Origin of the sequence: Thiomicrorhabdus xiamenensis, assembly GCF_013282625.1 — a bacterium.
Classification (GTDB): domain Bacteria; phylum Pseudomonadota; class Gammaproteobacteria; order Thiomicrospirales; family Thiomicrospiraceae; genus Thiomicrorhabdus; species Thiomicrorhabdus xiamenensis.
On record NZ_CP054020.1, the window covers coordinates 1,322,364 to 1,553,049 of the forward strand.

The 230,686-nt window shown below is 47.4% G+C and carries 222 protein-coding genes, 9 tRNA genes, 1 pseudogene and 1 riboswitch (2 of these 233 only partly in view); of the genes and pseudogenes, 78 read left to right on the forward strand and 154 right to left on the reverse strand.

The features are described 5' to 3' along the window. Nucleotides 1-1,516, reverse strand: partial view of a bifunctional aminoglycoside phosphotransferase/ATP-binding protein gene (locus tag HQN79_RS06060; RefSeq protein ID WP_173285048.1) — the 5' portion only. 116 nt of this gene lie to the left of the window's left edge; the window shows 1,516 of its 1,632 coding nt (coding positions 1-1,516); its start codon is at nucleotides 1,514-1,516; its stop codon lies beyond the left edge, outside the window. A 195-nt stretch (nucleotides 1,517-1,711) separates the two neighbouring features. After that, nucleotides 1,712-2,140, reverse strand: a complete 429-nt coding sequence (dksA, locus tag HQN79_RS06065) for an RNA polymerase-binding protein DksA (RefSeq protein ID WP_173285050.1) — start codon at nucleotides 2,138-2,140, stop codon at nucleotides 1,712-1,714. A gap of 258 nt (nucleotides 2,141-2,398) precedes the next feature. Between dksA and HQN79_RS06070 the strand changes: the two genes are divergently transcribed. Next, on the forward strand, nucleotides 2,399-3,160 hold the full coding sequence (locus HQN79_RS06070) for an HAD family hydrolase (protein WP_173285053.1): 762 nt from the start codon (nucleotides 2,399-2,401) through the stop codon (nucleotides 3,158-3,160). Nucleotides 3,161-3,238: 78 nt separating this feature from the next. Here HQN79_RS06070 and HQN79_RS06075 read toward each other — a convergent pair whose 3' ends face one another. Together HQN79_RS06075 and HQN79_RS06080 are read right to left on the reverse strand one after the other, a co-directional pair. Beyond that, nucleotides 3,239-3,577 (reverse strand): HopJ type III effector protein, encoded by a 339-nt coding sequence (locus HQN79_RS06075; RefSeq protein WP_173285055.1) that lies wholly within the window; start codon nucleotides 3,575-3,577, stop codon nucleotides 3,239-3,241. 28 nt (nucleotides 3,578-3,605) lie between these two features. After that, a complete protein-coding gene (locus tag HQN79_RS06080) occupies nucleotides 3,606-5,321 on the reverse strand; it encodes an FGGY-family carbohydrate kinase (RefSeq protein ID WP_173285057.1) in 1,716 nt (571 codons plus the stop codon). A gap of 293 nt (nucleotides 5,322-5,614) precedes the next feature. On the opposite strand from HQN79_RS06080, the gene HQN79_RS06085 reads away from it, so the two are divergent. The 3 genes from HQN79_RS06085 (at nucleotide 5,615) to yjgA (ending at nucleotide 9,358) form a co-directional block, all read left to right on the forward strand. Beyond that, on the forward strand, nucleotides 5,615-6,679 hold the full coding sequence (locus tag HQN79_RS06085) for a cell division protein ZipA C-terminal FtsZ-binding domain-containing protein (RefSeq protein ID WP_173285059.1): 1,065 nt from the start codon (nucleotides 5,615-5,617) through the stop codon (nucleotides 6,677-6,679). A gap of 110 nt (nucleotides 6,680-6,789) precedes the next feature. Next, nucleotides 6,790-8,820, forward strand: a complete 2,031-nt coding sequence (gene ligA / locus HQN79_RS06090; RefSeq protein ID WP_173285061.1) for an NAD-dependent DNA ligase LigA — start codon at nucleotides 6,790-6,792, stop codon at nucleotides 8,818-8,820. Continuing rightward, nucleotides 8,813-9,358, forward strand: coding sequence for a ribosome biogenesis factor YjgA (yjgA, locus tag HQN79_RS06095; RefSeq protein WP_173285063.1), 546 nt, complete (start codon nucleotides 8,813-8,815; stop codon nucleotides 9,356-9,358). The genes ligA and yjgA overlap by 8 nt, the downstream gene beginning before the upstream one ends. A 47-nt stretch (nucleotides 9,359-9,405) precedes the next feature. Here yjgA and HQN79_RS06100 read toward each other — a convergent pair whose 3' ends face one another. The 5 genes from HQN79_RS06100 to HQN79_RS06120 form a co-directional block, all read right to left on the reverse strand. Beyond that, nucleotides 9,406-10,278: a DMT family transporter gene (locus HQN79_RS06100; protein WP_173285065.1), complete on the reverse strand. Its 873-nt coding sequence runs from the start codon at nucleotides 10,276-10,278 to the stop codon at nucleotides 9,406-9,408. A 120-nt stretch (nucleotides 10,279-10,398) separates the two neighbouring features. Continuing rightward, complete coding sequence (locus tag HQN79_RS06105; RefSeq protein WP_173285067.1) at nucleotides 10,399-10,911, reverse strand: asparaginase domain-containing protein; 513 nt, start codon at nucleotides 10,909-10,911, stop codon at nucleotides 10,399-10,401. Nucleotides 10,912-10,923: 12 nt separating this feature from the next. Next, entirely contained in the window at nucleotides 10,924-11,376 is a 453-nt protein-coding gene (lexA, locus tag HQN79_RS06110) for a transcriptional repressor LexA (RefSeq protein WP_173285068.1), read from the reverse strand. A 50-nt stretch (nucleotides 11,377-11,426) separates the two neighbouring features. Further along, nucleotides 11,427-11,747 (reverse strand): YciI family protein, encoded by a 321-nt coding sequence (locus HQN79_RS06115; protein ID WP_173285069.1) that lies wholly within the window; start codon nucleotides 11,745-11,747, stop codon nucleotides 11,427-11,429. A gap of 22 nt (nucleotides 11,748-11,769) precedes the next feature. Beyond that, nucleotides 11,770-12,390 (reverse strand): septation protein A, encoded by a 621-nt coding sequence (locus HQN79_RS06120; RefSeq protein ID WP_173285070.1) that lies wholly within the window; start codon nucleotides 12,388-12,390, stop codon nucleotides 11,770-11,772. Nucleotides 12,391-12,559: 169 nt separating this feature from the next. Here HQN79_RS06120 and HQN79_RS06125 point away from each other — a divergent pair, with 169 nt between their 5' ends. From HQN79_RS06125 to rluB, 4 genes are all read left to right on the forward strand, one after another. Next, on the forward strand, nucleotides 12,560-13,399 hold the full coding sequence (locus HQN79_RS06125; RefSeq protein ID WP_173285071.1) for a PHP domain-containing protein: 840 nt from the start codon (nucleotides 12,560-12,562) through the stop codon (nucleotides 13,397-13,399). 70 nt (nucleotides 13,400-13,469) lie between these two features. Further along, nucleotides 13,470-14,099 carry an L-threonylcarbamoyladenylate synthase gene (locus HQN79_RS06130; RefSeq protein WP_173286998.1) on the forward strand — a complete coding sequence of 210 codons (630 nt, stop codon included), beginning with the start codon at nucleotides 13,470-13,472 and terminating at the stop codon, nucleotides 14,097-14,099. Further along, a complete protein-coding gene (locus tag HQN79_RS06135; RefSeq protein WP_173285072.1) occupies nucleotides 14,099-14,752 on the forward strand; it encodes a site-2 protease family protein in 654 nt (217 codons plus the stop codon). The genes HQN79_RS06130 and HQN79_RS06135 overlap by 1 nt, the downstream gene beginning before the upstream one ends. A 60-nt stretch (nucleotides 14,753-14,812) precedes the next feature. Continuing rightward, a complete protein-coding gene (rluB, locus tag HQN79_RS06140; protein WP_173285073.1) occupies nucleotides 14,813-15,748 on the forward strand; it encodes a 23S rRNA pseudouridine(2605) synthase RluB in 936 nt (311 codons plus the stop codon). Nucleotides 15,749-15,850: 102 nt separating this feature from the next. Here the strand turns inward: rluB and HQN79_RS06145 are convergent, their stop codons facing one another. From HQN79_RS06145 to HQN79_RS06160, 4 genes are all read right to left on the reverse strand, one after another. Next, nucleotides 15,851-16,462 carry a hypothetical protein gene (locus HQN79_RS06145; RefSeq protein WP_173285074.1) on the reverse strand — a complete coding sequence of 204 codons (612 nt, stop codon included), beginning with the start codon at nucleotides 16,460-16,462 and terminating at the stop codon, nucleotides 15,851-15,853. Between the two features lie 69 nt (nucleotides 16,463-16,531). Further along, the gene (locus HQN79_RS06150) at nucleotides 16,532-16,777 is read right to left on the reverse strand and encodes a SlyX family protein (RefSeq protein WP_173285075.1); all 246 of its coding nucleotides are present in this window, start codon (nucleotides 16,775-16,777) and stop codon (nucleotides 16,532-16,534) included. After that, the gene (locus HQN79_RS06155) at nucleotides 16,770-18,698 is read right to left on the reverse strand and encodes a M61 family metallopeptidase (RefSeq protein ID WP_238843324.1); all 1,929 of its coding nucleotides are present in this window, start codon (nucleotides 18,696-18,698) and stop codon (nucleotides 16,770-16,772) included. The genes HQN79_RS06150 and HQN79_RS06155 overlap by 8 nt, the downstream gene beginning before the upstream one ends. A 146-nt stretch (nucleotides 18,699-18,844) precedes the next feature. Continuing rightward, entirely contained in the window at nucleotides 18,845-19,852 is a 1,008-nt protein-coding gene (locus HQN79_RS06160) for an SLAC1 anion channel family protein (protein WP_173285076.1), read from the reverse strand. 248 nt (nucleotides 19,853-20,100) lie between these two features. On the opposite strand from HQN79_RS06160, the gene gltX reads away from it, so the two are divergent. From gltX to HQN79_RS06195, 7 genes are all read left to right on the forward strand, one after another. After that, nucleotides 20,101-21,513: a glutamate--tRNA ligase gene (gene gltX, locus HQN79_RS06165; RefSeq protein ID WP_173285077.1), complete on the forward strand. Its 1,413-nt coding sequence runs from the start codon at nucleotides 20,101-20,103 to the stop codon at nucleotides 21,511-21,513. Between the two features lie 242 nt (nucleotides 21,514-21,755). Beyond that, nucleotides 21,756-21,831 (forward strand) — tRNA-Ala (locus tag HQN79_RS06170). Between the two features lie 41 nt (nucleotides 21,832-21,872). Beyond that, nucleotides 21,873-21,948: transfer RNA gene (locus HQN79_RS06175), tRNA-Glu, on the forward strand. A gap of 1 nt (nucleotide 21,949) precedes the next feature. Then, nucleotides 21,950-22,025: transfer RNA gene (locus HQN79_RS06180), tRNA-Gly, on the forward strand. Nucleotides 22,026-22,244: 219 nt separating this feature from the next. After that, a tRNA-Glu gene (locus HQN79_RS06185) sits at nucleotides 22,245-22,320 on the forward strand. Nucleotide 22,321: 1 nt separating this feature from the next. Next, nucleotides 22,322-22,397 (forward strand) — tRNA-Gly (locus HQN79_RS06190). A gap of 211 nt (nucleotides 22,398-22,608) precedes the next feature. Then, nucleotides 22,609-22,684 (forward strand) — tRNA-Glu (locus HQN79_RS06195). A gap of 124 nt (nucleotides 22,685-22,808) precedes the next feature. Here HQN79_RS06195 and HQN79_RS06200 read toward each other — a convergent pair. Beyond that, nucleotides 22,809-24,965 (reverse strand): RelA/SpoT family protein, encoded by a 2,157-nt coding sequence (locus HQN79_RS06200; protein ID WP_173285078.1) that lies wholly within the window; start codon nucleotides 24,963-24,965, stop codon nucleotides 22,809-22,811. A gap of 268 nt (nucleotides 24,966-25,233) precedes the next feature. On the opposite strand from HQN79_RS06200, the gene HQN79_RS06205 reads away from it, so the two are divergent. After that, entirely contained in the window at nucleotides 25,234-25,461 is a 228-nt protein-coding gene (locus tag HQN79_RS06205; RefSeq protein WP_173285079.1) for a DUF6447 family protein, read from the forward strand. Between the two features lie 108 nt (nucleotides 25,462-25,569). Here HQN79_RS06205 and HQN79_RS06210 read toward each other — a convergent pair whose 3' ends face one another. After that, the gene (locus HQN79_RS06210; RefSeq protein WP_173285080.1) at nucleotides 25,570-28,239 is read right to left on the reverse strand and encodes a diguanylate cyclase; all 2,670 of its coding nucleotides are present in this window, start codon (nucleotides 28,237-28,239) and stop codon (nucleotides 25,570-25,572) included. Between the two features lie 295 nt (nucleotides 28,240-28,534). Between HQN79_RS06210 and dusA the strand changes: the two genes are divergently transcribed. The 4 genes from dusA to arsC are packed head-to-tail and all read left to right on the forward strand — an operon-like array spanning nucleotide 28,535 to nucleotide 31,975. Continuing rightward, entirely contained in the window at nucleotides 28,535-29,623 is a 1,089-nt protein-coding gene (gene dusA, locus HQN79_RS06215; RefSeq protein ID WP_173285081.1) for a tRNA dihydrouridine(20/20a) synthase DusA, read from the forward strand. A 20-nt stretch (nucleotides 29,624-29,643) separates the two neighbouring features. Beyond that, nucleotides 29,644-31,299, forward strand: a complete 1,656-nt coding sequence (gene xseA, locus HQN79_RS06220) for an exodeoxyribonuclease VII large subunit (protein ID WP_173285082.1) — start codon at nucleotides 29,644-29,646, stop codon at nucleotides 31,297-31,299. A gap of 57 nt (nucleotides 31,300-31,356) precedes the next feature. Further along, nucleotides 31,357-31,569 (forward strand): exodeoxyribonuclease VII small subunit, encoded by a 213-nt coding sequence (gene xseB / locus HQN79_RS06225; protein ID WP_238843326.1) that lies wholly within the window; start codon nucleotides 31,357-31,359, stop codon nucleotides 31,567-31,569. 43 nt (nucleotides 31,570-31,612) lie between these two features. After that, nucleotides 31,613-31,975 (forward strand): arsenate reductase (glutaredoxin), encoded by a 363-nt coding sequence (arsC, locus tag HQN79_RS06230; protein ID WP_173285084.1) that lies wholly within the window; start codon nucleotides 31,613-31,615, stop codon nucleotides 31,973-31,975. A 339-nt stretch (nucleotides 31,976-32,314) separates the two neighbouring features. On the opposite strand, the gene HQN79_RS06235 is transcribed toward arsC, so the two are convergent. The 5 genes from HQN79_RS06235 to alaC form a co-directional block, all read right to left on the reverse strand. Further along, a complete protein-coding gene (locus HQN79_RS06235) occupies nucleotides 32,315-32,659 on the reverse strand; it encodes a hypothetical protein (protein ID WP_173285085.1) in 345 nt (114 codons plus the stop codon). 331 nt (nucleotides 32,660-32,990) lie between these two features. Beyond that, on the reverse strand, nucleotides 32,991-34,466 hold the full coding sequence (gene thrC, locus HQN79_RS06240; RefSeq protein WP_173285086.1) for a threonine synthase: 1,476 nt from the start codon (nucleotides 34,464-34,466) through the stop codon (nucleotides 32,991-32,993). Between the two features lie 128 nt (nucleotides 34,467-34,594). Further along, nucleotides 34,595-35,638, reverse strand: a complete 1,044-nt coding sequence (locus HQN79_RS06245) for a hypothetical protein (protein WP_173285087.1) — start codon at nucleotides 35,636-35,638, stop codon at nucleotides 34,595-34,597. A 70-nt stretch (nucleotides 35,639-35,708) separates the two neighbouring features. Further along, on the reverse strand, nucleotides 35,709-37,019 hold the full coding sequence (locus HQN79_RS06250) for a homoserine dehydrogenase (RefSeq protein ID WP_173285088.1): 1,311 nt from the start codon (nucleotides 37,017-37,019) through the stop codon (nucleotides 35,709-35,711). Between the two features lie 32 nt (nucleotides 37,020-37,051). Further along, on the reverse strand, nucleotides 37,052-38,248 hold the full coding sequence (alaC, locus tag HQN79_RS06255) for an alanine transaminase (RefSeq protein ID WP_173285089.1): 1,197 nt from the start codon (nucleotides 38,246-38,248) through the stop codon (nucleotides 37,052-37,054). 244 nt (nucleotides 38,249-38,492) lie between these two features. Between alaC and HQN79_RS06260 the strand changes: the two genes are divergently transcribed. Beyond that, nucleotides 38,493-38,873: an Mth938-like domain-containing protein gene (locus tag HQN79_RS06260; RefSeq protein WP_173285090.1), complete on the forward strand. Its 381-nt coding sequence runs from the start codon at nucleotides 38,493-38,495 to the stop codon at nucleotides 38,871-38,873. A 90-nt stretch (nucleotides 38,874-38,963) separates the two neighbouring features. Here the strand turns inward: HQN79_RS06260 and HQN79_RS06265 are convergent, their stop codons facing one another. From HQN79_RS06265 to surE, 4 genes are all read right to left on the reverse strand, one after another. After that, nucleotides 38,964-39,755: a M23 family metallopeptidase gene (locus tag HQN79_RS06265; protein ID WP_173285091.1), complete on the reverse strand. Its 792-nt coding sequence runs from the start codon at nucleotides 39,753-39,755 to the stop codon at nucleotides 38,964-38,966. 169 nt (nucleotides 39,756-39,924) lie between these two features. After that, the gene (locus HQN79_RS06270; protein ID WP_173285092.1) at nucleotides 39,925-40,506 is read right to left on the reverse strand and encodes a YqaA family protein; all 582 of its coding nucleotides are present in this window, start codon (nucleotides 40,504-40,506) and stop codon (nucleotides 39,925-39,927) included. Then, a complete protein-coding gene (locus HQN79_RS06275; RefSeq protein ID WP_173285093.1) occupies nucleotides 40,503-41,207 on the reverse strand; it encodes a protein-L-isoaspartate(D-aspartate) O-methyltransferase in 705 nt (234 codons plus the stop codon). The genes HQN79_RS06270 and HQN79_RS06275 overlap by 4 nt, the downstream gene beginning before the upstream one ends. Before the next feature lie 5 nt (nucleotides 41,208-41,212). After that, a complete protein-coding gene (gene surE / locus HQN79_RS06280; RefSeq protein WP_173285094.1) occupies nucleotides 41,213-41,986 on the reverse strand; it encodes a 5'/3'-nucleotidase SurE in 774 nt (257 codons plus the stop codon). 92 nt (nucleotides 41,987-42,078) lie between these two features. On the opposite strand from surE, the gene HQN79_RS06285 reads away from it, so the two are divergent. Then, entirely contained in the window at nucleotides 42,079-42,624 is a 546-nt protein-coding gene (locus HQN79_RS06285; protein ID WP_173285095.1) for a Smr/MutS family protein, read from the forward strand. A gap of 129 nt (nucleotides 42,625-42,753) precedes the next feature. Here HQN79_RS06285 and HQN79_RS06290 read toward each other — a convergent pair whose 3' ends face one another. The 6 genes from HQN79_RS06290 to HQN79_RS06315 all read right to left on the reverse strand — a co-directional run bounded on the left by HQN79_RS06290 (nucleotide 42,754) and on the right by HQN79_RS06315 (nucleotide 49,791). Then, a complete protein-coding gene (locus tag HQN79_RS06290) occupies nucleotides 42,754-43,110 on the reverse strand; it encodes an FtsB family cell division protein (protein ID WP_173285096.1) in 357 nt (118 codons plus the stop codon). 79 nt (nucleotides 43,111-43,189) lie between these two features. Next, nucleotides 43,190-44,470, reverse strand: a complete 1,281-nt coding sequence (gene eno / locus HQN79_RS06295; protein WP_173285097.1) for a phosphopyruvate hydratase — start codon at nucleotides 44,468-44,470, stop codon at nucleotides 43,190-43,192. A gap of 143 nt (nucleotides 44,471-44,613) precedes the next feature. Then, on the reverse strand, nucleotides 44,614-45,456 hold the full coding sequence (gene kdsA, locus HQN79_RS06300; RefSeq protein WP_173285098.1) for a 3-deoxy-8-phosphooctulonate synthase: 843 nt from the start codon (nucleotides 45,454-45,456) through the stop codon (nucleotides 44,614-44,616). 4 nt (nucleotides 45,457-45,460) lie between these two features. Next, complete coding sequence (locus HQN79_RS06305; RefSeq protein ID WP_173285099.1) at nucleotides 45,461-47,095, reverse strand: CTP synthase; 1,635 nt, start codon at nucleotides 47,093-47,095, stop codon at nucleotides 45,461-45,463. 193 nt (nucleotides 47,096-47,288) lie between these two features. Further along, nucleotides 47,289-48,755 (reverse strand): tRNA lysidine(34) synthetase TilS, encoded by a 1,467-nt coding sequence (gene tilS, locus HQN79_RS06310; RefSeq protein WP_173285100.1) that lies wholly within the window; start codon nucleotides 48,753-48,755, stop codon nucleotides 47,289-47,291. An 82-nt stretch (nucleotides 48,756-48,837) separates the two neighbouring features. Beyond that, entirely contained in the window at nucleotides 48,838-49,791 is a 954-nt protein-coding gene (locus HQN79_RS06315) for an acetyl-CoA carboxylase carboxyltransferase subunit alpha (protein ID WP_173285101.1), read from the reverse strand. A gap of 298 nt (nucleotides 49,792-50,089) precedes the next feature. Between HQN79_RS06315 and HQN79_RS06320 the strand changes: the two genes are divergently transcribed. Next, the gene (locus HQN79_RS06320) at nucleotides 50,090-50,836 is read left to right on the forward strand and encodes a DUF481 domain-containing protein (protein ID WP_173285102.1); all 747 of its coding nucleotides are present in this window, start codon (nucleotides 50,090-50,092) and stop codon (nucleotides 50,834-50,836) included. Between the two features lie 426 nt (nucleotides 50,837-51,262). On the opposite strand, the gene HQN79_RS06325 is transcribed toward HQN79_RS06320, so the two are convergent. Next, the gene (locus HQN79_RS06325; RefSeq protein ID WP_173285103.1) at nucleotides 51,263-53,014 is read right to left on the reverse strand and encodes a YcaO-like family protein; all 1,752 of its coding nucleotides are present in this window, start codon (nucleotides 53,012-53,014) and stop codon (nucleotides 51,263-51,265) included. A 159-nt stretch (nucleotides 53,015-53,173) separates the two neighbouring features. Here HQN79_RS06325 and HQN79_RS06330 point away from each other — a divergent pair, with 159 nt between their 5' ends. Continuing rightward, a complete protein-coding gene (locus HQN79_RS06330; protein ID WP_173285104.1) occupies nucleotides 53,174-53,452 on the forward strand; it encodes a hypothetical protein in 279 nt (92 codons plus the stop codon). A gap of 72 nt (nucleotides 53,453-53,524) precedes the next feature. Here HQN79_RS06330 and HQN79_RS06335 read toward each other — a convergent pair whose 3' ends face one another. The 4 genes from HQN79_RS06335 to HQN79_RS06350 all read right to left on the reverse strand — a co-directional run bounded on the left by HQN79_RS06335 (nucleotide 53,525) and on the right by HQN79_RS06350 (nucleotide 57,820). Then, complete coding sequence (locus tag HQN79_RS06335; protein WP_173285105.1) at nucleotides 53,525-54,412, reverse strand: hypothetical protein; 888 nt, start codon at nucleotides 54,410-54,412, stop codon at nucleotides 53,525-53,527. 12 nt (nucleotides 54,413-54,424) lie between these two features. Then, nucleotides 54,425-54,898, reverse strand: coding sequence for a universal stress protein (locus HQN79_RS06340; RefSeq protein ID WP_173285106.1), 474 nt, complete (start codon nucleotides 54,896-54,898; stop codon nucleotides 54,425-54,427). 203 nt (nucleotides 54,899-55,101) lie between these two features. Then, nucleotides 55,102-55,860, reverse strand: coding sequence for a tRNA (adenosine(37)-N6)-threonylcarbamoyltransferase complex dimerization subunit type 1 TsaB (tsaB, locus tag HQN79_RS06345; protein ID WP_173285107.1), 759 nt, complete (start codon nucleotides 55,858-55,860; stop codon nucleotides 55,102-55,104). A gap of 1 nt (nucleotide 55,861) precedes the next feature. Further along, on the reverse strand, nucleotides 55,862-57,820 hold the full coding sequence (locus tag HQN79_RS06350) for a DNA repair helicase YoaA (RefSeq protein ID WP_173285108.1): 1,959 nt from the start codon (nucleotides 57,818-57,820) through the stop codon (nucleotides 55,862-55,864). A 276-nt stretch (nucleotides 57,821-58,096) separates the two neighbouring features. Here HQN79_RS06350 and ykgO point away from each other — a divergent pair, with 276 nt between their 5' ends. Together ykgO and HQN79_RS06360 are read left to right on the forward strand one after the other, a co-directional pair. Next, nucleotides 58,097-58,222: a type B 50S ribosomal protein L36 gene (gene ykgO / locus HQN79_RS06355; protein ID WP_130537418.1), complete on the forward strand. Its 126-nt coding sequence runs from the start codon at nucleotides 58,097-58,099 to the stop codon at nucleotides 58,220-58,222. Nucleotides 58,223-59,580: 1,358 nt separating this feature from the next. Beyond that, nucleotides 59,581-59,946 (forward strand): hypothetical protein, encoded by a 366-nt coding sequence (locus tag HQN79_RS06360; protein ID WP_173285109.1) that lies wholly within the window; start codon nucleotides 59,581-59,583, stop codon nucleotides 59,944-59,946. 50 nt (nucleotides 59,947-59,996) lie between these two features. Here HQN79_RS06360 and HQN79_RS06365 read toward each other — a convergent pair whose 3' ends face one another. The 29 genes from HQN79_RS06365 to rpsB all read right to left on the reverse strand — a co-directional run bounded on the left by HQN79_RS06365 (nucleotide 59,997) and on the right by rpsB (nucleotide 84,156). Further along, the gene (locus HQN79_RS06365) at nucleotides 59,997-61,730 is read right to left on the reverse strand and encodes a DUF927 domain-containing protein (protein ID WP_173285110.1); all 1,734 of its coding nucleotides are present in this window, start codon (nucleotides 61,728-61,730) and stop codon (nucleotides 59,997-59,999) included. Further along, nucleotides 61,723-62,784, reverse strand: a complete 1,062-nt coding sequence (locus tag HQN79_RS06370) for a PriCT-2 domain-containing protein (protein ID WP_173285111.1) — start codon at nucleotides 62,782-62,784, stop codon at nucleotides 61,723-61,725. Before HQN79_RS06370 ends, HQN79_RS06365 begins: the two co-directional genes overlap by 8 nt. Nucleotides 62,785-62,792: 8 nt before the next feature. After that, nucleotides 62,793-63,131 (reverse strand): hypothetical protein, encoded by a 339-nt coding sequence (locus HQN79_RS06375; protein ID WP_173285112.1) that lies wholly within the window; start codon nucleotides 63,129-63,131, stop codon nucleotides 62,793-62,795. An 83-nt stretch (nucleotides 63,132-63,214) separates the two neighbouring features. Next, nucleotides 63,215-63,607, reverse strand: coding sequence for a hypothetical protein (locus tag HQN79_RS06380; RefSeq protein WP_173285113.1), 393 nt, complete (start codon nucleotides 63,605-63,607; stop codon nucleotides 63,215-63,217). Beyond that, entirely contained in the window at nucleotides 63,607-64,239 is a 633-nt protein-coding gene (locus tag HQN79_RS06385) for a hypothetical protein (protein WP_173285114.1), read from the reverse strand. Before HQN79_RS06385 ends, HQN79_RS06380 begins: the two co-directional genes overlap by 1 nt. Further along, nucleotides 64,239-64,517: a hypothetical protein gene (locus HQN79_RS06390; RefSeq protein ID WP_173285115.1), complete on the reverse strand. Its 279-nt coding sequence runs from the start codon at nucleotides 64,515-64,517 to the stop codon at nucleotides 64,239-64,241. Before HQN79_RS06390 ends, HQN79_RS06385 begins: the two co-directional genes overlap by 1 nt. Next, on the reverse strand, nucleotides 64,510-64,863 hold the full coding sequence (locus HQN79_RS06395) for a hypothetical protein (RefSeq protein WP_173285116.1): 354 nt from the start codon (nucleotides 64,861-64,863) through the stop codon (nucleotides 64,510-64,512). The genes HQN79_RS06390 and HQN79_RS06395 overlap by 8 nt, the downstream gene beginning before the upstream one ends. Next, the gene (locus tag HQN79_RS06400; protein ID WP_173285117.1) at nucleotides 64,856-65,209 is read right to left on the reverse strand and encodes a helix-turn-helix domain-containing protein; all 354 of its coding nucleotides are present in this window, start codon (nucleotides 65,207-65,209) and stop codon (nucleotides 64,856-64,858) included. Before HQN79_RS06400 ends, HQN79_RS06395 begins: the two co-directional genes overlap by 8 nt. After that, nucleotides 65,209-65,412: a helix-turn-helix transcriptional regulator gene (locus HQN79_RS12205; RefSeq protein ID WP_173285118.1), complete on the reverse strand. Its 204-nt coding sequence runs from the start codon at nucleotides 65,410-65,412 to the stop codon at nucleotides 65,209-65,211. Before HQN79_RS12205 ends, HQN79_RS06400 begins: the two co-directional genes overlap by 1 nt. 103 nt (nucleotides 65,413-65,515) lie before the next feature. Then, nucleotides 65,516-66,664, reverse strand: a complete 1,149-nt coding sequence (locus tag HQN79_RS06410; RefSeq protein ID WP_173285119.1) for a hypothetical protein — start codon at nucleotides 66,662-66,664, stop codon at nucleotides 65,516-65,518. A 276-nt stretch (nucleotides 66,665-66,940) separates the two neighbouring features. After that, nucleotides 66,941-67,216, reverse strand: a complete 276-nt coding sequence (locus HQN79_RS06415; RefSeq protein ID WP_173285120.1) for a hypothetical protein — start codon at nucleotides 67,214-67,216, stop codon at nucleotides 66,941-66,943. A gap of 15 nt (nucleotides 67,217-67,231) precedes the next feature. Further along, nucleotides 67,232-67,531: an addiction module antidote protein gene (locus HQN79_RS06420; protein WP_173285121.1), complete on the reverse strand. Its 300-nt coding sequence runs from the start codon at nucleotides 67,529-67,531 to the stop codon at nucleotides 67,232-67,234. Continuing rightward, entirely contained in the window at nucleotides 67,524-67,826 is a 303-nt protein-coding gene (locus HQN79_RS06425) for a type II toxin-antitoxin system RelE/ParE family toxin (protein ID WP_173285122.1), read from the reverse strand. Before HQN79_RS06425 ends, HQN79_RS06420 begins: the two co-directional genes overlap by 8 nt. Nucleotides 67,827-68,153: 327 nt before the next feature. Beyond that, nucleotides 68,154-69,419, reverse strand: a complete 1,266-nt coding sequence (locus HQN79_RS06430) for a tyrosine-type recombinase/integrase (protein WP_173285123.1) — start codon at nucleotides 69,417-69,419, stop codon at nucleotides 68,154-68,156. A gap of 258 nt (nucleotides 69,420-69,677) precedes the next feature. After that, the gene (locus tag HQN79_RS06435; RefSeq protein ID WP_173285124.1) at nucleotides 69,678-70,652 is read right to left on the reverse strand and encodes a chemotaxis protein CheV; all 975 of its coding nucleotides are present in this window, start codon (nucleotides 70,650-70,652) and stop codon (nucleotides 69,678-69,680) included. A 137-nt stretch (nucleotides 70,653-70,789) separates the two neighbouring features. Beyond that, nucleotides 70,790-71,413 (reverse strand): ribonuclease HII, encoded by a 624-nt coding sequence (gene rnhB, locus HQN79_RS06440; RefSeq protein WP_173285125.1) that lies wholly within the window; start codon nucleotides 71,411-71,413, stop codon nucleotides 70,790-70,792. Continuing rightward, complete coding sequence (lpxB, locus tag HQN79_RS06445; RefSeq protein WP_173285126.1) at nucleotides 71,413-72,585, reverse strand: lipid-A-disaccharide synthase; 1,173 nt, start codon at nucleotides 72,583-72,585, stop codon at nucleotides 71,413-71,415. Before lpxB ends, rnhB begins: the two co-directional genes overlap by 1 nt. A gap of 50 nt (nucleotides 72,586-72,635) precedes the next feature. Then, the gene (gene lpxA, locus HQN79_RS06450) at nucleotides 72,636-73,406 is read right to left on the reverse strand and encodes an acyl-ACP--UDP-N-acetylglucosamine O-acyltransferase (protein WP_173285127.1); all 771 of its coding nucleotides are present in this window, start codon (nucleotides 73,404-73,406) and stop codon (nucleotides 72,636-72,638) included. Nucleotides 73,407-73,409: 3 nt separating this feature from the next. Beyond that, a complete protein-coding gene (gene fabZ, locus HQN79_RS06455; RefSeq protein ID WP_173285128.1) occupies nucleotides 73,410-73,847 on the reverse strand; it encodes a 3-hydroxyacyl-ACP dehydratase FabZ in 438 nt (145 codons plus the stop codon). Nucleotides 73,848-73,864: 17 nt separating this feature from the next. Next, the gene (lpxD, locus tag HQN79_RS06460) at nucleotides 73,865-74,902 is read right to left on the reverse strand and encodes a UDP-3-O-(3-hydroxymyristoyl)glucosamine N-acyltransferase (RefSeq protein WP_173285129.1); all 1,038 of its coding nucleotides are present in this window, start codon (nucleotides 74,900-74,902) and stop codon (nucleotides 73,865-73,867) included. 15 nt (nucleotides 74,903-74,917) lie between these two features. Further along, nucleotides 74,918-75,460, reverse strand: coding sequence for an OmpH/Skp family outer membrane protein (locus tag HQN79_RS06465; RefSeq protein ID WP_173285130.1), 543 nt, complete (start codon nucleotides 75,458-75,460; stop codon nucleotides 74,918-74,920). A 128-nt stretch (nucleotides 75,461-75,588) separates the two neighbouring features. Further along, a complete protein-coding gene (gene bamA / locus HQN79_RS06470) occupies nucleotides 75,589-77,892 on the reverse strand; it encodes an outer membrane protein assembly factor BamA (RefSeq protein WP_173285131.1) in 2,304 nt (767 codons plus the stop codon). Then, nucleotides 77,885-79,282, reverse strand: coding sequence for an RIP metalloprotease RseP (gene rseP / locus HQN79_RS06475; RefSeq protein WP_173285132.1), 1,398 nt, complete (start codon nucleotides 79,280-79,282; stop codon nucleotides 77,885-77,887). Before rseP ends, bamA begins: the two co-directional genes overlap by 8 nt. 25 nt (nucleotides 79,283-79,307) lie before the next feature. Beyond that, a complete protein-coding gene (locus tag HQN79_RS06480; protein WP_173285133.1) occupies nucleotides 79,308-80,120 on the reverse strand; it encodes a phosphatidate cytidylyltransferase in 813 nt (270 codons plus the stop codon). Continuing rightward, entirely contained in the window at nucleotides 80,114-80,797 is a 684-nt protein-coding gene (gene uppS / locus HQN79_RS06485; protein WP_238843450.1) for a polyprenyl diphosphate synthase, read from the reverse strand. Before uppS ends, HQN79_RS06480 begins: the two co-directional genes overlap by 7 nt. Nucleotides 80,798-81,015: 218 nt before the next feature. Further along, on the reverse strand, nucleotides 81,016-81,573 hold the full coding sequence (gene frr / locus HQN79_RS06490) for a ribosome recycling factor (protein ID WP_173285135.1): 558 nt from the start codon (nucleotides 81,571-81,573) through the stop codon (nucleotides 81,016-81,018). A 3-nt stretch (nucleotides 81,574-81,576) separates the two neighbouring features. Further along, nucleotides 81,577-82,296, reverse strand: coding sequence for a UMP kinase (gene pyrH, locus HQN79_RS06495; protein WP_173285136.1), 720 nt, complete (start codon nucleotides 82,294-82,296; stop codon nucleotides 81,577-81,579). Nucleotides 82,297-82,437: 141 nt separating this feature from the next. Further along, entirely contained in the window at nucleotides 82,438-83,325 is an 888-nt protein-coding gene (gene tsf / locus HQN79_RS06500; protein ID WP_173285137.1) for a translation elongation factor Ts, read from the reverse strand. A 90-nt stretch (nucleotides 83,326-83,415) separates the two neighbouring features. Next, nucleotides 83,416-84,156, reverse strand: coding sequence for a 30S ribosomal protein S2 (rpsB, locus tag HQN79_RS06505; RefSeq protein ID WP_173285138.1), 741 nt, complete (start codon nucleotides 84,154-84,156; stop codon nucleotides 83,416-83,418). Between the two features lie 229 nt (nucleotides 84,157-84,385). Between rpsB and map the strand changes: the two genes are divergently transcribed. After that, entirely contained in the window at nucleotides 84,386-85,171 is a 786-nt protein-coding gene (map, locus tag HQN79_RS06510) for a type I methionyl aminopeptidase (protein ID WP_173285139.1), read from the forward strand. A 92-nt stretch (nucleotides 85,172-85,263) separates the two neighbouring features. After that, a complete protein-coding gene (gene glnD / locus HQN79_RS06515; RefSeq protein ID WP_173285140.1) occupies nucleotides 85,264-87,906 on the forward strand; it encodes a [protein-PII] uridylyltransferase in 2,643 nt (880 codons plus the stop codon). Nucleotides 87,907-88,031: 125 nt separating this feature from the next. Here glnD and HQN79_RS06520 read toward each other — a convergent pair whose 3' ends face one another. Together HQN79_RS06520 and HQN79_RS06525 are read right to left on the reverse strand one after the other, a co-directional pair. Continuing rightward, complete coding sequence (locus tag HQN79_RS06520) at nucleotides 88,032-88,409, reverse strand: VOC family protein (RefSeq protein ID WP_173285141.1); 378 nt, start codon at nucleotides 88,407-88,409, stop codon at nucleotides 88,032-88,034. Nucleotides 88,410-88,648: 239 nt separating this feature from the next. Beyond that, nucleotides 88,649-89,548: a DapH/DapD/GlmU-related protein gene (locus HQN79_RS06525; RefSeq protein WP_173285142.1), complete on the reverse strand. Its 900-nt coding sequence runs from the start codon at nucleotides 89,546-89,548 to the stop codon at nucleotides 88,649-88,651. A 220-nt stretch (nucleotides 89,549-89,768) separates the two neighbouring features. On the opposite strand from HQN79_RS06525, the gene HQN79_RS06530 reads away from it, so the two are divergent. The 4 genes from HQN79_RS06530 (at nucleotide 89,769) to HQN79_RS06545 (ending at nucleotide 94,625) form a co-directional block, all read left to right on the forward strand. Further along, nucleotides 89,769-90,116: an ArsC family reductase gene (locus tag HQN79_RS06530; RefSeq protein WP_173285143.1), complete on the forward strand. Its 348-nt coding sequence runs from the start codon at nucleotides 89,769-89,771 to the stop codon at nucleotides 90,114-90,116. Between the two features lie 100 nt (nucleotides 90,117-90,216). Next, the gene (gene dapE, locus HQN79_RS06535) at nucleotides 90,217-91,350 is read left to right on the forward strand and encodes a succinyl-diaminopimelate desuccinylase (protein ID WP_173285144.1); all 1,134 of its coding nucleotides are present in this window, start codon (nucleotides 90,217-90,219) and stop codon (nucleotides 91,348-91,350) included. Between the two features lie 12 nt (nucleotides 91,351-91,362). Continuing rightward, the gene (locus HQN79_RS06540) at nucleotides 91,363-91,611 is read left to right on the forward strand and encodes a hypothetical protein (RefSeq protein ID WP_173285145.1); all 249 of its coding nucleotides are present in this window, start codon (nucleotides 91,363-91,365) and stop codon (nucleotides 91,609-91,611) included. A gap of 281 nt (nucleotides 91,612-91,892) precedes the next feature. After that, nucleotides 91,893-94,625: a bifunctional diguanylate cyclase/phosphodiesterase gene (locus HQN79_RS06545; RefSeq protein WP_173285146.1), complete on the forward strand. Its 2,733-nt coding sequence runs from the start codon at nucleotides 91,893-91,895 to the stop codon at nucleotides 94,623-94,625. Between the two features lie 48 nt (nucleotides 94,626-94,673). Here the strand turns inward: HQN79_RS06545 and HQN79_RS06550 are convergent, their stop codons facing one another. Beyond that, the gene (locus HQN79_RS06550) at nucleotides 94,674-95,252 is read right to left on the reverse strand and encodes a TetR/AcrR family transcriptional regulator (protein WP_173285147.1); all 579 of its coding nucleotides are present in this window, start codon (nucleotides 95,250-95,252) and stop codon (nucleotides 94,674-94,676) included. Nucleotides 95,253-95,341: 89 nt separating this feature from the next. Between HQN79_RS06550 and HQN79_RS06555 the strand changes: the two genes are divergently transcribed. Continuing rightward, nucleotides 95,342-95,770, forward strand: coding sequence for an MAPEG family protein (locus tag HQN79_RS06555; protein ID WP_202984484.1), 429 nt, complete (start codon nucleotides 95,342-95,344; stop codon nucleotides 95,768-95,770). A 173-nt stretch (nucleotides 95,771-95,943) separates the two neighbouring features. Here the strand turns inward: HQN79_RS06555 and HQN79_RS06560 are convergent. From HQN79_RS06560 to uvrC, 5 genes are all read right to left on the reverse strand, one after another. Then, nucleotides 95,944-96,030, reverse strand: a tRNA-Leu gene (locus HQN79_RS06560). 79 nt (nucleotides 96,031-96,109) lie between these two features. Continuing rightward, nucleotides 96,110-96,183, reverse strand: a tRNA-Cys gene (locus HQN79_RS06565). 6 nt (nucleotides 96,184-96,189) lie between these two features. Further along, nucleotides 96,190-96,265: transfer RNA gene (locus HQN79_RS06570), tRNA-Gly, on the reverse strand. A 123-nt stretch (nucleotides 96,266-96,388) separates the two neighbouring features. Continuing rightward, entirely contained in the window at nucleotides 96,389-96,961 is a 573-nt protein-coding gene (gene pgsA / locus HQN79_RS06575) for a CDP-diacylglycerol--glycerol-3-phosphate 3-phosphatidyltransferase (protein ID WP_173285148.1), read from the reverse strand. Nucleotides 96,962-97,102: 141 nt separating this feature from the next. Next, nucleotides 97,103-98,941, reverse strand: coding sequence for an excinuclease ABC subunit UvrC (gene uvrC, locus HQN79_RS06580; RefSeq protein WP_173285149.1), 1,839 nt, complete (start codon nucleotides 98,939-98,941; stop codon nucleotides 97,103-97,105). Between the two features lie 117 nt (nucleotides 98,942-99,058). On the opposite strand from uvrC, the gene sppA reads away from it, so the two are divergent. Then, entirely contained in the window at nucleotides 99,059-100,060 is a 1,002-nt protein-coding gene (gene sppA / locus HQN79_RS06585; RefSeq protein WP_173285150.1) for a signal peptide peptidase SppA, read from the forward strand. Between the two features lie 104 nt (nucleotides 100,061-100,164). Here sppA and HQN79_RS12210 read toward each other — a convergent pair whose 3' ends face one another. From HQN79_RS12210 to HQN79_RS06615, 7 genes and pseudogenes are all read right to left on the reverse strand, one after another. Further along, a complete protein-coding gene (locus tag HQN79_RS12210; protein WP_420824493.1) occupies nucleotides 100,165-101,250 on the reverse strand; it encodes an ATP-binding cassette domain-containing protein in 1,086 nt (361 codons plus the stop codon). Further along, a pseudogene (locus tag HQN79_RS12215) lies at nucleotides 101,227-102,111 on the reverse strand (ABC-F family ATP-binding cassette domain-containing protein); the annotation flags it as partial. The pseudogene HQN79_RS12215 and the gene HQN79_RS12210, both read right to left, overlap by 24 nt. Before the next feature lie 29 nt (nucleotides 102,112-102,140). Next, complete coding sequence (lolD, locus tag HQN79_RS06595; RefSeq protein ID WP_173285152.1) at nucleotides 102,141-102,860, reverse strand: lipoprotein-releasing ABC transporter ATP-binding protein LolD; 720 nt, start codon at nucleotides 102,858-102,860, stop codon at nucleotides 102,141-102,143. Continuing rightward, nucleotides 102,853-104,103, reverse strand: coding sequence for a lipoprotein-releasing ABC transporter permease subunit (locus HQN79_RS06600; protein ID WP_173285153.1), 1,251 nt, complete (start codon nucleotides 104,101-104,103; stop codon nucleotides 102,853-102,855). The genes lolD and HQN79_RS06600 overlap by 8 nt, the downstream gene beginning before the upstream one ends. 12 nt (nucleotides 104,104-104,115) lie before the next feature. Next, a complete protein-coding gene (locus HQN79_RS06605) occupies nucleotides 104,116-104,799 on the reverse strand; it encodes a trimeric intracellular cation channel family protein (RefSeq protein WP_173285154.1) in 684 nt (227 codons plus the stop codon). 207 nt (nucleotides 104,800-105,006) lie between these two features. Then, nucleotides 105,007-106,323 carry an NAD(P)/FAD-dependent oxidoreductase gene (locus tag HQN79_RS06610; RefSeq protein ID WP_173285155.1) on the reverse strand — a complete coding sequence of 439 codons (1,317 nt, stop codon included), beginning with the start codon at nucleotides 106,321-106,323 and terminating at the stop codon, nucleotides 105,007-105,009. A 268-nt stretch (nucleotides 106,324-106,591) separates the two neighbouring features. After that, nucleotides 106,592-107,860, reverse strand: a complete 1,269-nt coding sequence (locus HQN79_RS06615; RefSeq protein ID WP_173285156.1) for an RND transporter family protein — start codon at nucleotides 107,858-107,860, stop codon at nucleotides 106,592-106,594. A gap of 150 nt (nucleotides 107,861-108,010) precedes the next feature. Here HQN79_RS06615 and mfd point away from each other — a divergent pair, with 150 nt between their 5' ends. From mfd to HQN79_RS06635, 4 genes are all read left to right on the forward strand, one after another. After that, the gene (mfd, locus tag HQN79_RS06620) at nucleotides 108,011-111,502 is read left to right on the forward strand and encodes a transcription-repair coupling factor (protein WP_173285157.1); all 3,492 of its coding nucleotides are present in this window, start codon (nucleotides 108,011-108,013) and stop codon (nucleotides 111,500-111,502) included. 16 nt (nucleotides 111,503-111,518) lie between these two features. Further along, complete coding sequence (locus HQN79_RS06625; RefSeq protein ID WP_173285158.1) at nucleotides 111,519-112,181, forward strand: CsiV family protein; 663 nt, start codon at nucleotides 111,519-111,521, stop codon at nucleotides 112,179-112,181. Nucleotides 112,182-112,501: 320 nt separating this feature from the next. Beyond that, nucleotides 112,502-113,293, forward strand: coding sequence for a substrate-binding periplasmic protein (locus HQN79_RS06630; RefSeq protein ID WP_173285159.1), 792 nt, complete (start codon nucleotides 112,502-112,504; stop codon nucleotides 113,291-113,293). A gap of 28 nt (nucleotides 113,294-113,321) precedes the next feature. Further along, complete coding sequence (locus HQN79_RS06635; protein ID WP_173285160.1) at nucleotides 113,322-114,671, forward strand: diguanylate cyclase; 1,350 nt, start codon at nucleotides 113,322-113,324, stop codon at nucleotides 114,669-114,671. Nucleotides 114,672-114,701: 30 nt separating this feature from the next. Here HQN79_RS06635 and HQN79_RS06640 read toward each other — a convergent pair whose 3' ends face one another. The 4 genes from HQN79_RS06640 to thiC form a co-directional block, all read right to left on the reverse strand. After that, nucleotides 114,702-115,487, reverse strand: a complete 786-nt coding sequence (locus tag HQN79_RS06640) for a thiazole synthase (protein ID WP_173285161.1) — start codon at nucleotides 115,485-115,487, stop codon at nucleotides 114,702-114,704. Between the two features lie 95 nt (nucleotides 115,488-115,582). Then, on the reverse strand, nucleotides 115,583-115,780 hold the full coding sequence (gene thiS / locus HQN79_RS06645; RefSeq protein WP_173285162.1) for a sulfur carrier protein ThiS: 198 nt from the start codon (nucleotides 115,778-115,780) through the stop codon (nucleotides 115,583-115,585). After that, the gene (locus tag HQN79_RS06650) at nucleotides 115,777-116,916 is read right to left on the reverse strand and encodes an FAD-dependent oxidoreductase (protein WP_173285163.1); all 1,140 of its coding nucleotides are present in this window, start codon (nucleotides 116,914-116,916) and stop codon (nucleotides 115,777-115,779) included. The genes thiS and HQN79_RS06650 overlap by 4 nt, the downstream gene beginning before the upstream one ends. Then, nucleotides 116,917-118,857 carry a phosphomethylpyrimidine synthase ThiC gene (thiC, locus tag HQN79_RS06655; RefSeq protein WP_173285164.1) on the reverse strand — a complete coding sequence of 647 codons (1,941 nt, stop codon included), beginning with the start codon at nucleotides 118,855-118,857 and terminating at the stop codon, nucleotides 116,917-116,919. It lies immediately after the preceding gene. A gap of 162 nt (nucleotides 118,858-119,019) precedes the next feature. After that, a riboswitch (TPP riboswitch) is annotated at nucleotides 119,020-119,124 on the reverse strand. 250 nt (nucleotides 119,125-119,374) lie between these two features. Here thiC and HQN79_RS06660 point away from each other — a divergent pair. After that, nucleotides 119,375-120,202 (forward strand): tetratricopeptide repeat protein, encoded by an 828-nt coding sequence (locus HQN79_RS06660; protein WP_173285165.1) that lies wholly within the window; start codon nucleotides 119,375-119,377, stop codon nucleotides 120,200-120,202. A 138-nt stretch (nucleotides 120,203-120,340) separates the two neighbouring features. Beyond that, nucleotides 120,341-120,871, forward strand: a complete 531-nt coding sequence (locus HQN79_RS06665; RefSeq protein WP_173285166.1) for a DUF3087 family protein — start codon at nucleotides 120,341-120,343, stop codon at nucleotides 120,869-120,871. 86 nt (nucleotides 120,872-120,957) lie between these two features. On the opposite strand, the gene HQN79_RS06670 is transcribed toward HQN79_RS06665, so the two are convergent. Further along, nucleotides 120,958-122,394 carry a sodium-dependent transporter gene (locus HQN79_RS06670; protein ID WP_173285167.1) on the reverse strand — a complete coding sequence of 479 codons (1,437 nt, stop codon included), beginning with the start codon at nucleotides 122,392-122,394 and terminating at the stop codon, nucleotides 120,958-120,960. Between the two features lie 52 nt (nucleotides 122,395-122,446). Here HQN79_RS06670 and murB point away from each other — a divergent pair, with 52 nt between their 5' ends. Together murB and HQN79_RS06680 are read left to right on the forward strand one after the other, a co-directional pair. Further along, nucleotides 122,447-123,472, forward strand: coding sequence for a UDP-N-acetylmuramate dehydrogenase (gene murB / locus HQN79_RS06675; RefSeq protein WP_173285168.1), 1,026 nt, complete (start codon nucleotides 122,447-122,449; stop codon nucleotides 123,470-123,472). Between the two features lie 155 nt (nucleotides 123,473-123,627). Next, nucleotides 123,628-124,260: an START domain-containing protein gene (locus tag HQN79_RS06680; protein ID WP_173285169.1), complete on the forward strand. Its 633-nt coding sequence runs from the start codon at nucleotides 123,628-123,630 to the stop codon at nucleotides 124,258-124,260. A gap of 7 nt (nucleotides 124,261-124,267) precedes the next feature. Here HQN79_RS06680 and HQN79_RS06685 read toward each other — a convergent pair whose 3' ends face one another. Both HQN79_RS06685 and nagZ read right to left on the reverse strand, forming a co-directional pair. Next, a complete protein-coding gene (locus HQN79_RS06685; RefSeq protein ID WP_238843327.1) occupies nucleotides 124,268-125,407 on the reverse strand; it encodes a mechanosensitive ion channel family protein in 1,140 nt (379 codons plus the stop codon). A 34-nt stretch (nucleotides 125,408-125,441) separates the two neighbouring features. Beyond that, complete coding sequence (gene nagZ, locus HQN79_RS06690; protein WP_173285170.1) at nucleotides 125,442-126,548, reverse strand: beta-N-acetylhexosaminidase; 1,107 nt, start codon at nucleotides 126,546-126,548, stop codon at nucleotides 125,442-125,444. Between the two features lie 141 nt (nucleotides 126,549-126,689). Here nagZ and HQN79_RS06695 point away from each other — a divergent pair, with 141 nt between their 5' ends. Further along, nucleotides 126,690-127,133: an MOSC domain-containing protein gene (locus tag HQN79_RS06695; RefSeq protein WP_173285171.1), complete on the forward strand. Its 444-nt coding sequence runs from the start codon at nucleotides 126,690-126,692 to the stop codon at nucleotides 127,131-127,133. Nucleotides 127,134-127,159: 26 nt separating this feature from the next. Here the strand turns inward: HQN79_RS06695 and HQN79_RS06700 are convergent, their stop codons facing one another. The 5 genes from HQN79_RS06700 to amrB form a co-directional block, all read right to left on the reverse strand. Next, a complete protein-coding gene (locus HQN79_RS06700; protein WP_338065230.1) occupies nucleotides 127,160-127,921 on the reverse strand; it encodes an ABC transporter permease in 762 nt (253 codons plus the stop codon). A gap of 84 nt (nucleotides 127,922-128,005) precedes the next feature. Then, nucleotides 128,006-128,929 (reverse strand): nickel ABC transporter permease, encoded by a 924-nt coding sequence (gene nikB / locus HQN79_RS06705; RefSeq protein WP_173285173.1) that lies wholly within the window; start codon nucleotides 128,927-128,929, stop codon nucleotides 128,006-128,008. Beyond that, nucleotides 128,926-129,408, reverse strand: coding sequence for a L,D-transpeptidase (locus tag HQN79_RS06710; RefSeq protein WP_173285174.1), 483 nt, complete (start codon nucleotides 129,406-129,408; stop codon nucleotides 128,926-128,928). The genes nikB and HQN79_RS06710 overlap by 4 nt, the downstream gene beginning before the upstream one ends. 198 nt (nucleotides 129,409-129,606) lie before the next feature. Then, nucleotides 129,607-130,239 (reverse strand): AmmeMemoRadiSam system protein A, encoded by a 633-nt coding sequence (gene amrA, locus HQN79_RS06715; protein WP_173285175.1) that lies wholly within the window; start codon nucleotides 130,237-130,239, stop codon nucleotides 129,607-129,609. Then, nucleotides 130,240-131,061, reverse strand: coding sequence for an AmmeMemoRadiSam system protein B (amrB, locus tag HQN79_RS06720; RefSeq protein WP_173285176.1), 822 nt, complete (start codon nucleotides 131,059-131,061; stop codon nucleotides 130,240-130,242). Nucleotides 131,062-131,140: 79 nt separating this feature from the next. Here amrB and amrS point away from each other — a divergent pair, with 79 nt between their 5' ends. Beyond that, nucleotides 131,141-132,244: an AmmeMemoRadiSam system radical SAM enzyme gene (gene amrS / locus HQN79_RS06725; RefSeq protein ID WP_173285177.1), complete on the forward strand. Its 1,104-nt coding sequence runs from the start codon at nucleotides 131,141-131,143 to the stop codon at nucleotides 132,242-132,244. 38 nt (nucleotides 132,245-132,282) lie between these two features. Here amrS and HQN79_RS06730 read toward each other — a convergent pair whose 3' ends face one another. From HQN79_RS06730 to HQN79_RS06750, 5 genes are read right to left on the reverse strand one after another with little or no spacing between them, the layout of a single operon-like run. Next, nucleotides 132,283-133,815: an ABC transporter substrate-binding protein gene (locus tag HQN79_RS06730; RefSeq protein WP_173285178.1), complete on the reverse strand. Its 1,533-nt coding sequence runs from the start codon at nucleotides 133,813-133,815 to the stop codon at nucleotides 132,283-132,285. A gap of 19 nt (nucleotides 133,816-133,834) precedes the next feature. Beyond that, nucleotides 133,835-135,187 (reverse strand): TolC family outer membrane protein, encoded by a 1,353-nt coding sequence (locus HQN79_RS06735; protein WP_173285179.1) that lies wholly within the window; start codon nucleotides 135,185-135,187, stop codon nucleotides 133,835-133,837. Nucleotides 135,188-135,189: 2 nt separating this feature from the next. Next, a complete protein-coding gene (locus tag HQN79_RS06740) occupies nucleotides 135,190-135,690 on the reverse strand; it encodes a CYTH domain-containing protein (protein WP_173285180.1) in 501 nt (166 codons plus the stop codon). A 37-nt stretch (nucleotides 135,691-135,727) separates the two neighbouring features. Next, nucleotides 135,728-136,615, reverse strand: a complete 888-nt coding sequence (cysM, locus tag HQN79_RS06745; protein ID WP_173285181.1) for a cysteine synthase CysM — start codon at nucleotides 136,613-136,615, stop codon at nucleotides 135,728-135,730. Between the two features lie 40 nt (nucleotides 136,616-136,655). Continuing rightward, nucleotides 136,656-137,510: a prenyltransferase gene (locus HQN79_RS06750; protein WP_173285182.1), complete on the reverse strand. Its 855-nt coding sequence runs from the start codon at nucleotides 137,508-137,510 to the stop codon at nucleotides 136,656-136,658. A gap of 257 nt (nucleotides 137,511-137,767) precedes the next feature. Between HQN79_RS06750 and HQN79_RS06755 the strand changes: the two genes are divergently transcribed. Beyond that, nucleotides 137,768-140,383, forward strand: coding sequence for a methyl-accepting chemotaxis protein (locus tag HQN79_RS06755; protein ID WP_173285183.1), 2,616 nt, complete (start codon nucleotides 137,768-137,770; stop codon nucleotides 140,381-140,383). Nucleotides 140,384-140,458: 75 nt separating this feature from the next. On the opposite strand, the gene HQN79_RS06760 is transcribed toward HQN79_RS06755, so the two are convergent. Next, a complete protein-coding gene (locus HQN79_RS06760) occupies nucleotides 140,459-140,959 on the reverse strand; it encodes a hypothetical protein (RefSeq protein WP_173285184.1) in 501 nt (166 codons plus the stop codon). A gap of 378 nt (nucleotides 140,960-141,337) precedes the next feature. Between HQN79_RS06760 and HQN79_RS06765 the strand changes: the two genes are divergently transcribed. Next, nucleotides 141,338-141,547: a TOBE domain-containing protein gene (locus tag HQN79_RS06765; RefSeq protein ID WP_173285185.1), complete on the forward strand. Its 210-nt coding sequence runs from the start codon at nucleotides 141,338-141,340 to the stop codon at nucleotides 141,545-141,547. A 77-nt stretch (nucleotides 141,548-141,624) separates the two neighbouring features. After that, the gene (gene modD, locus HQN79_RS06770; protein WP_173285186.1) at nucleotides 141,625-142,512 is read left to right on the forward strand and encodes a ModD protein; all 888 of its coding nucleotides are present in this window, start codon (nucleotides 141,625-141,627) and stop codon (nucleotides 142,510-142,512) included. 21 nt (nucleotides 142,513-142,533) lie between these two features. Here modD and HQN79_RS06775 read toward each other — a convergent pair whose 3' ends face one another. From HQN79_RS06775 to HQN79_RS06810, 8 genes are all read right to left on the reverse strand, one after another. Beyond that, the gene (locus HQN79_RS06775) at nucleotides 142,534-143,286 is read right to left on the reverse strand and encodes a hypothetical protein (protein ID WP_173285187.1); all 753 of its coding nucleotides are present in this window, start codon (nucleotides 143,284-143,286) and stop codon (nucleotides 142,534-142,536) included. 429 nt (nucleotides 143,287-143,715) lie between these two features. After that, entirely contained in the window at nucleotides 143,716-144,012 is a 297-nt protein-coding gene (locus tag HQN79_RS06780; RefSeq protein ID WP_173285188.1) for a DUF1840 domain-containing protein, read from the reverse strand. 134 nt (nucleotides 144,013-144,146) lie between these two features. Continuing rightward, nucleotides 144,147-144,404 (reverse strand): YfhL family 4Fe-4S dicluster ferredoxin, encoded by a 258-nt coding sequence (locus HQN79_RS06785; protein WP_173285189.1) that lies wholly within the window; start codon nucleotides 144,402-144,404, stop codon nucleotides 144,147-144,149. 13 nt (nucleotides 144,405-144,417) lie between these two features. Next, on the reverse strand, nucleotides 144,418-145,950 hold the full coding sequence (trhP, locus tag HQN79_RS06790; protein WP_173285190.1) for a prephenate-dependent tRNA uridine(34) hydroxylase TrhP: 1,533 nt from the start codon (nucleotides 145,948-145,950) through the stop codon (nucleotides 144,418-144,420). Nucleotides 145,951-146,031: 81 nt separating this feature from the next. Next, entirely contained in the window at nucleotides 146,032-146,559 is a 528-nt protein-coding gene (locus HQN79_RS06795) for a DNA-deoxyinosine glycosylase (protein ID WP_173285191.1), read from the reverse strand. Continuing rightward, nucleotides 146,552-147,385, reverse strand: a complete 834-nt coding sequence (locus HQN79_RS06800; protein WP_173285192.1) for a DNA replication terminus site-binding protein — start codon at nucleotides 147,383-147,385, stop codon at nucleotides 146,552-146,554. The genes HQN79_RS06795 and HQN79_RS06800 overlap by 8 nt, the downstream gene beginning before the upstream one ends. A 161-nt stretch (nucleotides 147,386-147,546) precedes the next feature. Beyond that, complete coding sequence (gene rimO, locus HQN79_RS06805; RefSeq protein WP_173285193.1) at nucleotides 147,547-148,920, reverse strand: 30S ribosomal protein S12 methylthiotransferase RimO; 1,374 nt, start codon at nucleotides 148,918-148,920, stop codon at nucleotides 147,547-147,549. A 96-nt stretch (nucleotides 148,921-149,016) separates the two neighbouring features. Continuing rightward, nucleotides 149,017-149,274 carry a hypothetical protein gene (locus HQN79_RS06810; protein ID WP_173285194.1) on the reverse strand — a complete coding sequence of 86 codons (258 nt, stop codon included), beginning with the start codon at nucleotides 149,272-149,274 and terminating at the stop codon, nucleotides 149,017-149,019. A gap of 194 nt (nucleotides 149,275-149,468) precedes the next feature. On the opposite strand from HQN79_RS06810, the gene HQN79_RS06815 reads away from it, so the two are divergent. After that, entirely contained in the window at nucleotides 149,469-151,598 is a 2,130-nt protein-coding gene (locus tag HQN79_RS06815; protein WP_173285195.1) for a TonB-dependent receptor plug domain-containing protein, read from the forward strand. A gap of 183 nt (nucleotides 151,599-151,781) precedes the next feature. Here the strand turns inward: HQN79_RS06815 and HQN79_RS06820 are convergent, their stop codons facing one another. Continuing rightward, on the reverse strand, nucleotides 151,782-152,204 hold the full coding sequence (locus tag HQN79_RS06820) for a CopD family protein (protein ID WP_173285196.1): 423 nt from the start codon (nucleotides 152,202-152,204) through the stop codon (nucleotides 151,782-151,784). Nucleotides 152,205-152,332: 128 nt separating this feature from the next. Between HQN79_RS06820 and HQN79_RS06825 the strand changes: the two genes are divergently transcribed. Further along, on the forward strand, nucleotides 152,333-152,812 hold the full coding sequence (locus tag HQN79_RS06825; RefSeq protein WP_173285197.1) for an FKBP-type peptidyl-prolyl cis-trans isomerase: 480 nt from the start codon (nucleotides 152,333-152,335) through the stop codon (nucleotides 152,810-152,812). Between the two features lie 123 nt (nucleotides 152,813-152,935). Here the strand turns inward: HQN79_RS06825 and HQN79_RS06830 are convergent, their stop codons facing one another. From HQN79_RS06830 to HQN79_RS06855, 6 genes are all read right to left on the reverse strand, one after another. After that, nucleotides 152,936-153,700 (reverse strand): elongation factor-1 alpha, encoded by a 765-nt coding sequence (locus tag HQN79_RS06830; RefSeq protein ID WP_173285198.1) that lies wholly within the window; start codon nucleotides 153,698-153,700, stop codon nucleotides 152,936-152,938. A gap of 209 nt (nucleotides 153,701-153,909) precedes the next feature. Further along, on the reverse strand, nucleotides 153,910-154,350 hold the full coding sequence (locus HQN79_RS06835) for a YcgN family cysteine cluster protein (protein ID WP_173285199.1): 441 nt from the start codon (nucleotides 154,348-154,350) through the stop codon (nucleotides 153,910-153,912). Nucleotides 154,351-154,363: 13 nt separating this feature from the next. Next, nucleotides 154,364-155,053 carry a TIGR01621 family pseudouridine synthase gene (locus HQN79_RS06840; RefSeq protein ID WP_173285200.1) on the reverse strand — a complete coding sequence of 230 codons (690 nt, stop codon included), beginning with the start codon at nucleotides 155,051-155,053 and terminating at the stop codon, nucleotides 154,364-154,366. Between the two features lie 200 nt (nucleotides 155,054-155,253). Then, entirely contained in the window at nucleotides 155,254-157,608 is a 2,355-nt protein-coding gene (locus tag HQN79_RS06845) for a retention module-containing protein (protein WP_173285201.1), read from the reverse strand. 540 nt (nucleotides 157,609-158,148) lie between these two features. Next, nucleotides 158,149-158,493, reverse strand: a complete 345-nt coding sequence (locus HQN79_RS06850; protein WP_173285202.1) for a DUF4156 domain-containing protein — start codon at nucleotides 158,491-158,493, stop codon at nucleotides 158,149-158,151. A 140-nt stretch (nucleotides 158,494-158,633) separates the two neighbouring features. After that, complete coding sequence (locus tag HQN79_RS06855; RefSeq protein WP_173285203.1) at nucleotides 158,634-159,527, reverse strand: hypothetical protein; 894 nt, start codon at nucleotides 159,525-159,527, stop codon at nucleotides 158,634-158,636. A gap of 307 nt (nucleotides 159,528-159,834) precedes the next feature. Between HQN79_RS06855 and HQN79_RS06860 the strand changes: the two genes are divergently transcribed. Further along, on the forward strand, nucleotides 159,835-160,212 hold the full coding sequence (locus HQN79_RS06860; protein ID WP_173285204.1) for a SirB2 family protein: 378 nt from the start codon (nucleotides 159,835-159,837) through the stop codon (nucleotides 160,210-160,212). On the opposite strand, the gene HQN79_RS06865 is transcribed toward HQN79_RS06860, so the two are convergent. The 6 genes from HQN79_RS06865 to HQN79_RS06890 all read right to left on the reverse strand — a co-directional run bounded on the left by HQN79_RS06865 (nucleotide 160,199) and on the right by HQN79_RS06890 (nucleotide 163,828). Continuing rightward, complete coding sequence (locus tag HQN79_RS06865; RefSeq protein ID WP_173287006.1) at nucleotides 160,199-160,945, reverse strand: DNA alkylation repair protein; 747 nt, start codon at nucleotides 160,943-160,945, stop codon at nucleotides 160,199-160,201. The two genes, HQN79_RS06860 and HQN79_RS06865, sit on opposite strands and share 14 nt — an antisense overlap. An 83-nt stretch (nucleotides 160,946-161,028) precedes the next feature. After that, nucleotides 161,029-161,505, reverse strand: a complete 477-nt coding sequence (locus HQN79_RS06870; RefSeq protein ID WP_173285205.1) for a hypothetical protein — start codon at nucleotides 161,503-161,505, stop codon at nucleotides 161,029-161,031. A 162-nt stretch (nucleotides 161,506-161,667) separates the two neighbouring features. Next, complete coding sequence (locus HQN79_RS06875) at nucleotides 161,668-162,345, reverse strand: DUF4386 domain-containing protein (protein ID WP_173285206.1); 678 nt, start codon at nucleotides 162,343-162,345, stop codon at nucleotides 161,668-161,670. 119 nt (nucleotides 162,346-162,464) lie between these two features. Further along, nucleotides 162,465-162,869 (reverse strand): hypothetical protein, encoded by a 405-nt coding sequence (locus HQN79_RS06880; RefSeq protein ID WP_173285207.1) that lies wholly within the window; start codon nucleotides 162,867-162,869, stop codon nucleotides 162,465-162,467. 32 nt (nucleotides 162,870-162,901) lie between these two features. Then, nucleotides 162,902-163,594, reverse strand: a complete 693-nt coding sequence (locus HQN79_RS06885; RefSeq protein WP_173285208.1) for a DUF6962 family protein — start codon at nucleotides 163,592-163,594, stop codon at nucleotides 162,902-162,904. Nucleotides 163,595-163,615: 21 nt separating this feature from the next. Further along, on the reverse strand, nucleotides 163,616-163,828 hold the full coding sequence (locus tag HQN79_RS06890; RefSeq protein ID WP_173285209.1) for a hypothetical protein: 213 nt from the start codon (nucleotides 163,826-163,828) through the stop codon (nucleotides 163,616-163,618). A 156-nt stretch (nucleotides 163,829-163,984) separates the two neighbouring features. Here HQN79_RS06890 and HQN79_RS06895 point away from each other — a divergent pair, with 156 nt between their 5' ends. Together HQN79_RS06895 and HQN79_RS06900 are read left to right on the forward strand one after the other, a co-directional pair. Then, nucleotides 163,985-164,605, forward strand: coding sequence for a BamJ family beta-barrel-assembly machinery protein (locus HQN79_RS06895; protein ID WP_173285210.1), 621 nt, complete (start codon nucleotides 163,985-163,987; stop codon nucleotides 164,603-164,605). A gap of 150 nt (nucleotides 164,606-164,755) precedes the next feature. Then, a complete protein-coding gene (locus tag HQN79_RS06900; RefSeq protein WP_173285211.1) occupies nucleotides 164,756-165,361 on the forward strand; it encodes a flavin reductase family protein in 606 nt (201 codons plus the stop codon). Nucleotides 165,362-165,415: 54 nt separating this feature from the next. On the opposite strand, the gene HQN79_RS06905 is transcribed toward HQN79_RS06900, so the two are convergent. From HQN79_RS06905 to HQN79_RS06920, 4 genes are all read right to left on the reverse strand, one after another. Continuing rightward, on the reverse strand, nucleotides 165,416-165,859 hold the full coding sequence (locus HQN79_RS06905; RefSeq protein WP_173285212.1) for a YaiI/YqxD family protein: 444 nt from the start codon (nucleotides 165,857-165,859) through the stop codon (nucleotides 165,416-165,418). Further along, a complete protein-coding gene (locus HQN79_RS06910; protein ID WP_238843328.1) occupies nucleotides 165,856-167,013 on the reverse strand; it encodes a PQQ-dependent sugar dehydrogenase in 1,158 nt (385 codons plus the stop codon). Before HQN79_RS06910 ends, HQN79_RS06905 begins: the two co-directional genes overlap by 4 nt. Before the next feature lie 143 nt (nucleotides 167,014-167,156). Continuing rightward, nucleotides 167,157-167,810, reverse strand: coding sequence for a hexitol phosphatase HxpB (gene hxpB, locus HQN79_RS06915; protein ID WP_173285213.1), 654 nt, complete (start codon nucleotides 167,808-167,810; stop codon nucleotides 167,157-167,159). A 5-nt stretch (nucleotides 167,811-167,815) separates the two neighbouring features. Next, nucleotides 167,816-168,502, reverse strand: coding sequence for a dUTP diphosphatase (locus HQN79_RS06920; RefSeq protein ID WP_202984486.1), 687 nt, complete (start codon nucleotides 168,500-168,502; stop codon nucleotides 167,816-167,818). A gap of 183 nt (nucleotides 168,503-168,685) precedes the next feature. Here HQN79_RS06920 and HQN79_RS06925 point away from each other — a divergent pair, with 183 nt between their 5' ends. After that, nucleotides 168,686-170,284 carry a Na/Pi cotransporter family protein gene (locus tag HQN79_RS06925; protein ID WP_173285214.1) on the forward strand — a complete coding sequence of 533 codons (1,599 nt, stop codon included), beginning with the start codon at nucleotides 168,686-168,688 and terminating at the stop codon, nucleotides 170,282-170,284. Nucleotides 170,285-170,675: 391 nt separating this feature from the next. After that, a complete protein-coding gene (locus HQN79_RS06930; protein ID WP_173285215.1) occupies nucleotides 170,676-171,113 on the forward strand; it encodes a host attachment protein in 438 nt (145 codons plus the stop codon). Between the two features lie 7 nt (nucleotides 171,114-171,120). Here the strand turns inward: HQN79_RS06930 and HQN79_RS12125 are convergent, their stop codons facing one another. Beyond that, nucleotides 171,121-171,252 carry a hypothetical protein gene (locus tag HQN79_RS12125; protein WP_275284658.1) on the reverse strand — a complete coding sequence of 44 codons (132 nt, stop codon included), beginning with the start codon at nucleotides 171,250-171,252 and terminating at the stop codon, nucleotides 171,121-171,123. Between the two features lie 207 nt (nucleotides 171,253-171,459). Here HQN79_RS12125 and HQN79_RS06935 point away from each other — a divergent pair, with 207 nt between their 5' ends. The 3 genes from HQN79_RS06935 to HQN79_RS06945 all read left to right on the forward strand — a co-directional run bounded on the left by HQN79_RS06935 (nucleotide 171,460) and on the right by HQN79_RS06945 (nucleotide 174,299). Beyond that, on the forward strand, nucleotides 171,460-172,200 hold the full coding sequence (locus HQN79_RS06935) for a DUF4395 domain-containing protein (RefSeq protein ID WP_238843329.1): 741 nt from the start codon (nucleotides 171,460-171,462) through the stop codon (nucleotides 172,198-172,200). A 54-nt stretch (nucleotides 172,201-172,254) separates the two neighbouring features. Then, nucleotides 172,255-172,884, forward strand: a complete 630-nt coding sequence (locus HQN79_RS06940) for a LysE family translocator (RefSeq protein ID WP_173285216.1) — start codon at nucleotides 172,255-172,257, stop codon at nucleotides 172,882-172,884. A 137-nt stretch (nucleotides 172,885-173,021) separates the two neighbouring features. Further along, nucleotides 173,022-174,299: an O-acetylhomoserine aminocarboxypropyltransferase/cysteine synthase family protein gene (locus HQN79_RS06945; RefSeq protein WP_173285217.1), complete on the forward strand. Its 1,278-nt coding sequence runs from the start codon at nucleotides 173,022-173,024 to the stop codon at nucleotides 174,297-174,299. An 88-nt stretch (nucleotides 174,300-174,387) separates the two neighbouring features. Here the strand turns inward: HQN79_RS06945 and HQN79_RS06950 are convergent, their stop codons facing one another. Further along, nucleotides 174,388-174,975: a hypothetical protein gene (locus HQN79_RS06950; RefSeq protein ID WP_173285218.1), complete on the reverse strand. Its 588-nt coding sequence runs from the start codon at nucleotides 174,973-174,975 to the stop codon at nucleotides 174,388-174,390. Between the two features lie 539 nt (nucleotides 174,976-175,514). Here HQN79_RS06950 and HQN79_RS06955 point away from each other — a divergent pair. From HQN79_RS06955 to HQN79_RS06970, 4 genes are all read left to right on the forward strand, one after another. Then, nucleotides 175,515-176,834 (forward strand): patatin-like phospholipase family protein, encoded by a 1,320-nt coding sequence (locus tag HQN79_RS06955; protein WP_173285219.1) that lies wholly within the window; start codon nucleotides 175,515-175,517, stop codon nucleotides 176,832-176,834. A 326-nt stretch (nucleotides 176,835-177,160) separates the two neighbouring features. Next, complete coding sequence (locus HQN79_RS06960; RefSeq protein ID WP_173285220.1) at nucleotides 177,161-178,588, forward strand: DEAD/DEAH box helicase; 1,428 nt, start codon at nucleotides 177,161-177,163, stop codon at nucleotides 178,586-178,588. Between the two features lie 28 nt (nucleotides 178,589-178,616). Continuing rightward, nucleotides 178,617-179,234 (forward strand): DUF938 domain-containing protein, encoded by a 618-nt coding sequence (locus HQN79_RS06965; RefSeq protein ID WP_238843330.1) that lies wholly within the window; start codon nucleotides 178,617-178,619, stop codon nucleotides 179,232-179,234. Between the two features lie 151 nt (nucleotides 179,235-179,385). Then, the gene (locus tag HQN79_RS06970; RefSeq protein WP_173285221.1) at nucleotides 179,386-180,585 is read left to right on the forward strand and encodes a methyl-accepting chemotaxis protein; all 1,200 of its coding nucleotides are present in this window, start codon (nucleotides 179,386-179,388) and stop codon (nucleotides 180,583-180,585) included. A gap of 271 nt (nucleotides 180,586-180,856) precedes the next feature. On the opposite strand, the gene HQN79_RS06975 is transcribed toward HQN79_RS06970, so the two are convergent. Then, nucleotides 180,857-183,178 carry a transporter substrate-binding domain-containing diguanylate cyclase gene (locus HQN79_RS06975; protein WP_173285222.1) on the reverse strand — a complete coding sequence of 774 codons (2,322 nt, stop codon included), beginning with the start codon at nucleotides 183,176-183,178 and terminating at the stop codon, nucleotides 180,857-180,859. Between the two features lie 377 nt (nucleotides 183,179-183,555). On the opposite strand from HQN79_RS06975, the gene HQN79_RS06980 reads away from it, so the two are divergent. Continuing rightward, on the forward strand, nucleotides 183,556-184,020 hold the full coding sequence (locus HQN79_RS06980; RefSeq protein WP_173285223.1) for a CopD family protein: 465 nt from the start codon (nucleotides 183,556-183,558) through the stop codon (nucleotides 184,018-184,020). A 144-nt stretch (nucleotides 184,021-184,164) separates the two neighbouring features. On the opposite strand, the gene nfsB is transcribed toward HQN79_RS06980, so the two are convergent. Continuing rightward, on the reverse strand, nucleotides 184,165-184,818 hold the full coding sequence (gene nfsB, locus HQN79_RS06985; protein WP_173285224.1) for an oxygen-insensitive NAD(P)H nitroreductase: 654 nt from the start codon (nucleotides 184,816-184,818) through the stop codon (nucleotides 184,165-184,167). Nucleotides 184,819-185,460: 642 nt separating this feature from the next. Here nfsB and HQN79_RS06990 point away from each other — a divergent pair. Both HQN79_RS06990 and HQN79_RS06995 read left to right on the forward strand, forming a co-directional pair. Then, complete coding sequence (locus tag HQN79_RS06990; RefSeq protein WP_173285225.1) at nucleotides 185,461-185,793, forward strand: c-type cytochrome; 333 nt, start codon at nucleotides 185,461-185,463, stop codon at nucleotides 185,791-185,793. Between the two features lie 13 nt (nucleotides 185,794-185,806). Continuing rightward, entirely contained in the window at nucleotides 185,807-187,105 is a 1,299-nt protein-coding gene (locus HQN79_RS06995; RefSeq protein WP_173285226.1) for an NAD(P)/FAD-dependent oxidoreductase, read from the forward strand. A gap of 96 nt (nucleotides 187,106-187,201) precedes the next feature. Here the strand turns inward: HQN79_RS06995 and HQN79_RS07000 are convergent, their stop codons facing one another. From HQN79_RS07000 to HQN79_RS07010, 3 genes are all read right to left on the reverse strand, one after another. Next, nucleotides 187,202-187,549, reverse strand: coding sequence for a carboxymuconolactone decarboxylase family protein (locus tag HQN79_RS07000; protein WP_202984487.1), 348 nt, complete (start codon nucleotides 187,547-187,549; stop codon nucleotides 187,202-187,204). Between the two features lie 189 nt (nucleotides 187,550-187,738). Continuing rightward, on the reverse strand, nucleotides 187,739-188,707 hold the full coding sequence (locus HQN79_RS07005) for an AEC family transporter (protein ID WP_173285227.1): 969 nt from the start codon (nucleotides 188,705-188,707) through the stop codon (nucleotides 187,739-187,741). A 142-nt stretch (nucleotides 188,708-188,849) separates the two neighbouring features. Beyond that, nucleotides 188,850-189,647, reverse strand: a complete 798-nt coding sequence (locus HQN79_RS07010; RefSeq protein WP_173285228.1) for a DODA-type extradiol aromatic ring-opening family dioxygenase — start codon at nucleotides 189,645-189,647, stop codon at nucleotides 188,850-188,852. Nucleotides 189,648-189,843: 196 nt separating this feature from the next. On the opposite strand from HQN79_RS07010, the gene HQN79_RS07015 reads away from it, so the two are divergent. Beyond that, nucleotides 189,844-190,029: a hypothetical protein gene (locus tag HQN79_RS07015; protein ID WP_173285229.1), complete on the forward strand. Its 186-nt coding sequence runs from the start codon at nucleotides 189,844-189,846 to the stop codon at nucleotides 190,027-190,029. Nucleotides 190,030-190,220: 191 nt separating this feature from the next. On the opposite strand, the gene HQN79_RS07020 is transcribed toward HQN79_RS07015, so the two are convergent. The 3 genes from HQN79_RS07020 to HQN79_RS07030 all read right to left on the reverse strand — a co-directional run bounded on the left by HQN79_RS07020 (nucleotide 190,221) and on the right by HQN79_RS07030 (nucleotide 192,471). Further along, complete coding sequence (locus tag HQN79_RS07020; protein WP_173285230.1) at nucleotides 190,221-191,006, reverse strand: peptidylprolyl isomerase; 786 nt, start codon at nucleotides 191,004-191,006, stop codon at nucleotides 190,221-190,223. Between the two features lie 91 nt (nucleotides 191,007-191,097). After that, nucleotides 191,098-191,736 carry a hypothetical protein gene (locus HQN79_RS07025; RefSeq protein WP_173285231.1) on the reverse strand — a complete coding sequence of 213 codons (639 nt, stop codon included), beginning with the start codon at nucleotides 191,734-191,736 and terminating at the stop codon, nucleotides 191,098-191,100. Nucleotides 191,737-191,742: 6 nt separating this feature from the next. Next, nucleotides 191,743-192,471 carry an MBL fold metallo-hydrolase gene (locus HQN79_RS07030; RefSeq protein WP_173285232.1) on the reverse strand — a complete coding sequence of 243 codons (729 nt, stop codon included), beginning with the start codon at nucleotides 192,469-192,471 and terminating at the stop codon, nucleotides 191,743-191,745. A 492-nt stretch (nucleotides 192,472-192,963) separates the two neighbouring features. Here HQN79_RS07030 and HQN79_RS07035 point away from each other — a divergent pair, with 492 nt between their 5' ends. Both HQN79_RS07035 and HQN79_RS07040 read left to right on the forward strand, forming a co-directional pair. Then, nucleotides 192,964-193,632: a DUF2202 domain-containing protein gene (locus tag HQN79_RS07035; protein ID WP_173285233.1), complete on the forward strand. Its 669-nt coding sequence runs from the start codon at nucleotides 192,964-192,966 to the stop codon at nucleotides 193,630-193,632. A gap of 18 nt (nucleotides 193,633-193,650) precedes the next feature. Further along, nucleotides 193,651-194,085, forward strand: a complete 435-nt coding sequence (locus HQN79_RS07040; protein WP_173285234.1) for a thrombospondin type 3 repeat-containing protein — start codon at nucleotides 193,651-193,653, stop codon at nucleotides 194,083-194,085. A gap of 35 nt (nucleotides 194,086-194,120) precedes the next feature. On the opposite strand, the gene HQN79_RS07045 is transcribed toward HQN79_RS07040, so the two are convergent. Continuing rightward, nucleotides 194,121-194,780: a rhodanese-like domain-containing protein gene (locus HQN79_RS07045; RefSeq protein WP_173285235.1), complete on the reverse strand. Its 660-nt coding sequence runs from the start codon at nucleotides 194,778-194,780 to the stop codon at nucleotides 194,121-194,123. A 334-nt stretch (nucleotides 194,781-195,114) separates the two neighbouring features. After that, a complete protein-coding gene (locus HQN79_RS07050; protein WP_173285236.1) occupies nucleotides 195,115-195,588 on the reverse strand; it encodes an HAD family hydrolase in 474 nt (157 codons plus the stop codon). A 327-nt stretch (nucleotides 195,589-195,915) separates the two neighbouring features. Here HQN79_RS07050 and HQN79_RS07055 point away from each other — a divergent pair, with 327 nt between their 5' ends. The 4 genes from HQN79_RS07055 to HQN79_RS07070 all read left to right on the forward strand — a co-directional run bounded on the left by HQN79_RS07055 (nucleotide 195,916) and on the right by HQN79_RS07070 (nucleotide 200,321). Beyond that, nucleotides 195,916-196,986 carry an alkene reductase gene (locus HQN79_RS07055; protein WP_173285237.1) on the forward strand — a complete coding sequence of 357 codons (1,071 nt, stop codon included), beginning with the start codon at nucleotides 195,916-195,918 and terminating at the stop codon, nucleotides 196,984-196,986. Between the two features lie 235 nt (nucleotides 196,987-197,221). After that, nucleotides 197,222-197,785 (forward strand): DUF2058 domain-containing protein, encoded by a 564-nt coding sequence (locus HQN79_RS07060; protein WP_173285238.1) that lies wholly within the window; start codon nucleotides 197,222-197,224, stop codon nucleotides 197,783-197,785. Between the two features lie 106 nt (nucleotides 197,786-197,891). Continuing rightward, nucleotides 197,892-199,070, forward strand: coding sequence for a DEAD/DEAH box helicase (locus tag HQN79_RS07065; protein ID WP_173285239.1), 1,179 nt, complete (start codon nucleotides 197,892-197,894; stop codon nucleotides 199,068-199,070). A 360-nt stretch (nucleotides 199,071-199,430) separates the two neighbouring features. Continuing rightward, the gene (locus tag HQN79_RS07070) at nucleotides 199,431-200,321 is read left to right on the forward strand and encodes an SMP-30/gluconolactonase/LRE family protein (RefSeq protein WP_173285240.1); all 891 of its coding nucleotides are present in this window, start codon (nucleotides 199,431-199,433) and stop codon (nucleotides 200,319-200,321) included. A gap of 174 nt (nucleotides 200,322-200,495) precedes the next feature. On the opposite strand, the gene HQN79_RS07075 is transcribed toward HQN79_RS07070, so the two are convergent. Beyond that, nucleotides 200,496-201,557 carry a hypothetical protein gene (locus HQN79_RS07075; RefSeq protein ID WP_173285241.1) on the reverse strand — a complete coding sequence of 354 codons (1,062 nt, stop codon included), beginning with the start codon at nucleotides 201,555-201,557 and terminating at the stop codon, nucleotides 200,496-200,498. A 125-nt stretch (nucleotides 201,558-201,682) separates the two neighbouring features. Here HQN79_RS07075 and HQN79_RS07080 point away from each other — a divergent pair, with 125 nt between their 5' ends. Continuing rightward, nucleotides 201,683-202,084, forward strand: coding sequence for a DUF3617 domain-containing protein (locus tag HQN79_RS07080; protein WP_173285242.1), 402 nt, complete (start codon nucleotides 201,683-201,685; stop codon nucleotides 202,082-202,084). A 358-nt stretch (nucleotides 202,085-202,442) separates the two neighbouring features. Here HQN79_RS07080 and HQN79_RS07085 read toward each other — a convergent pair whose 3' ends face one another. The 6 genes from HQN79_RS07085 to HQN79_RS07110 form a co-directional block, all read right to left on the reverse strand. Then, entirely contained in the window at nucleotides 202,443-202,661 is a 219-nt protein-coding gene (locus tag HQN79_RS07085) for a DUF3820 family protein (protein WP_173285243.1), read from the reverse strand. A 211-nt stretch (nucleotides 202,662-202,872) separates the two neighbouring features. Further along, nucleotides 202,873-204,645 (reverse strand): dihydrolipoyl dehydrogenase, encoded by a 1,773-nt coding sequence (lpdA, locus tag HQN79_RS07090; RefSeq protein ID WP_173285244.1) that lies wholly within the window; start codon nucleotides 204,643-204,645, stop codon nucleotides 202,873-202,875. Nucleotides 204,646-204,654: 9 nt separating this feature from the next. Beyond that, nucleotides 204,655-205,965 carry a dihydrolipoyllysine-residue acetyltransferase gene (gene aceF, locus HQN79_RS07095; protein ID WP_173285245.1) on the reverse strand — a complete coding sequence of 437 codons (1,311 nt, stop codon included), beginning with the start codon at nucleotides 205,963-205,965 and terminating at the stop codon, nucleotides 204,655-204,657. A 135-nt stretch (nucleotides 205,966-206,100) separates the two neighbouring features. Beyond that, nucleotides 206,101-208,761: a pyruvate dehydrogenase (acetyl-transferring), homodimeric type gene (gene aceE / locus HQN79_RS07100; protein WP_173285246.1), complete on the reverse strand. Its 2,661-nt coding sequence runs from the start codon at nucleotides 208,759-208,761 to the stop codon at nucleotides 206,101-206,103. Nucleotides 208,762-209,191: 430 nt separating this feature from the next. Further along, nucleotides 209,192-212,095 (reverse strand): methyl-accepting chemotaxis protein, encoded by a 2,904-nt coding sequence (locus HQN79_RS07105; protein WP_173285247.1) that lies wholly within the window; start codon nucleotides 212,093-212,095, stop codon nucleotides 209,192-209,194. 208 nt (nucleotides 212,096-212,303) lie between these two features. Beyond that, nucleotides 212,304-212,786: an RNA pyrophosphohydrolase gene (locus tag HQN79_RS07110; protein ID WP_173285248.1), complete on the reverse strand. Its 483-nt coding sequence runs from the start codon at nucleotides 212,784-212,786 to the stop codon at nucleotides 212,304-212,306. A gap of 264 nt (nucleotides 212,787-213,050) precedes the next feature. On the opposite strand from HQN79_RS07110, the gene HQN79_RS07115 reads away from it, so the two are divergent. Beyond that, complete coding sequence (locus tag HQN79_RS07115) at nucleotides 213,051-213,707, forward strand: histidinol-phosphatase (protein WP_173285249.1); 657 nt, start codon at nucleotides 213,051-213,053, stop codon at nucleotides 213,705-213,707. Between the two features lie 99 nt (nucleotides 213,708-213,806). Here the strand turns inward: HQN79_RS07115 and HQN79_RS07120 are convergent, their stop codons facing one another. Then, nucleotides 213,807-214,322 carry a flavodoxin gene (locus HQN79_RS07120; protein WP_173285250.1) on the reverse strand — a complete coding sequence of 172 codons (516 nt, stop codon included), beginning with the start codon at nucleotides 214,320-214,322 and terminating at the stop codon, nucleotides 213,807-213,809. A 161-nt stretch (nucleotides 214,323-214,483) separates the two neighbouring features. Between HQN79_RS07120 and HQN79_RS07125 the strand changes: the two genes are divergently transcribed. Continuing rightward, entirely contained in the window at nucleotides 214,484-214,720 is a 237-nt protein-coding gene (locus HQN79_RS07125) for a uracil-DNA glycosylase (protein WP_238843331.1), read from the forward strand. Between the two features lie 95 nt (nucleotides 214,721-214,815). Here HQN79_RS07125 and ampD read toward each other — a convergent pair whose 3' ends face one another. Further along, entirely contained in the window at nucleotides 214,816-215,379 is a 564-nt protein-coding gene (ampD, locus tag HQN79_RS07130) for a 1,6-anhydro-N-acetylmuramyl-L-alanine amidase AmpD (RefSeq protein WP_173285251.1), read from the reverse strand. A gap of 211 nt (nucleotides 215,380-215,590) precedes the next feature. Here ampD and nadC point away from each other — a divergent pair, with 211 nt between their 5' ends. Together nadC and HQN79_RS07140 are read left to right on the forward strand one after the other, a co-directional pair. Continuing rightward, nucleotides 215,591-216,436 (forward strand): carboxylating nicotinate-nucleotide diphosphorylase, encoded by an 846-nt coding sequence (gene nadC / locus HQN79_RS07135; RefSeq protein ID WP_173285252.1) that lies wholly within the window; start codon nucleotides 215,591-215,593, stop codon nucleotides 216,434-216,436. 26 nt (nucleotides 216,437-216,462) lie between these two features. Further along, nucleotides 216,463-218,475 carry a cation:proton antiporter gene (locus HQN79_RS07140; protein ID WP_173285253.1) on the forward strand — a complete coding sequence of 671 codons (2,013 nt, stop codon included), beginning with the start codon at nucleotides 216,463-216,465 and terminating at the stop codon, nucleotides 218,473-218,475. 66 nt (nucleotides 218,476-218,541) lie between these two features. Here HQN79_RS07140 and pgeF read toward each other — a convergent pair whose 3' ends face one another. Further along, nucleotides 218,542-219,339, reverse strand: coding sequence for a peptidoglycan editing factor PgeF (gene pgeF / locus HQN79_RS07145; RefSeq protein WP_202984557.1), 798 nt, complete (start codon nucleotides 219,337-219,339; stop codon nucleotides 218,542-218,544). Nucleotides 219,340-219,363: 24 nt separating this feature from the next. Next, entirely contained in the window at nucleotides 219,364-220,410 is a 1,047-nt protein-coding gene (gene rluD, locus HQN79_RS07150; protein ID WP_173285254.1) for a 23S rRNA pseudouridine(1911/1915/1917) synthase RluD, read from the reverse strand. Between the two features lie 185 nt (nucleotides 220,411-220,595). On the opposite strand from rluD, the gene HQN79_RS07155 reads away from it, so the two are divergent. Further along, a complete protein-coding gene (locus tag HQN79_RS07155) occupies nucleotides 220,596-221,438 on the forward strand; it encodes an outer membrane protein assembly factor BamD (RefSeq protein WP_173285255.1) in 843 nt (280 codons plus the stop codon). Between the two features lie 107 nt (nucleotides 221,439-221,545). On the opposite strand, the gene HQN79_RS07160 is transcribed toward HQN79_RS07155, so the two are convergent. The 3 genes from HQN79_RS07160 to sucC all read right to left on the reverse strand — a co-directional run bounded on the left by HQN79_RS07160 (nucleotide 221,546) and on the right by sucC (nucleotide 225,367). Further along, complete coding sequence (locus HQN79_RS07160) at nucleotides 221,546-223,171, reverse strand: NAD+ synthase (RefSeq protein ID WP_173285256.1); 1,626 nt, start codon at nucleotides 223,169-223,171, stop codon at nucleotides 221,546-221,548. Between the two features lie 138 nt (nucleotides 223,172-223,309). Continuing rightward, nucleotides 223,310-224,191 carry a succinate--CoA ligase subunit alpha gene (sucD, locus tag HQN79_RS07165; RefSeq protein WP_173285257.1) on the reverse strand — a complete coding sequence of 294 codons (882 nt, stop codon included), beginning with the start codon at nucleotides 224,189-224,191 and terminating at the stop codon, nucleotides 223,310-223,312. Nucleotides 224,192-224,206: 15 nt separating this feature from the next. Next, a complete protein-coding gene (sucC, locus tag HQN79_RS07170) occupies nucleotides 224,207-225,367 on the reverse strand; it encodes an ADP-forming succinate--CoA ligase subunit beta (protein WP_173285258.1) in 1,161 nt (386 codons plus the stop codon). Between the two features lie 230 nt (nucleotides 225,368-225,597). Here sucC and HQN79_RS07175 point away from each other — a divergent pair, with 230 nt between their 5' ends. After that, complete coding sequence (locus HQN79_RS07175; RefSeq protein ID WP_173285259.1) at nucleotides 225,598-225,849, forward strand: PP0621 family protein; 252 nt, start codon at nucleotides 225,598-225,600, stop codon at nucleotides 225,847-225,849. Nucleotides 225,850-225,864: 15 nt separating this feature from the next. Here HQN79_RS07175 and HQN79_RS07180 read toward each other — a convergent pair whose 3' ends face one another. The 6 genes from HQN79_RS07180 to hrpA form a co-directional block, all read right to left on the reverse strand. Then, nucleotides 225,865-226,317, reverse strand: a complete 453-nt coding sequence (locus HQN79_RS07180; RefSeq protein ID WP_173285260.1) for an FKBP-type peptidyl-prolyl cis-trans isomerase — start codon at nucleotides 226,315-226,317, stop codon at nucleotides 225,865-225,867. A gap of 113 nt (nucleotides 226,318-226,430) precedes the next feature. After that, on the reverse strand, nucleotides 226,431-226,865 hold the full coding sequence (locus HQN79_RS07185; protein ID WP_173285261.1) for a hypothetical protein: 435 nt from the start codon (nucleotides 226,863-226,865) through the stop codon (nucleotides 226,431-226,433). A 100-nt stretch (nucleotides 226,866-226,965) separates the two neighbouring features. Continuing rightward, a complete protein-coding gene (locus HQN79_RS07190; protein ID WP_173285262.1) occupies nucleotides 226,966-227,274 on the reverse strand; it encodes a hypothetical protein in 309 nt (102 codons plus the stop codon). 21 nt (nucleotides 227,275-227,295) lie between these two features. After that, the gene (locus tag HQN79_RS07195; protein WP_173285263.1) at nucleotides 227,296-227,637 is read right to left on the reverse strand and encodes a hypothetical protein; all 342 of its coding nucleotides are present in this window, start codon (nucleotides 227,635-227,637) and stop codon (nucleotides 227,296-227,298) included. Nucleotides 227,638-227,767: 130 nt separating this feature from the next. Next, complete coding sequence (locus tag HQN79_RS12045; protein WP_238843332.1) at nucleotides 227,768-228,331, reverse strand: c-type cytochrome; 564 nt, start codon at nucleotides 228,329-228,331, stop codon at nucleotides 227,768-227,770. Nucleotides 228,332-228,517: 186 nt separating this feature from the next. Continuing rightward, nucleotides 228,518-230,686: the 3' portion of an ATP-dependent RNA helicase HrpA gene (hrpA, locus tag HQN79_RS07205; protein ID WP_173285264.1), read on the reverse strand. 1,809 nt of this gene lie beyond the right edge of the window; 2,169 of the gene's 3,978 nt are visible here — the last part of the coding sequence; the start codon falls outside the window, past its right edge; the stop codon is at nucleotides 228,518-228,520.

The window sequence follows — 230,686 nt, forward strand, 5'->3', positions numbered from 1 at the left end:
AACGGGATTGCTGTAACATCACCGCCGCATCTGCATCGGAAGGATTCTTATCGTCTTCGGTACGCAGCCTGATCTGCTCGGCGAGAAAAACCGAATCCAGCTGTAAATCGGTATCAATATAGATCAGATAAACTGGTACTTGCAGTGCTTTAGCCAGGTTGTAAAAACGCTGTCGGTGTTCTTTTTTGAGAAAAGTGGCGTCGACAATGGTGTGCCAACCGGCTTGCAGTGACGTTTGGGCATTTTCTTCAAGCTTTCGATAGGTATTCCGGTTCATTGTCTGCGAGTAGAGGCGTTGTTTTTGTTCGTCAGACACCCGTTCGAGCGGTTCGATACCGAACAGCGTTTTTCGGGTGCGATCGGAATTGATGACAACCGCATCGATTAGGCGCAACATCTGCTCAGCCAAGTGGCTTTTACCGCTACCGGAGACACCTTGCAACAGAATCAGTTTTGGTTTGCTGGGAATTTGTGAAAGGTCGTGCGCCAAGGTGACGTAATCATCCGCCAGAACACACAGTTTGGCTCTTTCCGAAGAGCCGGAACGAAACTGTTCGGCACGAAGGTTGGTGATTTTCGAGCGAACCATGGCACGATACACCATATAAAAGCGCAGTAATTGCAATCCCTGATAATCCTGTGTGCGCTGCAGGTAAATTGACAGAATCTGCCAGGCCAAGTGAGCCTGGCGGCGCGATGCCAAATCCATTAACAGAAAGGCCAGGTCGCTGATACCGTCTATCCAGCGGAAACTGTCGCTAAACTCGATGCCGTCGAAGAGCACCGGCTGGCGATTAATCAGGGCAATATTATCAAGATGCAGATCGCCGTGGCAGGCGCGAATTCGACCTTGCTCTCGGCGTTGCAACAGCAGGGGCGTTTGTTGAGCATGATGCGTAAGCGTCCACTGGTAGAGGTCCTGCAAATAAGGATGCGATTCGGGATCGAAACAGGCTTCCAGGGCAATGAAATTATCGGTCATCGGCTTGAGGATTACATCAGGCGTACCGAGTTCGCTTTTCATGTCTACCGACTCGGCATTCAAGTGCAGTTTGGCGATCTGCAAAGCCAGGCTGTCGAGCTGCTGATGTGAGATCTGGATACAGTCTCCCTGACTTCCGAGAACGGCATTCGGGTCGAACTGCCGCATTTTAACCAGATATTCAACCGGTGCCGTATCGTTTGCTTGCATGCTGATCTTTTGCCGCTCGGCATCCCAGTAAATTGGAACCACGCCCAGATAGAGCTCCGGAGCGGTTCGCCGGTTGAGTTCAACTTCCAAAAGGCAGTATTTATAACGGGCTTCAAGAGTGGAGAAGTCCAGAAAACCAAAATCGACCGGTTTCTTTAACTTATAAGCGTAATCACCGGTTAAAAAAACGACGGAAATATGCGTCTCGATTGTCGTAATAACTTCGACCGAATGCGGGTACAGTGTCGGGTCGCTTAAGTCGCTCACCAAGGCTTCAAGAGAGTGTGTAGATTCGGGGCGCAAGGTCGATTTTCGGTTTGGCATGAATAGAAACTCTGTTCCGGTAATCCTGAATAATGGAGAAGGAGCACATCAAATATCAGCTTATTAGTTTAACCACTGAACTCGAAAAGGATCAGCCTTTCTGAACATACAATACCCAAACAATATTTATCACTGAATAGAAATTCGGAAATAAAAAACGCGCCTTAAGGCGCGTTATTAAACAGAGCGTTCCGATTAGGCAACGCCCTGTTTTTCCCGGATCTCTTGCTTACGTTTCATTTCTACCGTCAGAGTTGCGGTAGGGCGAGCTTCCATGCGGGCTAGGCCGATCTCTTCGCCACTCATTTTGCAGTATCCGTATTCACCGTTTTCGATGTCTTTAAGGGATTTATCGATCTTGGCAATCAGTTTACGCTCACGGTCACGGGTACGAAGTTCCAAAGCGAATTCTTCTTCCATTGACGCGCGATCGTTAGGATCAGCTGGCGTTGACGAGTCTGCTTTTAAGTGACTCACTGTGCTGTTGGCTTCTTCTAATAGTTGGTCTTTCCAAGCCAATAGTTTGTTCTTGAAGTGCTCAAGCATTTCAGGGCTCATATATTCCTCACCTTTTTTTGGCTCATAAGGTGGGTAGTTTTCAATGAAATCCACTCGAGTTTCCATGGTCCTTCTCCTTCCTAGTACTCTTTCTGTGTACTTTTATTATTGAGTTAAGTTGTTTTGTTATTGAGTACCATCTCTGATGACTAAACGACATTTTATATCAACTTTGTTGAAGCGCCACAAGCAAAAAATTCAATCTTTTTTGTATGAGATTTCAATGACAAACCCAAGATATGGCGATTTTTCCTTGAAATTCTTAGTCTTATCCGTAAGAATTCAGCACTTGAATCAATTATAAGAAACTGAAGTGAGAGAAATATGGCTGAGTTAAAGGCTTTGTTATTCGATGTCGATGGTACCCTGGCGGATACCGAGCGTGATGGACACCGTCCCGCTTTTAACATGGCTTTTGAAGCCGCGGGCTTGGACTGGAACTGGGATGAAGCTCTCTACGGCGAGCTGTTGGCGGTTACCGGTGGTAAAGAGCGTATCAAGTACTACTTGGAAAAATTCAATACGGATTTTGAAAAACCGGAAAATTTTGATGAATTCGTCAAAGGGCTGCACGCGTCCAAAACCGAATTTTACAATCAGCTGATGGCTGAAGGGCGCATTCCGCTTCGTCCGGGTGTCGAGCGTCTGATTAACGAAGCGCGCGATAAAAACATGCGTATGGCGGTTGTTACCACTACCACGCCTTCAAATGTTACCGCGCTTTTGACCAATACTTTGGGCGCTGACTCTGAAAGCTGGTTCGAAGTCATTGCGGCCGGCGATATCGTTCCGGCGAAAAAACCGGCTCCGGATATTTACGACTGGGCTATGGAACAGATGGACCTTAAACCGGAAGAGTGTATCGCGTTTGAAGATTCTGAAAACGGGATCAAGTCATCTGTTGCTGCTAAGGTAAAAACCATTATTACCATTAACGGCTACACGCAAAACGATGATTTCAGCACAGCGGATCTGGTCTTGGATAATATGGGTGAGCCGGGTCAGAGCTTTAAAGTTTTGATGGGCGATAGCCACGGTCACGATTATCTTGATCTGGAACTGGTTAAGAAAATCCATCAAGCCTGATTTTGCAGCCACTTAAAGTGTTGCAATAAAAAAAGCCGGGATAACCCCGGCTTTTTTGTTTTCGGTTTCAGCAACGTTTTATTTGGCGCTCAATGGCTGACTGGTAAACTCGATGCCCGCCCAGCCATACTGCATGAAATTCCGGATGTTCTGGTGATCATCACCTTGCGGATTCTGCAGCACGTCTTTGGTATAGAAATCCCCGAAAAGATTCAAGGTGGTCTGCTCATCCAGGTTATTCAACTGAGCAAAGGCAAACAGTTTACAGGAACCATTATTGGTATCTGCAGCGTTGGTGGTTTGCCCGTTCTTGAATTCGGTGGGCACGAAAATGTAGTTATCATCAATAACTTGCATGGTTCTGCTGAACTCAACCGGTGCGTTTGACGCCGCGCTAATCAATTCACTAATTGTCATACTTACCTCTGTTGTTACATGATTGCTTTTAAAGCCTGGCAAGGCGGGTTATCCCATAGGAGGCTTCTAAAGAAAAAGGGGATTGTAACGGATTTTGTGAATTTTGCAGATAGTGAGCTCTTAAAAGTTGCCAATAACTGTTACGGGTTCCTCCACCGACAGCATATAGAGCGCTTCTTTGTACCCCCAGTTCAGCCATTAGGTCATAGGCTTTTTTCTCCACTTGGGTCAACCCCTGAACGATAGAGGTGAAAAACCGCAAATGGTCGAGCAGACAAACAGTTTGCTGGTTATTCAGAACTTGTCCGAGACGCTTGGAAAGCTGTTGAAGATCCTTAACAGTTTTTTCTTTACGGAGTGATTCCAGTACGTGCGTAATACCATTGTCCATGCGACTTTCCGGTTTTGCTGCCAACACCGGTTGATAATCACTGTCCGCTACCGGAAAACGTTCTCCAGGCGTTGCTAAAGGATAGTATTCACCCAAACTGACCACTGTTTCGCACATCCTTGAGAGGACTCTGTAAAAAGCCTCGTCTTCGTTTCGGCTAATGCCTTTTTTATTTTCAGCCGCGCATTTCCAAAGTGTTACTGCAAACCAATCCAGAAGGGTGATTTCGTCGAGCGAATAATACTTTAGGAGAACTTTTCCGCCGCTGTTGGAGGCGCCTCCAACCAGCCAGTATTGATGAACCTTATGGCTGTAAAGACCGTGTGGCGTTGAAAAGACAGGGTTTCTCGCAAGCTGCTTAATTGCCAGTGTTGAACCTAAAGAGGTTACCGCGTCGCCGATTGAGGTTGCTCCGGAGGAAAAAAAACCGGCTATGCTGTCGGTACTGCCAAAAAGAATCTGGCATTCCGGTTTGAATCCGAATCGTTCTGCCACTTCCGGATGAATGGCTGCAATCGGTTCTCCGGGCACGCCGACGTCCGGCAGGCGCAGTTCCGGCGCTTCCTGCTTCAGAAATTGTTTGAGCCATAGTGGATAATCGCCTTGTACAGGGTCATAACCCAGTTTTAATAGATTATTTTCGTCACTGAGACATTTGCCCTGAGCGAGGAAGCGGAGGAAATAGTTGTTTAGCCAATCGACTTGGTGCACGATCTGCAACGGTTGTTTATTTAAGTTTTGCAGACTCAGGTTGCGATACAGATACAACACTTTCGCCAGGCTGCTGCTCACGCCGCTGGCAGCGGTTTCAATATCGCCATTAAGCGCTTTATAAAACTGCTGATAATCACTGATCAATTTAGCTTCATCTTCAGCCTGAGCGTCGTTGTACATCAGTGCGTGCGTTAATAATTGACCTTTTTCGCAACACAACATGACCGTCGAGGATGTCGCATCGGCAATAACGGCGTCAATACGATTGAAGGGGATGCGCGTTTTTAATTGGGTTAACAGTGTCTCGAGGCTAGACAGCCAGACCTGCGGATCCTGTATTGAGGATTTATTCGTTTGAACCCGCAGTTGATTATCATGGTTACATAAAACCGTATTCGAATGACTTTGGCTATCATCAATCACGATTTTGCTTTCGGCAAGAACGGTGTCCTGAATCGTATCCGGAAAATCATGGCAGTCGCGTGTTTCACTCTCTTGTGAAACTCGTCGTTCGACAATTGAAGCTCGCAATCCGGAAGTTCCCAGGTCGATTCCTAAAATAATCTTGCTGTGCAAATAGGTTGTGTCGCTATCTTCATTCATGGTTTTCGTTTCTTTCGTTACGGACTCAACAGTCATAAATAGCCTTAATCGAACGGCTAAGTAAAAAATGCCGTCATTGATTCGTAAAACGCCCATTTTTTACTAGAAAAGGCCGCTTATTACCAGTTACAATTTACAAGCTAAAATAATAACGATAAAAGATGTCGGGCTTGATTCTATCTTGGTTCTTTGTTGTTCCGGTACCTGATTGTATCTTGGACCAAAACCGATCTTGTCATTAAGCATTGCTTGCATAAAATGATTAGAGTCGGGCATTGCCTCGAGTTTCCCGTAAAAATAACCAATAAGAAATGTTGGCGGAGTTTTGAATGAGTGAATTAAATGAACTAAGTATGGTTTTAATTGCCATGATGGCAATTATTATCGTACTGATTCTAGTTCTAGGTTATCGAAAAAAGCAGAAATATCAGGAGTCTGCCGAAAAAACCAAACAAGAAACTCAAGAAATAAAGGCTCAGACACGAGCAGAGCCTTCCAAGAATGCCGCCAAATTCGAAAACGGTAAAATCATTCCCGGCAGCAATCCTTTCGGTAAACATGACTCTGCAAGCGCGCCAGAAGAGGAAGAACAAAAACAAGATGAATTGGCTGAGCCTTTTATTTCCGCTCAGGAAGTGGATCCGAATCAGCGCGAATTGCCTTTTGAAAATGAACCGGTTATCAGCCAACTTGAGCAATCTGTCCCTCAGCAGGAAAGTACCACCGCAACAGAACCTTCGGTCACTTCGAATCAGAATGTGGTTCAACCTGCCGTACACGCTGCTGTTCAGAGTATGGCTACAGAAACAGAACAAAGCCCGCACCATGTTTTGATGGTCGATGATCCGGGCATGACGGGAGAATTAAGCGAGCAAGACTTCCCTCCTGCTCACGAGAAGCCTACTTTCGGGGTTCCGGATGATAAATCTGAAGTGCAGCGCCGTGCTTTTAACGCCATTATGGATTCGGATAAAGCGGAGCCTAAAACTTTTGTATTGATTGTCGTTGCTGAAGATGAGGTCCAGGTTACCGATATTCACCAGTTTATGATGGCCAATACACTGAAACGAAATTATAAAGGGCATTACGAATTGCGTGATAACCGCGGTAACACGGTTTTTGAAGTCGTCAATCTGCTCAATCCAGGCTCCTTCCCGGAAAACCCACGCGTCAATGATACAACGCTTGGTGTGGTGGTTATACTGGATCTGCCGACATGTATTCCTGCAGCGGCAGCAATGCACGATTTTATTCAGGTTACCCGTAAGCTTGCAACCCGAATTAACGGCAAAGTATTCAACGACCAGCAACACGAAGTGAATGAACCTTATTTCCGCTCTTTGCGAGACAGTGCTCTGGGCTACGACTCACAAAAAGTGACCGAAAGCCTATAACCATTCGCCTCTCAAACGCTATATCCTTCAAGCTCTCCTATTCGCGGTTATCGCAGCTGGGAGAGCAGTTATCCTGAATAGCCTACCTCTAATCAAACTTAAAACGGCACATGAGTAATCCATTAAAGACTGAACATCAAAAACTCTGTAAAGAGTTGAATTATCACAATTACCAGTACTATGTTCTCGATGACCCTCAAGTGAGTGATGCCGAGTATGATGCTTTGTATCAAAAGTTGCTGAAGCTTGAAAAACAGCACCCGGAACTGATTACTTCCGAGTCTCCAAGCCAGCGAGTTGGAGATGCTCCGATTGAAAGTTTCCAGTCTGTCAAACATGCCGTACCGATGTTTTCTCTTGATAACGCTTTCAGTCAGGAAGATCTGCAGGATTTCGAGCGCCGAATTCAGGATCGCCTGAAAATCCCTTCTGAACAGATAGACTATATTGCCGAACCGAAAATGGATGGTCTGGCAATTAATATCCGTTATGAAAACGGCTGTCTTAAGCAAGCGACTACACGAGGGGATGGTGTTACCGGCGAAGACGTAACACACAATATTCGCACATTGCATTCGGTTCCTCTGCAGCTGTTAGGCGATGACTGGCCACAAACACTTGAGGTACGCGGAGAAGTTTTTATCAGCAAAAAAGATTTTGCGCAGATAAATGAACATCAGATGGCTAAAGGGGATAAAGCGTTTGCCAACCCGAGAAACGCGGCCGCCGGAACCCTCCGCCAACTCGATCCGCGTATTGCCGCACAACGTAAACTGAGTTTCTTTTTGTATGGTTGGGGTGAGATCAGCCATGATTGGCCGCAGCCGGACACCTATTCTGAAACTCTGCAGCAATTCAGAGTCTGGGGACTGCCGACCAATCCGGAAACGCAGTTAGTGATCGGTGCCGCAGGAATGGGCGACTATTATCAGCGCCTGGTTGAAAAGCGGGATTCGCTCGACTATGAAATTGACGGCATTGTTTACAAGGTCAACCAGATCAACTGGTATGAACGTCTTGGATTTACCGCCAAGGCGCCTCGTTGGGCGATAGCACGCAAATTTCCCGCTCAGGAAAAGTGGACGGATCTGTTGGGGATCGATATTCAAGTCGGGCGCACCGGCGCTTTAACCCCGGTAGCCAGACTGCAGCCGGTCGAAGTTGGCGGTGTCGTTGTCTCCAATGCCACTCTGCACAATTTGGACGAAATCCGTCGTAAAGACGTTCGTGTCGGCGACAAGGTGATCGTACGCCGAGCCGGAGATGTTATTCCGGAAATTGTCGGTCCGGTACTTTCCTTCCGCAAGCAGGAGTTGCCGCTGTTCAATATGCCGAGTTCGTGTCCAGAGTGCGGTTCAGAAGTGGTTAAGGACGGCGACAAAGCCGTGCATCGCTGCTCTGGAGGGCTTTTCTGTCCGGCACAGCGTAAACGAGCGCTGCAACATTATGTGTCGCGCAAAGCGATGGATATCGTCGGGTTGGGTGATAAGTTAATCGACCAGCTGTGCGATCTCGAATTGGTAAAACACCCGGATGATCTCTATAAACTGGATGTAGAGACATTGGCCGGTCTGGAAAGAATGGCACAAAAATCCGCCCAAAAAGTCATTGATGCGATCAATGCATCGAAAAACACCACCTTGCCACGCTTTATCTTTGCTCTTGGCATTCCCGAGGTCGGTGAGGTTACGGCACGAAACCTGGCAAATCACTTCAAATCACTACCGGCAATTGAATCCGCAGAAGAGGAAATGTTACTGGCAGTAGATGATATTGGTGAGATTGTCGCTAAACAGATTAAACACTTCTTTGCCCAGCCGCATAATCTGGAAGTGATCGGCGGTTTACTTGCCGCTGGCATTCACTGGCCGGAAATCGAGATCGCCGAGCAACCTGCAGATTCACCGTTTGCCGGGAAAACCGTCGTTTTGACCGGCTCCTTACAGCAGGGATCTCGAACTGAGGCCGCAGCAAAACTCGAAGCTTTGGGCGCCAAAGTCACCTCAAGCGTTTCAGCTAAAACCGATTTCCTTGTTGCCGGTGAAAAAGCGGGATCAAAATTAACCAAAGCGGAGCAGCTGGGCGTGACTATTTTAAACGAACAACAATTTACCGAACTGATGGAGTCAAGCCATGGTTAGACCACGCAATGTTAATCGCAGTAAAGTCGAGTCGAAAAAAGCGGACTGGGAGCAAGAAGAGTTTGACAGCCGTACACAGATTAAAGAAGCAGCCTTGGCGGTGACCGAACTGGGCGAACAGCTTTTGCAAATGTCACCGGCAACACTGTCCAAACTGAACCTGCCTGGCGACCTGCGCGAAGCGCTGGATACCATGAGCCGAATCACAAAAGGCAATGCCATTAAACGTCAGAAGTCCTATATTGGTAAACTTCTGCGTCAAAACGAACCACTTATCGTTGAAATTAAAGCACTTTTAGATGAAGAGGAAATCAAACGCAAGCAGCAGAATGCCCATTTCCATAAACTGGAACAGTGGCGCGACCGTCTTGTTGAAGAGGGCGACGAAGCACTTGGCGAATTAATGCAACAGTATCCGCAGGTTGACCGCCAGCATCTGCGTCAGGCCATCCGTAACGCACAAAAAGAACAAGAGCAGGGTAAACCACCCAAGGCGGCACGCGAAATCTTCAAGTACTTACGCTCGCTTGAGTGGTAAACCGCTCGCAATTTACTTGTTTACACCTCGCTCCTGTTGGCAAAGCATCATGATTGTTTTTGAAACAGGAGCAGTCCAATCAAAACCAGCGCGGCACCCGCTGCAATATCCCAGCCCAGTGGTTCTGCATTCAAAAAGTGCCCCAGTAAAATTGCAAAAACCGGTGTAATTACCGGGATCAACGCGACTTTAAGCGCATCCATATTTTTCAATAGATAGAAAAACAACAGGAAGCCGACGACCGAGCCGATCAGGGCCGCATAGACGATAGCGGCGACTTCCTTGTGACTCAAATCCGGATAGCTTTGTGGAAACAGAAGTAAATCAGGCTGGACAACAAAATAACCCAATGCGCTAAGAATTAAAGCGGCCGCAACGATATCGAGCGAGGGCAAATGCGTGGCACACCGTTTCGTTAAAACCGTGCCGAGCGAGTGTACAAACACCGAAGCAAAAGCACTAAGGATAGCAAGCAGTTGATACCCGGCCAGCTCCTGACGTAAATTGGGCGCAAAGATGATTATCAGACCACATAAACTGATTAGAATTGCCACGACTTTATACAGATTCAGACGGCTTTTCGGTAGTAGAAAGTGTGCGATAACCCCCGTAACCAGCGGCGTCATGGCAAAAATAACCGCAATCCAACCCGATGGTAAATACTGTCCGGCCCAGTACATCAGCGTCATACCGCCAAAAATCGGTAGAGCGGCAAACAGAGAGATTTTGATATTTCGCCAATTAAGTGCGAATCGTCGATGAAAACCAAACCAAAGGGCAACCGGCACGATAACCAGTGCAGCCAGTGTGGTTCTCGAAGCTACGGCAAAATACCAATCCGTAGCGCCGCCCCATACAACGGCTAAAGGCGTTGTGGTCCAAATCAGAACCACTGTCAAGTAGGCTAAAGCGAGAAGCATTATGAAGCTTTCCTATATGAAGCAAGCCGGCTGAATACGGCAAAAGGGAGGTCTAGTGAGCGTTACGGTAAAGTTTCTGCCGTGTTTAACTCAAATGAGTTCGTCTATTAATGCAGGAAGTTATTGGGCTTCAAAAACACCGAGTTGGCGGTTCTTCTGAACCCGGTCTGCAGAATGCAGTAAACCGTTCATACAGATATAAACACCTGGTGGTGCGGTTTGTGCGGCCATCAAAGCTGCGCCAAGATTAAAAGCGGCATCAGAATTGCCGAGAGCGAAAGGGCGCATGGCTCCGGTTAAAACGATTGTTTTTCCGCGAAGTTTATCGAACTCACTTGATTCGCCCAGTGTGATGAGCATTTTTCCGGTTTCGACCATCGTGTCGGTACCATGAGTGACCACGATCTGATGCGCGTTGGTTTCAATACAGGCTTTTGCAATCATTTGCCGGTCGGAGTCATTCATTTGCAGACTATCCAACGCCATAAGCGGGCTGATTTCGACCGGTGCCGTTACCAGCGCCTGTGCGAATATCTGTGGCAGATGCGTCTGCGGGAAATTGAGTTCGCCGGTAAGAGAGTCGTACTCTTTATCCAGCGTTCCTCCGGTAGCAATGATTTGAATCTTACTCATTAACGAGGTCTCTTAAGCCTGTTTCAGGATGCCGCGGACGATACCAAGAATTTCAATATCCTGGTTTTTCAGAAAAATTGGCTGCATTTCTGCATTGGCCGGTTGCAGGCGAACACCGTCTTTATCGATATAAAGTTTTTTCATGGTGACTTCTTCACCATTGATACGAACCACGACCGACTCACCGTTTTCCGCGGTTGCCTTACGTTCGACAATGACAATATCACCGTCATGGATGTTTTCTTCGATCATTGAGCTTCCTTTGACACGCAAAGCGAACGTTTCTTTGCGTACCATGGACTTCGGTACCGCAACAGTGTCGTAATCCAACTCCATCTGAATCGGCTCGCCGGCTGAAGTCCAGCCCAGAAGGGGAATTTCCACAATCTCGTCGTCGAGCAATTCGACCGGATCGTTAGGATGAAGGTGAAGCTTGCTGTTCGGTATCAGATAACTTACGCTCATATCGGTTTCCTGTTTGGCTAAGAGAATTTTATGTCAAAGGAATCAAGGTTTCAGTCTTGCTCTTCTTCCGGAGCGGGAAGAACTTGCTTAAAAGGCTTAACTTCCACTTTACGATAGACACCGGTCTTCAAATAAGGGTCTTCGGCAGCCCATTCCTTGGCATCATCAAGCGACTTGAATTTGGCGATGATGATGCTGCCGGTCATGCCTGCAGCACCGGGTTCATTACTGTCTATGGCAGGATTTGGACCGGCAATAACCAGATGACCGCTCTCTTCCAGTACTTTTAAACGCGCAACGTGCTCATGGCGCACCTGAGCGCGCAGTTCTAAACTGTTCTCGACGTCATAGCCAACGATTGAATATAGCATTTGTGCCCCTTAATGACAGTGGTTAAAACTCTTTGCGATTTGAATCTGCTTTACTTTTTACGATTTCGTCCTGATCAACGCCGTCGTTCAGAGCTTGGGCTTCAGCCGGAGAATCGGATTCTTCCATATAACGGCTAATATAAAGTCCCTGGATAATAATAAACACGAAAGTCATTCCCATCAATCCAAAAAGTTTGAAATTGACCCAGGTATCGGTGTCGTATTGATAGGCGACATATAGATTGGTGATACCGGAAAGGATAAAGAAGGCGATCCACATCCAGCTCAGACGTATCCAGATTTGATCTGGAAGGTGAATAGCGCCGGACATCATACGTTCGATAATCGGTTTTTGACCGATATAGTGGCTCCCCAAAAACGCCAGTGCAAAGCCCCAGTTAACAATAGTCGGTTTCCATTTGATAAAGGCTTCATCCTGCAAAAATAAGGTTAATCCACCAAGAACCAGTATCAGGGCAAACGTAATGACATGCATTTTTTCAACACGCTTGTGTTTCATGTAGGCGTAGCTGATCTGAGCTAAGGATGCGACGATAATCACAGCGGTAGCGGTATAGATGTCGTACATCTTATAGGCGATAAAAAAGAGGATAACTGGGAAAAAATCAAATAGGAATTTCATAAGATAGGAACCGATATAAGCCCAAAGTCAAACCGGTGTCACGACACTACAGCCGAACAGAGCGGTAAGATAAATGTTTTGTTAATGTTTATAATAACAGCGAATAATAAAATACTGATTCTAACGGCCTTTGCACCGGATTAAAAGCCATCTATCGAGGTTCCCTATTTTGAAAGTTGATTTTCACTGCCATACCACTGCATCCGACGGAACCCTGACACCGGAGGCATTATTGGATTTGGCTCGTGAGCATGAAGTACGCACATTGGCCATTACCGATCACGACACCACCGCCGGTTATCAGCAGGCGCTCGGACTGGCGCAAAATTTTGACATCGACCTGATCAGCGGGGTGGAAATTTCCTGCGAATGGGGCGGTCATACCATTCATATTGTCGGCCTCGATTTCGATGTTGAAAACCGCGTTTTACAGCAAGGCTTGGCGTCAATTAGAGAAGCCAGAATCCTCCGGGCGCAAAATATGTTCGACAAGCTGACGGCAAAACCCAATGCCCATCTGCAAAAATTGCCCGAGAGGGTTTCCAGTCTGGTTGGTGAAGGGGTAATCGGTCGCGGCCATTTTGCTCAGGCGATGGTTGAACTTGGGCTGGTAAAAGATAATGCCCAAGCGTTTGAACGTTATTTAAAACGCGGCCGGATCGGCTATGTCAAAGCGCAATGGCCGGCGCTAGCCGAAGTCGTTCAGTGGATTACCGAAGCCGGCGGTATCGCGGTAATCGCCCATCCCAAAATTTATAAATTTACCAGCTCTAAGCTCAACCGGTTAATTGAGGATTTCATTACGGCCGGCGGCAAGGCAATTGAAGTAGTGAATGCGCCACGGCCAAGTGCAGATATGATCGGTATGGCTGAGCGTGCTCGTCGTTTCGGTCTATATGCATCCATGGGTTCGGATTTCCACTCGCCCAAACACCACTGGCGAGGTCTGGGTTGGCTCGCGCCTTTACCCGAAGGCTGTATTCCGGTGTGGGAGCAATTTAGCCGTTGATATAGAGACTTCCCGGAAGCAGGGATTTATAATCTACCCATATATTGATTAAAAAGTATCTAAAGGAAGTATTTTGAGCGACTGTCAATACATTAACGTTCACCCGGATAACCCACAACCGAGAATGCTGCAGCAGGCGGTGGATATTCTCAATCATGACGGTGTCATCGCCTATCCGACGGAATCCGGTTATGCTTTAGGCTGCTTACTGGACAATAAAAAAGGTGCCGATCGTATTCGCAGAATCCGTCAGCTCTCCGAAAAACACGAATTAACTCTTGTCTGTAAAGACCTCAGTAATCTTTCCGAATACGCCAAGGTCGGGAACACCCAATACCGTTATCTGAAAAAACATCTTCCCGGCCCTTATACTTTTATCTTGCCGGCGAGCCGTGAAGTACCGAAACGCCTGCAGTCTCCGAAACGAAAAACCATCGGGCTGCGGATTACGCCAAATATCGTGACCAATATGCTCTTGAGTTATTTCGATAAACCCTTATTGAGCGCCTCACTGATTCTCCCGGGTGACGAGCATCCGATGACTGATGGCTGGAGTATCTATGAAACGCTTAACCATGCACTGGACGCTGTTTTGGATGGCGGTTTCAGCGGTTTCGAACCGACCACCATTATCGACTTTACCGACGAGGAGCCGGTTTTGGTCAGACAGGGGCAGGGTGAGTTTTTTGGTGATGAATAATGAATGAACTCAATACCGTTCAACTGATCGCCGTCTGGGCCTTGCCGGTACTGTTTGCAATTACCCTGCATGAAGCGGCTCATGGCTGGATGGCCAATAAGCTCGGAGATCCTACCGCGCTGATGCTCGGCAGGGTGACTCTCAACCCGATTAAACACATCGATCCAATCGGAACGGTGCTGTTACCGATCGTGCTCCTGATGCTTGGTGGATTTATTTTCGGCTGGGCCAAAGCCGTGCCGGTTACGGCGCGTAACTTCAAAAACCCACGAGGGGATATGGCTTGGGTCGCACTGGCCGGCCCGACCGCCAACCTTTTAATGGCTCTTGGCTGGGCTCTGGTCATCAAAATAGGCACACTTACCCAGTTCAGTGCGCCGGATATAGGACGCTTTCTTGTGTACACCGGAACCGCCGGGATCAGTATCAACCTGGTTTTGATGGTGCTGAATTTACTACCAATTCCACCACTGGACGGTAGCCGAATTCTAAGCGCATTTTTATCGCCGAAACTCGCCTGGCAGTTCAATCGCCTGGAACCTTACGGTTTCTTTATCTTGATCGGACTTCTGTTGCTTGGTTTTCTGGGTCCTTTAATCATGGGGCCTTACGGTTTCCTACAGAACCTGATTTATCAGCTGTACGGACTGTGAAAGGCGTATAATATGGCTCCATAATCCGCTCACCGTAATTTTAAGGTTCAAGTACAGTCCATGAAACAACCCAATCAGCCACAGACGGAAAAACTGCAGAAAATACTTGCACGCGCCGGTTTTGGATCGCGACGTTCTGTCGAGACTCTGATCGAGCAGGGCCTGGTCAAGGTCAACAACCGTGTCGCCAAACTCGGTGACCGAGCCAGTCAGGAAGACAAGATCAAGGTTCGTGATCAACTGCTCAAAACGTCTCAACTCGCCCCAGCCGCCACTAAAGTCATTCTGTATAACAAACCGGAAGGACTGGTCTGTACTCGCAAGGACGAAAAAGGGCGTGATACGATTTTCCGTCACCTGCCGCGTTTGCATCAGGGACGTTGGATCAGTATCGGCCGTCTGGATCTTAATACCAGCGGTCTGTTGATTCTGACCAACAACGGAGAATTGGCTAATCGTCTGATGCACCCGTCCTACCAGATCGAACGCGAGTATATGGTCCGTGTTTTCGGCGAAGTCAGTGAAGAGATCGTCAAGCAGTTAACCAAAGGTGTACAACTTGAAGACGGACCGGCGAAATTCGACCGCGTCATCGCTTTACCTTCCGAAGAAGACTCTTTAAACCGTTGGTATCGTGTCATCATTAAAGAAGGGCGCAACCGTGAAGTCCGTCGTCTTTGGGAAGCAGTCGGCTTGCAGGTTAACCGACTGCACCGAATACGTTACGGCGATTTCTCTTTACCGCGAAATTTGAAAAAAGGCAAAACTGAAGAGTTGACCTGGAAACAGGTTAATCAGCTGCTACGTTCCGTTGAGCTTGCTGAAGAAGGTCGTCCTGATCTGCGGGTAAACAACCGCATCGATAAAGCCGGTTTGGCCAAAAGAGATGCCAGAAAATCGGAGCGAACCATGGTTGGCCGCTATACCGGTAAAGGTGCGCGTAAATCAAATCGCATGAATGGCGGAAGTGGCCGAGCATTTAAAAACGGTAAGTAATCCGCTTAACAGCAGATAAATATTTAGTTTTCGAAAGAAAAAAGGCGGTCAATTAGATGACCGCCTTTTTTGTATGCAGTATATATTCGAGCCTGAAACCTGTCAGTAAATCACCCGGCTACCAGGAACGATAATATTCACGTCTTTAACATACAGAATTTCGCCGGCGTGCTCGCCTTTGTCATTACGTTTAATCGAAGTTTTCCATTCCCAGCCCGTCGTGCGTTTAATATTGACCAAAGTTCCGCGTAATGAAACGATATCGCCGATTTTAATGTCCAACATTTTCTTGCGCACGTCTTTGCTGGCCGGAATAAGGTGTACGCTGGCGGTACTGGTCATGACCTGGTCATCACTGATCACATCCGGGCTGTCAATATCCCATTTGTACTGGTGATTGAAAATAGAAATGTCGACATTTTGATAAACACTTTCATCGGACATTTTCCCCCAACCAATTACCAGCTGCATCGGTGCCAGCCACCCCTTGCGATCCAGGTAGGAAATCGATGCATCCAGCACTCGAGCTTCGACTTCAAAATCCGCAAGCGGATGAAAGATAAAATCATCCATACGGAACTGATCCATGCTGGTTTCATATTGATAAGGCGCCGATGCGGCGAAGACTCCGGGACCATAGGAATCAGCCTTACCGATATGGTAAAAATGAAACCACAGGCCGCCCAAAATCAATAGTGCAAGAATTTTTTTCATAGAACGCTTTTATTGGTTTAGATTGAATAAAACTAGTATAACCTCTGTTTTAAGAGGTTTTTAAGCATATTAATAGTGCGGTGGTGGAATTTCTTCTTCCGGGCGTTTTATGACTTGTTCATTCAACGATTGAATGTAGTCTTTCAATAACCCCAGCTTTTTTTCCAGCATCTGAATTTTCGTATACTGATCCGCCAGCGTTTTTTCCATTTCAACATGCATCTGTTCGTGATGACTGATGGCAATTTCCAAGGTTTCGATTCGCTGCACAAGCTGTGCATCGGAGGCTGTCTTTTCACTATTCTGATTACACATCGTTGTTAACACCATTCGAAGGGTTTTCCAGCCATACAGCCCCCTCGTTCTGAGGCATTCTTGGCTCCTTAAAGGAAAGCTCTACCCGATCGGTTGTCGATGCAGTTAAAACCAGTCTACATTGACGCAATTCATCACGACGGAAATAGCTGCATGTCCATTTATCACCTATCTGTGCACGTTTAAGAAGGCTTTCCAGCTGCGACTTCGACGTTACTCTCAAGTCATTTATCGCAATAATTTCATCCCCGGAAGAGAGTCCGGCAAGCTGTGCGGTTCGCTCCTGCCAGACATGTCTCACTGCCAGTGTCTGGTTGGCTGTTTCTTCCAGGTTCGCGCCAAAATCGACTGCCAACTGTTCCTGAGTATTTCCTTGTCCTCCGGTATCAGCAAGCGAGTTCATATTGCGCAGGGTGAAATTCACACCAAAATGGCTGAACAGGGTGGCGAGATCGTAGTCTTCCGTCTGATCCAGAAGCTGAGTAAAGAAATCCTTCAGATCGATACCGCTGACTTCCGAACAGATGCGTTCGATTTCAAATTCCTCAAGCCCGATTCCTTTACTGCCGAAGTGCTGCCACAGATGCAATAGAACCGTATCCAAGCTTTTCTTCCCTTGCGTCTTCTCGCGGATCAAAAGATCAAGAGCCAATGCAACCAGGCTGCCTTTGGTGTAGTAGCTGATAATCGCATTCGGAGCGTTTTCATCCTGCTGATAAAATTTTGTCCATGCAAAAAAGCTCGAATCGGCAACCGACTGTTTAAAACGGCCCGGCATACGGTACACACGGGTCAGCTGTTTCCCCAGCTGATCGAGATAGGTCTGTTCGTCAATCAGACCGCAACGCTGCAATATCAACGCATCGTAATAGGAGGTAACGCCTTCAAACCACCAAAGCTGGCGCGAATAGATCGGCTGACTCAAATCCGGGTTCTGATATGCCTTGGGCATTATGCGTTTTACATTCCAACTGTGAAAATATTCGTGGCTGCACAGTTCAAGAAATTGCAGATAGCCTTCGGTTGGTTTTTGCATGCCTTCATACGGCAGATCATTGCGACTGCAGATCAAGGCAGTTGAGTTGCGATGCTCAAGACCGCCGTAGTCGCTGCCGGTAACCATTACCTGAAACAGATAGTTGTCAAAAGGGGCAGCTTCACCAAACAGGCGAATTTCATATTCGCAGATAGTCGTCAGATCTGACTTGAGGCGTTCTAAATCGCAATTGAAAACACCGGTTAAGACCATCTTATGCGGCACGCCACAGGCACGGAAATCGATCTCCACATAGCTGCCGATTTCAACCGGATAGTCGATCAGCGCCAGATAATTTTCAGCATGGTAATGCCCGAAACCGTGGTGATCGACTTCCAGAGACGGCATCCCGGTTGCAACCTTCCAGGCATTTTTGACGCAAACCGGTGATTTTTTCAAACTCATCACACATGGGAAATCACGCTGTCCTTCGGCTTCCAAAAAGACCGATGTACCATTGAAGAAAGCATGAGTGTCATCGAAATGAGCGCCGCGTACAGACAGATCCCAGGCATAGACTTGGTATTTAATGGTAAATGCGTTACCCGAGCTGTCGACTTCCCAGGTTGATTTATCAACCGGCGTAACCGTCAAAGGGGTCTGGGCATCGTCATATGCCTGCAAATCAATTAAATGTTTGGAAAAATCGCGAATCAGATAGCTTCCTGGAATCCAGTTAGGAAGACTTAAACGCTGTTTCGGTGCCGGAAAAGCAATGCGAAACTCCACAGTAAACAGGTGACCGTTTGGATCAAAAGGGGTGATCGTGTAATGACGGGCACAAGGTTCTTCTTTGGTTATAGGCTTAGCCAGTTCCGGGAGTTTCATCTCCGCCATGTAGGATTGATTAATCTGCTGCAGCTGTGGGGAGCTAAATTGACTCATGCTAGGTTTCCGAATTTCTATTTAATCTTATAAATTTTATGTTCTGCGGGTTTTGCAAGGGGATTCTAACAAACTTAAAAAGCGCGGGTTAACGCAAAATTAAGTTTGATTCCCCCCTGTTGCCAGTAATAACTGTCGGCATTATTTTATTTTTCTGAAAGGGCGGCTGTCGGTGGCTGAGCCATTTTCGGGTGTGGCTGGCACAACTTTCCGTTACGCACCGCTACCGCGGTTTTAAAGCTCAGAAGCACAACCAGCAGCAAGAGGGCAGCTAACAGCGCGCCGGCGCAGACAGCAAAAAAAGTTAGTCCGCTGTGTTCAAACATTTTGAAGCTGGCCAAGGCAATCGCTGCGAGAGGGAAGCTGTATGCCCACCATGAAAGCGCAAAAGGAATCTTTATAAAGCGTGGCAACTGGGTCAGCAACAATAAGGTCATAAAGAGGGCGCTGTAAAAAAGGATTCGCGCGAAGTTATCCATCTGCCCGTCATTCAGAATCAGGTACGCCAAGAAGCCGACGGCAGGCGGTGCAATCAGGATAAACAGGGTCGGCTCCAGAAGTTTCAGCATGGGCGGGTGGAAGAACAGTCGATAGAGAACGATTGTGAATAGAACCAACCAGAACAAAAGCCCGATACTGAAAAAGAACCAGCCGATTTCGGGCGAGGAGAAGCGTACCGCACCCAACGGAATCAGGATGTTTCCGACAACCGGTATAAACCATGCCGGGCTGACATGGGTAATCATCCATTTTTCATGATGCATCCAGTTGCTTAAGATAATCAGCGTCAGTACCAGATGCAATACACTCCCGACATGCCACATAATGGATGCCACCGTGTGGGAAATTTCACCGATAATCAAACTGATCAGAAGCAGGCTGATACTGAAAGCGGGGAAGAAGTTAATCGCAACCGGGTGGTCTAAGTCATGTTTTACCTCCTCCGGAAAACGCAGAATTTTGATCAGGTACAAAAAGCTGATCAAAATAAATAGTGCGCTGGTTACCAGTGCACTGATAACAAAGGCATTGGAAGATAGCCAGTTGAGCTTGGATGCTTCCAGAAGGCCCAGTGTCAAACCACTGAATCCCATGACGGCGCCGAAAAGATTAATCGGGAAATAGGCTAAACGAGACTTTTGCTCTGATGACATAACCACCTCAGAATTAAAACTTATAAAATTAACTGCAAATAGAATGCAAAATGAAATACGGCCGATTTTCTCGACTGTGATCGCCTGCACCACACATCATAATCATAACCTCTGGTACAGTCACTTAAATACCTTATGAAAAACAGAAGGAAATTCCATATCTGACGAGAGTCAATTGCCACAGGTTTGACGAGTAAGAGTATAATGTGCGCTTTATTTCTAAAATTAAATCATTGTGGAGTCTTTAAGTGATTCGTACACGCTTTGCACCAAGTCCAACAGGTTATTTACATATCGGCGGCGTCAGAACCGCGCTCTATTCTTGGCTATATGCCAAACGCTTCGGCGGAGAATTTATTCTGCGTATCGAGGATACCGATCTTGAGCGCTCTACGGAAGAGTCCGTCAATGCGATTCTGGAGGGCATGAGCTGGCTTGGTCTGGATTACGATCAGGGGCCGATTTACCAGACGCACCGTTTCGAACGCTATAAAGAAGTGATCGACGACCTGTTCAGCAAAGGGTTGGCTTATTACTGCTATGCAACGCCAGAAGAACTTGAGCAGATGCGCGAAGAGCAGAAAGCCCGCGGCGAAAAACCTCGCTACGATGGCCGTTACCGCGATTTCGACGGCACGCCACCAGAAGGAATTGATCCGGTAATCCGTTTTAAAAACCCGGTTGACGGCGAAGTTGTTATTGATGATATGGTCAAAGGCCAGGTTGTGATTAACAATAAAGAGTTGGATGATTTGATCATTGCTCGTTCCGACGGCACGCCAACATACAACCTGACGGTTGTTGTCGACGATTGGGATATGGGCGTCACGCACGTTATTCGTGGCGATGACCACCTGAATAATACGCCGCGACAGATTAATCTTTATCAGGCGATGGGGGCATCGATTCCAAAATTTGCGCACATTCCTATGGTACTGGGCGAAGATGGTGCTCGTTTGTCAAAACGTCACGGCGCGGTCAGTGTTCTGCAGTATAAAGAACAAGGGTTCCTGCCGGAAGCGCTGCTGAACTATCTTGTACGCCTTGGATGGTCGCACGGTGATCAGGAAGTCTTTACGATTGACGAGATGATCAATCTTTTCGACTTCGACAGCGTAAACGGTTCCCCATCAAGCTTCGACACCGTTAAGCTGACTTGGATTAATGAGCAACATATCAAACAGGCGGATGCCGAACACTTGGCTAGACACCTGGCTCCGTTTATGACTCAAGAAGGCTGTGATTTGACTCAGGGGCCTTCGCTGGCAATGGTTGCAGACCTTCTGCGCGACCGCGCCAAAACCCTGATAGAGATGGCTCAATCGGCAACTTATTTCTACAATGACTTCACGGAGTTCGAAGCCGGTGCGGCCAAAAAACATTTGCGCGGTGTAGCGGAAGAACCGTTGCAGAAGTTGCTGGAAAAACTATCATCTCTGGATACTTGGGAAGCACACGCGATCCATGAACAAATCAATGCAACCGCAGAAGAGCTCGAAGTCGGTATGGGCAAAGTTGGCATGCCTTTGCGTGTAGCGATTACCGGAGGAGGGCAGTCACCGGCGATTGACGCCACGGCCGAACTAATCGGAAAAGAACGTTGTTTGACACGCATTCAGATGGCTTTGGACTTTATTGCCGAGCGCGTTGCCAATCAATAATTCCGATCTTAACGGCTATTGATTGCCGTGTAATCCCTCTAGGAACCGCCGCTATGCAGGCGGTTTTTTTATTTTTGTGCATTCGTATACAGGCGCAGAAATCGAAAAATCAATGACTTATGATTAGTACAAAAGCGTAATGGAGACAGGCGGTTAAAAAGCGCTAAAAAAATACGATTTTTTTGCATTTTAAGCTTGACCCCACAAGGGAAGTCTTTATAATACGCCTCCATCAGATCAGGGGGGCTATAGCTCAGCTGGGAGAGCGCAACACTGGCAGTGTTGAGGTCAGCGGTTCGATCCCGCTTAGCTCCACCAATATCTGTAAAGTCCTTGAAAAAGGCAACGCATTACAATGCGTCCCGTTCGTCTAGAGGCCTAGGACACGGCCCTTTCACGGCTGTAACAGGGGTTCGACTCCCCTACGGGACGCCACGCGGGAATAGCTCAGCTGGTAGAGCGCAACCTTGCCAAGGTTGAGGTCGCGAGTTCGAACCTCGTTTCCCGCTCCAAATTTAGTCATATTGATACTCAGTCCAATAGAGTTTCAGTAGGGCGCTTATTGAAATATAAGCAATTTAAAAATTGATCTCATTAATTTGAGAGCTTTTTAAGAAATTTTAGCTAGAGATTTTTCTTTAGTTCGAGGAAGCTTGAAGGGCCTGCAGATGGGTAGGTGACTGAAAGCAGACAAAGACATTAAGAAAAATAACAGCTAAAAATCTAAAAAAGTCCCGTTCGTCTAGAGGCCTAGGACACGGCCCTTTCACGGCTGTAACAGGGGTTCGACTCCCCTACGGGACGCCACGCGGGAATAGCTCAGCTGGTAGAGCGCAACCTTGCCAAGGTTGAGGTCGCGAGTTCGAACCTCGTTTCCCGCTCCAATTTTATTGGATGAAAAGATGATTTCAAATCATCCAATTTAAAGTCCTGCGCAAGCAGGCACTACAAGCAATCTCATTTGAGATGCTTTTTTAGAATTTTCTGTTAGGAATTTTTTCTAAGATTGCGAAAGGTTTCGCGAGTGTACAAAAGGGTACTCGAGCGAAAACTGACAAAAAGATTAGGAAAAATAACAGTAGAAAAGCTAAAAAAGTCCCGTTCGTCTAGAGGCCTAGGACACGGCCCTTTCACGGCTGTAACAGGGGTTCGACTCCCCTACGGGACGCCATATTCAAAAGCCCGCTGGAATGTTTGATTTCAGCGGGCTTTTTTATTGCCCGTAAAAAGATAAATAAAAAAGCCGGTCAATATTAATTGCCGGCTCTATTTAGCTACTGCCTTACACGATCTGATCAAACGGTACGTATTGAGGCGGATTCAACGTTCTGGATCATTTCAATGCGGTCCAGAAGGTCGCCCAACTGCATGGTCGCATTCAATTCCAACGTCAGCTTCATATTAACCGTACGGTCATCTTTATCGGTATAGGTATTGGATGCTATCAGGTTAATATCCATTAAGGTCAACTGCGTCATGATATCGCGCAAAAGCCCGCGACGGTCAAACGCCAGAATCGAAAGTTCGGCCGTATAGCTCGGATTTTCGGCAATCGACTTGTCCCAAGTAACCTCGATCAGGCGGCGCAATTCTTCGTGGCTCAAATGCAGAATATTGGCACAGTCACTCTTATGAATGGTCACGCCTCTACCGCGGGTAACATAACCGACGATATCATCGCCTCGATGCGGATGACAGCAGGGGGCCAGATAGGTTTGCAGATTGGTCGCACCGATAACAAAGGCGCGTTCCGCTTCTTCCGGATGCTCAGGCACATATTCATGCCCCTGACGTGCTTCTTTGGCAACAGGCTTGTTAAGTGTCTGCAGGGCGCTGGTCAGTTGACGTTCATTAATACGACCTTTACCTAAATCTTCATAGAACGCTTCTTCCGAATCGGCTTTGAATCGTTCAACCAGTTTTTCCAGAGGGATATGTTCAGCGTGCAGACGTCTGACTTCTCTGTGATAAAGCGCTTCACCGGATTTGATGTTTTCCGCACGATTCTGTTTGTTGAACCAGCTTTTCACCTTATTGCGCGCGCTGCTGCTGGTTAGATAACCCAAGTTCGGATTCAGCCAGTTGCGGCTTGGCTGACCGTTTTTAATGGTCAGAATTTCAACCCGATCACCGGTTTTCAAACTGTAACTCAACGGTTGAATTCGACCGTTGATTTTCGCGCCACGACAACGATGTCCCAGCTCGGTATGAATGTTGTACGCAAAATCGAGTGGCGTCGCGCCTTGGCGCAAGGTGACAATCTCGTTATTCGGCGTCATCACATAGATGTGCTGGCTCTGAAGTTCGGTACTGATTTCTTTGAAAATATCCGGATCATCTGAGGTTTCAAGCATCTGACGAACGTTCGAGATACTGCGCTCAAGATTATGATCGAACCCTTGACCGCCTTCTTTATAGCGCCAGTGAGCGGCCACACCGTATTCTGCATGATGATGCATGGCAAACGTACGGATCTGAATTTCCACCGTATTGTTTTCCGGACCGATGACAACCGTATGGATCGATTGATAACCGTTTTCTTTCGGTGTGGCGATATAGTCGTCGAATTCCTGTTTAACGTAGTTCCAGTGGCTATGGATGGCCCCGAGCGCTTCATAACAGGTCTGAATACTGTCGACATAAATCCGCACCGCACGAAGGTCGTACAATTCGTCAATCGGAATATTTTTACGCATCATCTTTTTCCAGATGCTGTAAATATGCTTTGGACGTCCGGTAATCTTCGCTTTGATATTCTGTTTGGCCAAAAGCTCATGCAGGGTCTGAATCACCCGCTGAATATATTCTTCCCGCTCAGTACGCTTTGATTTCAGACCAAGGGCAATTTCCTTATATTCTTTGGGATGCGTAAAGCGGAAGGAGAGGTCTTCAAGTTCCCACTTGAGCTGCGCGATCCCCAGGCGATTCGCCAGCGGGGAGAAGATCAATTCGGTTTCCAGAGCGATCTGACGTCGAACCTCTTCATCCTCGTATTTAAGATGACGCAGGCGGGCAACGCGGTAGGCGAGCTTAACGATCATAATCCGGATATCGACCGTCATCGCTAATAGCATCTGGCGCAGACGCTCGTTCTGAACATTGTCCGAACTGCGCTCTACCTGAAACTCCTGGAAACGATTTAGTTTGCGGATACCTTCGACAAGATGACTGATCTTTTCACCGAATTTTTCGGTAATCGACTCGATACTGTAAATGCCTTCCAGGTTCCCGTCACTGATCAGCGTTGCAATCAGGGTGTCCATATCAATTTTAAGATCAGCCAGAATCTGAGCAACATCAACACTGCGAACAACAGTCTTTTCCGGCAGGCTTAAAGCTTCAAGGGCAAGGGTACAAGCTTGTTCGATCTTATGCCGATCTTCTCCGGAATATTTATCCGGCTCGTTTAAATCGGGGAAAATAGCTTGAATGATTTCTGGCAACGTATTCATGAAATTGAAATCTATGAACTAGGGACTCTGAAATAAAATTTTGGGTATTTTAACTTAAAATGAAACGCAATCATGCCCTCTACTATAAGAATACTTTATGATTAAGGCAATTTTTTGCATGAATTAGAAAAAATTCCTCTCGGAAGAGAGCTATTTATGTGCAGAGTAGGGGACTTAATAACTTCTGAGAAATGTTAAGTTTTGACATTCAAAATTTCAGAGTTAAGATAGCGCTACTGAGTAAATTCTATTAACAGGAGATGAATTAATGGCGAAGTTCACTTTAGGCGGAAAAGAGTTCGACACGGATAATATGTCCGAAGAAGCAAAAGGACACTATCAGGCAATCCAGGTCTGCGAAGCAAAGATCATGGATTACAACGCTCAGATTTCCATTCTTCAGACCGCACGCAATGCATACGGTGAGAAACTGCTTGAGTTGATGGACAAGAAAAATGACGATGCCGGCATTGAAAGCGACGGTATTCCATTATAAGCGTTACAACAATCAGCATCTTACGAACATAACTTATCGTTATTGATCAAGCCATGCCGGATTGCGGCATGGTAGACACCTCTAAATTTAAACTTAATAATGCGTCGCTCAATCTACTTGCGACGGAACTCTCTGCTTAACACAGCTTTCCGCATCTTTTTCCGTAATCAGTTCAATCGAAATTCGGTCTCGTCCATTTTCTTTGGATTCATATAAAAGATCATCTGTTCTTTTACTGACTTTCTCGGGCGCCGGAATGCAATTCGAATCACAGTACAGCACCCCCATGGATAGCGTCAAAAAGCCGAGCGGTGCATTGCGGTTTTCAATTCGTTGCTTGCGAATGGATTCCTGAAGGTTATTCAAATGCACTTTCAAAGCGCGAAGATTGTCAAAATAGCTGATAATGAAAAACTCCTCTCCGCCGACACGGAAAACGAAGTCATTGGCACGATTGAAATAGGCATGGATGGACGTCGATACCTCAATCAGCACTTCGTCGCCAACCTGATGGCCGTAGTCATCATTAATTTTCTTGAAGAAATCGATATCCAGCATAATAAAAGTTACTGATTGTTTTTCACGCTTCGCACGCTGGATTTCGCTGACCAGTTTCTTCTGAAAATAACGGCGATTGTAAAGGCCGGTTAATTCATCTGTAATCGAGATCGCCTCGATTTTCTTGCGGTCGCTTATATCAATGCGTGTCGCAAGAACGGAAGTCACTTTACCCAACAAATTCTTATTGGGTATCAATGTCAGTTCGACCCAGTATTCTTCCCCGTTTTTCTTCACCGCGGGCACTTCGCCGCTCCACGATTTACCGAGATCAAGAACCTGATGGTAAATAGACTGAATAACATCAGAGGTCACTTTCTGGCTCGCTAATTTAAGATAAGGCATGCCTGTAAGTTCTTCCGTTGTATAACCGCTGAGTTTCCCGTAAGCCTTACTGCTCCAGATAATTTTCATACTACTGGCATCAATAAGAGACGCATAAGAGAGTTCGTAGATTTCCTTCAGGTAGCGCTGTTTACGATGATAAGAAACCAGCAGGGTGGTCAGTAGAATAATGACAAGCAGCAACGGCAAAATTAACTGCATTAACAACTGGTAATTAAAGATTCGCACTTCCGGAACTTTCAACCATTTCTGGTAACCGATTTGACGGTTACCGTCCTGGATATACTGCAAAGCTTTCTGAATAATGGAAAAAAGAAGCGCTTCATCTCTGTTGATTGCCATGGAAAAGGGGTATTTATGCTCGGACTGACCGATAATCTGAAAATTGGTATAGCCTTCGGTCTGTACTGCATAGTTAATCGCGACCAGATTATCCGCCAGAGCGATCGCTTCGCCATACTGCACTTTGCGCAACCCCTCTTTTAAAGACTCTACCAGCACAAGATTGATATTCGGATAGTGAAATGTCAGATATTCCTGAGGAAAACTGTCTTTGAGCACAGCAACACTGTAACCGCCGAGTGCCGTAAAATCCTGAATAAATCCGCTGTTATCACCGCCTCTGCCAACTAATACCAATGGGAAGCTAAGATAGGGTTTGGTAAATAAATACTTAGATTTCAGGACAGGCGTTTCTGAAATTGCCGGGATAAGATCAATAGGGTGATCGCTGCCAGGAGGGAGTGATGACGCGGTAATAATCTCCACTCCAAGCATGCGCTTGATCGCTCGCATGTAATCGGTAACCAAACCCTCGCTTTCGCCTTGAGCATTGACCATATGAAAAGGCGGGTAATCCAGGGTATCGCTGACAACTAAAGTGCGTTTATTTTTTAAATATTGCTGCTCTTCATAAGTAAACACTTGTGTGTTTTTATCAAAGATAATATTGGAATTATTAATTTTCTGATATTCACTTTGATTGATAACTCCGAGATTGAGTGCATCCGATAAAATCGCAAGGATTTTTAACTGATCAAGATGACCAATCGGAGTACTCCCGACCTGAACAAATTCCTTAAGAGTTTTGGCTTCGTTCAACAGATCAGTTTGTGATTTATCTACCGGGTAGTGCTGCATCAGGTAGTTTATGACTTCCTGTGGATGCGTGATCGCGAATTCCCAGCCTTTAATGGTCGCTTTACGAAAACTTTCAACCAGGTCTGGCTGCGTTCTGGCCAGAGTCGAACTGGTAAAGACCAGACCGGAATAACTCTGGATACCGTAACGCTTAGGATCAACTGTATAAAACGGAACGCGCATATTTCGTAGAATAAAAGGTTCATTGGAAACATAAGCGCCATAAAAATCCACTTTGCCGTCAATGAAATCCTGCAAATTACCGGAAGAATAAACCTCTTTAGGCATTTGGGATTCTGGAAGGGTACTGTTGGCGAGCAGGCTTTTGACCTGTATCCCGCCGTTATGCATAACCGTTTTACCGGCAAACTGTTTTAAATCAGTCAAAGGGAAATGCGACAACAAAATCAACGGAGAATACTGGAATGACGTCATCACCATTTTCAGGTCTTTGCCTTTGGCGATATCAATCAATACCGAACTGACACTGATACCGAAATCCGCATCGCCATTTTCAACCTGCTGCGCTGTAGAAATTCCCGGACGCCAAGGAAGTAATTCAACATCCAACCCGAATTGATGATAGTAACCCTGTTGAATAGCGGCATAGAACCCCGCGAATTGAAATTGGTGATGCCAGTTAAGCTGTACTTTAATGGATGTCAGCTGCTTGTGGTCAACTGGGTCTGTGGAACTCTGCACGGCCTGCACTTGCAAAGCCAGTAGTGACAGCACACTAAAGAGCCCTGTTAAAAATATCGATCTTGCGAAACCTGTACATCCCGTCATAAATAACATCCAATCTAATTACTATCAGCATAGCGACTTTCCGACTTTAATTATTGCCTACAATCAACAAAAATGCTCTAAATTGATCGCAGAACAGTAAATCCTTTGCGACAGGCCTTCGTTCCAGGTACTCGAAATCCATCAAGCGGCAGATGCGAATCATATCTGGATTGTACTTCTGCAGCCCGGTTTGAAAAACAGTAAAATAAGCGCCATTCGACAACCAGAACTTGAATGATTCATGCCAACTTCACTTTTAACACCTACAAATGCCAAATCTAATAAAGAGAATAGTGCACAACACTTTTCTGTTGCCCCGATGCTTGATTGGACAGATCGGCACTGTCGTCACTTTCACCGTAAATTAAGCAAAAGAACCTGGCTTTACAGCGAAATGGTAACGACTGGCGCAATTATTTATGGCAATAACCTGCCGCGTTTTCTCGGGCAGGATAAAAACGATGCGCCAGTGGTACTTCAGCTCGGTGGAAGCAATCCGACTGAATTGGCGCAATGCGCGGCTATTGCCGAAGAGTGGGGCTATAGTGAAGTTAACTTAAATGTCGGCTGTCCGAGTGACCGGGTTCAAAACAATATGATTGGTGCCTGCCTGATGGCGCACCCGAACATTGTTGCTGAGGCGGTTGATACGATGAAAAGCGCAACGCAGCTTCCGGTCACCGTCAAGTGCCGTCTCGGAATCGATGAACAAAACGAAGAAGAAAGCGTTTTCCAATTTGTCGAGGCACTGAATGAAGTCAATACCGACGGCGTTATCATTCATGCCCGCAAAGCCTGGCTTCAAGGAATCTCTCCAAAGGAAAACCGAGAGATACCACCATTGAATTATGATCTGGTACACCAAGTTAAAAACGTCTATCAAGATCTTCCAATCGCCATAAACGGCGGAATCAAAACACTGCAATCCGGCATGCAGCATCTTGATAATTACCATGACCTTCCTGCATTGGACGGTTTTATGATCGGAAGAAGCGCTTATGAACAACCGTATCTACTTGCTGAAGCCGATCAACTGCTATACGGTTCGGACGAAAGACTGTTGACGCGTAAACAAGTTGTGGAGCAGATGTATGACTATATCGAAAATCATCTTCAGCAAGGCGGTAAACTGATTCAAGTGACCCGTCATATGCTCGGTCTTTTCCATGGTTTACCGGGCGGGCGTATGTGGCGACGTTATTTAAGTCAGAATGCCTTTAAAGCAGAAGCCGGCCTAGAGACGCTGCAAGAAGCCTTGCGAATTGTGGAAGATGAGATCGAACGAATGGCAGAACAACTGGCGCAAAAAGAAAATACTCAGAGCCAATAGCAGGAAAGCAAGCTATCACTATGATTTATCTAAATGTTCCTTTTGCTCAAAAAGATCAGGCGAAAAGTCTGGGCGCACGTTGGGATCCAATCGCCAGAAAATGGTATATCCCTGAAGAGTTGCAGGAACAAAAATCACAATTTGCTCAATGGCTTACAAATGAGATGGCTTATACCGAGCCAACAGCAAAAACTCAACAACCTCTGCACAAGCAGGAGCCCGCGCAGCAAAACGCTTTTTTTGAACAGGCTGCGCTGAGTGCACACCAACATTCCGTAGCAGATCACAACACGGAAGTTCAAAAAGGCCAGACACTTTCTCAATTTCTGAATCGCATTCAACAAGTCATCTGGCAGAACTTCGCCGGCGGCCACTGGATTGTAGCCGAAGTAGGCAGCATTAATGAACGCAGAGGGCATCAGTATCTGGAATTGAACGAAACCGATGCAAACGGACGTTCAATCGCCAATGCCAGAGCGGTTATCTGGAAAAGCCAGGCGGCTTATTTGTTGCAAAAATTTCAGCAGGAAACGCAAATGCAACTCTGCGCCGGGCAGAAGCTGTTGATGCTGTGCGAAGTACAGTTCCATTCACAATATGGCCTGTCACTGGTTATTCAGGAAATCGACAGTAGCTTCAGTCTTGGAGAGCTGGAACAGAAGGTCCGGGACATTCGCCAGAAACTGGTTTCCGAAGGGGTCTATGGCAACAATAAGAAACTTGTATTAAGCAACGACTTCTTCCGCATTGCCGTCATTGCGCCGCCAAATGCTGCCGGTTTAGGCGATTTCCAAGCCGATGCAGATAAACTGAGCCGGTTCAAATTATGCCACTTTGACTACTTCTACAGCAGCTTTCAAGGTGAACAAGTTGAGAAAGAATTTGCGCGGGCTTTTGCAGAATTTACACAACGGCATCAAAATGAAAGCTACGATGCCTTGGTGATTATTCGCGGCGGCGGAGCGAAACTGGATCTTCATCAACTCAATGAATACAGTTTAGCTAAACAGATCACCGAAATGCCAATACCGGTTTTGACCGGAATTGGTCATGAGCGCGATAACACGATTCTTGATGAAGTTGCCCACAGCCGTTTTGATACGCCCAGCAAAGTCATTCATTATATCTGGCAGCAGATTCAATCCCAGGCCATGAGTGCCCAGCAGAATTGGCTACGTATTCAAAGGGTGTCACAGCAAGAAATCATTCGACTTGAGCGCCAAAGTGAAGCCTTATGGCAACAGGTCAAGCAGCAAAGCCAATATAAGCTAAATCATTGGAAACAGGTTACTTTAATACCGTTTACCCGGATTGAGCAACTGGCACAAAATCAAATCAGCCAAGAAAAACAAATGCTTAGCTGGCTTATTCAACAGGTAAAACAGAACGGTGAACAACAGGTCGAACGCCAGAAACAGCGCCTGTTCACCCTTGAAAAAGAGATAAATCAACAGGCCTATAGCCGAATACGATCCAGCAAGCAACAGATGCAGGATTGGATGGCGATGATACTGAATGCCGGGCCAAAAGTGCAGATTGAAAGGGGGTTTGCCGTCATCAGCGATCAGGAAGGCAAAACTATCGTGAGTAAGCAGCAAGCCCTTAAGCAAGACAAATTAGCGATTCAGTTTAAGGATGGTAATATCACCGTTAGCGTTGATAAAAACCAGAATTGACTTGGATTCACAAGCAATAAAGCCTGATAAAACAAGACATTACGACGAGACATGACGATGGATCAGAACAATCAAAATTTCCAACAGAATTACCAGAAACTGCAAGAAATCGCCAACAAGCTTGCCCACAACCAAGAAGTGGATATTGATCAATTGATTCCAATGGTCGACGAGGCCAGTAAAGCATACCACGCTTGCAAAGAGCGAATTGAAGCTGTTGAAAAGGCGCTCAGTCAGCGCCTGGAACAAAATCCTGAATCGGACGCTTAATTCTAAATCCATTCACTGTTTAAGTAAAAAGCAGGGCCTTACTATGTCTAAAATCGAGATTTACCACAATCCACGCTGTTCAAAAAGTCGCGGCGCTTTGGAAATTCTCAAATCCAAATTTACCGACAACGAAATTCAAGAAATCCGCTACCTGGACAATCCTCCATCAAAAGAGCGCTTGGCTGAAATCTGCTCGATGCTTGCATGTCGTCCGTTTGAAATAATTCGTACCGGCGAAGCGCTTTTTAAAGAGTTAGGCTTAACGAAAGACGATAACAAAACGGATCAAGAGTGGTTGCAGATTTTAATAGATAATCCGAAGTTAATTGAACGTCCGATTATTGTGTATCGTAACCGTGCCGTTATTGGTCGTCCGCCGGAAAAGGTTAACGAATTAATAGCATAAAAACTTTTCTTTAACGGCAAGACAAACAAGAGCAAGCTTCGCTAAACAGCATGAGGCTTGCTCTTTATGCATTGAAGAAAGCTCGCTTTACCGTTCTCATCCAGTCATTGTGCAAGACGAGAAAAATCTAATTCTTAAAAAGCAGAGAGTGGAGTAGAAGCGGAGCCAAACAGACCAATGGAAAATTATAATAATATTGTATTTAACATAATATACATTATACGAATAATAAATAATAAATTTAAAACAGGACGTCTAGCGTCCTGTGCGCGTTAATTTGTTCTTTTTACAACAGTTAAAGAATGCTACTTAAGGATTGAACAGGAAATGCATAAAGCTCTACCGATCCAAATGATGATCCGGATAAAAGATATCGTTAAACCGCTGAAACACCCAACCCAGAATCAGCGTAAACGCACAGATCGCTGTAAAGGAAATAAAGTCGCTTAAATAGTATTCCACCGGATTTGCCTGAATCGAAACAATATCTTGTGGACTGTACGAAGTACGAACTCCAGTAAATATGACCGTAATTAAAAGTGATATGCCTGAAAATTGTAACGGACTGATTCTAGGTAAATTCAGTGGTAATAAAAACCAGGCCCATAAAATAGATGACGTATAACCAATCATCAAAGATGTAACCAGCATGTAAAATAAATCGAAAACAATTTGCACCCACATCGCATCCAGCCTCCTGAAGATTAAATTTACAGTTTAACCACGTACACACAAATGTCTATAGCACGTCAACCTTATCCAAGCCACACACTTATAAAACTATTTCCTTTTATATTCAGTTACTTAGAAAGCTTTACCAGCCATTATTTTTATCGTCACACTCTCATTGACCACCCTTCTAAACCACATACGATTACAGGATTTTTCCTAGCAAAAAAAAAAAGCGCTTCGGGTTCAGAATAAACCCAAGAGCGCTTTTAATTAGGATAATAGCATGTTTCGCGAGCAGAAATGTCAGGCGACATTAACTACTCTGATGGCGACTGAGCATTGATTACTCCAGAAAATCCAAAATTGCCTGCTCAATCTCTTCTTTGTTAACCACTGTTTTCTGAGCAATCGCTTTATCGAACAGTTGCGCAATCTGCACAGGAATCTGCACGCCGGCTTTCTGCGCGATCATTTCCAAAGCTTCTTTATCATGCTCCGGCTTTTCACCGGTCAAGGCATAAGCGATTACCGGAGAGAACTTGGTCCATTCGGCAGTCGAATAGGCAATCGTTTTGATGGATTTGTCCTGACGGCAAGTATCGTACGCTTTGAAACAAGTCGCTGTATGTGGACACATCAGGTAGTTGACTTCAAATGCCTGTTTGATATATGCCAGCCCTTCATCATCGGTACAGAAATCTGCAGCAAAAATTTCCTGAACTTGCGCCAGTTCATCCGCATTCAACTTGTAATATTTATCGCTATCCAACTGAAGCATCAGTTCTTTAGTACGTTCTGCGCCGAACAGATCAAACAAAATACGTTCGATATTCGATGACTTCAAAATATCCATCGCTGGTGATGTGGTCGGAATCACCTTTGATTCACGCAGATCATATTCACCGGTGGTAATAAACTGAGTCAGAATATTGTTCTGGTTGGATGCAATATGAATCTGCTTGACCGGTAGTCCCATTTTCATTGCATAGTAGCCGCCCAAAGCGTTACCGAAGTTGCCGCTCGGTACATTCAGATACACCTGATCACCCATTTCGATCGCACCCTGACGAACCAGTTCCAGATAACTGTAAACATGGTAAATCGTCTGGAAGATAATGCGCCCGAAGTTGACCGAATTGGCTGCCGAAAGCGAAATATTGTGCGCTTGCAAAGCATCTTTAAACTTGTCGGAAACCAGCAGGGTTTTCAATGCACTTTGAGCATCGTCAAAGTCACCGTGAATACCGATTACTTTCAGGTTTTCGGCATCTTCGGTTACCATCTGCAAGCGCTGTACATCTGAAGTACCGCCGTCCGGATACAGGCAGGCAACCTGTACATTGTCGCGATTCTTGAAGGTTTCAAGTGCTGCAGGCCCCGTGTCACCGCTGGTTGCAGCCAGAATCAGGTATTTTTCATCACGTTCCTGAGCGACGGCAGACAGGACTTTACCAAACGGTTGCAACGCCATATCTTTAAAGGCGCGAGTCGGCCCGTGGTATAACTCGCTGACATACAGGTCGTCATAAACTTTAACAACCGGCACAGGATTGCTTGGGTCGTCGAACTCATCATACAATGCCAGTGCCGCATCAATTACCGACTCATCAATATCAACCTCAAAAGAGTTCAAAATATCCTTGGCCAGTTTCTTATAACCAGAATCGACATGCTCTAACAGGAATTTCTGATCGAATGACGGTAGGCTTTCCGGAGAGTAAATACCACCAAATGAGGACATTGGGCTCAAAATAGCCTGAGAAAAAGTGATGCTGCTCGGTTTTTGACCGTCGTTGCCACGGGTTTCAATAAAGTTCATGGGTTACCTTATTTAAAAGACTGAAATTTTGTTATTTTGATTAGAATTCAATAATTTGCGGAATTATACCGAATATCCTTATAAAATGCTTCTGCTGCTCGATAATCAAACCATCTTTAGCAGCGAGATTAATTGCAAAGCGCCCGCCAATTTTTCTTCCAACGCCAGAAACGCTTAATTTTACGGTTTGTCAGATAAAACTGCTTTCCGGCACCTAAATCCAGAAACACACTGCTAAGGCCCCCTGTCCGCAGCGCTTCGTCGATTGGTTTTGCCCATTCGTTTTCGACATTCTCAAGCGCGGTTAACCACTCCTCCAATTGCATATTTGGAATCGCTGCACAAAGATTGTCGGGATAAACCAGGCTGTGACCGTTAATCGATTGAGACTGCCATTGCTCAAAAGCGTTCATCGACGGACAGGAACGCGCGCAACACAGTTTTGCCATCCCTTGCAAATAAACATTATCGGCACATACACAGGCAGCAGAACGCTCTTTGATCTTGTGCTGCAACGAACCTTCACCCCATGGCCAAATGCTATTGATCTCGGGAAAGCCTTTGTTGCGGCGCGCTTCATTAACCGGGTGGCTGTAAAACAGCATCTGAGTTTCATTAATCAGTTGACGCCAGTAGTTGGCGGCATTTCCCTGAGGGTATGCGTCCGTCACACTTCGATAAGCAACTTCGTGCAGATCGGTCGACTGTAAATCGATCGGCTGCTTGACACGCATAAACCACTGATCGGCCTGTCCATATAGAAGTTCTACCTGATCCTGAGCAAAATGCCGGTTAAAACTTTCCAGTAGTGCCCGCGATTCCTCTTCGGTGATCGCAAGATCCTTAGCCGGAAAAAGGATAAGTGTATCCCGATCCGGAATCATCTGTACCGGATCGACACTTAACCAAAACTCCTCAATCCCGTTCTCAAACGCTTCTGGAACCAGTACGGCAGCCCGTGTAATGGCGCTGGGCAGTTTTTCCGTCTGATGAAAAAGATAACAGGCCTGAGCTTCAAAAGCGCGCCGCTTTGATAAACGGTAATCCGCCCTGCTTAATAACTTCTGCAAATGCGGTAACTCAAGCGATTTCAGAGCATCTTGAGCCTCATCGATACGCTGTGGATGCAGAAGCCCGGGGATCCATAGGGTTAAAGATTGTGTCGCTGGCATAAACAAGAACCTTTAAATAAAAAAGCCAGCGATATCACTGGCTTATAAGCTTCACCTGTAATCTGTTTAGTTAACCCAGATCGGCAATACGAATACGCTGAATTTCGGAATCAACCACTTCAAGTGCAATCAAGGCTTCCAGCGCCTGATTAAGTTTGGATTCTTTTACCTGTTCGGTCAGCATGACCAAAGTGGCGTCGTCAGGGTTTTCTTCCGACGGTTCCTGATGTAAATGTTCGATATTAATTTCCAGCTCGGCCAATTTGGTCGTAATCTGCGCCAGAACACCGGCGTTATCCTTAGCAAAACAGCGCAAGTAGTAAGCCGAATGAATTTCATCGATCGACTCAACCGGAGCCTGTGCAAGTTGATCCGCTTTAAATCCAAGTCCAGGAATACGATCTTCGACAGTCATCGACTGCGCGCGGATCACATCGATAATATCTGCGACAACCGCACTGGCCGTTGGCCCGGCACCGGCACCCGGTCCATAATACATAGTCGGACCGACATGGTCGCCTTTTACCATGACCGCGTTCATTACGCCGTTAACGTTAGCGATCAAGACATCTTTTTTGACCAATGACGGATGAACGCGTAGCGAGAAACCATTTTCGGTACGATTGGCAATACCAAGGTGCTTAATCTTATAACCGAACTGGTCGGCAAAATGGATATCTTCGGCCGTAATGCGACTGATACCTTCGGTATAGGTTTTATTGAATTGCAGCTCAATACCGAACGCAATAGAAGCCAAAATGGTCAACTTGTGCGCAGCATCGATTCCCTCGACATCGAACGTCGGATCCGCTTCGGCATACCCGAGTTCCTGAGCAACCTTCAACACCTTGTCAAAGTCGGCATCCGGTTCTTCCATCTCGGTAAGAATGTAGTTCCCCGTACCGTTAATAATTCCGGCCAGCCATTCGATCTTATTCGCCGCCAAGCCTTCGCGTAACGCCTTGATAATCGGAATACCGCCGGCAACGGCCGCTTCGTAGTTTACGATGACATTATTCTCGTCGGCCAGCGCGAACAATTCATTACCGAATTCGGCAATCATCGCCTTGTTGGCGGTAACAACATGCTTACCATTACGGATCGCCTGACTGACCAACTCCTTGGCCAGCCCGGTACCACCCATTAATTCAACAACAATATCCACATCAGGATGATTAACGACATCCTCAGGGTTTTCGGTCATCTGAATACCGGTAGTATCCACCGGACGTGCGCGATTCAGGTCACGGACAGCAATAATACTGATTTCAATCGTGTGTCCTAAACGGCGCTCAATCTCATTAAGGGTATTTTGCAGAATGTTGACGGTTCCGCCGCCGACTGTACCAAGCCCTAAAAGACCGATCTTATAGGTTTTCATAATGTGGTTGGATCCTAGTTTAATATTGTTTTTTAATCTTGTTTAATCAGGCCGTCTTTGCGGAACATGTCGCGGATACCGCGAATCGCCTGACGGGTACGGTGCTCGTTTTCAATCAAACCGAAACGTACATGGTCATCACCGTAGTCTCCGAAACCGATACCCGGAGAAACCGCGACTTTCGCTTCCTTAAGCAGTTTTTTGGAAAACTCCAGAGAGCCCATTTCGCGATATGGTTCAGGGATTTTCGCCCATACAAACATGGTTGCTTTAGGCGGAGTCACTTCCCAGCCGACTGCGTTCAAACCTTGGCATAAAACATCTCTGCGTGACTTGTACATCTCACAGATTTCATGAACACAATCTTGTGGCCCTTCCAGAGCGGCAATAGCGGCAACCTGAATCGGTGTAAAAGTTCCATAATCAAGGTAAGACTTCATGCGTTTAAGCGCATGAACAAGATCCGGATTACCGACCATAAAGCCGACGCGCCAGCCTGGCATATTGTAACTTTTGGATAAGGTAAAGAATTCGACCGCAATGTCTTTGGCCCCTTCCACTTCCATAATTGACGGCGCTTTGTATCCGTCAAAGACGATGTCCGCATAAGCCAAGTCATGGATGACCCAGATATTGTGCTCTTTAGCAATTTTGATAACACGCTCGAAAAAGTCTAACTCGATGGTGTCGGTCGTTGGGTTGCCTGGAAAGTTAAGTACCAGCATTTTCGGCTTCGGCCAGCTGTCTTTGATCGCTTTTTCCAATTCTTCAAAGAAGTCTGTGTCCGGCGTCATGCGTACATGGCGGATGTCGGCACCGGCAATGACGAAACCGTACGGATGAATCGGATAAGCCGGATTCGGAACCAGAACAGTATCGCCTTTATCCACGGTAGCCAATGCTAAATGAGCCAACCCCTCTTTCGAACCGATGGTCACAACCGCTTCGCTATCCGGATTAAGGTCGACGTCGTAACGGTCTTTGTACCAGTTACAGATCGCTTTGCGCAGACGAGGGATCCCCTGTGAAACCGAATAACGGTGCGTGCCTTCACGCTGCACCACTTCGATCAGTTTATCGACAATATGCTTTGGCGTATCCTGATCAGGATTACCCATACCGAAATCGATAATGTCTTCGCCGCGACGACGGGCTTCCGCCTTCAGTTCGCCGACTATGTTAAATACATATGGAGGGAGTCTTTTGATTCTTTGAAATTCGTCTGCCACGAAAGTATGCCTTCTACTCAATTGTTGAGTCAGCCAACTTGGATCACAGGGATCGGTTAACCACTCAGACATGCTTAAAAAGAGGGGTTTAAAGTAAAACGATAATGATACAGCATCCTGATTTTTCGTCAATTGAAAATCCATGCCGAATCGGCTTTAATAACGGCCAATCAGCATTTAAAACAGACCTCTGCGCACTTTGTACAGAGATCGCTGTTCATTCACTAAATTCAGGGCCAACATTATGAAATTTACAGAGCACCGCGACTCCAATATCAATGTGGTAAAACACTACGAACCCGGCCTGGTGAAAATCAACGCCGACGAATACCGTCACAGTCTGTTTTTAAACCAACATGAAGTCTATCCGGATTGGCCGGTCGAACATATCGAACAGCTGACGACAGCATTGTTAGATGAGATTTTACAGACGCAACCCGAGGTGATTATTCTGGGTACAGGAGAACAGCAGGTTTTTCCGCACCCTTCCCTGTTTGCACATTGTGCCGGTAAAGGCGTTGGACTGGAGGTCATGGCGAACGATGCCGCCTGCAGAACCTTTAATGTAATTACTACCGAGGATCGTGATGTCGCTCTGGCACTGATTTTCAAGAACGCGGATTAAACACGCTTATAAGGGGCAAGCCACCTGGCAACTAAGCGCGCCCCTTTGAAAACCAAAAGATTAAACCCTTTCGCCCACTGAACTCAACTTTCACTCACCCAAAACTTTTTTGATTGAAATCTTCTGCCCGTGATAACGAACTTCAGTGTACAGCTTAGGCTTGTCGGTAAGGCCAGTCGATCCCATAGTCGCAATCTGCGCCCCTGAGCGTACCTGATCCCCTTTTTTCACCAACAATCGCTGATTGTGTGCATAGACGGATAATTTACCGTCCGGGTGTTTGAGCATAATCATATTGCCGTACTCGGTAATGCCATCGCCGGCAAAAACCACTTCTCCATCTGCCATTGCATACACTTTCTGGCCGATAAAACCGTAAATTTCCAGAGCGCTGATGCCATGTTCGTCACGAATAAAACGGTAATCCGTCTGTTTACTCATCGGCCAGGACCATTGCTTAACTGAATCGGCACTTAAGTCTTCGGAATAAGCCGGTTCACGACTGACATGATAGGTATTGACGCTATTATCCGTATTGATAGATGAGTCGTAAGCTGACGCATTATCTGAATAAGGGATTTTCAGCTCCTGATTCACGTAAATCAGGTCAGCACGGCTGATGTGATTAACTTCCTGTAGAAGCGTGAGTGGCACCTGGCATTTCTCGGCAATCCGGCTCAGGCTATCGCCGGGTTTTACAATATAGACACTCGAACAGGAATTTGCGCCGCTTACCGGTTGGCTTTTCAGCACTGGAGCCGGTCTACCGTCGTCACGAGCTGAAGGGTCATATTTAAGTGGCGAACTGCATCCCTGAAGCTGTAACAACGAAATCGAAACAACAGCAATCAACGGGAGATTTTTTTTCAGATAGGTTTCCATAATGAACCGAAATATTTTTTGTATTGGTTTAATCGTTACGAATCGTTTAGGACTCTAATCATGAGTAATTCAGCAACCAATTGCAACCATAGGACGCCAAAATAGAGTCTCGAAGCCTTTAAGTGTGCATGATAGCGCCGGCAGTAAATGTATTAGCTGGACAAAAACATCATTTGAGATAGTGCCAGCCGATTGCCAGCACAATAAGCGCAACCAGCGCCCAACCGATCCAATCGACCCACTTACGGATAACCGGCTCAAAGGAAGCGCCACCCCAACGCATCAAGGCTGCGACCAGATAAAAACGTGCACCCCGTCCGACTAGAGAAGCAATAATAAACGGTAACAATGCCATGGCACTGGCCCCGGCCGATATAGTAAAGACCTTGTAAGGTATCGGACTGAACCCGGCTATAAAAACGACCCAGACTCCATACTGATCAAAAAAAGCTTGTGCGGCATCCAGCTTAGGCTGATAGCCCAGTTCGACAATCAAAGGCTGAATCATATCCATCGCAAAATAGCCGATCGCGTAACCCAGCAGGCCGCCGAGTGCGGAAAACAACGTGGCGATCCATGCAAAATAAAAAGCCTGTTGCGGCTTGGCCAGGCTCATCGGCATCAGCATTACATCGGGGGGAACCGGAAAAAACGATGATTCGGCAAAACTCATTCCGCCCAGATAGCGGGTTGCTTTAGGATGAGCAGCCCACTGTAAAACCTTATCGTACAGTGGCGTAAAAATTTTCATTGCGCAACTCCTTTACGCATTGGAACAAACGAGACATCACCGAGAGCGACCTGCTCCAGTCGGTCCTGATGGCGGATAAAACCATACAGATGTTGTGGATGCGAACCGATGGGCATAACAAGGCGGCCGCCTATTTTCAGCTGTTCGACCAGTTCGTACGGAAGTGTTTCCGGAGACGCCGCGGAAATAATAGCGTCAAACGGTGCATAGCCAGGTAATCCCCAGTGACCGTCCGCAGTAAAAAACTCGACATTACCTGCCTGTAATTGCTGTAATTTTTCCTGTGCCTGACGACTTAAATCGGGAATACGCTCAACGGTGTAGACCTTGTCACACAAAGCCGACAGGATCGCTGTCTGATAGCCTGAACCGGTACCGATTTCAAGAACCTTGCGCACAGGGTTGTTGGCGTCCGACAACAACCATTCGGTCATAATCGCCACAGTGGAGGGATGGGAAATTGTCTGCTCATGACCGATAGGTAATGCACAATCTTCGTAGGAACGATGGGAGAAAGCCGGGTCAACAAAGAGATGCCTCGGGATCATATTCATAACATCCGCGACTTTTGTCGTCTTTAAGGCGCCCTGCGCCTGCAGCTGGGTAATCAGTTTTTGGCGTTTACGCGGCGAGGTCATTCCGACACCATCATATTGGCGACAAATTTCGAACTGGATTCTCTGATCTGGATTCTGCTGCATAAAGGTCAATCTGAAATCCTGTCCGCCCATGCCTTGAGATTTTGCAGCGCCTGGTAATGCGTTAAGTCAATCTTCAGCGGCGTAATGGAGACGTAACCATGCTCGACGGCATAAAAATCGGTGTCTTCAGCAGAGTCTGCCGCACTGCCGGCCGGACCAATCCAGTGGATAGGCAGTCCTCGAGGATCTAACTGACTAACGACTGGCTCCGAAGCGTGACGGCGTCCCAGACGGGTTACCTTAAATCCTTTTATCTGCTCAAGAGGGAGGTCTGGGATATTAATATTAAGGATCGTATCGGACGCCAACTCTATATCGGCCAAGTCATTGAAAATTCTTAAAAAATAATGTGCCGCACTATCAAAATTAGTTTCGCCGCAAAGCGATATCGCAATCGATGGCTTGCCAAGAAAACGCCCTTCCGTTGCCGCCGCGACCGTGCCGGAATAAAGCACATCGTCTCCCATATTCGCCCCAGCATTAATTCCGGAAATGACCATATCCGGTTGAAATCCGAGCGCACCGTTAACCCCCAGATGAACACAGTCTGTCGGAGTACCGTTAACACTGTACTGAGTTGTATTCTTTTCGTCATCCTGCTTAACCAGATGGAGACGTAAAGGATTAACCAGAGTCAGAGAATTACTTGCCGCGCTGCGGTTACGATCCGGAGCGATCAGAGTCAGGGATTGAATAGTCGGATGCCCTTGCAAACTCTGCAAGAGGGTTTGAATGCCGGGGGCGAAATGGCCGTCATCATTCGAGATAAGAATTTTCATTCAGTTTACAATACGTCTTAAATTTCAGCCTAATAATATAAACCATACCGGCAGGCTTTAGCAAAATAACCCAATAAAAGTTTCTTGAAATTATGAGCAATGACGACCAAGACCTTTTCGCCGCAGCAATGAGCGATGTTACCCCTCTGAAAAAGTCGAATAAAATCGAGTCTTATGACCGGGAAGAACAGATCGCCAAAAGCAAGCGCCTCCTCAGAGACAGTAAAAGGAAACGCATGCAAAAAACGCATCCGGAACTGGAGTTGGATCGAAAGCAGATTTTTTCCAAAGTCGGCGCCTTTGACAAATTGTTGTATTCACAGAAAGGCGTCCAACTGCGTGAAATCAATCGTTTGAAAAACGGCGATTTTGCGGTTCAGGCGCTACTGGATCTGCATGGTAATACCGAAGAACAGGCCGAAATCCTTTTAAACCGGTTTCTGGCGGATGCCATAGCGCAAAAGTTGCGTTTCATCCGCATTATTCACGGTAAAGGCTACAACTCGGAAAATGATTTTCCGGTACTGAAAAACCTGACAAACCAGGTATTACGTCAGTGTCGTCCGGTCATTGCATTTAGCAGTGCTGCAGAAAAAGACGGCGGCGTTGGAGCGGTAAACATCCTTCTTAAATCCTAAAAATCCTTAGAATCAAAAAGTTAAAGATGCTTTTTGAGAAAATTTAAAACGTAAACAATGCCGTGAAAAACGACTTTTGAATAGAATAGATTGACACGATTTCGTGTACAGAAGTGAACCAGGTTTAAATCAGGAACTTTGATCGCTGTCGCGCGGACCATCCTTCTGTAAGGATTCGTCTTCAGAATCATTCTGAATGGTAATTGGAGCCAGTGGAATTACTTCGATAAAGACCTCGTTTGGTTTAACCATCCCGAGCACTTGACGTGCAATGGTTTCGATCCCTTCATCGGAAGTTTGCAATTCGTTGACTTCCTGTTTCAGAAGGCTGTTTTGCTGCTGCTGGTCGGCCAGCGTTCGATCAATCTCGTTAAGCTGTTGTTTCGCCTGCAGATAATCGCTAAAACCACCGTCGGATGACAGTAAACGCAAAAGAAAAACCACGCTTAAAAAGATCAAGAGGTAATTAAAGTATTTTAATTTCATCCTAATCTCCTTAAAACGTGGCTTCATTATCTATCCCGTATTCGACAGGATAGATCAATAACCGATTAATTCGCGTTATTTATTTCAGGTTGTAAAAAGCGTCTTTACCAGGGTAAACCGCTTCCGCACCCAATTCTTCTTCGATACGAATCAACTGATTATACTTGGCGATACGGTCGGTACGAGATAGAGAACCGGTCTTAATTTGACCTGAACCTGTCGCAACTGCGATATCCGCAATCGTAGTATCTTCTGTTTCACCTGAACGATGAGAAACTACCGCTGTGTAACCCGCTTTCTTAGCCATAGCAATCGCTTCGAAGGTTTCCGTCAAAGTACCGATTTGGTTAATTTTGATCAGGATAGAGTTCGCGATCCCTTTCTCGATCCCTTCAGCAAGGATTTTAGGGTTGGTAACGAACAGGTCATCACCAACGATCTGTAGACGCTTGCCATCTTTTTCTGTTTGCAGCTTGAAGCCATCCCAGTCAGATTCGTCCAGACCGTCTTCGATCGAGATAATTGGGTACTTAGTTACCCACTCAGAAAGAAGGTCAACCATTTCCGCTGAAGTTAAAGTTTTGTTTTCTGACTTCAAGAAGTAAGTACCATCGTTGTAAAGCTCAGAAGACGCCGCATCCATTGCGATCATAATATCTTCACCCGCTTTATAACCGGCTGCTTCAATTGCTTCCAGGATAACAGTGATCGCTTCTTCGTTAGATTTAAGGTCAGGTGCAAAACCACCCTCGTCACCAACTGCTGTATTGTAACCTTTGTCAGAAAGAACTTTTTTCAGGGCATGGAATACTTCCGCACCGTAACGGATTGCTTCAGACATGCTTGGCGCGCCAACCGGCATGATCATAAACTCTTGGAAATCAACAGAGTTATCCGCATGCTCACCACCGTTGATGATATTCATCATAGGAACCGGCATTTTGTAATCATCGGTTTTCAGGTAAGCGTAAAGTGGCAGACCTTTAGATTGCGCTGCTGCTTGAGCAGTTGCAATGGAAACCGCAAGAATAGCGTTTGCACCAAGACGCCCTTTATTTTCGGTACCGTCCAGTTCGATCATCGCTTTATCGATAGCGACCTGATCGGTTGCATCCATACCGATCAATTTAGCTTTAATTTCTGTATTGATGTTGTTTACAGCGTTCAGTACGCCTTTGCCACCAAATTTAGATTTGTCTCCATCGCGCAATTCGATTGCTTCGCGAGAACCGGTAGAAGCACCGGAAGGAGAAATACCACGACCTTTTGAGCCGTCTTCAAGAATCACGTCCGCCTCTACGGTTGGGTTCCCGCGAGAATCAATAACCTGACGTGCTTTGATATCTTTAATTAATGACATTGTTTTTCCTATAAGTTAATGTAAATCTAAAAACTCTTGAATGAATCCATCAATTTTAAGGTGTTATGATGACATTTTAATGAAGTTTCAAAATAAAGCCCCGAATTATAAGAATAAATTCAGGGCTTTTGATCTTTGAATGACTAAATGTCCAGCAGGCTGTTTTCAATAAAGCCGTGCTTTTTAACCACCTGATCCAGTTCTTTCATGGTTTCAAGGAGTGGTTTCAAATTGCCTAAAGGCCACATGTTCGGGCCATCACTCAAGGCATTTTTCGGATCCGGGTGTGTCTCCATAAAGACGCCTGAAATACCTGCTGCAATTGCAGCACGTGCCAGAACCGGAACCATTTCACGCTGTCCGCCGGAAGTCGTACCCTGACCACCCGGCTGCTGAACCGAATGCGTCGCATCGAAAACGACCGGACAACCAGTACTGCGCATCTGTGCCAAACCGCGCATATCTGAGATCAACGTATTGTAGCCGAAAGAAGTACCACGATCGCAGACCATAATCTGTTCATTGCCGACCTCACGGGCTTTAGCGACAACCTGATCCATATCCCAAGGCGCTTGAAACTGCCCCTTCTTAATATTGACCGGTAGTCCCTGGCGGCAGACATTTTGAATAAAGTTGGTTTGTCGAACCAGAAACGCCGGAGTCTGCATAACATCAACAACCGAAGCTACCTCATCCAAAGGGGTATCTTCATGGACATCAGTAAGAACCGGTACGCCGATTTCGTCTTTTACTTTCTGCAGAATGCGCAATCCTTCTTCGATCCCTAATCCACGGAAACTTTTGGTCGATGAACGGTTCGCTTTATCGTAAGAAGACTTATAGATAAACGGAATACCCAGTTCATCGGTCAATTCCTTCAGAGAGGCCGCTGTTGCCAACGCCATCTCTTCGGATTCAATGACGCATGGACCTGCAATCAGAAAAAGAGGCTTATCCAGACCTGCTTCGAAATGACATAGCTGCATATTTTTAACCTTTTTTCCCTTTACGGTATTCATTCGCTGCATTCACAAATGCGCCGAATAACGGATGTCCTTTACGCGGCGTAGAGGTGAATTCAGGGTGGAACTGGCAAGCCACAAACCATGGATGATCGGCAATTTCAACAGTTTCAACCAGTTCACCGTCTTCTGAACGACCCGCGAAACGCAATCCTGCATTCTCAAGACGTGAAATATAACCGTTATTGACTTCATAACGGTGGCGGTGACGCTCGCGAATGGTCGTAGCACCGTAAACTTCAGCAATTTTGCTGCCCGCTTCCAACTGACAGTTCTGACCACCAAGACGCATAGTTCCGCCAAGATCAGTCTGCTCGTCACGCTCGACAACATTACCATCCTCATCGGTCCACTCGGTAATCAACGCAACAACCGGATGCGGAGTTTTTGCATTCAATTCGGTTGAATGCGCGCCTTCAAGACCGGCAACATGGCGCGCGTATTCAACAACCGCCATCTGCATGCCCAGACAGATACCTAAATAAGGAATCTTGTTTTCGCGAGCGAATTGGATAGCATTGATTTTACCTTCAACACCGCGTTCACCGAAACCGCCCGGAACCAGAATCGCATCTTTACCGTTCAGTACAGAAAGGTCTCCGGATTCCAGCTCTTCAGAGTCGATATAGTCGATATTCACCTTGGTACGACTGTGAATACCGGCATGAATCAGGGATTCAATCAGAGATTTATACGCTTCGGTGAGATCAACATACTTACCGACCATTGCGATCTCAACAGACTGTTCCGGATTCAACTGATCATGTACAACTTCATCCCAATCGGAAAGATCTGCGTCCGGAGCCTGAATATTCAAGCGTTCGACAACAAGATTGTCCAATCCTTGCTCATGCAACATACGCGGTACTTCATAAATCGTACGCGCATCCAACGAGTTGATAACTGCACGCTCTTCCACATTGGTAAAGAGCGCGATTTTACGTTTTTCACTTTCCTCGAGCGCCATTTCTGAACGGCAGATCAGGATATCCGGCTGTATACCGATAGAGCGCAACTCTTTAACGGAGTGCTGCGTAGGCTTGGTTTTAACTTCACCGGCCACAGCAATATACGGCAACAACGTCAGGTGCATAAACAGCGCGTTGGAACGACCGACTTCGATACTCAACTGACGGATCGCTTCCAGAAAAGGCAAAGACTCGATATCACCGACCGTTCCACCGACCTCGACCAGTGCAACGTCATAACCGGCCGCAGCCGATTTAATGCGATTTTTGATTTCATCGGTAATGTGCGGAATCACCTGTACGGTTCCACCCAGATAGTCTCCGCGACGCTCGTTACGGATTACCGTCTCATAAACCTGGCCGGTGGAGAAACTGTTGCGACGGGTAAAATGACGCTGAACAAAACGTTCATAGTGCCCCAGATCGAGATCGGTTTCGGCGCCATCATCGGTTACAAAAACCTCACCATGCTGAAGAGGACTCATGGTGCCAGGATCTACGTTGATATACGGATCCATTTTTAACATGCTGACTTTTTGGCCGCGTGCTTCCAACAGAGCACCGAGAGAAGCGGCTGCAATCCCTTTACCGAGCGAGGATACAACACCACCTGTTACAAAGATATATTTTGTCATCTAGGGTCACTTTTTGAAGAAAAAAAGAACTTAAAGAATTAAGTATTTGAGTCATCAGAATGGAAGCGCATTATAGCCTATAAGTGCGTATTCAGCAATGCGTTTCCCAAAAAAGCGCCGTAAAAAAGCTTATTTGCGCAAACGGGTTGACGTTATCGCTTATTAACGCATTTTCAAACGCACTTGCGAACTCTTAACTGTTGTCGAGCAGCGGAATTTCCATGCCTTCGGAAAGCAAGCCCAGCCATTGCCATAATGCAACCTGATCGAAGCCGCCGAGATTACAGTTATCGCCCGATGACTTTCTTAATCCCAGCACGCTAAAACCGTTTTCATCGCTATTAGACTCATGCATATATTCACGCGAAACCAATACCGGCCAGTCTATCCTTTCCCAGTAAGGGATTTTCTGCTCCTGAAAAAAATTCTTCAGATCTTTCTTGGAAAACGGGAATGCGCTGTGTGTTTTCACCTCGGACAAAGGACGAATATCCGCAACCTGCGGCGCCCTATTAAGCTGCCCAGACCCCCAAAAGCACCAGCGCGACTCGACTTTCGTGCCCGGCGACAATAAAGCAGCGCTAAATACTGAAGCATTAAACGCCTTTGTTTCAGGCTCCTTGAGCAGATACAGCCGATCTTTGTAGATTCTAAATTCAAGCCCTTGCGGTAACTTATAAGCAAGCCGGTGATTCTTTCCGGTAAACGGCCGATACCAGTATTGTTCGAGCCATGCAAAATGCACGCGATTGACAAGAATTTTATTCCCCGCAAGATGCTTAAGCCAGTATTGCACTAGATTCTTATGTTCCGGCCAATCCAGCTCTGGATGTTTTTCCAGGTACAGTGCCGTTGCAAGCTCGGGTTGCAACTGCAGTCGAGCTAAACGTTCAAGCAGATCTTGGCTTTCCTGAGCGTTTTTGGCAGTTTCCGCAAGGTTATGTACCGCACCGGGAACTTCTTGTTGCAGTTCAGGCACAATCTTCCGTCTCAGCCAGTTACGACGAAACATTAAGTCTGCGTTACTTGGATCCTCGATCCACTGAAGGTTTTCGACTTTGGCGTAGGCACTCAAGTCATTTCGGGAAAAAGTCAATAAAGGCCTGAGTAACCATTTCTGCCGCTTTCGTTGAATTTCGGGCATGGCGGACAAACCACCGATTCCGGTTTGCCGCAGGCTGTTCAGTAAAAAAGTTTCCGCCTGATCGTTTTCGTGGTGCGCGGTCAACAGGACCTCGTTCTCGGCAAGATCGGAAAACAATGCCTGATAGCGTGCTTGACGTGCTACAGCCTCCAACCCCTGACGATTACGAGAGGTAATACAAACATTAATCGATTTAAAAGGAATCGACCATTGCCGGCATAAATCGCGACAAAAGGCTTGCCAGCCTGACGAATGGGATTGCAACTGATGATTAATATGCACGGCACGGCACGGAATGGATAATTGCGAACAGAGATGAAGCAGCACAGCCGAATCAAGACCGCCACTCAATGCAACAACCAGTGACGGGCTTGTCAGATCGGTTTTACGAAGAAGAGAATGCACGCTTTGCGAAAAAGCAGCGCTGATCGATCCGCGATCATCGTGCAACAGGCTCTCGTCCGATAGGTTGGCGTTATGAATGCAATAGTAAGACGCTGCAGGGTAATCGGACATAGATTAAACGAAAGAAAAAACTGAAACCGAAGACAGCAAGCAAACTGCATTCCCGAGATCGGAATGCAGTTTTGTGAACAGTTTAACCTTCAAAGTTTCCATAATTCATATAACGCTCGTAGCGACTGCCGAGAAGATCGTCAATCGAACGCGTTTTGAGATTAGCCAACTGTGACAGAATTGCAGATTTCAGGCTTTCCGCCGCTTTGTCATAATTGCGATGCGCCCCACCCAGAGGTTCTTCGATAATTTCATCGACCAGCCCCAGTTCTTTAAGACGCGTAGCGGTAATACCAAGCGCTTCCGCGGCATCGGCTGCATTAGCGGCATTCTTCCAAAGAATTGACGCACACCCCTCAGGTGAAATAACCGAGTAAGTCGTATACTGCATCATCATAGTGACGTCGCCGACACCGATTGCCAAAGCACCACCGGAACCGCCTTCTCCGATAACCGTACAGATAACCGGAACTTTAAGTTCCGCCATTTCGATCAGATTGCGGGCAATCGCTTCACTTTGACCGCGTTCTTCGGCATTGATCCCAGGGTATGCTCCCGGAGTGTCGATGAATGTCAAGATCGGAAGATTGAATCGTTCCGCCATTTTCATCAGGCGAAGCGCTTTGCGGTAACCTTCTGGACGAGGCATACCAAAGTTGCGGCGAATCTTCTCTTTGGTATCACGCCCTTTCTCCTGCGCAATTACCATTACCGATTGGCCGTCAATTCTTGCCAGACCGCCGACAATTGCTTCGTCATCGGCAAAAGCGCGGTCACCGTGCAGTTCTTTGAATTCAGTAAAGATACGCGGAATATAATCCAGCGCATAAGGACGCTGCGGATGTCTGCAGAGCTTCGAGATCTGAACATCACTGAGTTTGCTGAAAATAGATTGCGTCAATTTTGTGCTTTTCTCTTCCAACGCCGAAATCTCATGCACCAGATCCATATCGTCGCTTTCCAAGTGACGCAATTCTTCGATCTTTGCTTCCAGTTCAGCGATAGGCTGTTCAAAATCCAAAAAATCTAACTTCATAATTCTTTATCCATCTTCAGACAGTTTGACACGGTGCAATTTATAACAATGCAAATTATTCGCGCATTTTAACAAAACTTGCTGCCTTTAAAGGCTTTTTGTCATCACTTCCACTACACAAAGCGCGTAACCGATTGTATTTGCAAATAATAATGACCGCAAAATACCATCCGGACCGAAAATTGACCTTTCGAACTTTCAGTTTATTATTATTTACTGAATAATAGCGAACCGTATTTTTCGACGACCGTTAAAATTTTTTTAACGCGGTTACGGTAAACAATCCAAGGAACTTTTTATGCACTTAAACCGTCACAATTCCACAACTAAACGATCCGGCATCGTTCTATCCACTTTACTGGCGGCCACACTGGCGAGCCCGGTCATGGCTGACGGCCTTAGCGGATCCGGTGAACTCGGTTACAGCGATTCCGACGGAAACACTGTCAGCACTTCACTCTACGGGTCATTAAAAGCCAAATACACTCAGCCGGTGTACGAAGTAAAAACACTGATCGAAGCCAACTATAAGTCTGAAAATGATATCCAGACCCAAGAGCGTTATTTGCTAGATGCACAGATGAACCGTTTCTACAACGAAGCACACAACTACTACAGCTTCGTGGGCGCACGTTTTGAAAAGAGTAAATTTGAAGGTGTTGATCTGGACGCTACCTATACGCTAGGTTTGGGTAAAGAGTTGTACAAGACAACCAGCACCCAGTTCCTTGTTGAATTGGGTGTGGGTTACCAGACCATTGATTACTCCGACGATTTCGGCAACGGATCTGAAGACCAGGTAATCGGTCGCTTTAAAGCCGAGGTCACCCATAAATTGACCCAATACGCGGACTTCTCGCAGGATGTAACCGCTACCTTTGGTGAAGCCAACACGAAAACCGAAGCCAATACCGCCGTCAAAGTCAAAATGGCGGAGAAACTGCGTCTAAGCGTCGGTTACAAATACCGTCATAACTCCGATCCGGCCGACGGCGCTCTGAAACTGGATACCCAAACACTTGTCACGCTGGTATACGATTTCTAAACTTGATCCATTACACTTGTTCAATATCGAGGCGGAACGCTTACTCCGCCTCATCACGCTGAGGCCTTCTTGCCCTCTCACTACGCGGCCACACATCTACTTCAGTCTTCCCCAGATCTATATCCCTATAAAAAAGGCTTGCTTATTCCAGAATTCCTTTTCGTTAATAATACGGTTTTATACAAGTGTTCTTAGTAAACCAATTCAATGCATTTTCGACGCAAAGCCTTCCTCCGATACACTGTTAAATCACTTGCACTTTCTACCTTTTTTTCAGCCCACTCAGCTTTAGGATTTTCCACCGAAGACTGGGACATTCCCGTCGCATCCGGAGAACCCATATTTCTTTTTTACAAAAAGGAATGGTAGAACCTTAAAAAAGGATGCTAATTATATGTTTTTACACAAATATAAACAATCTTTACTCTATTGTTTAAATTTGTTTACATTGCGATAAATTTTCAACATCGTCTGATGCTGCTCAGCGCTGGAAAAGATTCCTATTCCGGTCGGAGCCCCCCAAAACTGCATGGAACCGTCAAGATGAGCTAAAACCTTATCCGCCACCTGATTACCGAATAGAGCCTGTACTGCGCTTGTATCCTGAATGCCGTCGCTCGTTTCATCGAGCATAATTTCCAAAGCAAATTCAAACGCTTTGTAGATCGAATAGCGCTTGTCGTTCGGATCGATAAAGAACCAAACGCCTGCAAGTGATTCCAGCGCTTCCTCGAATTCCTGTGCCGCCAATAAGCACCAGAATTTAAGCTGCAGGCAGTTTATGCCGGCCCAGAAACTTCCCTTATCAGCCATCAGACCGATCAAGGACGCAACGCCCTGGTGGTCACTCAAACCCAACTGGTCGATAAGATCGACGATTTGCAATGGATCCTGATGATCCGGATAAGTCAGCAGCGCTTCTCGTAAAAGTCGTCCGAAGTTTTGATTTGCATCGACAATTTCATGTTTAGGGTAAACTTCGGACATACCGGGAACGATAATTCTGCACGCTTCAAAACCGTAGTGATTGTAATTGGCGACAAACACGTCCGTACCCTGTTGGTAGACCAGTTCACAAAGATGTTTCCACTGTTGCTCAACATTGCCGGTAAAATCCCAGGCGACGAATTCGTAATCGAAATCTCTGGACACAAAGTGGCTGTGAATGAGCCCGCTAGAGTCGATAAAGTGGTTTTCAATATTTTCGTCCGATGCAACATCAAACTGATCGAAACTCGGTGTCTGGAAGCCATCCAACTCTTTGAGATGACGGCCTTGCAGAGATTCGGTCAAGGTTCTTTCCAGCGCAACTTCAAAAATCGGATGCGCGCCGAATGACGCGAAACAACGGCCGCTTGCCTGATGGAACAGCGTAACGTTCATGACCGGGAAAATACCGCCCAATGAAGCGTCGCGCACTTCGGTATAAATTTCTTCGTCCTGCAGTGCCGCTATCGCTGTAGCGACCTGTGGAAACTGATCAAGAACATCCTGCGGAACAAGCGGCAAGCAAATATTTTCACGCAATATACGGTTTTTAACCCATCGCTCGAACACCTCGGACAGCCCCTGTACCTGCGCTTCCAGAGCGCTGTTACCTGCGGACAAGCCGTTACTGGCATACAGGTTACTGAGCAGGTTCATCGGGAAATAGCAGGTCTCCCCTGTCTTCTGCGACATTAAAGGTAAGGCACGAATCTGATCGGCATGATCATTCAGACTCAAAAAAGTATCGAATTCAAAATCCTCTTCGGTGAAGTCTGCATATTCCTCACTATGGCTCAGATCCGCATAAAAACGCCACAATTCAGGATTCAGCATCTGCTTGAAATTTTTACGGTCATACGATTTTTCATTCGGATAATACAACCAGTCGTTTTCGCTTGCTGCAAAGTCGCTTTCCAGCCAGAAGTCGGAAAAGAAATAATTGGTCGACAAGCGCTCAAGATATTCACCCAATGCGCTGGCAAGCGTGGCCTTTTCCGAAGCACCTTTGCCATTGGTAAAAATCCCCGGACAGCTGTTTTCATAGATATGCAGTGAATGAATTCCCGGAACCGGGTTTAACGTCAACCCTTCACGGATATCGAACCCGACTTCCGACAGTATCGAACTGAGATGGGATATGGATTCTTCAAGGGGTTTCACCTTGCCTTTAATAAAAGTTGCTTCGCTCACAGAACGCTCCTCGTTATTCGTATTTTTTAGTATAAGTTTGCTTATTTTGGGCTAAGTAATTTTGATGAGTGGTTATTAAGATAAATCAGTAGAATGAAGAACAACCTAGCATTTTATTCAGGTATTTCTGTCATATTTCGAGCGACTGAAGGAGGCTATATGAAGAGAAGTTTACCCTTAACCGTTTTGGCAAGCGGGCTATTTTCACTTCCGGTTCTTGCCGAACCACATCCGGGGCAGGAACTCCACGCCAGTGCAAACTGCATGAAGTGTCACGCGTCCCAACCTTATGACCCGGTCAAAACCCCTACCTATGAGAAACTTGTCAAAGCGGTCGCATTCTGTAACAACAACCTGAACACCGGAATGTTCGAGGATGAAGTGGAACAGTTGGCGGACTATCTCAATCAGGAATACTATAAACATCCGAAACCCTAATAAAATTAGACTCGTCCGATAAACAAAAGCCATATATTCAACGATATATGGCTTTTTCCGTTTAAAAGCGGCTTATTTCTCTCTGCGAATGCTCTGAGTCAGCTGACGAAGTCGTTCTACCTTGTCTGAACCGGCGTTTTCAATACCTTCTTCATATAATTGATCCGCGGCATCAAATACCACTTTGTCGATCGCTTCGATCATGAAATAGTCATAAGTACTCTCAGCAATCTTTTTCCAGTCGCGGTTTTTCGCCTGCCATAATTTCTGTAACTTCGGATGCTGGTCAAAAATCTTCTGCACTTGTTCAAGCATCATTATTGCCGGCGCAATTCTTTCAAAAGCGTATAAAGGGCGATTATTCGTGTCGTAAAAAACTTTACGATGGTATTTCACCAGATCAAATACCGGTACCAGCTCCTCGAGCCCGGCATTTTGCGCTTCACGTTGGGCACGGGCAATACGGTCAAGCGTCATAACCGGTGCATCGGATTTCCAGCGTCCGAAAACAATATACAAATTATTTCGCTCGACAAAATAATGCTTACCTTCCCCCAACTTCATACTCTGCAAACGCGGTACGACATAGTTCAAGCGTTGCTTGTCCAGCTTGGTGGTGTCTTTCCACACTTCCCAGCCGGCTCCGTAACCTCGCGCCATCGCTTCCGGATCTTCCTTTTTAATCATAGGAATGCAGGAGCTGCCGTAATCATGCCCTTCGACATAATCCTGCACTTCAATCAGGTAATCACCGTTTTTTTCCAGGCGTTGAACCGTTCCCACAATGAAAGCGTCATCCTTGATATTACCGGCCGGAAAAGCCACAAAAATCGTATCCCCCGGCTTGAATTGGTGGACATTCATTTTTGCTTGTGCCGTCGAGACGGCAAAAGCCATCAGCATTGCGCATAACGTTGCGAATAAAGTTATCGGTTGAGTTATCTTTTTTAGTTCGGGCATAGTTGATCCGCTTTACTTCTTGGTCAGTTTAACGTTTAACACATCGCATTCCGCTTCGATTAATACCGAGCGGCTGGTGCTGCCGATCAGATTATGTAATGCGGAGTGCCCATGATATCCGATCAAAATGCAGTCAACCTGATGCTGACTGGCATAGTCGCATAATTCCTGAACGGGATGGCCAATCTGAACTTTAGCCTCTATGTGCAGCTTTTGACGGGCATCCTCTGGTATCGTCGCCATCCATTCATCCAACTGCTTATGAGCAACATCAAGCCACTGCTTGGTTAACTCTTCGTCCCATAGGCCAGGAAGTCCGGTGACAGCAATATCTTCGAGAATCGGATTTACCGGCAGCTCGACCACATGCATCAGAGTGATTTTGGCCTGCAGATCTTTCGCCAGTTTTAACGCCCGATTGAGTGCAGCGCGGCTGGAATCAGAAAAATCCACTGCGACCAGTAAATGTTGATAGGACTTGTTCATATCATCTCCTCAAACTTGCTGGCATCCCGCATACGGAAGCATGCATTGCGGTTGTTCACAGAAACTGTGGATAAGCGTGTGCGTAATCATTTTGTAAGGCAAATAAATGCTTAATCATCAAAGACTTTTCCACCATTGACTATAAATTAAGCAACCCTGCCACAAACCATTGTTACAAAAATCAAGGCTTGCAGAAAGTATTATTATTTCGCGTCCTGCGCTTTTAGCAACTGCTTCGCTTGTCGCTCTTGAATCGTTTCGGCTACCTGATTACGCAAATATAAAGGAACCGGCAATCCTTGCTGCAATGACTGCTTACGCGACAGATAAATTTCGGCCAAATTGAGCATCGCCATAGCATTCGGTTGCACTTCTCTATAGGCGTCGTTGTCAGCGATTTCCGGATATTCGCGGGTAATGTCTCCGAAAATCAAGAAACCATGCTCTTTTTCCTGCGCTTGGCTCTGTAGTAGCGCAAGTCGCTCTACCACTTCCAGAGGCGAAACCAACACGGCTTGTTCGGCTTGCCACGGCGTCTCCGCAGCCGGGTCATACAAACCTTTCTGCAAATAGATCTCGTTCATTCGCGCGTCCATTAGCGCACACCATTGTAACGGCTTTTGACGGCTTTCAAAGAGCACACTCTGGTACGCCATCGCTTCCAGTGAAGAGATGGCAACGAAGTCACTATTCCAACCTAAAGCCAACCCTTGAGTCACGCCCGCAGCGATACGAACACCGGTAAAAGCCCCCGGCCCCTCTCCGAAAGCGATCAAATCGACACTATCGCCATGAATACCGGCTTGTTGCAGCAATTCATCGATCATAGGAAGCACTCTATGTGCGTGCTTCTGCGGCGTCATTTCATGAATGGCATAGGCTTCCTCTGCATGGCGCAAAGCAACCGAGCAAGCAACCGTTGAGGTATCAATCGCAAGAATGGTTTTTTGTGTATTAGACATATCAATCAGCTGTATTATCAAGTAATTTCAAGGCATCCTGCGGGCTGTAAACCCAGGAAAAAGGCGGCAGACTGTCACCGATGGTTTTACCGTATCCCTTTGACGACAAACGCGGATCGCACAGCATAAGCACGCCGCGGTCGTTGACGTCACGAATTAAGCGCCCGGCCCCCTGTTTCATGGCGATAACCGCTTCCGGCAGCTGGAAATGCACAAAGGCATTCAAGCCTTTTTCCTTCAAAAACTCTTCGCGTGCTTGCACAATCGGATCATCCGGCGGTGCAAACGGTATACGGTCGATCACCACCAACTTGAGCGCCTCTCCTTTAACATCCACCCCTTCCCAGAAACTGCTGGTACCCAAAAGAATCGGCGCGTCTACTTCGCGGAAACGTTGCAGCAGCGTAGATTTAGGCTGCTCGCCCTGAACCAGAAGCGTGCCGTGCCAATGTTCTTTTAATATCTCGCGTGCCTCCTGCAAGGCTCGGTGGCTGGTAAAAAGTAAAAATGCCCGGCCATCGCTGGCCTTCAATAGCGGCCAGGCCGCACGTAAACAAATTTTGATATAGCGCGGATCTTTCGGCTCCGGCAGTCCGATCGGGTGGTAGATAACCCCCTGAGTCCGGTAATCGAACGGGCTCAACCAATTCGCCGTTTTAGCATCGTTCAGTCCAAGGCGTTTGGCAAAATAATCAAAATTGTTGCGCACACTCAGTGTCGCTGAAGTAAACAGCCATGCGCCGCCGATCGCTTCACGCTGTCGGCTGAAGGGCCCGGAAACATTCAACGGCGTCAGAAACAGGCGGAAACGCCCCATTGAGGACTCAACCCAGCGGATTTTATTTTCACTCGCTTCCGTACGCCAATCGTTCAACTGCTCGAGAAATTCTTTAGCACGCTTATGTACCGAAGCGATTTGCTTGCCTCGTTCACTGAGTTTTTTAAGATTATCAGTCAGTTGTGTCAGTGACTGAATAAGGCGTTTTAACTGCTGTTGAAACGCTGCCTGGGTTTCCAACTGCTCCCAGGTCCAACGTTTTTCCCATTTACCTAACGTCTCGCTGAGCAGCTTAACCTGTTCGCCGAACAGGTGTGCCTGATCGCTGATGGTCTGCGACTCCGGCGCTTCCGCTTTCTGTGCACTGACAATATCGCGAATCAGTTCATCGAGTTGTGATCGTGAAATACTGAACCCCAGAAACTGCGCGGCAATATCCGGGAGCTGATGTGCTTCATCGAAAATATAAATTTCCGCTTCCGGTAGCAGTTCGCCGAAACCTTGTTCGCGAAGCGCCAGATCGGCACAAAAAAGATGATGGTTTACCACCAAAACTTGAGTTTCCTGTGCTTTCTGCTTCTGCTCGGGATAAAAACAGCCCAAATCGCTTGAACAATCGGCAGCCTGACAGAATTCCAAACGCGCACAGGTTTTACGCCAAATAGGGTCTGCTTCAGGGATTTCGGAAAGTTCAGCACGGTCTCCGCTCAGAGTCTTTTCTTCAACCCAGTCGCGAATCAACTCAAGCTTTTTCCAATCCTCTTTGGAATGCTGTTCAACGGTTTCGGTAATTTCCAATCGCTGCGGACAGATATAATTGTCACGGCCTTTAAGCAATTGCGGCTTGCCTTTGATACCGCATACCTTATACAGCATCGGCAAATCCTTTTGCACCAGCTGTTCCTGTAGCGTTTTGGTCGCCGTGGAAACAATCACCTTTTTGCCGGACAACAGCGCCGGCACCAGATAGGCAAAGGTTTTACCGGTACCGGTACCCGCTTCGGCAAGTAACGTTTCCTGCTGCTCAATCAGTTCCGCGACCTCATTTGCCATTTCGATCTGCGCTTCGCGCGGTGCGTAGCCTTCCACCTGCTCACTCAGTACACCGTCGGCGCCCATCACCGCTTCGATTGTCAAATCGGAAACCTGAGTAGTCTTTTTATTTTTTTTGCCCGAAGCCATATCTGATTGCCAATAAAAATTTCCGGCCATTATACTGCATATTCCCCTCTTCTTGAGGGCATCATCTAATGCTAAAAAGGGATGAAAACCCTCTGTTTGACAACCTTCATCCATTAAAATTGGGCTGTGTATAAAGCTGTCGATAAATATAGGATAATTTTTAGGCCCGCGGGCTGGACTTCCGCTTGAAAAGCACTTATAATCCGCGGCTTCAAATATTTGAACTTAAGTCGGATTGGTTTTGAAATATCCGGCACTAAAAATTGGATATATCTGATGAAAATTTTATCTTCTCTAAAATCTGCTAAAAACCGCCACAAAGACTGCCAGGTTGTTAAGCGTCGCGGTAAGGTTTATGTTATCAACAAAACTAACCCTAAATTCAAAGCGCGTCAGCGTTAATATTTAGGCTTAGCAGCAGAAAAAAAGCGCCCTGATCAGGCGCTTTTTTAGTTTTATAACCTATTGAATTTAAACAGATTACTAACCTACATCTATTCTCCGTACCGTAAATAATACCGTTTTTTGTTTTATTTCGGCTGTTTTGCCCTCTCTACTTACTTCTAAATCCTGCTCATTACTCAGGGCGTGGGGGATATGTGTTACAAGATTCAAAATCATTCCCTGCTAATAAACCGGCTTTACTAAATTAATATCTGTGCCAACTTGCACCGCTTATCTTAAATCTCAATACTTCTGAATTTGCCCGCCCCTCTCTACTCTTTTTATAAAAAACGGCATGGCACCTTTTGCCAAAAAGAAAACACGCGCGCAATTTTTGCCCTGTCATTACTTTCTCTGGGATTCGGCACAAATTAAGCCCGACTACAACGGCCGTTAATTTCTCCGGCATCTGGCACAAATTAGTACCAACTATAACGACCGCTATTTTCTCTGGGATCTGGCAGAAATTACCACCAACTATAACCGCCACTAATTTCTCTGGGTTCCTGCTAGAAGTTTTCGGCATTCGTGAACATTAAACCGATAACCGGCACACGAATTATTTAGCCTTAAATTTTAAGAAACTGACCGGTGGCGGCCTCCTTTGGTTGTGGATCTGGCACCACATGGGTACCCAAGGGCGGGGTCAAAAGTCTAGCGCCCTATAGACCTAGACCGTAGCCCCAGTCGCGTGTACTCGCACGGCAATTTTTATAGGGGGGGGTATCTAGTAATAGTGCTTATCAATCCTGTAATTCAATATCTCAGATTCAAAACGGCTCAATGTGGCCGGTCAAAAAATACCACGGCCTATATTTTTCAAGGGGGGGCTTTCTTCTTGGTTGCCAGAATAAAAAAGGTACTTCCTAAGGGTGTGCCCTGCACGGGGGATTAGACGCGCAGTTTATTTGCAGACGTAGAATTTTCTGAGGGGGGTTCCGGTTTTAGGTGATGAGTACAGTCAGTGCTAAGGCACATGCAGCCCACTTCCTAGAACCAGAAATAAGGCAGTTTTTATAAGATAGTTATATTTTTTAACGGTACAAACGGTACAAGCGGTACGAGCCTTTATTCATAAGGGTTTCAGCCCGTGCCGTTTACGGTACAAAAACGGTACGAACGGTACAGGGCATTGCTTTTAGATAGTTAAGTATAGTATTTTGATTGCCGCCGCCTCCAGTTAAGGCCAATTAGACGCGGCAAAAGGCCAAGTTTGCGCGCGCGTTCTTCCTTTTGGAAAAACCAAACCGGCATTTTTAGAAATTTCTTTTAAGAGATAGCTAAAATGGAAGCTTTTCAAATAAAGGCGTTAATTGATGACTAATGAAGAATTACTAGCACCTGCATCTTATGAAGAGGAAATAGCGGCACTTGAATTTCATGAAGAAAATGATTCTTGCTATCGAATTACTTCAAACGGTACTGACTTACCATTCAAAGTATCTTCTATAGATGGAGGAGAACCTGAGCGTGAAAATCTAATATGGTGGCTTGATGCTTATAAAACATTCAAAGAACTTATAAAAGAGAGCGGATACGACACTCATAATGTCAATAATGTTTGCCTTAAACACACAAAAACCCGCTCTTTTAAGGTTTTCTATGCTTCTGAGACTGTTAGCCTAACTGCTGAAAACACACTTTCTGAAAGAAAACAGTACATTTCAGTAACAAAAATTTAAATTTATTATCACAACGCCCATATATCGGGCGTTTTTTTATAAAGACCAACTTACTCACTTTCTAGGATGGTGGATTTCACCGCATAACTCGGAACCCGTTTACCGGTTTCCGTTTCTGGGGTTAGGTGGGTGTTGCGGTCTGGCTGATGCTTTAGGTAGCCATGCTTTTTCAGCGTGTTTAAAGCCAGCTTCCAACTGATCCCCTTGCAGACCTCTTTCTTAAAGACTTCCTGCAGAAAGTAATAGGTGTACTCAATACCCGTTTCATTTTCGCCGCCACGATAACCGGCACGGTCTCCAATGTTCGGTTTATGGTCATCGTTCACGCGGTTAAGGTTACTAAAGCGGCTCTCAGCGTAACGTTCGATAAAGCCGCGTACTTGGGCAATGGCCTGCATTTCTTCTTGCGAGTGGGTAGAACTTTGCAGATTACTAACCCAACTATCAAAACACGCCTTAGCCGCGTTCATGGCTTCCATTTGTTGCCAACCGGTTAAGCCGTAGACCGTTGCCAGTTCGCCCCCTGCCGCTACCATAGCAAAGCGGTTAATCACCCGTTTAACTTGGCTGTTTGCCTCCTTTGGGGTGTAGAGTTCAATAAACTTAGCGTAGGCGGTTCTGAACGCTTTCAGGCTTTCCGCTTCGTTCTCCGTGAACTTCTCTAAAAAACGAATGCCAACGGCACCGTAGTATTTATTGGTCTGCTCTTGCAGGGTTTCAGCCTGTAACCGGCTATCGGTATAACCATCAATCAGGCAATCAAACACACCATATTCACCCGTCACGGCTTCAATATCGACTAGCCGCACCTCATGCCCAGCACGGCTTGTATTCCCCGTTTCAGCCAAGGCACTTTTTAAATCAATTTCACCGGTAGAGATAAACAACAACCGCCATTGCTTCGGGTGTGCATCATTGTGCCGTTGCTTGGCTTGGCCGTTAGCCAACATGTAAACCGTTTGCCCTATCTCTCTTGGGTTCATCTCCCCCATTTCATCCAATAAAAGCAAGCTGTCGTTATGCTGGTAGGAAGTCATTTCTAGCCCGTTGGACGTGGCGCGCCATGTCTTTTTGCGCTCATGGCTTCCCCATACCGAACCGGCCGCATAAAGGGTAATAGTCTTGCCCTTAGATGATTCACCGCGAAAATGGAAACCGCCACCCTCAATACCCAACTTGGATAACAAAGGTGCGGTAAAGGCGGCACTGATAGCAAAGGCAATACGGCTATTACCGGCAGCGAATTTTGCTACATTCTTTTGCCACTGCTCAATAGTTCCGGCTGTTTGAAAACCTAACTGGCTCGGGAAATCAGTTTGATATAACACCTGTTGGCCGTCTGTATCGCCAATGGTTTGCGTAGGCAATACGTAACACTTTTCAAACCAGCCGATACGCTCTACACAAATACTAATACCCGCTCCGTGGCATGATTGAATGTATTGAGCCAGTAGGTTCTTGGCCTTGGGGCTGTTGCTGATACTCAGCCCCATACTAAGCAAGGTACTATGCAGCGCATCCCCGCGACCGGCAAGCATCGCCATTGGCATTACCCAGCGCTTTTTACGCTTCTCCATGTCCTGAAATTCAAGCACGCGCCCCCAGTTTTCCCCGTTACGGTCTCTGGTACTCGCGGTTACTTCCAACTTAGAACAAATCCAAACAGGGTTGGCGTTGTCATTGTATGGGTCTAGGTAGTTAAGGCCATTCTCACCAAAACTAAACCCCTCGGGCATGGTTGGTTGCTGAATCGGTACAATTTTATCTGCTAGGCTCTCACTCATAGTTCACCCCCGTATTTTGCATGGGTGATGTATCGAGCAAGTACCGGTCGTTAAAATCCGAGCCGCTTTCATGCGGCGCAAACTCCGGCCACACTATAGCCCCGTCTACAGCCTTAGCCGCCTTTTGACCATAGACAATACCTTTATTCACTTTGGCCGGTGTACCGTCTTTATTAAAGCGGTCATTATCGGCCGCAATGATTAACCGGCTGACTGGGTAACGGATCTTAAAAGCACGGGCTACCGGTTTAAGGTTGGCGGCATCAAAGGCCACCACTATTGCGGATTGCGTATCATAGTGGGCGGCATAGGTAATGCCGGTGGCGATACCCTCACACACCACAATAGATGCGCTATCCGGATGAAAGCGTAATACAAAGAAACTGCCGGTCTTTTGCGAGCCTTTTAAAAAACGCTTGTCGCTGTCTGGGTTAATAAACTGCACGCTAACCAATTTAAGCGCCGTGCGTAAATCTGTGTCTTTTGGGTGCGCTTTTGGCTGGGTGTTAAAGCGGTATACCGGTACCATGACCGCCCGCCCTAACTGCAATGGCAGATTCAAGCCGTGTAGCATGTCGGTTACGCCCTTCTGCACAAAATATTCGTTTCTCGGGTTGGCAATCATGGCGCGCTGTACAAGGTCTTTTGCCTTGCTCTGTGCCGCTAAATACCCCTGTTCACGCTCTTGGGCTTCTTGTTGTTCGGCTTGCTTGCGTTGGTTTGCACGCTTGCGTTGTTCGGCTTTGAGTCGCTTCTTATCGGCCTCATTCATGGGGGCGAACTTATACCCGTTTTCGATAGCCTCATGGATTAGGCTTCCAATGGTTACGCCCCCACTGGCACGGATACTACGCCATGTACTAATAAAGGCGTTCTTATCGTAATTTGATGCGGTGGCGCTCCATGCTTGCATCACTTCTTTGGCATCCTCTCCAAATTCGGATTTGGCCGCCATCAGCAGGCGCGCCCAGTCTTCACGGGCTTGCTCTGCCGAGATGTAATTAAGCATCTGCTCTAAAATGCTTAAATCAATGTCTTGGTGTTGTTTGTTCATACTCTTACCTATGGATTCTTCTCTAGGGTTTTGCGTATTGCGGCTAGGTGCGCTCTGGCTTCATCCGGCGGCGTTGGCTTGGCTTTCCGAATAGGTTGGCCCGCCTTAACGCCGTAATAGTGACGGTAGGTTTTACCAAGTGCCCTGCATTTAATCACTAGGCGCTGTGCTACCGGATTGAGCACATAGAAAAAATGATAGGTTTTGCCGGTATCGTCTTTTGCTCGAAAGTTATAAATCACTCCGTTAAAGGCAATAACCGGCATTTTCACTATCTTTAAGCCTGCAAAGGTCGTGGCAAAAGCCTGTTTAAAATGGCGCTTGATTTCGTCATTGTCTTGGCTCATGAAAGAATCAGTCCTTTCCTGCCATCAATGCAGGGTATGCCCGTACTTCTTCATCAATGTCTATAACTTCCATTGCGACACCTCTACGGATCAGACTGCTTAGATTCGTTTTCCGAATCCTTTAGGTAGTCTTTACCGCCGTGCTTAAAGTGTTGCTCAATGCCGAAATTCGCTTGTGCATTGATGTACTGGATTTCGCTTAATAGATCCATTTCTTCCTGTAACCAGATTGCAAAGCATTCGACCTCATTCTTTTCTAGTGGATCATCTTCATAATGCAGACCGGCACGGAAAAGCTTTGCCATCAATTGAATGTTCATCGGTCGCGTTTCCATTTCATTACTGGAATAGCTTTGCAGTTCATCCAGTGCTTTTAACTGCTCTGCATTCACTATCGGCCTATTGAAATCAATAGCGAAATTACGCGAGTAATCAGGGTTACGTAGGTTTTTTAGGATATGGGCTAAAGAATGCATTACTCACCCCCTTTTTCAGCTTGTGTAGAGTTCATAACCGGCATGGCGTTTAACAGCTCTTCCATGTCGTTTACGGTCTCTTTGAGAGTGAATAAGGTAGATAGGCAGGTACCAACATCAAACGCGCTTTTTAGCTGTTCAAGGTCATCGACAAAGGCTTGCGTTTCATTGGCAATAGCGGTCACTACCTTGGCGTTCTCCTGCAATATGGCTTGCACCTCGATAACGCCGGTCATTTGGTTAAAGGTCTGTTCTGCTTCGTCTGTATCTGGAATAACTAACGGCTCAGGGGGTGTAAATACCGGCGGTACATTTAACCCTTTCGAGGTGATACTCTCTCGTACTTGGGGGTGTGCGTATGAATTTCTAATTAACCCTTCCAAAGTCGAGAAGAACCCAACCAAAAAGCCCTTTTCAGCATCGTTTAAGGTGTCTTTATCCGTAAAGGCATAGGCAATGCCCTGTAAATTACCGCCGGTATAGTCACTCTCACACAAATAACGCACGTAATCATAGACACCGGCCTTACCTACTTTGTTAGCTTGGCAATAGTCTAGGCATGGATCTATGTTTAATTGCAGCTTGCCGTTTTTATAGCAGTTCGAGAAAAAAGGTCTGTTTGCACTGTTCATTACTTGGTACCTCCCATGGTTGGAAGTAATACCGACATTTCCGGCACGCCTTGGCTGGCTAACCAAAGGGCTAGGCTGTCGAGCGTTTCAAAGTATCGAGCGGATTTGGTAACAGGGTTTTGAATGGTTGCCAGTTGGCCGCTTTCGGTTTCAATGGATAAATTCCAGACACCGGCAAGCGAAACGGCAATAAAGCGTTTAATAAAGCTGTTTTCAGGCAGATTAATCGAAAAAGAGAATTGCCCCACAGTGGCGGCATTTTGAGAAGTATTAGGCATAGGATTGCCCTCCATATAGTTTAGTCAGTGTTTGCCCACCTGCGTTAATTACAGGTGGGCGGGTCTCAACTACCGCTATATGACGGCTGGACTTATTCCCCGTAAAGGGTCTTGTATTAAGTCCTATCAACCCGCCCGCATTTTTAATAATACGGAAACGGTTTTCCATGCCGCTAGATAGCATTTTAGATACAGCTATCCATAGATTTTGGGCATAAAAAAAGCACGGTTTAAAGGCTGTGCGGGTGGCCTCATATAGTTTAGTAGTGCCGCCAATGTTAGCGGCTCCGGCTAATAGATGCAAGCGCATTGAGTTAAATGGGGGCATTAAGGCAAACTTAGGCATGTTTACCTCCACGGGCTTGACGGTATAAATCTAGCGCTTCTAGGGCGCATTCTTTTTGGTGCCCTGCCAGTGTGTAGTAACCGGCGTTAGAATTGCTCCCGTCTTGGTCAATGCTGCTCATACGGCCGGTATCAATCACCCAACCGGCTTTTCTCAGTTTGAGAACAATATCAGGGGAATTAGCCACACCGGCAATCTCGTCCAGTTCTTGACGGGTGACAGGTCGCTGTACCAACACTTTAAAGAATCGGTATTCTTTTGCTGTGCGTATCACGGGGCATTTGCTAGAATGAAAAAGCTCTGCTTGAGCCGTGGCATTGTCTTGGGTGTTGCGGCTCGCTTCCATTAGGCTGCCTCCCCACGAGTTGCTAACCACTCGTTTACCTCTGCCACACTCCATACAGAACATTGCAAAGAAAGCTTTTTAGGCTTAGGGAATCCTTGGGTTTTAATCCATCGGTACACGGTTGACGGGTTTACACCCCCAAGCATTTCACGGCACATATCGGCCATGCGAATCTTGGGGTCTATGGTATTGGATTGGGTCATATTGCCACCTGTTTTAATTGGTTAAAACGTAGCGCAATGCGTTGCGCTTGGTGGCAATGTAAGAAAGTGGTTTAAGGAATGTTACTAAATGGCGGTAATGTCTTTATTGACTGCTTGATGGCGGTATTGGCTCTTTGGTGTACCTCTTGAGCCGTTTTAAGAATGCTTCTTTATCTATCTCTTTTCCATCAAGCAGAATAGCGTTTTGTTTTTCATTTAAGCTTAGATAGCTTGGTAGGTTTATTTTGAAGTACTCCCATGCTTCTACTCTCTGAGGAAGTCGGCCGTTATCACTTAAAAACGCGGCAAACACCGTATTCATTGCATTGAATAAGTCGTCTTTTTTGCGCGGTGGACTGCTAAATACATTAGTTGTATTTTGCTTTGGCGTGTTTACTTTCATTCTGTGTTCAATTCCTAGGTACTCTTGTTCGAAGCACATTAATTCACGCCTTGAAATATAAAATCTGTCCGCTTCAATCAATCTTATAAAGTAGTCAGTATCAAGTTCATGCTGATAAATTAATTCAACATTACATAACTCTGTGTCTGATTCGTACTGTAGTTCATCTGGCAATTCATCGCACGGCAGATTAACAATTACTCCTTTAATAGGTTTTAAAACGTCATTGTTAAGGTCAGTAAATTTAGAAATCTTTAAACGCTTTAGGTACTCTATATCACCATGTAAGACTTTAAGAATCCAATTAGGGGCGAACCACTCAAACACTGGGAAAATAAGCCTTTCAGGTTTTCCTTTAAGCCCAATCTCATCAATTAGTGGTTCATAGTTGGTATCATCGTGTTTTTCTTGTTCTTTATCCCAAAGCAATACAGGCGGATAGTGAAAACGGTACTTTTTTACAATGGGGGCGGTTAGTCGGTAAGTCTCAAGTAAGTACTTTGTAAGATACTCATTCCCATCTTTTACAGACTCGTAATTTTCATTAGAGTGCTTCTTATGGTATTCCAGTTGTTTCTTTAAGCCATTATATAGACGCCTAGCTACTGCTGGATATTTGGACTCATAATAGGGTTCACCAATAACCCTAATTTCATATCCTTGCTGTTTTGCTAAACGCTCATTCCATAGGTCGGTATTTCCCCTTGTAAATGGCAAAGAGAGTAAACCAAAATTTAAAAGCCCTCTAGCCCCCAAATCTAAAACACTTTCACGGGTTACCATTGGATCTCTTTGCTGGAAAATCTCTACCACTTCTTCTATGTGGTAATAGGGCTTCAAATACGCCATTAGTCAAACCCTCCCGAGCTTGCTATCCACTGGAATAAGTAAGGGCGGCACGGTCAGGGGATGGATATTCCCTTTTCGCCCCGTCGGGCTAGACCGTGCCAGTGCTGTTCTATTCGGCTAATCCGCTGTTTTACAGTGCATTAACGCTTGTTTTTCATTTCTCTGTACCGTTCGTACCGTTTTGAAAACAAAAACGGTACAGGCTCTAGGCCGCGTGAATAAAGGCTCGTACCGTCCGTACCGCTTGTACCGTTGGTTTTTACGTATGTCATAAGCCTATGAAATAATTTTTATCTCTGAATAAAGTGGAATACTCATGGAAAGGTTATACTTTGACTTTTCCCAATCTGTTGGGATGCAGTCTTCTGGATTTGGTATTTCTACTATTACAGGGAATACTTGATTTAGCAGGGTTTCGATATTAGTGTTATCCCCATAAAGCGCCCCCCAAAACGCCACAATTTGATCATCTGCAGTTTTACATTTAAGCCACGTTACTTCTTTGTAATCTGAAAAGTGATGTTCAATTTTTTCAATAAGCTTTATTTCCATAAGCGACCTTTTGCTTTATGCCGTTGCCATATGCGGCTGTAAACGGAACTCTAGCCCGAGTGCTTGGATTACTTTAAACACGGTTTCAAAACGGGGGTGCTTGCCCTCCCCAAACGATTTATAAAGGCTTTCACGCCCTAGGCCGGTCTGCTTGCTGATTTCTGCCATACCTTGAGAGCGCGCCGCAATGCCTAGCGCTTTAATAAATAGCTGGGGGTCGTTTTCTTCTAAACAGGCTTCTAGGTAGCTTTTAACGTCCTCAGCGGTGGTTAGGTATTCCGCCGGATCATAAGGCACCGAATTTAAGTTACTCATCTAACCAACTCCTTACTTCTTTAATGTCTTTCTTTTGGTTGGGCTTATCGCCTACCAGTATTAACAAAACGATTTGAGCGCCCTCTTTGGTGTAATAAACGCGCCACCCTTTACCTACATCAATTCTTAATTCAAACAGGTTTTCACTTAGTTGCTTATGGTCTCCTGCGTTGCCCATTGCTAGACGGGTTAACCGTGCCGTAATTCTGCTTTTGGCCTGTTTATCTTTGATTTGGTTAAAGCGTTCATCAAACGGGCTTTCACCATTCCTAAGGTATTTTCGGATTTCAATCATAGTTAGAATTGTATCTTATAAGATACGAATTAAGCAAAAATGTATTCACTTAGATACAAAATAGGGGTTTCTGTACCGTTCGTACCGTTTTGAAAACAAAAACGGTACAGGCTCTAGGCCGCATGAATAAAGGCTAGTACCGTCCGTACCGCTTGTACCGTTAATTTTTACGCATGTCATAAGGTTGTACAAAATAACAGGGGTGAAAAGTGGCGCTATTTTCTGTTGGATTCGGCACAAATTAATGCCAACTATAAGCGCCACGATTTTCTCTCGGAATCGGCACAAATTAGTGCCAACTATAAGCGCTACTAATCTGTGGGCGTGCTATCCCGCATTGGCGTTATTGCGGTTAATCGGGATAACGTCACCACCGTTTTTGAGTGCATCTAAATGGTCTGCCCATGCCTGCATCATTTTGGTTCGGTCTTCTATCCATTCCGCATTATTGTAGGCGGCTCGAATCCGGTCTTTATCCATGTGGGCTAATTGCGCCTCGATAACGTCAGGCGAAAACTTTAATTCATTGAGTATGGTGCTAGCAGCGTGCCGCCAACCGTGCGGACTCATTAAGCCTTTGCCTACTGGCTCCCCTGTTTCTGGGTTCTTAGTTTTGTTAATGGCGCATGAAAGCGTACTAACGGCAAGCGGCTTATCCTTACCCGCTGTGGACGTGGTGAAAATGTAGGTCTTATCCCCGTTTAGCTCTCTCATGGCATTGAGGATATTAAGCGCCTGCTTTGATAACGGTACTTTATGGGGGCGGTCTGTTTTCATTTCCCCGTCTTGGTAGGTCATCATCTTGGTTTCAAAGTCGATGTTTTGCCATTTAAGTTCTCGTATGTTCTTTGGGCGCATAAAGACATAAGGCATAAACTGCAAAGCCATTTTTACCGGATAACTACCGTGATATTGTTCAAAGCCTTTTAGCAGTACCTTGAGTGTGGCCGGATCGGTTGTGGACGGCATACTTTTTCTAGGCATTGCCTTGGCATTGGTCGGGAATAGATCCGTTAGCCCTTGCGCGGGGTTGGTGCTGATAATCTGCAAAGCAATAAGCCGGTTAAACACTTCCTTAGTTGCACCTATGCACTTTCTAAGGGTTTCTCTCTTACCGATGTCATACAGGTTTTTGAAGTGGTTATATAAGTGAATGGTGGTAATGGTTTCAACCGGTACCCTGTCCAGTACAGGGAATAGGTGAATTTCCATTAATTCGCGCTTCTTGCGCTTGGTTACTTCTCTATTGGGTGAATCTTTGAGTATATCCAGTGCATAGGCGCTGAATGGCTTAAAGCGTTCGCCTTTGATGCGTTTAAACTCAACTCTAGGATCAAGCCCTTCTGCTACAAACGCCCTTGCCTGTTCGTGTAGGTCTCGGGCTTTCTTCAGTGGAATATCTGGGTATTGACCAATTGTAAGCGTGTAGCGATGTCCGAACAGAGAGAAGTCATAACGCCATGTTTTGGTGTTGCTTGGCTTGATAAGCAGATACAGGCCGCCGCCGTCTGCTTCTTTATACTGTTTCTCTTTTGGCTTTAGTGCCTGTATTTTTCGGTCTGTAAGTTTCCGTTTCATGAAAAAAGCGCTCAAAATTGTTCCGTACCGTAAACGATACCGTAAATGGTACCGTAAATGTAGTGCAATTGAGAAAAACACTATGCAACACTAAACCACAAAAAAGCCCCAATTAACGGGGCTTAGAGCAACACTATGCAACTTGTTAAAATTTGAAAAATACCCTCTGATCAGGCGCTTTTTTTGTATTCGGAGTTTAAAAATTCCCACAAAATATTTCAGGAAAAATCTTCTACTTACATCACCCTATTCAAATACGAGCAAACACAACACTCAATTTGAATAGAAGTCATTTTGAACCTTCTTGATCGTGTCGACGATCATATCCGTATCAACCTTACCGATAAAGTAGTTAGCCCCCATACTCAAAACTTCCCGCGTATTGTTTTCACTGGTCATTGAGGTATGGACGACAATCGGGATATCATGGGTTTTACTATGCTCGCGCAATTCGCGAATTACGGTATGCCCTGAAGCGACCGGCATCTCCAAATCGGTAAACACCATTGATACCGAATCCATACTCTCCAGTCCGTCGATATAGTCCAATAGCAAACGTCCGTTTTCAAAGGCTATGAACTTTAAGCCGAGCTGGTCGAAAACCATTCCCATATATTTCTGAATCGCTTTGGAGTCTTCGGCAAAAAGAATGGTTTTCTGGTACAACTCCGGAGCAAACATATTCGCTTCGATGTCGATTTCTTTCGCCGACGAAAAGATTTTTTGGGCCATGCTAGGCATCGCCTCAATCAGTAGCTTTTCAATATCCAGAATAAAACACAATGTCTCACTGTTATCCAGATAGGTATGGTTGATAATCTGGTTGGTGTTTACATTGATATTGTAATTACCGGCCGGGTGAATATCCGACCAGTTTTTCTCTTCAACGCCATGAATATGCGAAACACGCAAGCCGACAAAGTTGTGACTGAAATCGGACACGATAATAATCGATTTTTCGCGCTCCTCTGAGCTCATTGGAAAGCCCATCCACTGCGGAAGATCGATAACCGGTAGATACTGCCCGCGCAACTCGATCATGCCTTCAATCAGATCGTTGGTATCCGGCATCGGAGAAACCGGGTAACTACGCCCTTCCAGAACTTCTCTAACCTTAAAAACGTTCATTCCGTAGTAAGGGGGATGATAGTCGTCATTGCCAAACTGCACCTGAAAAATCATCAGACTCAACTGATTGTTTTTACTTAACTGAGCGGTTTTTTCGACTTGTTCCAGAGTGGTGGTCATATGTAAGCCTGTATAAGAAGTTAATATTCGGATGGAAGTTATTCAGATTCTAACGGAAAGCGGTGGATTTTCCCAAGTATAAACAGGGTTTTATCAAAACAATTGATATTGGCCAATTTAACAACCGTATTGAACGACTAGCTCTGCTCCAAAAGCAGACGTACCGGTTTGAAAGAACGGCGATATTGCTCAAGCACAGGCAAGTTTTGCAACCTGCTCATGTGCTCTGCTGTCGGGTATCCCTTATGTTTGGCAAACCCATACTCAGGATAGCGTTGGTCAAGCTCAATCATCTGCCGGTCACGATAAACCTTAGCCAGAATTGATGCCGCGGAAATCGCTTTAATCTTGGCGTCGCCTTTGATAACCGACTGACATGGATACTTAATGTCCGGGCAACGATTCCCGTCCACCATCACCAAATCAAAGCGGGATTGCGATGCTACCGATTCGATGGCCCGCGTCATGGCCAGCATGGTCGCCTGTAGGATATTCAATTCGTCAATCTCTTCTGGAGAGGCAACTTGAATGCTGTAGGCAACCGCCTGTTCGCAAATTTGATCGAACAGCAGTTCACGTTTCTTTTCAGACAGTTTTTTGGAGTCGGCAAGAGGCAAACTGCAATCATCGGGCAGAATCACTGCTGCCGCCACCACATCGCCAATCAGAGGGCCACGTCCGACTTCATCGACACCGATGATAACCTGTGAATCTTCCGGCGAGTCGTTTGCAAAAAGATCGATCTGTTGTGTGTTTTTCATTATTGTGGTTCGTTGCCTATTCCCGTCCAGCGCTCGATTGCCGCTACGGCAATCTGTGCGGAAGGCTGTTTAAGTTGCTGATACTGCTGCTCGAAGCATCTCAGCTGCTGTTCACGGATCACTTCGGATTCAATCAGGCTTGCCAACTCTGTTGAGATTTTTTCCGCTGTCGCCTGATCCTGAATCAACTCCGGAACAATATCCTGCTGCGCGAGAATATTGGGTAATCCAATCCATTTGGTCGTTGCCAGACGCGACATAATCCAATAGGAAAGCGGGTGCACTTTGATCGCCAGAACCAACGGACGACGCATTAATGCGCACTCCAGCGTTGCCGTTCCGGAAGTAACCAGAGCCTGGTCACACGCCTCCAAAGCCAACTGAGCCTGCCCTTGCAACAACAGTACCTGTTCATCCAATTGCCATTTTTTAAGTGCCTCTTCGATTCTCCGACGGGCTCGGTCATGAATCACCGGAATAACGAAACGCATTGTTGGATAGGCTTTAAGTAGCTGATCGGCCGCCTGTAAATAAGGATCAATCATCTGGTTGATTTCACTCATCCGCGACCCAGGCAGTATCGCCGTCACTTGAGAATCCTCGGCAAGACCGAGTCGGCTACGCGCGCTGATTTTATCCGGCACTTCCGGCACTTGTTGCGCCAGAGGATGCCCGACACATTCGACCGGGATCTGGTAGCGGTGGTAATATTGGGGTTCAAACGGGAATAAAACCAGAACACCGTCAACGGCGCGCTTGATTTTCTGCAGACGTTTTTCCCGCCAGGCCCAAACAGAAGGCCCGACATAATGAACGGTTTTAATCCCCTGCTGTTTCAGATGTTTTTCAACTGTGAAATTGAAATCCGGTGCATCGATCCCGATAAAAACATCAGGCTTCAACTCGATAAGACGCTGTATAAGCTGCTTACGCAGTTTGAGAAGTTGCGGCAGGCGCTTTAAGACCTCAAAAAAACCCATAACCGACAAGGTTTCCATCGGATACCAGGAATCCATACCTAAAGCGATCATTTTTGGGCCGCCGATACCGACAAAACGAGCGTTGGGATAGCGTGATTTAAGTTCGGAAAGGAGGTCAGCCCCGAGCGTGTCGCCGGAAGCTTCTCCGGCAACCAGGGCAATGGTAATCGATTGATTGCTGTTGTGAGACATCAGTATAGTATTCCGATCATCATTCGACCCGAAGAAATTTCGGGACAAACTTAGCGTGTAATGCCCCGTTCGGAGTTCTGAAGAAATTCAATAAGATGTTGCAAGGTATTTTTCGAATCTTCGATTTTCTGCAATTCTTTAACCGCGTCTTTGACCGACAGACCGCGACGGTAGATGACCTTATAGGCTTTTTTGACCAGCGCTCTCTGTTCGGCATCGTAATCCCGGCGCTTCAAACCTTCCAGATTGACTGAACGGGCTTCGGCGATATTGCCGGAAACGACGATAAAATCCGGGACATCTTGATTGATGACACTGCCCATACCGCAGAACGAATGACGACCGATCCGGCAAAACTGATGCACCAGTGAATAACCGCCGAGAATAGCCCAGTCTTGCACTTCGACATGACCGGCAAGCGCGACATTATTGGCCATAATGGTGTGATCGCCGATAATACAGTCATGTGCAATATGAACCCCAGCCATCACCCAGTTATCGTTACCGATAATGGTTTTTCCAAGATCTTGGATTGTGCCGCGATTCAAGGTCACGTTCTCACGGAAAGTATTATTGTTGCCGATAATCAATTCGGTCTTTTCCCCGGCATATTTCTTATCCTGAGGCGCGGCACCGATTGAACCGAACGGATAAAAATGATTATTTTCACCTATCCGTGTCGGGCCTGAAATGACAACATGGGATTCTAATTTACAGCCGGCACCAATTTCGACATCGCCTTCAACGACACAGAAAGGTCCAATTTCAACGTCATCGGCGATTTTCGCGTCCGGGTCTATGATTGCTGACGGATGGATCAAAACTTATACCTTTCTCTCTGCACACATCAGATCGGCTGAAGCGATAACTTTACCGTCAACCTTGGTTGTGCATTCAAATTTCCAGATACCGCGCTTATTGCCTAACGCCTTAACCTCGAAATCCAGACGATCTCCCGGAACGGCAGGCTGGCGGAAACGCGCATTATCGACAGCAGCCAAATAGTACATTGAGGTTCCGTCAGGTTTAACGCCTTGACTGCGGAATGCCAGAATGCCCGTACATTGCGCCATAGCTTCGATAATCATGACACCCGGCATAATCGGGTTATTCGGAAAATGGCCGGTGAACTGCGGCTCATTGAAAGTGATATTTTTATAACCTTTTAGACTCTCATTTGGAGTAAATTCGGTTACTCGGTCAACCAGCAAAAACGGGTAGCGATGCGGCAAATAATCAAAAATGTCTTTTACTTCCATCATAAGAGTATCCAGTTTTATTAATTATTATTTTGTAGTTCTTTAAGTTGTTTTTGTAATTCTTTTATCTGCATTGCCATCTTATCCAGATTTCTCTGGCGTACGATCTGCTTTTGCCACTTTGCCGTTTCCTGCACCGGAAATCCTGAATAAGCACCGGAATTTTTGACTGTCTGGGTGACCCCCGACTTGGCGGCAAAATGACAATTGTCAGCCGTGCTCAGATGTCCGGCGAATCCGGCCTGACCGGCAACAATATTGTGCTTACCGATTTTGGTTGTCCCGGCGAATCCAGCCTGACCGGCTATAGCGGAGCCTTCTCCAATAACGACATTATGTGCAATATGCACCAGATTATCGATTATACAGTGATCTTCGATTACCGTATCTTCGATTGCTCCGCGATCGACACAGCTGTTGTTACCGATCGAAACATGATTACCGATTACAACGCGCCCGACCTGCGGGATTTTAGACCATTGGCCGCGATTAGGTGCCCAGCCGAAACCGTCACCACCGATGATCGCCCCGGATTCTATGCGGGTATGATCGCCGATAATGCAATTCTCATGAATGACGACATTGGAGCCGATCTTGCAATGCGCACCGATTTTAACATTGCGATGAATTACCGCTCCTGACTGAACCCAGGTTTGACACCCGATCGAAACATTTTCTTTAACGACAACCTGATCCTCGATGCAGACTTGCTCTTCGAGATCCGCCGTCAGAGCGACCGAAGCACTTTCAGCTACACCGGAAAAAGGCGCCGCATCCGGATAAACAACCTGTGCGAGTAAAGAGTAGACAAAATAAGGGTCATGTACGGAAATTGAATTGGTCGGGCATTGCGCCTGAAATTCGCTACGAAGAACCACGACCCCGGCAAGGGTCTGGTTTAATGAGTCGATAAACTTGTTTGAATTAAGAAAACTCAGGCTGTCTTGGCTTGCATTATCCAGACCGGCAACTCTATTTATCTCTACCGATTTATCGCCAGAAAACTGATAATCGATTTGGTTACGGTCCAGTACCGAAAGTAAAGAGTCTATGCGCACAAAACAGCCTTGTTGTTATTTATTGAAATCAGAACGTTTTTTTTGAGATTCCGTTCTCAAATACTGTAAAACGTCCTTAGTGACATCGATGCGACTATTGGTATAGGCAATTCCTTCATAGAGAATCAGGTCAAAGCCCTGTTTTTCTCCGATGGTCTTGATGGCTTCATTCACCAGATTCTGGATTTTTGCCAATTCTTCGTTACGACGCAGATTGATGAGTTCCTGAACATCGTTACGACGGCGCTGAATTTCACGCGTCATCATGGTCAATTCACGCTCTTTAGTTGCGCGTTGCGCATTGCTCATGACGGTTTTATTTTTTTCGTACTCTGCCTGTTCGCTTTCAAGCTTTTTCGCCAGGTTTTTTAGTTCCTGCTGCTCTTTGGAAAACTCTTTCTTTAACTTTTCCGTGGCCAATTCTGCTTGAGGCGCCTGCTCAAGTAACAGGGCGACATTAACAACCCCCAATTTCACCGGCTTATCTTCAGCGGCATTTGCTTGAGAAATCATTGCCAAAAAAGAGAAAGCGACAATCAGGAAATAAGGTTTAAACATCGATCCATCCTATTATCTATAGTTTTGGAGATTTTACCCTAAATTATCATCAGTCTTACTGATAATTTAGAAGTAAAACTCCGCTAATACGCATTGTTTGGAGCCGGACGCCCTAAGCTTGCCCGTTTTTAGAAGGCGGTCCCGAGTGTAAACTGGAATGCCTGGGTTTTATCATCAGACTTGGAGTTGACCGGTTGTGCGATACTGAAGGTCAACGGCCCTACTGGCGTAATCCAGGAATAACCGATACCGACTGATGAGCGTAGTTCGGTGGTCTCCACTTCCTTAATATCTTCAAAGACGTAACCGGCGTCGAAGAACCAAGAAATACGCTGGTTACTGGAGTCCTCGATAAACGGCGTAGGCGAAATAATCTCGATCGTACCCAGGACACGCGTATTACCGCCTCGCGGACGGTCACTACCGTCCTGAGTCAGATCGAAACGATTTCCAAGCGAGTTCGGTTCAAAACCACGCACAGTTCCGATCCCACCGGCATAGAAGTTTTCATAGAAAGGTAGCGTGTCGATATCGCCGTAACCATCACCGAAGGCAAAGCCACCTTTAAAGTGCAATGACAGATTTTCCGTCATAGGCAGATAAAGGTTCTCTTCAGCAAACACTTTATAGAATGGCGCATCGGAAGTTCCCGGTACGACCGCTTCCAGAGAAACCGAAGCTTTACGCCCTTTACTCGGGAAATAGAAACTATTGGTGGTATTGCGTACCCAACTCAAGCTTGCCTGAACGGAATTGGTATCCGAACCGTATTGATCAATGTAATCATGACAATAGGTAAAATCGGAGTTACAGACCAGTTCCTGAGAATCCAACTTCAACCCGAAACGAATCGAATCATCTTCGTTCAACGGATAGCCGATACTGGCTTTCACACCGTAGTTGTTGGTCGTGTAGTCGGCTACATCCAACTCTTCGGCATCGATTTCACGATAATAGATCCCCATCCCGAGACTGACACCGTCTTCGGTAAAGTATGGATCGGTCACCCCAATATCGGCCGTTTTTCTGGCCGCACTGGTTGCCACCTGAAGGTCCAATTTATTACCACTACCGATAAAGTTACGCTCGGAAAGTCCGATATTGAAACTGGCTCCGTCAAGCTGAGAGTACCCGATACCGGCGGTGAAAGAACCGGTTGGCTGCTCTTCGATTTTGACAATCAGATCAACCTGATCGTCAGAAACGCGTTTGGTTTCGATTTTACTGCTTTTAAAAAAGCCTAGACGATCCAGTCGGGATTGTGACTGGCGTACTGCTTTCAGTGAGTAAGGCGCGCTCTCCAGCTGTCGAAGTTCACGACGAATAACATGATCGCGTGTACGTGTGTTGCCTTCAAAGTCGATATAACGGATATAAACACGATTTTTCGGTTCGACTTTAAAGGTGACCGACATGGTTTTATCTTGCGGATTGATGACCGTATCCGGCGTCACTTCGGCAAAAGCATAGCCTTCTTCACTGAGACGTTCGCGGATGGTATTGACGGCATTGATAATCTTACTGCGCGAGAATGTATCTCCCGCACGCACATCAACCAGTTGATCAATCTCATCAAGAGTCAGAATGGTTTCACCGGTAAACTTCACTTCACTCAAAGTAAAGCGATCGCCTTCCTGCATATTGATGGTCGTGAAAACACGGGTTTTATCGACCGACAACGAGACCTGCGATGAAACAATATTAAACTGCGCGTAGCCGCGATCCAGATAGAAAGAGCGGATTTTCTCAAGATCGGCTTCAAGCTTCGGCTTGGAATAAGAATCGCCGGTTCCCAAGATCCCGCCTTCACCTAAGGACATCTGACCTTTAAGACGGCGATCCGAATAGACTTCATTACCGACCAGCGTAATGCGCCCCATACTTGCCGGCTCGCCTTCGATAATTTTGATCTTCAGGTCAACACGGTTACGCGGTAATTCTTTGCTTTCGATTTCAACCGAAGCAGCGTAATACCCCTGGTTCTGATAGCGGCGTTTCAGATCGATGATAATACGATCAAGATCCAGCTGGTTATAGATTCGTCCCTGTTTGACACCAAGACTCTGCAAGGCATCTTGAAGAATATCGGTTTCGATCAGCTTATTCCCTTCGATTTTGACTTCGGCAATCGACGGACGCTCTTCAACCTTGATCACCATCTCGCCCTGTCCGCGCTGGTAGATGGATACATTATCGAAAAAGCCGGTTTTGTACAGACGCTCAATGGTCTGTTGGGTCAAGGCAGAATCAAGAAACTGTCCCTTGCTGATCGGTAGATAACTGTTGATGGTTTCGTAACCGATACGGTTCGCCCCTTCAACGACAATTTTCTCAACCACAAAGGCGTTGGCAATTGCAGGTGCTAGCAAACTCGCCGAAAGAGCGGCAACAAGGGTGGTTTTTCTAAAGTTTACAGGATTCATCTTAACCATTGGATATTCTTAAAATGTCATTAAATATAGCAAGTAAAGTGAGACTGAGAATCAGGAATAACCCAACTGTCTGACCATATTGCATAAATCTGTCGCTCACAGGGGAGCCTTTTATCATTTCGACGAGGTAATATAGCAAATGACCGCCGTCTAAAACAGGTATTGGCAGTAAATTTAGGATACCGATACTCAGGCTGAGAAGTCCCAGCAAGCCCAGAAAACTTATTAAACCGCTCTGTACGGCCTGACCGGACATCTGGGCGATACTGATCGGGCCGGATAAATGTTGCAGACTGACTTCGCCGAACAGCATTTTTTTAAGCATTTGCAGACTCATATAAGTCAGATCCTGCATACGCTGCCAACCCGCTTCAATCGCCCCGCTCAAATCATAACTGATCCGGTTACTGAAAGGCGCCATCGCATGGCGATCAAAACGCACGCCGAGCCCTACCTGACCAACCTGCTGCTCATCTCTCAGCACACTGCCAAGACGAATCGCAACCTCATACTCGACACGATCACGTAAATAGCTCACGTTTACCGTCTCACCCGGTTTATCCTGGATAATTTTGACGAACTCACCCCAGTTCTCGACCGGAAAGCGATCAACGGAGGTAATTCTATCTCCCGGCTGCAGACCGGAATTTGCAGCCGGTCCGTCAGGCAAAACCCGATCAATAACAGCAGGAATCCGTGGAGGTGCAGGGACAAACCCTAAAACAGTCAGCCAATCTGTATCGGCGGCATTTAAATCCAGCAACCGAATATCCAAACCGGAAACCTGAATAGCTTGTCCGCTATAGACTTCCTGTAACTGCAAATCGACATTGGCACGTTTCTCAATCATCGCCAGCATCAACTGCTGATTAACCTCGTTCCAGGCATTAACCGTTTTACCGTTAACCGCAACGACCTCCCACAGGCCATCTTGCGCTCCATGCGACTGCAGTTGCTGCATATTTAACACCTGAGAAAGCGGTGTATTTTCAGGAATCACTTCAATAACTGGTTTTAAGGTATTGATTCCTATTAGATAAATAACAATAAAAACCAGCCAGGCAAAAAGGATATTAATCAAAGGACCGGCTGCAACCACAGCAAATCGCTTATAAACACTTTGACGGTTAAATGCTCTTGGCAAATCCTCGTCCGCAACCGGCCCTTCGCGCTCATCGGTAAAGCGTACAAAACCGCCCAAAGGAATCATCGCAATCTTATAGTTTGTCTCGCCTTTTTGCTTCTGGTAAAGGGCCTTGCCGAAACCGATTGAAAATTCGACAACTTTAATATTGAACCAGCGCGCGACCTGGAAATGTCCCCATTCATGCAATGTAACCAGAATACCGATAACAATGAGAAAGCCGACTAAAGACCATAAGAAGTCCACAAAGCAGTCCTTTAAATCAATTCAATCAAACCGTATATACGGACCAAAGCAGGTAAGTCAAAGGCATGGCGACCAGAAGGCTGTCAATCCGATCGAGAACACCACCATGCCCAGGAAGAATCGATCCGCTATCCTTGATATCGGCCTGTCTTTTAAGAACACTCTCAAACAGATCACCAAATACGGACAACAGAGCGATCAGAGTCAGTGCCACAGAAATCCATACTCGTTCAGTAAACGGTGTATCTGACAAGACAAACGAAAGCACGGCATAGGAGAGAATGAAGGCACTCAAAGCACCACCCCAAACGCCTTCCCAACTTTTCCCCGGGCTTACGTAACTCGCCAGTTTGCGCTTACCGAAAGCGCGGCCGCTAAAATAAGCCCCTGTATCCATCGCCCATACAATCGCCATACTGAGTAAAAGTATCGCTGGCGCTACAGACGAATGCAAAGCGAGCAAAGCAACAATAAAAACCAGTGTCAGAGCAAAACTCAGCAACAACATTAAGGGCCTTGAATTTAAACCGACACGTCCCTGCGTCCGCTGATAACGGACAACAACGGACAAGACCGCGAGCATGACGACAATCGTCACCAACAGATAAGCGTAACCGTTAATAAACGGAGACAGGAGGTAAATCAATACAGCAGAAACCGCTGTAAATAGTATTTTGAGCCATAATGCGCGGCACTCGGCAAGTTTCGCCCACTCCCATAAAGCGAGCACAGCGAGAACGAACACCCCTGAAGACCAAACACTATCCGAGGCATAAAAAACGCCGCCGACAACAATAAAAACCAGAACCAGCGCAGTGAGTATCCGAGGAATCAACATTGCTGCACCTGCTCACTGGTTCGTCCGAAACGACGTTCGCGCTTGGCGAAAGAGTCGATCGCCTTATCCAGCTCTTCGGCACCGAAATCCGGCCAGAGTGCATCGGTAAAATACAGCTCAGAATAAGCCATCTGCCAGATCAGAAAATTACTGATTCGCTGTTCGCCACCGGTACGAATTAACAGATCAGGCAAAGGCAGATCCGCATTGGCTATGTACTGCCCTAATTCATCGACCGACAGCTCCTGAACCGATTTATCTGGATTTGCAGCCTGCCAGGACTTTACTGCCTCGACAATATCCCACTGTCCGCCGTAATTGGCGGCAATATTAAGTACCAGACCGTCGTTTTCGCGAGTCAAGGCTTCCGCCTGTTCGATATGCTGCTGAATTTCCTGACTGAAACCGGAACGATCGCCGATAATCCGTAGCTGCACGTTATTATCGTTTAATTTTTTGACTTCTTTCTGCAAGGCGGTCAAAAACATCGACATCAACTTATTGACCTCGTCCTTTGGACGTCGCCAGTTTTCCGTACTGAACGCAAACAGGGTTAAGGCCTTTACACCACGCTTGGCGCAGTGGGTAATGGTACGCTTAACGGCCTTCAACCCCTTTTGGTGTCCGATAAAACGCGGCAGAAGCCGTTTTTTTGCCCAGCGCCCGTTACCGTCCATAATAATCGCGATATGTTGAGGAACATGAGTTTCAGTCAATTTGTCAGGCAATGTCACACCCTGCGTCAGTTTAGAAATAAAAATACCAATAAAAAAGCCAAAAACCTATTCGATTTTTGGCTTTTTCATATTCTACCAAATTCGCTAATTATGCCCTATTACGGCGCAAATAGCGAACGGCTTTACCGAGTTGCTGATGTACGCAACGGCAGAAACGATTACAGATCCATCAGAGACGTTTCTTTATCAGCAAGAAGATCATCGACTTGCTTAACCACATCGTCAGTAATTTTCTGAATCTGATCTTCGGCACGACGTGCATCGTCCTCAGTAATCTCTTTATCTTTCAGTAGATTTTTAACATCGTTATTGGCGTCACGACGCACATTACGAATAGCAACACGCGCCTGTTCCGCTTCAGCACGCGCAACCTTGGTCAGGTCACGACGACGTTCCTCAGTCAACGGCGGTAACGGGATACGAATCAGATTACCGGTTGTTGCCGGGTTCACTCCAAGATCCGAAGTCATAATCGCCTTCTCTACCTTGGCGACCATTGGTTGCTCCCATGGTTGAACCGTAAGCGTACGCGCATCCTCAACATTAATATTGGCCACTTGGCTCAACGGCACATCAGAACCATAATACTCGACCATGATGCTGTCTAAAATAGACGGGTGCGCACGCCCAGTACGAATTTTGGCAAAATTCGTTTCCAGGTTTTCGAAAGACTTCTGCATTCTTTCCTTAGCGTCTTTTTGAATTTCGTTTAACATTTTTTATTCTCCTGAGCTAACCAAGGTGCCTTCATCTTCACCTTGAACAATTCGAATAACTGCCTGATCCTTAAACATATCGAAAACTCGAATCGGCATTTTATGGTCACGGCACAGCACGAACGCCGTCATATCCATAACCTGTAAGTTTTTCTGAATGACTTCATCATAAGTCAAAGTAGTATAACGCTCGGCACTTGGATCTTTTTTCGGATCAGCCGTATAGATTCCGTCAACCTTAGTCGCCTTCAAAACGATATCGGCATCGATTTCCACACCACGAAGCGCTGCGGCCGTATCGGTTGTAAAGAAAGGCGAACCTGTTCCCGCTGCAAAAATAACCACTTCGCCATTACTTAACTGTTTTTTAACCAGGTTTGCATTAAAACCGGTTGAAATCCCTTCAATGGACATCGCCGAAAGCACCTGCGCCTTGATATCCATAGATTCAATCACATCACGCAACGCCAAAGCATTAATAACCGTCGCCATCATCCCCATATGGTCACCGGTAGTTCGCTGAATACCCGACCCCTGAATCTGGGCACCGCGGAAAATATTACCGCCGCCGACAACAATCCCGACTTCTACGCCCAGGTCACGCAGATCCTTGACCTGCTTGACAACCTTGCGCAAAGTTTGTGCACAAAGACCAAACTCGCCATCGCCCATCAGGGCTTCACCGCTAAACTTCAACAATATGCGCTTATATTTAAGAGCCATAACTCATCCTAAGAAAAGGGTTAAAAAACAATTTGTAAATACCTGATAAATAAAGCTATTTACAAATTACTCTTAAAATTAATACAAAAAAACCACAGGGTCAGAAACACTGATCCCCATGGTTTTTCTCAACAAGGACGATTAAGAACCTTGAGCTGCTTTCGCCGCTTCAGCAACTTCGTCTGCAAAGTTGGTTTCTTGTTTTTCAATACCTTCACCTACTTCCAGGCGAACGAATGAAGTAACCATTGCAGAGTTAGATTTCAAAAGCTTCTCAACAGTCTGATCAGGATCTTTAACGAAAGACTGACCTAGTAGAGTGATCTCACCGACGAATTTACGCATACGCCCTTCGATCATCTTCTCAATAATTTCCATTGGTTTACCGGAAGATTGCGCCTGTTCGATTTGGAACGCGCGCTCTTTCTCGACAACCGCTGCATCTAGATCATCAGAAGAAACCGCTTGTGGCTTAGCTGCAGCAACGTGCATCGCAACGTCACGGATAAGCGTTTCATCACCACCGTCCATAGCAACAACAACACCGATCTTCTCACCGTGCTGGTATTGACCGATTTCACCATTGGTCTCAATAATTTCAACACGACGCAAGCCCATGTTTTCACCGATCTTAGCGATCAATTCACGACGGGTTTCATCAACGGTTTTACCGTTGGCCATAGTCTGGCTCATGATAGTATCGATATCAGTTGTTTTATTCGCTAGAGCGATCGCTGCGATTTCATCTGCAAACGTTTTGAATTCGTCACCTTTAGCAACAAAGTCAGTTTCACAGTTAACTTCAGCAATTGCCGCAGTTTTCTTGTCATCAGCGATAGCGATTGCGATAACACCTTCAGCAGCAAGACGGCCGGCTTTTTTATCAGCACCCGCCATACCTTTTTTACGCAGGAACTCAATCGCCGCATCCATATCGCCGTCAGTTTCTGCCAGCGCTTTTTTACAATCCATCATACCTGCGCTAGTGATTTCACGCAGTTCTTTTACCATTGCAGCAGTAATTGCCATGTTTAATTCCTTGAGTTTTTATAAGGGTTAAGAAACTGGGAGGGAAAATCACCGGCTCACTTTTGGTCAGCCGATGATAGAGCTCAGAGATTATTCAGCTGCTTTTTCTTCAGCTTCAACAAAATCATCGCCTTCGACCGCTGTAGTGATCGAAGCTTTCGCTTCATTGATCGCATCAGCAGCTGCGCTTAGGTATAGGCTGATCGCACGGATTGCGTCGTCGTTACCTGGGATAACATAGTCAACATTGCGCGGATCGTTGTTGGTATCAACAACACCGATAACCGGAATACCTAGAGTCTTAGCTTCCTGCAGAGCGATTTTTTCATTACCGGTATCGATAACAAAGATCGCATCAGGCATGGCACGCATATCTTTAATACCACCAAGAGAAAGCTCAAGCTTCTGCTTCTGACGAGTCATCATCAGCGCTTCTTTCTTAGTGATCTTTTCGAAAGTACCATCCTGCTCCATTGCTTCAAGCTCTTTTAGACGCTTGATAGACTGCTTAATGGTTTTGAAGTTAGTCAACATACCACCCAACCAACGGTGATCGACATAAGGCATGCCGCAACGTTGTGCTTCCTGAGCAACCAATTCACTCGCAGCGCGTTTAGTACCAACAAACAGAACATTTCCTTTGTTAGCTGCAATGCTACCCATGTAGTTCAGGGCATCGTTGAACATTGGAAGAGTTTTCTCAAGGTTAACGATATGAATTTTGTTGCGCTCACCGAAGATGTACTCAGACATCTTAGGATTCCAGTAACGAGTTTGGTGACCGAAGTGAACACCGGCTTCCAGCATTTGACGCATGGTAACTTTTGCCATGATTTTTCTCCAATATAGTGGGTTAGGCCTCCGTCTACCCATAAAAACGAACTGAAAAAAGCCTTGGCATAGGATTTAGTCAGCACCCCGTTTTATGTCTCGGTAAACGTGCGGATTTTCTGTTAAAATTTCTCTCATCTGAGAGGCGCGGCATTTATACCATAACCAGCCGTTTTTCTCAATATTTTCTGAACAAAAAGCTAACCGAACTTAACAAAAACGAGATTTCATGACCATTAAAATTAAAACCTCTGAAGAGATTGAAAAATTACGCGTTGCTGGTCAATTGGCCGCTAATGTCCTGGATATGATTGCCCCGCATATGAAACCGGGGGCTTCAACAGGTGAACTGAACCAGCTCATGCATGATTACATGACCAATGAATTGGAAGTGGTACCTGCCACCTTGAATTATCATGGTTTTCCAGCTTCAAGCTGCATCTCAATCAACCAGGTTGTCTGTCACGGAATCCCGGACTTTAATAAAAAGCTGAAAAAAGGCGATATCGTCAATATCGACGTTACCGTCATCAAAGACGGTTATCACGGTGATACCAGTATGATGTTCGAAATCGGCGAGGTTAAACCTTTTGCCCACCGCCTGAGTCAAGTTGCACGCGAATGTCTATGGCTCGGTATCGAACAGGTCAAACCGAATGCAACCTTGTATGATGTTGCCAAGGCGATCCAGACACACGCCGAAGCCAATAATTATTCCGTGGTACGTGAATACTGCGGTCATGGTATTGGCGCCGAATTCCATGAAGAACCTCAGGTGCTGCACTACGCAGCCGAAGAACTTAAAGACATCGTACTCAAGCCAGGCATGGTTTTCACCATCGAGCCGATGATCAACCTGGGTAAGGCCGACGTTAAACTTTTACCGGATAACTGGACGGTCGTTACCAAGGACCGTAAACTCTCCGCGCAATGGGAACATACTCTGGCCGTAACGGAAGACGGTTATGAAATTTTCACTATGCGCCAAGGCGAAACCCCGTTTTTACCAGAGTAATACCGTCCCCTCCTGCAAAGGCTGAACCTTTGCAGGACAGACTCCTCTTTACCTTGGCTTCGTTAAATTAGCTTAAATTCAGTAGGTCCTGCATGTTCAGCGATATACACCGCCCCTCCCTGCCTCAATTTATCAGCGCACTACTTGATCCGGAAATGTCGCATCTGGATAAAATAAAGGCCGGGCGAAATGTTATCCAGCGCTTTGTCGATTATCAGTTCAAACAGTATGAAGCAGGTGCGCCGGTTTCAGAACTCTTAAAGGAACGAGCAAGCTTTGTCGACCAGATTCTTAAAAAGATCTGGTCAAACTTCGTTCAAGACCCTGATGCCGCGCTGATCGCAGTCGGTGGCTACGGACGCGGAGAACTGCATCCATATTCAGACATTGACCTGCTGGTTATTGCCGAAAATCCCGACAAACTGCAGAACAGCCTATCGGAATTCATCACTTTTTTATGGGATCTCGGATTTGATGTCGGCCACTCTATCCGCAGTCTCGACGACTGTTATGAAGAAGGCTTAAAAGACGTCACCACCGCCACCAACCTATTGGAAGCCCGCTGGATCACCGGGAATTATCAGGCCTTTCAGAACCTGATTAGCCTTTGGGCAAGAAACGACTTCTGGCCGATTAAAGAGTTTTTCAGTGCCAAGCTCGAAGAACAGAAAAAACGCCATCATCGCTTTCAGGACACAACCTATCAGCTCGAACCAAACATTAAGGAAAGCCCCGGCGGTCTGCGTGATATTCATATGATCAACTGGGTCGCTAAACGCTATTTCCGCGTCAAATCGATCAATGAACTGGTCCAACGCAACTTCCTGACTACCGAAGAATATGTCGAAATCGAAGCAGCGAATAAGTACCTGAACCGTATCCGCTTTGCGCTGCAACACCTGAAACGCCGCCGCGAAGAGCGTTTACAGTTCGACTTTCAGCAGCAGATAGCGAGTGAATTTGGCTATCAGGACAATCCGGAAAAAATGGCGGTTGAGCAGTTCATGAGCAGCTATTACCGCAATGTGCAAAGCGTGGCTAAACTCAATGAAATTCTGTTGCAGCACTTCCGTGAAGAACTGTTTGAACCGGATGAAGTGACAATCACCCCAATCAACAATCGTTTCTGTATTCGTAATGACTATCTGGACATCACTTCTGAAGATGTTTTTTCAGTCAACCCGACAGCGATTTTCGAGATGTTTGTTGCTCTGGCCAATCTACCTCATATTAAAGGTCTGCGCTCGACAGCGATACGCTCGATCCGCGACCATTTGCACTATATCAACGAACAATTCCGCGCCGACCCGATTAACAAAGCCCTGTTCATCGAAATATTCCGACAGCCCAAAGGGGTCTATGCCTCCATCAAACGCATGCATAGCTACGGTATCCTCGATAGCTACCTGCCGGTTTTCAAGAAAATCAGCGGCCTGATGCAGTTTAATATCTTCCACGCCTATACGGTCGATGACCACACCATTCTTGTCATCCGTAATCTGCGCCGTTTTTTTGTCGATGATTACGCCTATGAGTTTCCAACGGCGCACCAGATTGCCAAACAGATCTGCCGTCCGGAAGTGCTTTTCCTCGCCGGGCTATTTCATGACATTGCCAAAGGGCGAGAAGGCGAACACGAAGTTGTCGGAGCCGAAGATGCCGCCGTTTTTGCCCGCGAGCACAACCTTCCTGTCAAAGATCAGAAAATGATCAGTTGGTTGGTGCGCTATCACCTGGAATTTTCGCATGTCGCGCAGCGCAAAGACCTCAGCGACCCGAAAACCATTAACGAATTTGCTTCCTTAATGGGCGATCAGGAACATCTTAACCACTTATACCTGTTAACGGTGGCCGACGTCTGCGCAACCTCAAACGACGTCTGGAACGACTGGAAAAACTCCCTCTTCCTGGAACTGTACAACGAAACTACGAAAGCGCTGGCACTCAGTTCAAACGCACCAAAAAACAAGGCAATGAAAGCTTTGCAGACTCAGGAAAAAGCCAAGGAGCAGTTGTCGAAACGCGAAATTAGCACCACCGCCTACCAGCCCTTCTGGGACAGCATGGCCGACAGCGAATTTTTCAGCCGTCAAAGCCCGAACAGCGTATCTCGGATTACCGAACAGCTCTATCTTGCGGATCGGAATCAGATCCATGTTATGGTCCGGGCCAAAAGCCCGCGTGGTGCCTCAGAACTGCTGATCTATATGCCGGATAGAGATTACCTGTTTGCCAATATCACCTCGGCGCTCGACCGGCTGAAAATGGATATTATGGAAGCTCGTATTTTCAGTAGTAATGACGGCATGACTCTGGTCATTATGTACTTCCTGACCAGGGATGAACATCAAGCCGTTAAAGAGCAGGATACCGCGTTAATCTGCGATACGATTCGCAAGCATATGCTGGGTGACGGTATGGAACCGGTTGCACAAAACAACTTCCTTAATCGCCGCATACGCTGTTTCGAGACGCCAACCGAAATCCATATTGAAAAACTCAATGATCATCGCAGCGAGCTACATATCTCGACCAAGGATGCGCCCGGACTTTTATCGCGGATTGGATTTGCTCTGCGTTCGTGCCATATCAGGTTGCATGACGCCAGAATCACTACGGTTGGTGAGAAAGCTGAAGACTGGTTTATTATCAGTGACACAGACGAAAAAGCCATTACCAGCAGTGAAAGTCAGGCCAGATTGCGCGACGCCTTGATCGAAACGATCGAAAATTAAAATCAAACAGCGAACCCGCAACGGATACGACTGCTGTTTAACCGCTACAACCTGAATTTGAGAAGCCGGTGGGCACTCGCTTTGAGCGCCAGTGTACCGGCTAAACTACAAATCAGTTTTGCAAATCAATCAACCTCAGTCAGTTCAATCGCATTGCCATCCAAGTCTCTGAAAAACAGTGCTTTTCTCCCGGAACGGCTTTTGGTATATGCAACACCCGCCTGCTCAAGCTTAGCGACAAAAGTTTCCAAATCCTTGATACGCAGAGCAAAATGAAAATCACGCCCGCCGTGCTCGGGAAGACGGTCGTTGAGAACATGCTCTCGACTTACCTGTAACAGGTGTAGCGACTGTCCCTCGCCCAAATCCAACCAAACCCCTGGAAAACCGAGGTCCGGGCGCTCAAGAATAGCCAGGCCAAGAATATTCTGATAAAAGGTTGCGGCTTTATCCGCATCCTGTACCAAAAGACTAATATGATCCATTCCGAATACAGCTGACATACGACCCTTCATAATTAGACTAAAAATCCACCGCATTATATCAGTGCACGAGCCCTTGCAGGCGTAACATAACAAGCAACAAATCAGCAAATCACATGGCAAAAAGCACTGACTGAGAACATCAAGCGGATATCTTGAAAAACGTGAATACGCTTAGAAAAGAAAGACAGGAACAGGCGCAGGAGAGACCTGACGCCTTATACGCCCAGCCGGATCGGCCGGGCTACGAGCGGGGATAATTAGTCGTTACTGTGCAGTACGCTATTTAGTCCGCCCCACAGGGTACCGTCGGTGACAATTGCTTGTACCTGACCAGTCTGACTATGACGACGGAACAACAGTTTCGATTGTCCAGACAGTTCGCGAGCAGAAACAACAGAACCATCAGGCATCTGAACCTTAGTACCTGCGGTCAAATACAGTCCGGATTCCACAATACAATCGTCACCCAGTGAAATCCCCAGACCCGCGTTCGCACCCAACAGGTTACGCTGTCCCATAGAGATTACCTGCTTACCACCACCGGAAAGCGTTCCCATGATCGAAGCACCACCACCGATATCGGTATGATCATCCACCACAACACCGGCAGAAATTCGGCCTTCAACCATAGACTGACCCAAAGTTCCCGCGTTGAAGTTAACAAATCCTTCATGCATGATCGTTGTTCCAGGTGCAAGGTGCGCCCCTAGACGTACACGATCTGCATCACCGATACGAACGCCTTCCGGAATCACGTAATCGACCATACGCGGGAATTTATCGATTGAAGTCACAGTCAACTGAATCATTTCTTCTTGGATTGCTTCACGCAGGTTTTCAACTTCTGAAGGCAATACAGGACCGGCATTGGTCCAAGCGACATTGGTCAACAGGCCGAAAACACCGTCTAGGTTAATGTCATGCGGCTTATAGGCACATTCAGATAGCAGGTGAAGACGCAGATACGCTTCTTCAGCCGTTTTTGGCGCTTCATCGACTGATTCAATCTCTACGGTAACAAAATCGCTTTTGATAATGCCTGCCTTGAGAGCCAAACAGTTACGCGCAATCTCTTTATTAGAGCGCGGAAACCACACATCCAATGTAACGCCGGTTTGTGCATCGCTATAACGGTGTCCAATTCGCTTGATTGTCATAATTCAAATCTCTTTAAAAGGTTAACAACAGATAAACCCGAGAGTATAACCTGTCGGCCGTAGAGATACAAAAATCAAACCGCTAATTTCGTCAGGCCAAATTCTTAGTTACTGTGAACGGTTTTTTTAAACGGCTATTTCAATAGAGTATTTTTCACAACGAATCATAAAGCCGTATAATTGCCCGACTTTAACGGATCAAAACGGAGAAGCCATTCCAATGACGACTATGTACGGCATCGCCAATTGCGACACGATTAAAAAAGCCCGCAAGTTTCTGGATACACAGAACATCCCCTATCAGTTTCATGATTTTCGTAAGGATGGACTCAAGGCGGAACAGATCGAGGTATGGCTGCAAAAAGTCACTCTTGCCGAGCTGATCAATAAACGCAGTACCAGCTGGCGCAATCTTGACGAGCAGTTGAAGACAGCTTTACAGGAAAACTCACCGCAAGCCGTGGAAATTATTCTGCAGCAGCCGACATTAATCAAACGTCCGGTTCTTGAGAAAGGTGACTCCCTGCTAATCGGTTTTAAAGAAGCCGAATACAAACAGTTGATATAAAACATTAAACAGTAAAGCATCTGTGCGTTACGCTTCTCAAAAGCGCACTCAGTGCCTAAAATAAAATTTCTTCAAAAAAACAGTACAAAATGAGAGTGTCATGAGCGAAACCATTGACCTGGCCCAAGCATTAATTCAAGTTGATTCCGTAACCCCGGAAGACAAAGGGTGTCAGCAGATGATTGCAGACTACCTTGAACCTCTTGGGTTCAAAAACGAATCCATGCCTTTCGGGGAAGTCACTAACCTCTGGTCTCGCCGCGGTAACGAAAGTCCTTGTCTGGTGTTTGCCGGCCATACGGACGTCGTACCGACCGGGCCGCAAGACGCCTGGAAATTTCCACCCTTTTCAGCCCATATCGAAGGCGACATGCTGTACGGTCGCGGCGCAGCCGACATGAAGAGTTCCATCGCCTGTTTTATGGCGGCAAGCAAACGCTTTGTCGAATCCTATCCCGAGCACAGAGGATCAATCGCCTTCCTGATCACCAGTGACGAAGAAGGCCCGGCGGTTGACGGTACGGTCAAAGTGATCGAAACGCTGGAAGCTCGCAACGAAAAATTCGAATACTGCCTGGTTGGCGAACCCTCCAGCTCTAAAAAACTGGCCGATTCAATCAAAAACGGACGCCGCGGCTCCCTGAATGGAAAACTGAACGTAAAAGGCATTCAGGGACATATCGCCTATCCGGATCTTGCTGACAACCCGATTCACAACCTGGCTCCAGCACTGGAGCAATTGGTCAACATTAACTGGGATCATGGCAACGAATATTTCCCACCGACATCCTTTCAGGTTTCCAATATTCATGCCGGCACCGGTGTCACCAATGTCATTCCCGGGGAAATCGAAGTCCTGTTTAATTTCCGCTTCTCGACCGAACATACTGCGGAAGCGCTGCAGCAAAGCGTGCAGGCAGTACTGGACCATCACAATCTGGACTACGATATTGAATGGAATCTTTCCGGCAACCCGTTTATTACCGAGGGAGACGGAGAACTCATTCAAGCCGTTAAACAAGCGTGTCATTCGATTGTCGGCTACGAGCCGGAGCTGTCGACCGGCGGCGGAACTTCCGACGGACGTTTTATCGCGCCAACCGGCGCGCAAACGATCGAGCTAGGCCCCCTGAACGACACTATCCACAAAGTAAATGAGTGCGTCAGCGTGTCGGATCTCAATAAACTGACCGACATCTACTATCAGACTATGATCAATCTGTTGGTTAAATAAAAAGGAATTCACGTGCAGGAAAATGACCTACCGGCTGGCGTGCAGTATTTTCTGATTGCTCTGCAGATTATTGCACTGCTTATATTTCTCTACTTTATCTGGCCACTGGTCAAAAGCGAAAACTGGAAAGCAAAATTCATCGACAATAAAACTGCACGCTCGATCCTGATTGTGTTTGTTCTGATTTTTGTTTTCGTTTACGGACTTGGTGCCGCATTCGATGCGCTTTTTCCGATCGAACGCCTGGATCGACAGCACTAATCAGAAATCAGATAATCCCCCTATTCCCATTCTTTAAAACGCGGTGCCAACCGCGTTTTTGCTATCAATCGTCTTGAGCATCTTTATACAAGCTCAGACAGCGCTTATTTATTTTGAATAAATGACTAACAAGCGTTAATTTTTTTACTGTACAGATAAAAGCAATTTATCTGTAGAATCCACATAAATATTAGGTTTATAGCAATGGTCGCAATTTATTCGCTCCGTTAGAGACCGCTTACAGAATTCAAACCACAAAAAAATCAAACTTTGGAGAAAGAGTGATCTTAACCAATACTAAAATGCTCAAGTCGCTGCTTGCACTCGTTTTAGGTGTCGGTTATCTGACTTCAATACTCTATATTCTCGATCGTAATACCGCTCATCAAGAATACGTTATTGAAGATAAATGGTTCAAATTCGAGGAGCTATGGAAAGCCGCCATACTGATCGATCACGATAAACCCAGTGCAACTTTCATCTCCGAAAACCCGGAAATCCTATCCATTATCAATCGGGCCGCACAAGCGGATTATCCGCAGCGTGCAGTTTTGCGCAGACAACTGTACGACCTCATGCAGCCCTACTATGAAAAGTTGCGCGAAACGGGTATCCATCAGCTCCACTTCGTTTTACCTGACGGCACCAGTTTTTTACGCATGCATGCTCCCGAGCACTTCGGAGATAACCTTAACGAAGTCCGTAACTCCTATCGTCTGGTCAACACTTATAAAAAGGTGGTTTCCGGTTTCGAACTCGGGAAAGTCGTATCTGGCTATCGTTATGTGCAACCGCTGTTCATCCACGGACATCATATTGGCGCTTTCGAACTCAGCACTAAACTTGAACAGATCAAGAAAAACTTCAACGCACTGGATGCCTCTCAGGAGCTTGCCTTTCTGCTGACTCCCGGTTTGAAAAACATGCTGCTTGAGGACTTTAAAGACAGTTACAAGAGCCTGGATTTTGCTCCAGGCTGGTACTTGGAAGACCCCAACCGAGAATATTTTTTCGATAAAGCGCCTCTGTCGGCGGTTTTTCTGTCCTCACTGGAGAATATTTCAGTCACCGGAAACCTTCTCGAAAAACTCGATGCTAAACAGAAATTTATTGAAACCCAAAATCTACAAGGCCATTCCTACACAATCACGTTTACACCGATCAATGACCTCTCCAATCACTTTTTCGGTTATGTCGTCGCACGCTCCTCAGCGCCTATGCTTGACCAGATAAAGAACGATTTATTGCTTAATATTGCGCTCACGACGCTGATTTTTCTTTTCCTGAGCATTATCGGTCTGATTTTAATTCGCAACATCCAATCACGATTGATCGCGGCCAATGTTTTTGATGCCAAAACGGCGATGTTGATAACCAACGCTAAAGGCAAAATCTGCAAAGTGAATTCGGAATTCACCCGTTTGACCGGCTATAAAGAGGAAGAAGTCATCGGCAAATCCCCGTCACTCTTAAGTTCCGGGAGGCAGGACAAGGCATTTTACCGCACAATGTGGGACGAACTTCTCAGCAAGCGAAAATGGCAGGGAGAGATATGGAACCGCAAGAAAAACGGCGAAGAGTATTGTGAAAATCTGACCATCAGCGTGGTTGAAGACAACTTCCACAAGATCCGCTTTTTTGTCGGCTCTTTCTACGATGTCACAGGACATAAAAAAGACCAGGAAAAAATCAAACTTCTGTCGTCTTATGACTCACTTACCGGACTGGTCAACCGAAGCCTGTTTGAAAACTATCTTGAAGCGAACTTGAAAACCGCCTTATGCGAGGAAAAGAGCGGTGGCCTGCTGTACATCAACATCAACCGCTTTAAGTTCATTAACGATCTCGAAGGGTTCGAACTCGGCAACCAGCTACTGAAAACCTTTTCTCGGAAACTCAAGTCGCGACTGAAATCCAATGAGATTCTTGCCCGTTTCGGTAGTGACCGATTTGGGATATTACTGTTGGATATCGCCAGCGAAGAAGAAATTGAACAAAAACTTCACGACCTCTGCGAAAAGTTGCTGCAATTGACCAGTAAGGCAATCAAAATCAATCAGGAAGAATACCATATCGGCTTGTCTATCGGCGCTGTGACTTTCGGCAACAACGGTTTAACCACAGTCGACAATATCCTGCTGAGTGCGGAAAGCACCACTCATGAAGCAAAACAGCATGGCCAGAACCAGGTTCAATTTCTGACAAAAACCCTACTGGAGAAATTCAGTCGTCGCAGAGATTTACAGACCCGTTTCAAAACCGCCCTGTTAAATCGAGAATTTACTCTGTATTACCAACCGCAACACGATCGCTTCAAGAAAGTTAAGGGGGTTGAAGCCTTAATCCGCTGGAACCATCCTCAATACGGCCTGCTGTTCCCGGATGACTTTATTCCGCTTGCCGAAGATACCGGTTTCATCGAAGAGCTTGGACTCTGGGTCATCGAGGAAGCCTGTCATACTATTGAAAAATGGCAGTCGTCGACAGTGTTGAGCGGCATTCCGATTTCAGTCAACGTCAGCGCCAAACAACTCTATCAGGACGAATTCTACAATCGTGTTTCCGGCTTGCTTCAGAATTATCATATTCCGCAAGGCTTACTTAAATTCGAATTAACCGAAAGTATGGTTATCTCAAATGCCATGACCGCAGAAAGACTGATGAAACTGTTCATCAACAAAGGAATTCATTTTGCGCTTGATGATTTCGGAACCGGCTTCTCGTCGCTGTTGAGCTTGAAAAACCTGCCTTTCTCCCAAGTTAAAATCGATAAATCCTTTGTCTTTGAAATTCTTGAAGACAAAAGCGCCGCTGTATTGACGAAAAATACCATTGCGCTCGCCAACGAACTGGGACTGGACATTGTTGCTGAAGGTGTCGAAAGCGAAGAACACAAAAACATTCTGGAAAAGATGGGCTGCCACCTCTACCAGGGCTATCTGTTCTCGAAACCGCAGCCCTACTCGGAAATCGCCGGCTATATACGGCAATATAACCGTAAACCTAGTCACTAACCTCTGATGGTTCTAAAGTAGCCTGACAGCCGACTATGCGCCGGAGCGCTATTTGGTTTCATCCTGAATCAGCTCATCCCCAAACTTGCGGCACGCCGCTAACAGCTTCGTTACCATTTTCTCGTCCTGCAGTGAATTCGCCACCGCCACACCGCCGATCATCATAGCCGTCAGAGCCAAGACCCGATCACTATCTGCAGACTCACCCATCAGTTTCGCGATAAAAATAACCAGCCGTTTGTATACCTTGGTGTAAACATCGCGCACTTCATCGTTTCGATGGGCAACATCTGTCGCCATAAAAGCCAATGGGCAAGACGGTTCATCGGTAGACAAATGGGAAACATCAAGATATTGATCCAGAAGAAAGTGTAATTTTTCCGCATCCGTCATGGACGCTTCGGGCAATCTTGCTGCCACACTCCGCTGCGCAGCCATCTTAATCGCTTCAGCGTAAAGGGCGTCCTTGGATTGGAAATGCGAATAAAACCCGCCTCTGGTAAGACCGGCATTACGCATCACATCATCAATAGAGACACGGTCAAACCCCTTTTCACTGAAAAGCTGGGCGGCGCATTCAAGAATCTGATTTCTGGTATTTGCTTTTCGCTTCTCCGGCCATGCCATTGCCACACTCCTAAAATATGTTCTTGAACATATTGTTATCAGAATTATGATAAATCACAACCACTATTCAGGTCTTAAAGGAGTACATTTTGCAGCAACATATTATCTTTTACCCGATGCTCGTCATGATCGGATTAACCTTCTACACCGGTATCAGAATGCTCTTTTTGCGTTTCAGAGCGGTTGCGCATGAGGGGTTGAACCCTCGCTATTTTTTGCATAATCGCGGCGGGAAGTTACCGGACGCCCTGACACAAACCGAGCAACACTATCAGAACCTTTTTGAACTGCCGATCCTGTTCTATCTGCTGATACTTTCAGTTTACGTAACGCAAACGCTCGATCTGCTACAAGTTACCCTTTGCTGGCTGTTTGTCTTATCCCGGCTCTGGCATACAACCGTACATCTTGGAACAAATAACTTCGTAAAAAGGAGAAATGCTTTCCTGTTCGGCGGGCTGGTGCTGTTTCTGAGCTGGAGCAATTTTGCCTACCATCTCGTCAGCAAAACGAACTGACAGCCATACCGACACCATTTTAAGTTGTTACGTGTTTTACGGTTGATTACGGCTATTCGAAATCAGATATTAAGGATCAACAGAGTTTTATGCTTTAGTTCCTATAGCCAGAATCGCCAAAGAAATTTGCAGAGTATCTGCTTGGAAATCAGGAAAGTATAAAGGAATATAAATGGTGCCCAGGGCCGGAATCGAACCGGCACGGTATTTCTACCGGGGGATTTTAAGTCCCCTGCGTCTACCAATTTCGCCACCTGGGCAGGTGTTCAGCAAAGCATGTATAAGGGGCACGATTTACTGAGAAGAATTTGCAGACTGGGAGTCTGCAAACTAAGAATATGGAGGCGCGACCCGGAGTCGAACCGAGGTCCACGGATTTGCAATCCGCTGCATAGCCACTCTGCCATCGCGCCATATTTTGGAGCGGGAAACGAGGTTCGAACTCGCGACCTCAACCTTGGCAAGGTTGCGCTCTACCAGCTGAGCTATTCCCGCTTAGATGGGGCGTATTATAGGGTCTGGACGTAAAAGGTCAAGCGGTTTTTACGACTTTTTTCATACCCTTTTCGCTTTGAGGATTCATCTAAGTCTCCTGCCCGGAAACAAGATCCGCTAACCCTATGATTTCGTTGAGGCGATGATCTGCGGCAAAGCCGCTTTGGTGTATTGAATCCAGGTAATCAATGTCAGAACCGCTGCAAAATACAACATCGGGAACCCAAGCTCACCCCAGTTAACGCCCCACAGCTCGCCACCGTACAGCAGCCAGGTCAAGGCAGCCAACTGCGATGCCGTTTTGATTTTTCCAAGATAGGATACCGCGACCACTTCACGGGCGTTATTTTCCGCCATCCATTCGCGCAGCGCGGAAATCGCCACCTCTCGCATCATAATCACAACCGCCGACAGAATAACCAGCAGGTTATCGTGATATTCGGCGGCAACCACTATTAAAGCCGCTGCAACAATCAGTTTGTCGGCAACCGGATCCAGAAAGGCACCGAGTTTACTTGAAGAACCCAGTTTACGGGCCAAATAGCCGTCGAACCAATCGGTAATTGCCGCGATCATAAAGGCCAGTCCTGCCCAGAAGCGCGCATCTTCGATCGGAGCATAGTAGCAAATTAGGAAAACCGGAATAAGAACGACACGACTCCATGTCATCATCATTGGCAATGATTGCAGATTCATCTGATATGTCTTTTATTGAATGAGTTGAAAAGGCGGATGTCTTTACACTTGCGTAAATTGCAAGCGAGATAAAATTCTGAGGCAATACTACCATATCTGGATAAAAATCGGGGATTAAAGCGCAAAACCTTGCCGCCTTTTTCAGACTTCGCCGTGGAAAAAGTCATAGATTGTCTGCGCCTTATCTTTACTGATCCCTTTTACTTTTTGCAGTTCCGACACCGCCGCATTCTTAACCTCGCCCAAACCGCCGAAATGCAGCAACAGGTTTTTGCGCGTCTTGGGGCCGATTCCCTGAATATCTTCAAGACGGGAGTGCGTCATTGCCTTGGCGCGTTTTTTACGATGGGAAGTAATCGCGAAACGATGCGCCTCGTCGCGAATATGGTTAATCAGGTGCAACGCAACGTCATCGTCTGCCAGATCGATTCCATCACTGTTATAGGGTGTATACAGAACCTCGAGCCCCGCTTTACGGCCTTCCCCCTTGGCCACAGAAACCAGAGGCAGAAAATCCAGTTCCAACCCTTTCAGAACTTCGATCGCCTGATTCAACTGCCCTTTCCCGCCATCAATAACCACCAGATCCGGCAGTCTGTCAGCTTCTTTTTTAAGACGCGAATAACGTCTCTGCAAAACTTGATGCATGGCGGCATAATCGTCGCCGGGTTGAATGCCTTCGATATTGAATTTACGGTAATCACTACTGCTTGGGACCCCGTCTTTGAAAACGACACAGCTGGCGACCGTTAAATTCCCTTGCGTGTGACTGATATCGAAGCACTCCATATGCTTCGGAGGCTGAGCCAACTCCAGCGCTTCCTGCAAAGCTTTGAGTCGCTGTAACTGGTTACTCTTTTGCGTCATCTGCTGTTTCAAGCCCGCTTCAGCATTAGTCTGGGCCAGTTGCCACAAACTTTTATCGGTCTGTGTTTTAGCGACTTTGAAGCCGGTTTTTCGCTGGTACTTCTCCGTCAGCAGCGACTGTAGCGCCTTTTCTTCCGTCAGTTTGCGATCAAGCAGAATGGTATGTGGTGCCGGATGCAACTGATAGTGCTGAACGATAAAAGCATCGATAATTTCTTCCGTTTCACTGTTTGCGGCCACTTTCGGGAAAAAAGTTTCGCTGCCCCATAAATTTCCGCCACGATACATCATCAGACACAGGCAGACTTGATCGCCCTGCGAAGCGACGGCAATCACATCAATATCCCGATTCCCCGGTTGATTGATCAGATGCTGCGACTGGATCGAGCGCAGTGCAGAAATTCGATCACGGTAAACTGCTGCCTGCTCGTACTCCATCTGCATCGACGCTTGCTGCATCTGCTCGCCGAGTTCTTCCACCACAGCAAAACTTTTGCCCTGTAAAAACATCATGGTATGACGGACATCACGCTGATAATCGTCATCCGAAACCAACCCCTCGATACAAGGACCGGAACAGCGCTTGATCTGATATTGCAAACAGGGACGCGAACGATGCTGAAAAACGCTTTCCGCGCACTGGCGAACCGGAAAAATTTTCTGTAAAGCATGCAAGGTATGGTGCACAGCAGAAGCGTTGGGAAAAGGCCCGAAGTACTCTCCTTTTCGGCGCTTGGCACCACGATGAAAACTCAGCGAGGGATATTTTTTTGCTGTTGAAACATAGATATACGGATAAGACTTATCATCCCTGAAAAGAATGTTGTACTTCGGCTTATGGCGTTTAATCAGTGTGTTTTCGAGGATGAACGCCTCGCTTTCCGTTTCGGTGATCGTGACTTCAATACGTGCGACTTGCTCGACCATTTTGGCCGTCTTGATTTCGTCATGACGTTTTTTGAAATAACTGCTGACTCGGCGCTTAAGATTTTTTGCCTTGCCGACATAGATAATCTGCCCCTGATTATCGAGCATTCGGTAAACGCCCGGTCGCTCGGTCAGATGCTTCAGAAAATCGTCAATATCAAACACCTCGTCGCGATCTCGTTCCATAGCAGGCTCCTGCGACGGGTTTTCAAGGGTTTTGTCAGGATGCTCGGCTGGCTTTTGTTGGGTCATAGTCAATATCGGGGTAAAATGCACAAACTTGCTTATTATAAAGGATCAGGAATGGAACAAGAATCGAACAAAGCCACGCAAGAAAATCAACCACAGACTGCTGCGCAGTCACCGGCAGTCGAAATGAAGAATTTTGACCGTCTGGCCGGCGCCGTCGAATCGCTTGTCAAACAGGAACGATGGAGCCGACGCTTCGCCAACCTTCTGAAACTTGCCATTGCCGCTTATGTCGTATTTTTCATCTATGTTGCCATCGACAACATGGGTACCGCCGAACAGTTGAAACAGGCCGATGCCTCTCAAGAACATATTGCCGTGATTCGCCTTGAAGGCGCTATTATGCCGCAGAGTGAAGTCAGCGCCGAAACAATGATTCCTCTTCTTCAGCAAGCCTTCAGCAACCCGGCTTCCAAAGCGGTCGTCATCAAAGCGAACTCGCCAGGCGGCAGTCCGGTTCAATCGGCATTGATCAATGACGAAATCACCCGTTTGAAGAAACAATACCAAAAACCGGTTATCGCGGTGGTTGAAGATATGTGCGCCTCCGGTTGCTATTACATTACGGTAGCGGCGGATAAAATCATCGCCAATAAAGGCTCGCTGGTCGGCTCAATCGGCGTCAGAATGGACTCATTCGGCTTTACCGGTCTAATGGACAAACTCGGTATTGAAAACCGCTCCATGCATGCCGGAGAACATAAAACCTTTATCAATCCGTTTGCACCGAAAGACGAGGAAGGTCGCAAGTTCTTCCAGAGTCAGGTATTGGAAAAAACGCATCAGCAGTTTATTCAAGCCGTACGTGACGGGCGCGGTGATCGCATCCAGGAAAACGAAAACACCTACACCGGTCTGGTCTGGCTGGGTGAGGATGCAGTTACAAACGGCATGATCGACGGCATCGGCGATATGGGCTCGGTTTCTCGCGAAATCATGGAAGAACCTAATATTCGCTACTACGAAGTCGAGAAAAACTTCTTCGAACAGTTGATGGGCGATATCAGTACCCAGACTGCCAGTCGTTTGAGCCTGTACTTTACCGGTATGCGCTAAGCGCCCGGCTCAGCAATAAAAAAAGCGACCACTCTGTCACAGAAATGGTCGCTTTTTTATTTATCAGCCTTCACAACCGATCTTTCAAGCCAGTTCGAGGCAATTCAACCGGCAAGCTTCGCTTCAAAATCTATTTTTTTCTGCTGGATAACCTCTTCGATTTCCAGCCACTGCATTTCCAAATCTTCCAAATCCTGTTTGCATTTGGCTTCGGCTTGCAGACACTCGGTTAATTTATCCTTGTTCGCTGCGTCATACAGCGAGCTGTCTTCAAGTAAAGCGTGCAGCCGATCCAACTCCTGCTGCGTCTTTTCAAGCGATTTTTCCAGTTTACGACTCAACTGCAGATCAGCCTTAAGCAGGGCGTCCAGCTGTTTACGCTGATGCGCATTCTGTATCCGTTGCTGCTTTTTATTTGTTGTTTTGGCGGCAGAAGCGTCTTCTGATATCAGCGCTTTTTTCTCTTCTTCCGACTGCTGGCGGATTCGTCTCAGCTGCTCGTTAAGGTATTCGTCAAGATCGCCATGGAACAGTTCCACCTGGCCTTGATGAACCCACCAGTACTGATCGGCAATCGAGGCCAGAAGATGTTTATCGTGCGATACCAGCAACAAAGCACCGGTGTAATCCTGCAGCGCCATCTCAAGCGCGTCACGCGTTTCCATATCCAGGTGGTTGGTCGGCTCATCGAGAATAATCAGATTAGGCTGTTGAAAGACGATCAACGCCATTGCCAGACGCGCCTTTTCACCACCGGAAAAAGGTTCGACCTGCTGTAGACATTGCTCGTTGCTAAATCCGAAACCGCCGAGAAAATCCCGAGCCTGCTGATCGCTTGGCGCATCTTCCAAAGCCAAGAGATGCTGTAACGGACTCCATTCCGGGCGCAGGGTATCAAGCTGATGCTGCGAGAAATAACCGGTTTTCACCCCTCTGGCAACCTGAATTTTACCTCCCTCCGGCTTCAATTCCCCGACGAGCAGTTTTAACAGCGTGGTTTTACCGGAGCCGTTAACCCCAACCAGCCCGATACGGTCGCCGGCACGCAGAACCAAATCCGCTTTTTCGATAATCGCTCTGTCCGCATAGGAGAAACGCAATTGTTCGATCTGCAACATCGGATCCGGCTGCACCTTCGGTTCGGGAAACTCGAAATGAAAAGGGTTGCTCGCCTGTACCGCTGCGACCATCTCCATACGTTCCAAGGCTTTGACACGGCTCTGCGCCTGCTTGGCTTTGGAAGCTTTCGCTTTGAAGCGGCTGATAAAGGTTTTAAGATGCTGCATCTGCTGCTTCTGCTTGTCATGCAACGCCTGTTGCTGCATCAGGCGTTCATTGCGCTGACGTTCAAAAGCGGCAAAATTGCCGTTGTAATAGGTAATTTTCTGCTGCTCGATATGTGCAATCCCCTGCACAACCTGATCCAGAAAATCGCGGTCGTGCGAAATTACCAGAACTGCACCGGGAAAGTTTTTCAGCCACTGCTTTAACCAGGAAACCGCTTCGATATCCAGGTGGTTGGTCGGTTCGTCCAAAAGCAGCAGATCGGCACGCTGCATCAGCGCCCGCGCCAATTTAAGACGCACCTGCCATCCGCCGGAAAACTCAGCAATAGACTGCGAAAAGCTATTTTCAGTAAAGCCTAAACCGTACAGCAGTTGTCGGGCCTGATTTTCGACTGCGAATCCCTGCAGCTTATCCAACTGATCATAGGCGCGTACGATGGCATCTTCGTCTCCCGCTTTTTCGGCCGCGTCACGGCTCGCTATCGCATCGGCATATAACTGGTCGCCAAAACTGACATACTGCAGAACTTTCTGTTCCAGCTCTCCGCTTTCCTGTTCCACATAACCGATGATCCAATCTGCCGGGATACTTAAATTTCCGCCATCAATCGTTACCTGACCGAGAATCGCTTTAAACAGCGTGGTTTTACCGGCACCGTTCTGGCCGACAAGACCGATTTTCTGGCCCGGATGAATCGCCAGATTGGCGCCGGACAACAAAGGTTTGATTCCGGCACGTAAAGAGAGGTTTTGTATATTGATCATATAACTATCGGTTTACTTGTTACACAGGCTTATGCTGGCGTCTGACCTGACGGATTCTGGGCGCTTTCTTCCGCATGCAGTTCGCCGTTCTTAAGTCGTAATATGCGATCCATACGGTTAGCCAGTTGCATATCATGCGTTACGATCAGCACCGCTGTTTGGAATTCCTGATTCAGCTCCAGCAACAGCTCGAATACCTGTTTGGCCGACTCCTGATCAAGATTCCCGGTCGGTTCGTCGGCAAGAATGCACGCCGGATCGGTAATCAGGGCTCTGGCGATCGCCACTCGCTGACGCTCACCACCGGACAGTTCCGCCGGTTTATGCTTCAAACGGTGTCCCAGACCGACATGTTCCAGCAGTGCAGTGGCCTTGGCTGTGGCCTCGTTCAGATTGCTTCGGCGGATTCGCAGCGGCATCAATACATTATCCAGCGCGGTGAATTCAGGAAGCAGATGGTGAAACTGATAAACGAAGCCCATATTGGCATTACGCAGTTTGCCGCGCTTACCTTCGCTCTTTGCAGAAAAAACCTCGCCAAGCAGCAACACTTCGCCGGAGCTGGGATTATCCAGACCGGCCAGCAGATGCAACAAGGTACTTTTCCCGGAACCGGAGGCACCGACAATCGCCAGTTTTTCTCCGGCGGCAAGACGGAAATCGATATTTCGAAAAACCTGGGTTTCAATCACTCCTTCCTGATAGGTCTTGCCGAGATTTTTCGCTTCCAATACATAAGAATTACTCATATCTCAGGGCCTCCGCAGGTTGAACCTTAGCTGCTTTTCTGGCCGGATAGAGCGTTGCCAGCAAAGTCAGAATAAACGCGATACCACTGACCGAATAGACATCGCTCCAGATAATTTTCGACGGCACCTGACTGATGTAATAAACATCCGGCGGGAAGAATTTGAAACCGAGCAGATTTTCGATAAACGGCACAATCACATCAATATTGGAGGCGAGGCTGATGCCACCGACAAGCCCTAGAAGCGCCCCGAAAAGTCCGATCACCAGACCTTGAATAATGAAAATCCACTGGATACTGTTCGGCGTGGCACCAAGCGTACGCAACACGGCAATATCCGCCTGTTTATCGGTCACGACCATGACCATGGTCGAAACAATATTGAACGCCGCAACCATAATAATCAGCGCCAGGACAATAAACATCATGCGCTTCTCCATTTCGATAGCCTTGAAGAAATTCAGATGCTGCTGACGCCAGTCGCGAACATACAAAGTCTGCTGCAAGTGATTGGCCAACTCCTGCTTGACTTCGCCGACACGGAAAAGGTCATCAATCTTGAGTTGCAGACCGGACACACTGTCGCCGTATTTGAACAGAGTTTGCGCGTCTTTAAGATGGATCAGTGCCAGCCCGCTGTCATATTCATGCATGCCCGCCTCGAAAAAACCGACGATAGTGAAGCGTTTGATTCGCGGAATGATACCGACCGCAGAGACAGATCCCTGCGGAGCAATCAGGGTAACTTTATCGCCGATCGAAACACCAAGACTGAGCGCCAACTCTTTACCCAGAATAATCGAAAACTGTCCCGGCTTGAGTGCCTCCAGCGAGCCGTAACGCATCTTTTGCGCAATATCACCGACTTCATTTTCATAAACCGGCAGTATGCCGCGAATTGCAACACCTTTGACTTTGCCGTTATAGGTCAGCATCCCCTGCTCCATGATATTCGGGGCGGCGCCGAGAATGTCCGGCTGTTGCTTGACTTGCTCGTACAGAGGCTGCCAATCGCTGAGATGCTCATGCTGTTCAGTAATCGTCATATGTGCCGTCATACCGAGGATACGGTCACGCAGTTCCTCTTGAAAGCCGTTCATTATCGACAGCACCGTAATCAGCGCCGTCACACCCAGAGCAATGCCGATAATAGACGAAAATGAAATAAAGGAGATAAAACCATTGCGCCGCTTGGCGCGCGTATAGCGTAATCCGACAAAAAGCTCAAAAGGGAGTTTTAACATAAGGTCTCGATTTTATTTGGACGAATCTTCTTTATTGAGGTTCGATTCTTCGGAAACCGGATTGGGAGAAGTCTCCGGCGCTTTATAGGAAATAAACACGGGCAGCTCGATTTTTCGCATAATCGCCCAGACCCGCAGTGTCACTGTCAGCAGAATGGCCGTAATGACCGCAACATCCTGCTCGATACCGACGTGAAGCAGAAGCAACAACAGGCTTGCACCGATAAAAGACGCGGTCGCGTAAATTTCCTTTCGTAACACCAGAGGGATTTCACCGACCAGTACATCGCGGATCACACCGCCAACAACACCCGTCATAATACCGGTCATAATTGCAATCGGATCGGAGAACCCGAGTTCCATCGCCTTTTGCGTCCCTATGACGGTAAACACGGCCAATCCAAGCGCATCCGTAAACAGCAGCATCTTAACCGGCAAACGCTTATAGCGTGCGAGAAAAAAGAACGCCACGGTAGAAATCACGACAACGTAAATATAGATATCGTTCTGGGTCCAGAAGACCGGTACACCGATAATCAGATCGCGTAAGGTTCCGCCGCCTATCGCCGTTACCATCGCGATGACAATCGCACCAAACAGGTCAAGTTGTTTGCGGCGTGCAGCAAGCAACCCGGTGATGGCGAACACCACGGTTCCGAAAAGATCCAGAGAATAGAGAATTTGCACAAGATTCATAATGGCGCTCATTATAAACCAGGGTCAGGAGACAATACATCGTTTGCTATCCGTTGACGCAGATTTTTTAGCAAATCCCTTCAGAAGCATTGTGGCAGGCAAGCACCGGTTGCTATAAACAGGCACAAACAAGGTGTTTTGAATGTTTTTTGCAGGCAAAAAAAACGCCCCGATAAACGGGGCGTTTTTTCAGCTTTGGGAATTCAATTATTTGTCTGATTTCAGACGGTTGATTCCAAGCATTTTCATAATGTACTTCTGATAGATCGGTTCAGAGTTACCCGCTTTCATATTACGGATAAAGTACTTCTCAAATGCGATTTTCGCCAAGTGTACCCACTTACCTTTCTTAGCCCAGGTCAGGTTACGAGGCGGGATCTGAGGCAGAGCAACAAACGCTGCACCGGAATCACCCATATCTGCCAGACAGACGGTGTTCCAAGTTGGCTCTTCGTGTGCATCCTTACCTTCGATGTTCGCTTCGATGTTGTGGCAGATCGCCGTTACCATCGATTCAATCATCAAACCGGTCTTAGGTGTACCACAAGGTACCGGACAAGTGGTATCAACTGGAGGAATGGCAATACCAACACCTAGTGCATAGATGTTTTTGTAAGTCGGGTTACGGCTGAACTGGTCAACTTTAACGAAACCGCGAGGGTTAACCAGAGGGCCACCCATTTTCTCAGGATCACCATCAACCAGGTCGCACAGGAATTTAGATCCTTTAAACGCCGGTAGCATCATAGAGTATTTGAAAGGCAGTTCATGCTGTTTGATAACATTACCCTGCATGTCGTGCTCGTCAACATACATCACACCGTCTTCGATCTTAGTTGTCTTGGCGTTACAAATCCAGTTGATGTGACGGTTACGCAATTCGCTTTCCATCAGACCTTTCGAATCACCAACACCACCAAGACCCAAGTGTCCGATGTAAGGTTCTGCAGTAACGAAAGTCATAGGAACGTCTTTACGGATTTTACGCTTACGCAGATCCGTTTCCATAATCATGGCAAACTCGTAAGCCGGACCGAAACAGGATGCACCTTGTACCGCACCAACGATAATCGGACCAGGATCTTTACAGAATTCTTCCCACTGCTCGTAAGCTTCCGCCGCGTGCGGAGTCGTACAAACAGAAACAGTGTTACCGCCGTGGCTCTTAGGGCCAAAACCTTCCACTTCATGGAATGCCAGAGACGGACCGGTAGACAGGATCAGGTAGTCGTAATCCATTGTGCTACCGTCGTCCAGAGTGATTTGATTATTTTCTGCATCAAGGGCCGTACAGGTCTGGTGATAGAATTCGATGCCCTTACGGTTAAGATGCGGTTCCAGCTTGAATGAGATATCTTCCGGTTTACGCCAACCTACCGCAACCCAAGGGTTGGAAGGTACAAAGTTAAATTCGTCGACCGCGTTAACGACTTTAACGGTATGCCCTTTATCCAAATGCTTACGAATGTCGTAAGACATTGGAAGACCGCCGGTGCTAGATCCAACTACAACAACTGTTGCCATGCTCACCTCTATTTTTTGTATTAACTCAATTAATATATTTATTTATATACTTATAAGAATTTATATAGACTGTAACAACTTGTTTACAGCCAGTAAAAACGTTCCCAAATAGTGCAGGATTGCTCATTAAAATGAAAATAAAAATTTTCGATAAAGAGCAAGTTTTGCTTATTTAAATCAAAAATAAAACTTATTCGCAAGATTGCCAACACAGTTAATTTCTGATCCAAATTCGGGTTTGAAATTCAACGTCTCTGTAAACGTACAGTTAATCGTTTGTAATTTCAGGTTTTTTTGTCAAAACCAGCGGTAGCCAAAGCAAAACCATAAAGGTCACAACAAAAATACTGCTCAGTGTTAATAAAGCTGCTGCCGCAATAAACAGATTACTATTAAACACTAAAATTAACATGGTTATTGCCAGCAGCCATGAAGTGATCCATATCGGTCTGGCGACACTGGCCATGGAAAATTTAACCGCCGACAGGCTGTCACGGAATACGCCCTGCTGAGCATAATGGTAACGACTGAAAAAATGCACGGCATCATCGATAATCAACCCCAGACTCAACATCAGAATAACCGTAATCGACTGTTCCAGGTCAAATGCACTGCTCTTGGCATAATACGCCAGTTGCTCCAATAGTGGAAAGACCAGCTGCTGATTGATCTGAAAACTGATCAGCCATGCAGTCACCGCCAGCCATAAAGCGAAAAATACCAAGCGCGGACTTTTCCAGTACAGCAGAAACAAAGCGCCGAAAACAACCAGTAACAACAGCATCGGCAGATTGAACAACGGTTTATAACTGGCCCACAGCAGCACCGCCGTGAGTAGTGCAGTAACCAGGATAAGCGCTTTTCTCCAGTGCAATTTGCTCTCCAGCCATTCGAGCAGATTACGGAAACCGTGACGGTCGGCTGTATTACCGACGCGGAATTCAAGCAAGAAACTGAGCAGTAGAATCGGCATCAATGTCAAAGTAAGAATCAGACTGACCAGTGCGCCTATAGCGACAATCCATCCCATATCCATCATCTGCGGGTTCAACCAGCCGGCAAAGAGAAAACCCAGCGCCGTCGTCAGATTGGAAAGAAAAATCGGTTGGAAATTCAGTTTCAGGGCTTCGGCTACTGCATCGTACTGAAACAGGCCGCGGGCCATTTCGCGCAGTAATGTATTGAGTGCGTGGACCAGATTACTGCTGACCATCATGATGACCGCCAGAACCGCCAGTATCGAGGCCTGATGAACCGCGATTTCCAGCCAACCCATAACGCCGAAGGTCGTCAGCAAAGCGACAATTGACAGGAATAACTGCAGCAGTGCCGTTTTGAGCGATTCGGTTATCCAGGCCAGAAATCCGGTAATCGCCAGAGATGCGATCACCAGCTGAGGTGCCAGATCCTGTAATCCAGTCCAATCGAAATCCACTAAGCCATAACCGATAACCGCGAAAAGCAATCCCAAACGCCACGCAATCGGCTTTTTATTGTGCGCCACTATTTGCACCCAGTTAAAAGCCCAATTTCCCATTTTTCTCCCTTTTGTATATGATTTGCCCCATTCAAGCCTGCTGCATGGGTTTTAATACCTACAGATCGGCTTTAGATCCCTATAATAGGCGTACATAAAAGCCCCGGTAGTTTAGAATAAACCGCTTGATTTAGATATATAACTTCAGTCATGGCCGTAAAAAAACAGAACTTTTTTCCCTTATCCGACTTCACCGTAGCCGGACACAGATCCGTTACCACGCCTTTAAATCTGGCAAGTAGCGCACTGTTCATTAGTCAACTGCAACAGCAGCACCCTTTCTGTCTGGTACTTGCAGCCGATTCGCAAAAAGCCAGTCAATTGCAACAGCAGATCGAATATTTCGCCACCGACAACGACGGCTGTCCGGTTTTTACCCTGCCGGAGTGGGAAACCCTGCCTTACGACCAGTTTTCTCCGCATCAGGATCTGATTTCCGAACGTCTGAGAACACTGCATTATCTACCTAAAACCCGCTCCGGGATTTTAGTTATTCCGTCCAATCTGCTTAACCAGCAGCTGATTCCGCAAACCTTTCTGGCGCAGTTTACGTTTCTCTTCAAAAAAGGCGACCGTCTTGATCAGGAACAGTTGATTCAACAACTGGATATTTCCGGTTATCAGCGAGTCAGTCAGGTTATGGAACATGGTGATTACGCTGTGCGCGGCGGTATTATCGACCTCTTCCCTATGGGATCGAAAACCCCTTTCCGCCTCGATCTTTTTGACGATGAAATCGACTCCATCCGCAGCTTCGATCCGGAAACGCAGCGAACCACCCACAGTATTGATGCCGTCGACCTCTTACCTGCAAAAGAGTTCAACTTAAACCGCCAAGGCATTGATACCTTTAAACAAAACTTCAGACACTACTTTGGCGACGATGCCCGTAACAGCCAATTGTACCGTCAGGTCAGCGACGGCGAATCGATTGGCGGACTGGAATATTACCTGCCGTTTTTCCATAAGCAGACCGCAACGCTTTTCGACTATCTTCCCCAAGAGACATTGGTGATTGATTTCGACAGCATTGAAGAAGCGTTGGAAAAAAACCTCAAAGAGTATCAGGAACGTTATCAGGTCGGACAATACAACAGCGATTTTCCGCTGATTAAACCGCAGGACCTGCTTATACCGTCCGATCAGGTGATGCACGGTCTTAAATCCTATCATCGAATTTCCATCTCGGCCGAAGATTCCGCCAAAAAGGCAACGCATAAATTCAATCGGCACAATCTGCCGAACCTCGGTATAGAATCGCAAAGCGATTACCCTCTGGCTCGTCTGAACAGTTTTCTCGACCAGCACGATCAGCCAGTCATTTTCTGTGCCGAATCAACCGGTCGTCGTGAAACCCTGATGACCGTTTTGAGAAAACAGCTCACGCAAAAATCGGCACAAACGCCGGAAGTCTGCCAATCGTGGCAAGAATTGCAAAACTGGCTCAATAAAGCGCATACAAGCCGTCAACTCGCCACCGCAATCATCGTCGCACCGCTCGAAGAGTCGATCTATTTCGACGATATCTGCCTGATTACCGAGGCGGAAATTTTCGGTCAGACCGTACTACAACGTCGTCGTCGCAACCGCAAACATCAGGACTTCGACACCGCAATCGCTAATCTGGTTGAACTGGAAGAAGGCAGCCCGATCGTACATATCGACCACGGTGTCGGACGCTATCTCGGACTGGAAACCATGGATGTCCGCGGTACCGCACACGAGTTTCTGAAAATCCAGTATGCCAACGAAGCGATGTTGTATGTACCGGTCAGTTCATTGCATCTGATCAGCCGTTATACCGGCGCCACTCCGGAAACCGCGCCTCTGCATAAACTCGGCAGTGACAAATGGGATAAAGCCAAACAGAAAGCGGCACAGAAAGCGCACGATGTCGCAGCAGAACTGCTGGACATCTACGCGCAGCGCGCGGCACGCAAAGGCTATGCCTTCGAACTTGAAGATGACGCTTATGCCCGGTTTGTCGCCGGCTTCCCGTTTGAAGAAACGCCGGATCAGTATATCGCCATCGAATCGGTTTTAGCCGATATGAAGTCCGCGCAACCGATGGATCGTCTGGTTTGTGGCGATGTCGGCTTTGGGAAAACCGAGGTGGCCATGCGTGCCGCCTTTATTGCCGCGCATGCTGGCCGTCAGGTAGCCATGCTGGTGCCGACGACCCTGCTGGCCCACCAGCATTTTGAGAACTTCCGTAACCGCTTCGCCGACTGGCCGATTCGAATTGAAGTCCTGTCCCGTTTTCAGAACGCCAAAGAGCAGAAAACTATTCTTGCCGATCTGGCCGACGGTAAGGTCGACATTATTATCGGTACGCACAAGCTGATCCAAAAAGACGTCAAATACAAACAGATCGGCTTGATTATTATCGACGAGGAACACCGCTTCGGGGTTCGTCAGAAAGAGCAGTTGAAGAAAATTCGTGCTCAGGTTGACGTTCTGACCATGACGGCGACACCGATTCCACGAACCTTGAATATGGCCATGAACGATTTGCGCGACCTTTCGATCATTGCCACACCACCGGCCAAACGTCTGGCGGTGCAGACTTTTGTACAGCAGTGGAACCCGGAAACCGTGCGCGAGGCCTGCCTGCGCGAGATCCGCCGCGGCGGTCAGGTGTATCTGCTTTATAACCATGTCGACCGCATCGAGCGCATGGTTGAACAGATGCAGGAGTTGATCCCGGAAGCAAAAATTACCTATGCGCACGGTCAGATGAATGAAAAACAGCTGGAATCGGTCATGGAAGATTTCTACCACCGCCGCTTCAATATTCTGGTGTGTACGACGATTATCGAAACCGGTATCGACATTCCGACGGCGAACACGATTCTGATTCACCGCGCCGATAAATTCGGACTGGCGCAGCTGCACCAGTTGCGCGGTCGCGTAGGCCGTTCGCACCACAAAGCCTATGCCTATCTGTTTACCGGGGATAAAGCGATGCTGACCAAGGATGCTGAAAAACGCCTTAGCGCCATTGCCAAACATAATACGCTCGGTGCCGGCTTTATGCTTGCCAGCCACGACTTGGAAATCCGCGGAGCCGGCGAACTGCTGGGTTCCGGACAATCCGGTCAGATTCAGGAAATCGGTTTCGGTCTATACAGCGAGATTCTCGACAAATCAGTTAAAGCGCTTAAATCCGGTAAACAACCGGAATTGAATACGCAATTGCATTACGGCTGCGAAGTCGATCTCGACGAACCGGCATTGATTCCGGAAGACTATCTGCCGGATGTTCACAGCCGTCTGGTCCTGTATAAACGTCTGGCCAGCGCCGAGACCCTTGAGAGCTTGCGCGATCTGGAAGTCGAAATGATCGATCGTTTCGGACTGCTTCCGTTTCAGGTCAAGAATCTGATCGCAGTAACCGAAATAAAACTGCTGGTCGAGCCGCTCGGTATTATCAAAATCGACGCCTCAGAAGCGATGATTCGCATCGTATTTAACGAGCAGCCGGATATTGATCCGCTAAAATTGATTCAGTTGATTCAAAAACATCCGAAAAATTATCAGATGAAAGGACAGAGCGAATTGAAGTTTTTCGATACAATGCCAACTCTAGAAGAGCGAACGGCCGCTATCGAATTACTGATTAAACAAATTCGCCCATCTTAAAGACGGAAAATACCTTATGCGCACCCACTCCATGATGCTTAACACCGAAACCATTCGCAATACACTTCGCAACTGGGCTTTTCTCGGCGCCCTCTTTATCCTCTTCCTGATGGCCGGTCAGAATGCGTACGCGGAAGATAAAACACCTCGCTATCAAGTGGAAGTCATTGTCTTTGAACAGCTTGCGTTAAAAGGCTGGACCGAAGAGAACTGGCCTGAGATTCCATCCGGTGTCGATTTAAGTAACAGCACGTCTTATCTGACAACAAACCAGAAGCCGCTGTACTTGCGTGCCGGCGATTTAACGCTGACCGACGTTGCAAAACGCATGAATCGCGGCTATCGCGTCATTTTCCACGAAAGTTGGAGCCAATTCGCTTACGAATCCCGTAAGTCACCGAAAGTGCTGATCGAGAAAGAACATGGTGGCGATTCGCTTCTGGGCACGGTCAAAGTCTACAAGACCAAATTCTCACACATTGAACTGGATCTCGAACTGGAAAGAACCATTCCAAACGCCATTCGCGCCGAGTTTGCCCAGCGTCTCGGTCTTGACGAATACAACCTGCCGTCGACCTGGCGTTTCAAACTACAGGAAAAACGCAAAGCGGATAGCGGCGAACTGCATTACTTTGACCACCCTATCTTCGGCGCTCTGGTCAGAATCCAAGCCCTGTAAAACAACATCGTAATAACAAAATATAAAAGACGTCAGAAGATTTCTGGCGGCTTTCTTGTATCAAAAACCTTAAAACTTCAAGACAAATAAAACTGAGTTATCGCCACACTTCAAGAAAAACGTGTTTGGTCAATAAATTATCTAAATAAATAAGCGCTCAAAATGACCTCAAACAAGGGCAAGCTGAAGCCGGAAGCTTTATACTGTATAAGCTTTTCTACTTAAGCTCGGTAGATTAAGCCGTTGAGATTCTCACACGAAACTTATCGACATCCTTAAGCTTATTTAGGCTTAATTGCTCGTTTATCTGGAAACACAATATGCAAACGCACTCCATGAAAAAATACATTTCTATTTTCGCTCTGGCCTTAGCTCTGCCTCTTTCGGCATCTGCCGACACCTTAAGAGTCGCAACGGATGAATGGTGTCCCTACGACTGTATTCCGTCCCAGAATAATGGCAAGGTTGGCTACCTGGGCGACATGCTGGTTGCCGCCATGGAAAAACACGGCCACAAAGTCGAGTTTGTTGAAGTTTCTTATTCTCGCGGCCTGACTCTTGTCAGAGAAGGCAAATTAGATGCAACCGAAGCCTGTTTTCGAGAAGAAGCCCCCGACTTTATCATGCCTCCTACCGTGCAAGGGATTAGCAACACCACGTTTTTCAGCTTGAAAGACAACTCTTGGCGCTACACCGGAACCGACTCGCTGAAACAGGCGAAAATGATCGGCGTGATTAAAGGTTACGATTACGTAGAACCTGAACTGATGAACTACATCAATCAACATCCTGACAACGTATTGGAAATCACCGGCGAAAAACCATTGGAAAGATTACTTGAAATGCTTCTGGCCGGTCGTCTGACCACCGTTATCGAAGATAAGAGTGTTTTGGAATACAAGCTGCAACAGATGGGCAAATCGGATCAGGTCACTGTTTCCGGTACCACGCCTGTTGTGATCGATGTTTTTACCGGTTTCTCTCCGGCAAATGAAAAATCGAAAATCTATGCGCAGATTTTATCCGATGAAATTGAAAATATGCGCCGCACAGGAGAGCTGCAGGAAATACTTTCAAACTACGGAATTCAGGATTGGAAATCCAAGCCTTAAAACCGGAATGAAAGTCGCCTAAACGCCCATGTCATTTCGTCATTCCATTGCACTGCACCTGTTGACGGTCATTTTCGGCTTCTATTTTCTCGTCGCCGTTATCGTGACCGTGGTCCAGTTGTACAAGGAATATGAAAACACCAAAGAAAGTTTTTATCAGGAAATCCAACTCTTACCGACGACCTTCGGGCAGGGAATCAGCGACTCCGTTTGGACCTATAATCAGGAATTACTTCAATCCATTTTACGCGGTGTTTACAACAGCCCGATTGTCGTTGGAATTGAAGTGAAGTCTCTTGACCATAAAATGGACTATAAAATCGGCTCCATTTTGGACAAAGACAGTCACCCTGCCTACTTCGATACCGACGGCAAACCCGGCAAATCCGCCGAAACCGGTCTGGGAGCCGATGCCCTCTTTGGTTACACCTTTCCGATCACCTATCAGGGACCCGCATTCAAAGACCCTCAACCGCTTGGCGAAGTCACCATCTACTCAAACGAGCGGCTGGTTTTTGAACGCGTAAAATATGGTTTTTTTCTTATCCTGATCAACTCGGTCATCAAAACTCTGGCACTGTGGTTTATTATTTTTTACTTCATTAAACGCTACCTGGGTAATCCGCTGAATGAATTTACCCGCAAAATCAAACAGCAGGACAGCAATCAACCGCATCCGATTACGCTTGATATTCCCTGGTCGGACAATAATGAAATTCTGTTGCTGAAAGACAGCTATAACCAGATGATCCTTAGCGTGAACGAGTATCAGGCGGCTCTGAAAACCCTTAACAAAGAACTGGATGATAAGGTCCGAGAACGAACCCATGAACTGTTTGCAGCGAAAGAAGCAGCCGAGATGCTGGCCTATACCGATGTGCTCACAGATGTCAAAACCCGCAGAGCTTTCTTTGAGTTGGCCGAGCAGGAGTTAAAGAACGCGGTTCGTCAGCAAACCGCAGCGTCGATTATCATGATCGATATCGACCATTTCAAAAATATCAACGACACTTACGGACACGCGACAGGCGATCTGGTATTGCAGACTTTTGCCAAGACACTTAAAAACTCCTGTCGCGCTTGTGATCTGATCGGGAGACTTGGCGGTGAAGAATTTGCCATTCTGCTCCCGCAAACCGATCTGAACGGCGCGCTACACGTTGCCGAGAAGTTGCGCCTGTCCGTCGCCGACTCGAAGCTGACACACAATCGGCAAACCCTTCACTTTACCGCCAGCTTTGGTGTTGCCGAAACGGCTCCGGGACAATACATGCTCGAAGAAATTCTGCTGCAAGCCGACCAGGCGCTGTATACGGCAAAAAATCAGGGCAGAAACCAGGCGGTCGCCTACAAGCAATCAACGACCGAGAATACTTGATGATGTGGGTTTGACTTATCCGCGTTTACTTCAAGCCGAATGCCAGAAAGGCGAATCCAGTGTTGGTGTGCTGGCACTCGCGGCGTGCTGTTCCGCCATCGGTCCGGCTTCATAAGCAAGACGGCCAGCTTCAATGGCGCCGCGAAACGCTTGCGCCATTTTCTGCGGCTGCTGAGCATGCGCCACGGCAGTATTCAGCAAAATCCCGTCAACGCCCATTTCCATCGCCTGAACCGCATGTGACGGCACGCCGATGCCCGAATCGACAATGATAGTCACCTCCGGAAAACGATCGCGAATGGCCTGCAACGCATAAGGATTCAAAAGCCCTTTGCCGGTTCCGATTGGAGACCCCCACGGCATAATCACTTTGCAGCCCGCTTCGACCAGATGGCGGGCAATCACCAGATCATCGGTACAATAAGGCAAGACTTTAAAGCCGTCGTTCAACAGGATTTCCGTCGCTTTGACCAGATCAATCGGGTCCGGCTGGAGATTAAAATCATCGCCGACGAGTTCCAGTTTGACCCAATCCGTTTGAAACAATTCCCGGCTCATTTTGGCCATATTCACCGCTTCTTTAACCGAATGGCAGCCGGCCGTGTTCGGCAAGAGTTTCAAACCGAGCGAGCGGATAATATTCCAGAAGTTTTCGCCACCTGCCTGTTGTGGATTCTGACGACTCAGCGACAGCGTCACCACTTCCGCAGCGGACGCCAGAATACTTTCCTGCATCACTTTAGGTGACGGATAGAGCGCACTGCCGATCAGCATCCGGCTTTTCAGCTCGGTGCCATAGATATTTAAACCCGACATAATATTAATTCCTGAATTCTGTAAAGATATGTTTAAGAGCCATATTGATAAACACTTTCTTAGCCGTCCTGAAAAGCTTAGTTAGCTCAGCTTCCCTAGCCACCTTGAATCGCACTGACGACTTCAACCTTATCCCCGCCATGCAAAATACGTTGTTCGTGCTCGGAATTCGGGACAAATTCCTCGTTCAGCATGACCGCATAAGGCATTCTTGCTCCGAACAGAGACAAAGCCGACTGCAGAGTCTGCCCCTCTTCAAGGACCAGTTCATGACCGTTTATTTCAATTTTCATAACGCCTCCCGAAAAGCATGACCATTGTCAGCGCCCTGCACCAGTTCTGGCAAAGCACCCAGATAACGCCCATCCATCGGTTGATCAAGTAGATAGCTGCGACACAGATCAACCAACACCGGAGAAAGCAGATAACCATGACGAAACAGACCGTTAAGACTGATGACGTTACCGTCCACCCGCATTTGCGGTTCGTTATGCAGGTATGCCGGTCTCAAGCCCGATTGAATCTGCAGAATTTCCGCCTCGGCAAAACCGCTATGCACTGAAAAACAGGAAGAGAGCAACTCCAATGTCGAGCGCACCGTCGGCTGACGCTGATCCTGAGTTTCAATCTGAGTCGCCCCTATCACGAAATGATGGTTCGGTTTCGGAGCGATATAGATCGGATAACGGGGATGCATTAAACGTACCGGACGCCGCAAGGTGACCTGCGGTGCATGCACCCGAGCCACTTCCCCGCGCACACCGCGCAGATCCGGCTGAGAATCTTTGCACGCGCCCAGACCGCGACAATCAATAATCCAGTCATAGCCTTTTCGCAAGTCTCCATTAATCAGCAACTCAGATTCAATCAGTTGCACAAAAGCTTCTGTCTGCCAATTAATGTTCGCATGCGCTCGCAAAACATCACCGAGAACGGCAAGCAGCTGACGGTTGTCTAGCTGCCCTTCATCCGGAAGGAACAGGCCTTGTGCAAAACGCTGATTGATCTCTGGTTCGAGAGTGGTAATCTCCGCACGATCAATCCGCCGGTAATGATCCCCTTTTAAGTTTTTCTGGAGAGTCTCCAGACTGGCTCTGTCCTGTTCGAAAGCAAGCAAAAGCGAACCATTGCGTTGAAAAAAGACCTTCTGCGGTAAAGCCTGCAAAATCTTCGGCCACAGCTCCAGCGCAATCTCTCCGAGCTGCATAATGCCGGTTCCGCTTTCTGCGGATTCCGCCAAAGGCGCAAGCATTGCTGCCGCCAGATAAGCCGCGCTCAGTTCTCCCCGGCCATCATCCTGATCAAACAGATCGATCTGCATCTCGTCTTTGAGCGAAAACGCCAAAAGACGCCCTATAAGACCGGCGCCTAAAATGGCGATTTTAGGCTTACACCCTGTATGCGCAGACCGATCGATTCGGCCACTCATTTACGCTTCCTTCTGATAGATTTCACTACCAGCTTCGACAAACTCCTGCGATTTCTGTTTCATTCCGGCCTTGATTTCGTCCAGCGTAATCTCGGTGATCTGTCCGTTATTACCGGCCGCTTCCTGTTCAGCCGCATAGTCGCGAACCTCTTGAGAAATCTTCATCGAACAGAATTTCGGACCGCACATCGAACAGAAGTGCGCCACCTTGCCGGATTCCTGCGGAATGGTTTCGTCGTGGTATTCGCGCGCGCGCTCCGGATCCAACCCCAAATTGAACTGATCGACCCAACGGAACTCGAAACGTGCTTTGGACAGCGCGTTATCACGGATTTGCGCACCCGGATGGCCTTTTGCCAAGTCTCCGGCATGGGCCGCAATCTTGTAAGCCATCAAGCCTTCTTTGACATCGTCCTTATTCGGCAGACCCAGATGCTCTTTCGGAGTGACATAACACAACATGGCGCACCCATACCAACCGATATTGGCGGCACCGATACCTGAAGTAATGTGATCGTAACCCGGCGCGATATCGGTGGTCAGCGGCCCAAGGGTATAGAAAGGCGCTTCACCGCACTCTTCAAGCTGCTTATCGACATTTTCCTTAATCATATGCAGCGGAATATGCCCTGGGCCTTCGATAATCACCTGAACATCGTGCTTCCAGGCGATTTTGGTCAATTCACCAAGCGTTTCCAGCTCGGCAAACTGCGCTTCGTCATTGGCATCGGCAATAGCCCCGGGACGCAGCCCGTCTCCAAGCGAGAAACTGACATCATAAGCTTTCATAATTTCGCAAATCTCTTCGAAGTGCGTATACAAGAAGTTCTCCTGATGATGCGCCAGACACCATTTGGCCATAATCGAACCGCCGCGTGAAACGATGCCGGTGACACGTTTGACAGTCATCGGGATATAGCGCAACAAGACACCGGCATGGATCGTAAAGTAGTCAACCCCCTGCTCGGCCTGCTCGATCAGCGTATCGCGGAATATTTCCCAAGTCAGGTCTTCGGCAATCCCGTTCACTTTTTCCAGCGCCTGATAGATTGGAACCGTTCCGATCGGCACCGGCGAATTGCGCATAATCCACTCACGCGTTTCGTGAATATTGCGGCCGGTCGACAGATCCATTACCGTATCCGCGCCCCATTTGGTGGCCCAGACCAGCTTCTCGACTTCTTCGGCAATCGATGATCCGACCGAAGAGTTACCGATATTGGCGTTAACTTTGATCAGGAAATTACGTCCGATAATCATCGGCTCCGATTCCGGATGATTGATATTGCACGGAATGACCGCACGACCACGCGCCACTTCGTCACGCACAAATTCCGCGGTAATGTCCTGAGGAATACTGGCACCGAAAGATTCGCCGGCATGCTGCTGACGGATCATCTCGTCGCGCACCTCTGCACGCTTCATATTTTCGCGAATCGCAATGTATTCCATTTCCGGCGTGATAATGCCCTGACGTGCATAGTGCATCTGAGTGACATTCTTACCCGCTTTGGCACGGCGTACTTCGGGAAGATTTTCAAAGCGGATGTGGTCCAGCCCTTCATTGGCCAGACGTTCTTGAGTAAATTTGGAAGTAACCGAATCCAGAACTTCGGTATCGCCACGTTCGACTACCCATGACTGGCGCAGTTTCGGCAGACCTTTGTATACGTTAATAGCCACATCTGGATCGGTATAAGGACCGGAGGTATCGTAAACGCATACCGGCTCGTTTTTTTCCATCAGCGGATTGTCTTCCGGCCCGGAAACGTAAGTATCACTCAACGTGATTTCGCGCATGCCGACTTTAATCGGATGCAGTTGTCCGTCAACATAGATTTTTTGTGAATTGGGAAAAGATTGCCCGGAAACGTTCTGGATAAACGCTTCGGCTGCCGCACGTCGTTCGCGACGATCAGTCGTTTTGTGGTTTGAACTCATTTTCTTGCCTATTAATAATTAACGATAAATTTAATTAGGCGAAGAACTCGATAGACATCTAAATAGAGGAAATGAAAAACCTTGGATTCGAAAGAATCTGAGTAAGGTGTCACTGACAGAATTGTCTTCAAGAAATTGAAAACAGTCATGCAGTACTAAGGTCTCATTCTGACGATTGTTCCCTTCGCTGGTACTAACCAGATCAGGTTCAACGGATCCCGCTTGCGCGATCTCAGCCTATGTCTAAAGGCACTCCGACAAATTTGCCGATCAGTATAGCGGGAAACTTTGGGAATTCAACCACTAATTTGCAAGGCACTGATAACAATACCCTTTGTTCCGGCTGATAAGTAAAATGTAAACACATGCCATTTAACGGCAAGAAGCGATTGTTAATCCATAACGAGTCCGTTATATTAACTAGCAGTTTTTAATCGCATTTTTCAGCATCAACACCGGTAAGTGCCGTAATTAAAAGACCTTTGCGGAAACCATATAAACACTACAACAGAACTCTATGAAATTACTTAGCTCTCCCAACACCGACAATCATACAAACTCACGTTTTTCCGTCATCGGAAAACTGCTCACCGCACTGAGCGTCATGCTGATCAGCCAGCAATTGTATGCTTTCAACCCCAATGCCTGTCTGAATACTTTTCAAGGCGAAGCCCTGAAGATTTGTCAGGCGGCAATCAAAGGCGATCCGAAAGCCCGTTACCAACTGGCGCGAATCTACGGCGATGCAATGAATTCCCGTAGCGTCGACTATCAGCAGTCATTTCACTGGCATCGCGAGCTGTCGCGTCAGGCGCTGCGTCAAGAATTGCAGGATCCGATCTACTCTCTGGCGATGTATAACACCGGTGTCATGTATGCCGACGGCGTCGGCGTCAAACGCAATGCAAAAAACGCCCTTTTCTGGTTTGATAAAGCCGCTAACCGCGGTGAACCTTTGGCAATGACCCGCTTGGCAATGCTGTATGAACAAGGTGCTCCGGGGATCAGCGCGGACTCCAACAAGGCACGTAACTGGGTGCAAAAAGCCGTCGACAAAGATAATCCGCAAGCCAAAGTCATTATGTCTAAATGGATTCTGGAAGGGAAAATCAATAAAAACCCGACGCAGGCCATCGAGCTTCTCAAGTCGGCAAGTGCTCAGAACTCGCCGCAAGGCGCGTTTGCTCTGGCGAATATGTATGCGACCGGATATGAGCAGCTGGTCAAACAGGATCTGATTAAGGCGAAACAGTTCTACAGCATCGCCTGCAGCCAATATGTGTTCGAAGCCTGCAAACGCTATCACGATATCGACACCACCGGAAGACTGGAAGGCGTCAAATAAAACCTTCCTCTCCTGCGCAGACAACATCGAACCCCTGTCGTGCAGGAAAATTCCTGCCGAATAGCTGACAAATTTCAAATTCTCTCTAAAATAGCCGTCTGTCATTAATGGATTAACAAACAGGAAAACGGAGCGGCTATGTTTCAGATCGAACCTATCGACCCAAAGGTCTATCGTAAAAAATCACGTAACGCGACCTTAATCATGATGGCTATCTTTATTGTGATCGGCTTTATTTTTGCCAGCCTAAGCGTTCACTACCTCGGGCCTTACAATAATAACCATCTGGTTCTGAACTTTTTGGGTGCATTTGTCGGTCTGCTGATCACCGCGTTTATCGTCAAGACGTTTATGGCCGACAAACCTTTTATGCACGAGGCAATGTACGGCTTTCGCCTGAAACGTAATTTGATGCATGTCACCAATCGTTTGCGTCATATTCAGGAATCGGCACAGCAAGGCGATGAGCAAGCGATGAAAATTCTGCGCTTCTACCATCTTGGACTGACGCAAATGCACAAATTCGATCAAAACAGTTCGGCGTTGCTGGATATACAGCGAGAGAAAGAAGAGTTGGAAAAACGTATGTCGGATCTGGGACTGGAATTAAACCAGATCGAATTCGATCCTGTCTGGACTCAGGACTATAAAGAAAGCAGTCACGACTAAAGCAAGCGGCATCATTTCCAGAGAGCCCTAGGCCGCCTCGCCAGGCGCTTTTTTAAGACTGCACCCTGGAAAGATTTCACTGCGGCTTAGGCCAAACGACTTTTTCGCTGCCAGATATAGGCGGAATAGAGCATCAGAGTGATGCCGACCATAATAACGGTACTGTCGGCGGCGACCAGATTGGAGGCAAACACCACCATTACCGCGACCGGTGCAATCCACTTGAGATCGAAAACCAGCAGTTTCATCCATAAAGGCGCCAACTTCAACTGATCTTCACGTACCTGATCATTCATAACCCAGGCGACAAACACACACATCAACATTCCGCCGAGAGGAAGCATGATATTGGTGGTAATGAAATCCAATGTTTCGAAGATGTTGCGTCCGCCCAATACATCGAAATCTTCCCAGCGGTTGAAAGAGAAAACCGTACCGATCCCGATAAACCAGATCACCGATCCGAGCAACCACGCCGCCTTGGAACGCTTCATTCCCCAGCTCTGCTCCATCCAGCTCAAGGCCGGTTCAATCAACGAAATAGCCGAGCTCAGTGCCGCCATCACCACCAGGGCGAAAAACAGTGTTCCGAAAAAGACACCGCCCCACATCTGACCGAAAGCGACCGGCAGCGTCTGAAACAGAAGCCCCGGTCCGGAGCCCGGTTCCATGCCGTTGGCGAAGACAATCGAGAAGATAACCAGACCGGCAAGCAGTGCAATTAATGTGTCTGCAGCCGCAATCCACAGACCCGCCTTAATAATCGACTGTTTTTCACCCAGATAAGAGCCGTAAACCATCATTGCCGCCATCCCGATACTCAAGGTAAAGAAAGCGTGGCCCATCGCAATCAAAACCGCTTCCCAGCTAAGTTTGGAAAAATCCGGACTGAACAGAAAGCTGAAACTCTGGCCGAAAGCGCCGGTGGTGGTCGCGTAACCGAGTAGAATCAACAGAATAATCAGCAAACCCGGCATCATAAAGTTAATCGCTTTTTCGATGCCGCTGCGAACGCCTCGCGAGGCAATCATCACCGTCGCAATACTGACAACCGTATGCCAGAACAGGAGTTCATAAGGGCTTTGCAATAATCCTGAGAAATGTGCGCCGACAGCATCAGATGAAATCTGATCAAAACTGCCCTGCAAACTGCTGATGAAATAGGCGACGCCCCAACCGGCGATCACCGTATAAAAAGAGAGAATCAGGACGCCGGCCAGGACTCCGTTCAGCCCGAGGAGCCACCAGAGTTTCGAGGCTTTGTGCCGTCGCGTAAGGTTGGCCATGGTTTGCAGGGGGTTGGCACCGCCGGAGCGGCCAAGAAGAAATTCGGCGATCAAAACCGGAACTCCGATCAGCAAAATACAGATCAGGTAAACTAAGACGAATGCACCACCGCCGTTTTCACCGGTAATATAGGGAAACTTCCATAAATTTCCCAAGCCAACGGCCGAACCGACGGCGGCTAAAATAAAGACTGTCTGGGATGACCAAGATTCCTTAGAAAGATTTAGTTGCCCCATAAATATTCCTTTATAATACTCCCCTACTGCGGAATCATTATACACAAATGCTATGCACATTCAGGCCAACTACTCCCTACTCAAACACAACACATTTCATGTCGATGTAAGCAGTCAATACTACGTCGAGATCAATAAGCAGAGTGATATTCTGACCCTGCGAACCGATGTAAAACTGGCCTCACTGCCTTGGCGAATTATCGGCGACGGCAGTAATCTCCTGTTTACCCATGACTTCCAGGGTCTGACACTGAGATGCAGTTACAATAAAATCCGCGTCGTCAAAGAAGACAACGAAAACGTCTGGCTGACGGTCGGTGCCGGAGTCAAGTGGCACGATCTGGTTAAATATAGCGTCGAAAACAACTGGTGGGGGCTTGAAAACCTTGCCCTGATTCCGGGCTCGGTCGGTGCAGCACCGGTTCAGAATATCGGGGCCTACGGTGCTGAAGCACAGGATGTGATTACCCGCGTGCAAACATTGAACGTATTTGACGGCCAGCATAGAGAGTTCCGCAATGCCGAATGTAACTTCGGCTATCGCACCAGTATCTTCAAACAGGAATACATCAACCGCCTGATGGTATTCCGCATCACGGTTCGACTGAGAAAATTTGCCAGCGGCAAACCCAACCTTTCCTACGAACCTCTAAGAGACTCTTTCAGAGACATTATCAATAAAGACAGTATCACGCCGAAAATGGTGTTCGACCGCGTTGTCGAAATCCGTAAGCAACGTGTTCCGGATCCTGCCGTAGAGGGTAATGCCGGAAGCTTTTTCAAAAACCCGGTGGTCGATGCCGACTATTTCAAGCAACTTCAAGAACAGAATCCGGATCTGCCGCACCACAAAATGCTCGACGGAACTTACAAGATTCCCGCAGCCTGGATGATCGAACAATGTGACTTGAAAGGTAAACATATCGGCGCGGCCGGTGTTTCCGCACAACATGCGTTGGTCATCGTCAACCTTGGCGGTGCCAAAGGCAACGAACTGGTCGAATTGTCTCAACAGGTTCAGGAAGCCGTTAACCACAAGTTCGGTGTCTATCTGGAACCGGAAGTCATTATCCTGTAACCCCCCGTCATTCCTTAGTTTTCAATAACTTATTCTAATCGAATAAGCCCTTTCTTAAGACTTATCATTAAATAATATAATCATTTACTTATATTATTTTGCGCAACTTTTAGATATAATCATATCAGTATTTTCTTATATAAGAGGTTTCCGCAATGACTTTACGACAGTTTATGACTGCGGCTGCTATCAGTTTATTCTTCTATACCGGGATGGCTCAGGCGTGGCAGGAACAGACTACCGTTGATAATAACGATGTGCGCGTATGGACCAAAAAAGTTGAAAACTCTGAATTCAAGGCGTTTCGCGGCGAGGTCACCATTGCCGCCCCGATTCAGCAAGTGTTTGATTTTATTTCCGATACGCCAAAAGCCAAAGAGTGGTATTTCAACACTCTGGAAGCAAAGCGTATTAAACAGACCGGAGACAAACAATTTTTGATTTACAGTGTGACCAACGCCCCATGGCCTGTCAGCGATCGTGACAGCGTAACCCAGGTCACCGTCGACGATGCAAAACAGGACGAAATCACGATCACTCTGCAAGCGAAACCGGATGCGCTCCCGTTAAAAGAAAATAAGGTACGCATTACCGAATTGAACGGCTTTTGGAAGCTGCAGAAAATCAATGACAACACGACTCGGGTCATTTTTGAAATGGCGGCACAGCCCGGCGGACTATTGCCGAGTTGTTTGGCCAACAGCATGGCGGTAGACATGCCCTATCAGTCTTTGACCAACCTCAAGGCGAAGCTTGAGCGCCACCACACGACTGCGGCCAACTTTTAATCCAGCGTCAGCGTTGCTCTGACGCTGAATCGCTTGCCGCAGTTTCCACCTCATCCTTCTCGATATACAAAGTGCGTGTCGGGAAGGCCATCTCCGCACCATGACTCTCAACGATTTCACTCACTTTCAGTAGTACGTCCTGCTTAATCTCGTGAAACAGAATCCAGTTGGTGGTTTTGGTAAAGGTATAAATAAAGAAATCCAGTGACGAAGCGCCAAAACCATTGAAATTAACAATCAAGGTTTGGTTAGTGTCAATTTCCGGGTGATTGAGCAGCATACTGCGCACATCATCGACAATCAGTCGCATTCTCCCGACATCGGCGTAACGGATCCCCATGGTTTCTTTAATCCGCCGGTTGGTCATACGCGACGGATTCTCGATCGAGATATTGGCAAAAATCCCATTCGGGATATACAAAGGACGCTTATCGAAAGTACGCACCGTCGTCATACGCCAGCCGATATTTTCAACCGTCCCTTCGATATCTTTATCCGGCGAACGGATCCATTCGCCTACCGTGAATGGCTTGTCCAGATAGATCATCAAACCGCCAAGCACATTGCCCAACAGATCTTTGGCAGCAAAACCGACGGCAATCCCCCCGACCCCACCAAAAGCGAGCAACCCGGTCATACTGACCCCGAATGCACTAAGGAAAAACAGACCTGTCAGAACAAACGCCAGTAGCTTGATGATTTTAGCCAGCGCTTCGACCGTCACTTCATCCAAACGATCGTCTTCTTTGGCTACGTCTTTGAGATGCAGCTCCAGACGCTGTACCAGACGAATCACAAACCAACCGACCGACAAGGTCAGAATGGTCGACTTGAAGTCGGTAATATATTTAATCAGTTCGACATAAACGCCGACTTTGAGTATCAACGTATTTAACGCCAGAACGGTCCCGGTGACCCAGATAAAAAAGGAAGCCGGCGAGCGCGCCGCATCCACAAAGCTGTCCAGCCAGATTTTTTCTCGTCTGACCAGCTGATTATGCAGAACACTCAAAACCTTTCTTTGAATCACATCGGCCACCGCCGTTGCGGTTAAGATCAGCGTAACCATCAGAAGCCATACCTGTCCACCGAACAGCATAACCAGATATTCCCAGAGTTCCATTAAGCTTTGCATGCCGAATGTCATTGATTAGACCTTTATGAATTGATTTAATTGGAAATTAATTTAACAGTGACGCGGAAAACTCGCCTGCAGTGTTATCTGTGACATGTTTTTCCGCCCAGGCGTTGAGATGATCCACGGCCTGTACCGCAGCCTGCCAGAGAGGTTCATAGCGCAGTTTATGAATCTGGTGCTGATGATGCGCATGCAGACGAATCAGTCTGGCGTGACTCAGAAGATCGCCGACCCATTGCACTTTGGCCAACACCTGATCCGCAGCCTGAGGATCGTTACAGACCAGAACCAGATCGCAACCGGCCTGCAAGGCGGCCTCGACTCGCTGGGTAACATCGCCGTATTCAACGGCTGCCTGCATGGATAGATCATCACTGATAATCGCGCCTTCAAAATGGCATTGCTGACGCAAGACTCTCTGTAACCAGAATTCGGAGAAGCCCGCCGGCTTGGAATCCACTTGAGGATAGATGACATGTGCCGGCATAATTGCATCCAAACCGTTCTCAATCAGACTCAGGAAGGGTTGCATATCCTGCTGTTGAATCTGTTGCAGCGTACGCGGATCAATCGCTGTTTCAGTGTGCGTATCGGCCTCGATAAATCCATGCCCCGGAAAATGTTTGCCAACCGACGCCATTCCCGCCTGTTTCATACCATTCATCAAATGCAGTGCCAGTTCACCGACCTCTTTCGGCTGCGCCGCAAATGCCCGGTCGCCAATCACCTTGGAACCGCCATAATCAAGATCGAGCACAGGCGCAAAACTGAAATCGACACCGACACTTAGCAATTCGGCAGCCATTAGCCAGCCGATCTTATGAGCATAATCAAGCGACGCTTTCTTGTCTTTTTGGTATAAAGCGCCCAGCAGACGCATAGGGGGAAGATGGGTAAAGCCCTGGCGGAAACGCTGTACCCGACCGCCTTCATGATCGACGCCTATCAGTAAACGCGGATGCCGTAATTTATGAATCTCCGTCGTCAGAGCCTGCAACTGCTCGACCGATTCGAAATTACGGCTAAACAGAATGACGCCGGCGACTTTCGGATCAAGCAAGCGTTCCCGCTCCTGACTGGTCATTGAGGTGCCTTGCAGATCAACCATGATCGAACCTAAGGACATCGCCTTACCGGCTTGATTTACCATACAATTCCTTTGCATCTTGTTTTGTTATTCATACCGTTTACCTGTGCAAATTCAGCTGCGTTTTTCATCCTACTGTCATCGGAACACTTTAAAATAGTAAAAATTCAACCCGATGATTTTACCCTATACGGAGTTTTTACCATGCCGAAGTTACTGGCTATAGCAACCCATCAACAAAGTCGAGGCCCTATTACTCTTCATCAGCACGCTTTTGTCAATACCGAAAACGGGCTTGGGGACCATCAGGGAAATAAGCGCGCCAGCACCAGTATCACTATTCTCAGCCAAGAGGCCTGGCAACAAGCCTGTGCACAAGCCGGAGCCGATATTGACTGGCAGGAACGCCGGGCCAATCTGCTGGCTGACCAGATCGATTTTTCACCGTCGGATATCGGCCGTCAACTGCAAATCGGTAAAAACGTTATCTGCAAAATCACCCGAGAAACCGATCCTTGTTCGAGAATGGATGAATTGGCGCCCGGATTAAAAGCTGCTCTGACACCAGACTGGCGAGGCGGCGCACGCTGCGAAGTCCTGCAAGGTGGAGAAATTCATTGCGGCGACGATATCCACTGGCTGGATTAATCACAATAATCAACAGGCACAAGCGCTTAAGCTTTATGCTGATGACGTCCTTTGACATCCAGATAGTCACGTAACTGATCACCTAACAGATTGACGGCCAGAACCAGCAGCATAAGCGCAATTCCCGGCGCCAACACCAGATGAGGTGCCACCAGAAGGTAACGGGTTCCTTCTTTGATCATATTCCCCCATGACGCTTCGGGCGGCTGGACACCCAAGCCCAGAAACGACAGTCCTGCCTCGGCGATGACCGCACCGGCAATGCCGAAAGTGGCTTCTACCCCGAGCGGCGCCAGAATCAACGGCAGCAGGTGACGGTAAAAAATCCGGTAGTTGGGAACCGCCAAAGCTTTTGCCGCCAGAATATGTTCGCGCGAGCGCAGACTCAAGGTCTGTGCACGTGCCAGACGGGCGAAGCCGACCCAACCAACGACAACCAGTGCAAAGATGACATTTTCGATTCCCGGCCCAAGTACCGCCGCCAGCGCAATGGCCAGAAGCAGACCGGGAAAAGCGAGAAAGACATCGATAATTTTGGTCAGAACGCGGTCTATCCAACCGCCGTAATAGGCACTGACAATACCAATAGTGGTACCAATCATCGCTGAGAACACGACCACACTCAGCGCCACCATTAACGAGGTCTGGGCGCCGAGAACCACTCTTTGCAACAATGGACGGCCGAGTTCGTCGGTACCGAGAAGATGTTCGCTACCGGGCGGAGTCAACAGCAGGTTCAGATTGACCTGGTTAGCGCCCTCGCCGATAAAAAACGCGGACACCGCCATTAGGAGCCATAGAAATACAAGAAGAAAACTGAACTTACCAATCATCCCTAATCACAATACCTATCGTTAGTAGCCGATATTCCTTTATTTCGCCAGACGGATCCGCGGATCGAGCCAGGCATACACCAGTTCCGTCAGACCGTTGATACTGATATAGGCGACACTGATGACCAGAATACACCCCTGTACAACCGGATAATCGCGCCGCTGAATCGATTCGACCAGCAGATTGCCCAGTCCTGGCCAGTCGAAGACTACCTCGGTAATCACCGCTCCGCCCAACAGGGTTCCTAATTGCAAACCGAGAATGGTGACTACTGGCAGGAGCGCGTTGAACAGAGCATGCCGGCCATACACCTGAATCGAAGACAAGCCTTTGGCCTGCGCCGTACGAATATAATCTTCATGCATCACTTCAAGCAGAGAAGCGCGTAACATACGCGCCAGAATGGCGGCCAAAGCCGTCCCCAGAGTCACCGTTGGTAAAACCCAGGACCAGGGTTGCTGTGCGCCGCTGACTGGCAACCAACCGAGCCACAATGCAAACACCAGGATCAGCATCGGCCCCAACCAGAAATTCGGAATGGAAACCCCCAGCAGAGAAACGCCCATGGACAGATGATCCGGCCACCGGCCTGCGCGCAAAGCGGCCCAGATTCCTAAAGGGAAGGCGATTAGAATGGCCAGCAAGAGCGACATTACCGCCAGGTGAGCCGTTAACGGGAAACGTTCGCCAATCAGATCGGCAACCGGCTGCTGATAAAATAACGAGCTGCCTAAATCGCCTTGAACAAGACCGGTAAGATAGTGCCAGTATTGCTGCCAGATCGGCAGATCAAGGCCGAGCTGCGTTCGCAGCGCCAACTCGTCTGCCGGAGATGCCCAGTCACCGAGCATGACGGCAACCGGATCGCCTGGAACCAGATGCAACAGCATGAAAACCAGCGTTCCGACGATAAAAGAAACAAACAGAACCGATCCGAGCAGACGCAGAATAAACCCGATCACAGAACAATCTCCACTTCGGTTCCGTAGCCAACCTGATCGAAAAGTTCCACAATATCGGCATTGCGCATACGGATACAGCCGTGCGATAAAGGAACGCCCATCGGTTCGCTATCCGGGGTTCCATGAATATAGATATAACGTTGCATGCTATCGACATTCCCGAGACGGTTGATACCCGGCTGCGTTCCACATAACCAGAGAATACGGGTCAGAATCCAGTCGCGTTCGGGGTATGCTTCGGCCAGATATTGCGAATAAATTTCTCCAGTTGCCCGGCGCCCGACAAAAACCGTGTTTTCAGGCTGTCCGGCACCGATTTTGGCGCGAATGTAATGCTTGCCGATCGGTGTCTGCCCCGAATTTTTAAGATTGCCCGGACCTTTGAGAGCTGTACTGACCAAATAACGTTTAAGCACTCGACCATCTTCTGTTAAATCGAGTTGCTGATCTGCAATGGAAACCTGAATCGAAAACTTCAAACAACAACCACCTGCCGGACAAATTCAACAAACACGTACGGGCGGCTATAAAATTGCAGCTTCCGTACCGAGTGAACAATCGGATAAAAAAATAAAACCGCCCCGCTTTATCAGCGGCGCGGCAACTATTCTAACCTTGTTTAACTACGCTTTCACAAGCCTTGGCCGTTTTATTGAAAATTACGCTGTAATTCAGCGTCAAGACGCTTCGATCTCCTGCCACTGGGCACCAAATTTAAACGAATGATAACGCTCACAACGAATTTCACGACTCCACTGCACAATACCGCCCTTGCGCATCAGTTGCCGCACAAAATCGCCCTTATCCGGTAATTGCCCCCAAACCGAAGGGAGAAAAGTCGCCCGTCTGAAACCTTGCGTCAGAATCAAGCCATCCACATCAGGCTGCAGAGTGTCCAGCAGTTGCTGCATAGTCTCAATCCCCTGTATTTCCTGCGGAGCACTCAATACGGAAATTTCCATTTCGAGTAAACGGATCTCCTCAACCTGTACCGGCGCAAAACGAGGATCCTTGAAAGCCGCATTATAGGCATTGGCAACCACATCTTCCGCCAGAGGTCGGTGCGCCATAAGACTGCCGATACACCCGCGCAACTGTTGTTCCTTATTCAGGGTGACAAAACTGGCTCCGGGGCTGGACAGCTGATCATCCAAATTAAATTCTGTAGATAACCGGTTGTTTTCAAAGCCGTTCAATCCATTCTCTATCGACCCCTTGGCCAAAGACAACAGGCATTTTTGCTGCGGCTCAGTCAATGCGTAAGCGGTGTCTGCTTGCTTGCGTTCAAGTTCATTTTCACTCTGCTGCATTTAACTCACCTCGTGCGATTTTTCATATAACGCCCAGGCTCCGTAACCGACAACCCGGCTTTTATCTCCGGCGGTATCACCGGAATTCAACGTCTGCAAACGCACAACCTGTAATGAACGATCTTCACGCGCTGCAAGCACGCTTTGAATCCCCTTATAACCGCAAGCACGCTCTGCGGACAGTGACTGCCACTCTCGAGCCTCAATTAAATCCGCCGTTTCTGCATCAATTTTACGGGCGTTGTCATAATCCAGAAAATGGCTCAAATCGCTACTGATTACGAAATAGACGCCTTCTCTACGCCATAAATCACGAATCAAATCGATCTCATCCTGCACGGATACCGAACCGTTAAGCAGAGGTAAAACCTGCACATCGGGCAACAGATATTTTATAAACGGTAATTCAACCTCGAGACTGTGTTCAGGCGCATGTGCAGCATTATGAATGCTCAGAAAGTCAAAACGCTGTAAAAGTTCATCACGTAAACGACAATCCACCTCAAGTTCACCGAGCGGCGTCGCCAATGCTGAAAAATCCACCGTGCTGACACCACGAAAACCGATTCTGTGCGCCGGCCCCAGCACGACGACCGTGCGGATTTTATCTTGCGCACCCTGCCATAATTCAAATCCTTTGGCTGCGGTATCCCCGGAATAAATATAACCGGCATGCGGAACAATAATCGCTCGGGGAATTGTCGTTTCAACTTTGTTCGTACCTGCCTCAGAACCGAGTGTCGTGGCCAGCCAATCGCCTAAAACCGTTGCATTATCCGGATAGAAAAGACCGGCCACGGCCGTTTCGCGAATCGATGTCATAATTATAAAACCCTTGAAAAAATAGTGCCTTTGCCACTATATATATAACTGTAAATAAATGATTTTCAAGAGAATACCCATGAAAAATGTCGATTTAGCCGAAGATTCTGTTGTTCCTGTGGGCCATTGGCGCAAACTCGAAAACGGTTTAATCCAATGCGATCTCTGCCCTCGCGAATGCAAACTGCATGAAGGACAAAGGGGATTCTGTTTTGTGCGTGGCCGTAAAGACGACAAAATGTGGCTGACTTCCTATGGGCGTTCCAGCGGTTTCTGCATCGACCCGATCGAAAAAAAACCGTTAAACCACTTTCTTCCCGGATCCGCTGTCCTATCATTCGGCACGGCAGGCTGTAATCTGGCATGCAAATTCTGTCAGAACTGGGATATGTCCAAAGCCAGAGATATGGATCGACTGCTTGATCGCGCAGCACCGCAAAGCCTCGCCCAAGCAGCTCAAGGCCATAATTGTGCTTCGGTCGCCTATACCTACAACGACCCGGTTATTTTCTATGAATACGCCCTTGATACCGCTGAAGCCTGCCGCGAAGTTGGCGTTAAAAATGTCGCAGTGACCGCCGGCTACATCAGTGAAAAACCGCGAGAATCCTTTTTCAAGGCGATGGATGCGGCCAATATCGATCTCAAGGGATTCAGCGAACGCTTTTACCAGCAATTAACCGGTGCAAAGCTACAGCCGGTGCTGGAAACGATTGAATATGTCAGTCAGGAAACCGACTGCTGGCTGGAACTGACCACCCTGCTGATTCCGGGTGAAAACGACAGTGAACGGGAAATCGCCGCTATGTGCGAATGGATCGCGGAGCATTGCGGAGAGCAGGTTCCCCTGCACTTTACCGCCTATCATCCCGACTACCGGATGATGGATAATCCGGCTACGCCAGCGGCGACACTTGAGAAGGCGCGTAAAATTGCCATGCAGACAGGATTGCAGTATGTCTATACCGGAAATGTGCTCGACCCGGAAGGCCAAGGAACTTACTGCCCGCATTGTGGTAAAAAAGTAATCGGTCGTTACCGATACGACCTCGGAGAATGGAATTTACACACTACAGACGGCAAAACTTTATGCAATCACTGCAACGGTGAAATTGCCGGGGTATTTACTGAGACGCCGGGAACCTGGGGCAATCGACGCCAGCCGATCAGGCTTGACAGTTAAAACGATAAGACTTTACTTACAAGTAGTTACAAACGTTTTCAAATAATTTTATGAACATCAAGCAAGCCGTCAAAACGGCCATCGGCAAAAAGACGATAGCCGCGAAGCTGCTTGCTGTGGATCACATACTGATCCTCGTACCATAAAGGCATGGCTGCCAAACTGGCATGCAGGCGACGTTGCAGCTGCCGATAAAGTTCGGCCTGTTCATCAAGATCCGGACTTTGACCGGCACGCAAAATCAGATCGTCGGCAACCGGGTCGACATAGCGGCCACGGTTAGCGCCTTTCGGAGGAATCGCATTCGATGCGAAAACATACTGAAAAATATCCGGACTTTTAACACCGACCCAGGCCAGACTGTAAAGCTGAAAACGGCCTTTTTTAATGTCGTTGTAAAAAGTCCCCCAGTCATAACTCTGAATCTTCAGTTCAATTCCCAGCGGCTTGAGCTGCGCTTGATAAATGGTCGCCAAACGAATTCGCGTCGGATCGTTTGAAGTCTTGTAACTCAGCTCGATCACCGTCCGGTTCTGGGCGTCTTTCTTCAGCAATTCGGGCGGTACTTCAACCTGTCGCAGTAATTCGCGGGCCTTATGCGGATTATATTCGTAGTCCGGCATTCCTTCGACACCGCACCAGTGCTCAGGAACCAGAAGCCCTTGAGCCAGTCGCGCGTGCCCTTTAAACATACTGTCGATCACCGCCTGACGGTTAATTCCATGCGCAATCGCCTGCCGCAGTGCCGGCTGCTTTAATAAAGTATCCTCAAAATTAAAACCGATATAACCGAAATTGGTTCCTTCACGAAAGCTGACTGCGATCCCATCCTGCTGCTGGCAGTAATTAACCAGTTCCGGAGAAAGATCGTTCTGCAGCAGATCCACTTCGTTATTAAGCAACTTAAGTACCCGCACGGTTGCATCCTTAACCGGAACGAACTCCAACAGAACCTTGTCTTTGCGCCTTTGCAGAACGATCGACTGCTCGGATATTTTCAGGCACTGACAGGCGCCGGAACCGACCGGATCGAGATGAAACGGATGTTGCTTTTCAACCAGATTTTTCGGCACGATACCGATAACCAACCGACCGACAAACAATGCGTCCACCTGAGTCAGGAAAAAATCGACCGTGTTTTGATCAATAACTTCGATACGCTGAATATTTTTCAGCGAACCGCGATGCGCGGAACCGAAATCCTTATCCAGAACACTGTTATAGGTTGCCGCGATATCTTCTGCGGTCAGAAGATCGCCGTTGATGAAACGACTTTGTTCCCTGAGGCGAAAACGGTAGTGGGTATCTGACAACTTTTGCCAGTCGGCAAGATCGGGGATCGGTTCGAAACGTTCATTGAAATCGATTAACTTACGATAAAGCAGGCGGTTAACCCGGCTGGAAAGCGCATCGGTTGCCTTGCGCGGGTCAAGCATCTGTGGCCGTCCGGTCACCGCCATGCGAATCGTGGTGTCGGCCAAAGGCTGAGAACAGCCGGCCAGCAGGGACGAAGCCGCCGCAGCCGATGAAACATATTTTAAGAAACGCCGACGGCAATAAAAGTCATTCATAAACCAGATTCGCCGTCCATTAGGAGGCGTTGCTTCCCGCCTTAAGCAATCGGTCGAACTCTTCCAGATCCTGCGGCGTCAAATCGCCAAGCGCCGATTCCAAACGTAGACGGTTTAAAACCTGATTATGCAGCGCCTCAACGAGATTTTTGCGCGCATCCACTTGGTTGGCACGCGCACTCAGAACTTCAAGCATATCTTTAAGGCCGACTTTATAACCTTCTTCCGCCGCTTCCAAGAAAGCATCATTCGATTTGACCGCTTCACGCAGTGCGGCAATCAAAACTTCGCCACGCTGGATGTTTCGCACCTGCGAGCGGGCATTAAGACGTGCCAGGTTTTTACTGTCACGCAACGCCTCATTACTCTTCTGACTGGCAAAGCGCGCTGCGCTGACATTGGAAGTCGTACTGCCACCGGTGTATAGCGGAACCGTCACATTAACCCCGATTGAGGTATCGGAAACGTCAGATTGATCGGTCTGGTAATTCCGGTCGTTATATTGCGCCTGAGCAGAAACCGTTGGCCAGTGCCCTGATTTCTGCACTTCAATCTCCTGCTTGGCGATTTGCGCCTGATAAACTGAAGCGCGAACCCCCAGATTAGTCTCCTGAGCACGAGTTTCCACTTCGGCAAGACTCAGTTCATAGTGCGGCAACTGCGTTTCAAGCGGTAACATTTTCAGAGATTCGAATGGCTTCCCGGTAATTTTAAGCAGCTCTTCCTGCGCCAGATCCAAACTGTTTTCGGCGTTAATTCGATTCGACTTTGACAGGTCATAACTGGATTTGGCTTGCAGGACATCGACCTGGCTCGCCAAACCGACTTCTGCCGATGCCTGTGCGCTTTCCAGCTGTAACAGATCCGCCTTTTCACGCGACTTATACAATTCCAATGTCTGCTCGGCAAGCAACACATTGAAATAAGCTTCCGTGACTTTAAGGATCAGCTCTTCTTCTGCAGTCTGCAACGCGATCTGTGAAGCCTGTAGCGCAATTTCCGACTGATCGATTCGCGCCCAGAGTTCGTGCTGATAAACGCTCTGATTCAGCGTCAGCGACATATTGGTATATTCTGCGTCATAACCGGACAGCGAACTGTCGGAATTGGTGTAAGAGGCACCAGCCTGAATCTGCGGCAACAGCCCACCTTCCAACGCATTCAACTGTTCTTTATCGGCTTCATACTGTGCTTTTGCCTGAGCCAATACAGGATCGTACTGCAACGCCATCTGATAAACGTCGATCAGTCCGTTCGCTTTGGCATTAGCGCCTTGTGAAAGCCCGAAAACTCCTGCAATCAACAACGCCTTCGGAAGTGCTTTAAGTGGATTCCACTGCCCTTTAAAAAGTTTATTTGGCTGATGTCGCATAACTAAAATCCTTTTTTCTCGTTTTCGTTCCAGCTCTGGTACGGATATTCGGAAAGACTAATATTATAATAGCGTGCTTCCTGAGTCACCTCTTTGCCGGCCCATTCCGGCATCGCTATTTGCTCGTCTTCGGACGCCATTTCCACTTCAGCGACAATCAACCCCTGATTATCTCCGTGAAATTCGTCGATTTCCCAGGTATGACTGCCGTAGTCCACCAGATAACGGATTTTTTCGATTACCGGGCCGACAGCCAGGGTTTTTAACATTTTTTCGGCGTCCGCCACAGGAATTGAGTATTCATACTCGTCGCGACTTAAACCGATTTCAAGGCTTTTTATATTGATATTAGCCTGCTCACCTTCGATACGTACGCGTACCGAGCTCTTTACTGCCCCTTTCAACGGAGTCAGGTAGCCTTGTGCAAAATGGGTTTTCTTGTGCGCTAACGCTTTCCAGCTGTCGTCCTCGACTAAAAACTTACGTTCGATTTCCCTTGCCATTGTTTCTTTTTATCCTGCTTGATCCTGTTGTACGCGCTTAATTGAAAACACCCGTGGAAAGATAACGGTCGCCACGGTCGCAGACAATCGTCACCACCACAGCGTTTTCCACTTCATTGGCGACCTTCAGTGCCGCGGCCATAGCCCCTCCGGAAGAAACACCGGCAAAAATACCTTCCTTGCGCGCCATCTCGCGCATCGTTTCCTCGGCCAATGTCTGAGACATATCAATAATTCGATCTACGCGAGTCTCTTCGTAAATCTTCGGCATATACTCCTTCGGCCAACGGCGAATCCCCGGAATTGCCGCGCCTTCCTGCGGTTGCACACCGACAATCTGAATATCTGGATTCTGTTCTTTCAGATACATGGAGGTCCCCATAATGGTTCCGGTAGTACCCATGGCACTGACAAAATGGGTGATTTTCTGCTGCGAATCGCGCCAGATCTCCGGACCGGTCGAATGATAATGAGCCAGCGGATTATCCGGATTGGAGAACTGATCAAGCATAACCCCCTGACCGTCCCTGACCATTTTTTGAGCCAGATCACGAGCGCCTTCCATCCCCTCTTCTTTGGAAACCGTAATCAACTCGGCGCCATATGCGGACATGGACGCCTTGCGTTCCATACTCATATTGTCCGGCATAATCAGCTTCATCTTGTACCCTTTCAATGCCGCTGCCATAGCCAGGGCAATACCGGTATTTCCGCTTGTCGCCTCGACCAGAGTATCCCCCGGTTTAATCTCTCCGCGTGCTTCCGCCTGCTGAATCATATACAGAGCAGGACGATCCTTGACCGAACCCGCCGGATTATTCCCCTCCAGCTTGGCGAGAATCACGCTGTTGGTTTGCGGATTGAGAAGACGCTGAACTTTGACAAGCGGCGTATTGCCGACAAAATCAGTAAGGGTTGCAAACATTCGAATTCCTTCGTAGCAGTTTTATTCAAACGACACCGTTTCAAATCATCAGAGCTGAAGCGATGCTCAACGGAAAAAAGAGGTTTATTATGACATTCATTGCCAAAATTGGGCGCAAAATAGGTAAATTTTCTAAGCTGATTGCCATGTCCGGATGATCTTTGAGCCATTTTTTCAAATGTACCGCCATCCAGAGCATCGGGACACCCCAAAACGTCAGCAAATAAAGAACCTTATGCTCCAGAACCTGCGCCATAATCAACAGTAAAATCAGACTGGCCAGACAGGAGAACACAAACAACCAATAAGCGTTGCTGTTTCCATAGGCGATCCAGACATTCGTACGACCGACGGTTCGATCCGCCTGAATATCGGGTAGCTGATTCAACAGCAAGAGGTTATTAACCAGAAAAAAACAGATTAATGCAAAAATCATTGCCGCACTATCAGCCTGACCGGCAATGACCCAGTAAGACCCCAAAAGCATTACCGGACCGAATCCCAACCCGGCCGCTAGCCAATAAACCAACGGCAGTCGAGTTATCGTCGAAGTGTAAAAACGGATCAAGATCAGGCCGATTCCGCCAAAAACGAGCAGCCACGGGCTTACCTTCCAGGAAAAATACAACCCCAACACGATCAATACGGCAACCATGGTTTGATAGGCGCGTTCGGCAAAGCCAAGATCTGCCCGAAAATCGAGTAGCGCCCCGCTACCTCCGCTGAAAGCGGTTTTAAGGGTAATTGCATCGAGACCGGATTCGGTATCTTCGATTTCATTACGCAAATTGACCGCAGCATGCGCCAACAAAGCGCTAATCAATAATAATGCGAGTATCATGGGATGCCAATCAATGCCTTGATAGGAACTCAGCGCCGCTGCAGACAATGGCATAATCAGCCCTAATAAAAGAAAATTCGGTCGACAGGCAAACCATATCGCCCTGGCCTTTTGCAAAGAAGTTGAGTACACACCTTTTTCCTAATCAAGTTTATAAGTAATAATTCCAAGAATAACCTTATAATAATTGACGATTATCGGCTACTGCCGTTACAGTTTAATAACGCTCTGACGTGCTTTAGCGCGCCAGGCGTATATAAAATCCCCGGTAATTTTATAAATAATGATCTAACCCCATCGAGGCTAAATCTATGTCCGCCCAATCTTCGCTCAGAACAAAAGTCATTACCATCGCCACCCTTGTCGGCCTTTCCGTCGCATTCATTATCGGCGTAATCCTGTATTTCACTTCGGTGGCTCCGGTTAAAGGTGAGGTTGAAAGCAGACTGACTCACCAAATGAAAACCTTTATCGACGACCAGCTGCATTTAAAGGTTCAGGGCGGAATTACCGGTTCAACCGCACTCAGTTTTAACGATCAGGCAATCAATTCTTTAAGAAGCGGCGAATTGTCCGGCGCCAAGCAGCTGATCGAGTCCATTCGCCAACGTTATGCCGATCAGACAAATTATAAGAATATCAAGACGGAATTAATCGCTCCTAACGGTCAATCGCTGATTCAGTCTTGGCACCAAGGCATTCCAAATACCAATCATGCCCAAAATGCTTTTTTCAAAAAAGTGCAGCAAGACAAACAGGCTTTCGGTTCTTTAACGATTGACGAACGTGGTGTCGGCGTAGTCTCTCTGTCGCCGGTTCAGTATCAAGGCGAAATGATCGGTATGCTTTCAATGACACAAGGTCTGGCTTCTGTCAGCAAAACTTTCGTCAAAGAAAACAACGGCTACTGGGTACTTCTTGTCAGCAAGCAGTATTTGCAGAATAAATTCAACAACGCTCAGCTTCTTAATAAAAACACCTCTATCGGAAATAATTATGTCGTTGCCAACGATCGCTGGTTTAAGCCTGAATCGCTGGAAATGGTCAAAAGCAGCTTTAAAGAAGTTGGCGAAAGCGACCACCATGTCTATGTAAATGGTGACAAAGCTTATATTGACGTACCGGCCTTGGATGAGAACAATCAGGCCTTCGGACGACACATTTTCATTTTGGACAAAAAAGTCTATCAAGGCCCGATTGATCAGGCGATGAATTCCGCCTGGATGTCGATTCTTGGGATTATTTTCGGCATTATCGTTCTTTCGGGCATTCTGGTGATGGTCGTCACCCGAGTCGTTATCAGACCGTTGGAATCTGTACAGAAAATGACCGATCATATCGTAAACAGCGGCGATTTCAGTCAGAAATTTGCGGTTCAGAATCAGGATGAAGTCGGCCGTACCGCGAGCGCTTTAAACAATCTGCTGAATAATATCAGCCAGGCGCTGGACGAGGCCAATAACGTCGTCAAAGCAATTGCCTCAGGCGACTTCTCCCGCCAGATCAGCGGCGAGTACCAAGGAGATCTTGGCGCTCTGAAAGACGGGGTCAACAGCAGCGCACAAAATATTTCCCATGTAATGCATGAACTCTCGAACGTTATGCAATCACTCAAAGACGGTGAATATGACATTGCCATCAACTCCGGAATGGCGCAAGGCGATTTCCGCAGTATGCTGGACAATGCGCAAACGGCGATGAATGAAACCAACGAAATCATTCAGGGCATCAACCTGGTCATGCAGGATATGCGTCAGGGACGTTTCAACAGTCGCGTCAACCTGAAAACCAACGGCGAACTGACAACCCTTAAAGAACGTATCAACCAATCGATGGACGAACTTGAACAGGCACTGAGCGAAATTACCAAGGTCGTTACCGCGCAGGCTTCCGGCGACTTGACACAACGCATTAACGGCGAATACCAGGGCGAACTCGAACAGCTTAAGAACGCCATTAATCAGTCAATCGAACGACTGGCGGAAACCGTTGATCAAGCGGTACACACTTCCTCCACCGTCAGTGACGAAGCCGGAACGCTTTCGCGCGACGCAACCGACTTGAGCTCCCGTGTACAACAGCAAGCGGCCGCTCTGGAAGAGACTTCGGCAACCATGGAAGAAATGAATTCGGCAGTACAGAACAACACCGAAAGTGCGCATCATGCGGCCGTTCTGTTCGAGGAAGTTAACAGCCAGACCGAACAAGCCGGTCAGGTCATGGAAAAAACCATTGAAGCCATGGGTTCGATTCAGGATTCCAGCCATGAAATTGCCGAAATTGTTACTCTGATCGACAGTATCGCTTTCCAAACCAACCTATTGGCATTGAATGCTGCGGTCGAAGCGGCACGTGCCGGTGAACACGGCCGCGGTTTTGCGGTCGTTGCCGGTGAAGTACGTGCTCTGGCGCAAAAATCTGCGGACGCCGCGAAAGATATTAAGCAATTGATTGATTCCAGCGTGTTGCGAATTGACCAGGGAACCAAACTGGCCAGCGAGACCGGTAAAGTCATCAAAAATATTACCGAATCAATCGATAAAGCCAACGGCATGATCCATCAGATCACCAATGCTTCGGCCGAACAGTCCGAAGGTGTTAACCAGGTCTACCAAGCGATCAGTGATATCGATATAGCAACCCAGCAAAACTCGGCACTGGTCGACAGAACTTCTGCAGCAGCGGCGACAATGAGTGAGCAAGCGCAGGTACTCCAGCAAAATATGGCCTTCTTTAAAACTGGTAACCAACCTAGTTATGTTGCGCCGAAAATCAGTTCGTCAGCTGCACCGGCACCTAAACCTGCTGCTAAACAGCCAGCTAAATCTTCTGCGCCACAGGAAAAGGCTACCAAAAGCACGGCCAAAACCGCCCAGATCCCCGCTCCCAGCAACAGCCAAGGCGGAGATGAATGGGAAGAGTTTTAACCTACACGATTCATTCCTTTAAAAATAAAAAAGCCGGCTCAATGCCGGCTTTCTTGTCTGTACAAACAAATAACATTATTTAACGTTGATGATTTCCATCGCTTTGGTACGCATCTGCGGATAGATCTCCTTGACCAACTTGGCGTATTGCTCGGCACTCAGAACTTTCTTAACGAACTGATGACACTTCATTTTGCCTTCAACCAGTTTCTCTCGAAGTTCGGCGATTTTTGCATGACGCTGTTTGATGACTTCAAGACTCTCGCCCTGCAATGCCATGACCCGTGACTCCTGCTCCATTTTATTGATCTTCTCAATCAACTGCTTTCCTTTGACCGCTTTTTCCGAGCGGAACTTATTGAAAGTACGGCACTGCTCCGCCGTCAGATTAAGTTCTTTTTCGCTGTTAACGATCATTGGGATGAAGTTTGGCAGGTAGTTGGCATGCAGCGTTGCGCGAATTGCCTGCGCTGTCGGCACGACCGCTTTACAGACACCGGTTTCGTTCGCCATAACCTGGCTTGACGCAGAAAGAAGCGCTGCACCAAGAACAGCATGGATGAAAGGTTTTCTCATTGTCACTCTCCTGAATTATAAACGGGTGCTATGCCCGCGTAAGTGCGTTTCAATTCGTTGCAAAATTTTCAACAAACGGCAAATAGAACCGACCCGAAACTATTAACTTTTGTTATCTACAAATAAATAATACCTATTTATAAAACGTTTTTATACTTTAATTTCTGAATTCGCCGTCGAAAATTCAATTGACATTCACTGATATCTGCCTTTAAATTTACGTTCTTTTCGTTATTACTCAAAAGACATAATGAAAAATAAAGCATGCAAATAGTGAGTTCAATCCATTTTTGCAGCAGACAATACCGATTTCTCGTCTTTCGATATATACATAACGAAATATAAAATAGAAGTAACAACGTAATTCAGGAGTTTTAAATGAAATTTAGTGCACGTAACCAGCTAAAAGGCACCATCAAGGCGATTCATATGGGAGCCATCAACAGCGAAGTTGTCATTGAAGTCGGCAATGGTGTCGAAATCGTTTCGATTATTACCAACAGTTCGGTAGAAACACTGGAACTTGAAGTCGGCAAGCAGGCGTACGCGGTTATCAAAGCATCCAACGTTATGGTTGCTGTCGACTGACCGTCCTTTTCAAGTCGGGCCTTTGTAACGCTAAGCATGTCTCAGCCTGAACGGTCCCCTAAAGGAATTCTGCTTTCTTGCACGACACCAACCAACACAACACGACCAACGATAAAATGATTTATTTCCAAACCCATGAAATTGAATCCTGGATTAACGAAGATGCCCCTCTTCTAGACCTTACCGGTCATCTTCTTGAAATTAACAATCAACCCGCCCGACTGTCGGTCAAATCACGGCATGCGACACGATTAACCATGATGGAAGAAGCGGCACGCATTTTCGAGCTGCTCGGAGCAGAGATCAAATTGCAGTTGCCATCAGGCATAGACGTGACAGCAGAAACTGAAATTCTCCTTGTCGACGGGCGTGCCGATGCTCTGCACCGTGGCTGGAAAGTCGCCATGAATTTGTTGGAGTATCTGTGCGGCGTCGCCACACATACCGCCAAAATGGTTGCCGAAGTTGAAGCGGTTGGCCACATTCCTCTTCTGGTTACCCGAAAGCACCTTCCCGGCATGAAAAAACCGATGATCAAAGCAATCAGTAACGGCGGCGCACACCCGCACCGACTTGGACTGTCCGAAACTATTCTGATCTTTGAAAACCACCTCAATATTATCGGCGGACGCGATGCCTTAAAAGAGAAAATTCCGCAGATACAGCAGGCGGCATGTGAAAAGAAAATATCGGTTGAATGCGATACTTTAAAACACGCGTTGCAAGCGGCACAGGCCGGTGCCGATCTGATCCAGTTCGACAAGATTGAAGTGGATAGCTTGAGCCAGTGGATTGCACAGTTAAAAAACAACTATCCGCACGTAAAAGTCATTATCGCGGGCGGCATTAATCAACAAAATATCCGCTGCTATGCACAAAGCGGTGTCGACGGTATCGTTCTAAGTTCGCTATACCATGCCAAACCGGCGGATTTGGGCGTAACCATTACGCCCTTGATTAAATAACAAGAAAACGGCTTGGCCTGGTCAAAGGTAGGCGTCTAAACGCTTGAACCAACCCGGCAACCAGGTCGATTCCAATTTCGGATTCGGAGCCAATTGCGTTCGCTGTCGCAAAGTCTGTTTCGCGGCACGGATGAAGGCATTCAAAACAGTCTTTTCATTCCGATATTCGGGTAGCTTCATAGCCAATAGGACCTGTAAAAGCCCCCACCCTTTTCCTTGATAACGTTCTTTAGAATTAACACCTAATCCTTTGAAATTACTGTAATCCACCAAAGCAAAAACACCTTTATTGGATACAAGTAAAGCATCAACTTTTGCTTGTATTTCGTCACGTTGCTCGGGAGGAACCTGCGCTAATAGCTTCGGGAGACTTGATTGAAAACGCTGAACAATAAAAGCCGCTTGCAGAGGAAAAGAGTCCCGTAAAAACGCCTGCCAGTCCGCCAGTTTTCCAAGTTCTTTGAGCGCGTAAAAGATCTCACGGCTCTTCCACGGTGCCGCGGAAAATTCGGCATCACCAACAGGCAATTTTGTCTGTGGCGAAACACGCTGTACAAATCGTAAAAACTCCGGAAACGTCTGTTCAAAAGGCGCATCTACACCTTTTGGAAGCCAGATAAAATGGCCGATTCCTAAAGAGGGAAACGCCTCTTTTTCACTCCAAAACAGGAGATTTTCAGGTTTACCCGCGCACTCATTCTGGTAAATCTTTTCGCCAATCCAAGTGTAATTAGATTGCGAAACCGGATGAGCATTCGCTGACTGCCAGAACAAAGCAGCTGAAAAAACAAAAAGCCTAAGAAAATTTAATAAATACGTTTCAATCTTAATCTGTCCTGAGTGAATAATCATTGTTGCGACTACATTATTTACTTGACCGTATAGGATGCACTGTCTTCTTTTTTAACGGCAATAACGACAATGCCGTCGACTTCCTGGTAAGTGCTAAGAATGCCCTTTTCGTCTGTCATACTGTGCTCTTTGTACGCAACTCTATGCCTGACTTCCTTTACAACGTAGTCTTCGAAATCGATATTCAAAATATGCTCAATCGACGGCAAGGATAGCGCATTCCTGATTTTGATGTTTTTTTGAAGATGCGGAGGTTCTTGATTATCAAAAGTTTGAATCAGGTAATTTATTGTCATTTTTTTGTTCAATCACTGGTTGGTTAATATAAATAAACTTTACGCTATCGCTTTGTTAACGAAGCGTCTTTTCCCAAATCACATATTCGTTATTTTGCATGGCGGCCTGTAATAAATCGAGTAAAGGACCGGCTCGGTGCGACACGCTGACCGAATCGTCGTCCCAATTATCACCGCTTTGCGCACCGGGTGACGAGATCGCTCTCTTCAACTGATTAAAAGCCTGTTCGACCTCATTATCGGTCAAAGCGCCGGGAACGGTTTCGCTATGCCCCATCAAAGAAATCAAGTTCAGGGCAATCTGGTCAAAATAAGCAACATCCGGATAATCTTTGGTTTTAAAAACAATCAATTATTCTCTCCTTAAAATGGGGCCTTTGTGAAACACATACTCTAGCAAAACTCCGGGTCCTGCAGAAAACGGATAGATAGCGGATACAAAAAAAGCGAAGCGGTTTCCCGACTTCGCTTTCATTTTTAAGCTGTTTAGATTTTATCTTCGTTCACCAGATGAACGAATTTTTCATACAGCGTATCGTGGTCTTCAACCCGATCCGGATCTTTAATGATCACATCAATCGGGCAGACACTCAAACAGGTAGGATTATCGTAGAAACCGACACACTCAGTGCACAAATCCGGATTGATTTCATAGACCTTTTCGCCCATTGAAATCGCCTTATTCGGACACTCCGGCTCACACATGTCGCAGTTAATGCAGCCTTCAAGAATTTTAAGCGCCATTGCTCAAAACTCCTTAGCTAGCTTTTTTTGCTGCGGCAGCTGCGCGGTTGGCTGCATCCTTGGCTTCCTGCTCTTCTTTGGCTTTTTTCGCCGCAGCATCACGCTTGACGTCACCACCCCATGATTCGTTGCGCATAATCAGGCAGTAAAGCAGAGTTTCTTTATCCAAATCCTTGAACGGATTCGGGATACGTACACGCCAGCCGGAGCCTTTAGCACAATCGACCACTTCGTCATGATGCGTCTGCATATGATCCAGTACCATCGAAACGTTACCGGCCGGGGACATGATCTCTATCGAGTCACCGACACAGAATTTGTTTTTGACATCGATTTCCAGCATGGAACGACCGTCGCGTTCGACCACATCGACCACTTCACCAACAAAACGCTGGCGTTCCGATTTTGAGACGCCGTATTCGTAGTTCTGGTATTCCGAATGCACGTGACGACGCAGGAACCCTTCGGTATAACCACGGCTCGCCAGGCTTTCCAGATCTTCCAGCAATGAACGGTCAAACTCTTTACCTTCCAGCGCATCATCGATCGCTTTACGATACACCTGAGCGGTACGCGCAACATAGTAGTGCGACTTGGTACGCCCTTCGATCTTCAGAGAGTGAACGCCCATATCGACCAATTCCGGAATCAATTCAACTGCACGCAGATCTTTGGAGTTCATGATATAGGTACCGTGCTCGTCTTCGAAAGCCGGCATCAATTCCCCCGGACGCCCTTCTTCTTCCAGAAGCATCGCTTGGTCGGTCGTTTCACCTTCACCCAAAGTCGGCTCATAGGAAGGCATTTCCGGTGCCGGACGATCCGTGGTACCCGTCAAATCGGTAATATTTTCAACATTAACTTTTGGCGTACCTACAAGTTCACCGGTTTCGTCTTCTTTGGCTTCATAGGTGTTGTAGTTCCAACGGCACGCATTGGTACAGGTACCCTGGTTGGCATCACGCTTGTTGATGTAACCGGATAACAGGCAGCGACCGGAATAGGCGATACAAAGAGCACCGTGAACAAAAACTTCCAGTTCCATTTCCGGAACCTTCTCACGAATCTCGCGGATTTCGGCGATTGACAGCTCACGCGACAGAACCACACGGCGCACGCCGTTATCGTACCAGAACTTAACCGTCGCCCAGTTCACCGCGTTCGATTGTACCGACAGATGAATTTCCTGCTCAGGGTATTCGGCGTGAACCATCGCAATCAAGCCCGGATCAGACATAATCAGCGCATCCGGCTTCATGTCGATAATCGGCTTGATATCCTTCATGTAGGTATTAACCTTGGCATTATGTGCAGCGATGTTCGATACCACGTAGAACTTTTTACCCAGTTCGTGTGCACGAGCGATCCCTTTCGCCAGGTTCTCTTCGTTAAATTCGTTATTACGTACACGCAGACTATAACGCGGCTGACCGGCGTAAACCGCGTCGGCTCCGTAAGCGAAAGCGTATTCCATATTTTTCAGCGTTCCCGCTGGCGACAACAATTCGGATACAACATTTGTCGACTTCTGAGTCTCTGCTTGCAAGGCAAATCTCCTACATGAAGTGATTAAAGGAAACCGATTATTTTACCGGATTTTTTAGATTTCTGTTAGAGAATATTAGGATTAATTAAACAGAACAGGTGCCAATTTTTCTTTCCAGAACAATATCTTATCATCAATTGTTAAGCGTGCATTGGCCGGGCTGGTGGAAGTAAGCGTCGTTAAAATGAGATCATCGGGCAATGATTGCTTTTTGATGACCTGTTGTTGAAACAGTTTTGCGGCTGGCTGGCCGTTAAAAAAAATCGATTTGATGTGCGGAAATTGCGTCAAAAGCGAGACAAAGTCGTTCGCTTCCGGTTGTTTAATGGCGCTATCCAGACTGCCTTCGCGTTCACAGGCCGAAAGCACATCCCAAAGCAGTATGCCAAGTTCATTACAGGCACGGCGCTTATCCGCTTCACTGACCAATTCTCTGCCGACCAGAGAGGAAATAATCGGCCAGAAAGCATTACGCGGATGCGCATAGTAAAACGCATCTTGCAAAGACTTAACGCTCGGCATAGTGCCGAGAATAATCACTCTCGGATTCTCTGGAACAATTGGTGCAAAACCGCAGATTGCCGATTTTTGTTGCGATTTCTCAGGCATAGAACAGATTCAGTCCTTCATACAGACGTTGCCAGGATTTTTTATCCTTGCGCGGTGCGCGCTTGCTGACAACCGGGGTCGGTTCCAGCGGAAGCTCCTGCTGCGGTAATTGAGGAAAACGATCTTGCAGCAGAAACAGCGGTGAATGCACTTTTTTGGCGATCGGCTTACCGATCTCGAATTTAATATTCGCTTGCAAATGCGGCGCAATCTGGCGCTGATAGAGAAAATCGACCGCCCCCAACCCGGCTACCTTATGAATCAGGTCTTGGCGGATTTTCGGATTCTCGATCTGTTCTTCAATGTGCTTGATCGCCCCTTGCGGCGTGAGTTTGACATTCGCTGTCTCTTTAAATACCCAGGAAAACTTCACTTCGATTACCGGTTCATACAGACAACGAAAGTCACGGTACAGTTGCAGCAGACTGATGGAATGGGGATGCACCACCTGCTTAACCAGACTCAGATAAGGACTGCGCCCCAGCGTTTTTTTGGCAAACGTCATACGCGCTTTGAACTGCGCCTTCAATGCATTAATACGTTCTACTTCGCGGATTAAACTCTCATCTGCCAAAACAATTCCCGGCAATAGCGTGGTTTCTTTTGGATCCTGCTGCGGTAAAAAATGCACCTGTGCCAGATGGCCGGCCAACTGAGCAATTGCTGTATGCTTTTCGCTGCGCCAGTTTTCCGGCAGCCAGAACTGCTCCTTGTCGAGTTTTTCAATTCGCGACTGGAACAACCTGAGCTCGGAGAGCAGCTGCAACATTTCCTGTTCGATTTTCTGCGGTTTAATACCCGCTTTAGTCAGCTTTATTACAGACATTGAATGTTTCGATTTCCTTTGAAGCCGGCACCTTATTCAAGGCAAAGTGGCTTACGCTTTTTTAACAATTGTATGATGGGGTAAATATCTGTGCAAATAAAAAAGGAGCCGAAGCTCCCTTTATACAGACATCACAGAGACATCTAGGCAATTTGCTGCGATTATCCAAGTTCGATAAACGAGGTTTCCTGCTCGGCAAACTCTTCTACCGGCTTAGCCCAAAGATCATAGGCATCGGCAGCGACAATCTCGACCTGAACAAACTGCCCCGGTTGCAGATGATGTCCGTCTTCGATAAAGACCAGACCGTCGATTTCCGGCGCATCCGCCATCGAGCGTGCAACCGCCCCCTGATCATCGATTTCATCGACCAGAACCTGCATTGTCTGACCAACTTTAGCCTGCATCTTAGCGGCGGAGATACGCTGCTGGGTTTCCATGAAGCGCTCCCAGCGATCCTGTTTAATCTCGTCAGGAACCGGCTCGGCCAGATCGTTGGCGACCGCGCCTTCCACCGGCGAATACTGGAAACAGCCGACACGATCCAGTTGCGCCTCTTCCAGGAAATCCAGAAGGTCCTGAAACTCTTCTTCGGTTTCGCCCGGGAAACCGACAATAAAGGTTGAACGGATCGTCAGGTTCGGCACCTGCTCACGCCATTTTTTAATGCGTTCCAAAGTTCTATCGACATTGCCAGGACGCTTCATCGCTTTCAGGACACGAGGATTGGCGTGCTGCAACGGCATATCCAGATACGGCAGGATCTTCCCTTCGGCCATCAGAGGAATCACTTCCTCGACATTCGGGTAAGGATAAACATAGTGCAAACGCACCCAGAAATTCTCGACACCGCCCATTTCGCCCAAGGCTTCGCATAGACCGACCATAGAGGTTTTGGTCGGACGACCGTCGGCAAAATCGGTTTTATATTTAACATCGACACCGTAAGCGGCGGTATCCTGCGACACGACGAGAAGTTCTTTAACACCGGCTTCCTTAAGACGTTTTGCTTCGGAAATAACATCGGCTACAGGACGACTGACCAGATCACCGCGCATTGACGGAATGATGCAGAAAGTACAACGGTGATTACACCCTTCGGATATTTTCAGGTAAGCGAAATGTTTCGGCGTCAGCTTAACACCCTGAGGTGGAACCAGGTCGACAAACGGATTATGCTGCGGGGGCGGAACCACATCATGCACCGCCTGAACCACTTCCTGATAAGCGGCCGGGCCGGAGACAGCCAATACTTTCGGGTGAACTTCGGTAATCACATCTTCTTTCGCACCGAGACAGCCGGTAACAATAACTTTACCGTTCTCTTCCAGAGCTTCGCCAATGGTGTCCAGAGATTCCTGAACGGCGCTGTCAATAAAACCGCACGTATTGACGATAACCGTATCGGCGTCTTCATAGCTGTTAGTCAGCTGATAACCTTCGGTACGCAATTGAGTCAGAATACGTTCGGTATCGACCGTCGCTTTCGGACAACCGAGACTGATAACACCGATCGTAGGATTCTGTTTAGACATAATTTCCACCACTGCTTAAAATTCGTGGCGCTATTTTAGCCCAAAGCCTCTGCTAACGATAGTTACTCCTCAGTATCAAAATCCATGCTTGCGAAATTATTCTTCCCTGAAGTGACATTTATTTCTGAAAATACAGCTTACGCAATCGCGCCCCTGACAGGCGCTTAAACAAAATCTCTTGATCTCCTGCTTAGCTTGCGCATGCAACGGACGTAATTCACTTGGACGAATCGCCCCCTCACGAATCAAACGCTCAAGGATATGTGCCGGCAGGGCTACGGCCAATTCATCGGCCTGAACCTCTGTTGTCTCCAACTGCTGTGAAGACCGCAAATAATGAATTTTAGGACTCATAAAGAAACCTCCTGGAACCTCAATACATATTATTAATAGTAATTATTATCATTTCGCTTGACTTTTGCAACCCCAATCAACAAAATAGCAAACACAAATCATTATCATTAAGCTTACGTTTATAAAGATAAGCAAAGATAAGCTCTGTAACTTAATACAAATATTTAACAAAGATAAGACAAACAGGAAATAGAATGCCGTTTACCCGTCCTAGTTTCATTAGACTTAAACCTTTACAGATTGCCCTACTCATCGGCTTAACCGGCACAGCACAGGCCGGAACTGAACTGAACACCATTACCGTCGAGGAGACAAACCTGCAATCCAAATCGCAAATGCTGGAAGTAAAAGATGACACCGTGCATACCGAAAGCGTTTCAGCCAAAAAAATCGAACAGAAACAGGCTGCCAATCTGGCTCAGGCCATTGCCGACGAACCGGGCGTGCGTGTAAGTAACGAATGCTCTATGTGCGGCGTAAAACGCATTATGCTTAACGGGCTCAAAGGCGAGCATACGACATTGATGACCAACGGCGTACCGAATAGTTCGATCGTGGAAGGTTTCTACGGTTTTGATGCGATTCCGATGGCGGGCGTCAGTGCCATTGAAATATCCCGTGGTGCCGGCCCCTCCCTGATAGCTCCCGAAGCGATCGGTGGTGTCGTTAATGTCGTCACCAGCGCCCCCAGAGAAGATCGCCTGATTATCGACCTTTCGCAGGGAAATCAGGAATACCGTAAATATCAGCTCTCCGGCAGTAAAGTCTCCAAAGATGGAAAAACAGCTATGGCGGTTTCCGCACAGAGCGATAATCTCGATCAGTACGACCAGGACGATAACTGGGTTAATGAATCCCCTGCACTGGAAAATCGAGCGCTGAATGCGCAACTCTGGCATCAAGTCGACACGAACAACCGGGTTGAATTCCGCATCGAAGATCAGCAGTCAGAAATTTTCGGCGGACCTGTCGTTGGCTCACCATTAGCTGAATCCCGCAATGATGCCCGCACTCAGGAAGCAACCGATAACCCCGGTTTTATCGGAGACTCGATCAATAACACACCGAACAGCACCACAACGGCTCGTGATTTTCTCGAAAACATTCAGTCCGAAAAGCGCAGCCTGACGGCGAAATGGTACTCTGATCGCAGCGAGAATCTGCAGACCCGACTGACGGGATCGTTTGTCGAATCGAGCATGGACGCAATCTATGAACCAACAACCTATAATGCACAACAGGAGATTGTCTATCTGGATGCTCGCGGCGACTATTTCGCCGGTGACGAACATCAACTTACTTTCGGAACCGATTTAAAGCTGGATAAGATGCGCTCCGAATCGACTGGCGGAACCTACCCTGCCGACGACTCTTACGACATGCAGGCTAATGGAATCTATATCCGAGACACTTGGACGCCAAGCAGTAAACTGGAACTGGCTACCGCTTTGCGTATAGACCATATCGATGTCGATTTTGTCGATCAGGACAAAACCTTTAACGAAACCATGGTCGCACCACGCGCACACCTGCGATACGACCATAACTTCAACTGGACTTCACGCCTTTCTGCCGGTAAAGGCTACCGAGTGCCATTGCAGTTCTTTGAAGCGGATCACGGCATTCTCGATGACGGCTTCGGCGTGGATGTCGATAAACTGGAAAAATCGACAAACCTGCACTACGCACTGAACTATAACGATGCTGAAACGCTTTTCGAGACAACGATCTCCTGGGCCAAAGTTGACAACCTAACCTATATCGATGCCGATAACTATGCGCGCCCGACACTGGTCAATTCAGACGAGAGCGGACAGGTAGTGCATGCAGATGTTATCGCGTCGCACCAGCTCACCCCGCATTGGTCAATTGGAGCCAGTTTAGAAATGTTCCAATATGATCGTGCCTACCGAGATACTTTCGGAGTCATTCCGGTAGAAGAGCGTGCCAAACTGATGCTGGATTACGAAGGTCACGGCTGGGAGATGAACTTAACAGTTACTGCGATTGGCGAGCGCGACTACAACGACTACCAGAATGCCGCCTACTTCGATCACTATAACCAGGCAAACGGCGTCGATTCCAAAGGCGATCACTCTCCGGCGTATGTTACAGCGGATATTCGCATCGCCAAAGAAATCAGCAAGAATTGGCAGCTGTATGCCGGTATCAACAATATTACCGACTATACCCAGACGGGAGAAGGCGATTCACCGCTATTCTATGACGGTGCCGATGCCGGAAGTTCCGATTGGGATGTGGGGCACATCTGGGGACCGCTGCGTGGGCGATTAGTCTATGCAGGAACAAAACTGACTTTCTGAACAATACAAAAAGCACTATTAAGAACAAAACGCCCCTTGTTCGGGGGCTTTTTACGGACCTGACTTAAACGGATTTACACTCTCCTAAAAGCCTTAAATCGTTTAAGTCACTCCTAATTTTAAGCCGGGTCTGTTTCTGCACCCCGGCTTTTCTTTTATCTGCTGGTAGCTAGCAGGCGTAAATTAAAACGGTTTTACGACCACCAAAATCAGAATCGCAATCGCCAGCAGCAACGGAATTTCATTTGCCCAACGGTAATAGACTCCGCTGTGATCCAGATGCCCTTCCTGCATTTCCAGCATACGGCGCTTGGTCCACATGTGATAGACCAGCAGCAACACTACTACGACAATCTTGGCATGAAGCCACCCCATCCCCTGCGCCAGCGGAAAATAGGCAAACCAAAGCCAAAGCCCGGTACCAATGGCCAGCATCATCATAATGGTCATAAATTTATAGAGTTTTTCCGCCATAATTGCCAGACGCGTAACATCCTGTCCCGCTTCCTTGCCTTCGACAAAATGCACGAAAATTCTCGGCAGATAAAAAATCCCCGCCATCCACGACATCATAAACAGAATATGAAAAGTTTTAAGCCATAACATCCTGTTATCTCCTTAGTTATTTATCGAGTAGTGTTTGGAAAATGTTTGCAGAAATGTGCTTTTAAACATTCGAATCTGTATGATAACGGTTTTAGAACTTTTTAAAGCGACAAAACTTGGAACACCTTATGAATATTACAAAAGATATCGTTGGCCTATTCGAATACACCCTAAGCAATGATTCAGGAGAAACCCTGGATGCATCGAACGGCAATCCTCTGGCTTATCTGCACGGCCACGGTAATATTATCCCTGGTCTGGAAAAGCAGATGGAAGGGAAAAAAGTCGGTGATAAATTCACCGCTCAGGTTCCAGCCGCCGAAGGTTACGGAGAGCGAGTCGAGCAACTGGTACAAACCGTACCGAGCGCTATGTTCCAAGGCGTTGAACAGATCGAAGTCGGCATGCGTTTCGAAGCACAGTCCGAGCATGGCGTTCACTCTGTGGAAGTCACCAAAATCGAAGGCGAAAACGTGACTGTAGACGGAAACCACCCGTTGGCTGGCGTAGACCTAACTTTCGAGATCGAAATCACCGGCGTACGTGCTGCGACGGACGAAGAAATCGAACACGGACATGCGCACGGTGAAGGTGGACACCACCACTAATTCCGCAACGTTTCCGCGTTCAATAAAAAAGCCGCCCAGGTTAAATAAACCGGCGGCTTTTTTTTGTCTGCAGTGATTTTTATTCTTGCTGTCCTGCAAGCCCGGCCTATTGCCCGTCTCGTCTCACGCGTCTTTCCAGGTATTCTGCTCACTTTGCTGCCCGCGCCACGGCATAATCCACATCTGATACAGTGACGAGAAAATCATTACCGTCGATGCAAGAGAATAGCCAAAACCGCCGATAATGACAAAGTAAGCGAAGTTCGGATTGATTTTCGTCAGCCACCAGGAGGCGATATCAACAATCAAAAAAGCAAACGGCGTAAAAATCAATAACGCTTTAAGCCAACGGTTAAAGCCGACCGACATCGAAAAAATCAGCCCGATAAAGAAAAAGATGAACGCGATACCGAAAAGGTGAATATGCGAAACCCGAGTCAAAGCGCTGACTGAAGCGCCTTCATCGACTTTGGCGATCTCTTTCATTGTCTTGAACTGGGTAACGTTCGGAAGCGCATCGATATGGGCATGACACACCGCACATTTACTATCCACAATTGGCTTGATGGTGCTTTTCCACTCTTCTTCGGAAGCGCCGGTACGCGCCCATTTAATCAGAGTCAGGTTTTCTTCCGGCGTAGCCTTGTCTTTCATGGACCCATTCAGTTTTGATTCCAGCTTGGAACCTTCACGGTTTCCGTAATAGCTGTAAACAATATCATCCACCGATAAACCGAATTTTCCATCAGCCATACCGTGCGTCAGCATGATCTGGGCACCGGCCATAAGAAGGCCGAGACCGACAACCAGAAGATAGCCCGTAAAAAGTGCCTTGACCGGCAAGGAGACGCTGAGCAGATTAAGCCACGTCGTTTTTTCTTGTTGCATTTTTTATCCTTATATTTATGTATAAACCTATTAGAATTCTTTAAATAAAGAATATTCTTATATTCACGGCTAAAGGATAAAATCACCAATTCAAAATAATCATACTGAAATCAATTATTTTTATCAGTGCCTAGCTATTTATTTATTAAATAGGCATAGAAACACGGATTAAAAGCTTAAACTCTTGTACTTAAGCGTCATAAGCGCTTCTAAAGATGATCGATCAGATAATCTTCATAATCCAGGTCACCACTATCGACCACCACCGGAATCGCCAGTAATCCGACGCCGGCTTCGGCCACAGTCTCTCTTTTCCCCGAAACAAGCGGATGCCATTCCGGCAGAGGTTGCCCGCGATATAGAATCCGATAAGCACAGGTATCCGGCAACCAATCAAATTCCGCCACCCGCTCACGGGTCAATTGGACGCAGGTCGGGACATTGGTCGAACGGTTAGCGTAGTCGGTGCACTGTGCCGTCTTGGGATCAGAGTAAGGACAAACCACGCGGGTATAAACGATTTCATCCGTCTCTTCATCCTGCAGCTTGGTAAGGCAACACAGTCCGCAACCGTCGCATACTGCTTCCCACTCTTCGTTGCTCATTTCATCCAGCGTCTTTGTTTCCCAGAACTTCTCTTTCAGAGCCATTTTTCATATCCCATTATGATTTGAAAAGCAGCCACGGTGACTGCCATTCATCCAGTTTAGTTTGCACTGCAGGCAGATTGAACCATTCGCCCTGCTGCGGTTTGCAAAGCAGACGTATCGTCTCGCCATGCCAATTAAAATCCAATGCATAAGCATGCAAATAGCCTCGATCATAGCGATCCGCATCCTGTAAATTCTGATAACGGTGATCGCCTATAACCGGACTACCGAGACTTTTCAAAGCCACTCGGATCTGATGCGTTTTTCCGGTATGCGGCTTGATTAAAAATAGACGTAGGCCCGCTTGAACCGATGTCGAAAGAAACTGCGTGACGGCCGGGTTGTTCATTGTTTTGGCAAGCATGAAACTGCCTCGTCTGGCCGGCAGCATATCGCCTTTTATCCAGCCCTGTTTTTTCTTGGGCTTTTTATCGGCCAATGCCAAATAAAACTTGGCAATTTTACGTTCGGCAAACATGACACTCAATTGCGCGGCCGCTTCGGCGTTTTTAGCCAGAATCAACAGACCGGAAGTCATTTTATCGAGCCGATGAACAGACCACAGCTTGCTATAACCGAATTGTTTTGCCGCCATATCCGCGACGCCACATTGGAAACCATTTTCACCGGCTTCGCCATGAAAATTAACACCGGGAGGCTTGTCCACGATAATAAAATCTGCATGATCGCGTAAAAGTTGCATTGAATGTTCTCAAATTTTTATTTGCGCCCATTTTAAAGCTTTTCCTGATCCCAAAACAAAAAAAGGCGCCGAACCGGTGGCGCCTTGAAGAGTGATAACATCCTTGTTACCGAAAGGTTTTTATCGTTGTCAGTAGCCCGACTAAGAGAAACCCTGAAAAGCCAATAAGAACTTATTCTGTGTTTCCCTGGGAAAAGTTTTTAAAACAACCCGCCGTTATCGTTTCCGTTATTGCCAAACAGATTGATATCCAAAAGAACAGTTTCAATCGCACCGGTAGTAGTTTCAACCAGATTTTCACCCTCTTGCGCAGCGGTAGAGGTCAATTCTTTCGTTCCATCTGCAAGAAGATTTTCCAGATCCGAGAAAAGCGTGTCTGCTGATTCGCTTTCAACAAGTTCCGCGCTGTCCAGAGACAGTGCGGTTGAATTGTCAAACAGTCCATCAAGCAAGCTGAACTCGGTTTCCACTCCGCCTGAGACTACTGAATCTAGAGAAATCAAATTCAAGCTGTCACCGTCAAGAATGCCTGAAACCAGTGAAGTCAGCGAGTTAACCGTATCATCGACAAATGAAGTATCCGTACCCAGTAACTGATCAACCAAGTCCGTCGCACCATCAACCACCTGGTCAACCGACCCGGCAGTACCTTCCTCAGGCGCTCCACCAAGCAGGCTATCAACCACTTCAGTCAATGTCTGCTCACCAGTCAACAAATCCTGAACATCTGTGGTTAGAGCGTTCAGACCATCGTCCAGATTTTCGGTATCGGTACCGATCAGCTGATCGACTAGGTCGGTAGCACCGTCAACTACACGATCTGCAGAACCAGCCGTTCCTTCTTCAGGCTCTCCACCCAGTAGGCTGTCAACCACTTCGGTCAATGTCTGATCACCGGTCAACAAATCCTGAACATCTGTGGTTAGAGCGTTCAGACCATCGTCCAGATTTTCGGTATCGGTACCGATCAGCTGATCGACAAGATCGGTAGCACCGTCAACTACACGATCTACAGAACCGGCCGTCCCTGCTTCAGGCTCTCCACCCAGTAGGCTGTCAACCACTTCGGTCAATGTCTGATCACCGGTCAGCAGTTCTTCAACATCGGTAGTCAGCGCGTTCAGGCCGTCGTCAAGATTTTCAGTATCGGTACCGATCAGCTGATCGACAAGGTCGGTAGCACCGTCAACTACACGATCTACAGAACCAGCCGTCCCTGCTTCAGGCTCTCCACCTAGCAGGCTGTCAACCACTTCGGTCAACGTCTGATCACCGGTCAACAGTTCTTGAACATCGGTAGTCAGTGCGTTCAGGCCGTCGTCCAGATTTTCGGTATCGGTACCGATCAGCTGATCGACAAGGTCGGTAGCACCGTCAACCACCTGGTCTACAGAACCGGCCGTCCCTGCTTCAGGCTCTCCACCCAGCAGGCTGTCAACCACTTCGGTCAACGTCTGATCACCGGTCAACAGTTCTTGAACATCGGTAGTTACAGAATTTAAACCATCATCCAGCGACCCGGTATTGGTACCCAGTAACCCGTCTGCCTGATCAGTAATAAGGTCGACAATCTGATCAACGGTACCAGCCGTTCCTTCTTCAGGCTCACCGCCCAACAGCGTTTCAAGAAGGCCACCTACGTTATCCAGAACGTTTCCAGCCGTATCACTCACGTCAGTCAATAGTTCATTCAGGTTTCCAAGAAGACCATCTACAGTGCCAACAACCTGATCGATAATTCCAGTCGCATCGTCGACAAGATCGGTAACCGTTTCAAGAACCTGATCAACAATATTGTTCAGACCGTCTACAAGATCATTAACGATTTCGGTTACAACATTTACCAGATCCTGAACCAGCTCGACAACAATATCGATCAGGTCTTCTAGCAGATCGATACCATTATCGATCAGATCTTCAATCTGTCCGATCAAGTCATCAAGCAGATCAAGTACATCGCCAATCACGCCGTCGACAATATTAATCAAATCATCAATCAGGTCCGTAATAATGTCTTCCAGACCTGTATCATCACCGTCCTGACCAGGAAGCTTAACAATTGAATCCAGAATGCCACCAACCTGGTCTGTCAAACCACCAATCAACTGAGTGATTGGTGCAGTGCTAAGAGCATTGATTGCGGAGGTATCAAAAGCGGTATCCACCTGCCCCTCAAGTCCTAAGCGATCAATCACCACAGCCGCCTGAAGAGAGCTTTCGTCATCACCCGCCGCCGTTGCTTCAACTTCGATTGGGCCATTGCTTTGGAAGATCGCCTGACGCAGAGCATCGATGGTCGTAATGGTTTCGGCTTGCAAAGGGCTATCCGCCATAGAGATCAGTTCGTCTGACAGATTAAGACTGCTTGCACGACCTAAAGACAAAGTCTCACCATTGGCGAGTTCAAGAGAGACGCTTCCGATAGGACCGGTCAAAAGCAATTCGCCCTGAAACACTTGATCACCTTCACTAAGAATTCTCTCTTCACCGGTAAGAGGATTTTTTACTTTAACTTCACCAATAACTGAACTGATTGTACCGATTACCTGCGCCATTTTGACTGCCTCCAAGCTGAGTAAATTTGTTTTACGGAGCCTATATTAAAAATTTTCTTTACCCCATATAATTGCCCGCACGGCCCAGTAACCTTTCCTTACTCTGTATATTATTATTACTGTAAAAAATACTTAATAATCTAAAATACCTACATACAGATATATATATCTCACATAAAGCATACTTAACAATCTTTAAAAGGTTTTTCCAGGTCAGTTTTTTTTACCAGTTAAAATTTAAAAAAAGTAAAAAAAATTTAAATTATTTCAAAAACACAGTGAATTTCTTTTACACAATCACGCAATACAGCTAATTGAATCCTTTTTTGATAAAAAAGAGTCCGCTTAACCGTCCGGGATACTGCCGACGTTTTAGAAGAGGGATTTTGAGTGCCGCAATTTCAACACCGTGCTTTTACAAACAAACAAACAACAACGAGTTTCTTGTAACGCACGATCGGTGTAAAGCACCAGTTGACGGGGTATTAATTAAGTAAGTGCGCCTGCCGAACAGCAGGCGGTATTAGGAATGTATTTGTATCATTTACACAGATAAATGTTAAAACGCATATGGCCGTCTTCAGCCGGTTCAACTGCAACGATACGGTTACCGCCCATTCTGACGGCCTCATTTTTCGCCAATGCGATCGAATTTTCGGTCACGGATTCGGAACTGCGTTCGATAAATCCAACTTTGGACAATACAGAGGTATTGACCGCACCAATTTTTTGGCAGGAAATAATATCCTGAACCGTCACCAACTCAACCTGATCCGCACCCTGTATCGGCTTTATCCAGGTACAACCACTGGTGACAAAGGACAGAAAAACTGTCACAAGGAAAGGTTTAAAAAATTGCCATCGTCCTCCGACATCGCTTCTCATTTGAGTATCCTCTTTTCCATCACACCTTAAACAACCGTTCACCGAGTGAACCGTAAACCACCATACAATAAACAACAGCGAGAAACAAAAAGCCAATACGTAGCGAGTGCCACAGTTGCCCAAAAGGGCAATTATTCTGTTTATTTATATTTAATCAGGTCTACTTTCTGCTGCTTTTTGACATTTTTATCAATGACCCATTTAGAGTACAGCGCCAGAGAGAAGATGATCAGCGCAACACCAATAATCAAATACAGTGCATTGAGCAACTGCGATGTATCATTCAGCGCGATCTTAAATACAACCATCAGCGCCTCAATCGACAATGCAATAATGATTGCCGTCATAAACTTGCTCAGTAGCTTGGCATCATCCTGTTTGTCCGCATAGGCTTTAAAAAAGACCTCTCTCTCCATGAGCGTCTTCGCCAAATCAAATATCGCTAACCCCATGGTTAAAGCAATAATCGGTTTAAACACCGCTTCAAGGGTGTAGTCTGTCGGATCGAGCAATTGCTTGACATAGTCGAAAAACGCATAACCGATCGACATTAGCGAGAAAAACATCAAAGAGGCCCCAACCAGAAAATAAAATGCCAGAGTCACTCGGTTAAATACCTCATGCCGCTCAAGAAGCCCAAATCGGGTCAGCAGCGTCAAGAGATTAAAATCAAGAAATACGTAGTGCCCTTCAATCTTGAACATCAAGGTGATGCAGGATTCACTGGTAGCGGAACTGATATAAGGGTCGCTGATTGAAATATCCGCTCCCATGGGATGAACTCGATCGACAAGATAGCGGCGATCACGACCGTTTGCCGAAGTAATCTCTTTACGCCGAGTCAGATTCGGCGTGACCTGAATAAAATCCTCATCGGTAACATAGATCAATTCAAGGCTGGGAAGAATGTTGTAGAGACTTTTCAGGCCCGGAAGGTCGGATTTAAAATGATCCGCGTTGTGATTGATCGTTTCAATCAAAAACTTTTCGATCTGCTCCTTATGCATATCGTAAATATGAATAGCCTCTTGCATTGTCGCCCCCTCTTATCATTTAAAGCGCACTATTTTATAAGCCATTACAAGCAATAGTAAATCCATATTGATTTTGCTCTTAATTAGCAATTACTTATAAAAACCGATAAAAAAACCGGTCTCGTGTAACACCTATTTTTCGTTTTTTACGCTCAAATCGAAACGTAAAACGCACTAAAACCATGCGCAACGCCTTAGGGAATGAGACATAAACAAAGAGAAAGTCTAGAAGAAGCACGCAAAAGCCAAAAGACGCTAAAATAAGGCTCTGAAAATCAATCATAGCAAACAGCAGGAGTCTCAGTTTATGGCATTAGCCTTACTCGTCCATCAGATCAGCGTATTTTTGAGCATTATCGGATTTTTTGCCCGAGGATTGGGACACATCTTTGAAATGTCCTGGATCAATAACAAAGCCGCTAAAGTTTTACCGCACATAATCGATACAGCGCTATTAGTCAGTGCACTCACCTTATTGGCTTTAGGGCCATGGGCTCTGTCTGAACACTGGATTCAGGTTAAAATCGCAGGATTGGTACTCTATATTTTACTGGGGCTGATGGCTTTCCGTTTTGCCACAACACGCCTGCAGAAAGCCATCTACTGGATGCTTGCACTGGCCGTTATTTTCTATCTGGTCGCGGTCTCAAAAACCCACTCGGTATTACCGTTCATGGCACTGTAGACTCTCTTATAGAGTCTCTATTGCCAATCTTTCCCTTTAAATACGCCAGGCGTGTTTCTTCGGGAAATTTTTCTATTGCATAACGCAACATGGTTCGCGGCATTTTTCGATAATGCCGCGCCAGAAATGCCTGTTCGACGGCAAGATCCCGCTTACCGATTTCTCTGAGCATCCAGCCGACCGCTTTATGGATAAGATCATGAGCGTCATCCAGCAACTGCTCGGATAATGCCAGTGCCTCATCAAAGGTCCCCTGTCTGATAAAGTAAAAACAGGCAACAATGGCAATGCGTCTTTCCCACAGGGATTCCGACTGCGCCAGTCGATTAAGAACATCGATAGCACTGTGACGATGGTATAAGTATGCACCGACAATTTGCGGAGCCGACGAATCGACCAGATCCCAGCTATTGATACTGGAAGTATGGCTTAGATAAATCCGGAAAACCTGCTCCTGTATTTTCTCATCGCCACGTTGAAAGCGATCGACTAACAGCAACAGAGCAAACAGCCGAACCTCATGCCAATGGGAAGACAAGAGTTTTTCCGCATCTTGCAGCGCAAGGGTCCGGTAATCCGGTAGGCGTTTTCTTAGAACCGGCACACGGATACCTAGAAAACGATCGCCATAACCGTAGTCACCATGGCCGGTTTTAAAAAAACTTTGCGTTCTGGCGGCAATTTCAGGATCGCCCAGAGCTTTAAGTGTCTCGATAATCCGCTGATGGTCCATCTGCCGCACAACTTGATATCCTTAAAAAACATTATCGTATTTCAAGAGCAGCCGAATTGAAACACAAACTGGCACTGTGCTATTCAACAGGACAGAATGTCCTCGAGTTCACGATCACTGCGGTCTTTGGCAAAATTAAAATCCCAGTCCCGACGCGCCGCATTCATAATGACACTGATCACAAAGCGAATCACAATATATTCCGCCGCCTCCGGTAAATAGACGAGATTGATTTCCTTGTTGGCCAGCTTTGATATCCGCGTAATCAGATGTTTTGCTTCGCTGTCGGAAATGCCATGGTCGATCGAGCGCACCAGATCGTAAATTTCATTCGGCAAATAATTGTATAGAAAATGGTCGATTTTCAACACCATCTTAATCAGAACCTTGCGCTCCCCCATCTCTTTCAACAAAGGAACGTCAATTCGCTGATTCAGCCGGTCAGCCAGGTCCTTTACTTCCTGATCCGTCATCTGCCGTCTTTGTTCTGTTGGCGCGAAATAATCGTCCAATACTGAACGGAATTCCTCTTTGGTCATCTCTTGGATAATTTCGGACATCGTTTTTTCCTCCTGCCAAATAGTTAGCTGACTGCCGTACAACCCAAACATTAATGCACTGCATACAAAGCATTTTAAATAGTAATTTTAATAGACTAGCAAACCTTAACAGGTAAAAAAAGTATTCAGATCAATTCAGATAAAAGGATTTAAATGTCACGATTATGCCCTGACGACAGGTCCTTTAATCAGCAACCAGAGAGCGAAAACGAGTTCGGCAATCAAGGGTATCAGGTAAAGCGGCAGCAACACAGCGTGCACTTCAGGAAACAGAAAACGACTGAAACTGCCGAGTAAATAGACCACCGCGGCGGCAAGAAGAGCGTATCCCAGAAAAGACGGAAAATCGTCGGATTTGATCAGCAGATAACCGAGAAGGAAATTACTGAATGCAAAAAAAAGCAGACCCAGATCGTAACCATAGCCATGCAGTTCACTGAAAAATAACGCTATCGCCTGAATTTCGGAGTTGTTAAAAGCATTCAATCCAGGGGTCTGCAGAACCATTAAGACCGCAAAATAAAATAACAGGTTCAATCCCAGAATCGATGCCTGCATCAACCTGAAAACCATTGCCATCAATGAAACCAAAGCATCGACCGGTTTAAGAAGGATATAAAGCAGCACCGCCAAGGCGACATCGGAAAACAGCATCAATGAATCGGCAAAAAAACCGTAGCGGAACAGGCCTTGCTGCTCAAGAATATTCTCAGCCGTCAGCGCAGCTTCGCCATTGACGATCAGAGCTGAACGAACCATAAGCTCACTGGAAATACCGAAAAAGATAATCAACAAATACAATAAACCGGCCAGTCTGGCGTGAAATGCATGCGGCATCATCAGTCTCACCCTCCGAAATCACAATCAAAATCCAATTTAACATCAATAACTTAGTTTAAGAACTTTCCATACACACAGCACATTCTTCAGAAACAAAGATGTAACAGAAGAAAACTAGGTCACTGCGGAACACTCGGAGCACGTCGTGCAACGACCAGAATAAAAAATAGAACAATGGCATCCGCTACAAGATGCGGCCCGATATTCATATACCAGGGCCCAACTTCCAGCCGCTGAAGGGTTGCATAAAAAACCACATCCGTAAGCCCTGCAGGAATCTGATAGGCTGGATCCTGCATAGCCGTCAGAATCAAAGACAAACTGGAAACCGTTTTATAAAGGCCGACCAGATTGAAAGCGTTAAATATCATAACGCCGCTGGCAACGCCAAGGCACTTCTGTAGACTCCAGGAACGGCTTCTGGAAAAAACCCAGCCGATTACCCCGGCGGACCAGGCCACATAAAATTGCCAGAACGTTAAAATTTGATCGTTCAGGCGAAAAGCGATTTCCAAATCACTCATTGACCATAACCTCTACAAACACTGCAAATTTATCAGCTGTTACTTTCGGAAGCGCTTTTCGCACGCTTCACAGATTTCTTTGACAGATTCCGATCAGCATCGGTAATCCCCTTGATTAACAGCAAGACCCCGGGAATCTGAATCAAATGGTAAATACCGTTATGATCGAAACGCCACAGGAAGTTGAACGCCAGAAAATCCTGTGTCTGAACAGCGGCCGCCAGCAATGACAGAACGATGCCAGCCGTCATAAAGAAAGCGCCTGCTCGTCCTTGCCAGCTTAACCAGAGATAGACACACAGGGCAAACAGCATACCCACCACTTCAAAAGCGATAAAAAAACGGAAATTGTCTTGGAAAACCGTTGCCGCAAAAGCCAATAAAGCAATAATTAAAACCGCCGGCATCAGTTTACGCGCGACCCGATAGCCCCAAAAATCAAAAGCTGCAGCCAGAATCACCAAAGCAACCAGAAGATCCAGACATAAATACAGTGGATGCCAGATCAGCTTTAATATCGCCGGATCGAATACCAGACCGTGAGCGAGCGTTCCCAGGGCTGCCGCTGCGGCAAGAAGAAAGAAAACCCCTCGCCACACCAGAAGCTTCCACGGGTGCAGATGGCGTAAACGGTTCATCGAGAAGCCGGCAATCAGGGCAACGAGTGCAAGAAGCGCGTTCGTCGCCGCCGTGGTCTGTTCGGTCGGGATGGCAATTAACTCCATCGTAGAATCAACTCAAACCACTCAGTGGAGATTTAATCCGAGCGCTCCGACCACTCCGCCGAAAACCGCACCGATCAAGGCAAAAACCAACCAGACAATCAGCAACGCGGGAATCGCTGCGAAACTCAATTTCACCAAAAACCAAACCATTGACCAGAATGGCATTTTGATATCCGTAATGACGACTTGTGACTCACCTGTTGTGGCAGACTGTTCTGTATTCGTACTCTGCATTTCACATCCTCTCTAAAATAATTGCTTACGGCATTATTAAAATACATATCAGCATTAAACCACTGAAAAAATACCTCGAAAAGTCATAATAATCGGTCATGCACGATTGTGTGCTATGATTTGCAGCTTTATTGAGATCAAATAAGGATGACGTAAATGTCTGAAAAATACACGACTTCACCGGATATTGTCAGCTATGGTCTTGGACGTCAAATGGGCGACCAACTGGCTGGCGATCCTTTTGACGGCATGAACCCTCAAGCTGTCGCCGAAGGTCTTTTGGATGCCCTAGAGCGTAAGCCGAGTCCGATCGACAACGACGGTTTTGCCAAAGCATTTCAGGAAATCAACGAAATGATGCAGGCTAAACAGGCCAGTCTGGCGAAACAAGCCATGGCGGCAGGCGAAGCGTTCCTTGAAGAAAATGCCCAGAAAGACGGTATTATCGTGACCGAGTCGGGTCTGCAATATGAAATTCTAGTTGAAGGAGACGGAGAAAAGCCATCAGCAGAATCTGTTGTGTCCACTCACTACCACGGTACTCTGATCGATGGAACGGTTTTTGACAGTTCGGTGGAACGCGGTCAACCGGCGCAATTCCCCGTCAACCGTGTTATCGCAGGTTGGACTGAAGCGCTTCAAAAAATGCCGACAGGTTCCAAATGGCGTCTTTATATCCCGCACGACCTGGCCTATGGGCCACAAGGTTCCGGCGGTAAAATCCCACCTTATTCGGCATTGATTTTTGATGTGGAATTGTTGGAAATCGTCTCCTAACAGACCTTATCCAAACTTTCGATCAAAGCGGGATACTTTTCCCGCTTTTTTGTTTTCAGGTAAACCAGAGACAAGTGTTTCAAGTCTAAATTCATAACAGCACGACTCTGAAACCCGATACGGCACAATATAAACATGGAGGTTAAGCAAATGCACTTGGATTTTTCCCAACTCACGCCTACAGAACGCTACCACGCGATGACTCAGGCAATTATTCCCCGTCCGATTGCCTGGGTGCTGACTCAAAACGGCGATCGCGAGAGCTATAATCTAGCCCCCTATTCTTTCTTTACCGCAATCTGCAGTAATCCGCCGCTGGTACTTTTCTCTGCCGGTAAGAAAACCGACGATGAAGAAAAAGGTCAGCCTAAAGACACTGCCCGTAATATTCTCGAAAACAACGAATTTGTGATTCACATCCCGACCAGCCAGCAAGCCGATGCGGTACATCAATCCGCAGCCATCACGCGTCACGGCGAATCCGAAGTTGAAACGCTCGGTCTGTCAACCACGCCGTTTTCCGGTTCGCAACTTCCACGGCTTGCCGAGTGTCCTATTGCACTGTACTGCAAACTCCACCGGGTCGATGAAATTGGCAAGGCACCGCAGGCGGTCATTTACGGTGAAGTTATCGCAATGCATATTGACGACAAGATACTGGATGCACAACAACGTATCGATCCTCTGGAATTAGACCCACTGTCACGTTTGGGTGGCGACTATGCCGGGTTAGGCAACCTAATAAAAGCGGGTTAAGAGAGAAAAGTGCCTGGATAAAACGTCGTCAAACTGCATTCTTCGACACAATATCTACTTGACCAGCCAGCGATCCAACTGATTGGCAAAAGCCTGACGGTCCTGCTGATTTAAAGCGGCCGGGCCTCCGGTCTGAATACCGCTGGAACGCAACGACTCCATAAAATCACGCATATTAAGACGCGCGCGGATATTGCTTTCGGTATAAAGTTCTCCGCGCGGATTCAGAGCCAAAGCGCCTTTGGCAATCACTTCCGATGCCAGCGGGATATCCGCGGTCACCACCAGATCCTGAGCTTCACAATGCTGAACGATCCAATTATCGGCAACATCAAATCCACTGGGAACCTGACGCAGATGAATGTACTTGGAACTGGGTACACGCATAAAGTGGTTAGCCACAAGTGTCACCGACGTGTGCGTTCTTTGCGCTGCCTTGAAAAGAATCTCTTTAATCACCACCGGACACGCATCGGCATCGACCCAAATCTGCTTCATTTATTCTCTCTTTTATTATTGGTTAAGCGATAAATCGTCCCTGAATCGGTACCGATATAAATCCGCCCGCTACCATCAAGCGCCAGGCTGCGAATGCGCTGATTCAACTCTTGCAGATAGCGATTCTCGTGCAGTGGACTGCCGTGACTGTCGAGAACGATATGATTGAGATGTCTTAATTTTAACGCCCCGGTTAACAGATCGCCGTTCCATTGCGGAAATTCCAATCCCGAATAAACGATCAAGTCACTTGGCGCAATCGACGGAATATACACTTTCAGCGGTTCCTGCATACCGGCTTTATACTTGACGCCGACATCAATATCCGCGAAGTACTCTTTTCCCTGTGAAACTTCCGGCCAGCCATAGTTGCGACCTTTTTCAATCAGGTTGATTTCATCTCCACCACGAGGCCCGTGCTCAATTTCCCAAAGCCTGTCGCTGTTACGGTCGTAATACAGTCCTTGCGGATTGCGATGTCCATAGCTCCAGATTTCATTCAACGCCCCCCGGCGAGTGACAAACGGGTTATCTTCCGGAGTCGAGCCGTCCATTCTAAGACGCAGAATGGATCCCATATGATTACTCAGATCCTGAGCCGGAGATCGCATACCGCGGTCGCCGATGGAAAAGAACAGATGTCCTTTCCCGTCAAAAGCGATTCGACTCCCGAAATGAATATTTCGTAAACTGGCCGAGTCGCTGACCAGTAAATCCTGCCAATCAGTCAAAGAGTAGCTTTCAAGCCGGGCTCTGGCCAGAGTCGTTTTAGCCTGTAACAGCCCCGGCTTGCTGTAGGTAAAGTAAATCCAGTCGCCTGGTACATAGTCCGGCGGCACGGCAACATCCAGCAGTCCCCCCTGGCTCTGCGCATGCACCTCAGGCACCCCGGATAACCAGCTTACCTTCCCCGTATTGAGGTCAAGCAATCCCGCTTTCCCGGAGCGCACGGTAAAGATAAAGGTCTCTTGATCGATGGCTTCCATCGCCCAGACAACCCCGAGATTTTCGACCATTGTTTTAATTGCAAAAGGGGATTCCTCTGTCCGACTATCCGCCTGTACTGCAAGAGAAAACATCAGTCCGCATAAAATCAGAGAACGCATAATGAACATAACAACCTCACCTGTCAGCGATGGAAAGCGTCTTGTCATTCTACGCCGAAAGTCCGTGCAAACAAAAAGACGCCGTCTGAGTGTACTCAAGCAAAAGAGATGACACTCTGGGCAGGAAATGCACAAACTAGGAAAACGAACTCCAGGTTTCGACCCATCAAAAACCGTACAAAAGCTTTTCGCTACTGCAAATGCTCCAGATTGAATTGATCCAGCGAGTGCAGAACCTTATCGGCCAATCCCTGCATAGGCCGATGATATCGAGGTTCGGATGGCACGCCGATCACTCTCATACCGGCCGCCTTGGCGGCCATCGCTCCAGTTGGCGAATCTTCCAGAGCCAAGGCATGTGAACCCGCGACTTGTAAAGTCTCGAGTGCCCGGTGATAGATATGCGGGTGCGGCTTACCGGCCGAAACCATTTCCGCTGACAAAACGCACTCAAAAACGTCCTGACAAGCCAATGATGAAACAACCGTGTGACAAAGTCGTAGCGGTGCGTTCGACGCCAGTCCGACTTTTGCACCGGCAGTCTGACAAACGTCCAAAGCGTCGAAAAAGCCCGGTTTAGCCTGACACTGCTTACGGAGCAACTCATTAACTTCCTCAACAACAGCGTTTTCCGCCTGTTGCTTAGACAAAACCGACCAAGGTGATTTCGCATACCAGTAATCGGTTACGGCACGCGTTGTCAGGCACGCGGTATGCTGCTGATCTTCGTCGGTCACCTCGCACCCCAAAGAAGTGAAAACCTGCTTTTCAGCCTGTTTCCAATAAGGTTCCGAATCCACAATCAGACCGTCCATATCGAAAATGACCGCTTTGATAGTGTGCATAAACCTTAATCCAATCTGCTGTAGGCAATCTTGAGAGACTGGTACAGCGTCTCACCCGAGAAGCTGGACATTTCTTCGATGATTTCGAACATCACCACATTGTCTTCTCTACCGTCCCACTGTTTACGATAGGTTCCCTCTTTATAACCGTGATCCTGACGAAACTGGTTGAGAACATTCTTGGCCATATAGATCTGATATAAGTGGGCAAAATCTAAACCGGCCGTGTGGCAAGAGCGGAAAAAACAGACCGACAGCGTTTCAAGATAAGCTTCAGAGACCGCCGAAGAGTCCAGTGCCACGGCCATCATCTGCTCATGGACGCGAACCTGTTCAATCACATCTTCGGGCACATCCGTCGGCTGGTCGCTTTGCAAAGCCTGTAAAATGCACGCTTGCGCCTGCGCCGAGTCGAAGTTCTCAAGTGCCAGACTCAGGAGAAAATGCCAGATATCAACCAACTCGATCCGGACGTTTTCGATATCAGTCACAGCATCGACACTCTTCCAGTGTTTCCATGGATAACTGTCGATCAACTCGGCGGTTTCCATCACGATACAGCGACGCCAGTCGATCGTTTTTCCCAATTGAGTCTTACCTGAACGCCAGTGATCCCCGTTGGTGGCATTATTCAGTTCGTTTTGCATCTGCAGCATTTCGCTCAAAGCGGCGCTAAAATCATCTTTTGTCATCGTTATTCAATCCATTAAATAGCAATGGTCAGACTTTAGCAGATCGCACGAATAATTAACAGGCAAACCCTTATCAGTAGCGGCAACTCGGGCGCGAATAGGCGAGCAGTCTTAGGGTTTGCCGGGTTTGTTCCGGCAGGCTTATAATGATGGATACGATTCAACCAGCGGGAATACCGAGCCGTGATACAGGAAGCGCACAACTTATTGCTAGCCGGGGGCGGCCTGGGAATATTCCTTCTGGGTATGGTCATTATGACCGACAGCCTGAAAAAGCTGGCCGGCGATAAAATCCGTTCTGCCCTGTTGCGATTTACCCGGACGCCAACAACCGGTGCCATAACCGGTGCGATCAGTACCGCCATTGTCCAATCTTCAAGCGCGACGACTCTGGCGGCTATCGGCTTTGTCGGCGCCGGATTGATGAGTTTCAGTAATTCTCTGGGAATTATTTTCGGTGCCAATATCGGCACAACCATTACCGGCTGGATGGTCGCACTGCTCGGCTTTAAGTTTTCCATAGCCTCTATCGCCTCGCTGATCCTCCTCGGCGGAACCTTACTGTATCTGTTCGGTTCGCATAAACTGAAACATGCCGGCATGGCGATTGCCGGTTTCGCCCTGCTTTTTATCGGCATCGATACCATGCAGCATGCGATGTCCGGGCTGGTGGAATTTGTCGATTTCAGCAATTTACCGGCAAACAATCTCAGCGGAATTCTGCAACTGTTGCTGATCGGTTTGCTCTTTACCGCCATCACGCAATCCTCCAGTGCCGGTGTAGCTTTAACTCTGACGGCCCTCTTCAGCGGACTGCTTGCTTTCGAACAGGCAATCGCTCTGGTTATCGGGATGGATATCGGCACCACTGTCAAATCTCTAGTAGCGGTTATCGGCGGCACAACCGGCGCCAAACGAACCGGCCTGTCGCATGTTGTTTACAATCTTTTAACCGCCGTACTCGCGCTCTTTTTAATCATCCCTTATGTGTCACTATGGGAATGGTTTTCGCCTGACGCGTTATACGAAAATGCGGAAATCGCCGTCGTCGGCTTTCATACTCTGTTCAATCTGCTCGGCGTCATACTGATCCTACCTTTCACCAAACAATTTGCACGTCTGATTATTCGCATGTTTCCGCAAGATAATATCTATATCGATACCTTCGACCCACAACTGCTTAACTCTCCGGATCTTGCGCTGAATGCCGTGCAACAGAGCCTGTTAATGCTGAGCGAAGAACTGATTGATGAACTTAAGCTGATTGTTAGTGATCCCACATCGAAACGGGATCCGTCCAAGCTTCAACAACTGCAGCAGAACCTGGATCAGACGCAATATTATCTGGACGAAATCCACCTTAGCCACAGCGATCACCATCAATGGCAGCGCTTGGTCGAGATGATTCATATTCTCGATCATCTGCAGCGTCTACACGAACGTTGCGAGGAAGAGTCCGACCGCGCCGAAGCAAGCAAACAATTTCCAACCCTGCATCAATCCGCGCAACGCATGGCCGAAGATATCCAAAATTTCCAGTACGCGCTTGCGCGCAAAGAATGGCAACAGAACGTTGTATTGACGGAAGCATTGAGCCGCTTCATGAATCAGGATGCGGAAACCTACCGCCACGAAATGGTCGAGCGCATGGGACAAGGCGAAATTAATGCCGATCAGTGCTGGGATTCACTGGAGGCGATTCGCTGGATGCAAAGAGTCAGTCATCACCTTGCGCGCCTGAGTCTGCATCTGCAACAGATGGTTTTACAAACCGGCAAGTAAACTCCCCCCCTTCTTTACAGCCGGGTTTACGCTATTTTCTCACCAAACAGCAAACCCACTAAATACACACAAAAAAGTAGATTAATTCATACTCAATATAAATCATTCGAGAAGTTATTCGAAAAAAAGAAAACGTGAAATATTTGATTTTTAAATGATTTTTTTTTGAATTCGGCACTGTTTACACGATAAACTGAAAAATCAGCTGCGCTAAAAAACGTATTTGTAAAATCCTTAATCTATAGCAGGCGCGACTGATCCTGAAACTCGGATTTACCGAAGCCGTGGTCTAAGCGCCAGTAAATCCGGCTGTTGTTTATAAAGTTAACGTCTCATCTAAGTTTGTCGATTGCGCAAACAGACGCGTTAGTTATTATCGAGGTGGATATCTATGAGTACAATTGGTTATGCAATATTGGTTGATTTAGGGAACATGAAAGTTTTTTCAATCAATAAAAGTACGCAAAGCAGTATTTCTCTGCAGACATACCAACTAGAAGAAAACTTTGAGAGCCTAGCCAAAATCTCCCAAATCTATACAGATAAAGCCGGAGACTTTTCCAACTCCGTTAGCGATGTCGGGAGTTCTTACGAAAATAAAAGCGATATAGAAATAAAAAACCGCTCGATCGACCATCTCGGCGAGTTTATCAATGAATTTGCCAGTAATCATAAAGGTAAACTCTATCTTGCCGCATCCGCCCCGATTCACACAAAAGTTTCGGACAAATTAAGCAGCCAAACCAAAGAAAAAATCTGCAAATTTCTATCCAAAGATTTGACGAAGCAAAAGACCGATAAAGTCATCGGTGCCTTCGGCTTAGCCTAAACCTTCATTACCACAATAGCGGCAGACGGACTTTTGCAGACGTCTGCCAACATACTGCAGCAACGCCCAATCTTTTGTAACCGAATTTACGACTTTCGCTCAGTGCGTTCCATACTTCGTGGCGGGCAACTGCGATCAACGATCCCCTCTCCTTTGATCACAATCATTTATTTCTATAGCCCCTGAAAATTTTTTAGTTTCAGCACTCTTGACGCTTGGTTATTTTCACTTATCCTAACTAACAGTAGTTAGCATTACATTTTTGAACATTTTCACATATAAGCAAATGCTTATAACTACAAAGCAATAACAATACAAAAAATATCAGTCAACGGAGTTTCGCATCGTGAGATACCATTTCAAAAACCTTTGGTTCAGAGACAAATCTGAAGAGATACTTTTTATCAATAAACACGCCGTTCAACTCAGAGCCGGACTGCTGCTGCTATTGCCGATCTATATGGTCATCGTTCTGTTTACCACGGTCTTGGCACCAACCTGGACGGTTGTACCGAATACGTTTGTTGAAGAAACCTTTGAAATGACTCAAGACTGGCGCGTTATCTTTAATGTCCAGGCCTTTAAAACCGTATTCGATTATACGATTCCCAGTCTGGTTTTACTGTACGGACTGTTTGAAATGATCAGTGGGATGTTTGTCAAAACCGCTTATCTGTCGCCGACGATTCATCTCGCGACCTTTCTGACACGCAATGTCCGCCCGAAATGGGAACCGCTCAAGCCTAAGCGCTTTGCCTGGATCATCGGTGCTACCCTGGTTATTTCTTGTCTGGTATTCTTTAATCCGGATACTCTGGCGCGAATGATAAACGCGCTCTTCTCTGAGACGATTTTGCCGACCGATAGCAACTATATGCCGGACTTTATCCCTCTACTGGTCGGACTGTGTTTCATATTGATGTGGCTTGAAGCCATATTCGGCTTCTGTCTGGGCTGCAAAGTTCACTGGCTGCTGGCTAAAATCGGAATTTTCAAGGAACATTGCTACGACTGCATGAACGTCGATTTCGACCAGAAATCCTGGATCGAGGAGCGCAAGCGTATTGAAGAGTCCCTTAAAAAATAGTGCGCGATCAACGCCGACGTCGATCTATTCAACCTTTGGAGCAGCCTCTTTGCAATGAACATTGAACTCTATTCGATCTTTTTGGTTACCACCCTTCTGCTGATTATGGTTCCTGGGCCGTCGGCGATGGTCGCCTCGGCACAAGGGGCGTCATTACAGTCAAAAAAAGCGTTTATCGGGGTTCTCGGTATCGCCTCGGCGGACGTCATTTTTTTTGCACTGTCCGCAACAGGGATTGCTACGCTGATTATTGCCTCCAGTACCCTGTTTGCAATTATTAAATGGCTCGGCGTGCTGTTCCTGCTCTATTTGGGGCTGAGTGTCTTTTTCAGTAAAGGCTCGGCGATCCGCTTCGAAGGCGGAAAAACCGATGTTCGCCCGACAAAGCTGTACAGTCACGGACTGGTCGTTCAGCTGGCGAACCCTAAAGCGCTGATGTATTTTTCCGCGCTCTTGCCACAATTTATTGATCCGACGGAACCGCTTTTAACACAAATTCTGATTATGGGCCTCACCTGCTTTCTGGCTGACATCTTGGTATATAGCCTATACGCATACCTGGGCGCGCACCTTGCCCGCCAGCAACTTAAAGCCTGGGCCATCAATCTGGTCAATAAAACCGCCGGTAGCGCTTTAATCTATACCGGAATCAAAATGGCTTTTCTCGAGAACCGCCAACCCTGAAGATGGGCTTAGCGCCTGATTCAGGATTCTTCATTCAAAGATGAAATTTTTTTATCTTCATCAGGGTTTAGATTGTTTAAGATGAATTTCTTTAATCGAAACCCGACCGTTTTACATACACGCATTAAGGACTTTGCATGAAACTAGACTCGATTGCTCTCCACGCCGGTTATACATCGGAACCACCGACCCGATCCGCAGCGGTACCGATCTACCAGACGACATCCTACACCTTTGACAATACCCAGTACGGCGCGGATCTTTTCGATCTTAAAATCCCAGGAAATATCTACTCGCGGATAATGAACCCGACCAATGCGGTTTTAGAAGAACGCGTTGCCGCAATGGAAGGTGGTATCGCAGCCTTGGCAGTCGCTTCCGGTATGACAGCAATCACCTACGCGATTCAAGCCATTGCTCAGGCCGGAGACAACATCGTCAGTACCAGTCAGCTCTACGGCGGAACCTATAATCTGTTTGCCCATACCTTTCCCCGTCAGGGAATTGAAGTGCGCATGGTTAAAGCCGACGACTTTGCCGCATTCGAAGCGGCGATCGACAAAGACACCAAGGCGATCTTTTGCGAATCCATCGGAAACCCGGCCGGCAACATCGTCAATATCGAGAAACTCGCCGAAATCGCGCATAAACACGGCATTCCACTGATGGTCGACAATACCGTTGCCACCCCATATCTGTGCCGTCCGTTCGAACTCGGTGCGGATATTGTCATCCACTCGCTGACCAAATACATCGGCGGTCACGGAACGACTCTGGGCGGAGCGATTATCGACTCAGGAAACTTTGACTGGGCAGCACATGCCGAGCGTTTCCCGATGTTAAACGAACCGGACCCTTCTTATCACGGCGTCAGTTATACCAAAGATATCGGTCAGGCGGCTTTTATCGCCCGTTGCCGGGTTATTCCTCTACGCAACACTGGAGGCGCTCTGGCGGCACACAGTGCCTTCCTGATTATGCAAGGGCTGGAAACACTGGGACTGCGCATGGACAGACATTGCGACAACGCTGTGCAAGTGGCTCGGTACCTGAAAAATCATCCGAAAGTTTCCTGGGTTAACTACGCCGCCCTGGAAGACGATAAATATCATGCTCTCTGTCATAAAATCACCGGCGGACGCTCGTCCGGAATCCTGAGTTTCGGTGTCAAAGGCGGACGCGACGCCGGCGGACAATTTATCGATGCCCTGCAGATGATTCTGCGACTGGTCAATATCGGCGATGCGAAGTCACTGGCCTGTCATCCGGCGACAACGACCCATCGTCAGCTGAATGCCGAAGAACTGGAAAAAGCGGGCGTGTCAGAAGACCTGATCCGACTCTCGATCGGAATCGAACATATCGACGACATTATTGCCGATATTGAACAGGCTCTTGAACAGGTCGAAGCATAACCATTACCTTCTCTGGTTTTACAACGTCCAATAAAAAACCCGCACTATGCAAAGCGCGGGTTTTCTTTTTTGGCAAACTGATAACGGTCTATTTACCAGCCATTGCCGCCTGGAACTGCTGCTGCAATTGTCTTACCTGATCACTCTGCTGCTGAATCGTTTTAATTAAACCAGCGCTGTCGGGATTTTTCTGCTCAACAGCCTGCATAACAGAATCCTCAAACTTCTGAGCCATGGACTGCACTTCTTTGTCCTGTAGAACCTGCATCTGCTTCTGCTGGAAAACTCTCTGACGTTTCTGGAAATCCATAATCACTTCCTGACTGGGCTTTTCGCCGCTGGTCTGATACTTCTGGATAATATCACCCAAAGCTTTCAATTCGGCATCGGAATCATAGCCGTAGACATTCATTTTCTGAGTCACTTTGGCGCGTAAGGCATCACGCTGTTTCTGCAATTCAACAGATCCGTCAATCACCTCAGACTGCATAACCTGTAACTTCTGCTGGCTCTGCTGCAAAGCCATTTGCGCCTGTCGCATCTGTACCATCAGATTTTTCTGCTCTTCAGAAATTTGCATCTGACCTTGCTGTGCCATCGGCGGTTGAGCTTGAGAAGTCATTGACGCGCTCGCTAAAAACAGTGCGAAAAGCAATTTGCCGGAAAATAATCGCATACGAAAAATCCTTTTGTTGCGAAACCTTAAAATCAACCGCGCCCTCAAGCAGGATAAATTCACAGATTTCTATAATCTAAACAGGCACTACCGCCTGACAATAAAATTTAAAGGCACCACGCTACCATACCGCAGACCATGACGCAAACGCGACAGTACCGCGTTTCATATAATCTTAATGGTTGCTTATCGAAGTACTCTGCAACGGTGATCTGGACACATTAACAACGCTTAGCTGCTCTTTATTTATTTTTTGTCAAAAACATAATAATCGCAACCATCGCCACAAACACAAAAACCAAAACGAGTGAAAAATCGAATCCCATCTTTATCCCCCCTCATGCCACTATCTATCTATATTGACATATTGCACCTCTTTATGCACTTATCGATTCTTTTCAGCGCTATATTTGAACTGATGAGTCATACCGAATCGAAAAACTTGCCGGCGAGTACGCAAATGCGGATAACTCTTCTATAATCAGAGCCAGCACACGTGTTATACAAGGACCGGATAAAGCATTATGAAACCGTGCATTATGAAACCGCCTCTACTGGCAATTGGCATTATCTGGATGCTGCTCTTAAGCGGCTGCACTACTCACAGTGTCATCAGTAACAAAAAAATCACACCGTCCGCCACAAGTGACGGTTACGGTCTTGCCTCGCAGATTCATCGCAGACCGCCCGGAAAAATCACTTTGGTGCTGAGCTTTTCCGGAGGCGGATCGCGCGCTGCGGCTTTATCCTACGGCGTTCTTAAAGCGTTACGTCAAACACCGTTGACGCCATCAGAGAATACCAGCCTGCTTTCGGAGGTGGATGTCATCAGCGCAGTTTCGGGCGGCAGTTTTACCGCGGCTTATTACGCCCTGCACGGCGAGCGGACTTTCGCACATTTTGAAAACGATTTTCTCAACCAGAACATTCAGGAAAACCTGATTACCGAACTGCTGTACCCGTCACAATGGTTTTCCAATCTCGGACGTACCGATATTGCCGCCGACCTGTATGAGCAATCGGTTTTTAAGGGAGCAACTTTCGCCGACTTGGGAAAACGGCCAAATGCGCCGCTATTAATGATCAACGCATCCGATTTGAGCAATGGCGTACGCTTCAGTTTCGTACAGGAATATTTTGACTTACTCTGTTCCGATCTGGCCAGCTACCCGATTTCGCGTGCGGTCACCGCATCCTCTTCGGTACCGGTTCTGTTCAATCCGGTGGTCGTGGAAAATTTCAGCGGCTGCTCGCCGGACAATCTTCTGATCAAAGAATCGCCGCTTAACAGTCTGCAGCTAGAAGAAACGCGTCAAGGCCTGCTCACCTATCTGAATGAAAAAGAAAAACACCGCTATCTGCATTTGGTTGACGGCGGGATTACTGACAATCTGGGACTTCGTGCTATTTACGACTTTATGGAACTTTCCGGCGGACCGCTGGCTATGAACAAACGCTTAAAGCGGACACCATCGGACAAACTGGTTGTGATTGTCGTCAATGCGTCAACCCAATCGTCCCTCGACCTGGCCAGAAGCCGAGCTACACCATCAATTGAAACCAGTCTGAATGCCATGACCGACATTCAGATTCACCGCTATAATGCGACCACTCTGGAACTCTTCGAACGGGCAATGGCTTCATGGAGCACCAGTCTGTCAACGCAGGAAAAACAGGTTACGCCGTACTTTATCGAGTTGAACTTCAAACAGCTGGCAGATGAACAAGAGCGTCAATTTTTTAACGCCATTCCAACCGGATTCAACCTGACCGAAGAACAAAAACAGCAGTTGATTGAAGCCGGCGGCAAACTGCTGCAACAGCATCCTAAATTTCAACAGTTATTGAATGCGTTATAGTACCGCGGCCATTCCACTGTAAAGGACAATTTATACAGAAGCTTTCAGGCGCAAAACTAAGGACGACGGGTACACAAAGGCTGCATTGAAAACTCGCCCACATACAATGTATTACCGTCCGTGAAATTGCACGCAACTACACGATTATTATCGCTATTAACCGGCATTTAAGGTATGCTTCCGTCCTTTATTCTAGGCGCCATAGATGTGGCGTTTAGTTTGGCGCTTGTTTTCTCTTATTTCTCTTTCTGTCAGGATCGAAACCTTGAAATCACGGGCGCACCCATCATCGAGTCCACTCGTAAACAGTCAGAGAAAAAAGACCTATGCAATTTAGCCAACTAAACCTTAACGACAAAATCCTCAAAGCGGTCGAAGCAGCGGGATACACGACCCCGACCCCTATCCAGGCACAAGCCATTCCGGCGATTATCGAAGGCCACGATGTGATGGCGGCCGCACAGACCGGAACCGGTAAAACCGCCGGATTTACCTTACCGCTTCTGGAAAAGCTATCTCAAGGGCGTATCGCCAAATCCAATCAGGCGCGCGCTCTGGTGTTAACCCCAACCCGGGAACTGGCGCTTCAGGTCAGCGAAAGCGTAGAAACCTATGGTAAAGAACTGCCTTTGCGTTCAACGGTTGTGTATGGCGGAGTCAAAATCAACCCGCAAATGCAGCGTCTGCGCAAAGGCGTCGATATTCTGGTCGCAACACCGGGACGCCTGCTTGACCTTTATCAGCAAAACGCCATTCGTTTCGACGATCTGGAAGTACTGGTACTGGATGAAGCTGATCGCATGCTGGATATGGGCTTTATCCGCGATATTAAAAAGATCCTCACTCTACTACCGGCCAAACGTCAGAACCTGCTGTTCTCGGCAACGTTCTCCAATGAAATCCGCGCTTTGGCTAAAGGTCTGGTACACAATCCGGTCGAAATTTCCGTTACCCCGGAAAACTCGACCGCGGAAACCGTGGTACAGTCTATCTACCCGGTCGATAAAGCCAGCAAAACCCGACTGCTGATCCATCTGATCAAAGAGCACGCCTGGTACCAGCTTCTGGTCTTTACCCGTACCAAACACGGTGCCAATCGACTGGCGACCCAGCTCGACAAACACGGGATCAAAGCCGCCGCGATCCATGGCAATAAAAGTCAGAATGCCCGTATCCGCGCATTAAACGAATTTAAAGAAAATAAACTACAGGTGCTGGTCGCAACCGATATCGCCGCCCGCGGGATCGATATTGACCAGCTGCCACATGTGGTCAACTTCGATCTGCCGCATGTCTCCGAAGACTATGTACACCGTATCGGACGAACCGGTCGCGCCGGATGCGATGGAGAAGCGATTTCTCTGGTCTGTGCCGAAGAGTATAAAGAACTGGTCGGCATTGAAAACCTGATCAACCAAATACTGCCGCGAAAAATTCTGTCCGGATTCGAACCGCAGAAAGCCTTGCCTGAATCCAAACTGGGCATTAAAAAGAAAAAGCCTAAAAAGCCGAAGAAAAATAAAACATTACAGGCTATTCAAGAGCCGGGAAGCAAACCCGAAGTGAAAACGCCTCCGAAGGCTAAACCGGAAAACCGTAACGGCGGCAGCCAAAAAGATGACACCAAACCTCGTCGTCCGAGACGCAAACCGCAAGGAAACAACGCTAAGGGTAAATCGGCAGAAAATCGTTCGGACAATCCGTCCCGTCCGCAAAGATCCCGACGTCGCCCGAAAACCAATAACTCGAACTAATCCGCTTCCGTATAAAGGCCGGTAACGAATGAGCATGACAAACCAACAGCAAAAACCTTTTGCCCAATCCAGTGAAGAAAACAAACAGGTTATCCTGCAAGCGATTGAGGAATTAGTGCACGATTGCCGTTCGGTACTGGAAATTGCCAGCGGCACGGGGCAGCATGCGGTCTATTTTGCCGCTCAGTTGCCGCATCTGAAATGGCAAACCTCAGACCTGATGGAATGTCATGTCGGCATTAACCAATGGCTTGAAGAAGCCGCTTTGGAAAATGTCTCCGCGCCAATCTGCCTCAACGTCTCCGAAGAGCTTCACTGGCCAGACAGCACTTTTGATGCGGTTTTCAGCGCCAACAGCTTTCATATTATGGGCCGGAATCATGTCGAGGATTTTTTTGAACATGTCCCTAAGGTATTGAATCCTAATGCAATCATTATGATTTACGGCCCCTTCAACTATAACGGGGACTTTACCAGTGAAAGTAACGCTCGCTTCGATCAATGGCTCAAAGCACGCAATCCGGCAAGCGGCATCAAGGATTTCGAGTGGTGTAACTGGCTGGCCGAACAATCCGGCTTGAAACTGCTGAAGGACATTGAAATGCCGCAAAACAACCGTATTCTGGTATGGCGTAATAATCGCTGACGCCCCATGTAAGCTGTGTGTAGCAACGCACTACAGCAAACCGTTTCTGATACTTTACCGCACACCGACGGATAACCAACCTTAATTTGGCTTGCTTTGTGCTTTGAGACTGTTCAACTCCGACAGTCATAAAGAATAGAAGATAAGAATTATGGTTTCGTTTAACTTCAGTCAACCCAGTATTCTACGCAATATGTTCCTCACCTACATCGGTGCGGGTCTCGGTATGGGCGTAGTTTTTCCGCTGTTCGCCAGTCTGTTTGTCAACTTCAAGGAAGGCATGCTGGTCTGGTTTGTTATCGCTTGTATTCTGGCCGGGATATCGATCGGTATCTTCAACTACTGGCTTCTTAAAGAACGTCTGCTCAAACGCATGATGCGTATCGGCGAAGTGGCCAACGCCATCAGTCAAAACGATATTTCTTTGAAATGCAGCCTGAAAAGCCATGACTTTATCGGCGATATGGCCAACAGTTTCAATCTGATGGCTGAAAATCTCAGTCGCATGGTCAACCGTATCAAACAGGTCACCGACGAGTTGAATCAGGCTTCCGAAGGAATGATGACGGTCTCCCAGAACACACACGAAGGGGTCAATGCGCAGAAATCCGGAACGGAAAAAGTTGCCGAATCGATTACCAATATGACAGAAATTGCCGCCGAGATGTCCAATAATACGCTGGCGGCAACCGCTGCCGCACAGCAGGCTGAAAAAGCCACCGACTCCGGCTCGCAGGTCGTCAACCAGGCAATCGATTCGATTCAGATTCTGGCTCAGGAAGTGGAACAGACCGCGACCGTAATCCGCAACCTGAAAACCGACAGCAAAAACGTAACCTCGGTGCTTTCCGTCATTAAAGACATCTCGGAACAGACCAATCTGCTGGCTCTGAATGCGGCCATTGAAGCAGCACGTGCCGGCGAACATGGTCGCGGCTTTGCGGTCGTTGCCGACGAAGTTCGTGAACTGGCAGCAAAAACACAAGCTTCCGCGGTGCAGATTGAATCAATTATCGAACAGCTGCAAAGCGTCGCCGACGAAGCGGTTCAGGTTATGCAAAATGGACAGGAGCAGGCGCTGAACAGCGTTACCCAGGCCAATAACGCCGGAAAAGCACTGTCGATGATTGCCGAAGCGGTCAAAACCATTACTCAGAAAAATTTAAAAATCGAAGCCTCTGCAGAACAGCAGAAACAGCAGTCGGAGTTTGTTAAGGCCAATATGCTGGAAATTCAACAGGTCAGTCATAATGTTGCCGACGGCGCCGACCACACTGCCGATGCCTGTCAGAAAGTCAGCGCACACGCCGCCGAACTGCAACAGCTGGTACAGCAGTTCAAAACGCACTGATTGCGATTTACCTCACCTGCTGCCTTTCGGTTTGCAGCAGGTGCCATCTCCTTTCCCCACCAAACTTGAAACGGCCTCTGTAGCCGTTCCTCTATCTAAAACAAAATACTCGGTAGTGAAAAAGACGACGCCAAATCAGTCTACTGTAATATTCGTCATTCAAACCAATAAGCCCTTCATTACTGTTTGTAGTAGATAGTTGAGTCGAACCTTAACTTAGCGAAAGCGAGTGGTATCTTACGAGTTCCATACCACTCATATCGAATAACCCTTACTTGGCGATCACCGTCTGATCTCGCCCCTGCTCCTTGGCACTGTACACCGCTTCGTCGGCACGCTTAACGATTTCACTCAAATTTTCGTCCGCTCTGAGCTCGGCGACACCAATACTGGATGCCAGACGAATTTTCTGTCTAAAATGCACATTGTTGACTTCATGCCGGATCCTTTCCGCCAGAAAATAGGCCTGCTCGATATCGGTATTCGGCGAAATCAGCAGAAACTCTTCGCCGCCCCAGCGACCGAAGACGTCAATTTCCCGAATGCTGCTGGTAATCACTTCGGTAAAGGTCTGCAGAACTTCGTCTCCCATATCGTGACCATAGGTATCATTGATCGATTTAAAGTGGTCCAGATCAAACAGCAGAATGCTTAAAGGTGTCTGATAACGTTTTGCACGCGCAATCTCGGAAAGCAGTCGCTTATCGATATATGAACGGTTATAGACGCCGGTCAGATAGTCGGTGGAAGAAAGTTTGTGCAATATCTGGTTCTTTTCCTGCAAATCCTGCCGCGCTTTGCGTAATTGCAGTGTATAGAAAGCAATCACGGCAAGAATTATCAGCAGAGGGACCAACAGGCTTAGCAGCGTTTTCCAGTCAAATGAACTCTGGTATTGCACCATCAGATAACGGTTCTGCATTTCACTGAGTTCTTTAGGGTTTAACTGCGCCAACACCTTGTCCAGAATTCCTTGTAATTCCGGCCAATCATCGCGGACACCGATCGAAATCGCTTTACTGAACGGCAATTCCCCGCCGACTTGGAGATTGCCTAAGCCGCTGGTACGGATGTAGTGCCCGATAACGGCGACATTGTCGACATAACCGTCAGCATCGCCTTTGGAAACGGCCTTTAAACCTTCTAGTGGCGAATCCACCAAAAACAGCTGTGCCGCCGGAAAATTCAACTCGATAAACTCCTGCGCTGCATAACCTCGGACCACAGCCAGTTTCATGGTATCCAAAGTTTTCAGGTTGGATAAATATGGTGTTCCGGTCCGAGTTGCAACTACCGTGGGAAAGTTCAGGTAAGGACGGGTAAATTTCAAATACGTTTTACGTTCTTCGGTGATCGTCAGAGCCGAGAGTAAATCCAAGCGCTTGTGTTTTATCATATCGATCGTCTGTGCCCAAGAGTATTCCGGGCTGACCTCGAATTTCAAACCGGTTTTCTCTTCGATATAGTGAAACAGTTCCGATGAAATTCCGCTGAACTGACCGTTCTCATCAACAAAATCGATCGGAAACCACTCCGGATCAATGCCCAGTTTCAACACCGGATGAGCTTCGATCCACGCTTCCTCCTGCGCAGTAAAACTCAGCTTGCTGATCTGCGGTTGATAAATGCCTTCGGAAAGATCCCAGTCGTTTTGCACCAGATTGTGTTTATGAAACAGCTTTTTGGTAAATTCAAGGCGACCGCGATCCATAGTTCCAATCGGAGTACTGTTGACCGCCATCATCTCTTCGATAGCCTTGGCCTCGAAAATCAAATGATCCAGAGTTTTGTTTTTAGGCTGGTAGGTATCAAGAATATACTGGGCGATCTCTCGCTTATTCTGCAGAGCGTATTGCCACCCCTTTATGACCGCTTTGCGCATCGCCGCAACTCTTTCTGGATGCTCCTGAAGTTCTTTTCGAGAGGTGAAAAGCATATCTCCGTAGAGGTCAATCCCGTAATTCATCGGCTTGATGAGGTTAACTTCAATACCCTGCTGATAGAGATAATAAGGTTCGTTGGTCAGATAGCCGGCGTAAACATCCACCTCGCCTCGGACCAAAACGCCGGGGTCAGTTTTATGGTGTAGCCGTTGCAGATTCAGCTCGATGCCTAAATGGTTCGCCATCGCCAATACAGCAAATCCATCGGTATCTTTCTGATAGAAGGCAACGCTTTTGCCTTCAAGCTGATAGGGACTGTCGATTCCGGAGGATTTAAGCGTAATCAAAGTTTGCGGCGAATGCTGGAAAATCGGCGCTACGATAACCAGAGGGTTTCCTTTCGCCTGATAAAGCATCAGAATCGAATCGGCAATCCCGTATTGCGCCTCGCCGTTCAGTACCTGCTGAATATTGTTTTTTTCCAGGTCCCTTTCACGGATTTCAACGTCCAGTCCCCGCTCGGCAAAATAGCCCTCTTTCTGAGCCGCATAGTAGCCGGCAAACTGAAACTGGTGCAGCCATTTCAACTGCAGAACGACCTTATCAAGACTCGTAGCCGGTTTTTCCTCTGCCATGGCCGTTGTCTGCCATAGCAGTGCAAGCAACCCCAAAAAAACAAAAGACAGAATACGTAACATAAGCTTGAACAAAATCAGGAACCTGAGAAACTCACTTTAGAGACGAAATCGGAAAATTCTAACCGTCGACAGATCTGTATTCATCTGAAACTTAAGACGCCGCGCATCTGCCAAGGATTGCATGCTTAATAAAACAGAAAATTCAAACCTAAAAATTTTGCTTGAAATTATACCGCTCACCCAAGAAATTTCTATGAAATCCAATTATTTACTTTGATTTTCGGAATGTTTTCGCAGTTTATGACCGAAACCCTGTTGTTATTGTGAGTAAGAAAAATTTCACTTGCGGAAAATATGCCGAATTTTTGTTTGAGATGATAAATTATGGCAAGAGATAAAATAAATCGATTACTTATAAAACCGGTATCTAAACCAACTTAGGAAGACTTATGAATATAATTGATGTGACTATGATCGCTGCTCATATGCTCGCTGCCGTCGTTTGGGTCGGCGGGATGTTTTTAGCCTATCGAGTACTGCGCCCTGCCGCGATGGAAATTGACCCTCCACATAGATTAACCCTTTGGCTGGGCGTTTTCAGTCGCTTCTTTAAATGGGTTTGGCTAGCGATTTTTCTGATTGTTGTCACCGGCTATTGGGATTGGTCGGCCCGCTTCGCCGCAGAATCCTCAACCCTGTATATTGAAATTATGCAATGGCTCGGCTGGTTAATGATCGCCTTTTTCAGCTGGCTGTACTTCAAACCTTTTCAGGCTTTCAAAAAAGCCGTTCAAGAGCAGAGATTTCCCGATGCCGGCGCGATTATGCAAAAGCAGATGCGTCCGATTATCGCAATTAACCTGACGCTCGGCACACTGGAAATTCTTATAGGCGCAACGGGGATTTACTGGTAAAGCGCTCTGTATTTTCACATGCGAGGTTCAAAAGCATGCTCAATAAAAAAGCCTGACAAAGTCAGGCTTTTAAAAAGATTTTATAAGATGGAATTGACGACAGCCATTCTTTAAACAGGCACAAACGACCTCCCGCTTGTCAGACTAAATAAACGTCATTATCTCATCTTCACTCAGTCTCGATTTCGGCAAGCTAGCGTTAAAGTCCTGCTCGTCCCGGTACCCCAGAGCAATCAGAGCCTGTGCGCTATATCCACGACTTGGCAGATCAAATTCTGCATTTAAAATATCGGTATCCACCCCTTCGATCGGAACCGCATCCACACCCAAAACGCCGGCACCCAACAAAATCGTTCCCATATTCAGATACACCTGCTTCTGCATCCAGCATTCCGTATCCTGCAATTCCAGACGATGCATATTGACATAGAATGAACGGACTTTATAAGCACCGTCTTTTGCAGCCTCATCGGCAAAACGGCCATCTTGTTCTTCGACCGCCATCAGATGGCGTACATAATCATCATCAATCTGTGTTTTGGCGCAGAGTAGAATCACATGCGAAGCGTCCAATACTTTGGCTTCATTGGCACCATACTGCCCTTGTGTACCTTTGGCCAGACGTTGTTTCGCTGCAGGTGAATCAGCAATGACAAAATGCCAAGGTTGGGAATTGACGCTCGACGGACTAAAACGCAATAATTCTTTGATTTGCGCAAACACTTCATCCGGAATTCGTTTGTCCGCAGCGAACTTTTTAGTGGCATAACGGGTTTTGGCAACCTCTGCAATATTCATAAAATCACTCCCTTGTTGCATATTATTTTCGCGATTGAAGGCCATTATCATAATCGACGCCATATCATTGGAGAAGAGAAAAGCGTCCGAACAGAAAAGAAGTTGTGCCGATTTTAAGCATCCACATCAACCTCCGTTGATCGCACTCCCTTGCAAGCCCTCTCCCGCCTGGATTTTTCGTTGGACAGAGCCCTCAAACCATCCAATACACTTCAGCTTTTGCTTAGTGCACAACGCCTAATCGGATAAACCTTAATGCTGAGATTAGCCTGTAGCACCAAAAAAATTACGTCCGATTCCGTTTTTATTGCTAAACAGCTGCTTCCTCAATAATTTATTATTTTAATCTGTGAATTAATTTAATTTATCTATTGTTACGGATTAACCGTTATTAAAGGTACTTTTTTAGTCATTTCATTTCTCAAATTCGTAAAATCGCGCCACAAATACGCCATTACCAATTCTTATATCCTTATATAGAAAATTATTATCATCTAGCAAATAGCATAACCGCAAAATACTCTGCTATTGCTTATGCATACATATTAATAATTTATATTGCTATCAGCTATCTCGGCTAATGCCGGATAGCTCATGGCCGGGTACAAAATACAAAACAAGGATCCACAAAGGAAAACCATTATGTTGAAGAGAATTCCTGCGTTCGCTGCGAGCGTTCTGCTCGCCGGTAATCTTTCGCTGCTGCCAAGCCTCGCCTCTGCCGAGCAAGTTCAAGCGATCTCCATGGGTGAGGCCTTCGCAACCACCTGTTTCCAATGTCACGGACCGGAGGGTCAACACACTGGAGGCACCATTCCGCCTCTAGCCGGGTATCCGCGCGATCTGATGCTGCAGCAACTGAAAGATTTCAAATCGGGTAAACGTCCGTCGACCATAATGGATCGCCACGTAAAAGGATATTCCGATGCCGAACTTGAAGCGATTGCCGACTATCTCGCCACACTGAAACCGTAACGGAGGAAGCAACATGCAAAAATTACAAAGAAGAACTTTAGTAAAGGCTTTGGCCGCAGCGGGTATCGCATCTTCAACGTTCGGATTACAAGCCTGTTCAAGCAATGATAAATCGCAAGCTAACGGCAAACGCGTCGTTATCATCGGCGGCGGTTTCGGTGGTTCAACGGTTGCCAAATACATCAAACGTTTCGATTCCTCGACTCAAGTCACTATGATCGAACCGAAAAAAACCTATATGACCTGCCCTGGTTCAAACTGGTATCTGGCCGGTCTGGTCGATGTTGACTATCTGACACACGACTATGAAACCTTGAAAACCAAACACGGTGTCAACGTTCTTCATCAGATGGCGACCGGCGTTGATGCTGTGGCAAAAACCGTGACCCTCGACAACGGCGAAGTGCTTGAATACGACCGTTTAGTCGTTTCACCGGGAATCGATTTCATCTATGACGCGATTGAAGGCTATTCAGAGGAAGTGGCTGAAATCTTCCCGCATGCCTGGAAAGCGGGTCCGCAGACCGAATTGCTGGCCAAACAAATTCAGGAAATGCCTCAAGGCGGTCGCTTCCTGATGGTTGCGCCACCAAACCCTTACCGTTGCTCACCGGGTCCTTACGAGCGTGTTTCGATGATTGCCGAATACTTCAAGAAACATAATCCGACCGCAACCATAATGGTACTTGATCCGAAGACGAAGTTCTCCAAACAAGCCCTGTTCGGCGAAGGTTGGCGCGATGTCTATGGCCAGATGATCGAATGGTACGGCTCGCAGGATGGCGCAACAGTGACCAAGATTGATGTCGCCAGCAAAACCGTTTACAGCGATTTCGATGAAGTCAGCGCCGATGTCATCAATGTTATTCCAGCGCAAAAAGCCGGGAAAATTGCTTTTACGGCAGGTCTTACTGACGATTCAGGCTGGTGTCCGGTCGATCAGGATACGTTTGAATCGAAAATCCATAAAGACGTTTTCGTGGTGGGTGATGCCTGTATTGCCGGAGCCATGCCGAAATCCGGACACTCCGCGTCCAGTCAGGGCAAAATGTGCGCCGCTGCGATTGTCTCGAGCCTGAACAATCTGCCGATGCCGCCGACCCGTAACGTCAACACCTGCTACAGTCTGGTTGCCGAAGATTACGGTATCAGTGTCGTAGGCGTTTACGAAAACAAAGACGGCCGTTTGAGCGGAATTCCTGGAGCGGGAGGCGTCAGTAAAGCCGGTGCGTCTCTTCAAGAGCGTAAAATGGAAGCCGACTACGCCAGAAGCTGGTATCAATCCATCACCAAGGATATCTGGCACAGCTGATCAACCGATCACTGAAAATAAAAAAACCGCGTACCTACACGCGGTTTTTTTTATTTGGGTAACGGATCAATCCGCAACCACCTTTATCATAAAACTTTACAACCCTTGTTCCTGATACTGGCTGAAAGCCTGCATCGCCTCAATACCGTACACTACCGACGGGCCGCCGCCCATCAGAATCGCAACAGCGACCGTTTCCGCCACCTCTTTTTCACTGGCGCCGGCCTGCATCGCATCATGCACATGAAAAGAAATACAGCCATCACAGCGCACGGTAATTGCAATTCCCAAGGCGATCAACTCTTTTGTTTTCGTATCCAAAGCCCCAGATTTGAGGCTTGCCGCATGCAAAGCACCAAATCCCTGCATCACCTTAGGCGTTGCCGCCCCCAACTTTTCCATCCAGGTATTTAATTCTTTTAAATGTGCCGGAAAATCCTTCATAACTCTCTCCCATACTCGCTTGTCAATAATTGTCAGGTAAAACGCCAAGTCCTTGTTAAACCATGCTTTATTGTTAGCGGATAGTTGACATGGAGGATAATTCAAACTTTTTATGCAATGGAAATAAAACTAATGATTAATACGTATCACACTAAGAAAAATCCGGAACAGCGCGCCTAACCCGAAGAATTAAGCGAGACCCGGCGGCTGATACCCCATTAACAACAGTATCAATGTCAGACTGAAAAGCGACAGAACGGTTGTAAACAGAATCGTTTGCGCTGTAATCAAAGCGTCACGTTTATAGAACTCGGCAAGCATATAGGGTCCTGTTCCGGTTGGCAGCGCCGCCAGTAAAATCGCCATATAAGCCCATTCGGTATCCATTTTAAAAACGCCCAGTACCAGCCAGGCAACAATCAGGGGTTGAACAATTAATTTCAGAAAAGTCAGCTGCAAGGCGATCCGGCGCATCATTTGACTGGAGTGCGTACTTCTTTGCATGGCATCGGCCAAAAACAGGCCTAAACTGATCAGAGCAGCCGGACTGGCCGCCGCACCGAGCAGATCCAAAAAAGTTTCAGCTCCTTGCGGCAAACGCCAACCAGTCAGAGAAAACAGAAAACCCATGATCGGAGCAAATACCAACGGATTCTTCAATACCGCGATCAGTGCGTGAACGATGCGCACCGGCAAAATCGTATCCGCTTTTAAATCGCTCTCGATCAATACCAGCGCCAGCGCAAACAGAATGCAGACCACGATAATAGTAGCAATAATCGTCGGCACTTGGCTGGATGCACCGAAAATCAGAAACAACAACGGAAAGCCGACATAGCCGGTATTGGAATAAGCGCCGGCGACACCGTCGATACTGGCACAGGTCAAAGGCGCGCCCTGCCAGCGTCGCCACAGAATGACAACAAAGAAAACGCCCAGCGTCCCGACCAGATAAGCAACGATAAACTCGACATGCCATAAAGTCTGCCATGAGGTGTGGGCCATAATGTCAAACAAGAGTGCCGGCAGTGCCAGCCAGATAACAAAACGACTTAATTCACTCGCCGAATTCGGGCCTAACAGATTCAGTTTACGACTTGCGAAGCCGGCGGCAATTAACGCAAAAACAGGTAATAAAATCGATAAAGTTTGTAACACTGACAGAGAACCAAAAAGCGAGCCGCCTTGAACATCCGTTCAAGGCGGTATGGATAACAAGTAGGAAACCGATCCAAGCGAACGCTTAAAGATAAATACGCGATCACTCGGATAAAGTCGGTACAGATTCAAAGAGAATAGACTACCAGAGGTACATACTGGTCTGTTTTCCGAGAATTTCCAGACGATAGGACTTTCTGCACGCGCTCTGCGCCGCTCCATAACAGACGTGTAATGGCAGAAGATGCTCCTCCCGCGGATGATTATAGCGTGCTGCGGGGGACTGCTGTAGCCAATTCACCAGACGCGATCGTCGTTGCGCTTCGTCCAGCGAATCATCACCGCAAGTCTCTTGCAGCCAATCTTCAAAATCCGCATTCTGCTGCGCTTCAACCTCACTTGAGTGACTGAAAAATGCACGCATATTATGAAATGAAAAACCAGAGCCTAAAATCAGCAAGTCCGGATCGTTCAATGAAGCCAGCGCCTCGCCGAGGCGTATATGCTGTTCCGGATCTAGGTTTCTTAACAGTGATAGTTCGACACAGGGAATATCCGCCTCCGGAAACATAATTTTGAGCGGCACATATAAGCCATGATCGAAACCCCGTTCACGATTCTTGACGGACTCAATCCCTTCATCCGCAAGCGCCTGATGCACCCTATCGGCTAATTCAGGAGACCCCTGACAGGGATATTGAATTTGATAGGCTTCCGGCGGGAATCCGGAGTAGTCATAAATCAAACCGGGCTGCTCTCCGGCAATCAGTGTCGGAACCGCTTCTTCCCAGTGTGCACTGATAACCAGAATCGCTTTCGGACGCCGGATTTCATCACGAATCTGTAACAGCGTTTCGATCATCTCGCGATTATCCTGTGGATCCAAAAGCGGCAATGGGCCCCCGCCATGTGAAATAAAACAGATCTGTGTCGTCGCCATGGTTATTTCCTTGAAAGCCATATTCAATTTGATTTTAGCGACATCAAACGATGAAAGAAAGCATTCGTCATAATACTTATTGAACTAACACACTGTTGTCATACTTTATTAGAGTTTTAGTCACAGGTTACCTCTTTCGCAAGCTGTTAACGCCTTGCTAAGATGGCTTGGCACACACCTTAGGAGGAATTGAAAAATGCGCAAATTCGCTTTGATTTTAGGTTCAGCAATGATGTTAAGCCAAACGGCTATGGCCGAAGCGCCGGATGCACGAGGTGGCCTGGATAAGGAACAGAGTAAATATGAACGGGAAATGAAACTCCAGCGCGACAGGCAACACCGTCACTTCCATAAAGAATTGAAATATCGGGAAAAAGAATAACCCTTATCAAACAACACGGCGGGTAATTCGGTTACCCGCCAAAACACGAAGCCGGAGTAAAACGTTCCTATTGCTATCCGGCCAAACTTCTCAAAACTGCATACACGGTATTTGAAGTGTACGAGAACGGAACTTAAACTCGCCTCAAATACACAATCAACTTCAACGCACCCTGCGACAAAACAGCTGAATCACTTAACCGTAATGTTCGCTTTTTTTCTTAATGACTCTAGATAAGAAGTGGCCCGCTGCTGCCGAATAACCTGTTTTAGCTTTGCTTTTACCGAATCGAAACTGGGCGCTCGTGCCTCACGGCTATCTTCAAGCAGAATGACGTGATAGCCGAACTGCGTCTGCACCGGCGATTTCGTGTACTGTTTTTTGTTCAAGGCCGTCACGGCGGTACTGAATTCCGCAACCATCTGGCTTGGCGAGAACCAGCCCAAGTCTCCCCCGTTCTTTCCTGTCGGGCCAACCGACTTTGTTTTCGCTAACTCGGCAAAGTCTGCGCCTTTATCCAACTCGCGAATCACCGCTTCGGCTTCGGTTTGGCTATTGAGCAAAATATGCCGCGCTTTGTATTCTTTCTGAGCAAAGTTGGCGAGTTTATCTTCATACAGCTTTTTTAATTCGCTGTCGGTAATTGGCGGAGTATTTACCGCTTTTTCAATCGCGGCGCTAATCAACAGATTCAACTTGATCATTTCCAGTTTTTTCAACAATACAGGATCTTTATCAAGCCCTTTACTCATCGCATCCTGAAAGACCAATTCTCGATTAATCAGCTCAGCGATCACCTGCTCTCGGTCGATATTGGGGACCTGAGCCTGTTTATTCTCCTGAATGAACAGCTCATAATCCTGCTCTGTAATGGTTTTACCGTTCACCGACGCAATGTCAGCGGCAGAAACAACGGCTGCGTTAGCAAAAGCCACCACAGCAAAAAGGGAAAATATAAACGGTTTAGTTGTAAACATATCGATTCCTTTGATTCCAGTAAGCATTCGTATCCGCGTATTTTTATAAATGGATTAATGAAAGAATAGGTTTATTATTCATCAAAATGCTTTATTTGTTTAAAGGTTTTACATTCAGTAAGGAGACAAATAACGAAATCACGATCGTTCCGAACATAAAACAGAAAACTCCTTGCAAAACGGTAATCGCCCAGGTAAACAGGTCGGCCGGAGCAAAAGCCCCGCTCATCGTGAAGTGAATCTGCAATGCCTGAATTATGCCGCCAAGCGACATCGCTTGAACAAGATAGGCCGGTACGTCTTCGAACAATCCATTAATCTGATAAATGGTCGCAAACAGAAACATGGCGGTCAGATAGTTGACCATTGCTAGAACGATAACCCTGCCGGTTGCAGAAACGGCCGTCCCTTCGGTAATTTTGCAAATTCCGAAGAGAATCACTCCCAGTTCCTTATTGACGATACCGACAATGCGCAGAAACAGAAATGGAATCAGCCAATACGACAAGGGATAGAAAATGGAACTCACCATTAAAACGAAGGACAGAGCCAGCCAGCCGACAATGTAAAACTCTGAAAGGAACAGTCGTCGATTACGAAGAGATTGCCATTCATGCGAATCGATTACATAATCCAGTTCGCGGAGTTTGTAGTAGCGATCAACCCAGAAATAGGGCGAAAAGTAATAGACCAGTTGAATCAACCTTTTAACCAGCTCGGCAATATTCATATAAACCTACTTAAACAACAGTGGAATCTTTTGGCCTTGCTTTAACAGTGGCAGATGGGGATAGAGCTCAATCTGCTCATTATTTAGCCCGTGACCGATAACATAGCAGCCCGGTTTCAACCAGGATTCTACCTCTGAAAAACTGGCATGCCAGGCATTTGAATCAGGACGGGCGTCGATGATAAAGGTATCCGCTTGGCTCAAAGTCCGATACAACTCGCTTTCCATGGTTGAATCGCCGGTGTAAGCCAATAGTGCCCGGTCTTCATAATAGAGAATAAAGGCAAAACTCAACTCGGAATGCCGACCCTGGAAAAATTCGATTGCCAAATGCTCATTCAGTGCCGTGCGCATCTGTTGCGGCGGAGTTAACCATTCAGCCAAATCTTCCGCAGCAATCTGTTCCAAATGTTCGGCGAGGCGGTGTTGCTGAAGGCGCTGGGCAATCTGCTGCTGGCAGATTACACGGCACTTCCTGCCTTTAGCCTGTTCGACGCGCAGAACAACCGGTAAATCGCCGGCATGATCGGAATGGTTATGGGTAATGACAATATCTTTAGGGAAACGGCCAAAAGATTGGATGACTTCGCGCCCGACGCCCAGCCCCAAATCGACAAGACAAACTGGCTGTTTATTCTGTAACAGCATAAAACTGCTGCTCGTTAAGCCGTCGTACACCTGAGACGCTCCGCCGCCCGTGCCCAGAACCTGCAATTCAAATTCAGTCATATGCATCTAAAACTACAAAATCAGCAGGCATTTAACCATAAATGCGCTAATCGGTGCTGATATTTCGAAACCAAAATTAAACACGAATAAGCAGACCTTTTGCTTCTTTCCTTGCCAGCCAGCATAGAGGCTTGGCAAGATGAGCGAGGTCTTTTTGCTCGTCCTTCCGCTCCATCTTGGCCTGCATCCCTCATGACTGGGACGAATACAACCGTGCAAATTACGCCTGTCTGAAAAACCTTGATTGGTAAACCTTAATGCCTTATGCCCGTCGTATTCCATCGCTTCAAAAACTCCAAACAACTGGCTTGCAGTAGATTAAGCTGCGGATCAGGTCATAAAACACAATCCGTCAAATCTTCCCGTTACTTTCCCGTTAGAAAGTTCATGACTTCAGTCAATTCCACACTCCAATTTCATAATTTTCTAATCTCTTTTGCTAGACTGCTGCGAAAACAAAAATAAATACTACTTGCAATAAAACAATAGAGAAAAATAATGAAAAAGGTTTTATACACCGCCCTGCTTGCCGCACTGTCACTCAATTCTATGGAAGCCTTTGCCGACAAGAAATCCACTTCGTCCGGCTTGGATAGAGTTGAAGCTTCGCATCTAACTTTTATGCGTGAGGAAGAAAAATTGGCCCGCGATGTTTATTTAACACTGGCCGAAATGTATCCGGAGCAATCGGTATTCAACCAGATCGCGACACAGTCTGAACAAACCCATACAGATACCATGCGCGATAAGCTGGCGCAATTTAACCTTACCGATCCGAATCCGGACGCCAACAACCTGCCGGAGGAAATCGGTCAGTTTTACGGTGAAGAATGGGGCTGGTATTTCAAAGAGAAATTCGACGCGCTGATTTCCAAAGCAACGGAAAGCGAACTGAGCGCTCTGTATGTCGGTGCCTTTATCGAAGAACTGGATATGAACGATATTGTTGTCTGTCCGGAAGTCATGCGCGAGAGTAATTATCCCAAAGTTTGCGGCCTGGAATACACCGATGAAAGTGCACTGATCAATGCCTACAGCTCGCTTGTCGATGGCTCGGAATACCATCTGCGCGCCTATGTCGGTCAGATTGAAGCGGTTATCGGCGAAGGGAATTACCAAGCACAATACCTGTCGCAGGAAGAAGTTGACACTATTCTTGGCCGATAGTAACCGAGGCTTTTCCAAGTGAAAATTTGTGTAATTTCGTCTCTATTGCTGTTGACCTCCATGACCGCCTCCTTTGCGGCATTCGCAACGGATTCCGATTTTGACGGTGTTGAAGACGCGATCGATAAGTGTCCTGATACCGCTCAGTTAAAAAAGGTAAACAAAGATTTCCGCTATCGAATGGTTGTAAACCCGGAACGGCTGCAGAAAAGCGTTCAGGCCTACCCGGTTGATCCCAATGGATGCGAGTTGGATGACGATGGGGATGGCGTGGTCAACAGCAAGGATTACTGTCCGGAAAATACGCCGCTGGAACTGTCTAAAGGTATTTCGGCAAACGGCTGCCCTCGGCATTCTGATCAGGATGGTGTTCCGGACTATCGTGACCGGTGTCCCGGAACCGCAGCGGGTCAAAAATCCGACCGCTTCGGTTGCCCGATTCACACGCCTTAATTCCGTGAATCTTTAAAGGAACACTCTAAAGCACGCTAAGGTGTTACGGTCGTTAAACCGGCCGCATGCCATGCCTGCATCCCGCCGCGATACCAAAATATCTTGTGGGCGGGATAACCCAAATTCACCAGCGCCTTGATATTGGTCGGCGACTGTCCGCACCAGGGTCCGTTGCAATACATCACCAGCGTTTTCGCATTCGAAAAATCCCAGATATTATCCACCACTATCGCCCCGAATCTCAGGGTGAGAATCTCTTCAACCTCAAGCGGTTCGTAAGAAGAGGATTGAGGAAATAACTTCGTCCACGGAATATTGATCGCACTCGGAATCGTCTCTTTCGCGACCCAATCCGGAGTGCGCGAATCAATGATGACAATTGACTGATCTCCCTGAGCCTTACGCTTCAGAAAATCCAGCATTTCCAGCTCGCCAATGGTTTCCACGCCCGGTAGCAGTTTGATCGGCTGCAAACAGAACGGCGGGCAGACGCGGGAGGTAAGCGCATAATCTTCATCAATGGTATTGGTTTGATCCTGATTGCGCTTGATGGTGACGGATTTGCCGTTGTGCTTGACTTGAATTTCCGCCAGTTTGTCGGTGATTTTAACTTTAACCTCTTCGGCAGCAAACGCCGAGGTCGACAGCAACAATAAGCTAACTAAAATCGTTACGGGTAATGTTTTGCTGGACATGATTAACTCCTTTGCCATGACTCAAATTTGTTAAATACATACAAAACTTTTAAGGCAAGGCCTTATGACTTTCCAATAAATACCGCTTCAATATAGAAGCAATAATTTACAAGAAGCACACACCCATCTTATACCTATAACTACGTACTTAAAAGAAAAAATCAGAAATTAAATAAAAATTACCCTTAAGAAATCAAGTACTTAAAACTTACTTTTCACGAGTGAAATCAACGGATATCCGGCTATCCGCGCACAGCAAGTTCGGCTTGTTTGAGGGTATTCAAATGCGCTAATGAAAAGCAGCTCATCCAACAGATGCCGTTCGGAGTAACCGTTATCCGTTACGTAAAGAGGCAATCAGTCGTTTCGGTTGCAGGAGAGAATCCAGCAGATCGTCAATCGAACCGAAAAGCAGATCGCTGGCCATCAACGTTTTGGTCGCGCATCCCTCTTCCTGCATCAAAACAATGCCAAGTCCAGCCTCTTGCAGCATCAGCGCGTCGTTCAAACCGTTTCCTGCGGCAACACAGTTTTGCGCGCCTAATTGCCGAATGTATTCCTGCTTCTGACGGTCCTGATCGTTTTTGGCAATCACATGAATGGTAATAAACGCTTCTGCGCAGGCTTGATGCACCGAGCCGTGCGTATCCGCGGTAATGACATGTACCTGCAAGTGCTGCGAAAGTTCATGCAACTTCTCGATTACACCGTGTTTGATAGCGCCGTCACAGGCTAGGGTGCCGTTGTAATCCAATACCAGATGTGCCAAAGCGAAGGTTTGATTACCGGGGATTTCAATCTGCAGCATTTTTCTTCCTAAGTATCTTGTGCACAAAGCGTAGATTATAGACCGGATCGCGTAAATCGGTTCGAATCTGACAAGACGAGGCGAGAGATTCGAGTAAATTCGACCATGACCTTGCTTATATTGCCGCTTTACAAGGTTAATACGTAAAAAAGCCAATCCCGCAACGACAATAAATATAATGAAGCATTCAAGCCCGTTGCATCAATTTATTCATTCCTTGCGACTCGGATTGCTGAGCGCGCCGTATGATCTGCAGCAGGCAAAAGCGAACACTGACTTTACAGCAGCAACGTCAATAGGACTTTTCCATAAGGAAGGAACGTTACCATGTCGACAGAAATACTTTTTCAACCAGTACAACTCGGAAATCTCACTCTCGACAACCGCTTTGTCATGGCGCCGCTTACCCGTTGCCGGGCGATTAACCATATTCCCAACGAGCTGATGGCCGAGTACTATACCCAACGCGCCAGTGCGGGATTAATTATCACCGAATGCAGCATGGTTACACCGCAAACATCGGCATTTGGCAACGATCCCGGGATCTATTCCCAGGAACAGGTCGATGGCTGGAAAAAAGTGACCGACTCCGTACACAAAGTCGGCGGACGCATCTATCTGCAAATCTGGCATGCCGGCCGCGCCGCCCATCCGTTGCTCAATAACGGCAAAGAGGCGGTAAGTTCGAGTGCCGTTGCCATTGACGATGAAACGCATACCCCGGAAGGCAAAAAACCCTATACGGTTCCTCACGAATTGACGCAGGATGAAATCGCCGCAATTGTCGATGATTTCCGTCAAGGTGCAGCAAATGCCATTGCCGCCGGTTTTGACGGTGTCGAAGTACACGGCGCTAACGGCTATCTTATCGACCAGTTTCTGCGTGACGGCTGCAACCAGCGCAGTGACCAATACGGCGGTTCGCTGGAAAACCGTGCACGCTTTTTAAGCGAAATCCTCAGCGCCGTTACCGACGAGATCGGCAGTGATCGAGTAGGATTGCGCCTTTCGCCGCTCAACAGCTTCAATAGCATGCAAGACAGCGATCCGGTCGCCTGGATTCGTTACCTGTCCGAGCATTTGAATCAGTTTAATTTGGCTTATCTGCATGTCATGCGTGCCGACTTTTTCGGCATACAGAAAGCCGATGTCATTCCAATTGCCCGCGAACACTATAAAGGTCATTTGATGGTCAACATGGGCTATTCCGCAGAAGAAGCGGCACAGACTATCGACAACAATCTGGCCGACTCGGTCGCCTTTGGAACCGGATTCCTGGCCAATCCGGACTTTCCCGCGCGCGTGCAGGCAGGAGCGGCATTGAATGATCCCGATCCGGATACCTTCTATACCGACGGATCGGAAGGCTATACCGACTATCCGTTTATGCAGGATTAGTCATTCACTCCGGCAGGCAGCAAACCGCTGCTTGCCGCTTCTGCTCGGTTTCGATTCTTCCCTCTGTCTTCCAATCTCGCATCATAAAGCACCGCCCTTTCTGATTACATCTCCCTTTAACTCGACTTATTTCACACGGTCACGTCCTATTCCGTAAACACACATAAACAAGCCTTAAGTTTCCTGAAATTAGCGTAAAATAACCGCCTTTAAAAATAACTTCGGGAATGCAGCCATGGCGGGTTCACTCTTTGACCAACTGAAAAAATCCGGCTTAGTCGACGATAAAAGAGCCAAGAAAGTTCAACGCGAAAAGCAACAGCAAAACAAACAGAAAAAAGCCAATAAAAGCAAAAAAGGTCAAGGCGGCAACTCACAGAATGAAGCCGCTCTGCTTGCTGCAAAAGCAGCTGAAGAAAAAGCGCAGCGCGATCGTGAATTGAACCAGAAGCGCCAGCAGGAACAAGCCGAAAAGGCCAAACACGCAGAACTGAGACAGCTTATTCAAAGCAATCAGCTCAAAGGCTACGAAGGCGACATCGCCTATAACTTTTCCGACGGAACCGCAGTCAAAACCCTTAAGGTGAATGAAAAAACCCAAAGAGGACTGGCCGGCGAAAAAATCCTGATCGTGCGTTTTGGCAAAGGTTATGCGCTGATCAGTGCCGAGCTACAGGAAAAAATCGAACAGCGTGATGCGTCCGTGATCGTCAGAAACGAAAGTCTGCAAACCCAACTCTCCAAAGAAGACGAAGACTACTACGCCAAGTTCGAGATTCCGGATGATTTGATCTGGTAATCACTTATTAGGTAAAGATCGAGCAACACAATCCCTCGTCTTTTCTGTTACTTTAACAAATCAAGCGCGCCGAGAATCCGTCGCCATCGTACAGCCCGAGGTTTTTATGTCATTTGCCAAACTAGGATTATCCGACCCGATTCTTAAAGCCCTGTCCGATTCCGGCTATCAGACACCAACCGAAATTCAGAAAAAGGCTATTCCACTTATTCTTAAAGGGGAAGATATTATCGCCTCGGCGCAGACAGGTACCGGTAAAACCGCCAGTTTTGTCCTGCCGATTTTGCAAAAACTCGATAACGGCGAAACGGTACGCGGGCGTTCGATCCGTGCGCTGATACTGGTGCCGACACGCGAACTGGCGATTCAGGTGGAAAAAAGCATCCTGGCCTACGGCAAACATCTCCAGCTCAGTTCGGTTGCTGTTTATGGTGGTAGCGACCTTGAAGAGAACAAACAACGTTTGGCACAAGGCGTGGATATTCTGGTCGCCACGCCCGGCAGACTGCTGGATCTCGCCTACCAGCGTTCCGTGTTTTTTAACGATTTGGAATTTCTGGTGCTGGATGAAGCCGACCGAATGTTGGATATGGGCTTTATCGACGATCTCAACAAAATTATCGACCGCCTTCCAAGCCATCGCCAAAGTATGCTGTTTTCGGCGACCATTAACCCTAAATTACGCTATCTGGCCGATACCGTTTATGACGATGCGGTTGAGATAAAGGTTTCGTCCAAAGGCAAAAAATCCAATATTGAACAGTGGATGATTGCTGTCGATAAAGACACCAAATCTGCTCTACTGAGTCATTTGATTAAAGAAAACCAATGGGATCAGGCACTGATTTTTGTCGAGAAAAAACACTCTGCCGCTAAACTGGTCGAACAACTCGGAAAGCGTGGCATTATCGCCGACTCCATTCATGCCGGGCGCAGTCAGGCGCAACGTGAAAAAGTCTGGAATGATTTCAAAACCGGCAAACTGCAATTTCTGATCGCCACCGGCGTTGCTGCTCGCGGATTGGATATGGACAACCTCAGCCGAGTCGTCAACTACGACCTGCCTTATCCTGCCGAGGAATATATTCACCGCATCGGGCGAACCGGTCGTGCCGGAAAATCCGGTGAAGCGATCTCTCTGGTATCCAAAGACGACTTTAAAAATCTGTGCATGATCGAAAGCCTACTTGACCACCTTCTGGAACGTCGCGAAGTGGCAGAATTTCCTGTAAGAAAAGCCGTTCCCATTTCAATACTGAACTACCAACCGCGTTCGAAACGCTAAACCAAAAAGCCTGCATTTGCAGGCTTTGATGGACTGTATCAGCAGCCAGAAAAGTACTTTCCAAAGGAAACAAATTGCTTACTAAATCATATAGTTAAGCTTGGTTTAGCAATTCAACTCTACTCTGGCTCCAGTTATTCCCCGGTTCTTCAAAATTCGAAATTGCGCAGAATCTGGTTTGATCATCGAAACGCAATAGTATGTTCGCCAAGCAACAATAATTAAAAGTACGTATCTACTTTTTCGTACAATAACAGATCATTGCAGTCTGCATTAAAAACAATCACGCACGCTGCAATAAACAGGCAAAACACTATGTCCAGTGTCCAACCTGAGTATTCACCTTTTCAGGAGTTGATTATGAAATCCACCCAAAGCATTAAAACGTTTTTCTTCGCATCACTGACCGCATTATGGTCGGTGACAGCTATGGCCGATCAGGCAAATCAAAAAATACTGGTTAGCGATGTCGGCTTTGCGACGCCGGAATCGGTCGAATATTATGCTGATCAGGATATCTATCTGGTCACCAATATCAACGGCAGTCCATTCGACGAGGACGATAACGGTTTTATCTCAAAACTGAGTCCGGACGGTAAAGTCGTTGACCTCAAGTGGATTGACGGCGCAGATGATAAGGTTGAATTACACGCCCCTAAAGGGATGACGATTATCGGCAATAAACTCTATGTCGCCGACATCACGCAAATACAAGTCTTTGAGCTGCCAAGCGGCAAGCAGCTTTCTTCGATTGACGTAAAAGGCAGCAGCTTTTTGAACGGCATTACTCCAGGAGACGGCGACTCCGTGTATGTCACCGATACCGGCATGAAACCGGGGTTCGAAGCCTCCGGTACCGACGCCATCTATAAAGTCTGGGCAGATGGAAAAGTGGAAACCATTCTAAAAGATCCCGAGATGGGCAGACCAAACGGTATTCTGTATGATAATGGCGATATTTACGTGGTATTTTTCAGCAGCGCTAAAATGGTCAAAATGAATGACAAAGGCGAAATCACGGAAATGCCTGAACCCTACGGTGCAAGATTAGACGGTCTAGTGAAGCTACAAGATGGTAGTCTCGCCATGTCCAGCTGGGAAAGCTCGTCGATTGATGTTTATAGAAACGGCGAATACGAGACTATCGCCGAGTTCCTTAACTCCCCTGCCGATATGGATGTCGACACCAAACGTAATCGTTTACTGATTCCGCTCTTTAATGAAGATAAGGTATTGATCTTGCCGTTGTAAAACAAAAACGCGAATGAGCGTCCTTTGCGGATTAATGCTTTTGCATAACAAGCCATAGCAACATAGCAAACAAATCCTAAATACAGAAAAGCCTACAATTGCAGGCTTTTTTAATATAGAGACTTAAGCAATCCGGTTGGTTTCCTTTAAGTCTCCATCCTGTTTTTAAATGACTCAGCGTACCTGCATAATCGGCATCTGAGCGGACGGTTTATCGACTTCAAATGTCACGGTTTTGCTGTTGTTTCTCCGATTAGCATCTTTGAATTTCGGCATTTTCAAGGTCGCTGTAATTTCGGTTGTTTTGTCGATTTTCAGCTTATCAAATGTATAGCCGACACGACGTCCCGGTGTCTTTAAAGCACGCTCCGGATCCAGCCCTTTGAGAGTAACGCCGCCCCAATTTTTTCCATTCACTTTGATGTTCAGTGCGAAAGCATCCTTACCTCTGCGCTCATACAGATCGTCACTCAAACGACCTTCGCCGTTGTTTCTGACCTGCACATGAACTTTATCATCGCTTAAGCGGATCATGCGGATACCAAGATCACGAGGCGGCATCAGGTTGTCTGCTACAGCATACTGATCTCCAGGAAAATCGACTTTCAGTTCGATCTCCGGCGTCAGGCTTCGGCTGACATTCTCCAATACCACAAAGTACATTCCCTTAGTCAAGGAGAGTTCCACGGCATCAATATCGTAATGCCGTCTACCGACGGTTACCTGATTATCAGGCGTGTTGGCAAAACGCACCGTATTAGAGTAAACATGGATGTATCCAGGTAAAGGTTTAGGTTTACGTTTTTTGCCCATCAGTCCATCGAGTGTTTTTTTGAGCGCTCTGGTAATACCCCGAATCTGATCACCGGCGATATACTCGGCCGGATTGTATTGGTTAATATCGTTAACGATCTTCTGGAATTGACTCTGATTCATAGGCTTTTTTTCAGCCGAGAAGAAACGGGAATCCACTAGCATCATACGTACCGGACGATTCGCGTCTCTGAATCTTTCAGGCTTATAGTTGTTCACTTTTACTTCAATGTTGACCCTGCCCGGCTTGGTCACTTCGAATGGATAAAACATGGTATAAGGATCATCTTTCTTGCCGTTGTAAAGGACCAGATCCTGATGCAGCAATCCTTCATTCTTCTCGATAGCGGCATACAGATTAGTACTTCCTATCGCAACCGCAAATGCTAAAAGCATTTTTATGACCTGTGACATCTTGTACATCGTTTTATCCTTTTTTTTATTGATAATGCCAACTAAAGATATCACAATTGTTTTTAGTCGTTGAAAAGACAGATTGATTTTGATCAATTGCCACAAGAGTAAATAAATAGACAAAAGAGGTTTTTATGAAAAGCAGCAGAGCACTACTCATTCTCCTGTCATTATTGGTTTCCGGCTGTTCGGCGGACACGAGTGAAATAAACATGGAAGAAGGTAAATGGAAAATCCAGACGACTGTCGAGATGGAAGGCATGCCAATGATGATTCCACCGGTCACCGTCGAGCAATGTATCACTGAAGAAGACATGGTTCCTGCACAGAAAAATCGCGATGGCTCGGAATGTGAAATGATGGAATACGATATCAATGGAAATACCGTTACGTGGCAATTCAAATGTAACGACTCTTCCGGAAGCGGAGAGATTACCTACAACGGCAAGAGCATGGACGGCAAGATGACCACAACGGCGGCCGGCATGAAAATGAATTCCACAATCAAAGGCACCTACATCGGGCCTTGTGATTAAGCACTAACTTAAAAAAGGGGATCGAGCCTGTTTATTTGGCTCCCCCTTTTTGAGTTCATTAGAGGACAAAGTGAAAATTAAGAATGGAAGTCATACGATGTCCAACAGGGAAATATTTACAGCAAGGTTTATGGAAACGGTGAATATAAAGCCATCGCCGAATTCTTTGACTCCCTTCCGAAATGGATGTCGACTCCCAACGAAACCGTTTACTAATTCCGCTATTCAATGAAAATATGGTTTTGATTTTGCAGTTGCAAGAAGAACAATAACCGCAAGTAAACTCTAAATAACAAAAAGCCTGCAAATAGATCAATATTTGCAGGCTTTTTAAATAATTGGGTACTGCCTCTTTTTGTTAACGACTCTGTTTTCTTAAGGGGTCTAAAAGCGGTTTTAAACCATTGTGATCCAGCTCATGCATTAGCGCCAATAATTGCCCTAAATTTCCAGATGGAAAGCCTTTACTGGCAAACCAATTAAGGTAATTTCCCGGCAAATCCGCAATGATACGCCCCTTGTATTTTCCAAAAGGCATTGTAACGACAACGAGCTTTTTTAAGTTCTCAGGATTCATAAATTATTCACAAAAAAGTAGCGTCACCGTTTCCACTATATATCTCAATAGGTTGTAAATTTAATTTTAATAAAAAACCCGCATATAGCGGGTTTCTCAAAAGCACTAAGTTGCGAAATAAAACTCGTCAGTTCAAGGCTTTGAAATGTGAGGCTACAGTTAGTAGCTGACCATTTCAATAACGCAGAAGTTGGGCTTTTTAGCCAGAAATTTACTTTTTACGCTTAGGTGGCATTAAGTCTGTGATTGTTCCTTCCGCCATCTCAGCTGCGAAGCAGATTGTCTCTGACAGCGTTGGATGCGGATGGATGGTTAGACCGATATCTTGCATATCCGCGCCCATCTCAATCGCCAGCATCGCTTCGGCAACCAGTTCACCGGCGTTCGGGCCGACAATACCGCAACCTAGAAGACGATGCGTCTTGGCGCAGAACAACGCTTTGGTCATCCCTTCGTCACGCCCCAGACTCAGGCTGCGTCCAGAAGCCGCCCAAGGGAATGCGCCCTTCTCGTACTCGATACCTTCATCCTTAAGCTCTTGTTCGGTTTTACCGGCCCAAGCCACTTCCGGATCGGTATAGGCAACCGATGGAATGCCCATAGGGGTAAAGGCGGACGGCATACCGGCAATCACTTCCGCGGCCACTTTACCTTCGTGTACCGCTTTGTGCGCCAGCATCGGCTGACCAACGATATCACCGATCGCGTAAATGTGATCCACATTGGTTTTCTGACGTTCATCGACTTCGATGAAGCCCCAGTCGTTAACCATCACACCGGCTTTGTCCGCGTCGATCAGCTTACCGTTCGGCGCACGCCCTACTGCGACCAGAATACGGTCGAAGGTATCTTTCTCAGGACATTTCTTCCCTTCGAAAGTGACTTCCAGCCCTTCCGGTTTGGCTTCAACATTGGTGACTTTCGAGTTCAGATAGATATTCTCGTATTTCTTCTGAATTTTCTTCAGAAGCGGCTTGGAGATATCTTTGTCGGCACCCGGGATAATGGTATCGCCCAGCTCAACCACGGTAATGCTTGCGCCCAGTGAGTCGTAGACCTGCGCCATTTCCAGACCGATGATCCCGCCACCGATCACCAGCATACGCTTAGGCACTTCTTCAAGTTCCAGCGCATCGGTTGAATCCATTACACGAGGGTCGTCGTGCGGAATAAACGGCAGTTTTACAACACGCGAACCGGCGGCGATAATTGCCTGTTCAAACGCAATGGTTTTAGTCGTGCCGTCACCGGCTTCAACCGTAACCGTATTAGAAGAACTGAATTTACCGTAACCGGTTACGACCTCGACTTTACGAGCTTTGGCCAGACCGGCCAGACCACCGGTCAATTTACCGATAACCGAGTCTTTGTAAGCACGCATTTTATTGGTGTCGATTTCCGGTTCCTGGAAAGTGATTCCGTGCGCACCCATTTCGCGGGTTTCGTTCAGTACCACCGACATATGCAGCAACGCTTTGGACGGGATACAGCCGACGTTCAGACAGACACCACCGATGTTGTCATAACGCTCAACCATGGCCACTTTCTTGCCAAGGTCAGCCGCGCGGAAAGCGGCGGTATAACCGCCCGGGCCTGAGCCCAGCACCAGCACTTCGCAGTGAATATCGGCCTCAATACCGTCGGCGGAAACCGCTTTCGGTGCCGCGGCAGCAGCTTCTTCTTTGGCCGGAGCTGCAGAAGCTTTTACCGACTCTTCGACGTTTGCAGAAACCGTATCGGTATCGGCAATTTCCATGGTTCCAAGAATAGAGCCTTCGGAAACCTTGTCGCCGACTTCGGCCGAGAAGGAAGCGATTTTACCGGCGAAAGGCGCCGGAATTTCCATGGTCGCCTTATCCGATTCCAGAGTAACTAATGAATCATCCTGCGCAACTTCGTCGCCGGCGGAAACCAGCACTTCGATCACGTCTACTTCTGCGAAATCGCCAATGTCCGGAACAACAATATCAACAATCTTACTCATGAGTCTTCCTTATAGAATTAGCTGACGCAGATCGGACAGATATTTCGCTACGGTCGTCGTAAAGCGAACCCCTTCGGCACCGTCGATTGCACGGTGGTCGTAAGAAACGCTGAACGGCATAATCAGGCGCGGTTCGAAATCGCTACCGTTCCAGACCGGCTGCATTTTCGCTTTTGACAGACCCATGATGGCCACTTCAGGCGCATTGACGATCGGCGTAAACTGAGTACCGCCGATACCGCCAAGGCTAGAGATTGTGAAACAACCGCCCTGCATATCTTTCGGCCCCAACTTACCGTCACGCGCTTTAGCGGAGATTTCCATCAGATCTTGAGACAGCTCGTAGATACCTTTCTTATCGACATCCTTAACTACTGGAACCACCAGACCGTTCGGCGTGTCTACCGCGATACCGATGTTGTAGTAGTGCTTGTAAATGATGGATTGCGCATCTTCGGACAAAGACGCATTGAAGCTTGGGAAATCCTGCAGCGCTTTGACCACGGCTTTCATAACGAAGACCAGCGGAGTCAGTTTGATGCCCTGCTTCTCGGCCGCCGCTTTCTGATCCTTACGGAACTGATCCATTTCGGTAATGTCGCATTCGTCGAACTGAGTAACGTGCGGAACGTTCAACCAGCTCGCATGCAGGAACTTACCGGAAATTTTCTTGATGCGTCCCAGCTCTTCGGTAGTGGTTTCGCCGAACTGACTGAAATCGATACCTGGAATCGGTGGAATGCCGGAACCGGCAGTTTGTCCCGGAGCCGCAGCCTGACCGGACATCACTGCTTTAACCGCCGCTTCAACGTCAGTCTGCTGGATACGGCCTTTCGGGCCTGTACCGCTGACCGTTGTCAGATCGACGCCTAAAGTACGCGCAAACGAACGAACAGAGGGTGACGCGTGGAATGCCGCGCCCATCGCTTGAGGGTTAACCGGCTTGGCGGCAGCTGGCACATTGTGCGCAGGCTGTTTAACCACTTGCGGCTCCGGTTTTGACTCCGCAGCCGGGGCAGGAGTCGCGACCGCTTCTTCTTTAACTTTTTCTTTTGGCGCTTCGGCAGCTGGCGCTGAAGCGGCCTCTGCTTCGATATCCAGGATGTAGTCACCCTCAGAAACCGAGTCACCAACTGAAATTGCAATTTTGGTAATTTTCCCTGCCACCGGCGATGGAATCTCCATCGTCGCTTTATCGGATTCAAGGGTAATTAAAGAGTCGTCCAGGGCAACTTCGTCACCTTCTGCGACTAGAACTTCGATAACTTCGACCGAATCAAAATCCCCGATATCAGGAACATTAACTTGTGTAATAGCCATTGGAATTTTCCTTCCTGTAGAGCCACCGCCGCAAGATTCTGCTGCGGCAGTGTCTCGAAAATACTATGTATGATGCATCATACGTTAATTCTTTCGCGTAAAAAAAGCCACACTGCAACAGTGCGGCTTTTAACATCAGGCGTGAACCGGATAGACTTTATCCGCTTCCAGGCCATATTTCGCGATTGCTTCGGAAACAACCTTAGCATCGATAGAGCCTGCATCAGCCAACGCTTTAAGGGCCGTAACCACCACATAGTGGCGATCGACTTCAAAGAATTTACGTAGCTGTTCACGGGTATCAGAACGACCGAAGCCGTCGGTACCCAACACATAGTATTCACCCGGAATATAATCACGGATACGTTCAGGATAGTCACGGATGTAATCCGTCGCTGCAATGAACGGCCCTTCGGAACCGGTAAGCAGTTCAGTTGCATAAGGCACTTTCGCTTCCGCTTCAGGGTGCAGCGTATTCCAGCGAGTGACTTCGATACCGTCGCGGCGAACCAGGTTAAAGCTTGGTACACCCCAGATATCAGCCGCGACATTCCAGTCGCTTTCCAGCATTTCGGCCGCCGCAATCACTTCACGGAAGATCGTACCCGACCCCATCAGCTGAACTTTGTTCTTATGCTTGGCAGCGGATTTCTTGAAGGAGTACATCCCTTTCAGAATGCCTTCCTCGGAACCTTCCGGCATTGCAGGATGGCTGTAGTTTTCGTTCATACCGGTGATGTAGTAGTAAACGTCTTCCTTATCGTGGAACATACGCTTAATACCGTCACGGATAATTACCGCCATTTCGTAAGCGAAAGTCGGATCGTAGGACAGACAGTTCGGAACGTGGTCGAACTGGATCAGGTTGTGACCGTCCTGGTGCTGCAGACCTTCACCTTCAAGCGTCGTACGACCGGCGGTACCACCGATCAGGAAACCACGCGCACGAGAGTCACCGGCCGCCCAGGCCAGGTCACCGATACGCTGGAAACCGAACATCGAGTAATAGATATAGAAAGGAATCATGCTCACGCCGTAGTTCGCATAAGCGGTCGCCGCAGCAACCCAGTTCGCCATGGAACCGGCTTCGTTGATCCCTTCTTCGAATACCTGACCGTTGGCAGATTCTTTGTACCACATCAACTGGTCGGCATCCATCGGCTCATACAACTGACCGGCCGGATCGTAGATACCGACCTGACGGAACAGACCTTCCATACCAAAAGTACGCGCTTCATCCGGGATAATCGGAACAACACGCGGTCCAAGCGCCTTGTCACGCAACAGGATCGAGATAATACGCACGAATGCCATGGTGGTCGACATTTCACGATCACCGGTACCGTCGGTCAGCATTTTGAACGCATCCAAAGCAGGCACCGGTAACGGTTCTGCATCGTCATGACGTGCAGGAATCGGTCCACCCAGCGCATCACGGCGCTCTTTCATGTATTTCATGATGTCGGAATCTTCGTCCGGACGGTAGAACGGAATGTCTTTTTCCAACTCTTCGTCTGAAATCGGAACAGAGAAACGGTCACGGAAATATTTCAGGCCGTCTTTATCCAGTTTCTTCTGTTGGTGAGCGGTGTTCGCCGCTTCACCGTAAGCGCCCATACCGTAACCTTTAACAGTTTTCGCCAGGATAACCGTCGGTTGACCTTGCGATTCGGTTGCACGCTTATAAGCGTTGTAGATCTTACGCGGCGAGTGACCACCACGAGTCAGCTTGAAGATCTCATCGTCGGTCATATCCGCAACCAGCGCTGCGGTTTCAGGGTACTTACCGAAGAAGTGCTCGCGAACGAATGCGCCGTCTTTCGCTTTATAAGCCTGGTATTCACCGTCAACGACTTCACCCATGCGCTCGATCAGCTTACCGGTTTCGTCTTTCTGTAGCAGACGATCCCAGCCTGAACCCCAGATGACTTTCAGAACCTGCCAACCGGCACCACGGAAGACGCCTTCCAATTCCTGAATGATCTTGTCGTTACCACGAACCGGACCGTCAAGACGCTGCAGGTTACAGTTGATAACGAAAATCAGGTTATCCAGTTTTTCGCGTTTCGCTAACTGGATCGCACCACGTGATTCCGGTTCATCCATCTCACCGTCACCCAAGAACGCCCAGACTTTACGTCCTTCGGTCTCAGCCAGGCCGCGAGCCTGCATGTATTTCATGAAACGCGCCTGGTAGATTGCCATTAGCGGCCCTAGACCCATCGATACGGTCGGGAACTGCCAGTAATCCGGCATCAACCAAGGGTGAGGATAAGAGGACAGACCTTCCTGATCCACTTCCTGACGGAAGTTACGCAGGCGATCCGCTTCGAAACGGCCTTCCATAAAGGAACGAGAGTACATACCCGGAGCCGTGTGCCCCTGGAAGAAGACCATATCCGCGCCTTGCGCGTGCTTAGGTCCTTTGAAGAAGTGGTTCATCCCCACCTCATACAGCGTACAGCTTGAAGCGTAAGAAGCGATGTGCCCACCAACACTGGTGGTTTTGTTTGCGCGTGATACCATCGCCATCGCATTCCAGCGCAATAGCGAACGAATACGGGTTTCAAGCCCCATATCGCCAGGATAGTTAACCTGTTCTTCAACGGAAATGGTATTGATATAAGGTGTATTGGCAGAGTATGGAATATCAATGCCGTGAACACGCGCTTTTTCGATTAGACTGGCAATAATGTGCTGAGCCTTGTCGGAACCTTCAAATTCGACCACCGCTTCCAGCGCATCGATCCACTCTTGAGTCTCCTGTGGATCCTGATCTACAAACTGTTCGCTCATAATAAGTTTTCCTCAATGGGTTGGATATTTGTCTTCAGGAGCTGGGTAAGCCTGAAGTGACTTTTCGCTATGGATAGTTCTTATCGCTAGCGCCAACATTTTTTTAACGCCAAGGTTTCCAGCTACTTAGTTTTCCCTGACGCAAACCTACCCGAAAAAGCCGACCAGAGGGACATTTCTCGCAATTGCAGGTTTATTAAAAGTTGGGGCATCATACCATTTTTTATTTAAGTTTTCAGTGATAAGCTTATGTCACGCGGCTTTGCCGGCATTCAGAAAAGCTAAGCTTTTGTTTTTCAAAAGTTTCTCTTTCGTTCTTAATCAGCATTACACAGTAAAACCATAATAAAAACCCCTTATATAAAGGGGTTTAAATGACCTTGAGCGCATCCCCGATCCGGAAACCTAAAATGAACTCATCAGATTGCACCTAATCGTGTTCAACAACGCCTGATTTAAGTTTGAAAGCCTTGATGATAGATTGCATAGTGTCTGCCGACTCTTTCAAACCTTCTGTGCTGGCAGTGGTTTCTTCAACAAGTGCGGCATTCTGTTGTGTGACGCTGTCGATATGTGTAATTGATTTATTCACCTCTTCCACACCTACCGACTGGTCTTTGGAAGCCCGCTCGACTTCAGAAATAATCGATTGAACCTGTCCAGTAATATCCGTCACCTCTCTCAGAGACTCTCCTACACGATCAACCTGTTGGACACCAATATCAATCGCTGCGCTGGAGGCTTGAATCAACTGCTCGATCTCTTTGGTTGCTTCCGCTGACTTACCGGCCAGATTACGGACTTCGCCGGCGACAACGGCAAAACCACGCCCATGCTCGCCAGCTCTCGCCGCTTCAACGGCGGCATTTAGAGCCAACAGGTTAGTTTGGAATGCAATTGAGTCAATCAACACCGTAATATCGCGGATTTTCTGTGATGACTCCTGAATACCCTGCATTGATTTACGGGTATCTTCCATTGCACTGTTCGCCATTCCAAGCTTCTGGCTCTGCTGATTCGAGAGGTTTGAGGCTTCAATGGTATTATCCAGATTACTGCGAATCTGCGCAGTCGTCTGCTCCATAGCGGCTGACGTTTCTTCCAGGGATGCCGCCTGACTCTGGGTCCGCTGATTGAGACTCTGGGTTCCTTCCACGACATTTTCGGTATTTTCATAGACTCTGAATGCAGCCTGACGCAGTTTCATCATTGTTTCCGTCAGGCGTTCCATGCTGGCGTTTACTGCCGTTTTCGCGTCGTTCAGAGCATATTCATAATCACCGCTGATTGGTTGTGAGAAATCACCTTCCGCCATTCGTTCACTTGCCTGAACAACATCGGAAAACCCTTGTTCAATCAATACCAGAGACTGGTTAATGCTTTTCTGTAAATTCTCAATATCGCCTTGCTGGAAGTTAAGGATCCGCTCATCCAATTTCCCGCGAGCGGCATACCCCATAACTTTATTGATTTCAGAGAAGACTTCCGCCAGGTTTTGTATCGCCGAAAAACCTCTCTCGACAATCAGCGCATACTCCCCCGTCAGATTGTGCTGTGATTGATTACGGAAGTTCCCTTTTTGCATATTTTCCATAACCTCACCCAGAGTTCCAAAGGTATCCTGCAAAACTTCACAGGTATGGTTAATGCGCCCTTTTAACATATCGTAATCGGACTCAAACGGGGTACGAATCCGATAATCCAGACGACCTTTAACCAACTCTTCCATAGCGGCATTCGACTCGGCAATAATACATTGCGATAACATGACCTGGCGATTATAGGCCATACCTAACTGACCGATTTCATCCTTGGCATAGTAGCGTACGCGTGCAAACAAATTACTTTGCGCCGTCGCCACATCCATCGTTCTCTGGACGTTTTTTAACGGTTTGAGAATAAACAGCCATAGAAGCCAGGCAATAATCAAAGCAAGAATCACCACCGTAATGACCACATTCATAAACGCCTGAATGGCTATATCAACCTTTGCGCCAACATAATCATTGTAGGCAGCAACCGGTTCACTGAGAATGTGATACCCCATTAACTCTCCGGATTGCGACTTAATAGGCGTTGAGGCGTGAAAATAGGTTTCACCGACAAAATAGCCGTTGGAAAACAACGAATCGATATCAATTCTTTTTAGAAGTTCAATCTGTTTCAAACTGTTTTCACTTGAGAATTGCTGATTATTACCTACTACCCATTTATCATCGCTGGAAACAGGTCGGTTTTTAGCGTTTTTCTGTCTGAACTGATCACCTTTAAGAGCATAATCAACCGACATGGCTGCCAGATATAACTGATCCTGTTTTTCGAAATCACGACGTAATGAACCGACGCCTTGAATAAATTCGACAAACCCTTCATAACGCCCCTGATAGAAAACCGGAACGATCGATTTGATGTTGTAACCCACAGAACTGAGCGCATTGGTTACCAATGGCTTAGGCTCTAGACTCATTTTTTGAATATAGCTGCGTGCCGAAAGGTCGTCCATTCGCTGCTGTTCAAGCGGCTTCCAGGATTTAAGATAAGATATGCCGTTTTCATCGACAAAATGCAACTTAACATTCTTCAAATCGGAAAACTTCGAATAACTTTGACCTGCTTCGGCCAGTAACTTCAATAAAGCCGCCTGATCCCTTTCAGCGACAAATTTTGCGACATGGTCAGAAAAAGTAATCCCGATTGCATTGGTAATCCCGATATCGTGCTTTTTCTCCATTTTAGCGGTAACGTATTTGCCCAAAGTCACCGAACGATAATCGGCCGAGTCCCGTTTAATCTCGTTAATTTCATTTATTGCCATAAAACCGGCAACGGCAATAATCAGTAAGGAGGCCAGCAAAATGGCTAAAAGGGTTTTCGTCAACAGAGAAGCACGCTGCAGACCGAAACGAGACATCCATTTATGATAATTTTCGCCAATCCAGATTCCGTTGGTATAAACTTTTTTGCCGTCGGCAATTTCTCGATACAGGCTTTCATAGCCAGCAATTCGGGCGGGATCGGAAACCACTCTTTTGATTGAGGTATAACCGATATAACGCCCTTTTTCGAAAATAGGCTGAATCGTCATTTCCGCCCAGTAAGTTTCACCGTTCTTTTTCATTTCCTGAATCGGGAACTGCACCGGATGGTTCTTACTTACCTGCTCTTGAATTGTCGTCTGGATCTGTTCGGGAATGCCCGGTGCTCGAAGCATACTAGTTGGTTGCCCGAGAATTTCCTCTTCACTGTAACCCAACCACTCAATGTAATCCTGATTGATGTAATCAATTCTTCCTTCAGCATTAACATTCGCAGCCAACCTTAAATTATCAGTCATCCATCCACCTTCAATATTTCCTTATTGCACCATAAAAGATACTTTAACCAAAAAAAACCACATTGGAAGTATGCTTTCTAATTAAATGATCTTTTTCAGACGTTTTCTCGATACAACTCAAGTCTTCGGCTCACAGCCCGCACTATTCAGACTTCTTCAAACAATAAAAAACCCCGCTCGCGGCGGGGTTTCGTAAAAAGACACTCAATTACAGCCAGAATTTATTCAATGCATGCTCCAGTTCGGTCAAGGCTTTGTGGTACACAGCCTGTTTGAAGTTAACCACTTCCTGAACCGGACGCCAGTAATCGACCCAGTCCCAATCTTCGAACTCCGGCGTATCATGCCGGTTAAGGTCAATCCGACTGGCGTCGCTTTCCAAGCCCAGCAGAAACCAGACCTGCTTCTGCCCGACGCACAAAGGCTGACTGTTGTGCCGGATCAGGTGCTTGGGCAGATCATAACTGAGCCAGCCGTTGGTACGACCAAGCACACGTACATCCGAAGGTTCCAGACCGACCTCTTCTTTCAGTTCGCGAAAAGCGGCCTGTTGCGGAGTTTCATGCTCGCGAATTCCTCCTTGCGGAAATTGCCAGGCTTCCTGATGAATCCTCTTCCCCCAAAACAGCTTGCCATCTTTATTTACTATTATTATTCCGACATTCTGTCGATATCCATGTTCATCTATCATGAAAAACTAAAAACACTCAAAATCATTTAATTCGGATAATAGTGCCTAAAATGCGCGGATTTTTCAATTTAAAATTGCCGTTTAGTTCACGCCTGATAAGAAATAATTAATATTTAGCAGGCTTGATTTTTCCGCACTCTGGAACATTTTTTGGTGTTTAATCACATGCACAGGGAATGATTCGCAGCCGTCGAATCGGTTGACAAAAATGCGTTATCCGCTAGGATGCGCATCAATTCATTTTGTATATAAGGCTTTAAAGTCATGGCTTTAGCGATTTTCGATCTTGATAACACTCTGATTGCCAACGACAGTGATTATCTGTGGGGCGAGTTTCTGGTTCAGAAAGGTTACGTTGACGGCGAAGCCTTCGCCAAAACTAACGCGCAGTTTTATGAAGACTATAAAAACGGCACACTGGATATTTACGCCTATCAGCGATTCGCCCTGCAACCCTTAAGCGAGCAGAGCATGGAAACACTGACCGAATGGCATCGCCAATTCATGAATGAGTTCATCGAACCGATCGTTTTACCGAAAGCGCTGGCACTGGTCGAAAAGCATAAACAGCAAGGCGACGATGTTTTAATCATCACGGCAACCAACACCTTTATTACCCGGCCGATCGGATTGCGTTACGGAATCGAAACACTCCTAGGTACGGAAGGAGAAATCAAAGCCGGTCGTTATACCGGCGAGGTCGAAGGCACTCCGACGTTTCAGGAAGGCAAGGTCGTTCGTCTGCAGGAGTGGCTGCAATTAAACAATAAAAACCTTGATGGCAGCTATTTCTATTCCGATTCGCACAATGACCTGCCGTTGCTAAAATTGGTTGATCATCCGATCGTTGTCGACGGCGATGAAAAGTTGATCGCTTATGCTCAAGCGCATGACTGGCCGTGCATTTCATTGCGCGATTAAGCGACCAAAAAGCGATCAGACAACAAAGTTTTAAAACAAAAAAGCCGTGGTAAGACAATGCATTACCACGGCTTTCTACTAAATATTCGAAACAGAAAGTTACAGTTCGAATTCTTCTTTGATCTGCTCAACCCAATTGTCGACGCGTTCATCGGTCAACTCCGGCTGCTGATCTTCATCAATTCCCAGACCGACAAAAAACTCTTCGTCTTCGGTAACCGCTTTCGACTCGTCGAATTCAAAACCGTCGGTTGAAGTATAACCCGCAGGCGTTGCTCCGTTTTCTACGGCGATGTCATGCATCATTCCCATGGCGTCCAGGAAATACTCGGAATAATCCGCCTGATCCCCCAGCCCGAAACAGGCAACCGTCTTACCGGTAAAATCGATTCCTTTGAAATCTTCCCAGAAATCGTCCCAGCTACTCTGCAATTCACCGTAGTACCAGGTTGGCTGACCAAGAATGATTTTATCGTACTTGGCAAAATCATCGGCACTGGCTGTGGCAATATCGTAAACATCAACCAGATCTTCTCCCATCTTCTGCTTGATTAAATCTGCGACACGTTCGGTATTTCCGGTATCCGTTCCGTAAAATAGGCCAACTTTACTCATGCTGTGATCCTTTAAACTGCTAGTTTGTCTGTTTGCTGCTACGGCCTGAGCCACCTTGATAAAAAGGTGGTAATTTCATCAACTATTGACTCAAGCAAAATTGGGCGCAATCATAGCATAGTCAGATTAACGCCTCATTTATTAAATTTTTATCGTTAATAATGAAAAAAACTAATTCAGTCGACTGCTTCAAATGCAAACATTTCTATGTCACCTGGGAGCCTTCCAACCCTCGTGGCTGCAAGGCTTTCGGCTTCAAAACCGCCAAAATGCCCAGCCAGGTTGTGCTGGAAACATCCGGCGAAATCTGCCTGAAATTCGTTCCAAAAGAACCAGACAAGACCGACGGCAATCAGAAACCGGGTAACCGCAACAACGGCAATGGCTGGATTGCCTGATCATTTTCCATTCTTAACATTCAAGAATAGGTACATCTTAAAACAAGCCTCGTCCGAACGACCTGTTTAAAATCAAATATTACGCGCTTGACCCCTTAACGCAAAAAACGCTGTTGCAAGAGCCGTTCAAGCGCTTCCCAGACAAAATAGACGCCCGGATCGGTTTTTCGGCCCGGAGCAATGTCGCTATGACCGGTTACCGCCTCGGTCGGCATTTCCGGGTAAGCTTGCCAGATCGCATGGATTGACGTTGCCAGACTCTGGTATTGCGTTGCTGTATAGGGTGTAAAATCCGTCCCCTCCAACTCGATACCGATCGAAAAATCGTTACAACTCTGACGCCCGTGATAACTCGACAGACCCGCATGCCAGGCACGCTTGTCAAAAGGGACATACTGAATAACCGAACCGTCGCGACGGATAAATAGATGCGAAGAGACGCGCAAACCGTCAATCTTGGCGTAGTAAGGATCTTTTTGCGGATCAAGCTGATTGGTGAAAAGTTCGCTGACCCCCTCGCCTCCAAACTGATTCGGCGGAAGTGAAATACCATGGACAACAATCAGATCAAGCGACGCATTTTCCGGTCTTTCGTCGTAATTCGGACTTGGCACAAATTGCGCCTGATCGAGGAGCTGTAAATCTGGCAAAACCTGCATAATTAAAATCAATTCCCTTGTATCAATGCCCGATAGTATAACGTCAATTCTGTATAATGATTCCTATTTAAAAAGTGCGCAAAATAATCGACAGACTACGAAAAGTAACGATCAATCAACGCACGGTTATATGACACTAAAATCACCAGTAAGCCATTTGCCTGGCCGCACGTCAGAAAAGTGGCCCGTAAGCCCAAGTAAGTAAAAGACAATGACTGACATTAACTACTTTGAAGATATTGAAAACACCGTCCAGAAAGCGCTTGAAGAAGACATTAAAGGCGGCGACCTGACCGCCAGTCTTATTCCGCAGGAAACCCAGGCTGATGCCGCTATTATTTGCCGTGAAGAAGCGGTGTTATGCGGTCGCCCCTGGTTCGACGAAGTGTTTCGTCAGGTTGATGACAGCATCAAGATTAACTGGCTTAAAGAAGAAGGCGAACCGGTGCATGCGAATGACACTCTGTGTGAGATTTCCGGTTCTGCACGACATATTTTGACGGCCGAGCGTACCGCACTGAACTTTCTGCAAACACTTATGGCGACCGCAACCACCACTTCAGCCTACATGAAATATCTGATCGGCAGCACAACGACTTTACTGGACACCCGTAAGACCCTTCCCGGCCTGCGCTTGGCACAGAAATACGCCGTCGCTTGCGGCGGAGCGCAGAATCACCGTATCGGCTTGTATGATGCGATCTTGATCAAAGAAAACCATATTATGGCAGCCGGCGGTATCAATGCCGCAGTTACAAATGCCAAACGGCTCTACCCTTCGGTCAAAGTTGAGGTGGAAACGGAAAACCTCGATGAAGTCCAGCAAGCCCTTGAAGCCGGCGCCGATATCATTATGCTGGATAACTTCAGCATAGACATGATGCAGCAAGCGGTAGAAATGGTTGACCATAGAGCCAAACTGGAAGTCTCGGGCAATGTCGAAATTCAGCATCTGGCCGAACTGGCCGCGACCGGTGTTGATTACATTTCGACCGGCGCAATTACCAAGCACCTGCGCGCTATCGACTTGTCCATGCGTTTTAAAATGAATCAATAACCCTCTGTTTTTAAAGGATTACCAGTTTGAACTCACACGAAGACCACCTACTGTTTAATGCCGTCTTCCTGTTGGCTATTGCAGTAATAGCAGTCGCCTTTTCGCGCCGTCTGTCCTTCCCGCCGATTCTCGGTTACATTGCCGTCGGGATGATTGTCGGTCCGCACGGTTTCAGTCTCATCGAAAACGAAGAAAACATCGCTCTTCTCGCCGAACTGGGAATCGTATTCCTGCTGTTCGCCATAGGGCTGGAGTTTTCCATCAACCAGATGATGGCGATGCGCAAACTGGTTTTCGGCATGGGTAGCGTTCAAGTACTGACCACCGCCGTAGTCGTCTACTTTATCGGTCACCTTGCCGGTCTGGACACCAATACCAACATCGTCATAGCCAGCGCTTTCGCCCTCTCGTCCACTGCAATCGTCATTAAACAGCTGGTCGAACAATCCGAAATACAATCGCGTCATGGCCGCTCGGTTCTGGGCATACTGATTTTCCAGGACATCATGGCGATTCCATTACTGATCCTGATTCCAACACTGGCAATGAGCAGCAACGAAGACGGTGCCCTGGCAATGGCGATGACCATCGCCTTCCTCAAAGGGATTTTTGTGGTCGTGATCATGCACCTGATCGGGCGCTATCTGCTGCGCCCGCTGTTCCATGAAGTCGCTTCGGCCAAATCTCAGGAGTTGTTCACGCTGACTGTTCTGACCGTTGCCTTGGGGGCTGCCGCCTTCACCGAAGAGATGGGACTCTCTATGACATTAGGGGCTTTCCTGGCCGGGATGATGTTATCGGAAACCGAATACCGTCACCAGATCGAATCCGATATTCGCCCGTTCCAGGACATTCTACTCGGACTGTTTTTCGTTACGGTCGGTATGATTATTTCCATCGATATCCTCAGCAAATATTTCCTTGAGGTCATCGGCATCACCATCGCCATTATCATCGTCAAGGGCGTCATTATCTATTTCGCTTCGCGTCTGTTCAACAAGGAGCCGGGCGTATCGGCACGTATCTCCCTGTCTCTGGCGCAGGTCGGTGAATTCGGGCTGGTATTGATGACGCTCGCATTCACTTACAACCTGATGCCGCAGGAAGAAGGTAATATCCTTTTGACAGCGGCGGTGCTAAGCATGGCGGTCGCCCCGTTCATGGTTAAATTCAACGGTCATATCGCCAAATTCCTGCATAGGGGAACCTATGCACAGAGTCATGAAACGCTGGCCGAATCAATTGCCGATCAGAACAAACACATCAGCAACCATGTCATTCTGTGCGGATTCGGGCGTGTCGGTCAGACCGTCGGACGCTTCCTGCACAATTCCAACGAAATTTTTACCGCACTGGATATGGATATCAAACGGGTTAACGAAGCCAGTTCTGCCGGTGAAAGCGTGTTTTACGGCGATGCGACCAAAGAAAGTATTCTCAGAGCGGCGGGGATTGAACGCGCCAAAATCGTGATTATCACTTTCAGCGATTACCATGCCTCCATGAAGATTCTGCTGCGTATCCGCCAGATCGATGCCAACATTCCAATTCTGGTACGTACCCTTGATGACTCGCACGTCAATGACTTTATCGAAGCTGGCGCCAACGAGGTTATCCCGGATACCTTTGAATCCAGCATCATGCTTTCATCGCACCTGCTGCTGATGATCGGGCATCCGCCAAGCAAGGTTTTACGCGAAACGCGCCTGATCAGACGCGACCGTTACCGCCTGCTGGAAAACTTCTACCCCGGTGTTGACGACGACCCGTCCAACCCGCTGCAATCACACCAACTGATGAAAGGGATTATTCACAGTGTGCCGCTGAATGAAACCGATTTTGCCGTCAACAAGCTATTAAAAGAGATACCTCTGGAACGCTGGCAGGTCACGGCGGATGCAATAAAACGCGGTCACGTGCGTGGAGAAAACCCTTCCGGTGAAACCAAACTGCGGATCGACGACCACATCGTACTCAGCGGATTGCCCGAAGATGTCGCCAAAGCCGAAACCTATATCCGAACCGGTAATCAGGATTAATCTGTAAAACACCTTCCAGAACCGGAAGGTCTGATTTAATGTCGATGGGAACCAGTCGTTTTGGTTTTAATCGGCCAACCAGATAAGAGACGCTATTCGCCCGGTGCGTCCGAAGTCGTTTTCGGATGCCGGGTAATGGCAGGCGTAACGGTACGAATAAAACCGTTCCGGTTCGGCATAAGTACACAGACCGCTCTGCGTAACCTGCTCCACGCCATAGACTTGCAAGATGCGCTGAACAATGCCACCTAAATCGGCCAGATATTTCCCCTCTTTGCCCGCTTCGGCCTGAAAGTAATCGGCTGCAAAAGCGTGTTTGCCGACAAATGCCTCGTGAACTTCAGAACCGACTTCAAAATTAGCTTGAGAAATCGACGGTCCGATCCACGCCAGAACTTGATTCGGTGGCGTCTTTTTTTGTTTGAGAACCTGCTGCAAGCTGCTTTCGACGATTCCGTCCAGCAACCCTTTCCAACCGGCATGAATCGCCGCTACCCAAGTACCGGCCCGGTCGCACAGCAAAATCGGCATACAGTCCGCGGTCATCACAACACAGGCGCGTTGCTGACGATCACTCCAACAGGCGTCGGCAACCGGCGGCACCTCTCCTTTTTCAGGAGGAACCTCGTCGAAATAAACCAACTTGGTCGTATGCTGCTGATTCAACCACAAGGGTTCGCTCCGCAGCCCCAAATCCGCAACCAGCTTTTCCCGGTTGACCAGAACCTTCTGCGCATCGTCACCGACATGCAGTGCCAGATTAAGCGAATCGTAAGGTGTCGCACTGACACCGCCGGCTCGCGTGGTACTCAGCGCCCGGACATTATCCGGAGCCGGCCAATCGGGTTCGATTAAAGTCAGAATGAGAGGACTCCTTTATTACGCCTCTTAATAGTCCGGAATATCATCATCGGTAACCCACTCGACTTCAACGCCGTTATCGTAGTCGTACTCGTCATAGCCGAGCTGCTGTTCATGGAATAGCTCGATGTCTTCGCGCAGGATATCGACCAACTCCAGCATGTCGTCCGGCATAGGAGCCTTCCATTTCATTACTTTTCCGCTCACCGGGTGGGTCAGACTTAAAGCTCCGGCGTGCAGCGCCTGACGATGGAAGTGGCGCAGGTATTCAACAAATTCAGGATCCATTCTTTTCGGAATACGGAAACGTTTGCCGTATACCGGATCGCCGACCAGCGGATATCCCAGATTCGACATATGCACGCGAATCTGGTGAGTACGACCGGTTTCCAGTTTGACGCGAATTCGGGTGTGCGCACGGAAATGCTCCAGAACTCGGTAGTGTGTGACAGCCGGTTTACCACCGGCGGCGCGTACCGCCATCTTTTTGCGGTCGCTCGGACTACGTCCGATCGGCTTGTCGATCGTACCGCCCTGATTAAGATTGCCGACCACGACCGCGTCGTAAATACGTTCTACCGCATGACGTTGTAATTGCTCCACCAGATGGGTCTGAGCACCGACTGTTTTAGCGACAACCATCAGGCCGGAAGTATCCTTATCAAGTCGGTGAACAATCCCCGCTCGCGGAACCTCCCGCAAAGCCGGATTATGAAACAGCAAAGCGTTCATTAGCGTACCGTCTGGATTTCCGGCACCGGGATGCACGACCAGACCGACCGGTTTATTGATGATCATAATCGCATCGTCCTCATAGACGATATTCAGGGAAATCTGTTGCGCCTCGACCTGAGTGCTGTCTTCAAGCACTGCGTCGATTTCTGCCTTCTCTCCACCCAAAAGTGCCTGGCGCGGCTTCTTGCAAACCGTTCCGTCAATCGTTACCCGCCCGTCTTTAATCCACTGCTGGATACGGTTTCTCGAATAATCCGGCAGTTGCTGCGACAGAATGGCATCCAGACGCTGCCCTATTGCGCCGTCGGGAATTTGAATTTGAATCGTTTCTCTGGACAAAAGTCTCTCCTTGAAGTACGCCGCGGGCCATTTAATCTACCAAGTTTACCCCTGTTTTCAGACGAAAATTCGTACCGAATAAAAGCCCTGACAAAAGCTTTGAATCGCCTTGATATGACAATGTTCCCGGAATATTTTGTGATATACTCAACGGCAATTTTGATTATGCCGTATTGTACAAAAGAATGATGAAAAAAACGTTGCTATCCGCCTTTCTTATAGGCAGCCTTTCCCTCAGCGGATGCTCGACCATTTCGAGCCTGGTCGAAAAGCCGGACGAAGAGAAAAAGGTTGAAGATTTCTATGAAGACGCAACTGAGGCATTCGAGAATCAGCAATGGGATGTTGCCATAGAGAACTATGAAAAACTCAAAGCCTACTTCCCGTATGGTTCCTATGCCGAACAGAGTTACCTTGAACTTGCGTACTCTTATTACCGTTACGACGAGCCGGAATCCGCTATCCGCGAACTGGAAGAATTCATCCGTCTCTATCCGCGGCACAGCGAATTGGCGTATTCCTTCTACCTGCGTGCCCTGGCGGCAGACTCGATCACTCGTAGCTGGCTGGACTCTTTCCTGACCGATCCGGCAAGCCGCGATACAAAGTCGGCGGACCGCGCCTATGGCTACTATGTCGAATTGATCAATCGCTTCCCGAACAGTAAATATGCCCAGCAGGCAGCTAAACGCCTTCTGGTGCTGCGCAATCAGATGGCCCGCCATGAAATTCAGGTGGCCAACTTCTATATGAAGCGTGAAGCTTATCTCGCTGCCGCCAACCGTGCCAAGCGCGTATTGGAACAATACCCGAATGCCGCGGTCACCGGTGAAGCACTGAAAATTCTGGCATTCTCATACGATAAACTGGGCATGAACCAGAACCGTGACGACGTGCTTAAGGTGTACGAGTTGAACCGCGATGCACTGGGCGTCAAAACAGCAACCAGTCACCAGATGGACAGTCTCGCCGAGCCGAACCGCTCGACCTTCGACTCCGTCTGGGAAGGTATTAAAGACCTGTTTTAGGCGCAATATCAGTTATTGACGACTCAATACGATCACAATAACAAAAAACCGGAGTTCAGCTCGCTGACTCCGGTTTTTTTATTTTCCGAATAACGAATAATTGTAAATTATTCTTTGTAACCGCTGGTAATCGGATAACGTCGATCACGACCGAAAGCACGGTGGGTGATTTTAACGCCCGGTGCCGCCTGACGACGTTTATATTCGCTGCGATCAATCAAACGGATAACGCGACGCACTTCTTCTTCCGAATAGCCCATAGTGACAATTTCCTGCGGTGTCTTATCCTGCTTCACATACGCCTTGATGATCGTATCCAAAGTATCATAATCCGGCAGGGAATCCTGATCCTTCTGATCCGGGCGCAGTTCCGCAGACGGAGGACGGGTAATGACACGTTCAGGGATTACCGGAGAAAGCGTATTGCGATACTGTGCCAAGCGATAAACCATGGTTTTCGGAACATCTTTCAACGGAGAGAAGCCACCGACCATATCCCCGTATAGCGTCGAATAACCAACAGCTACTTCCGATTTATTACTGGTTGCCAGCACCATTTTCCCGGTTTTATTGGAAATCGCCATTAACAGTGTGCCGCGAATTCGTGCCTGAAGATTCTCTTCGGTTATATCCGCTTCGGTACCGGCCAGCGTCGCCTGCAGAGAAGATTCGAAAGCCTGATACATCGGCTCGATCGGAATAGACTGATACTTAACCCCCATAACACTGGCTTGCTCGGCTGCGTCTTCCTGACTGATCTGAGCGGTATAACGGAACGGCATCATAACCGCCTCGACCCGATCAGCGCCCAAAGCGTCAACCGCAACCGCCAGCGTCAGCGCCGAATCAATGCCACCGGAAAGCCCTAAGAGCACACCCGAAAAACCGTTCTTGGCGACATAATCATGCACCCCGGTAATCAATGCCTGATAGACCCGCGCTTCATCTTGATACAGTTCCGACTTGGCTCCGGGCACGACAACGGTCGAGCCGTTCTGCTTGAGTAGAGCCACTTCGGTCAACTGACTACTGAATTCGGCACTTTGTACACAGACATCGCCGTCGGCACTCATCACAAAAGAGCCGCCGTCAAAAACCAGTTCATCCTGACCACCAACCTGATTGACATAGACAATCGGCAGACCGGTTTCGTTAACGCGATGCGACAGGGTTTCAATCCGATCCTGATGCTTTTCCTGCGAGAACGGCGACGCGTTCAAAGTTAACAGAATCTCGGCTCCGGCCTGCTTGGCCTGAGCCGCCGGAGAGATTTTCCAGATATCTTCGCAGATCAGGATTCCGAATTTGATTCCTTTGAATTCCACAACGCAAGCCTGATTGCCCGACCTGAAATAACGCTGTTCATCAAAAACGCTGTAATTCGGCAGGTTCTGCTTGATGTAACTGGCCTGAATCTGACCGTCGGCAATAAAAGCGGCCATATTAAAACGCTCACCCAGCTCATCCACCATCGGGTAGCCAACTACACAAGCGATATCCTCAGCAGACTGGGCAACTTGCAAAAGCGCTTCTTCGACCTGAGGATAAAGCCCTTCTCTGAGCAGCAGATCTTCCGGCGGATAACCGGTGATGGTCATTTCCGGGAACACGACCAGGTCGGCGCCCTTCAACTTGGCCTCTTGCAATTGATCGATAATGAGATTCACATTTCCGGCAATATCCCCCACTTTCGGGTTAATTTGCGCCATGACGAGTTTGACGGTATCGGTCATTGAAGATTCCTTTAGCCAAGCAGTGAAGATGGACTGGCTGATAAGAGTCGAACTTATATCGGTTGAATAAAATCAATCGATTATGGGTGTTTCCGGCGCCTCATAAAAGTGCAGCCGGAGATGTAATATTAAAATCGTTTAGGAGAAATGTTTCAGCATTGCCGTGCCCAAATCCGCCGGCGAATCAACAACGGTCACATTGGCAGCTCGTAGCGCAGCAAATTTTGCTTCCGCTGTACCCTTACCACCGGAAACAATTGCTCCGGCATGCCCCATACGTTTGCCCGGAGGCGCGGTAACACCGGCGATATAGGCGACGACCGGTTTCGTCACGTTGGCAGCAATATACTCGGCAGCATCTTCTTCTGCCTGACCGCCGATCTCACCGACCATAATAATCCCTTCCGTCTGAGGATCTTCCTGGAACAGACGCAGGCAGTCGATAAAGTTCATTCCCTGAATCGGGTCACCACCAATACCGACACAAGTCGATTGACCGAGTCCGTTAGTCGTTGTTTGATGAACCGCTTCGTAGGTCAGCGTTCCGGAACGCGAAACGATACCGATCTTTCCTGGCTGGTGAATATGACCCGGCATAATACCGATTTTACAGCCATCGCCATTGTCGCCCGGAGTAATCAGACCCGGACAGTTCGGACCGATCAGATAGGCATCGGATTTTTCCAGCACCGCACGAACCTTCAGCATATCCGCAACCGGAATTCCCTCGGTAATACAGGTAATCACCTTGATCCCGGCGTCGATCGCCTCGATAATCGAATCGGCGGCAAATGCCGGCGGCACATAAATCATCGATGCTTCGGCACCGGCCAGTTCTACCGCTTCGCGAACCGTGTTGAAAACCGGCAGACCAAGGTGGGTCTGACCGCCCTTGCCCGGCGTCACGCCACCGACCATTTTAGTTCCGTAAGCGATCGCCTGTTCCGAGTGGAAAGTCCCTTGTTTACCGGTGAACCCCTGACAAATAACTTTGGTGTCTTTATTAATTAAAATACTCATCTTTTCCGCTCTGCCTTATTTTGCCAGTTCAACCACTTTCTTCGCTGCATCCGCCAGACCGTCGGCACTGACAATACTCAGACCGCTTTGCGCCAGCTTCTCTTTACCCAGCTCAACATTGGTTCCTTCCAAACGAACCACTACCGGAATTTCCAAACCGACTTCCTGTACCGCCTGAATAATCCCATCGGCAATCAGGTCGCAACGTACGATTCCGCCGAAAATATTCACTAGAATCGACTTAACCTCTTTCGAAGACAGAATCAGTTTAAAGGCTTCCGCAACGCGCTCAGGCGTAGCACCGCCCCCGACATCAAGAAAGTTGGCCGGCGAACCGCCATTCAGCTTAATCAGATCCATGGTTGCCATCGCCAGACCGGCACCATTCACCATACAGCCGATATCACCGTCCAACGCGATATAGTTCAGTTGATGCTCCGATGCTTTGGCTTCACGTTCGTCTTCCTGAGAGAAATCACGCATCGCCACCAGATCCGGCTGACGGTACAGAGCGTTGGAATCGATATTCACTTTCGCGTCCAGAGCGATCAGATTGTTATCTGCCGTGCGGATCAAAGGGTTAATCTCCAACTGGGAAACATCTTTGTCCAGTGCCAGCTGATAGAACTTATTCATTAGCTGTCCAAGCTGTTTGAAGGCATCGCCGGTGAGACCCAGCGCAAAACCGACTTCACGACACTGATACGGCATAACACCGACCGTCGGATCGATGTGTACAGTGAAAATTTTCTCAGGAGAGGTTTCCGCGACTTCCTCGATATCCATACCGCCGGCTGCTGAAATGACAAACGTATGTTTACGCTCCACTCGATCAACCAGCAGGCTAAGGTACAACTCTTCTTCGATATCCAGGGTTTCTTCGATCAGCAAACTGTTGATCGGCAGTTCTTTACCAGCAGTCTGAATCGTCGCCAGTTTGGAACCCAGCAGCGATGCCGCAACCTCTTTGGCTTCCCCTGCCGTTTTGACCAGCTTAACACCGCCAGCCTTACCACGAGCACCAGCGTGAATCTGCGCCTTGACCACCCATGCCTGAGAACCGACTTTCTGCATAGCCGCATCCAACTGCGTAAGGTCTTCGATCAACTCCCCTTTCGGGATGCCTATGCCATACTGCGCGAAGAGCGCTTTGGCCTGATACTCATGTAGGTTCATTAATTCTCTTCTCCAAAATTCCCAGACATCGGGAGCAATTCAAAAATTGCCGATTATTGTAAGATTTTTAGCGGTATTTTGCATCCACCAATCCGCTGTTTAGCGCCTTTTAAAGACGTAATTGCTCTTTCTCGCCACGGATTCCGTAACAAAATTCCCATACTCGAATTTGCCCGTCTCCGAGAATGGTAGAATAGGCTTCATTCAAAGACACATTTTGAGGGAATGTTTTGCGCGCTATATTTCTTTTTTTAATCGTCATTATTGTTTTTCTTCTGATTATGACCATTATCCGCGGTCGCCAAGAGCGTAAATTCGCTAAAGAGCAACAAGAACAACAGGAAAAAAACCGCAAAGACACGGCACAAAAGATGATTTCATGCGAGGTATGCCACGCCTACCTGCCTGAAAAAGACGCGATCTGCCGAGACGGTAAATGCTTCTGCGGCGAGGAACATCTTCGTCAATACGAAAACGGCTGAGCAATCACCTGATCACTAGTCGTGAATCGCCTCGATGGTTGCCGTAAAACGGACATCGGTATCAGCCAGGGGGTGATTGAAATCAACGGTCACCGTTTCTTCGTTGACTTCAAGAATGGTGCCAGGAATCTCTTGGCCGGTAGGCGTATTAAAGCCGATCACCAGCCCTTTTTCCGGAGGAAGCTCGGCGGAAAAACTGTCCCGCGGCATCTTATGGATATTATCCGGGTTAGAACGGCCAAAAGCACGATCCGGTGACAATGTCAGTTTTGCCGTGGTGCCCAACTCCAACCCGACCAATAACTCTTCAATCTTGTCCAGAAACTCGCCTTGACCCAGTTTGAAACGCATAGGGGCTTCTCTACTCGCCTCTTCAATCAGAGTGCCGTCCATTAACTCCAATTTAAAACTCAGACTGATTTCGCTGTCTTCTTTGACAGTCGGCAAAGGTGACTTCACTTCACTCATTTTTTTATTTCCATCAATAAGAATTTACATAAAACCCGCAGACAAAAAAAAAGCGCTCGGATCAGTATTAAAACCTCAATCTCTAAGCGCTTTGATCAATTCGGGACACCCGATCAGGTTTTCCCAAACAGACTGAACGGCTCTTCAGGTACATCCTGGCAACGGATATGCCATTCCAGGGTATAACCGCACTCGCCATCGCATAATGCATCGGATGCAGCCAGTTCACCGTCTTTTCTCGCCTGACGCGACAACGGAACATAACCGATCGGACACAGCTGCTTGGCCACGGTTCGAAAATGCGAGGAATCAAAAGATTTGAAGCTTTCGTGCGAAGACTGCCAGATCAGGTATTCGTTTTCCGCTAACTGTTTGTTGTGAACATCCTCTTCCAGTTTTTGAAGCGAATGACCGATTGCCGATAGCCCCTGTTCGATTTTCGCGGCTCCGCTTTGAACCGAACAGCCGGACGCCAAAAACGAGACGGCAACAAGCAGGGAAAGAGACCCGATACCGTGTCTCAGAAATTTTGAAGGTTTAGATGCCATTTTAGTGTTCATTAATTTGAAATCGCTCTCAAACCCGACGTAAACGATTAGCACTGGATCGGGCATTTTTGAATTAACGCATCTTAGCAAATTTACGCGTCTATTGCGGCAATATTTGCGCCTTAGTCCCTTTTTCGGTAATGATGTAACACATATTGGTATTCACCTTCTTACCATCAACAAGCAAAGAGGTTCCCAAGGTATCTTCCGGATTAATTCGGACATCGCCTTCGAATACTTTCAGCAATTTACCGCTCATACAGCTGTAAATCTCAATACGACGATCCAGGCCAACCCAATCCGACTGCAGATTTTTAGCGCTGTTGGCCACCTTGTCACAACCACCGATTATAAAAGGGGTGGCTGCAAGAGATGTGAGCAGAAGAAGTTTCGCGAACGTTTTTTTCATACCGTTACCTTTTTAAACGGCCTATTTTTCCGGCCCGATTTCATCATGCACGTTCTCTTCATGCACTTTATTGAAAGCGTCCGATACGGTATCGGCAGCGCCGGACGCAGCCTCTTTAGTTGACTCCCAGGCATTCACATAAGTCTGCCTGTCGCTTACGGTATCGACCACACCTTTAGCGCCTTCTTTAACAGACTGCATGGTTTCGGATTCTTTGGCATCCTGAGTCCATTCCGACACCTTTTCCTTGCTTGTGGTCCAGGCGTTACCCGCAGCCTCCTTGGTATCTTCCCACCAGTCGGCATGCGCGATCACAGGTGAACACAATAAATAACCAGCCAATAATAGAGCACTTTTCTTCATCTATAACCCCTTATTTAAAAAGCACCTGATTGTAAGACCAGGTGCTTTATATAATTCACTGGGCAAACCGGAAAAAATCCGGGGTTGCCTAACAATCAACAGCCACGTCTATAGTATCCGACGCCGGCAGTTACAGCTGATTGACGTACTCGGCGACCGCCTGCATATCTGCATCAGAAAGGCCCGAAGCCATCGGTGCCATCATACCGGTCAAAGGTCCGATCTGCTCGCCGGCCTTATAACGTTGCAGTTTGTCAACAACAGCATCAACAGCCTGTCCGGCAAGCTTAGGACCGACACCACCTTCACCCTGAGCACCGTGACAACCGACGCAGGTCGCATAGACTTTATCTCCGGAGACAGCAGCCGGTTCAGGAGCAGGTGCATTAACAACCTCTTTGACTTGCTCGCTGGCCTTTTCTACTTGTGCGGCCACTTCTTGCTCAACAGCCTCTTTGGCTTCTTCAACAACCTTAGGCATATCGCTTTCTTCAGCCAGAGGCGCTTTCGTTTCAGCCGTCGGTTCAGGCTGTTTGACATCCATAGTGTTCGTCATCTGAGTGGACTCTTGTGGCGCTGCCGTTTGCTCGGCACTGTCATCCGAACTATCCGAGCAGGCCGTTAAACTCAATGCGCCCGCCATCATCAACAGGGCCAGAAACTTTTTTGAAATTAGAGATGTTTTTACATACATATCAATCAACCTTTACCGCCACAGGCGAGTTATTTAAATCCGGTAGAGTTGCCACTATAACCAAGCCGAGCGGCTATGACAATCATTACCCGCCCCCTTAATTTGCGATCCAAATTCATTCTCTCTCAGCCCGCCCGGAAAAGTCTGACAAGAAGCTGGAACCTGTTACCAATACAGTACGCAACATCATAGCGCTTTGAGACGTTTCTCCAAGCGCTGAATCGAAACCGGCTCAATGGTTTTCAACGGCTGGGAAAACAGTGAAACCCTCAACTCTTCCAGCAACCAGCGGATTTCGATCAACTCCGCATGCTCGGCATACACCGGGTCTTCCGCCAAAGTTCGATAAGTTTCCAGCAAAGGCGCGATTTTGCGAATTGCCTGCTGATCTTTATTGGGATCCTGATCGATTTTTTCAAGTCGTTTCTGTAACGCCTGCAGATAACGCGGCAGCTGCTGAAACCACTTCGGTGGCGTCTTAAGGACAAAACCGGAGGAGATCAAAGTGTCCAACTGAGTTCTTATATCGGCAAGGGAAGCCAGCCAGCGCGGGTTGATGGTTCCTTTGACCTGCTTGGCAATTTTCTGATGCTCGGTCAAAATCTGCGTAACCAGTTTTGCCAGCCCTTGTGCCTGCTCGATCCAATGCGTGCGAACCCGTTCCAGAGTCTCTTCATAAAGCGCCTGAGTGCGAATTTCCTCCGCCGACGGCACCAGATCAAGCAATGCCCGATGAATGATTTCCTCGGTCAAATCGACACAGGTTCCGTAAGGCGCATAACAGAGACACGCCTTCTGCAACGGCAGTTTTTTCTGCAAGTATTTATCTTTATCATTCAGTTCGCGTCGCAAGAGCGCCAGCACAGCAAGACGATGTTCTTTCAACGCCTGCGCCTGCTCACCGAAGAGCTTTAAGGTTATCTCGCCATCAACCGACTGCAACGCCGGGTAAGCCGTCATCTGCACGCCGCCTTCCTTGATTGTCTGACTCGGCTGCAAATCGCCAAAATCCCAGTGTTCGATAATACGAACCTGTGCATCCTGTTTCGCCTGATGACGTTCGATCTGCGCCTCGACCAGATGCTGATATCCTTCTTTCAGCTGCTGCAGATCCTCTCCTTCTGCAAGCTTTTTCCCTTTGCGGTCCTGCAGAATAAAGTACGGTTTTAAATGATCCGGCAGTTCAAGCGCACCGAAATCTTCGCTTTTCACCTTTTGAGTTCCGCGACGGTTCAGCGCCCACACCAATTGCGCCAGAAACGTGACCGGCCTGCCCTGTTCGATACGCTGCGGCGACATCTCCTGAAGAACCAAATCGGCATATTGCGGCGCGGGAATAAACTGCTTACGCAGATTCTTCGGCAACGCTTTGATGTAAAAAGCGACTTTCTCTTTCAGCAGGCCCGGCGTCAGCCACTCAAACTCCTCCGCCTGAAACAGATTCAACTTGCCCAAAGGCAATTTGAAGACGACCCCGTCCTGTTTTTTACCCGGCTCAAAATGGTAGTCGACATCAATGCGAATGTTATTCGGCAAGGCCATCTGATCAGGAAACTCGAGCTGCAGACGCTCATCCGCCTGCTGCTTCATTAACTGATCTTTATCGAGGAAAAGATCTTGCAAGCGCTGCGGCTCGCTTTTCTCAACTTTGCGAACCCATTTTTCAAATGCCGGTTTACTGTAGATATGGCCCGGAATGCGTTCGGCATAAAACTGATAGATCTGTTCGTCGTCAACCAACAGTTCAGGACGGCGCAGCTTGGATTCCATCTTCTCGATCTCTGCAACGAGATTCTGGTTATGCACAAAAAACTCGACTTTAGAGAAAAGTTCGCCTTCTACCAGACCATGACGCAAAAAGATTTTATGCGCCTCTTTCGGATTGATCGGACCGTAATTGCAATGGCGGCGATTGATAATCGGCAAACCGAACAAAGTGATCGACTCATAGGCTCCGACCTGACCCGCTTTTTTCTGCCAGTGCGGATCGGCATAGCTGTGTTTAATTAAATGTCTGGCAAGGTTTTCGACCCAGTGCACATCGATCTCGGCATTGGTACGCGCAAACAGCTTCGAGGTCTCCACCAGTTCAGCGGACAGCATCCATTTCGGACGGCGTTTAAACAAAACCGAACTCGGATGGATAAACAGCTTAGTATTACGCGCCCCGAGATAGGATTTGTCTTCATCACGCGTCGAGATGTTGCCAAGCAAGCCGGCCATTAATGAACGATGGATCGCAATCGAGTGCAGATCACTGAGACGCTCGATCACCTCATTGCCTTTTTTTACTTCTTCATACAGATGCAACTCACCGATTTTAAGCCCAATGCGTTTAAGACTCTGCTCAAGCTG

What these genes read in the sequence shown, in the direction of transcription:
- HQN79_RS07125 (WP_238843331.1), top strand. Translation starts at nt 214,484, where the DNA reads ATGAAAAAAACTAATTCAGTCGACTGCTTCAAATGCAAACATTTCTAT.
- HQN79_RS06435 (WP_173285124.1), bottom strand. Translation starts at nt 70,652, where the DNA reads ATGACCACCACTCTGGAACAAGTCGAAAAAACCGCTCAGTTAAGTAAA.
- HQN79_RS06135 (WP_173285072.1), top strand. Translation starts at nt 14,099, where the DNA reads ATGAATGAACTCAATACCGTTCAACTGATCGCCGTCTGGGCCTTGCCG.
- dksA (WP_173285050.1), bottom strand. Translation starts at nt 2,140, where the DNA reads ATGGAAACTCGAGTGGATTTCATTGAAAACTACCCACCTTATGAGCCA.
- HQN79_RS07115 (WP_173285249.1), top strand. Translation starts at nt 213,051, where the DNA reads ATGGCTTTAGCGATTTTCGATCTTGATAACACTCTGATTGCCAACGAC.
- HQN79_RS06415 (WP_173285120.1), bottom strand. Translation starts at nt 67,216, where the DNA reads ATGGAAATAAAGCTTATTGAAAAAATTGAACATCACTTTTCAGATTAC.
- HQN79_RS06235 (WP_173285085.1), bottom strand. Translation starts at nt 32,659, where the DNA reads ATGTGGGTGCAAATTGTTTTCGATTTATTTTACATGCTGGTTACATCT.
- HQN79_RS06625 (WP_173285158.1), top strand. Translation starts at nt 111,519, where the DNA reads ATGCGCACCCACTCCATGATGCTTAACACCGAAACCATTCGCAATACA.
- HQN79_RS06385 (WP_173285114.1), bottom strand. Translation starts at nt 64,239, where the DNA reads ATGAACAGTGCAAACAGACCTTTTTTCTCGAACTGCTATAAAAACGGC.
- HQN79_RS06260 (WP_173285090.1), top strand. Translation starts at nt 38,493, where the DNA reads ATGAAATTTACAGAGCACCGCGACTCCAATATCAATGTGGTAAAACAC.
- HQN79_RS07080 (WP_173285242.1), top strand. Translation starts at nt 201,683, where the DNA reads ATGAAAAGCAGCAGAGCACTACTCATTCTCCTGTCATTATTGGTTTCC.
- HQN79_RS06250 (WP_173285088.1), bottom strand. Translation starts at nt 37,019, where the DNA reads ATGAAAACCTATAAGATCGGTCTTTTAGGGCTTGGTACAGTCGGCGGC.
- HQN79_RS06945 (WP_173285217.1), top strand. Translation starts at nt 173,022, where the DNA reads ATGAAACTAGACTCGATTGCTCTCCACGCCGGTTATACATCGGAACCA.
- bamA (WP_173285131.1), bottom strand. Translation starts at nt 77,892, where the DNA reads ATGGTTAAGATGAATCCTGTAAACTTTAGAAAAACCACCCTTGTTGCC.
- arsC (WP_173285084.1), top strand. Translation starts at nt 31,613, where the DNA reads ATGTCTAAAATCGAGATTTACCACAATCCACGCTGTTCAAAAAGTCGC.
- sucD (WP_173285257.1), bottom strand. Translation starts at nt 224,191, where the DNA reads ATGAGTATTTTAATTAATAAAGACACCAAAGTTATTTGTCAGGGGTTC.
- HQN79_RS06680 (WP_173285169.1), top strand. Translation starts at nt 123,628, where the DNA reads ATGACTTTACGACAGTTTATGACTGCGGCTGCTATCAGTTTATTCTTC.
- HQN79_RS06870 (WP_173285205.1), bottom strand. Translation starts at nt 161,505, where the DNA reads ATGTCCGAAATTATCCAAGAGATGACCAAAGAGGAATTCCGTTCAGTA.
- nagZ (WP_173285170.1), bottom strand. Translation starts at nt 126,548, where the DNA reads ATGGTAAATCAAGCCGGTAAGGCGATGTCCTTAGGTTCGATCATGGTT.
- tsf (WP_173285137.1), bottom strand. Translation starts at nt 83,325, where the DNA reads ATGGCAATTACTGCTGCAATGGTAAAAGAACTGCGTGAAATCACTAGC.
- HQN79_RS06365 (WP_173285110.1), bottom strand. Translation starts at nt 61,730, where the DNA reads ATGAGTGAGAGCCTAGCAGATAAAATTGTACCGATTCAGCAACCAACC.
- HQN79_RS06750 (WP_173285182.1), bottom strand. Translation starts at nt 137,510, where the DNA reads ATGCCATTGTCTGCAGCGGCGCTGAGTTCCTATCAAGGCATTGATTGG.
- HQN79_RS06420 (WP_173285121.1), bottom strand. Translation starts at nt 67,531, where the DNA reads ATGAGTAACTTAAATTCGGTGCCTTATGATCCGGCGGAATACCTAACC.
- HQN79_RS06550 (WP_173285147.1), bottom strand. Translation starts at nt 95,252, where the DNA reads ATGGCATGGCCGGAGAAGCGAAAAGCAAATACCAGAAATCAGATTCTT.
- HQN79_RS07060 (WP_173285238.1), top strand. Translation starts at nt 197,222, where the DNA reads ATGGCGGGTTCACTCTTTGACCAACTGAAAAAATCCGGCTTAGTCGAC.
- HQN79_RS06370 (WP_173285111.1), bottom strand. Translation starts at nt 62,784, where the DNA reads ATGAACAAACAACACCAAGACATTGATTTAAGCATTTTAGAGCAGATG.
- HQN79_RS07030 (WP_173285232.1), bottom strand. Translation starts at nt 192,471, where the DNA reads ATGCATATGACTGAATTTGAATTGCAGGTTCTGGGCACGGGCGGCGGA.
- HQN79_RS06660 (WP_173285165.1), top strand. Translation starts at nt 119,375, where the DNA reads ATGAAATTACTTAGCTCTCCCAACACCGACAATCATACAAACTCACGT.
- fabZ (WP_173285128.1), bottom strand. Translation starts at nt 73,847, where the DNA reads ATGATGGAAGTAAAAGACATTTTTGATTATTTGCCGCATCGCTACCCG.
- HQN79_RS06600 (WP_173285153.1), bottom strand. Translation starts at nt 104,103, where the DNA reads ATGTTAAAACTCCCTTTTGAGCTTTTTGTCGGATTACGCTATACGCGC.
- HQN79_RS06840 (WP_173285200.1), bottom strand. Translation starts at nt 155,053, where the DNA reads ATGCAACTTTTACGCGATCATGCAGATTTTATTATCGTGGACAAGCCT.
- HQN79_RS07180 (WP_173285260.1), bottom strand. Translation starts at nt 226,317, where the DNA reads ATGAGTGAAGTGAAGTCACCTTTGCCGACTGTCAAAGAAGACAGCGAA.
- aceE (WP_173285246.1), bottom strand. Translation starts at nt 208,761, where the DNA reads ATGAGCGAACAGTTTGTAGATCAGGATCCACAGGAGACTCAAGAGTGG.
- HQN79_RS06395 (WP_173285116.1), bottom strand. Translation starts at nt 64,863, where the DNA reads ATGCCTAAGTTTGCCTTAATGCCCCCATTTAACTCAATGCGCTTGCAT.
- HQN79_RS12210 (WP_420824493.1), bottom strand. Translation starts at nt 101,250, where the DNA reads ATGGTCGCAGCGGTACAGGCGAGCAACCCTTTTCATTTCGAGTTTCCC.
- HQN79_RS06875 (WP_173285206.1), bottom strand. Translation starts at nt 162,345, where the DNA reads ATGATGCCGCATGCATTTCACGCCAGACTGGCCGGTTTATTGTATTTG.
- pyrH (WP_173285136.1), bottom strand. Translation starts at nt 82,296, where the DNA reads ATGGCTCTTAAATATAAGCGCATATTGTTGAAGTTTAGCGGTGAAGCC.
- HQN79_RS06150 (WP_173285075.1), bottom strand. Translation starts at nt 16,777, where the DNA reads ATGTGTAATCAGAATAGTGAAAAGACAGCCTCCGATGCACAGCTTGTG.
- HQN79_RS06885 (WP_173285208.1), bottom strand. Translation starts at nt 163,594, where the DNA reads ATGGAGTTAATTGCCATCCCGACCGAACAGACCACGGCGGCGACGAAC.
- xseB (WP_238843326.1), top strand. Translation starts at nt 31,357, where the DNA reads ATGGATCAGAACAATCAAAATTTCCAACAGAATTACCAGAAACTGCAA.
- HQN79_RS06390 (WP_173285115.1), bottom strand. Translation starts at nt 64,517, where the DNA reads ATGCCTAATACTTCTCAAAATGCCGCCACTGTGGGGCAATTCTCTTTT.
- HQN79_RS06955 (WP_173285219.1), top strand. Translation starts at nt 175,515, where the DNA reads ATGAAACCGCCTCTACTGGCAATTGGCATTATCTGGATGCTGCTCTTA.
- HQN79_RS06120 (WP_173285070.1), bottom strand. Translation starts at nt 12,390, where the DNA reads ATGAAATTCCTATTTGATTTTTTCCCAGTTATCCTCTTTTTTATCGCC.
- kdsA (WP_173285098.1), bottom strand. Translation starts at nt 45,456, where the DNA reads ATGCAGCTATGTCATTTCGAAGCAGGTCTGGATAAGCCTCTTTTTCTG.
- HQN79_RS07195 (WP_173285263.1), bottom strand. Translation starts at nt 227,637, where the DNA reads ATGAAGAAAAGTGCTCTATTATTGGCTGGTTATTTATTGTGTTCACCT.
- HQN79_RS06100 (WP_173285065.1), bottom strand. Translation starts at nt 10,278, where the DNA reads ATGCTTCTCGCTTTAGCCTACTTGACAGTGGTTCTGATTTGGACCACA.
- HQN79_RS12205 (WP_173285118.1), bottom strand. Translation starts at nt 65,412, where the DNA reads ATGACCCAATCCAATACCATAGACCCCAAGATTCGCATGGCCGATATG.
- HQN79_RS06785 (WP_173285189.1), bottom strand. Translation starts at nt 144,404, where the DNA reads ATGGCGCTTAAAATTCTTGAAGGCTGCATTAACTGCGACATGTGTGAG.
- thiC (WP_173285164.1), bottom strand. Translation starts at nt 118,857, where the DNA reads ATGAGTTCAAACCACAAAACGACTGATCGTCGCGAACGACGTGCGGCA.
- HQN79_RS06145 (WP_173285074.1), bottom strand. Translation starts at nt 16,462, where the DNA reads ATGAAAAAAATTCTTGCACTATTGATTTTGGGCGGCCTGTGGTTTCAT.
- amrS (WP_173285177.1), top strand. Translation starts at nt 131,141, where the DNA reads ATGAAAAATGTCGATTTAGCCGAAGATTCTGTTGTTCCTGTGGGCCAT.
- nfsB (WP_173285224.1), bottom strand. Translation starts at nt 184,818, where the DNA reads ATGAATATTGCAGAGGTTGCCAAAACCCGTTATGCCACTAAAAAGTTC.
- HQN79_RS07085 (WP_173285243.1), bottom strand. Translation starts at nt 202,661, where the DNA reads ATGAATCCTGAGAACTTAAAAAAGCTCGTTGTCGTTACAATGCCTTTT.
- HQN79_RS07055 (WP_173285237.1), top strand. Translation starts at nt 195,916, where the DNA reads ATGTCGACAGAAATACTTTTTCAACCAGTACAACTCGGAAATCTCACT.
- HQN79_RS06290 (WP_173285096.1), bottom strand. Translation starts at nt 43,110, where the DNA reads ATGAAATTAAAATACTTTAATTACCTCTTGATCTTTTTAAGCGTGGTT.
- HQN79_RS06085 (WP_173285059.1), top strand. Translation starts at nt 5,615, where the DNA reads ATGAGTGAATTAAATGAACTAAGTATGGTTTTAATTGCCATGATGGCA.
- thiS (WP_173285162.1), bottom strand. Translation starts at nt 115,780, where the DNA reads ATGAAAATTGAAATAAACGGTCATGAACTGGTCCTTGAAGAGGGGCAG.
- HQN79_RS06940 (WP_173285216.1), top strand. Translation starts at nt 172,255, where the DNA reads ATGAACATTGAACTCTATTCGATCTTTTTGGTTACCACCCTTCTGCTG.
- ampD (WP_173285251.1), bottom strand. Translation starts at nt 215,379, where the DNA reads ATGCAGGTTTTGCCAGATTTACAGCTCCTCGATCAGGCGCAATTTGTG.
- HQN79_RS06890 (WP_173285209.1), bottom strand. Translation starts at nt 163,828, where the DNA reads ATGCAGAGTACGAATACAGAACAGTCTGCCACAACAGGTGAGTCACAA.
- HQN79_RS06375 (WP_173285112.1), bottom strand. Translation starts at nt 63,131, where the DNA reads ATGAGCCAAGACAATGACGAAATCAAGCGCCATTTTAAACAGGCTTTT.
- eno (WP_173285097.1), bottom strand. Translation starts at nt 44,470, where the DNA reads ATGTCATTAATTAAAGATATCAAAGCACGTCAGGTTATTGATTCTCGC.
- HQN79_RS07015 (WP_173285229.1), top strand. Translation starts at nt 189,844, where the DNA reads ATGCGCAAATTCGCTTTGATTTTAGGTTCAGCAATGATGTTAAGCCAA.
- HQN79_RS06765 (WP_173285185.1), top strand. Translation starts at nt 141,338, where the DNA reads ATGAAATTTAGTGCACGTAACCAGCTAAAAGGCACCATCAAGGCGATT.
- HQN79_RS06525 (WP_173285142.1), bottom strand. Translation starts at nt 89,548, where the DNA reads ATGACAATCAAGCGAATTGGACACCGTTATAGCGATGCACAAACCGGC.
- HQN79_RS06795 (WP_173285191.1), bottom strand. Translation starts at nt 146,559, where the DNA reads ATGCCTGAGAAATCGCAACAAAAATCGGCAATCTGCGGTTTTGCACCA.
- HQN79_RS06335 (WP_173285105.1), bottom strand. Translation starts at nt 54,412, where the DNA reads ATGCCCGAACTAAAAAAGATAACTCAACCGATAACTTTATTCGCAACG.
- hxpB (WP_173285213.1), bottom strand. Translation starts at nt 167,810, where the DNA reads ATGCACACTATCAAAGCGGTCATTTTCGATATGGACGGTCTGATTGTG.
- HQN79_RS06850 (WP_173285202.1), bottom strand. Translation starts at nt 158,493, where the DNA reads ATGAGAAGCGATGTCGGAGGACGATGGCAATTTTTTAAACCTTTCCTT.
- HQN79_RS06305 (WP_173285099.1), bottom strand. Translation starts at nt 47,095, where the DNA reads ATGACAAAATATATCTTTGTAACAGGTGGTGTTGTATCCTCGCTCGGT.
- tilS (WP_173285100.1), bottom strand. Translation starts at nt 48,755, where the DNA reads ATGTCCGATTACCCTGCAGCGTCTTACTATTGCATTCATAACGCCAAC.
- HQN79_RS06910 (WP_238843328.1), bottom strand. Translation starts at nt 167,013, where the DNA reads ATGACAAGACGCTTTCCATCGCTGACAGGTGAGGTTGTTATGTTCATT.
- HQN79_RS06275 (WP_173285093.1), bottom strand. Translation starts at nt 41,207, where the DNA reads ATGCAGCAGAATCCAGATCAGAGAATCCAGTTCGAAATTTGTCGCCAA.
- lpxB (WP_173285126.1), bottom strand. Translation starts at nt 72,585, where the DNA reads ATGTCTCACAACAGCAATCAATCGATTACCATTGCCCTGGTTGCCGGA.
- HQN79_RS06075 (WP_173285055.1), bottom strand. Translation starts at nt 3,577, where the DNA reads ATGACAATTAGTGAATTGATTAGCGCGGCGTCAAACGCACCGGTTGAG.
- HQN79_RS06360 (WP_173285109.1), top strand. Translation starts at nt 59,581, where the DNA reads ATGACTAATGAAGAATTACTAGCACCTGCATCTTATGAAGAGGAAATA.
- cysM (WP_173285181.1), bottom strand. Translation starts at nt 136,615, where the DNA reads ATGTTTGCAACCCTTACTGATTTTGTCGGCAATACGCCGCTTGTCAAA.
- HQN79_RS06615 (WP_173285156.1), bottom strand. Translation starts at nt 107,860, where the DNA reads ATGGGAAATTGGGCTTTTAACTGGGTGCAAATAGTGGCGCACAATAAA.
- HQN79_RS06155 (WP_238843324.1), bottom strand. Translation starts at nt 18,698, where the DNA reads ATGAGTCAATTTAGCTCCCCACAGCTGCAGCAGATTAATCAATCCTAC.
- aceF (WP_173285245.1), bottom strand. Translation starts at nt 205,965, where the DNA reads ATGGCTATTACACAAGTTAATGTTCCTGATATCGGGGATTTTGATTCG.
- HQN79_RS06665 (WP_173285166.1), top strand. Translation starts at nt 120,341, where the DNA reads ATGTTTCAGATCGAACCTATCGACCCAAAGGTCTATCGTAAAAAATCA.
- HQN79_RS06980 (WP_173285223.1), top strand. Translation starts at nt 183,556, where the DNA reads ATGAATATAATTGATGTGACTATGATCGCTGCTCATATGCTCGCTGCC.
- glnD (WP_173285140.1), top strand. Translation starts at nt 85,264, where the DNA reads ATGTTCAGCGATATACACCGCCCCTCCCTGCCTCAATTTATCAGCGCA.
- HQN79_RS06760 (WP_173285184.1), bottom strand. Translation starts at nt 140,959, where the DNA reads ATGAGAAAACCTTTCATCCATGCTGTTCTTGGTGCAGCGCTTCTTTCT.
- uvrC (WP_173285149.1), bottom strand. Translation starts at nt 98,941, where the DNA reads ATGGAACGAGATCGCGACGAGGTGTTTGATATTGACGATTTTCTGAAG.
- HQN79_RS06825 (WP_173285197.1), top strand. Translation starts at nt 152,333, where the DNA reads ATGAATATTACAAAAGATATCGTTGGCCTATTCGAATACACCCTAAGC.
- HQN79_RS07065 (WP_173285239.1), top strand. Translation starts at nt 197,892, where the DNA reads ATGTCATTTGCCAAACTAGGATTATCCGACCCGATTCTTAAAGCCCTG.
- HQN79_RS06815 (WP_173285195.1), top strand. Translation starts at nt 149,469, where the DNA reads ATGCCGTTTACCCGTCCTAGTTTCATTAGACTTAAACCTTTACAGATT.
- HQN79_RS06650 (WP_173285163.1), bottom strand. Translation starts at nt 116,916, where the DNA reads ATGAGTGGCCGAATCGATCGGTCTGCGCATACAGGGTGTAAGCCTAAA.
- HQN79_RS07045 (WP_173285235.1), bottom strand. Translation starts at nt 194,780, where the DNA reads ATGTCCAGCAAAACATTACCCGTAACGATTTTAGTTAGCTTATTGTTG.
- HQN79_RS06970 (WP_173285221.1), top strand. Translation starts at nt 179,386, where the DNA reads ATGGTTTCGTTTAACTTCAGTCAACCCAGTATTCTACGCAATATGTTC.
- HQN79_RS06105 (WP_173285067.1), bottom strand. Translation starts at nt 10,911, where the DNA reads ATGAGTAAGATTCAAATCATTGCTACCGGAGGAACGCTGGATAAAGAG.
- frr (WP_173285135.1), bottom strand. Translation starts at nt 81,573, where the DNA reads ATGTTAAACGAAATTCAAAAAGACGCTAAGGAAAGAATGCAGAAGTCT.
- HQN79_RS06530 (WP_173285143.1), top strand. Translation starts at nt 89,769, where the DNA reads ATGACGACTATGTACGGCATCGCCAATTGCGACACGATTAAAAAAGCC.
- ykgO (WP_130537418.1), top strand. Translation starts at nt 58,097, where the DNA reads ATGAAAATTTTATCTTCTCTAAAATCTGCTAAAAACCGCCACAAAGAC.
- HQN79_RS12045 (WP_238843332.1), bottom strand. Translation starts at nt 228,331, where the DNA reads ATGTATGTAAAAACATCTCTAATTTCAAAAAAGTTTCTGGCCCTGTTG.
- HQN79_RS06330 (WP_173285104.1), top strand. Translation starts at nt 53,174, where the DNA reads ATGAAGAGAAGTTTACCCTTAACCGTTTTGGCAAGCGGGCTATTTTCA.
- HQN79_RS06410 (WP_173285119.1), bottom strand. Translation starts at nt 66,664, where the DNA reads ATGGCGTATTTGAAGCCCTATTACCACATAGAAGAAGTGGTAGAGATT.
- tsaB (WP_173285107.1), bottom strand. Translation starts at nt 55,860, where the DNA reads ATGTCTAATACACAAAAAACCATTCTTGCGATTGATACCTCAACGGTT.
- HQN79_RS06830 (WP_173285198.1), bottom strand. Translation starts at nt 153,700, where the DNA reads ATGCAACAAGAAAAAACGACGTGGCTTAATCTGCTCAGCGTCTCCTTG.
- HQN79_RS06995 (WP_173285226.1), top strand. Translation starts at nt 185,807, where the DNA reads ATGCAAAAATTACAAAGAAGAACTTTAGTAAAGGCTTTGGCCGCAGCG.
- HQN79_RS06320 (WP_173285102.1), top strand. Translation starts at nt 50,090, where the DNA reads ATGCACTTAAACCGTCACAATTCCACAACTAAACGATCCGGCATCGTT.
- amrA (WP_173285175.1), bottom strand. Translation starts at nt 130,239, where the DNA reads ATGCAGCAGAGTGAAAATGAACTTGAACGCAAGCAAGCAGACACCGCT.
- HQN79_RS07155 (WP_173285255.1), top strand. Translation starts at nt 220,596, where the DNA reads ATGATGAAAAAAACGTTGCTATCCGCCTTTCTTATAGGCAGCCTTTCC.
- HQN79_RS06640 (WP_173285161.1), bottom strand. Translation starts at nt 115,487, where the DNA reads ATGTCGGGTTTAAATATCTATGGCACCGAGCTGAAAAGCCGGATGCTG.
- pgsA (WP_173285148.1), bottom strand. Translation starts at nt 96,961, where the DNA reads ATGAATCTGCAATCATTGCCAATGATGATGACATGGAGTCGTGTCGTT.
- HQN79_RS06950 (WP_173285218.1), bottom strand. Translation starts at nt 174,975, where the DNA reads ATGCGATTATTTTCCGGCAAATTGCTTTTCGCACTGTTTTTAGCGAGC.
- rpsB (WP_173285138.1), bottom strand. Translation starts at nt 84,156, where the DNA reads ATGGCAAAAGTTACCATGCGTCAAATGCTGGAAGCCGGTGTTCACTTC.
- HQN79_RS06380 (WP_173285113.1), bottom strand. Translation starts at nt 63,607, where the DNA reads ATGCATTCTTTAGCCCATATCCTAAAAAACCTACGTAACCCTGATTAC.
- HQN79_RS06845 (WP_173285201.1), bottom strand. Translation starts at nt 157,608, where the DNA reads ATGGCGCAGGTAATCGGTACAATCAGTTCAGTTATTGGTGAAGTTAAA.
- HQN79_RS06835 (WP_173285199.1), bottom strand. Translation starts at nt 154,350, where the DNA reads ATGGCTCTGAAAGAGAAGTTCTGGGAAACAAAGACGCTGGATGAAATG.
- HQN79_RS06740 (WP_173285180.1), bottom strand. Translation starts at nt 135,690, where the DNA reads ATGGCAAGGGAAATCGAACGTAAGTTTTTAGTCGAGGACGACAGCTGG.
- rimO (WP_173285193.1), bottom strand. Translation starts at nt 148,920, where the DNA reads ATGTCTAAACAGAATCCTACGATCGGTGTTATCAGTCTCGGTTGTCCG.
- HQN79_RS06160 (WP_173285076.1), bottom strand. Translation starts at nt 19,852, where the DNA reads ATGTCATCAGAGCAAAAGTCTCGTTTAGCCTATTTCCCGATTAATCTT.
- HQN79_RS06340 (WP_173285106.1), bottom strand. Translation starts at nt 54,898, where the DNA reads ATGAACAAGTCCTATCAACATTTACTGGTCGCAGTGGATTTTTCTGAT.
- ligA (WP_173285061.1), top strand. Translation starts at nt 6,790, where the DNA reads ATGAGTAATCCATTAAAGACTGAACATCAAAAACTCTGTAAAGAGTTG.
- HQN79_RS07185 (WP_173285261.1), bottom strand. Translation starts at nt 226,865, where the DNA reads ATGGCATCTAAACCTTCAAAATTTCTGAGACACGGTATCGGGTCTCTT.
- yjgA (WP_173285063.1), top strand. Translation starts at nt 8,813, where the DNA reads ATGGTTAGACCACGCAATGTTAATCGCAGTAAAGTCGAGTCGAAAAAA.
- HQN79_RS06400 (WP_173285117.1), bottom strand. Translation starts at nt 65,209, where the DNA reads ATGGAAGCGAGCCGCAACACCCAAGACAATGCCACGGCTCAAGCAGAG.
- map (WP_173285139.1), top strand. Translation starts at nt 84,386, where the DNA reads ATGACCATTAAAATTAAAACCTCTGAAGAGATTGAAAAATTACGCGTT.
- HQN79_RS06700 (WP_338065230.1), bottom strand. Translation starts at nt 127,921, where the DNA reads ATGGCGGTGTCCGCGTTTTTTATCGGCGAGGGCGCTAACCAGGTCAAT.
- rluB (WP_173285073.1), top strand. Translation starts at nt 14,813, where the DNA reads ATGAAACAACCCAATCAGCCACAGACGGAAAAACTGCAGAAAATACTT.
- surE (WP_173285094.1), bottom strand. Translation starts at nt 41,986, where the DNA reads ATGAAAATTCTTATCTCGAATGATGACGGCCATTTCGCCCCCGGCATT.
- HQN79_RS06610 (WP_173285155.1), bottom strand. Translation starts at nt 106,323, where the DNA reads ATGGCAACAGTTGTTGTAGTTGGATCTAGCACCGGCGGTCTTCCAATG.
- HQN79_RS06115 (WP_173285069.1), bottom strand. Translation starts at nt 11,747, where the DNA reads ATGCTATATTCAATCGTTGGCTATGACGTCGAGAACAGTTTAGAACTG.
- HQN79_RS06965 (WP_238843330.1), top strand. Translation starts at nt 178,617, where the DNA reads ATGAGCATGACAAACCAACAGCAAAAACCTTTTGCCCAATCCAGTGAA.
- HQN79_RS06635 (WP_173285160.1), top strand. Translation starts at nt 113,322, where the DNA reads ATGTCATTTCGTCATTCCATTGCACTGCACCTGTTGACGGTCATTTTC.
- HQN79_RS06425 (WP_173285122.1), bottom strand. Translation starts at nt 67,826, where the DNA reads ATGATTGAAATCCGAAAATACCTTAGGAATGGTGAAAGCCCGTTTGAT.
- lexA (WP_173285068.1), bottom strand. Translation starts at nt 11,376, where the DNA reads ATGAGCGTAAGTTATCTGATACCGAACAGCAAGCTTCACCTTCATCCT.
- HQN79_RS07110 (WP_173285248.1), bottom strand. Translation starts at nt 212,786, where the DNA reads ATGATAGATGAACATGGATATCGACAGAATGTCGGAATAATAATAGTA.
- HQN79_RS07070 (WP_173285240.1), top strand. Translation starts at nt 199,431, where the DNA reads ATGAAATCCACCCAAAGCATTAAAACGTTTTTCTTCGCATCACTGACC.
- HQN79_RS06880 (WP_173285207.1), bottom strand. Translation starts at nt 162,869, where the DNA reads ATGAGTGATTTGGAAATCGCTTTTCGCCTGAACGATCAAATTTTAACG.
- HQN79_RS07160 (WP_173285256.1), bottom strand. Translation starts at nt 223,171, where the DNA reads ATGACCGATACCGTCAAACTCGTCATGGCGCAAATTAACCCGAAAGTG.
- HQN79_RS06905 (WP_173285212.1), bottom strand. Translation starts at nt 165,859, where the DNA reads ATGAAGCAGATTTGGGTCGATGCCGATGCGTGTCCGGTGGTGATTAAA.
- HQN79_RS06735 (WP_173285179.1), bottom strand. Translation starts at nt 135,187, where the DNA reads ATGCGACATCAGCCAAATAAACTTTTTAAAGGGCAGTGGAATCCACTT.
- HQN79_RS06685 (WP_238843327.1), bottom strand. Translation starts at nt 125,407, where the DNA reads ATGACATTCGGCATGCAAAGCTTAATGGAACTCTGGGAATATCTGGTT.
- uppS (WP_238843450.1), bottom strand. Translation starts at nt 80,797, where the DNA reads ATGGACGGTAACGGGCGCTGGGCAAAAAAACGGCTTCTGCCGCGTTTT.
- HQN79_RS07035 (WP_173285233.1), top strand. Translation starts at nt 192,964, where the DNA reads ATGAAAAAGGTTTTATACACCGCCCTGCTTGCCGCACTGTCACTCAAT.
- HQN79_RS06695 (WP_173285171.1), top strand. Translation starts at nt 126,690, where the DNA reads ATGCCGAAGTTACTGGCTATAGCAACCCATCAACAAAGTCGAGGCCCT.
- HQN79_RS07025 (WP_173285231.1), bottom strand. Translation starts at nt 191,736, where the DNA reads ATGAATATTGCCGAGCTGGTTAAAAGGTTGATTCAACTGGTCTATTAC.
- HQN79_RS06990 (WP_173285225.1), top strand. Translation starts at nt 185,461, where the DNA reads ATGTTGAAGAGAATTCCTGCGTTCGCTGCGAGCGTTCTGCTCGCCGGT.
- mfd (WP_173285157.1), top strand. Translation starts at nt 108,011, where the DNA reads ATGGCCGTAAAAAAACAGAACTTTTTTCCCTTATCCGACTTCACCGTA.
- amrB (WP_173285176.1), bottom strand. Translation starts at nt 131,061, where the DNA reads ATGACATCGATTCGCGAAACGGCCGTGGCCGGTCTTTTCTATCCGGAT.
- murB (WP_173285168.1), top strand. Translation starts at nt 122,447, where the DNA reads ATGCACATTCAGGCCAACTACTCCCTACTCAAACACAACACATTTCAT.
- sppA (WP_173285150.1), top strand. Translation starts at nt 99,059, where the DNA reads ATGGAACAAGAATCGAACAAAGCCACGCAAGAAAATCAACCACAGACT.
- HQN79_RS07050 (WP_173285236.1), bottom strand. Translation starts at nt 195,588, where the DNA reads ATGCTGCAGATTGAAATCCCCGGTAATCAAACCTTCGCTTTGGCACAT.
- HQN79_RS07020 (WP_173285230.1), bottom strand. Translation starts at nt 191,006, where the DNA reads ATGTTTACAACTAAACCGTTTATATTTTCCCTTTTTGCTGTGGTGGCT.
- HQN79_RS06860 (WP_173285204.1), top strand. Translation starts at nt 159,835, where the DNA reads ATGGCATTAGCCTTACTCGTCCATCAGATCAGCGTATTTTTGAGCATT.
- lpdA (WP_173285244.1), bottom strand. Translation starts at nt 204,645, where the DNA reads ATGAGTAAGATTGTTGATATTGTTGTTCCGGACATTGGCGATTTCGCA.
- HQN79_RS06080 (WP_173285057.1), bottom strand. Translation starts at nt 5,321, where the DNA reads ATGACTGTTGAGTCCGTAACGAAAGAAACGAAAACCATGAATGAAGAT.
- lolD (WP_173285152.1), bottom strand. Translation starts at nt 102,860, where the DNA reads ATGAGTAATTCTTATGTATTGGAAGCGAAAAATCTCGGCAAGACCTAT.
- HQN79_RS06855 (WP_173285203.1), bottom strand. Translation starts at nt 159,527, where the DNA reads ATGCAAGAGGCTATTCATATTTACGATATGCATAAGGAGCAGATCGAA.
- HQN79_RS07000 (WP_202984487.1), bottom strand. Translation starts at nt 187,549, where the DNA reads ATGAAGGATTTTCCGGCACATTTAAAAGAATTAAATACCTGGATGGAA.
- HQN79_RS07075 (WP_173285241.1), bottom strand. Translation starts at nt 201,557, where the DNA reads ATGTACAAGATGTCACAGGTCATAAAAATGCTTTTAGCATTTGCGGTT.
- HQN79_RS06270 (WP_173285092.1), bottom strand. Translation starts at nt 40,506, where the DNA reads ATGAAAATTTTTACGCCACTGTACGATAAGGTTTTACAGTGGGCTGCT.
- nadC (WP_173285252.1), top strand. Translation starts at nt 215,591, where the DNA reads ATGACTGACATTAACTACTTTGAAGATATTGAAAACACCGTCCAGAAA.
- thrC (WP_173285086.1), bottom strand. Translation starts at nt 34,466, where the DNA reads ATGAACTTTATTGAAACCCGTGGCAACGACGGTCAAAAACCGAGCAGC.
- HQN79_RS06285 (WP_173285095.1), top strand. Translation starts at nt 42,079, where the DNA reads ATGAGCAATGACGACCAAGACCTTTTCGCCGCAGCAATGAGCGATGTT.
- dusA (WP_173285081.1), top strand. Translation starts at nt 28,535, where the DNA reads ATGCCAACTTCACTTTTAACACCTACAAATGCCAAATCTAATAAAGAG.
- HQN79_RS06730 (WP_173285178.1), bottom strand. Translation starts at nt 133,815, where the DNA reads ATGAATGACTTTTATTGCCGTCGGCGTTTCTTAAAATATGTTTCATCG.
- HQN79_RS07190 (WP_173285262.1), bottom strand. Translation starts at nt 227,274, where the DNA reads ATGAAAAAAACGTTCGCGAAACTTCTTCTGCTCACATCTCTTGCAGCC.
- HQN79_RS06895 (WP_173285210.1), top strand. Translation starts at nt 163,985, where the DNA reads ATGTCTGAAAAATACACGACTTCACCGGATATTGTCAGCTATGGTCTT.
- dapE (WP_173285144.1), top strand. Translation starts at nt 90,217, where the DNA reads ATGAGCGAAACCATTGACCTGGCCCAAGCATTAATTCAAGTTGATTCC.
- HQN79_RS06245 (WP_173285087.1), bottom strand. Translation starts at nt 35,638, where the DNA reads ATGCCAGCGACACAATCTTTAACCCTATGGATCCCCGGGCTTCTGCAT.
- HQN79_RS06755 (WP_173285183.1), top strand. Translation starts at nt 137,768, where the DNA reads ATGTCCGCCCAATCTTCGCTCAGAACAAAAGTCATTACCATCGCCACC.
- HQN79_RS06800 (WP_173285192.1), bottom strand. Translation starts at nt 147,385, where the DNA reads ATGTCTGTAATAAAGCTGACTAAAGCGGGTATTAAACCGCAGAAAATC.
- HQN79_RS06930 (WP_173285215.1), top strand. Translation starts at nt 170,676, where the DNA reads ATGAGTACAATTGGTTATGCAATATTGGTTGATTTAGGGAACATGAAA.
- HQN79_RS06205 (WP_173285079.1), top strand. Translation starts at nt 25,234, where the DNA reads ATGGCGAAGTTCACTTTAGGCGGAAAAGAGTTCGACACGGATAATATG.
- HQN79_RS06605 (WP_173285154.1), bottom strand. Translation starts at nt 104,799, where the DNA reads ATGAATCTTGTGCAAATTCTCTATTCTCTGGATCTTTTCGGAACCGTG.
- HQN79_RS06265 (WP_173285091.1), bottom strand. Translation starts at nt 39,755, where the DNA reads ATGGAAACCTATCTGAAAAAAAATCTCCCGTTGATTGCTGTTGTTTCG.
- HQN79_RS06630 (WP_173285159.1), top strand. Translation starts at nt 112,502, where the DNA reads ATGCAAACGCACTCCATGAAAAAATACATTTCTATTTTCGCTCTGGCC.
- HQN79_RS06315 (WP_173285101.1), bottom strand. Translation starts at nt 49,791, where the DNA reads ATGAAGTTAGATTTTTTGGATTTTGAACAGCCTATCGCTGAACTGGAA.
- HQN79_RS07010 (WP_173285228.1), bottom strand. Translation starts at nt 189,647, where the DNA reads ATGGCGACGACACAGATCTGTTTTATTTCACATGGCGGGGGCCCATTG.
- HQN79_RS06810 (WP_173285194.1), bottom strand. Translation starts at nt 149,274, where the DNA reads ATGAGTCCTAAAATTCATTATTTGCGGTCTTCACAGCAGTTGGAGACA.
- HQN79_RS06200 (WP_173285078.1), bottom strand. Translation starts at nt 24,965, where the DNA reads ATGAATACGTTGCCAGAAATCATTCAAGCTATTTTCCCCGATTTAAAC.
- sucC (WP_173285258.1), bottom strand. Translation starts at nt 225,367, where the DNA reads ATGAACCTACATGAGTATCAGGCCAAAGCGCTCTTCGCGCAGTATGGC.
- HQN79_RS06070 (WP_173285053.1), top strand. Translation starts at nt 2,399, where the DNA reads ATGGCTGAGTTAAAGGCTTTGTTATTCGATGTCGATGGTACCCTGGCG.
- HQN79_RS06350 (WP_173285108.1), bottom strand. Translation starts at nt 57,820, where the DNA reads ATGGCTTCGGGCAAAAAAAATAAAAAGACTACTCAGGTTTCCGATTTG.
- HQN79_RS06520 (WP_173285141.1), bottom strand. Translation starts at nt 88,409, where the DNA reads ATGTCAGCTGTATTCGGAATGGATCATATTAGTCTTTTGGTACAGGAT.
- HQN79_RS06670 (WP_173285167.1), bottom strand. Translation starts at nt 122,394, where the DNA reads ATGGGGCAACTAAATCTTTCTAAGGAATCTTGGTCATCCCAGACAGTC.
- rnhB (WP_173285125.1), bottom strand. Translation starts at nt 71,413, where the DNA reads ATGAAAAACACACAACAGATCGATCTTTTTGCAAACGACTCGCCGGAA.
- xseA (WP_173285082.1), top strand. Translation starts at nt 29,644, where the DNA reads ATGATTTATCTAAATGTTCCTTTTGCTCAAAAAGATCAGGCGAAAAGT.
- HQN79_RS06920 (WP_202984486.1), bottom strand. Translation starts at nt 168,502, where the DNA reads ATGACAAAAGATGATTTTAGCGCCGCTTTGAGCGAAATGCTGCAGATG.
- HQN79_RS06820 (WP_173285196.1), bottom strand. Translation starts at nt 152,204, where the DNA reads ATGTTATGGCTTAAAACTTTTCATATTCTGTTTATGATGTCGTGGATG.
- HQN79_RS06480 (WP_173285133.1), bottom strand. Translation starts at nt 80,120, where the DNA reads ATGTTGATTCCTCGGATACTCACTGCGCTGGTTCTGGTTTTTATTGTT.
- HQN79_RS07105 (WP_173285247.1), bottom strand. Translation starts at nt 212,095, where the DNA reads ATGACTGATAATTTAAGGTTGGCTGCGAATGTTAATGCTGAAGGAAGA.
- HQN79_RS06865 (WP_173287006.1), bottom strand. Translation starts at nt 160,945, where the DNA reads ATGGACCATCAGCGGATTATCGAGACACTTAAAGCTCTGGGCGATCCT.
- HQN79_RS06900 (WP_173285211.1), top strand. Translation starts at nt 164,756, where the DNA reads ATGCACTTGGATTTTTCCCAACTCACGCCTACAGAACGCTACCACGCG.
- HQN79_RS07120 (WP_173285250.1), bottom strand. Translation starts at nt 214,322, where the DNA reads ATGAGTAAAGTTGGCCTATTTTACGGAACGGATACCGGAAATACCGAA.
- HQN79_RS06465 (WP_173285130.1), bottom strand. Translation starts at nt 75,460, where the DNA reads ATGTTTAAACCTTATTTCCTGATTGTCGCTTTCTCTTTTTTGGCAATG.
- HQN79_RS06960 (WP_173285220.1), top strand. Translation starts at nt 177,161, where the DNA reads ATGCAATTTAGCCAACTAAACCTTAACGACAAAATCCTCAAAGCGGTC.